Source organism: Pseudomonas sp. Marseille-Q7302, assembly GCF_965111925.1.
Map to the genome: position 1 here is coordinate 3,259,114 of NZ_CBCOPK010000001.1, position 226,416 is coordinate 3,485,529.

The 226,416-nt window shown below is 64.2% G+C and carries 211 protein-coding genes, 2 tRNA genes and 2 pseudogenes (2 of these 215 cut by a window edge); 80 read left to right on the plus strand and 135 right to left on the minus strand.

Annotated features, from left to right (window positions below; translation table 11 throughout):
• A protein-coding gene (gene flhA / locus ACWPW1_RS15190) for a flagellar biosynthesis protein FlhA (RefSeq protein WP_237140617.1) crosses the window boundary here: on the minus strand, positions 1-1,576 show its 5' portion. Its footprint begins 524 nt before the window's first position; only the first 1,576 of its 2,100 coding nucleotides appear in the window; it begins with the start codon at positions 1,574-1,576; the stop codon falls past the left edge of the window.
• Between the two features lie 251 nt (positions 1,577-1,827).
• Between flhA and sodC the strand changes: the two genes are divergently transcribed.
• Positions 1,828-2,355 carry a superoxide dismutase [Cu-Zn] SodC gene (gene sodC / locus ACWPW1_RS15195; protein WP_454253344.1) on the plus strand — a complete coding sequence of 176 codons (528 nt, stop codon included), beginning with the start codon at positions 1,828-1,830 and terminating at the stop codon, positions 2,353-2,355.
• Here the strand turns inward: sodC and flhB are convergent.
• From flhB to uvrB, 33 genes and pseudogenes are all read right to left on the minus strand, one after another.
• Positions 2,348-3,496, minus strand: a complete 1,149-nt coding sequence (flhB, locus tag ACWPW1_RS15200; RefSeq protein WP_313648101.1) for a flagellar biosynthesis protein FlhB — start codon at positions 3,494-3,496, stop codon at positions 2,348-2,350. The genes sodC and flhB overlap by 8 nt on opposite strands.
• A gap of 12 nt (positions 3,497-3,508) precedes the next feature.
• Complete coding sequence (fliR, locus tag ACWPW1_RS15205; protein ID WP_059315545.1) at positions 3,509-4,285, minus strand: flagellar biosynthetic protein FliR; 777 nt, start codon at positions 4,283-4,285, stop codon at positions 3,509-3,511.
• A gap of 3 nt (positions 4,286-4,288) precedes the next feature.
• Positions 4,289-4,558 carry a flagellar biosynthesis protein FliQ gene (gene fliQ / locus ACWPW1_RS15210; RefSeq protein WP_454253345.1) on the minus strand — a complete coding sequence of 90 codons (270 nt, stop codon included), beginning with the start codon at positions 4,556-4,558 and terminating at the stop codon, positions 4,289-4,291.
• A gap of 27 nt (positions 4,559-4,585) precedes the next feature.
• Positions 4,586-5,383: a flagellar type III secretion system pore protein FliP gene (fliP, locus tag ACWPW1_RS15215; RefSeq protein WP_454253346.1), complete on the minus strand. Its 798-nt coding sequence runs from the start codon at positions 5,381-5,383 to the stop codon at positions 4,586-4,588.
• The gene (gene fliO / locus ACWPW1_RS15220) at positions 5,380-5,793 is read right to left on the minus strand and encodes a flagellar biosynthetic protein FliO (protein ID WP_313648102.1); all 414 of its coding nucleotides are present in this window, start codon (positions 5,791-5,793) and stop codon (positions 5,380-5,382) included. Before fliO ends, fliP begins: the two co-directional genes overlap by 4 nt.
• A gap of 3 nt (positions 5,794-5,796) precedes the next feature.
• Positions 5,797-6,252: a flagellar motor switch protein FliN gene (gene fliN, locus ACWPW1_RS15225; protein ID WP_059315547.1), complete on the minus strand. Its 456-nt coding sequence runs from the start codon at positions 6,250-6,252 to the stop codon at positions 5,797-5,799.
• 54 nt (positions 6,253-6,306) lie between these two features.
• The gene (gene fliM / locus ACWPW1_RS15230) at positions 6,307-7,278 is read right to left on the minus strand and encodes a flagellar motor switch protein FliM (protein WP_007160377.1); all 972 of its coding nucleotides are present in this window, start codon (positions 7,276-7,278) and stop codon (positions 6,307-6,309) included.
• An 8-nt stretch (positions 7,279-7,286) separates the two neighbouring features.
• Positions 7,287-7,808 carry a flagellar basal body-associated protein FliL gene (fliL, locus tag ACWPW1_RS15235; RefSeq protein ID WP_059315548.1) on the minus strand — a complete coding sequence of 174 codons (522 nt, stop codon included), beginning with the start codon at positions 7,806-7,808 and terminating at the stop codon, positions 7,287-7,289.
• A 119-nt stretch (positions 7,809-7,927) separates the two neighbouring features.
• A complete protein-coding gene (locus tag ACWPW1_RS15240; protein ID WP_454253347.1) occupies positions 7,928-9,340 on the minus strand; it encodes a flagellar hook-length control protein FliK in 1,413 nt (470 codons plus the stop codon).
• Positions 9,341-9,417: 77 nt separating this feature from the next.
• Entirely contained in the window at positions 9,418-9,774 is a 357-nt protein-coding gene (locus tag ACWPW1_RS15245; protein ID WP_059315550.1) for an Hpt domain-containing protein, read from the minus strand.
• A 66-nt stretch (positions 9,775-9,840) separates the two neighbouring features.
• Positions 9,841-10,284: a flagellar export protein FliJ gene (gene fliJ / locus ACWPW1_RS15250; RefSeq protein ID WP_454253348.1), complete on the minus strand. Its 444-nt coding sequence runs from the start codon at positions 10,282-10,284 to the stop codon at positions 9,841-9,843.
• Positions 10,285-10,290: 6 nt separating this feature from the next.
• Positions 10,291-11,637: a flagellar protein export ATPase FliI gene (gene fliI / locus ACWPW1_RS15255; RefSeq protein ID WP_059315552.1), complete on the minus strand. Its 1,347-nt coding sequence runs from the start codon at positions 11,635-11,637 to the stop codon at positions 10,291-10,293.
• Entirely contained in the window at positions 11,627-12,406 is a 780-nt protein-coding gene (fliH, locus tag ACWPW1_RS15260; protein WP_271655470.1) for a flagellar assembly protein FliH, read from the minus strand. The genes fliI and fliH overlap by 11 nt, the downstream gene beginning before the upstream one ends.
• Before the next feature lie 67 nt (positions 12,407-12,473).
• Positions 12,474-13,484, minus strand: coding sequence for a flagellar motor switch protein FliG (fliG, locus tag ACWPW1_RS15265; protein ID WP_059315554.1), 1,011 nt, complete (start codon positions 13,482-13,484; stop codon positions 12,474-12,476).
• Positions 13,471-15,279: a flagellar basal-body MS-ring/collar protein FliF gene (gene fliF / locus ACWPW1_RS15270; protein ID WP_454253349.1), complete on the minus strand. Its 1,809-nt coding sequence runs from the start codon at positions 15,277-15,279 to the stop codon at positions 13,471-13,473. Before fliF ends, fliG begins: the two co-directional genes overlap by 14 nt.
• 14 nt (positions 15,280-15,293) lie before the next feature.
• Positions 15,294-15,635 (minus strand): flagellar hook-basal body complex protein FliE, encoded by a 342-nt coding sequence (gene fliE / locus ACWPW1_RS15275; protein WP_059315556.1) that lies wholly within the window; start codon positions 15,633-15,635, stop codon positions 15,294-15,296.
• Between the two features lie 143 nt (positions 15,636-15,778).
• Positions 15,779-16,081 carry a ComEA family DNA-binding protein gene (locus ACWPW1_RS15280; protein WP_313648107.1) on the minus strand — a complete coding sequence of 101 codons (303 nt, stop codon included), beginning with the start codon at positions 16,079-16,081 and terminating at the stop codon, positions 15,779-15,781.
• A 59-nt stretch (positions 16,082-16,140) separates the two neighbouring features.
• Positions 16,141-17,055 carry a dTDP-4-dehydrorhamnose reductase gene (gene rfbD, locus ACWPW1_RS15285; RefSeq protein WP_323147826.1) on the minus strand — a complete coding sequence of 305 codons (915 nt, stop codon included), beginning with the start codon at positions 17,053-17,055 and terminating at the stop codon, positions 16,141-16,143.
• The gene (rfbC, locus tag ACWPW1_RS15290) at positions 17,052-17,588 is read right to left on the minus strand and encodes a dTDP-4-dehydrorhamnose 3,5-epimerase (RefSeq protein WP_059315559.1); all 537 of its coding nucleotides are present in this window, start codon (positions 17,586-17,588) and stop codon (positions 17,052-17,054) included. The genes rfbD and rfbC overlap by 4 nt, the downstream gene beginning before the upstream one ends.
• A complete protein-coding gene (gene rfbA, locus ACWPW1_RS15295; RefSeq protein ID WP_271655474.1) occupies positions 17,588-18,469 on the minus strand; it encodes a glucose-1-phosphate thymidylyltransferase RfbA in 882 nt (293 codons plus the stop codon). Before rfbA ends, rfbC begins: the two co-directional genes overlap by 1 nt.
• A gap of 72 nt (positions 18,470-18,541) precedes the next feature.
• Positions 18,542-19,606, minus strand: coding sequence for a dTDP-glucose 4,6-dehydratase (gene rfbB, locus ACWPW1_RS15300; protein WP_271655475.1), 1,065 nt, complete (start codon positions 19,604-19,606; stop codon positions 18,542-18,544).
• Between the two features lie 221 nt (positions 19,607-19,827).
• The gene (locus tag ACWPW1_RS15305; RefSeq protein ID WP_271655476.1) at positions 19,828-21,810 is read right to left on the minus strand and encodes a polysaccharide biosynthesis protein; all 1,983 of its coding nucleotides are present in this window, start codon (positions 21,808-21,810) and stop codon (positions 19,828-19,830) included.
• A 10-nt stretch (positions 21,811-21,820) separates the two neighbouring features.
• Entirely contained in the window at positions 21,821-22,870 is a 1,050-nt protein-coding gene (locus ACWPW1_RS15310) for an MraY family glycosyltransferase (protein WP_454253350.1), read from the minus strand.
• The gene (locus ACWPW1_RS15315) at positions 22,870-23,841 is read right to left on the minus strand and encodes an NAD-dependent epimerase/dehydratase family protein (protein WP_454253351.1); all 972 of its coding nucleotides are present in this window, start codon (positions 23,839-23,841) and stop codon (positions 22,870-22,872) included. Before ACWPW1_RS15315 ends, ACWPW1_RS15310 begins: the two co-directional genes overlap by 1 nt.
• A gap of 139 nt (positions 23,842-23,980) precedes the next feature.
• Positions 23,981-24,202, minus strand: a complete 222-nt coding sequence (locus ACWPW1_RS15320) for a hypothetical protein (protein ID WP_323147822.1) — start codon at positions 24,200-24,202, stop codon at positions 23,981-23,983.
• Positions 24,203-24,446: 244 nt separating this feature from the next.
• Positions 24,447-24,734 carry an integration host factor subunit beta gene (gene ihfB / locus ACWPW1_RS15325; protein WP_007160396.1) on the minus strand — a complete coding sequence of 96 codons (288 nt, stop codon included), beginning with the start codon at positions 24,732-24,734 and terminating at the stop codon, positions 24,447-24,449.
• A 189-nt stretch (positions 24,735-24,923) separates the two neighbouring features.
• Entirely contained in the window at positions 24,924-26,603 is a 1,680-nt protein-coding gene (rpsA, locus tag ACWPW1_RS15330; protein ID WP_059315566.1) for a 30S ribosomal protein S1, read from the minus strand.
• A 140-nt stretch (positions 26,604-26,743) separates the two neighbouring features.
• Entirely contained in the window at positions 26,744-27,430 is a 687-nt protein-coding gene (gene cmk / locus ACWPW1_RS15335) for a (d)CMP kinase (protein WP_007160398.1), read from the minus strand.
• Positions 27,431-27,450: 20 nt separating this feature from the next.
• Positions 27,451-28,365: pseudogene (locus tag ACWPW1_RS15340) on the minus strand (prephenate dehydrogenase/arogenate dehydrogenase family protein); the annotation flags it as partial.
• A gap of 1 nt (position 28,366) precedes the next feature.
• The gene (gene hisC / locus ACWPW1_RS15345) at positions 28,367-29,479 is read right to left on the minus strand and encodes a histidinol-phosphate transaminase (protein WP_454253352.1); all 1,113 of its coding nucleotides are present in this window, start codon (positions 29,477-29,479) and stop codon (positions 28,367-28,369) included.
• A 159-nt stretch (positions 29,480-29,638) separates the two neighbouring features.
• Positions 29,639-29,839, minus strand: a complete 201-nt coding sequence (locus ACWPW1_RS15350) for a hypothetical protein (protein ID WP_454253353.1) — start codon at positions 29,837-29,839, stop codon at positions 29,639-29,641.
• Positions 29,840-30,052: 213 nt separating this feature from the next.
• On the minus strand, positions 30,053-31,534 hold the full coding sequence (gltX, locus tag ACWPW1_RS15355) for a glutamate--tRNA ligase (protein WP_454253354.1): 1,482 nt from the start codon (positions 31,532-31,534) through the stop codon (positions 30,053-30,055).
• A gap of 81 nt (positions 31,535-31,615) precedes the next feature.
• Positions 31,616-33,625 (minus strand): excinuclease ABC subunit UvrB, encoded by a 2,010-nt coding sequence (gene uvrB, locus ACWPW1_RS15360; protein ID WP_059315571.1) that lies wholly within the window; start codon positions 33,623-33,625, stop codon positions 31,616-31,618.
• A 248-nt stretch (positions 33,626-33,873) separates the two neighbouring features.
• On the opposite strand from uvrB, the gene ACWPW1_RS15365 reads away from it, so the two are divergent.
• Both ACWPW1_RS15365 and ACWPW1_RS15370 read left to right on the plus strand, forming a co-directional pair.
• Positions 33,874-35,076 (plus strand): amino acid aminotransferase, encoded by a 1,203-nt coding sequence (locus ACWPW1_RS15365; protein ID WP_323147819.1) that lies wholly within the window; start codon positions 33,874-33,876, stop codon positions 35,074-35,076.
• Positions 35,077-35,158: 82 nt separating this feature from the next.
• Positions 35,159-35,234 (plus strand) — tRNA-Asn (locus ACWPW1_RS15370).
• A gap of 197 nt (positions 35,235-35,431) precedes the next feature.
• On the opposite strand, the gene ACWPW1_RS15375 is transcribed toward ACWPW1_RS15370, so the two are convergent.
• Positions 35,432-35,794 carry a response regulator gene (locus ACWPW1_RS15375; protein WP_059315573.1) on the minus strand — a complete coding sequence of 121 codons (363 nt, stop codon included), beginning with the start codon at positions 35,792-35,794 and terminating at the stop codon, positions 35,432-35,434.
• Between the two features lie 263 nt (positions 35,795-36,057).
• Here ACWPW1_RS15375 and ACWPW1_RS15380 point away from each other — a divergent pair, with 263 nt between their 5' ends.
• The 3 genes from ACWPW1_RS15380 (at position 36,058) to ACWPW1_RS15390 (ending at position 38,105) form a co-directional block, all read left to right on the plus strand.
• The gene (locus ACWPW1_RS15380) at positions 36,058-37,071 is read left to right on the plus strand and encodes a sensor histidine kinase (protein ID WP_454253355.1); all 1,014 of its coding nucleotides are present in this window, start codon (positions 36,058-36,060) and stop codon (positions 37,069-37,071) included.
• Between the two features lie 78 nt (positions 37,072-37,149).
• On the plus strand, positions 37,150-37,488 hold the full coding sequence (locus ACWPW1_RS15385) for a zinc ribbon domain-containing protein YjdM (RefSeq protein ID WP_313648959.1): 339 nt from the start codon (positions 37,150-37,152) through the stop codon (positions 37,486-37,488).
• Positions 37,489-37,562: 74 nt separating this feature from the next.
• Positions 37,563-38,105, plus strand: a complete 543-nt coding sequence (locus tag ACWPW1_RS15390; protein ID WP_059315576.1) for an invasion associated locus B family protein — start codon at positions 37,563-37,565, stop codon at positions 38,103-38,105.
• 6 nt (positions 38,106-38,111) lie between these two features.
• Here ACWPW1_RS15390 and ACWPW1_RS15395 read toward each other — a convergent pair whose 3' ends face one another.
• From ACWPW1_RS15395 to ACWPW1_RS15415, 5 genes are all read right to left on the minus strand, one after another.
• On the minus strand, positions 38,112-39,170 hold the full coding sequence (locus ACWPW1_RS15395; protein ID WP_454253356.1) for a Gfo/Idh/MocA family protein: 1,059 nt from the start codon (positions 39,168-39,170) through the stop codon (positions 38,112-38,114).
• Positions 39,171-39,232: 62 nt separating this feature from the next.
• Positions 39,233-39,970, minus strand: coding sequence for a hypothetical protein (locus tag ACWPW1_RS15400; protein ID WP_271655485.1), 738 nt, complete (start codon positions 39,968-39,970; stop codon positions 39,233-39,235).
• 156 nt (positions 39,971-40,126) lie between these two features.
• A complete protein-coding gene (locus ACWPW1_RS15405) occupies positions 40,127-40,885 on the minus strand; it encodes an SDR family NAD(P)-dependent oxidoreductase (protein WP_454253357.1) in 759 nt (252 codons plus the stop codon).
• 231 nt (positions 40,886-41,116) lie between these two features.
• Positions 41,117-42,610, minus strand: coding sequence for a CoA-acylating methylmalonate-semialdehyde dehydrogenase (locus ACWPW1_RS15410; RefSeq protein ID WP_454253358.1), 1,494 nt, complete (start codon positions 42,608-42,610; stop codon positions 41,117-41,119).
• Positions 42,611-42,668: 58 nt separating this feature from the next.
• Positions 42,669-44,015, minus strand: coding sequence for an aminotransferase class III-fold pyridoxal phosphate-dependent enzyme (locus ACWPW1_RS15415; RefSeq protein ID WP_454253359.1), 1,347 nt, complete (start codon positions 44,013-44,015; stop codon positions 42,669-42,671).
• A 349-nt stretch (positions 44,016-44,364) separates the two neighbouring features.
• On the opposite strand from ACWPW1_RS15415, the gene ACWPW1_RS15420 reads away from it, so the two are divergent.
• The 11 genes from ACWPW1_RS15420 (at position 44,365) to ACWPW1_RS15470 (ending at position 55,440) form a co-directional block, all read left to right on the plus strand.
• Entirely contained in the window at positions 44,365-45,210 is an 846-nt protein-coding gene (locus ACWPW1_RS15420) for a transporter substrate-binding domain-containing protein (protein WP_454253360.1), read from the plus strand.
• Between the two features lie 55 nt (positions 45,211-45,265).
• On the plus strand, positions 45,266-46,087 hold the full coding sequence (locus tag ACWPW1_RS15425) for an amino acid ABC transporter ATP-binding protein (RefSeq protein WP_454253361.1): 822 nt from the start codon (positions 45,266-45,268) through the stop codon (positions 46,085-46,087).
• 10 nt (positions 46,088-46,097) lie between these two features.
• Positions 46,098-46,769, plus strand: coding sequence for an amino acid ABC transporter permease (locus ACWPW1_RS15430; protein WP_017642043.1), 672 nt, complete (start codon positions 46,098-46,100; stop codon positions 46,767-46,769).
• 7 nt (positions 46,770-46,776) lie between these two features.
• Positions 46,777-47,442 (plus strand): amino acid ABC transporter permease, encoded by a 666-nt coding sequence (locus ACWPW1_RS15435; protein WP_454253931.1) that lies wholly within the window; start codon positions 46,777-46,779, stop codon positions 47,440-47,442.
• A 25-nt stretch (positions 47,443-47,467) separates the two neighbouring features.
• The gene (locus ACWPW1_RS15440; RefSeq protein WP_017642041.1) at positions 47,468-48,346 is read left to right on the plus strand and encodes a dihydrodipicolinate synthase family protein; all 879 of its coding nucleotides are present in this window, start codon (positions 47,468-47,470) and stop codon (positions 48,344-48,346) included.
• Positions 48,347-48,540: 194 nt separating this feature from the next.
• The gene (locus ACWPW1_RS15445; RefSeq protein WP_434774592.1) at positions 48,541-49,800 is read left to right on the plus strand and encodes an FAD-dependent oxidoreductase; all 1,260 of its coding nucleotides are present in this window, start codon (positions 48,541-48,543) and stop codon (positions 49,798-49,800) included.
• A gap of 13 nt (positions 49,801-49,813) precedes the next feature.
• On the plus strand, positions 49,814-51,295 hold the full coding sequence (locus tag ACWPW1_RS15450; protein ID WP_454253362.1) for an aldehyde dehydrogenase family protein: 1,482 nt from the start codon (positions 49,814-49,816) through the stop codon (positions 51,293-51,295).
• A 10-nt stretch (positions 51,296-51,305) separates the two neighbouring features.
• A complete protein-coding gene (locus tag ACWPW1_RS15455) occupies positions 51,306-52,331 on the plus strand; it encodes a proline racemase family protein (RefSeq protein WP_454253363.1) in 1,026 nt (341 codons plus the stop codon).
• 59 nt (positions 52,332-52,390) lie between these two features.
• Positions 52,391-53,098, plus strand: coding sequence for a GntR family transcriptional regulator (locus tag ACWPW1_RS15460; protein ID WP_059315586.1), 708 nt, complete (start codon positions 52,391-52,393; stop codon positions 53,096-53,098).
• A 360-nt stretch (positions 53,099-53,458) separates the two neighbouring features.
• Positions 53,459-54,457 carry an acyltransferase family protein gene (locus ACWPW1_RS15465; RefSeq protein ID WP_059315587.1) on the plus strand — a complete coding sequence of 333 codons (999 nt, stop codon included), beginning with the start codon at positions 53,459-53,461 and terminating at the stop codon, positions 54,455-54,457.
• A gap of 62 nt (positions 54,458-54,519) precedes the next feature.
• On the plus strand, positions 54,520-55,440 hold the full coding sequence (locus ACWPW1_RS15470; protein WP_271655494.1) for a LysR family transcriptional regulator: 921 nt from the start codon (positions 54,520-54,522) through the stop codon (positions 55,438-55,440).
• Here ACWPW1_RS15470 and ACWPW1_RS15475 read toward each other — a convergent pair.
• Positions 55,437-56,165: an SDR family NAD(P)-dependent oxidoreductase gene (locus ACWPW1_RS15475; RefSeq protein ID WP_434774595.1), complete on the minus strand. Its 729-nt coding sequence runs from the start codon at positions 56,163-56,165 to the stop codon at positions 55,437-55,439. The two genes, ACWPW1_RS15470 and ACWPW1_RS15475, sit on opposite strands and share 4 nt — an antisense overlap.
• 165 nt (positions 56,166-56,330) lie before the next feature.
• Here ACWPW1_RS15475 and ACWPW1_RS15480 point away from each other — a divergent pair, with 165 nt between their 5' ends.
• Positions 56,331-57,233, plus strand: a complete 903-nt coding sequence (locus tag ACWPW1_RS15480; RefSeq protein ID WP_434774596.1) for a LysR substrate-binding domain-containing protein — start codon at positions 56,331-56,333, stop codon at positions 57,231-57,233.
• Positions 57,234-57,442: 209 nt separating this feature from the next.
• On the opposite strand, the gene ACWPW1_RS15485 is transcribed toward ACWPW1_RS15480, so the two are convergent.
• The 34 genes from ACWPW1_RS15485 to ACWPW1_RS15650 all read right to left on the minus strand — a co-directional run bounded on the left by ACWPW1_RS15485 (position 57,443) and on the right by ACWPW1_RS15650 (position 99,532).
• Positions 57,443-58,261, minus strand: coding sequence for a Cof-type HAD-IIB family hydrolase (locus tag ACWPW1_RS15485; RefSeq protein ID WP_434774597.1), 819 nt, complete (start codon positions 58,259-58,261; stop codon positions 57,443-57,445).
• A complete protein-coding gene (gene zwf, locus ACWPW1_RS15490; protein ID WP_434774598.1) occupies positions 58,243-59,799 on the minus strand; it encodes a glucose-6-phosphate dehydrogenase in 1,557 nt (518 codons plus the stop codon). The genes ACWPW1_RS15485 and zwf overlap by 19 nt, the downstream gene beginning before the upstream one ends.
• Before the next feature lie 83 nt (positions 59,800-59,882).
• Positions 59,883-60,860: a phosphogluconate dehydrogenase (NAD(+)-dependent, decarboxylating) gene (gene gnd, locus ACWPW1_RS15495; RefSeq protein ID WP_059315593.1), complete on the minus strand. Its 978-nt coding sequence runs from the start codon at positions 60,858-60,860 to the stop codon at positions 59,883-59,885.
• An 18-nt stretch (positions 60,861-60,878) separates the two neighbouring features.
• Positions 60,879-63,698 (minus strand): bifunctional transaldolase/phosoglucose isomerase, encoded by a 2,820-nt coding sequence (locus ACWPW1_RS15500; RefSeq protein WP_454253364.1) that lies wholly within the window; start codon positions 63,696-63,698, stop codon positions 60,879-60,881.
• A complete protein-coding gene (gene tkt, locus ACWPW1_RS15505) occupies positions 63,695-65,779 on the minus strand; it encodes a transketolase (RefSeq protein ID WP_434774600.1) in 2,085 nt (694 codons plus the stop codon). The genes ACWPW1_RS15500 and tkt overlap by 4 nt, the downstream gene beginning before the upstream one ends.
• Before the next feature lie 240 nt (positions 65,780-66,019).
• Positions 66,020-67,402, minus strand: coding sequence for a sigma 54-interacting transcriptional regulator (locus ACWPW1_RS15510; protein ID WP_434774601.1), 1,383 nt, complete (start codon positions 67,400-67,402; stop codon positions 66,020-66,022).
• Positions 67,399-68,598 (minus strand): ATP-binding protein, encoded by a 1,200-nt coding sequence (locus ACWPW1_RS15515; protein WP_434774602.1) that lies wholly within the window; start codon positions 68,596-68,598, stop codon positions 67,399-67,401. Before ACWPW1_RS15515 ends, ACWPW1_RS15510 begins: the two co-directional genes overlap by 4 nt.
• 268 nt (positions 68,599-68,866) lie before the next feature.
• Positions 68,867-70,345, minus strand: coding sequence for a sigma 54-interacting transcriptional regulator (locus ACWPW1_RS15520; protein ID WP_434774603.1), 1,479 nt, complete (start codon positions 70,343-70,345; stop codon positions 68,867-68,869).
• 164 nt (positions 70,346-70,509) lie between these two features.
• On the minus strand, positions 70,510-70,821 hold the full coding sequence (locus tag ACWPW1_RS15525; protein ID WP_059315599.1) for a flagellar protein FliT: 312 nt from the start codon (positions 70,819-70,821) through the stop codon (positions 70,510-70,512).
• 14 nt (positions 70,822-70,835) lie between these two features.
• A complete protein-coding gene (gene fliS, locus ACWPW1_RS15530) occupies positions 70,836-71,216 on the minus strand; it encodes a flagellar export chaperone FliS (protein ID WP_026083956.1) in 381 nt (126 codons plus the stop codon).
• Between the two features lie 95 nt (positions 71,217-71,311).
• Positions 71,312-72,766, minus strand: coding sequence for a flagellar filament capping protein FliD (gene fliD, locus ACWPW1_RS15535; RefSeq protein WP_434774604.1), 1,455 nt, complete (start codon positions 72,764-72,766; stop codon positions 71,312-71,314).
• A 71-nt stretch (positions 72,767-72,837) separates the two neighbouring features.
• Complete coding sequence (locus tag ACWPW1_RS15540; protein WP_434774605.1) at positions 72,838-73,227, minus strand: flagellar protein FlaG; 390 nt, start codon at positions 73,225-73,227, stop codon at positions 72,838-72,840.
• A gap of 72 nt (positions 73,228-73,299) precedes the next feature.
• Positions 73,300-74,733 carry a flagellin gene (locus ACWPW1_RS15545; protein WP_434774606.1) on the minus strand — a complete coding sequence of 478 codons (1,434 nt, stop codon included), beginning with the start codon at positions 74,731-74,733 and terminating at the stop codon, positions 73,300-73,302.
• A 238-nt stretch (positions 74,734-74,971) separates the two neighbouring features.
• A complete protein-coding gene (locus ACWPW1_RS15550) occupies positions 74,972-78,907 on the minus strand; it encodes a glycosyltransferase (protein ID WP_454253365.1) in 3,936 nt (1,311 codons plus the stop codon).
• On the minus strand, positions 78,904-79,935 hold the full coding sequence (locus tag ACWPW1_RS15555; RefSeq protein WP_454253366.1) for a hypothetical protein: 1,032 nt from the start codon (positions 79,933-79,935) through the stop codon (positions 78,904-78,906). The genes ACWPW1_RS15550 and ACWPW1_RS15555 overlap by 4 nt, the downstream gene beginning before the upstream one ends.
• Positions 79,936-80,060: 125 nt before the next feature.
• Positions 80,061-81,125, minus strand: a complete 1,065-nt coding sequence (gene pseI / locus ACWPW1_RS15560; RefSeq protein WP_434774609.1) for a pseudaminic acid synthase — start codon at positions 81,123-81,125, stop codon at positions 80,061-80,063.
• Positions 81,122-82,612, minus strand: coding sequence for a UDP-2,4-diacetamido-2,4,6-trideoxy-beta-L-altropyranose hydrolase (pseG, locus tag ACWPW1_RS15565; RefSeq protein WP_434774610.1), 1,491 nt, complete (start codon positions 82,610-82,612; stop codon positions 81,122-81,124). The genes pseI and pseG overlap by 4 nt, the downstream gene beginning before the upstream one ends.
• The gene (pseF, locus tag ACWPW1_RS15570) at positions 82,600-83,316 is read right to left on the minus strand and encodes a pseudaminic acid cytidylyltransferase (RefSeq protein WP_434774611.1); all 717 of its coding nucleotides are present in this window, start codon (positions 83,314-83,316) and stop codon (positions 82,600-82,602) included. The genes pseG and pseF overlap by 13 nt, the downstream gene beginning before the upstream one ends.
• A complete protein-coding gene (locus tag ACWPW1_RS15575) occupies positions 83,313-83,933 on the minus strand; it encodes a pseudaminic acid biosynthesis-associated methylase (RefSeq protein ID WP_434774612.1) in 621 nt (206 codons plus the stop codon). Before ACWPW1_RS15575 ends, pseF begins: the two co-directional genes overlap by 4 nt.
• An 11-nt stretch (positions 83,934-83,944) precedes the next feature.
• Positions 83,945-85,096, minus strand: a complete 1,152-nt coding sequence (gene pseC / locus ACWPW1_RS15580) for a UDP-4-amino-4,6-dideoxy-N-acetyl-beta-L-altrosamine transaminase (protein WP_434774613.1) — start codon at positions 85,094-85,096, stop codon at positions 83,945-83,947.
• Entirely contained in the window at positions 85,093-86,088 is a 996-nt protein-coding gene (gene pseB, locus ACWPW1_RS15585; protein WP_313649364.1) for a UDP-N-acetylglucosamine 4,6-dehydratase (inverting), read from the minus strand. The genes pseC and pseB overlap by 4 nt, the downstream gene beginning before the upstream one ends.
• A gap of 119 nt (positions 86,089-86,207) precedes the next feature.
• Positions 86,208-87,506 (minus strand): flagellar hook-associated protein FlgL, encoded by a 1,299-nt coding sequence (gene flgL / locus ACWPW1_RS15590; RefSeq protein WP_323147792.1) that lies wholly within the window; start codon positions 87,504-87,506, stop codon positions 86,208-86,210.
• Between the two features lie 11 nt (positions 87,507-87,517).
• Positions 87,518-89,557 (minus strand): flagellar hook-associated protein FlgK, encoded by a 2,040-nt coding sequence (gene flgK, locus ACWPW1_RS15595; protein ID WP_434774614.1) that lies wholly within the window; start codon positions 89,555-89,557, stop codon positions 87,518-87,520.
• Positions 89,558-89,565: 8 nt separating this feature from the next.
• Positions 89,566-90,783 (minus strand): flagellar assembly peptidoglycan hydrolase FlgJ, encoded by a 1,218-nt coding sequence (gene flgJ / locus ACWPW1_RS15600; protein ID WP_434774615.1) that lies wholly within the window; start codon positions 90,781-90,783, stop codon positions 89,566-89,568.
• Between the two features lie 12 nt (positions 90,784-90,795).
• Complete coding sequence (locus ACWPW1_RS15605) at positions 90,796-91,896, minus strand: flagellar basal body P-ring protein FlgI (protein WP_017642015.1); 1,101 nt, start codon at positions 91,894-91,896, stop codon at positions 90,796-90,798.
• A gap of 11 nt (positions 91,897-91,907) precedes the next feature.
• Positions 91,908-92,603: a flagellar basal body L-ring protein FlgH gene (gene flgH / locus ACWPW1_RS15610; RefSeq protein WP_059315608.1), complete on the minus strand. Its 696-nt coding sequence runs from the start codon at positions 92,601-92,603 to the stop codon at positions 91,908-91,910.
• Positions 92,604-92,624: 21 nt separating this feature from the next.
• Entirely contained in the window at positions 92,625-93,410 is a 786-nt protein-coding gene (gene flgG / locus ACWPW1_RS15615; protein WP_017642013.1) for a flagellar basal-body rod protein FlgG, read from the minus strand.
• Between the two features lie 46 nt (positions 93,411-93,456).
• Positions 93,457-94,200: a flagellar basal body rod protein FlgF gene (locus ACWPW1_RS15620; RefSeq protein WP_017642012.1), complete on the minus strand. Its 744-nt coding sequence runs from the start codon at positions 94,198-94,200 to the stop codon at positions 93,457-93,459.
• Between the two features lie 169 nt (positions 94,201-94,369).
• Positions 94,370-95,893, minus strand: a complete 1,524-nt coding sequence (locus ACWPW1_RS15625) for a flagellar hook-basal body complex protein (protein ID WP_434774616.1) — start codon at positions 95,891-95,893, stop codon at positions 94,370-94,372.
• Positions 95,894-95,919: 26 nt separating this feature from the next.
• A complete protein-coding gene (gene flgD / locus ACWPW1_RS15630) occupies positions 95,920-96,630 on the minus strand; it encodes a flagellar hook assembly protein FlgD (RefSeq protein ID WP_059315610.1) in 711 nt (236 codons plus the stop codon).
• 12 nt (positions 96,631-96,642) lie between these two features.
• On the minus strand, positions 96,643-97,080 hold the full coding sequence (gene flgC / locus ACWPW1_RS15635) for a flagellar basal body rod protein FlgC (protein WP_017642009.1): 438 nt from the start codon (positions 97,078-97,080) through the stop codon (positions 96,643-96,645).
• A 2-nt stretch (positions 97,081-97,082) separates the two neighbouring features.
• Positions 97,083-97,505 carry a flagellar basal body rod protein FlgB gene (gene flgB / locus ACWPW1_RS15640; RefSeq protein ID WP_271655516.1) on the minus strand — a complete coding sequence of 141 codons (423 nt, stop codon included), beginning with the start codon at positions 97,503-97,505 and terminating at the stop codon, positions 97,083-97,085.
• Positions 97,506-97,729: 224 nt separating this feature from the next.
• Complete coding sequence (gene cheR / locus ACWPW1_RS15645; RefSeq protein WP_026083954.1) at positions 97,730-98,557, minus strand: protein-glutamate O-methyltransferase CheR; 828 nt, start codon at positions 98,555-98,557, stop codon at positions 97,730-97,732.
• 42 nt (positions 98,558-98,599) lie between these two features.
• The gene (locus ACWPW1_RS15650) at positions 98,600-99,532 is read right to left on the minus strand and encodes a chemotaxis protein CheV (protein WP_059315612.1); all 933 of its coding nucleotides are present in this window, start codon (positions 99,530-99,532) and stop codon (positions 98,600-98,602) included.
• A 98-nt stretch (positions 99,533-99,630) separates the two neighbouring features.
• Between ACWPW1_RS15650 and flgA the strand changes: the two genes are divergently transcribed.
• The 4 genes from flgA (at position 99,631) to ACWPW1_RS15670 (ending at position 102,182) form a co-directional block, all read left to right on the plus strand.
• Complete coding sequence (gene flgA / locus ACWPW1_RS15655; RefSeq protein WP_454253932.1) at positions 99,631-100,359, plus strand: flagellar basal body P-ring formation chaperone FlgA; 729 nt, start codon at positions 99,631-99,633, stop codon at positions 100,357-100,359.
• A 160-nt stretch (positions 100,360-100,519) separates the two neighbouring features.
• Positions 100,520-100,828: a flagellar biosynthesis anti-sigma factor FlgM gene (gene flgM, locus ACWPW1_RS15660; protein WP_059315614.1), complete on the plus strand. Its 309-nt coding sequence runs from the start codon at positions 100,520-100,522 to the stop codon at positions 100,826-100,828.
• A gap of 60 nt (positions 100,829-100,888) precedes the next feature.
• A complete protein-coding gene (locus tag ACWPW1_RS15665; RefSeq protein ID WP_059315615.1) occupies positions 100,889-101,356 on the plus strand; it encodes a flagella synthesis protein FlgN in 468 nt (155 codons plus the stop codon).
• Positions 101,357-101,447: 91 nt separating this feature from the next.
• Positions 101,448-102,182: a flagellar brake protein gene (locus ACWPW1_RS15670; protein ID WP_454253367.1), complete on the plus strand. Its 735-nt coding sequence runs from the start codon at positions 101,448-101,450 to the stop codon at positions 102,180-102,182.
• 42 nt (positions 102,183-102,224) lie between these two features.
• Here the strand turns inward: ACWPW1_RS15670 and ACWPW1_RS15675 are convergent, their stop codons facing one another.
• The 9 genes from ACWPW1_RS15675 to ACWPW1_RS15715 form a co-directional block, all read right to left on the minus strand.
• On the minus strand, positions 102,225-103,580 hold the full coding sequence (locus ACWPW1_RS15675; protein ID WP_454253368.1) for an MFS transporter: 1,356 nt from the start codon (positions 103,578-103,580) through the stop codon (positions 102,225-102,227).
• A gap of 44 nt (positions 103,581-103,624) precedes the next feature.
• Positions 103,625-104,473 carry a glycosyltransferase family 2 protein gene (locus tag ACWPW1_RS15680; RefSeq protein ID WP_454253369.1) on the minus strand — a complete coding sequence of 283 codons (849 nt, stop codon included), beginning with the start codon at positions 104,471-104,473 and terminating at the stop codon, positions 103,625-103,627.
• A 13-nt stretch (positions 104,474-104,486) separates the two neighbouring features.
• Complete coding sequence (locus tag ACWPW1_RS15685) at positions 104,487-104,843, minus strand: SMR family transporter (RefSeq protein WP_007160456.1); 357 nt, start codon at positions 104,841-104,843, stop codon at positions 104,487-104,489.
• Positions 104,840-105,673: a sugar phosphate isomerase/epimerase family protein gene (locus ACWPW1_RS15690; RefSeq protein WP_454253370.1), complete on the minus strand. Its 834-nt coding sequence runs from the start codon at positions 105,671-105,673 to the stop codon at positions 104,840-104,842. Before ACWPW1_RS15690 ends, ACWPW1_RS15685 begins: the two co-directional genes overlap by 4 nt.
• Positions 105,673-106,461 carry a pyridine nucleotide transhydrogenase gene (locus ACWPW1_RS15695; RefSeq protein WP_454253371.1) on the minus strand — a complete coding sequence of 263 codons (789 nt, stop codon included), beginning with the start codon at positions 106,459-106,461 and terminating at the stop codon, positions 105,673-105,675. The genes ACWPW1_RS15690 and ACWPW1_RS15695 overlap by 1 nt, the downstream gene beginning before the upstream one ends.
• Before the next feature lie 5 nt (positions 106,462-106,466).
• Positions 106,467-108,098, minus strand: a complete 1,632-nt coding sequence (locus ACWPW1_RS15700) for a hypothetical protein (protein ID WP_237140526.1) — start codon at positions 108,096-108,098, stop codon at positions 106,467-106,469.
• Complete coding sequence (locus ACWPW1_RS15705) at positions 108,079-109,143, minus strand: FAD-dependent oxidoreductase (protein ID WP_434774621.1); 1,065 nt, start codon at positions 109,141-109,143, stop codon at positions 108,079-108,081. The genes ACWPW1_RS15700 and ACWPW1_RS15705 overlap by 20 nt, the downstream gene beginning before the upstream one ends.
• A 47-nt stretch (positions 109,144-109,190) precedes the next feature.
• Positions 109,191-110,213: a glycosyltransferase gene (locus tag ACWPW1_RS15710; protein ID WP_434774622.1), complete on the minus strand. Its 1,023-nt coding sequence runs from the start codon at positions 110,211-110,213 to the stop codon at positions 109,191-109,193.
• Between the two features lie 242 nt (positions 110,214-110,455).
• Positions 110,456-110,532 (minus strand) — tRNA-Arg (locus tag ACWPW1_RS15715).
• 261 nt (positions 110,533-110,793) lie between these two features.
• Between ACWPW1_RS15715 and ACWPW1_RS15720 the strand changes: the two genes are divergently transcribed.
• Positions 110,794-111,108, plus strand: a complete 315-nt coding sequence (locus ACWPW1_RS15720) for an Arc family DNA-binding protein (protein ID WP_007160462.1) — start codon at positions 110,794-110,796, stop codon at positions 111,106-111,108.
• Between the two features lie 51 nt (positions 111,109-111,159).
• Here the strand turns inward: ACWPW1_RS15720 and mgtE are convergent, their stop codons facing one another.
• Positions 111,160-112,605, minus strand: coding sequence for a magnesium transporter (mgtE, locus tag ACWPW1_RS15725; protein ID WP_423815048.1), 1,446 nt, complete (start codon positions 112,603-112,605; stop codon positions 111,160-111,162).
• Between the two features lie 288 nt (positions 112,606-112,893).
• On the opposite strand from mgtE, the gene ACWPW1_RS15730 reads away from it, so the two are divergent.
• On the plus strand, positions 112,894-113,370 hold the full coding sequence (locus ACWPW1_RS15730; RefSeq protein ID WP_434774623.1) for a DUF4124 domain-containing protein: 477 nt from the start codon (positions 112,894-112,896) through the stop codon (positions 113,368-113,370).
• Between the two features lie 24 nt (positions 113,371-113,394).
• Here the strand turns inward: ACWPW1_RS15730 and pheA are convergent, their stop codons facing one another.
• From pheA to mtnA, 4 genes are all read right to left on the minus strand, one after another.
• Entirely contained in the window at positions 113,395-114,489 is a 1,095-nt protein-coding gene (gene pheA, locus ACWPW1_RS15735) for a prephenate dehydratase (RefSeq protein WP_059315624.1), read from the minus strand.
• Between the two features lie 2 nt (positions 114,490-114,491).
• Positions 114,492-115,577 carry a 3-phosphoserine/phosphohydroxythreonine transaminase gene (gene serC, locus ACWPW1_RS15740; protein WP_313649441.1) on the minus strand — a complete coding sequence of 362 codons (1,086 nt, stop codon included), beginning with the start codon at positions 115,575-115,577 and terminating at the stop codon, positions 114,492-114,494.
• Positions 115,577-118,408, minus strand: a complete 2,832-nt coding sequence (gene gyrA / locus ACWPW1_RS15745; protein WP_059315626.1) for a DNA gyrase subunit A — start codon at positions 118,406-118,408, stop codon at positions 115,577-115,579. The genes serC and gyrA overlap by 1 nt, the downstream gene beginning before the upstream one ends.
• A 233-nt stretch (positions 118,409-118,641) precedes the next feature.
• Positions 118,642-119,715, minus strand: coding sequence for an S-methyl-5-thioribose-1-phosphate isomerase (gene mtnA / locus ACWPW1_RS15750; RefSeq protein WP_454253372.1), 1,074 nt, complete (start codon positions 119,713-119,715; stop codon positions 118,642-118,644).
• Between the two features lie 118 nt (positions 119,716-119,833).
• On the opposite strand from mtnA, the gene ACWPW1_RS15755 reads away from it, so the two are divergent.
• The 4 genes from ACWPW1_RS15755 to ACWPW1_RS15770 are packed head-to-tail and all read left to right on the plus strand — an operon-like array spanning position 119,834 to position 123,312.
• Positions 119,834-121,159, plus strand: coding sequence for a TRZ/ATZ family hydrolase (locus ACWPW1_RS15755; protein ID WP_454253373.1), 1,326 nt, complete (start codon positions 119,834-119,836; stop codon positions 121,157-121,159).
• Positions 121,160-121,192: 33 nt separating this feature from the next.
• Positions 121,193-121,891 carry a bifunctional 2-polyprenyl-6-hydroxyphenol methylase/3-demethylubiquinol 3-O-methyltransferase UbiG gene (ubiG, locus tag ACWPW1_RS15760; protein ID WP_059315629.1) on the plus strand — a complete coding sequence of 233 codons (699 nt, stop codon included), beginning with the start codon at positions 121,193-121,195 and terminating at the stop codon, positions 121,889-121,891.
• A gap of 3 nt (positions 121,892-121,894) precedes the next feature.
• Positions 121,895-122,566, plus strand: a complete 672-nt coding sequence (gene mupP / locus ACWPW1_RS15765; RefSeq protein WP_454253374.1) for an N-acetylmuramic acid 6-phosphate phosphatase MupP — start codon at positions 121,895-121,897, stop codon at positions 122,564-122,566.
• An 8-nt stretch (positions 122,567-122,574) separates the two neighbouring features.
• Positions 122,575-123,312 (plus strand): YciK family oxidoreductase, encoded by a 738-nt coding sequence (locus ACWPW1_RS15770; RefSeq protein WP_454253375.1) that lies wholly within the window; start codon positions 122,575-122,577, stop codon positions 123,310-123,312.
• Between the two features lie 9 nt (positions 123,313-123,321).
• On the opposite strand, the gene ACWPW1_RS15775 is transcribed toward ACWPW1_RS15770, so the two are convergent.
• From ACWPW1_RS15775 to selD, 5 genes and pseudogenes are all read right to left on the minus strand, one after another.
• On the minus strand, positions 123,322-124,185 hold the full coding sequence (locus ACWPW1_RS15775) for a methyl-accepting chemotaxis protein (protein WP_434776637.1): 864 nt from the start codon (positions 124,183-124,185) through the stop codon (positions 123,322-123,324).
• A gap of 21 nt (positions 124,186-124,206) precedes the next feature.
• Positions 124,207-125,274, minus strand: a pseudogene (locus ACWPW1_RS15780) (HAMP domain-containing protein); the annotation flags it as partial.
• A 148-nt stretch (positions 125,275-125,422) separates the two neighbouring features.
• Positions 125,423-125,713 (minus strand): hypothetical protein, encoded by a 291-nt coding sequence (locus ACWPW1_RS15785; RefSeq protein WP_007160474.1) that lies wholly within the window; start codon positions 125,711-125,713, stop codon positions 125,423-125,425.
• 78 nt (positions 125,714-125,791) lie between these two features.
• Positions 125,792-126,892 carry a tRNA 2-selenouridine(34) synthase MnmH gene (gene mnmH, locus ACWPW1_RS15790; RefSeq protein WP_454253376.1) on the minus strand — a complete coding sequence of 367 codons (1,101 nt, stop codon included), beginning with the start codon at positions 126,890-126,892 and terminating at the stop codon, positions 125,792-125,794.
• Complete coding sequence (gene selD, locus ACWPW1_RS15795; RefSeq protein WP_454253377.1) at positions 126,892-127,926, minus strand: selenide, water dikinase SelD; 1,035 nt, start codon at positions 127,924-127,926, stop codon at positions 126,892-126,894. The genes mnmH and selD overlap by 1 nt, the downstream gene beginning before the upstream one ends.
• Before the next feature lie 343 nt (positions 127,927-128,269).
• On the opposite strand from selD, the gene ACWPW1_RS15800 reads away from it, so the two are divergent.
• Positions 128,270-129,460, plus strand: coding sequence for a CynX/NimT family MFS transporter (locus ACWPW1_RS15800; protein WP_237140527.1), 1,191 nt, complete (start codon positions 128,270-128,272; stop codon positions 129,458-129,460).
• Here the strand turns inward: ACWPW1_RS15800 and ACWPW1_RS15805 are convergent.
• The 6 genes from ACWPW1_RS15805 to ACWPW1_RS15830 all read right to left on the minus strand — a co-directional run bounded on the left by ACWPW1_RS15805 (position 129,457) and on the right by ACWPW1_RS15830 (position 133,464).
• Complete coding sequence (locus tag ACWPW1_RS15805) at positions 129,457-130,152, minus strand: DUF4892 domain-containing protein (protein WP_454253378.1); 696 nt, start codon at positions 130,150-130,152, stop codon at positions 129,457-129,459. The genes ACWPW1_RS15800 and ACWPW1_RS15805 overlap by 4 nt on opposite strands.
• Before the next feature lie 120 nt (positions 130,153-130,272).
• Complete coding sequence (locus tag ACWPW1_RS15810) at positions 130,273-131,154, minus strand: alpha/beta fold hydrolase (RefSeq protein ID WP_454253379.1); 882 nt, start codon at positions 131,152-131,154, stop codon at positions 130,273-130,275.
• A 28-nt stretch (positions 131,155-131,182) separates the two neighbouring features.
• A complete protein-coding gene (locus ACWPW1_RS15815) occupies positions 131,183-131,626 on the minus strand; it encodes a hotdog fold thioesterase (protein ID WP_454253380.1) in 444 nt (147 codons plus the stop codon).
• Between the two features lie 20 nt (positions 131,627-131,646).
• Positions 131,647-132,102, minus strand: a complete 456-nt coding sequence (gene sixA, locus ACWPW1_RS15820) for a phosphohistidine phosphatase SixA (RefSeq protein ID WP_454253381.1) — start codon at positions 132,100-132,102, stop codon at positions 131,647-131,649.
• Positions 132,099-132,398: a DUF4389 domain-containing protein gene (locus tag ACWPW1_RS15825; RefSeq protein ID WP_454253382.1), complete on the minus strand. Its 300-nt coding sequence runs from the start codon at positions 132,396-132,398 to the stop codon at positions 132,099-132,101. Before ACWPW1_RS15825 ends, sixA begins: the two co-directional genes overlap by 4 nt.
• Before the next feature lie 31 nt (positions 132,399-132,429).
• Positions 132,430-133,464, minus strand: coding sequence for an NAD(P)H-dependent glycerol-3-phosphate dehydrogenase (locus ACWPW1_RS15830; RefSeq protein WP_454253383.1), 1,035 nt, complete (start codon positions 133,462-133,464; stop codon positions 132,430-132,432).
• A gap of 376 nt (positions 133,465-133,840) precedes the next feature.
• Between ACWPW1_RS15830 and fabA the strand changes: the two genes are divergently transcribed.
• The 3 genes from fabA (at position 133,841) to ACWPW1_RS15845 (ending at position 137,054) form a co-directional block, all read left to right on the plus strand.
• A complete protein-coding gene (gene fabA, locus ACWPW1_RS15835; protein ID WP_007160484.1) occupies positions 133,841-134,356 on the plus strand; it encodes a 3-hydroxyacyl-[acyl-carrier-protein] dehydratase FabA in 516 nt (171 codons plus the stop codon).
• 11 nt (positions 134,357-134,367) lie between these two features.
• Positions 134,368-135,585: a beta-ketoacyl-ACP synthase I gene (fabB, locus tag ACWPW1_RS15840; protein ID WP_059315640.1), complete on the plus strand. Its 1,218-nt coding sequence runs from the start codon at positions 134,368-134,370 to the stop codon at positions 135,583-135,585.
• A 254-nt stretch (positions 135,586-135,839) separates the two neighbouring features.
• Complete coding sequence (locus ACWPW1_RS15845; RefSeq protein WP_323149800.1) at positions 135,840-137,054, plus strand: sugar MFS transporter; 1,215 nt, start codon at positions 135,840-135,842, stop codon at positions 137,052-137,054.
• A 398-nt stretch (positions 137,055-137,452) separates the two neighbouring features.
• On the opposite strand, the gene ACWPW1_RS15850 is transcribed toward ACWPW1_RS15845, so the two are convergent.
• The gene (locus ACWPW1_RS15850; RefSeq protein ID WP_271655540.1) at positions 137,453-138,799 is read right to left on the minus strand and encodes a dicarboxylate/amino acid:cation symporter; all 1,347 of its coding nucleotides are present in this window, start codon (positions 138,797-138,799) and stop codon (positions 137,453-137,455) included.
• 387 nt (positions 138,800-139,186) lie between these two features.
• Between ACWPW1_RS15850 and ACWPW1_RS15855 the strand changes: the two genes are divergently transcribed.
• From ACWPW1_RS15855 to ACWPW1_RS15885, 7 genes are all read left to right on the plus strand, one after another.
• Positions 139,187-139,927, plus strand: a complete 741-nt coding sequence (locus ACWPW1_RS15855) for a 4'-phosphopantetheinyl transferase family protein (RefSeq protein WP_454253384.1) — start codon at positions 139,187-139,189, stop codon at positions 139,925-139,927.
• Positions 139,928-140,541: 614 nt separating this feature from the next.
• On the plus strand, positions 140,542-143,469 hold the full coding sequence (locus tag ACWPW1_RS15860) for a ribonucleoside-diphosphate reductase subunit alpha (protein ID WP_454253385.1): 2,928 nt from the start codon (positions 140,542-140,544) through the stop codon (positions 143,467-143,469).
• A gap of 170 nt (positions 143,470-143,639) precedes the next feature.
• Positions 143,640-144,890 (plus strand): ribonucleotide-diphosphate reductase subunit beta, encoded by a 1,251-nt coding sequence (locus ACWPW1_RS15865; protein WP_027598067.1) that lies wholly within the window; start codon positions 143,640-143,642, stop codon positions 144,888-144,890.
• A 63-nt stretch (positions 144,891-144,953) separates the two neighbouring features.
• Complete coding sequence (locus ACWPW1_RS15870; protein WP_454253386.1) at positions 144,954-147,215, plus strand: nSTAND3 domain-containing NTPase; 2,262 nt, start codon at positions 144,954-144,956, stop codon at positions 147,213-147,215.
• Between the two features lie 19 nt (positions 147,216-147,234).
• Positions 147,235-147,468, plus strand: coding sequence for a hypothetical protein (locus ACWPW1_RS15875; protein WP_454253387.1), 234 nt, complete (start codon positions 147,235-147,237; stop codon positions 147,466-147,468).
• A 134-nt stretch (positions 147,469-147,602) separates the two neighbouring features.
• A complete protein-coding gene (locus ACWPW1_RS15880) occupies positions 147,603-148,277 on the plus strand; it encodes a hypothetical protein (RefSeq protein WP_454253388.1) in 675 nt (224 codons plus the stop codon).
• 194 nt (positions 148,278-148,471) lie between these two features.
• The gene (locus tag ACWPW1_RS15885) at positions 148,472-149,605 is read left to right on the plus strand and encodes a diguanylate cyclase (RefSeq protein WP_454253389.1); all 1,134 of its coding nucleotides are present in this window, start codon (positions 148,472-148,474) and stop codon (positions 149,603-149,605) included.
• 27 nt (positions 149,606-149,632) lie between these two features.
• On the opposite strand, the gene ACWPW1_RS15890 is transcribed toward ACWPW1_RS15885, so the two are convergent.
• Positions 149,633-150,502: a DUF6216 family protein gene (locus ACWPW1_RS15890; protein WP_454253390.1), complete on the minus strand. Its 870-nt coding sequence runs from the start codon at positions 150,500-150,502 to the stop codon at positions 149,633-149,635.
• Between the two features lie 17 nt (positions 150,503-150,519).
• Positions 150,520-151,395, minus strand: a complete 876-nt coding sequence (locus tag ACWPW1_RS15895; RefSeq protein WP_454253391.1) for a LysR family transcriptional regulator — start codon at positions 151,393-151,395, stop codon at positions 150,520-150,522.
• 152 nt (positions 151,396-151,547) lie between these two features.
• Between ACWPW1_RS15895 and ACWPW1_RS15900 the strand changes: the two genes are divergently transcribed.
• Entirely contained in the window at positions 151,548-152,306 is a 759-nt protein-coding gene (locus tag ACWPW1_RS15900) for an SDR family NAD(P)-dependent oxidoreductase (RefSeq protein ID WP_454253392.1), read from the plus strand.
• On the opposite strand, the gene ACWPW1_RS15905 is transcribed toward ACWPW1_RS15900, so the two are convergent.
• The gene (locus ACWPW1_RS15905) at positions 152,303-153,046 is read right to left on the minus strand and encodes a class I SAM-dependent DNA methyltransferase (protein WP_454253393.1); all 744 of its coding nucleotides are present in this window, start codon (positions 153,044-153,046) and stop codon (positions 152,303-152,305) included. The genes ACWPW1_RS15900 and ACWPW1_RS15905 overlap by 4 nt on opposite strands.
• 98 nt (positions 153,047-153,144) lie before the next feature.
• Between ACWPW1_RS15905 and ACWPW1_RS15910 the strand changes: the two genes are divergently transcribed.
• Complete coding sequence (locus ACWPW1_RS15910) at positions 153,145-153,612, plus strand: RNA methyltransferase (protein WP_059226744.1); 468 nt, start codon at positions 153,145-153,147, stop codon at positions 153,610-153,612.
• On the opposite strand, the gene ACWPW1_RS15915 is transcribed toward ACWPW1_RS15910, so the two are convergent.
• Positions 153,609-154,439 carry an IclR family transcriptional regulator gene (locus ACWPW1_RS15915; protein WP_271655551.1) on the minus strand — a complete coding sequence of 277 codons (831 nt, stop codon included), beginning with the start codon at positions 154,437-154,439 and terminating at the stop codon, positions 153,609-153,611. The two genes, ACWPW1_RS15910 and ACWPW1_RS15915, sit on opposite strands and share 4 nt — an antisense overlap.
• Positions 154,440-154,678: 239 nt before the next feature.
• Between ACWPW1_RS15915 and ACWPW1_RS15920 the strand changes: the two genes are divergently transcribed.
• From ACWPW1_RS15920 to ACWPW1_RS15955, 8 genes are all read left to right on the plus strand, one after another.
• Positions 154,679-155,698, plus strand: a complete 1,020-nt coding sequence (locus ACWPW1_RS15920; RefSeq protein ID WP_454253394.1) for an ABC transporter ATP-binding protein — start codon at positions 154,679-154,681, stop codon at positions 155,696-155,698.
• Entirely contained in the window at positions 155,695-156,561 is an 867-nt protein-coding gene (locus ACWPW1_RS15925; protein WP_454253395.1) for an ABC transporter permease, read from the plus strand. Before ACWPW1_RS15920 ends, ACWPW1_RS15925 begins: the two co-directional genes overlap by 4 nt.
• Positions 156,562-156,565: 4 nt before the next feature.
• Positions 156,566-157,360 carry an ABC transporter permease gene (locus ACWPW1_RS15930; protein ID WP_454253396.1) on the plus strand — a complete coding sequence of 265 codons (795 nt, stop codon included), beginning with the start codon at positions 156,566-156,568 and terminating at the stop codon, positions 157,358-157,360.
• 17 nt (positions 157,361-157,377) lie between these two features.
• Positions 157,378-157,668, plus strand: coding sequence for a (2Fe-2S)-binding protein (locus ACWPW1_RS15935; RefSeq protein WP_454253933.1), 291 nt, complete (start codon positions 157,378-157,380; stop codon positions 157,666-157,668).
• Positions 157,665-159,026: an FAD-dependent oxidoreductase gene (locus ACWPW1_RS15940; protein WP_454253397.1), complete on the plus strand. Its 1,362-nt coding sequence runs from the start codon at positions 157,665-157,667 to the stop codon at positions 159,024-159,026. Before ACWPW1_RS15935 ends, ACWPW1_RS15940 begins: the two co-directional genes overlap by 4 nt.
• Positions 159,023-160,159 carry an NAD(P)/FAD-dependent oxidoreductase gene (locus ACWPW1_RS15945; RefSeq protein WP_454253398.1) on the plus strand — a complete coding sequence of 379 codons (1,137 nt, stop codon included), beginning with the start codon at positions 159,023-159,025 and terminating at the stop codon, positions 160,157-160,159. Before ACWPW1_RS15940 ends, ACWPW1_RS15945 begins: the two co-directional genes overlap by 4 nt.
• Positions 160,150-161,178, plus strand: coding sequence for an ABC transporter substrate-binding protein (locus ACWPW1_RS15950; protein ID WP_454253399.1), 1,029 nt, complete (start codon positions 160,150-160,152; stop codon positions 161,176-161,178). The genes ACWPW1_RS15945 and ACWPW1_RS15950 overlap by 10 nt, the downstream gene beginning before the upstream one ends.
• 102 nt (positions 161,179-161,280) lie before the next feature.
• Positions 161,281-161,628, plus strand: a complete 348-nt coding sequence (locus ACWPW1_RS15955) for a cupin domain-containing protein (protein ID WP_271655557.1) — start codon at positions 161,281-161,283, stop codon at positions 161,626-161,628.
• Positions 161,629-161,666: 38 nt separating this feature from the next.
• On the opposite strand, the gene ACWPW1_RS15960 is transcribed toward ACWPW1_RS15955, so the two are convergent.
• Genes ACWPW1_RS15960 through ACWPW1_RS15970 form a run of 3 tightly spaced genes read right to left on the minus strand, consistent with a single transcriptional unit; the run spans position 161,667 to position 165,229 of the window.
• On the minus strand, positions 161,667-162,686 hold the full coding sequence (locus ACWPW1_RS15960) for a histone deacetylase family protein (protein WP_454253400.1): 1,020 nt from the start codon (positions 162,684-162,686) through the stop codon (positions 161,667-161,669).
• A 1-nt stretch (position 162,687) separates the two neighbouring features.
• On the minus strand, positions 162,688-163,917 hold the full coding sequence (locus ACWPW1_RS15965; protein WP_454253401.1) for a Zn-dependent hydrolase: 1,230 nt from the start codon (positions 163,915-163,917) through the stop codon (positions 162,688-162,690).
• Positions 163,918-163,933: 16 nt separating this feature from the next.
• Positions 163,934-165,229, minus strand: a complete 1,296-nt coding sequence (locus ACWPW1_RS15970) for an MFS transporter (RefSeq protein WP_454253402.1) — start codon at positions 165,227-165,229, stop codon at positions 163,934-163,936.
• A gap of 253 nt (positions 165,230-165,482) precedes the next feature.
• On the opposite strand from ACWPW1_RS15970, the gene ACWPW1_RS15975 reads away from it, so the two are divergent.
• Both ACWPW1_RS15975 and ACWPW1_RS15980 read left to right on the plus strand, forming a co-directional pair.
• Entirely contained in the window at positions 165,483-166,469 is a 987-nt protein-coding gene (locus ACWPW1_RS15975; protein WP_059315663.1) for a LysR family transcriptional regulator, read from the plus strand.
• A 72-nt stretch (positions 166,470-166,541) separates the two neighbouring features.
• On the plus strand, positions 166,542-167,402 hold the full coding sequence (locus ACWPW1_RS15980) for an ion transporter (protein ID WP_434774653.1): 861 nt from the start codon (positions 166,542-166,544) through the stop codon (positions 167,400-167,402).
• Between the two features lie 12 nt (positions 167,403-167,414).
• Here the strand turns inward: ACWPW1_RS15980 and ACWPW1_RS15985 are convergent, their stop codons facing one another.
• Both ACWPW1_RS15985 and ACWPW1_RS15990 read right to left on the minus strand, forming a co-directional pair.
• Positions 167,415-168,038 carry a glutathione S-transferase N-terminal domain-containing protein gene (locus ACWPW1_RS15985; protein WP_434776640.1) on the minus strand — a complete coding sequence of 208 codons (624 nt, stop codon included), beginning with the start codon at positions 168,036-168,038 and terminating at the stop codon, positions 167,415-167,417.
• Positions 168,032-168,664 carry a DJ-1/PfpI family protein gene (locus ACWPW1_RS15990; protein WP_454253403.1) on the minus strand — a complete coding sequence of 211 codons (633 nt, stop codon included), beginning with the start codon at positions 168,662-168,664 and terminating at the stop codon, positions 168,032-168,034. Before ACWPW1_RS15990 ends, ACWPW1_RS15985 begins: the two co-directional genes overlap by 7 nt.
• Before the next feature lie 252 nt (positions 168,665-168,916).
• Between ACWPW1_RS15990 and ACWPW1_RS15995 the strand changes: the two genes are divergently transcribed.
• Positions 168,917-169,933, plus strand: coding sequence for a diguanylate cyclase domain-containing protein (locus ACWPW1_RS15995; protein WP_434774655.1), 1,017 nt, complete (start codon positions 168,917-168,919; stop codon positions 169,931-169,933).
• 6 nt (positions 169,934-169,939) lie between these two features.
• Here ACWPW1_RS15995 and ACWPW1_RS16000 read toward each other — a convergent pair whose 3' ends face one another.
• The 3 genes from ACWPW1_RS16000 to ACWPW1_RS16010 all read right to left on the minus strand — a co-directional run bounded on the left by ACWPW1_RS16000 (position 169,940) and on the right by ACWPW1_RS16010 (position 172,501).
• Entirely contained in the window at positions 169,940-170,338 is a 399-nt protein-coding gene (locus ACWPW1_RS16000) for a septal ring lytic transglycosylase RlpA family protein (protein WP_454253404.1), read from the minus strand.
• 144 nt (positions 170,339-170,482) lie between these two features.
• Entirely contained in the window at positions 170,483-171,109 is a 627-nt protein-coding gene (gene trhA / locus ACWPW1_RS16005; protein WP_313648223.1) for a PAQR family membrane homeostasis protein TrhA, read from the minus strand.
• 36 nt (positions 171,110-171,145) lie between these two features.
• Positions 171,146-172,501 carry a cation:proton antiporter domain-containing protein gene (locus tag ACWPW1_RS16010; protein WP_434774656.1) on the minus strand — a complete coding sequence of 452 codons (1,356 nt, stop codon included), beginning with the start codon at positions 172,499-172,501 and terminating at the stop codon, positions 171,146-171,148.
• Positions 172,502-172,683: 182 nt separating this feature from the next.
• Between ACWPW1_RS16010 and ACWPW1_RS16015 the strand changes: the two genes are divergently transcribed.
• Complete coding sequence (locus ACWPW1_RS16015; RefSeq protein ID WP_454253405.1) at positions 172,684-175,077, plus strand: DEAD/DEAH box helicase; 2,394 nt, start codon at positions 172,684-172,686, stop codon at positions 175,075-175,077.
• On the opposite strand, the gene ACWPW1_RS16020 is transcribed toward ACWPW1_RS16015, so the two are convergent.
• Both ACWPW1_RS16020 and ACWPW1_RS16025 read right to left on the minus strand, forming a co-directional pair.
• Entirely contained in the window at positions 175,074-175,532 is a 459-nt protein-coding gene (locus ACWPW1_RS16020; protein ID WP_313648225.1) for a DUF4442 domain-containing protein, read from the minus strand. The genes ACWPW1_RS16015 and ACWPW1_RS16020 overlap by 4 nt on opposite strands.
• A 162-nt stretch (positions 175,533-175,694) precedes the next feature.
• Positions 175,695-176,885, minus strand: a complete 1,191-nt coding sequence (locus tag ACWPW1_RS16025; RefSeq protein ID WP_271655568.1) for a sugar transporter — start codon at positions 176,883-176,885, stop codon at positions 175,695-175,697.
• Positions 176,886-177,303: 418 nt separating this feature from the next.
• Here ACWPW1_RS16025 and copM point away from each other — a divergent pair, with 418 nt between their 5' ends.
• Together copM and ACWPW1_RS16035 are read left to right on the plus strand one after the other, a co-directional pair.
• Positions 177,304-177,648: a CopM family metallochaperone gene (copM, locus tag ACWPW1_RS16030; protein WP_454253406.1), complete on the plus strand. Its 345-nt coding sequence runs from the start codon at positions 177,304-177,306 to the stop codon at positions 177,646-177,648.
• Between the two features lie 61 nt (positions 177,649-177,709).
• A complete protein-coding gene (locus ACWPW1_RS16035; protein WP_174523169.1) occupies positions 177,710-178,090 on the plus strand; it encodes a VOC family protein in 381 nt (126 codons plus the stop codon).
• On the opposite strand, the gene ACWPW1_RS16040 is transcribed toward ACWPW1_RS16035, so the two are convergent.
• A complete protein-coding gene (locus ACWPW1_RS16040; protein WP_454253407.1) occupies positions 178,087-178,935 on the minus strand; it encodes a CAP domain-containing protein in 849 nt (282 codons plus the stop codon). The two genes, ACWPW1_RS16035 and ACWPW1_RS16040, sit on opposite strands and share 4 nt — an antisense overlap.
• A 152-nt stretch (positions 178,936-179,087) precedes the next feature.
• On the opposite strand from ACWPW1_RS16040, the gene ACWPW1_RS16045 reads away from it, so the two are divergent.
• The 5 genes from ACWPW1_RS16045 (at position 179,088) to ACWPW1_RS16065 (ending at position 184,709) form a co-directional block, all read left to right on the plus strand.
• Entirely contained in the window at positions 179,088-179,369 is a 282-nt protein-coding gene (locus tag ACWPW1_RS16045) for a peptidylprolyl isomerase (protein WP_059315677.1), read from the plus strand.
• A 96-nt stretch (positions 179,370-179,465) separates the two neighbouring features.
• Positions 179,466-179,882 (plus strand): GFA family protein, encoded by a 417-nt coding sequence (locus ACWPW1_RS16050; protein WP_454253408.1) that lies wholly within the window; start codon positions 179,466-179,468, stop codon positions 179,880-179,882.
• Between the two features lie 252 nt (positions 179,883-180,134).
• Positions 180,135-182,162 (plus strand): methyl-accepting chemotaxis protein, encoded by a 2,028-nt coding sequence (locus ACWPW1_RS16055; protein ID WP_454253409.1) that lies wholly within the window; start codon positions 180,135-180,137, stop codon positions 182,160-182,162.
• 595 nt (positions 182,163-182,757) lie between these two features.
• On the plus strand, positions 182,758-184,353 hold the full coding sequence (locus ACWPW1_RS16060) for an isocitrate lyase (RefSeq protein WP_454253410.1): 1,596 nt from the start codon (positions 182,758-182,760) through the stop codon (positions 184,351-184,353).
• Positions 184,354-184,379: 26 nt separating this feature from the next.
• Positions 184,380-184,709 (plus strand): hypothetical protein, encoded by a 330-nt coding sequence (locus ACWPW1_RS16065; protein WP_271655573.1) that lies wholly within the window; start codon positions 184,380-184,382, stop codon positions 184,707-184,709.
• Between the two features lie 111 nt (positions 184,710-184,820).
• On the opposite strand, the gene prpD is transcribed toward ACWPW1_RS16065, so the two are convergent.
• The 4 genes from prpD to ACWPW1_RS16085 form a co-directional block, all read right to left on the minus strand.
• Complete coding sequence (gene prpD / locus ACWPW1_RS16070) at positions 184,821-186,305, minus strand: 2-methylcitrate dehydratase (protein ID WP_093254632.1); 1,485 nt, start codon at positions 186,303-186,305, stop codon at positions 184,821-184,823.
• A 93-nt stretch (positions 186,306-186,398) separates the two neighbouring features.
• Entirely contained in the window at positions 186,399-187,526 is a 1,128-nt protein-coding gene (gene prpC / locus ACWPW1_RS16075; RefSeq protein WP_454253411.1) for a bifunctional 2-methylcitrate synthase/citrate synthase, read from the minus strand.
• Positions 187,527-187,581: 55 nt separating this feature from the next.
• Positions 187,582-188,469 carry a methylisocitrate lyase gene (gene prpB, locus ACWPW1_RS16080; RefSeq protein WP_454253412.1) on the minus strand — a complete coding sequence of 296 codons (888 nt, stop codon included), beginning with the start codon at positions 188,467-188,469 and terminating at the stop codon, positions 187,582-187,584.
• Positions 188,470-188,473: 4 nt separating this feature from the next.
• Positions 188,474-189,175, minus strand: coding sequence for a GntR family transcriptional regulator (locus tag ACWPW1_RS16085; protein ID WP_454253413.1), 702 nt, complete (start codon positions 189,173-189,175; stop codon positions 188,474-188,476).
• A gap of 154 nt (positions 189,176-189,329) precedes the next feature.
• On the opposite strand from ACWPW1_RS16085, the gene pabB reads away from it, so the two are divergent.
• The 3 genes from pabB (at position 189,330) to ACWPW1_RS16100 (ending at position 192,684) form a co-directional block, all read left to right on the plus strand.
• Complete coding sequence (gene pabB, locus ACWPW1_RS16090) at positions 189,330-190,673, plus strand: aminodeoxychorismate synthase component I (protein WP_454253414.1); 1,344 nt, start codon at positions 189,330-189,332, stop codon at positions 190,671-190,673.
• Between the two features lie 48 nt (positions 190,674-190,721).
• On the plus strand, positions 190,722-191,342 hold the full coding sequence (locus ACWPW1_RS16095; RefSeq protein ID WP_271655579.1) for a phosphoadenosine phosphosulfate reductase domain-containing protein: 621 nt from the start codon (positions 190,722-190,724) through the stop codon (positions 191,340-191,342).
• A gap of 61 nt (positions 191,343-191,403) precedes the next feature.
• On the plus strand, positions 191,404-192,684 hold the full coding sequence (locus ACWPW1_RS16100) for an MFS transporter (protein ID WP_454253415.1): 1,281 nt from the start codon (positions 191,404-191,406) through the stop codon (positions 192,682-192,684).
• Here ACWPW1_RS16100 and ACWPW1_RS16105 read toward each other — a convergent pair.
• The gene (locus ACWPW1_RS16105) at positions 192,657-193,967 is read right to left on the minus strand and encodes an MFS transporter (protein ID WP_271655581.1); all 1,311 of its coding nucleotides are present in this window, start codon (positions 193,965-193,967) and stop codon (positions 192,657-192,659) included. The two genes, ACWPW1_RS16100 and ACWPW1_RS16105, sit on opposite strands and share 28 nt — an antisense overlap.
• Positions 193,968-194,234: 267 nt before the next feature.
• Here ACWPW1_RS16105 and ACWPW1_RS16110 point away from each other — a divergent pair, with 267 nt between their 5' ends.
• The 8 genes from ACWPW1_RS16110 to ACWPW1_RS16145 all read left to right on the plus strand — a co-directional run bounded on the left by ACWPW1_RS16110 (position 194,235) and on the right by ACWPW1_RS16145 (position 203,573).
• On the plus strand, positions 194,235-194,987 hold the full coding sequence (locus tag ACWPW1_RS16110) for a FadR/GntR family transcriptional regulator (RefSeq protein WP_059315690.1): 753 nt from the start codon (positions 194,235-194,237) through the stop codon (positions 194,985-194,987).
• Positions 194,988-195,016: 29 nt separating this feature from the next.
• Positions 195,017-195,703, plus strand: a complete 687-nt coding sequence (locus ACWPW1_RS16115) for a FadR/GntR family transcriptional regulator (protein WP_059315691.1) — start codon at positions 195,017-195,019, stop codon at positions 195,701-195,703.
• 81 nt (positions 195,704-195,784) lie between these two features.
• On the plus strand, positions 195,785-196,654 hold the full coding sequence (locus tag ACWPW1_RS16120) for an SMP-30/gluconolactonase/LRE family protein (protein ID WP_454253416.1): 870 nt from the start codon (positions 195,785-195,787) through the stop codon (positions 196,652-196,654).
• 221 nt (positions 196,655-196,875) lie between these two features.
• On the plus strand, positions 196,876-197,880 hold the full coding sequence (locus tag ACWPW1_RS16125) for a substrate-binding domain-containing protein (protein ID WP_271655584.1): 1,005 nt from the start codon (positions 196,876-196,878) through the stop codon (positions 197,878-197,880).
• A gap of 59 nt (positions 197,881-197,939) precedes the next feature.
• Positions 197,940-199,466, plus strand: a complete 1,527-nt coding sequence (gene araG / locus ACWPW1_RS16130; RefSeq protein WP_059315694.1) for an L-arabinose ABC transporter ATP-binding protein AraG — start codon at positions 197,940-197,942, stop codon at positions 199,464-199,466.
• A 44-nt stretch (positions 199,467-199,510) separates the two neighbouring features.
• On the plus strand, positions 199,511-200,479 hold the full coding sequence (gene araH / locus ACWPW1_RS16135; RefSeq protein WP_059315695.1) for an L-arabinose ABC transporter permease AraH: 969 nt from the start codon (positions 199,511-199,513) through the stop codon (positions 200,477-200,479).
• An 82-nt stretch (positions 200,480-200,561) separates the two neighbouring features.
• Positions 200,562-202,301, plus strand: coding sequence for a dihydroxy-acid dehydratase (locus tag ACWPW1_RS16140; RefSeq protein ID WP_442964877.1), 1,740 nt, complete (start codon positions 200,562-200,564; stop codon positions 202,299-202,301).
• Between the two features lie 123 nt (positions 202,302-202,424).
• Entirely contained in the window at positions 202,425-203,573 is a 1,149-nt protein-coding gene (locus ACWPW1_RS16145) for an aldose epimerase family protein (protein ID WP_059315697.1), read from the plus strand.
• Between the two features lie 589 nt (positions 203,574-204,162).
• Here the strand turns inward: ACWPW1_RS16145 and ACWPW1_RS16150 are convergent.
• Together ACWPW1_RS16150 and araD1 are read right to left on the minus strand one after the other, a co-directional pair.
• Positions 204,163-205,740 carry an aldehyde dehydrogenase (NADP(+)) gene (locus ACWPW1_RS16150; protein WP_059315698.1) on the minus strand — a complete coding sequence of 526 codons (1,578 nt, stop codon included), beginning with the start codon at positions 205,738-205,740 and terminating at the stop codon, positions 204,163-204,165.
• 149 nt (positions 205,741-205,889) lie between these two features.
• Entirely contained in the window at positions 205,890-206,885 is a 996-nt protein-coding gene (araD1, locus tag ACWPW1_RS16155) for an AraD1 family protein (RefSeq protein ID WP_313648237.1), read from the minus strand.
• A 102-nt stretch (positions 206,886-206,987) separates the two neighbouring features.
• Between araD1 and ACWPW1_RS16160 the strand changes: the two genes are divergently transcribed.
• On the plus strand, positions 206,988-207,911 hold the full coding sequence (locus ACWPW1_RS16160) for a LysR family transcriptional regulator (RefSeq protein WP_059315700.1): 924 nt from the start codon (positions 206,988-206,990) through the stop codon (positions 207,909-207,911).
• A gap of 148 nt (positions 207,912-208,059) precedes the next feature.
• On the opposite strand, the gene cysB is transcribed toward ACWPW1_RS16160, so the two are convergent.
• The 3 genes from cysB to ACWPW1_RS16175 all read right to left on the minus strand — a co-directional run bounded on the left by cysB (position 208,060) and on the right by ACWPW1_RS16175 (position 210,073).
• Positions 208,060-209,034 (minus strand): HTH-type transcriptional regulator CysB, encoded by a 975-nt coding sequence (gene cysB / locus ACWPW1_RS16165; RefSeq protein ID WP_059315701.1) that lies wholly within the window; start codon positions 209,032-209,034, stop codon positions 208,060-208,062.
• Positions 209,035-209,147: 113 nt separating this feature from the next.
• Complete coding sequence (locus ACWPW1_RS16170; RefSeq protein WP_059315702.1) at positions 209,148-209,630, minus strand: universal stress protein; 483 nt, start codon at positions 209,628-209,630, stop codon at positions 209,148-209,150.
• Between the two features lie 116 nt (positions 209,631-209,746).
• Complete coding sequence (locus ACWPW1_RS16175; protein WP_059315703.1) at positions 209,747-210,073, minus strand: thioredoxin family protein; 327 nt, start codon at positions 210,071-210,073, stop codon at positions 209,747-209,749.
• A 165-nt stretch (positions 210,074-210,238) separates the two neighbouring features.
• Here ACWPW1_RS16175 and ACWPW1_RS16180 point away from each other — a divergent pair, with 165 nt between their 5' ends.
• The gene (locus ACWPW1_RS16180) at positions 210,239-211,318 is read left to right on the plus strand and encodes a 3-deoxy-7-phosphoheptulonate synthase (RefSeq protein ID WP_059315704.1); all 1,080 of its coding nucleotides are present in this window, start codon (positions 210,239-210,241) and stop codon (positions 211,316-211,318) included.
• 58 nt (positions 211,319-211,376) lie between these two features.
• On the opposite strand, the gene ACWPW1_RS16185 is transcribed toward ACWPW1_RS16180, so the two are convergent.
• Positions 211,377-211,658, minus strand: coding sequence for a GNAT family N-acetyltransferase (locus ACWPW1_RS16185; protein ID WP_017641917.1), 282 nt, complete (start codon positions 211,656-211,658; stop codon positions 211,377-211,379).
• Between the two features lie 444 nt (positions 211,659-212,102).
• On the opposite strand from ACWPW1_RS16185, the gene ACWPW1_RS16190 reads away from it, so the two are divergent.
• A complete protein-coding gene (locus tag ACWPW1_RS16190) occupies positions 212,103-212,354 on the plus strand; it encodes an Lpp/OprI family alanine-zipper lipoprotein (protein WP_059315705.1) in 252 nt (83 codons plus the stop codon).
• Between the two features lie 123 nt (positions 212,355-212,477).
• Here ACWPW1_RS16190 and ACWPW1_RS16195 read toward each other — a convergent pair whose 3' ends face one another.
• The 3 genes from ACWPW1_RS16195 to ACWPW1_RS16205 form a co-directional block, all read right to left on the minus strand.
• Complete coding sequence (locus ACWPW1_RS16195) at positions 212,478-213,455, minus strand: L,D-transpeptidase family protein (protein ID WP_059315706.1); 978 nt, start codon at positions 213,453-213,455, stop codon at positions 212,478-212,480.
• A 74-nt stretch (positions 213,456-213,529) separates the two neighbouring features.
• Positions 213,530-213,811: a hypothetical protein gene (locus ACWPW1_RS16200; protein WP_271655591.1), complete on the minus strand. Its 282-nt coding sequence runs from the start codon at positions 213,809-213,811 to the stop codon at positions 213,530-213,532.
• A gap of 98 nt (positions 213,812-213,909) precedes the next feature.
• Positions 213,910-214,464, minus strand: a complete 555-nt coding sequence (locus ACWPW1_RS16205; protein WP_454253934.1) for an arylesterase — start codon at positions 214,462-214,464, stop codon at positions 213,910-213,912.
• Between the two features lie 148 nt (positions 214,465-214,612).
• Between ACWPW1_RS16205 and ACWPW1_RS16210 the strand changes: the two genes are divergently transcribed.
• The 3 genes from ACWPW1_RS16210 to greB are packed head-to-tail and all read left to right on the plus strand — an operon-like array spanning position 214,613 to position 218,301.
• Positions 214,613-215,287 carry an ABC transporter ATP-binding protein gene (locus tag ACWPW1_RS16210; protein ID WP_059315708.1) on the plus strand — a complete coding sequence of 225 codons (675 nt, stop codon included), beginning with the start codon at positions 214,613-214,615 and terminating at the stop codon, positions 215,285-215,287.
• On the plus strand, positions 215,284-217,794 hold the full coding sequence (locus ACWPW1_RS16215; RefSeq protein ID WP_454253417.1) for an ABC transporter permease: 2,511 nt from the start codon (positions 215,284-215,286) through the stop codon (positions 217,792-217,794). Before ACWPW1_RS16210 ends, ACWPW1_RS16215 begins: the two co-directional genes overlap by 4 nt.
• 3 nt (positions 217,795-217,797) lie before the next feature.
• Positions 217,798-218,301: a transcription elongation factor GreB gene (gene greB, locus ACWPW1_RS16220; protein ID WP_313648240.1), complete on the plus strand. Its 504-nt coding sequence runs from the start codon at positions 217,798-217,800 to the stop codon at positions 218,299-218,301.
• 4 nt (positions 218,302-218,305) lie between these two features.
• On the opposite strand, the gene ACWPW1_RS16225 is transcribed toward greB, so the two are convergent.
• Together ACWPW1_RS16225 and ACWPW1_RS16230 are read right to left on the minus strand one after the other, a co-directional pair.
• Positions 218,306-218,611, minus strand: coding sequence for a hypothetical protein (locus ACWPW1_RS16225; RefSeq protein WP_059315711.1), 306 nt, complete (start codon positions 218,609-218,611; stop codon positions 218,306-218,308).
• A gap of 153 nt (positions 218,612-218,764) precedes the next feature.
• The gene (locus tag ACWPW1_RS16230) at positions 218,765-220,195 is read right to left on the minus strand and encodes a transglycosylase SLT domain-containing protein (protein ID WP_454253418.1); all 1,431 of its coding nucleotides are present in this window, start codon (positions 220,193-220,195) and stop codon (positions 218,765-218,767) included.
• An 88-nt stretch (positions 220,196-220,283) separates the two neighbouring features.
• Here ACWPW1_RS16230 and ACWPW1_RS16235 point away from each other — a divergent pair, with 88 nt between their 5' ends.
• From ACWPW1_RS16235 to ACWPW1_RS16245, 3 genes are all read left to right on the plus strand, one after another.
• Positions 220,284-221,114, plus strand: a complete 831-nt coding sequence (locus ACWPW1_RS16235; RefSeq protein WP_271655596.1) for a TatD family hydrolase — start codon at positions 220,284-220,286, stop codon at positions 221,112-221,114.
• 159 nt (positions 221,115-221,273) lie between these two features.
• On the plus strand, positions 221,274-222,548 hold the full coding sequence (locus ACWPW1_RS16240) for a methyl-accepting chemotaxis protein (protein WP_434774676.1): 1,275 nt from the start codon (positions 221,274-221,276) through the stop codon (positions 222,546-222,548).
• A 74-nt stretch (positions 222,549-222,622) separates the two neighbouring features.
• The gene (locus ACWPW1_RS16245) at positions 222,623-222,802 is read left to right on the plus strand and encodes a hypothetical protein (RefSeq protein WP_059315715.1); all 180 of its coding nucleotides are present in this window, start codon (positions 222,623-222,625) and stop codon (positions 222,800-222,802) included.
• Here the strand turns inward: ACWPW1_RS16245 and ACWPW1_RS16250 are convergent.
• The 3 genes in view from ACWPW1_RS16250 to ACWPW1_RS16260 are tightly spaced (each overlapping or abutting the next) and all read right to left on the minus strand, a layout consistent with a single transcriptional unit that may run on beyond the window.
• Entirely contained in the window at positions 222,784-224,793 is a 2,010-nt protein-coding gene (locus tag ACWPW1_RS16250) for a transglutaminase TgpA family protein (RefSeq protein WP_454253419.1), read from the minus strand. The genes ACWPW1_RS16245 and ACWPW1_RS16250 overlap by 19 nt on opposite strands.
• Positions 224,790-225,773: a DUF58 domain-containing protein gene (locus tag ACWPW1_RS16255; RefSeq protein WP_454253420.1), complete on the minus strand. Its 984-nt coding sequence runs from the start codon at positions 225,771-225,773 to the stop codon at positions 224,790-224,792. The genes ACWPW1_RS16250 and ACWPW1_RS16255 overlap by 4 nt, the downstream gene beginning before the upstream one ends.
• Positions 225,743-226,416, minus strand: the 3' portion of a protein-coding gene (locus ACWPW1_RS16260; RefSeq protein ID WP_059315718.1) for an AAA family ATPase. 244 nt of this gene lie beyond the right edge of the window; the window shows 674 of its 918 coding nt (coding positions 245-918); its start codon lies off the right edge, out of view; its stop codon occupies positions 225,743-225,745. Before ACWPW1_RS16260 ends, ACWPW1_RS16255 begins: the two co-directional genes overlap by 31 nt.

Sequence of the window (226,416 nt, forward strand, 5' to 3'; positions counted from 1 at the left end):
GTTCTTCGGCCAGCTTGGGCGAACTCTTGGCCAGCACCTGCAGCAACTGCTGGACTTCTTCGTGACCAATCAGCTCGTGGGCATGCTTGAAGAGGATCTGGTTGAGGTGGGTGGCGACTACGGTACTGGCATCCACCACGGTGTAACCCAGGGATTGGGCCTGGTCACGCTGAGTGACGTCGATCCATACCGCTTCCAGACCGAATGCCGGATCCTTGGCGGCGACGCCATTGAGGGAGCCATAGACCTGACCGGGGTTGATCGCCAGTTCGCGGTCGGGATAGATCTCGGCCTCGGCCACACTCACCCCCATCAACGTCAGACGATAGGCATTGGGCAGCAGGTCCAGGTTGTCGCGAATATGAACTGACGGCATAAGAAAGCCGAGGTCCTGGGACAGCTTCTTGCGCACGCCCTTGATCCGTGCCAGCAGTTGACCACCCTGGTTGCGATCGACCATGGGGATCAGCCGGTAGCCGACTTCCAGACCCACCATGTCCACCGGGGTCACGTCGTCCCAACCCAGCTCCTTGGCCTCGGCCGGGCGCTGCACGGGAGCCAGGTCCTGCTGCTTCTTGGCTTCGACTTCGGCGGTCTGCTTGGCCTGGCGCTGACGCTTGTAGATCAGCCAGGCACCGGCGGCGGCACCACCGCCCAGACCAAGGAACGGCAGGTGCGGCATGCCCGGCACCAGGCCCATGGCGATGATGATGAAGGCCGATACCGCCAGCGCCTTGGGCGAAGCAAACATCTGACGATTGACTTGCTGACCCATGTCCTCGGCGGAAGAGACGCGGGTCACCATGATGGCGGCGGCGACCGACAGCAGCAGCGACGGGACCTGGGCCACCAGGCCGTCACCGATGGTCAGCAGGGCGTAGATGCGGGCAGCGTCGCCGAACGACAGACTGTGCTGGGCCATGCCGATGGCCATGCCGCCGATGAGGTTGATGAAGAGGATCAGCAAGCCGGCGACGGCGTCACCGCGCACGAACTTGCTGGCACCGTCCATGGAGCCGTAGAAATCGGCTTCCTGGCCCACTTCGGTCCGGCGCTTCTTGGCTTCGTTCTGGTCGATGATGCCGGCGTTGAGGTCGGCGTCGATCGCCATCTGCTTGCCGGGCATGGCATCCAGGGTGAAGCGCGCCGACACCTCGGAGATACGGCCGGCACCCTTGGTCACCACCACGAAGTTGATGATCATGAGGATGGCGAACACCACCGCACCGACCACGTAGTTGCCGCCGACCACCACCTCACCGAAGGCCTGGATGACCTTGCCCGCGGCGTCGTGGCCATCCTGGCCGTGCAGCAGCACCACGCGGCTCGAGGCCACGTTCAGCGCCAGGCGCAACAGGGTCGACACCAGCAGGATGGTCGGGAAGACGGCGAAGTCCAGCGGCCGCAAGGCGTAGACGCTGACCAGCAGGACCACGATCGACAGGGCGATGTTGAAGGTGAACAGCACGTCCAGCAGGAACGGCGGCATTGGCAGGGTCATCATGGCGAGCATCGCCAGGACGGCCAGCGGCACGCCCAGGTTGCCGCGAGCCAGACCGCGCATGTTGCCCATCATCAGGGATTTATCGACTTTCACACCCATTCCTCGCTTGCCGGTGCCGTCGTCACGGAAAGTTGACGCAGCGCACTGTTCGCAGAGGCCTGAGCAAGCTCCGGGCCAACTGCCCAACAGCTTGAATCCGCAAGGTTTTCCGGAGGCGATACAGGACTGGTTACGGATCGGTGGAGCGGCGGGCTGAACCCCAGGTGAAAGACGCGAGTCTGTCTAGGGACCTGCGCTAGCGCGCCTATCCGAGGAGCATCATGATGAAAATCTGGACCGCGACGCTGTTGGCCACCTGCCTGGCCGGCACTGCCCAGGCGGCTGAATCCCTGACGATTCCCGTGAACAAGGTCACGACCGACGGTGTGGGTGAAAGCGTCGGCAGCGTGCAGGTGACCCGCTCGAAATATGGCCTGGTCTTCACCCCCGACCTCAAGGGCCTGGAGCCGGGGATCCATGGTTTCCACGTCCATACCAAGCCCAACTGCGGCCCGGCCGAGGTGAATGGCACCCTGACCGCTGGCGGCGCCGCGGGTGGTCATCTTGATCCGCGCAACACCGGCAAGCACAGCGCGCCCTGGTCGGACGATGGTCACCTGGGCGAACTGCCGGCGCTCTATGTGACCGCCGACGGCCAGGCCACCCTGCCGGTGCTGGCGCCCCGCATCAAGCGTCTCGAAGAGATCAAGGGCCATGCCCTGATGGTACATGCCGGAGGCGACAACTACTCCGATCAGCCCAAGCCCCTTGGCGGTGGCGGCGCCCGCGTCGCCTGCGGCGTCATCAAGTAGGCGCCTTCCCCTCCTCGTCCCGCCGCAGATCCGGCGGGATGGGCAGGTCTGACAGCTTGGGCTTGCGGCCACGTCCGGCGCGGAACTGCCTGAGCTGATAGACATAGGCCAGGACCTGAGCCACGGCCACATAGAGCCCGGCCGGAATCTCCTGATCCACATCGGTTGAGTAATACACCGCCCGCGCCAGGCCGGGTGACTCCAGCAGCGAGACCTGGTGTTCCTGGGCGATCTCGCGAATCTTCAGCGCGGTGAAATCGCTGCCCTTGGCCACCAGCACCGGCGCCCCGCCCTTGGCCGCATCGTACTTGAGGGCCACGGCGAAGTGGGTCGGGTTGGTAATGACCACATCGGCATTGGGCACCTCGGCCATCATCCGCTGCTGCGCCATCTGCCGCTGCATCTGGCGAATCTTGCCCTTGACCTCCGGCTTGCCCTCGCTGTCCTTGTATTCGTCCTTGATCTCCTGCTTGGTCATCATCAGTTTCTTGCGATTGCTGAAGATCTGGAAGGGCACGTCCACGGCTGCGATGATCAACAATCCCAGCGCCAGCAGCAGCGTGGCATGCCCCACCACCTGCATGCTGTGCAGCAGCGCCTGCTCCAGCGGCAGCTTGGCGATCTGCAGCAACGCCGTGCGCTCGCTCATCAGCACCAGCACCGACACGCCGAGGATGATGAAGAACTTGCCCAGCGCTTTGAGCAGCTCCACCAGGGAGTTCTTGGAGAACATACGTGTGATGCCGGACAGCGGATTCATCCGACTCGGCTTGGGCGCCAGCACCTTGCCGGAAAACAGGAAGCCGCCCAGGGCGATATGGCCGACGATGGCGGCGATCACCACCAAGGCAATCATCGGCACCATCCCCAGCATCGCCGCCTTGCCCGAGGCCAGCAGGAAGGTGCCCATGAAGCGTTCGTCCATGACCTCTTCGCGTCGCAACGAGAAGTTGCTGCGCATCACCTCCAGCAGCTTGCCGCCGAGGAAGGCGCCGTACATCAGCAGGCCGCCAACACCCGACAGCATGACTGCCACCGTACCGAGTTCGCGTGACCGCGGGAGCTGCCCCTCCTCCCGAGAATCACGCTTGCGTTTCTCGGTGGGGTCTTCTGTGCGGTCTTCGCCATCGGATTCAGCCATGCGGCATACCTCCTAGCGTTCGCGGGCGAGTTCGCGCAGCCATTGCAGCGCCTCGCTGGCGAGACTTTCGTAGTGGGACAGGATATCGGCGGTGCCGAGCCAGACGATCACCATGCCCAGCACCACGATCAGCGGCATGCCGACGGAAAAGATGTTCAGCTGCGGCGCCGCGCGGGTCATGATGCCGAAGGCGATGTTGACCACCAGCAGCGCGGTGATGGCTGGCAGGACCAACAGGATGCCGGCACCCAGTACCCAGCCCAGCCGGCCCGCGATCTGCCAGAAATGCTCGACGCTCAGGGTATCCCCTACCGGCAGGGTGACGAAGCTCTCGGCAAGGATCTCGAACACCACCAGATGACCGTTCATGGCCAGGAACAGCAGCGTCACCAGCATGGTGAAGAACTGCCCCATGACCGGTGCTGAGGCGCCGTTGACCGGATCGATCATGGACGCGAAGCTCAGACCCGCCTGGGTCGAGATGATCTGCCCGGCCACCACGAAGACATGGAAGAACAGCTGCAGGCTGAACCCCATCACCGCGCCGATGAGGATCTGCTCGACGATCAGCGGCAAGGCCTGGACGCTGATGGCATCCACCTGTGGCATCGGGGGCAAGGTGGGTACCAGCACCAGGCTCAACGCCAGGGCCAGGTACATCCGCACCCGCACCGGGACCAGGGTGGTGCCGATGATCGGCATGGTCATGAGCAGCGCGGCGATGCGAAACAGCGGAAACAAAAAGCTGCCGACCCAGCCGCCGATCTGGGCGTCGCTGAGCGCGAGCATGGGCTAGCCGATCAGCCGCGGAATATTGGCGACCGAGGTCTGGATGAACTCCATCAACTGCCTGACCATCCAGGGCCCCAACACGATCAGCGTCAACAAGGTGACGATCAGGCGCGGCAGGAAGCTCAGGGTCTGTTCGTTGATCTGGGTCGCCGCCTGGAACACCGCCACGATCAGGCCAACGATGAGGCTGGGTATCACGAGCACGGCCACCAGCAGCGCGGTAAGCCAGAGGCCCTGGCGGAACAGGTCGACGGCGACTTCAGGGGTCATTTCGCTTCTCCACGCAAAGGGGCACCGCTAGACGGTACCGAAACTGCTCGCCAGGGTGCCCATGATCAGCGCCCAGCCATCCACCAGCACGAACAGCATCAGCTTGAACGGCAGCGAGATGATCATGGGTGACAGCATCATCATGCCCATGGCCATCAGTACGCTGGCGATCACCAGGTCGATGACCAGAAAGGGAATGAAGATCATGAAGCCTATCTGGAAGGCGGTCTTGAGTTCGGAGGTGACGAAGGCCGGCACCAGGATCGACAGCGGTGCCTGATCGGGGCTGGCGATGTCGGTGCGCTTGGACAGGCGCATGAACAGGTCCAGGTCCGATTGCCGGGTCTGACCCAGCATGAAGTCCTTCATCGGCACCTGGGCGCGGGCGATGGCATCCTGGGCACTGAGTTGTTCGTTCAGGTAGGGCTGTACGGCGGTAGTGTTGATGCGGTCGAACACCGGCGCCATGATGAACAGCGAGAGAAACAGCGCCATACCCACCAGCACCTGGTTGGAGGGCGTGGTCTGTAGCCCCAGCGCCTGGCGCAGGATGGCGAAGACGATGACGATGCGGGTAAAGCTGGTCATCAGCATGACGAACGCCGGGATGAAGCTCAGCGCCGTCATGATCAGCAGGATCTGCAGGCTGACCGAATATTCCTGCTGCCCCTGACCGTTGGTACTCAAGGTGATGGCGGGTATCGACAACGGATTGGCCTGCCCGGCCTGCTGTGCCAGCGCCAGGGGCGCGAACAGCAGCACGGCCAGTCCCAGCAGCCAGCCCAGGGTACGCCCCAGGCCGGCCGGTAGACGCAAAGGGGTCATGGTTTCGCCTTGGGATCGCGGCTGATGAGTTCCAGCAGGCGCTGGGCGAATTCTGGCGGCGGCGCCTCCGTCTCGCCCAGGCGAACCGGTTCGCGCAGGCTGTGCAACGGCGTGATGCGCCCTCCGGCGACGCCGATCAGCAGCTGCTCCTGACCGACCTGTACCAGCACCAGCCGCTCGCGCGGTCCGAGGTGCTGGGTCGAGATCACCTTGATCGCCTGCTGGCCGCGCGGGCCCTGTTGCTGCACGCGACGCACCAGCCAGGCCAGGCCGAGGATCAGGCCGATCACCAGCAGCAGGCCCAGCAGCAACTGGCCGAGCTGAGCCCCCACGTCCAGCCCGGGACTGGTGGCTTCGGCGGCACGCGCGGTCAGGGGAAGCAGACCCAGCGGCAGGAGCAGACTCTTCATGGATCACCGCAGCTTCTTGATACGTTCCGTGGGACTGATGACGTCGGTCAGGCGGATCCCGAACTTCTCGTTCACCACCACCACTTCACCATGGGCGATCAGCGTACCATTCACCAGCACGTCCAGTGGTTCGCCAGCCAGACGGTCGAGCTCGATGACCGAGCCCTGGTTGAGTTGCAGCAGGTTGCGGATGGAGATGTCGGTGTGGCCGACCTCCATGGAGATGGTCACGGGGATGTCCAGGATCACATCCAGGTTGGGACCTTCCATACCGCTCACCGCCAGACCTCCACTGCTTTGTCCGAATTCTTCGACCGGTGCCTTGGGCGGCTTGGGCGGTTCTACCTGGGTACCCTGGGCCATCAGGGCATCGATATCGTCCTGACTGGCATCGCCGGCTTCGGCCAGGGCCGCGGCCCATTCGTCCGCCAGGGCTTGTTCTTCGGGGTTCTCTTCCATCGTCTAGGTCTCGTGCTACGCCGGGCCGCGGCCCGGACGGGAAAACATTGCCGCTCAGCGGCCGCGGCTGACCGGTTCGAGAATCTGTAGGGCCAAATTGCCCTTGCGCGCGCCCATCTTGACCTTGAAGGTGGGCATGCCGTTGGCTCTCATGAGCATCTCTTCCGGCATCTCCACCGGAATCACGTCGCCAGGCTGCATGTTGAGGATATCGCGGAGTTTGAGTTGCCGCCGGACAACCGTCGCTTCCAGGGGAACCCGGACATCGAGCAGATCCTCGCGCAGGGCCTTGACCCAGCGTTCGTCCTGGTCGTCCACGTCCGACTGGAAACCGGCGTCGAGCATCTCGCGAATCGGCTCGATCATCGAATAAGGCATGGTCACGTGCAGCTCACCGCCACCGCCATCCAGTTCGATGTTGAAGGTGCTCACCACCACCACTTCGCTGGGGCTGACGATGTTGGCCAGCGCCGGGTTGACCTCGGAATTCATGTACTCGAACTGGCAGTCGAGCATGGCGCCCCAGGCTTCCTTGAGGTCGATGAAGCACTGGTCGAGCACCATGCGCACCACCCGCAATTCGGTGGGGGTGAATTCGCGACCTTCGATCTTGGCGTGACGGCCGTCACCGCCAAAGAAGTTGTCTACCAGCTTGAACACCAGCCGGGCGTCGAGGATGAACAGCGCGGTACCGCGCAATGGCTTCATCTTGACCATGTTGAGGCTGGTGGGCACGTACAGCGAGTGGATGTATTCGCCGAACTTGGTGACCTGCACCCCGCCCACGGATACATCCGCCGAGCGCCGTAACAGGTTGAACATGCTGACCCGGGTATAGCGGGCGAAACGCTCGTTGATCATCTCAAGGGTCGGCATCCGCCCGCGGACGATACGATCCTGACTGGTAAGGTCGTAGCCCTTGATGGTGCCCGGCTCGGCATCGGTCTCGGTCTCGACGATGCCATCGTCGACCCCGTGCAGCAGGGCATCGATTTCATCCTGGGAGAGCAGATCTTGCACGGCCATGGTGTTACCTATTGCAGGACGAGATTGGTGAACAGTACCTGTTCGATGGTGGTCTGGCCGGTCAGTTTCTTCGCCAGCTCCTGAACCTTGCTGGTAGCCTGCTGACGCAACATTTCCTTGCCCACCGGCGTGAGCAGGCTATTGAAGTCCTGCCCGGAAAACTGCATGACCAGCAGATTCCGCACCTGCGGCAGCTGCGCCTTGAGCGCGTCCATCTGCGCCTGGTCGCGCCCCATCAGGGTCACCGTGACCTGCATGTAACGCTGCCGACCATCGGCGTTGTAGTTGACCACGAACGCCGGCACCAACGGCTGATAGACCGCAGCCAGGTGCACCGGTGCCGCCGGAGTAGCGGGCGCAGCGTGCTCGGGCTCGGCGTTCTTCTTGCCCAGCAGGAACCAGGTCGCTCCCACGGAGGCGCCGATGACCAGCAGCAGGGCCACGACGATGATGATAATGAGCTTGAGCTTGCCTTTGCCCTTGCCTTCCGCGGCTGCACCCTCTGCCGCGGGCGCCTGCTTCTTCGCCATAAGTGCTCGACCGAATCCTGTGCTGCGCGTCACCCTTGTCGAGTGACGCAGCTAACCTATTGATACGAAGGGGATATAGCAGGTGCGGCCCAGGCTGTCACCTGGGAGCCGGTGGCCTGTCACGCGTAGTAGTCGACCAGACTGCGCGCCGCGAGCGTCGCCGAGCCGCGGGTTTCGGCGACGTTCGCCACCGCTTCATCCTCGCCGCCGCTCGCGGCACCACCGCGACCTCGGCGTGATCCCTCGTTCTGAGCGCCCTGCTGCGACTGCTGCCAGGCCTGGCCCGACGACTGGTCGGAGACGTTTACATTGGCCAGGTTCATGCCCTGCTGGGCGAAGAGCTCACGCAGGCGCTGGCTGCCGTTTTCCAGTGCCTCGCGCACATCGGCGTGGGGACTGGCGAAGGTGACCTGGGTCTGGTCCTGGGTCATGTCGATCCGTACTTCCAGTTTGCCCAATTGTGCCGGTTCCATCTGGATGTCGGCGGTCTTGAGGTTCTGGCTGGACATCCACATGACCTTGTCCACCACGGCCTCACTGAAGTTGCCGGCCTGTGGGCTGAGCGGCTGGCCAGGCACCGTAGCGGTAACCGGACGGGCGGTTTGCGCCGGCGTGCTCATGGCTTGCGACAGGGCAGTGAGCTTGTCGGCGAAGGCGTCGGTCTTGGTCGGCATCGCCGCGTCCTGATCGCCCCCCTGATCCAGCGTCGAGGCCAGGGCGGCACTGGCCGCCTGATCGGCCGCCGGAACCGCCGCGCTGGCGTCCGGCATCATGCCCTGCAACTGCGTCGCCGCCAGGTTGTTGGCAGTGGCGGCTGCCTTGCTGGCATCAGCCTGAGCCTGAGGCACCTGGCCCAGCATTTGCGCCAGACCATCGTCCGAGACCTGCTCGCCAGCTTTGGCCGGGGTCGCCGCTGCACCCGTGCCTGCACCCGTAGCGGTCGCCGGCATGGCGGTGGCCACGGCGCCGCCCAGCAAGGCCGCCGGATCCAAGGCCTGAGTGGTGGCAGTGGTAGCGGCGGTAGCCGCCTCTGCCGCCGTTCCGGTCGGGACCTGGGGTGTTGGCGCCGGCATGGCTACCGGTTGCGGGAGCTGACCGGTCATGCCGAACATGAACAGCGGATCCAGTACCGCGTCGACCGGCGCCTTGGTTTCTTCACCCTGGGCTACCGGCAAGGTTTTGCCGCTGTCGTCGGTCGCGGCTGCCGACTGCTCACCGCTCTTGGCAGTGGTGTCGGCCTGAGGCTTGGCGTCCGCCGTGCGGTCGTCATCGCCAGCGCGTTTCACCCGGTCATCGCCATCCCGGGCGCGCGCGGGTTCGTTCCTGCGCGCCTGACTGGACGCCTTGCTATCGCTGGAGTCCCGCGGCTTTTCGCTGCGTACCGCTTCCCGCGGTTGTTCCTGGGCAAAGACGTCGGCAAATCGTTCCTGAGTCGGAGAGCGATCCTGGGGAGAGGGGGTTTTGACCGCAGTCCTGCCAGGCGTGGCCGGAGAGCTTGCGGCGTTGAGAAGAAAATCGGGCACGACGGCCATGGAAGGCTCCAAGCGACGGGTTTTCCAGAAACTTGCAAGTTGCGCGCCAGCCACAAACGCCAGCACTTTGACGAGACTCAGGTTGTGTAGCGTTGCCGCTCGACCTTGAACAAGATGCGCACGATGGCGAACTCACGCTCCATCGCGGAAACGCCCATGGCCAGCTCGGCGGTGGAGGCCCGGCGCCGGGCGCCCTCCTCCACGTCCCGGCACAGTTGCGCCAAAGGCGCGGCACCCATGTTGCCGGCGCTACCCTTGAAGCTGTGCGCCAGCTGGCGAACCTGCTCGGCATCGCCACCAATCAGGCTACGCTTGAGTTCCGCGATGCGTTCTTCACAGTCCACGAGAAAGGTATCGATGAGGTCGACGTACTCCTCCTCCATGCAGTCGCGCAGGGCGGCGAGCGTTTCCGAATCAAGATGGGTGGAAAACATCGATACTCTCACTGACAAGGGCACTGGTACTGACGAGGCAACAAACACCCCGCAGGTCTGCGGGACCTATAGATAGGTCGAACGCGCCCGCTGCGCATATTCGTCCATCTGCTTCTGCTCGCGCTTGTCCTCGACCAGGCGCTGCTCCTGCTTGTAGCGCTCGACCAGCTTGCGCAGGCCTTCGAGCCGGGCATAGCGCTCCTGCCACTGCACGCGCGCCTTGGCGACCACGTCGCGGTGCCACTGGGCATTACGCTCCTGCTGGCCGATCGCCTCTTCCAGCTGACTGAGAAAACGCTGATAGCCGATCAGCCATTGCCCGGTGACGCCCTGACTGCCGTTGGCTACCAGCCGCTGCTGGTAGTCCTCGCGATAGCGCTGCAATTCGCCCAGCTTGAACTCGGCCTGGGCCAGTTGCTGCTGGCACTGCCCCAAGCGCTGGGCGGCGTCGCGCTCGTCGCGCTCACTCATCTCCACCACGGGGCCCAGACGTTCGGCTCTGCCTTTCATGATCCATCAGCCTCCCAAGACAGCCTGGAGATTGGCGGCGCTCTGCTCCAGCGACTCGCTTTCGCGCAACCCCTGGCGCAGGAACTGCTGCATCGGGGCGTAACGGGCGATCGCCAGATCGGTTTCGGCATTCCCGCCAGGCACATAGGCGCCAACGCTGAGCAGGTCCTTGGCCTGCTGGTAGAGCGACCAGAGCTGCTTGACGCGCTGAGCGTTGCGCAGATGCTCCGGACTGACCACCTGGGGCATCACCCGGCTAATGGACGCCTCGATGTCGATCGCCGGATAGTGGCCTTCCTCGGCCAGGCGCCGCGACAGCACGAAGTGACCATCCAGCACCCCCCGCGCCGAGTCGGCGATGGGATCCTGCTGATCGTCGCCCTCCGATAGCACAGTATAAAACGCCGTGATCGAACCCCCACCCTTTTCTGCATTGCCGGCGCGCTCCACCAGCCGCGGCAGCTTGGCGAACACCGACGGCGGATAACCCTTGGTGGCGGGCGGCTCGCCGATGGCCAGGGCGATTTCCCGTTGCGCCTGGGCATAACGGGTCAGGGAATCCATCAGCAGCAGGACGTTCTTGCCCTTGTCGCGAAAGTATTCGGCGATGCGGGTGCAATACATGGCCGCTCGCAGGCGCAGCAGGGGCGCATCGTCCGCTGGCGAGGCCACGACCACCGCTCGCTTGATGCCCTCCTCGCCAAGGATATGCTCGATGAACTCCTTCACCTCGCGGCCCCGCTCGCCGATCAGCCCGACCACGATGATCTCGGCCTTGGTCAGCCGGGTCATCATGCCGAGCAACACGCTCTTGCCCACCCCGGTGCCGGCGAACAGGCCCAGACGCTGGCCTCGCCCCACCGTCAACAAACCGTTGATGCTGCGGATACCCACGTCCAGGGGTTCGCTGATGGGTTCGCGCTTGAGCGGGTTGATGGTAGGGCCGTCCATGGGCACCCAGTCTTCGGCGCGCATGCGGCCCTTGCCGTCCAGGGCATTGCCCAGGCCATCCAGCACGCGACCGAGCATGGACATGCCCATGGGCAGGCGGCCGGTATCTGGCACGGGCACTACCCGGGCGCCGGGAGCGATCCCGGCCAGGCTGCCCACCGGCATGAGAAAGGTCTTGTTGCCATTGAAGCCCATCACCTCGGCTTCGACTTCCACGGGCTGGTAGCCGCCGCCATTGATCAGGCGGCAACGGCTGCCAACGGCCGCGCGCAGGCCTTCAGCCTCCAGCGTCAACCCGACCATGCGCAGCAGGCGACCTTCGATCACAGGCTGCTGCTCGACCCGGATGGCTTCATCGTAACCGCCAAGACGGCGTTCGAAACTCAGGCGCTCAAGACGCATGGGAGGCATCCTCGATGTCGATGTGCAGGTCGGCTTCCTGAGGCTGGGTCGCCTGGTGGCGTTGCTGTTCGGCCAGTTGCGTCAGTGCCTGGGTCAGGCGAGTCTCGATGCTGGCATCGATGACACTGCTCTCGGTCTCGATCCGGCACCCGCCAGGCATCAGCGTCTCGTCTTCGAGGATACGCCAACTCTCTTCATGCCGGTCACGCAGGGCCTTCATCAATTCGAAATCCTGGGGGCTGACCTGGATGCGGATGTTCTCGGCGCCCATGGGCAACAGCTTCAGTGCCGTGCGCACCACTTGCCCCAACTGACTGGAATCCATCTGCAGTTCGCGCTGGATGACCTCGCGGGTGATGTGGCGGATCAGCTGTACCATACCGGCTTCCAACGCCTGGTCCTGATCGCCGATCGGATCGAGCAGATGAGTCATCAGGGTTTCCAGGCTGGCCAGCCGCGCGGTCAAGGCTGCTTCGGCCTCCTGGCGGGCCTTGAGTTGACCGGCGTGATAACCATCGCGCTCGCCGGTCACGAAGCCCTCGTTGTAGGCCTCCTGACGAATCGCCTCGAGTTCTTCGAGGGTGATCGGCTGGACCTCTTCGACCGGCACCTCCTCGATCAGGGTCTCAGGCTGAGGCTCCGGCTCGGGTGCTGCGGGCACAGGGATCTCCTCGGGCTCGTCGAAGCTGTCGAAGGCCGGCAATCGCCAGACATCGAACACTTCCAAGTCCCGCGCCCTGATCAGTTCGCTCGCCGATTCTTTGCTCATTACCTGTCCGTCAGAAAACCGCTACTGACAGGACATTAGCAAAGCCCAGGCCAACCCCTGCAACCTGTCAGACCATTTCCTCGCCACCCTTGCCACCCAGTACGATCTCCCCGGCATCGGCCATGCGCCGGGCGACGCTGAGCACCTCTTTCTGCGCCCCCTCCACCTCGGACAGCCGCACCGGCCCCTTGGCTTCCAGATCGTCGCGCAGCAGTTCGGCCGCGCGCTTGGACATGTTGCGGAAGAACTTCTCCTTGATGCCCTCGTCGGCGCCCTTGAGCGCCAGCACCAAGACGTCGGACGACACCTCGCGCAGCAAGGCCTGGATACCGCGGTCGTCGACATCGGCCAGGTTGTCGAAGACGAACATCAGGTCTTCGATCTGCCCCGACAGATCCTGATCCGCGTCGCGGATCGCCTCCATCAGCGGGCCTTCGACCGAGCTGTCCAGGTAGTTCATGATGTCAGCGGCGCGCTTCACACCACCCAGGGCGGTACGGGTGGTACTCGCGCTGCCGGAGAACTGCTTCTCCAGGATCAGGTTCAGTTCCTTGAGCGCCGCCGGTTGTACGGTGTTGAGCGAGGAGACACGTAGGACGATGTCCAGGCGCACCTTGTGGTCGAAGTGCCCAAGCACCTCGGCGGCCTGATCGGGATCCAGATAGGCCACCACGATCGCCTGGATCTGCGGGTGCTCGTAGCGGATGACATCCGCCACCGCCCGCGGCTCCATCCACTTCAGGCTGTCCAGACCGCTGGTGTTGCCGCCCAGCAGGATACGGTCGATCAGGCCACTGGCTTTGTCCTCACCCAGCGCCTGGGTCAGCATCTTGCGGATGTAGCCATCGGCGCCTACGCCCAGGCTGGTCTGGTCACCCACCACCTCGATGAAGTCGCCCAGCACCCGCTCGACCTGCTCGCGGTTGACGTTGCGCATCTGGGCCATGGCGGTGCCGACCTTCTGTACTTCCTTGGGTCCCATGTGACGCAGGATCTGCGCAGCATCGGCCTCACCCAGCGACAGGAGGAAGATGGCGGCCTTCTCGACCTTGGAAAGTTGCGCGTCATTCGTCGCCATTGATCCAATCCTTCACTACCTGGGCGACACGGCCCGGATCATCGTTGACCAACTGCTTGATGGCCGTCAGCTGAGCATCATAGCCCTCGCTGGGGCTCGGCAGCAGCAGCGGCGCCGGACCTGCCAGACTCACCTTGTCGTCGGCCAGATCATCCCCCAAGCCATCCAGACCACCGACCCCCAGGGCACCGGCGCCACCGGCGGCGGCCAGAGCGGCGGCGTCCTTGGCGTTGCCGCCGGACAGATTCTTCAGCACCGGACGCAGCACCCCAAAGACTAGCACCAGGATGAACAGCACACCGAGCGCCTGCTTGACCACACCCCAGAACCAGGGCTGCTGGTAGAAGGGAATGCTTTCGATCTCTTCCTGCTGCACCGGCGCGAAGGGCGCGTTGATCACGCTCACGCTGTCGCCACGGCTGGCGTCGAAGCCCACGGCATCCTGCACCAGGCGGGTAAAGCGAGCCAGGTCTTCGGTGGTCCAGGGCTGGTGAGTGACCTTGCCGGCCGCATCGACCTTGACCTGGTCATCCAGTACCACCGCGACGGAAAGTCGACGCAGGCGGCCCTGTTGCTGACGGGTGTAGCTGATGCTGCGGTCCAGCTCGTAGTTGCGGGTATTCTGCTCACGCTTGTCGGTCGGGTACGGCAGGGTCGCCGGCAGGCTGGTCTTGCTGTCATAGATGTACTGGTCGTTGGCGTCGCGCAGCGGCTGGCCCGGAGCGATGTAGTTCGCGCCGCCACCCTGGGCACCGGCCTTTTCGGGGGTCGAGGACGGACCGGGCGGCTGGTTGGACAGTGCACCGGGCACACCCTGGGCGCCGCCGCCGGAAGTCTGACGTTGCTCGCTGTTCTGCTGCTCGCTACGTAGCGCAGGTTGATCCGGGTTGAACTGCTCCGACGTCGACTCCACGGCGTTGAAGTCCACGTCGGCGGCCACCTCGGCCTTGAAGCGGCCGTTGCCGAGCACCGGCTGCATGATGTTCTGCACGCGCTGGGTCAGGGAGCCTTCCATCTTGCGGGTATAGTCCAGCTGCTTGCCAGCGATCGACAGCTCGGACAGGTTCTGCTGATCGGACAGCAGTTGGCCTTTCTGATCGACGATGGTGACCTGGGACTTGTCCAGCTCAGGCACGCTGGTGGCGACCAGATTGATGATTGCCATGACCTGACCGGCATCCAGGGTACGGCCAGCATACATCTCGACCAACACCGAGGCGCTCGGCTTGCGCTCGTCACGGACGAACACCGAACTCTTCGGAATAGCCAGGTGCACCCGGGCACCCTTGATGTTGTTGAGGCTGGAGATGGTGCGGGCCAGTTCGCCCTCCAGGCTACGACGATAGTTCGCCGCCTCCATGAACTGGCTGGTGCCCAACGGCTGCTCCTTGTCCAGCAGTTCGAAGCCTACGTTGCCGTCGGTAGGGGTAATGCCGGCGGCGGCCATCTTCATGCGCGCACGACCGAGATCGTCGGACTTGACCAGCAGAGCGCCGGAATTGGGATCGACCTTGTAGCCGATATCGGCTGCGCCGAGGGCCTGCAGGACCTGATTCGCGTCCAAACCATTCATGCTGGTGTACAGCGGCCGATAGTCGGGCTGCTGGGTCCAGAGCACCACCGCGAAACCCAGGGCGACACTGGCCGCCAGGCCAATCAGCAGACCCAGCTGACGCAGCAGTGGCATATCTGACAGGTTGTCGAGAAAGCTGAGGCCCAGCAGCGACTTCTTCGGCTTGTCTTCAGCCTCAGGCTTGGTCGTGGGGACGGGTGCGTTGGTAAGAGCGTCAGCCATTTTCTAGCCCGTCCTCAAATCGACATTTGCATGATGTCTTGGTACGCCTGGACAAACTTGTTGCGTACCTGGGTCAAGGCCTGTACGGAGATGCTGGCCTTCTGCGAAGCGATCATGACTTGAGTGAGGTCGACGCCACCCTGCCCCAGCTCGAAGGCCTTGGCCATCTCGCCAGCAGTCTGCTGGGTTTCATTGACGGAGCCCACGGCCTTGCTGAGCATGTCGGCGAAGCTCGGACCTTGGACCTGCTCGGCGCCAGCAGCAGGGGCTGCTACGGCTTTCGGCCGGGCCATGGCCTCGGTCTGCATGGAACGCATTTCCAGCATCAACCGATTGAACTCGACACCTTGAACCATTTGCTCTGCTCCTCTGGCACGGGAAATTGACGCCGTACCCACTCGTGTCAGAGATAGAGCAATGCCTGTGCCAGATCCTGAAAATCAAGCTAAAACAATAGCTTGGAGATAGGCACAGAGAGATGATTAAAGTTTGTCGACAATCAGTCGACGGTGAGCAAGGTGCGATTGCGTTGCAGCAGGGCCTTCCCGATACCCTTGACCTCGAGCAGCTCGTCCACCGAGGCAAAGGCGCCATGAGTCTGGCGATGCTCGACGATGGCCTGGGCCTTGACGGCCCCGATTCCCCGCAGCCGTTGCAGCGCGGTGACGTCGGCGACATTGATGTTCAGCGGCGCCTGCTCAAGGCTAGAAATGACTTTGGCGGCGCTGCCGCGGTCGGTTTCGCAGGCGCTGGCCCAGGGGCTGAGCAGGACCAACAACGTCACTATCCAGATGAATCTCATAGAGGAACCTCCGTGTTCCACTGTGTCATCCGGGAAGCTTAAACCGCTCCGTCAAAAGGTCAACTCACCAGCGACCCCGCCTGGGCGTGCTCGGTCTTGAGCGCCAGGAGGGTCTGGCGGACGCCTTGACGCCAATCGCTGGGCGCTATGCCGAACTGCTGCTCCAGCACGCTGGAATCGAGCATGGAATAGGCGGGCCGCTTGGCCAGCGTCGGAAATTCGGAGGTCGCGATCCCGGTAATGAGAGGGGTTCGCTGCAGCATGCCGAGTTCCTCTCCGGCATCGACGATATAGCGCGCGAAATCGCACCAGCTCAGGCCGCTGTCACCACCGAAATGGTAGAGCCCATAGGCCGCCTGATCCGGCTGGGACTGGACCTTGGCTGCGATCTGCAGCAGCGCATCGGCGATATGACCCGCATAGGTAGGGCAGCCGACCTGATCCCTCACCACCCGCAACTCATCGCGATCAGCCGCCAGGCGCAGCATGGTCTTGAGGAAGTTGTTGCAGTGTTCGCTAAACACCCAGGCCGTTCTCAGCACCACCGACCGGGGGCAGGCGGAGAGCACGCGATTCTCCCCCTCCAGCTTGGTCATGCCGTACACGCCGGAGGGACTGACGGGATCCTCGACCTGATAGGGCTCGGTGGCCGTACCGTCGAATACATAGTCGGTGGACAGGTGCAGCAGCGCGATACCGGCCGCCCCACAGGCCTGAGCCAGTACCGCAGGGCCTTCGATATTGCCGCGCGCGGCAATCTCCGGCTCCTGCTCGGCCTTGTCGACCGCCGTATAGGCGGCCGCATTGATCACCACGTCCGGCGCGAACCGCTGGAGATGGCTGGTTACCGAGCCTTCGTCAGCAATATCCAGAGTGGCACGTCCATGGGCCTCCCATGCCAGTTCTGAACGCTGAAGCCGGTCGGTCAGACAACGTCCGACCTGACCGTTCGCTCCGGTAACCAGTATCTTCATCTATACAGCTCCGCCAATCGAAGTCCTTGTGCATCTTTGGCGGACAGGATGGGATCCTTGACCCGCCAGTCGATATTCAGATCCGGATCATTCCAGATCAAAGACCCTTCATCAGAGGGATCGTAATAATCTGTGCACTTGTATTCAAAATCAGCGGTTTCCGACAGCACCACGAAGCCGTGGGCGAGGCCCGGCGGTATCCACAGCTGGCGCTTGTTGTCCTCGGAGAGGATTTCGGCCACGACATTGCCAAAGGTGGGCGAACCGCGACGAATGTCGACGGCCACGTCCAGTACCTCGCCACGCACGACCCGCACCAGCTTGCCTTGCGGCTTGCTGCGCTGGAAATGCAGACCACGCAGGACGTTTCTAGCTGAACGCGAGTGGTTGTCCTGCACGAATGGCAGGGTGATTCCTGCCTGCTGGGCATAGCGATCGGCCTGGAAGGACTCCAGGAAGAACCCGCGGTCATCACCGAAGACCTTGGGCTCGATCAGCTTCACATCGGGAATCGCGGTGTCGAAGACCTGCATCAGTCCTGCTCCTTGCACAGCCGCGCCAGGTACTGACCGTAGCCGGTCTTGCTCAGGGCTTCGGCCTGCAGGGCCATCTGCTCGCAGGTGATCCAGCCTTTCTGGAAGGCGATCTCTTCAAGGCAGGCGACCTTCAGACCCTGACGCTTCTCGATGGTCTGCACGAAATGGCCAGCTTCCAGCAGGGCGTCGTGGGTACCGGTATCCAGCCAGGCGAAACCACGGCCCAGCAGGGACACGTTCAGCGAACCACGGCGCAGGTACTCGTTGTTGACGTCGGTGATTTCCAGCTCGCCGCGAGGCGACGGCTTGATATTGGCGGCGATGTCCAGCACGTCGTTGTCGTAGAAATACAGACCGGTGACGGCGTAGTTGGATTTCGGCTTCTTGGGCTTTTCTTCGATGCTCAGGGCCTTGCCCTGCTCATCGAATTCGACGACGCCGAAACGCTCGGGGTCAGCGACGTAGTAACCGAAGACAGTGGCGCCCTTTTCCAGGCTCGCCGCCTTGAGCAGCGTCTCGCTGAAACGCTGGCCGTAGAAGATGTTGTCGCCCAGCACCAGGCAGACGTTGTCATCGCCGACGAATTCGCGACCAATGATGAAGGCCTGGGCCAAACCGTCCGGACTGGGCTGCTCGGCATAGCTCAGCTGCATGCCGAAATGACTGCCGTCGCCAAGCATGCGCTGGAAGCCAGGCAGGTCGTCTGGCGTCGAGATGATCAGCACTTCCTGGATACCGGCCAGCATCAGCACGGACAGCGGATAGTAGATCATGGGCTTGTCGTAGATTGGCAGCGACTGCTTGGACACGCCCAGGGTAATGGGGTGCAAACGGGTACCGGATCCACCGGCCAGCAGAATTCCCTTGTATTTGCTCATGGCAATCGTCCTCTGAAAATTGACTGTTGCTGTCGGTCGGACACGCCCAGGGACGTGTCCGCGATAGGATCGTTAAACGGCTTCGCCGAGACGCTCGAGACGATAGGCGCCGGACAGTACCCGCTGCCACCACTCACGATTGTTCAGGTACCAGGTTACGGTCTTGCGCATGCCGGTCTCGAAGGTCTCCTCCGGCGTCCAGCCCAGCTCGCGGCCGATCTTGCTGGCGTCGATCGCGTATCTCATGTCGTGACCGGGACGATCCTTGACGAAGGTGATCAGGTCGCGATAACGCTCCACGCCTTCGGGCTTCTCCGGCGCCAGCTCTTCGAGCAGGTCGCAGATGGTCTCGACGACCTGCAGGTTGCGCTTCTCGTTGTGACCGCCGATGTTGTAGGTCTCGCCAATCTCGCCCTGGGTCACCACGGTATATAGAGCCCGGGCATGGTCTTCGACGAACAGCCAGTCACGCACCTGGGAGCCGTCGCCATAGACCGGCAGCGGCTTGCCATGGATGGCATTGAGAATGACGTGGGGAATCAGCTTCTCGGGGAAGTGATAGGGGCCGTAGTTGTTCGAGCAATTGGTCACCAGCACCGGCAGACCGTAGGTCCGACCCCAGGCGCGCACCAGATGGTCGCTGCCGGCCTTGCTGGCCGAATAGGGCGAACTCGGCGAATAGGGCGTGGTCTCGGTGAAGAGGTCGTCGGTGCCATGCAGGTCGCCGTACACCTCGTCGGTGGAGATATGGTGGAAACGGAAGGCTGCCTTGGCTTCCGGCTCCAGCTCGTTCCAGTAGGCACGAGTCACTTCCAGTATGACACCGGTGCCGACCACGTTGGTCTGGATGAAGGCGGCAGGGCCCTCGATGGAGCGGTCCACGTGGGACTCGGCCGCCAGGTGCATGACTACATCGGGCTGGAAGGACGCGAAGACCTGCTGCAGAGCGGCGAAGTCGCAGATGTCCACCTGGTGGAACTCGTAGCGGTCGGAGTCGGCGACTTCGGCCAGGGAATCCACGTTACCGGCGTACGTCAGCTTGTCGACGTTGGCAACCTTGCATTGGGTCTCGTTGATAAGAAAACGTACTACGGCGGAACCAATGAAACCCGCGCCACCTGTTACCAGTACCTTCATCCTGAATCCTGCCTATATCGATTTGTACATCATCGCGCCCAGCGCCGCGGGCGAGACATCGGAGGACGGCGCAGCCATCCCTGGCTCGGGTCACAGCCACAGCTATGTACCCAAAGACCTGAGTTAAACAGTGGCAGGAAAAGAAAGTTCAGCCTAGCGGTGGGAGGCTGCCGCTTCTGTGCTCGGCTTCAAATCCAGGCTGAAAGAAAGCGTGGACGGGATCACTCGATGGATCTCTTGCCGTGCAGCCAGTCGACGATATCGCCCTCGGGAGAATAGCCGGCGACGGTATCGCGCAGCAGCTGGCGGACACGCAGATAATCGCCTGCGTCGATTGCTCGACTCAGCTCGATAATAGCGGCCTGAAAGGCTTCCCAGGCGAGGAAATCTTCGCTGGCGCGCATAATCTTGGGATGGGAGGTCGGGCTTACGTCATCACCGATGAGCAGCTCTTCATAGAGTTTCTCACCTGGACGCAGCCCGGTGAACTCGATGGCCACGTCGCCATGGGGATTGGTCGGGGAGCGCACGCTCAGACCTGACAACTTGATCATCTGCTCGGCCAGCTCGACGATCCGGACCGGCTCGCCCATGTCCAGCACGAAGACGTCACCGCCCTCCCCCATGGCGCCCGCCTGGATGACCAGTTGGGCAGCCTCGGTGATGGTCATGAAGAAACGCGTGATCTTGGGATGGGTAACGGTCACCGGACCACCCTTGCGGATCTGGGTACGGAACAGCGGGATGACCGAGCCGGACGAGCCCAGCACGTTGCCGAATCGCACCATGGTGAAACGGGTGCGATTGACCTGATGGATGCCGTCCGCCTGACCGTGCAGCACGGGCGCGGCCTCGCGGCTCAGCGCCTGGAGGATCATCTCGGCCAGCCGCTTGGTACTGCCCATGATATTGGTGGGGCGAACCGCCTTGTCGGTTGAGATCAGCACAAAGCTGGTCACGCCGGCCTGGATGGCTGCCTGGGCGGCGTTGAGGGTTCCCAGCACATTGTTGCCGAATCCCTCGGCGATGTTGTGCTCGACCATGGGCACATGCTTGTAGGCCGCGGCGTGGTAGAGGGTAGCGACCTTCCAGTGCCGCATCACCTGCAACAGCAAGGGTGCATTGCGGATGGAGCCCAGCACGGGTACCAGGGTGACCGGCAGGGCTTCGCGCTGGATATAGGCGTCCAGCTCACGATGGATGCTGTAGAGATTGAATTCGGCGTGGTCGAGCAGGATCAGGGTGCGCGGCTTCTGCCCGATGATCTGGCGACATAGCTCGGAACCGATGGAGCCCCCTGCCCCGGTGACCATTACCACCTGGGCGGTAATGCAGCGGGCGAACAGCTCGGGGCGGGGCGTGACGGGATCGCGCCCCAGCAGATCGGCGATATCGACTTCCTGAAGATCGTCCACCTGCACCTTGCCACAGGCCAGATCACTGATGCGCGGCACGGTTCTGACGTGCAGTGGATAGGGTTCCAGCAGCCCAAGCACTTCGCGCCGGCGTGCGCGCGTGGCGGACGGTATCGCCAGGAGGATCTCTTCGGCGCCCGACTCGTCGATCATCTGCTGGATGTGCTTTGGCGTGTAGACCTTGAGCCCGGCGATGATGCGGTTGGCGATGCTCTTGTCATCGTCGATGAAGGCCACCGGGCGCATGGCCCGGCCCATGCGCAGGGCCGCGACCAGCTGGTTGCCGGCCGAGCCGGCGCCATAGATGGCCACCCGCGGCAATTCGTCGGGCTGCTTGATGAAGGGCACCGTGATGGCGCGATACCAGTCACCGAGGAAGTACTGACGCAGCGCGAGGCGCAACCCCCCGATCAGGATCAGGCTGACGATCCAGTAATTGAAGATCATCGAGCGCGGGACGATCTCCGGCAGATCGCGATACCAGTAGATGACTACGGACAATAGCAGGGTCGACAGGGTCACCGCCTTGGCGATGGCGATCAGCGCATCGTTGCCCAGATAGCGCATGACCGCCCGGTACATGCCGAAGCGAATGAATAGCGGGATGGCAATGGCCGGGGCGGTAATGAACAGCCAGGCATGACCACTGAAGGGCTCGATCATCTGCACGGAGCCCAGGCGCAGATAGAAGGCCAACCATAGCGAGAGCCAGATCAGCAGCAGGTCGACCGCGACCTGGATGACTCTCTTCGTACGCCGGTTCAGCTTGACCAGATGGTCACGCAACATGTCAGTGTCCCTAATCCTTGATTCCGGTGGACTGCGCAGCCGCGGCTACCTCATCGGTCCCAGCATGGTATCGAAGGGCCAGGCAAAGCAAAGGCCCATAGGCAAGCAAGAGGCCCAGTATGGCACTTAAACGCCCGGCACCCACCAGCAAAGCGATAGGCAGCAACCCGCACAGATTGATCACCAGCACGGCCAGGGTCACCGACCGGTGCGCGCCATGCCTCCGCGACGCCCACTGATAGGCATGGGTGCGATGGGCTTCGTAGGGTTTCTTGCCGCGACTCAGGCGCCGCAGCAGCGTCCAGGTCGCATCCACCACGAAGACACCAAGCAGGATCAGCCAGGCCCAGAACAGCGACAGATCGGTCAGCGCCGCCTGCAGCGAAAGAATGCCGAGGACCAGGCCGAGGAAGCCGCTACCCGCATCGCCCATGAAGATTCGGGCAGGCGGAAAATTCCACAACAGAAACCCGCTGACCGCTGCCGCCAACAGCAGCGGCGCCGCCACCAACTGGCTCTGACCGACGAATACATACACCAGCGCCATACCCAGACAGACAGTCAGGGCTTCCACGGCGGCGATACCATCGATACCGTCCATGAAGTTGTAGAGGTTCAGCAGCCAGACCAGATACAGACACCCCAGAGCAATTATCAGCCAACCGGGCAACCCGAGCGACCCGGCCAGAGTATCAGGCAGGACGCCATAGCCACCCAGCCACAGCAGGGTGCCCAGGGCGGCAAGAAAATGGCCGAGCAACCGCCAGCCAGCACCGACATGACGATGATCGTCAACGAAGCCCAGTACCGCCACCAGCAACCCTGCCCCTGTCAGCACACCACAGAACGAAGGTTCTAGCCGTCCCAGCAGCAGCAGGACTGCGCAGCCGAGCAGAAATACCACGACGATCGCCAGGCCGCCGCCACGAGGTGTCGCCACCTGATGCGAACTACGGGCATTGGGTTCATCGAGCAAACCGCCGGACAAGGCATAGCGCCTGAGTGCTGCGGTACCCAGCCAGCTGCAGCCAACGGCTGCTATCAACAACAGCAGCAGCATCACCTGCCCTCCGGGTGTGCTTGCTGCGCTCCCAGCGCCCGAAGCGCAATGCGCGCCGACAGCGGAGGCTGCCAGTCGAGCAAGGCCTTGGTAGGCTGAATATCGACTTGCAGTGAACCACAGAGTCTTTGCGCCACATCGCCGCGACCCAGCAGCCGAGCGCCCCATTCGAGCCAGGCAGGTGGAATCGGCATCAACCGGGCATTGCACCCCAAGCCTTCGGCCAGTAGCTGCAGCAATTCGGCAGTAGACACGTCCTCGTCGTCACTGGCCAGCAGGATGGCGCCCGCGGCCTTGGGCGCCTCGATGCACAGGATCAACAGATCGACCAGGTTCTCCAGGGCCAGCAGGCTGCGCCTGTTATGGCGGACACCGCCCAAGGGCAGAGGTACACCACGAGCCAGGGTGTCCAGCAGGCGAGCCACATTGGCTTTTACTCCAGGCCCATAGATCAGCGGCGGTCGCACGATGACCACTTCCAGCCCGGTCTCGGCCATCAGCGCCAGCAGCTGCTGTTCGGCGGCCGCCTTCGAACGTGCATAGGCGTCACTGGGCGCAGGAGGATCGTCAGCGCGAAAGGGCCGACCGGGCTGAGTCCAGTCGCCGTTGACCTTGATACTGCTGACAAAGATGAAGCGGCGAACGCCGACGGCAGAGGCGTCCCGTGCCAGCTTCAGCGTGGCAGCTCGATTCACTTCGTCGTAGCGCCTTTCGCTCTCCGCGCCCGGCTGTTCGCCCAACTGGTGGACGCGCGCCGCGAGGTGAATGACCGTGTCCACCCCTGCCAGCGCTGCACACCAATCGGTATCGCTGGACAGCTCCTGGATCACCGTCGTGATGCCACCCACGGTAGAAGCCGCGGACGCCTGGCGTTGCGCTGCGATCACCGGATACCCCTTGGTCTGCAGCTGCCTAACCAGGGCGGCACCCACGAAGCCTCTCGCCCCCGTCACCAGAATCTTGCGTTCCATCAATGCGTTGCGCCGTGCCAGTCAGCCAGGAAAGGGGGCTTATGGTAAGACATTGCCCCGCGAGGGCCTAGCCGCGCAAAACGCGAGCATAAAAAAGCCCGCCAAGCGTGAGCTTGGCGGGCCGTAAAACGGTAAAGCTTTAGAACGTCTTGGCAGTCGCCCGCACTTCAACGGCCTGGAAACGAGCGGCCGGAGGAGCAACGTAGTGACGGGAGAAGTTCTCAACGCGCTGAGCGGGCTGCAGGAATAGAGCTACCATCCAGCTGCCAGCCAGAGCAGCAACGGCCAGGAAGGGATGCCCAAGTTGCATGCTGGTAAAGCAGGCGGCGATACCAATCCAGATGAAAAGATAGTGGCGCATGACAACTTCCTCACTCGGCGTGGACTACGAGGTCACCCAAGACCTTATGTGAAGGAAGTCTCATACAAAAATCGGAACTCGTCTACAAAAATATCAAAACGCCTTGACTTTTTTTGTAAACGTCAAAATACCGATGAAAAATGAATAAACAACGCTTTTTTGACGATTCTGGCTCAGATTAAAAAAGCAGAAGAATCAATAGCTTAGACGGTAATCGAGCGGACAGAAGAGTTGGGCGACGGCTTTATGGCTCCAACTCGTTGACCCTGTCTCTCAACTCCTTGCCCGGTTTGAAGTGCGGCACGAACTTTCCGTCCAGCAATACCGACTCGCCTGTCTTGGGATTGCGCCCGGTCCGAGGCGCCCGATAATGCAGAGAAAAGCTGCCGAAGCCTCTGATTTCGATGCGATCACCTGTGGAAAGCGCCTGGGCCATCTGCTCCAGCATGGTCTTGATAGCCAGCTCGACGTCCCTGGACGAAAGTTGCCCCTGGTAGGACACGATGCGCTCGATCAACTCCGACTTGGTCATGGATTTTTTCCTTCGTTATCAAGCGGCTAGATCACCTTCAAGGACTTTTAGCACGCTGGCCGATTTTTGAAAAGTCAAGCAGGTCGCTTTCGCCTCGGTAACTTTTACGTCTCATGACCACCCTGCTTCCCTTTCTGCAGAGCAAAAAAAAGCGACCCCGAAGGGTCGCCTTTTCATTCAAGCTCGAACTTAGTTCTGGCTTTCCATCTGCGCCTTGATCAGGTCGCCGATGGTGGTGGGGCCAGCAGCAGGCTCTTGCTTGCTACGCAGGGAGCTCATGGCTTCCTTCTCGTCGTCGACGTCCTTGGACTTGACGGAGAGGCTGATCACGCGGCTCTTGCGATCGATGCTGATGATCTTGGCTTCGACTTCGTCACCTTCCTTCAGCACGTTACGGGCGTCTTCGACGCGATCACGGCTGATTTCGGACGCCTTCAGGACGCCTTCGATCTCGTTGCCCAGGGTGATGACAGCGCCCTTGGCATCGACTTCCTTGACGGTACCGCGCACGATGGTGCCTTTCTCGTTCAGGGAGGCGTAGTTGGAGAACGGATCGTCTTCCAGCTGCTTGATGCCCAGGGAGATGCGCTCGCGCTCCGGGTCAACGGACAGGATCACGGTGTCCAGCTCGTCACCCTTCTTGAAGCGACGCACGGCTTCTTCGCCGGTTTCGTTCCAGGAGATGTCGGACAGGTGTACCAGGCCGTCGATGCCGCCTTCCAGACCAATGAAGATACCGAAATCGGTGATCGACTTGATGGTGCCGGAGATGCGGTCGCCCTTGTTGAACTGACCCGAGAACTCTTCCCACGGGTTAGCGCGGCACTGCTTGATGCCCAGGGAGATACGACGACGCTCTTCGTCGATATCCAGGACCATGACTTCCACTTCGTCGCCGACCTGAACGACCTTGGACGGGTGGATGTTCTTGTTGGTCCAATCCATTTCGGACACGTGTACCAGGCCTTCCACGCCCTCTTCCAGCTCGGCGAAGCAGCCGTAGTCGGTGAGGTTGGTGACGCGCGCCTGAACGCGGGTGCCTTCCGGGTAACGAGCCTTGATGGCGACCCACGGATCTTCGCCCAGCTGCTTCAGACCCAGGGAGACGCGGTTGCGCTCGCGGTCGAACTTCAGCACCTTGACGTCGATCTCGTCGCCGACATTGACGATTTCCGACGGATGCTTGATGCGCTTCCAGGCCATGTCGGTAATGTGCAGCAGGCCATCCACGCCGCCCAGGTCGACGAACGCACCGTAGTCGGTGAGGTTCTTGACGATACCCTTGACCTGCTGACCTTCCTGCAGGGATTCCAGCAGAGCTTCACGCTCGGCGCTGTTCTCGGCTTCCAGGACGCTACGACGGGAAACGACAACGTTGTTGCGCTTCTGGTCCAGCTTGATGACCTTGAACTCGAGTTCCTTGCCTTCCAGGTGAGTGGTGTCACGCACCGGACGGACGTCGACCAGGGAGCCCGGCAGGAACGCGCGGATACCGCTGACGTCGACGGTGAAACCGCCCTTGACCTTGCCGTTGATGACACCCTTGACCACTTCGTCGGCGCTGAACGCGGCTTCCAGGACCAGCCAGGACTCGGCGCGCTTGGCCTTTTCGCGAGACACTTTGGTTTCGCCGAAACCGTCTTCGACGGCATCCAGGGCTACGTGGACTTCGTCACCCACGTTGATGGTCAGCTCGCCTTGTTCGTTGTAGAACTGCTCGAGCGGAACCAGGCCTTCGGATTTCAGGCCGGTATCGACCACAACCCAGTCGCCATCGATCGACACCACGGTGCCGACGATGATGGCGCCCGGCTGCATGTCGAGGGATTTCAGACTTTCTTCAAAGAGTTCTGCGAAGCTTTCGCTCATGTTTATACCTGTTGTATGGATACCCGATGTATCCGGCTACCGCATGACCAGCCCATGCGGGGTGAGTGGTAACCATCCGGCTACCGGGATGTGACTGGTTCCCGGCAGCTTTCACCGACGACTCGAATGAGCCTCGGCCTTCATCCTGCCAGGTCGCGCTCGGCGGCCAGGGTCAGGATGCGTTCCAATACCTGTTGTATGGAGAGATGCGTGGAATCCAGCTCGACGGCGTCGTCGGCAGGCTTGAGCGGAGCAACGCTACGCTGACTATCGCGGGCGTCCCGCTCACGGATCTCTTCCAGGAGGGCAGGCAAACTAACATTTTCGCCCTTTTGCTTCAACTGAAGATAACGCCTCTGTGCCCGTTCCTCGGCACCGGCGGTCAGAAAGATCTTCAGCTCGGCATCCGGGAAAACCACGGTGCCCATGTCACGACCATCGGCCACCAGGCCGGGCGCTTCGCGGAAGGCCTGCTGGCGCTGCAGCAGGGCATCACGAACGGCAGGCAGCGTGGCGACCTGGGAGGCGCCGGCACCGACTTCCTCGGTGCGGATGACGTCAGTGACGTCCTCGCCTTCGAGGATGATGCGCTGGCCGTGCTCGTGCCCCGCGAGGAACTGGACGTCCAGATGGGCCGCCAGCAGTTTGAGCGACTCCTCGTTGGTGTAGTCGACGCCATGGTTACGCGCGGCGAAGGCCAGCAGCCGATAGAGCGCGCCGGAATCCAGCAGGTTCCAGCCGAGCTGGCGGGCGACCAGCGCCGCGAGGGTGCCCTTCCCCGAACCGCCGGGGCCGTCGAGGGTGATGACGGGTGCGGTACTGCTCATGAGTGCCCCTCCGTAAGGGAATGATGGCTGGCGGCCTGAGCGCCGGCCTGGGTACGACTGGCGAGGATGCGCCCGAAATATTCGCGCGCGCCCCGCGCATGGGTCAGCACCTCCATGAGGAACTGACCATCGCCGGCCTGGATGGCACCGCGCAGTTCGTCGAGATCGGTGCGGTAGGTGTCCAGCGCCTGCAGCACGGCTTCGCGATTGGCGATGAAGATGTCGTGCCACATGGTCGGATCGCTGCCGGCGATACGGGTGAAGTCGCGGAAACCGCCCGCGGCATAGTGGAAGATCTCGCGGTTCTCGCTGCGCTTGGCCAGGGAGTCCACCAGATTGAAGGCCAACAGGTGCGGCAGATGACTGGTGGCGGCGAGAACCTGATCGTGATGATCGACGGTCATGTGCTCGACGTCGGCGCCGATGGCGCGCCAGAGGCGATCGATCTTGTCCAGGTCGGCCGGCAGGGTTTCTTCGAGTGGCGTGAGGATGACCTTGTGACGATTGAACAGGGCCGCATTGGCCGCGGTGACGCCACTGCGTTCGGAACCGGCGATGGGATGCCCCGGGACGAAACGCAGCGACTGGCCGGCAAAGGCGCGGCGTGCGGCGCGCACCACGTTGCCCTTGGCACTGCCGACATCGGTGAGAATGGCGCCCTGCAGCGGCAGTGCCGCCAGATCGGCCAGCACGCGCTCCATGGCCAGGATGGGCACGGCGAGCTGAATGACATCGGCGCCGGGACAGGCCTCGGCGAGTTCGGCGACGCAACGGTCGACCACGCCCAGCTCCACCGCCTGGCGCCGGGTATCCGGATCCCGGTCGATCCCGACCACTTCACGGCAAAGACCACTGGCGCGAGCACCCTTGGCGAAGGAGCCGCCGATCAGCCCCAGGCCGACAACGACAAGACGTTCGATCACGGGGGCGGCCATGTCAGCCACGCCCCAGCACCTTGCCCAGTGCTACCAGGAAGCGGGCGTTTTCCGCCTCGGTACCGATGGAGACGCGCAGGAAGGTCGGCATGCCGTAACCGGCAACGGGGCGAACGATGACGCCTTCCTGCAGCAGGCCCTGGTTGATCGGCCCGGCATCACGACCCAGGTCGACGGCGATGAAATTGCCGCGTGAAGGAATCCATGCCAGGCCGAGGTCGCGAAAACCCGCTTCCAGCTGGGCCATGCCGGCGTCGTTCAGGGCGCGGCTGCGGGCCAGGTAGTCGCTGTCGGCCAAGGCCGCACAGGCCGCGGCCTGGGCCAGGCTGTTCACGTTGAACGGCTGGCGTACCCGGTTGAGGACATCGGCCACGGTCGGCGAGGAGAAGGCATAGCCCACGCGCAAGGCGGCCAGGCCATAGGCCTTGGAGAAGGTCCGCGACACCACGAGGTTGGGATACTGCGCGAGGAAGGCCAGGCCGTCCGGCAGCTCGTTGCCTTCGGCGTATTCGATGTAGGCCTCGTCCAGCACTACCAGGACGTGTTCGGGCACGCGGGCGAGGAAGCGGGCCAGGGCTTCGCTGTCGAACCAGGTGCCGGTGGGGTTGTTCGGGTTGGCGACAAAGACCACCCGGGTGTCGGCATCGATGGCGGCCAGCATGGCGTCGAGGTCATGACCGTAGTCCTTGGCCGGGACGCTGCGACCTTCCGCACCGATGGCCAGGGTCACCAGCGGATAGACGGCGAAGGCATGCTCGCTGAACACGGCGTTGTAGCCGGGTGCCAGGTAGGCTCGGGCGACCAGTTCGAGAATGTCGTTGGAGCCGTTGCCCAGGGTGATGCCATTGGCGGCCACGCCGAAGCGCTTGCTCAGGGCCTGCTTGAGGTCGAAGCCGCCGCCATCGGGATAGCGGGTCAGGTCGGCCAGCTCGGCGCGGATGGCTTCGAGGGCCTTGGCACTCGGGCCGAGGGGATTCTCGTTGCTGGCGAGCTTGACGATGCTGGCGGGCGCCATACCCAGCTCGCGGGCCAATTCATCGACAGGCTTGCCGGGCACGTAGGGCGAAAGTTTCTGTACGCCGGGAAGGGCTTGCGCCAGGAAATCGCAGCTCATGGAGACCTCTTCAACTTGCGATGACGACGGCCGGGCCGCCGAAAATGGGCGCCATCTTAAAGCCAAGGCGGGTCGCGGACCAATCGAAGTTGCGATCGCGCGACGGAAAGCCCGTAGTCGATCCCACTGTAACGACCTGCGCGAGGATCGATCGCCGGGTCAGATAAGGATCGCGGCGGCCAGGAGGGAAATGAGAATGGCGCCGGACTCGACAACGAACCGGGCCAGGTGAACGCTCAGGCAAGCGATACCCTTCCGCACCTTGCCCACCCACCAACCGTAGCGCTGCTGCAAAGAGTGCACAACGATGTTGATACCACCAAGACTGGCATGATAACGAAGGCGAATCAGCACCGGCATGCCTTGGGGACCGCGGCCTCGCGCGGCCGGGATTGGTCCGGCGAGCAGGAATACGGGCGTCGCGGTCGCCGGAATGAAGGTCCAGCCTAGGCGTCGTACCGCCAGCCAATCTGGCTTCCAGGCCAGTGTGGTGCGGAGGAGTCTTGGAGGTCATGTGGCCATCCTGGCGCGAAAAACAAGCCGACCCCAACGACGGGGTCGGCCGGAGGGCTGTCAGCCGAGTTCGGTCAGCAGCTTCTCCCACTCCTTGGTTTCTTTCTTGGAGGGTGCGCCCAGCAGCTCGACCGCCTGCCGCAAGCGGAAGCGCGTGAGGTCCGGACCCAAGATTTCCATGGCGTCCAGCACCGAGACCGAGCTGGCCTGGCCGGTAATGGCGGCGAACAGCAGCGGCATCACGTCACGCAGCTTGAGCTGCTGGTGCTCGGCGACGGCCTGGATCATCGCGGTGATGCGTTCCTTGTCCCACTGGCGCAGGGCTTCGAGCTTCCACAGCAGCAGTTGCATGACCAGGCGGACCTGGTCGGCGGACAGCTTCTTGTGCTGGAACAGCGCCGGATCCAGATTGAGCGCACCGCTGAAGAAGAAGCCGGCCAGCGGGGCGATCTGGCTGAAAGTCTCGACGCGCTGCTGCACCAGGGGTGCGATCTTGAGCAGGTAGTCGGGATTGAGCGCCCACTGCTGCACCTCGGCGGCGAAGCGCTCGGGGCTCAGTTCGCGCAGCCACTGGCCGTTGAGCCAGGAGAGCTTCTCGACGTCGAAGATCGGACCGCCCAGGGACACACGCTGGAGGTCGAAATGCTCGACCATCTCGTCCAGGGTGAATTTCTCGCGCTCGTCGGGCATCGACCAGCCCATGCGTCCAAGGTAGTTGAGCATGGCTTCCGGCAGGTAGCCCATGCGCTGGTAGAAGGTCACCGAGGTGGGATTCTTGCGCTTGGAAAGCTTGCTCTTGTCCGGATTGCGCAGCAGCGGCATGTAGCAGAGCTGGGGCTGCTCCCAGCCGAAGTACTCGTAGAGCTTGATCAGCTTGGGTGCCGAAGGCAGCCACTCTTCGCCGCGCAGGACGTGGGTGATGCCCATCAGGTGGTCGTCGACCACGTTGGCGAGGAAATAGGTGGGCAGGCCGTCGGCCTTCATCAGCACCTGCATGTCCATGCGATCCCAGGGGATCTCGACATCGCCGCGCAGCAGGTCGGGGACGACGCAGACGCCCTCCTCCGGCACCTTCATGCGGATCACATAGGGCTGACCCGCGTCCAGGCGCTGTTGCACCTCGTCCTGGCTCAGGCGCAGGCCGCGACCGTCGTAGCGCGGGGTTTCACCACGCGCCTGCTGTTCGGCACGCATCTGGTCGAGTTCTTCCGGAGTAGCGAAGCAGTAGAAGGCGTGGCCCTTCTCCACCAGCTCCCGGGCGTACTTCCAGTAGATCTCGCCGCGCTCGCTCTGCCGATAGGGGCCATGGGGACCGCCAACATCCGGGCCCTCGTCCCACTCGATGCCCAGCCAGCGCAGGGCATCATAGATCTGCTGTTCGGACTCGCGGGTCGAGCGAACCTGGTCGGTATCCTCGATACGCAGGATGAACTGACCGCCGTGCTGACGGGCGAAGCAGAGATTGAACAGGGCGATATAGGCGGTACCGACATGCGGGTCGCCGGTGGGCGACGGCGCGATGCGCGTGCGAACGGTGGTCATCGGCTTTCTCGAAAAACGCGAAGGGACAAAGGTGGAATGGTAGCAGCGCCGGGGTCAGCGCTGCCAGTTGAGCCCATCACCTTAAACCTGGACCAGGCGCTCGCGGAGCGCCTGTATCTCGTCGCGCAGCTGGGCTGCGGACTCGAACTGCAGGTCGCGCGCCAATTGCAGCATCTTCTCTTCGAGCTGACGGATGCGCTTGCCGATCTCGCTGGGCGAGCGCAGTTCGGCGGCATATTCGCCCTTGTCCTCGGCAGCCTTGGCCACGCGACGCTTGCCCTTACCGCCCGGCGCGGCGGCGCCTTCCATGATGTCGCGGATGTCCTTCTTGATGCCCTGGGGCACGATGCCGTGCTCTTCGTTGAACGCCAGCTGCCGGTTGCGGCGGCGCTCGGTCTCGTCGATGGCGCGCTGCATGGAGCCGGTCATGTTGTCGGCATAGAGGATGGCCTTGCCGTTGAGGTTACGCGCCGCCCGGCCGATGGTCTGGATCAGCGAGCGCTCGGAACGCAAGAAGCCCTCCTTGTCGGCGTCCAGCACCGCCACCAGGGAGACCTCGGGCATGTCCAGGCCTTCGCGCAAGAGGTTGATGCCCACCAGCACGTCGAAGGTACCCAGGCGCAGGTCGCGGATGATCTCCACCCGCTCAACGGTGTCGATGTCCGAGTGCAGATAGCGCACCCGCACATCGTGATCGGCCAGGTAGTCGGTGAGGTCCTCGGCCATGCGCTTGGTCAGGGTGGTACAGAGCACCCGCTCCTCCTGGGCCACGCGCAGGCGGATCTCGGAGAGCAGATCGTCCACCTGGGTGGTGGCCGGACGGATCTCGATGATGGGGTCGACCAGGCCGGTGGGCCGCACCACCTGCTCGATCACGCGGCCGGCATGTTCTTCCTCGTAAGGGCCGGGGGTGGCCGAAACGAAGATGGTCTGGGGCGCGCCGGCCTCCCACTCCTCGAACTTGAGCGGTCGGTTGTCCAGCGCCGAGGGCAGGCGAAAGCCGTATTCCACCAGGGTTTCCTTGCGCGAGCGGTCACCCTTGAACATGGCGCCGATCTGCGGAACGGTGACGTGGGATTCGTCGATCACCAGCAGGGCATTGCTCGGCAGGTAGTCGTAGAGGGTAGGCGGGGGCTCGCCCGGACCACGCCCCGACAGGTAGCGGCTGTAGTTCTCGATGCCGTTGCAGTACCCCAGTTCGAGGATCATCTCCAGGTCGAAGCGAGTACGCTGCTCCAGGCGCTGGGCTTCGAGCAGACGATTCTGGCTGCGCAGCCATTCGAGGCGGTCGGCGAGCTCCAGCTTGATGTTCTCGATGGCGCCCAGCAGGGTCTCGCGCGGCGTGGCGTAGTGGGTCTTGGGATAGAAGGTGAAGCGCGGCAACTTGCGGATCACCTCGCCGGTCAACGGATCGAAGGCCGACAGACTCTCCACCTCGTCGTCGAACAGCTCGATGCGCACCGCTTCCAGGTCGGATTCCGCCGGGAAGATGTCGATGACGTCGCCACGCACGCGAAAGGTGGCGCGGGCGAATTCCATGTCGTTACGGCTGTACTGCAACTCGGCCAGCCGGCGCAGGATGGTGCGCTGGTCGATGCGATCGCCGCGATCCAGGTGCAGGACCATCTTCAGGTAGGCCTCGGGACTGCCCAGGCCGTAGATGGAGGACACCGAGGCGACGATGATGGCGTCCTTGCGTTCCAGCAGCGCCTTGGTAGCAGAGAGGCGCATCTGCTCGATGTGGTCGTTGATGGACGAGTCCTTCTCGATGAAGGTGTCCGACGAGGGCACATAGGCTTCCGGCTGGTAGTAGTCGTAGTAGGAGACGAAGTATTCCACCGAGTTGTTCGGGAAGAAGGCCTTGAATTCGCCATAGAGCTGGGCGGCCAGGGTCTTGTTCGGCGCCAGCACCATGGTCGGGCGCTGCACCTGGGCGATGACGTTGGCGATGCTGAAGGTCTTGCCCGAGCCGGTCACGCCGAGCAGGGTCTGGTGCGACAGGCCCGCCTCCAGGCCTTCCACCATCTGGCGAATGGCTTCGGGCTGGTCGCCGGCCGGGGTGTAGCGGGTGGAAAGCTGGAATGCGGACATGGCTGCCTCAGTAGCGCGGAAATGCACGGACACCACCACGCTGACGCAAGGTCAGGGCGGTGTGGACGAGGAAAAGGCTGGAAGCCCCTAGATGAGGTCGCATGCGCCCCTTTGCAATCCGCCTGCGGCGCCGCACGTCAGGAAATCTCCTATCGAGGTCGGGTCGCGATGGTGCCTGCAGGGGGGCTATACTCCTGGTTCCTAAGCGTTCCGCCCTTCCCTTCACCCCTCATTCGAGCCCCTGCCCCATGAGTTTGTTCTCCGCCGTCGAAATGGCACCCCGCGACCCCATCCTTGGCCTGAACGAGGCCTATAACGCCGACGCCCGTCCGCACAAGGTCAATCTGGGCGTGGGGGTCTACTACGACGAGCAGGGCCGCATTCCGTTGCTGCGCGCCGTGGCCGAGGCCGAGAAGCAGCGCGTGGCCGCCCAGGCGCCGCGTGGCTACCTGCCCATCGAGGGCATCGCCGCCTACGACCAGGCCGTGCAGCACCTGCTGTTCGGTGCCGAATCGAGTCTGGTGCGCGAAGGTCGCGCCATCACCGTGCAGGCGGTCGGCGGTACCGGCGCCCTGAAGATCGGTGCCGACTTCCTCAAGCGCCTGCTACCGGACGCCGTGGTCGCCATCAGCGATCCGAGCTGGGAAAACCACCGCGCCCTGTTCGAGAGCGCCGGCTTTCCCGTGCAGAACTATCGCTATTACGACGCCGCCAGCAATGGCCTGAATCGCGAAGGCTTCCTGGCCGATCTCAAGGCATTGCCAGAGCGCTCGGTTGTGGTGTTGCACGCCTGCTGCCACAACCCCACTGGCGTGGATCTGCAGCCGGCCGACTGGCAAGCGGTGCTGGACGTGGTCAAGGCGCGCAACCTGGTGCCCTTCCTCGACATCGCCTACCAGGGCTTTGGCGACGGCATCGAGGAAGACGCCCAGGCCGTACGCCTGTTCGCCGATTCCGGCCTGACCTTCCTGGTGTCCAGCTCCTTCTCCAAATCCTTCTCGCTGTACGGCGAGCGGGTCGGCGCCCTGACCCTGGTCAGCGAGAGCCGCGAGGAAAGCGCCCGGGTGCTATCGCAGGTCAAGCGGGTGATCCGCACCAATTACTCCAACCCACCGACCCATGGCGCCACCATCGTCGCCACTGTGCTGAGCAATCCCGAGCTGCGCGCCCTGTGGGAAGCCGAACTGGGGGAAATGCGCCAGCGCATCCGCACCATGCGTAACGCCCTGGTGGAAGGCCTGGCCGCTGCCGGCGCCACCCGCGACTTCGCCTTCGTCAACGCCCAGCGCGGCATGTTCTCCTACTCCGGCCTGACCGCCGAGCAGGTCGAGCGGCTGAAGAGCGAATTCGGCATCTATGCGGTCAGTACCGGACGCATCTGCGTGGCCGCGCTGAACGAGCGCAATCTGCAGCCCACCATCCAGGCCATCGCCGCGGTATTGAAGGGCTGACGAAGAGCTTTCGGCGGCCCGTTTTTCTGGTGCCGCCGAGGCTTGACTTCCCGTTATCTATCAGTAAGATACGCCCCGTTGTTCCGCGATAGCTCAGTCGGTAGAGCAAATGACTGTTAATCATTGGGTCCCTGGTTCGAGTCCAGGTCGCGGAGCCAAAATCTGAAAAAGCCCGTAGCGGGTAACCGCTACGGGCTTTTTGTTTGGGTGCGATTTTCATCGTGTAGACGCTGTACCACCTCGGCTGTCAGGGAAGATCCGCGACTATCCCTCGCTGTTTCGCAAAGACCTTGGGGCCCCAGCGATTCGCCATGTGGCTCAGGATCAACGCGACCGCAGTCGCCCAGACAGCGAGCTACTGCGTAACGGGCTGGGGACAACTACGGTGCAGCATCTCCAGATCCCAGGGCTTGGGCAGAAAGGTGGCACGAGCCGCAGAAGCCGGATTTTCGTCGCAATAGCCCGAGGTGATGACGATGGGCAGGCCCGCCTGGCGGTCACGTGCCTGAAGTGCCAGATCGACACCGCTCAGCAGGCCCGGCATCCGCACATCGGTAAAGAGCAGATCCAGCGTGGGCTGCGCTTCCTGCAGGAAGGCACAGGCCGCGTCGGCACTGCCGAAGGCATCCACCTGATAACCCCAGCCTTCGAAAAGCTCCTGCAATAGCTCTCGCAGAACAGGCTCATCCTCGGCGACTAGCACACGCTGGCGATTCATGAGCGGATCCTGTGATTGAAAGATTTGCAATGGTTTGACCATAGCAATTCGCTAGCGTCCTCAGCTATACGACCAAGGGCACTGTTGTACAAGAAAGGTACCCGCCTGGTCCGCGAGTCGACGAAACGGCTGAAGCGGTCCAAGTCTTGTACAGGATGCCGCCGTCGGACCGGGCAAAGGCGCCTTTGATGCGCCCGCCCCCCTAAGCGAGACGGCTTTGCGTTAAGCTTGCGCCGCCGTTATCTACACCACAGGTTAGAGCCTTGGATCCGTCGTCTCGTCGTCATTGGATCAGCGATCTCAGCAGTACGATCCGAGCTCGTCCGGCGCAGGCTTACGGCCTCGCTCTACTGGCCTTCGCCCTGGCCTTGGGCGCACGTTTCGCCCTGGCCGATATCCTGATGCAGGGCTTTCCTTACCTGACCTTCTTTCCGGCGGTGATCCTGACCGCCTTCTTCTGCGGCACGCGTGCCGGCGTCCTCTGTGCAATGCTTTCCGGTCTCGCGGCCTGGTACTTCTTCATTCCTCCGGGCTGGACCTTCGATGTCGGTGCCCAGGGCTTTCTGGCCCTGGCCCTCTACGTCGTCATCGTCGGAGTGGACATCGCGCTGATCCACTACATGCATACGGCCAGTGCCCGCTTGCGCGCCGAGCAGCAGGTGATCCACGACCTCTACAACGTCCAGACGACGATGTTCCAGGAATTGCAGCACCGGGTGGCCAACAACATCCAGTTCATCGCCTCGCTGCTCATGCTGCAGCAGCTCAAGCTGCCCGGTGACAGCCAGGCCTCCCAGGCCCTGGAAGAGGCGCGCTCGCGACTGGAAAGCATCTCGCGCATTCATCGGCGCCTGCACGACCCCGCCGATGCCGACCAGCCAGTGGCTCACCACCTGCAGCTGCTCACCAGCGATCTGCTGGCCGCGGCAGGACAGTCCAATGTGTCCTGCGCCATCAACGCCGAGCCGCTGAATTTCGATCTCTCGCGCCTGACCACCCTGTCGATGCTGGTGGCGGAAGTGGTCACCAATTCCCTCAAGCATGCCTTCGAGGACAGCCAGCGCGGCCTGATCAGCATCAGCCTGCAACGTGAAGAAGATCAGCGCCTGCTGCTGCGTATCGCCGACAACGGTCGGGGCATGCCGCAGCAGTTCAATCCGCGCACCAGCCAGCGCCTGGGCTTCAAGATTATCAACAGCCTGGCCGAGCAGCTCGGTGGCGAGGCGCGCTATCGAAATGACAATGGCACCGTCGTCGAGGTGCAGCTCGTAGCCTAGAGGCGGAGGCGTACCCAGGCACCAGACAGGGCAAAAACCCTATACAATGCGCGGCTTTTCCAGCCAGGTGCCCCCGCCATGACCGCTCTACCGCCCTGCCCCCTCTGCGCATCCGAATACACCTATGCCGACGGTGATCAATTGATCTGCCCGGAATGCGCCCATGAATGGACGCCCGGTGAGGCCGGCGCCGGCGATGAAACAAAGGTGATCCGCGATGCCGTCGGCAACCCTCTGCAGGACGGCGACACCGTCAGCGTGATCAAGGACCTCAAGGTCAAGGGCTCGTCCCTGGTGGTCAAGGTCGGCACCAAGGTCAAGAACATCCGCCTGGTCGATGGCGATCACGACATCGACTGCAAGATCGATGGCATCGGTGCGATGAAGCTCAAATCCGAGTTCGTCAAAAAGGTCTGATCGTCGTACCGGGGTGTTCGCTGGCGGAGCGATGGCCTACCCTTGAGGCTCTTTTTCCCTGCCAAGGACTCTCCATGTCTTATCGCTTCCTCCGCCCGGCCCTGTTCCTTGCGCCTCTGCTGCTCGCCGGCCAGGCCTTCGCCCAGTCGGCGCCCAACAACGCCCAGGAACCGCAGCCGTCGGTCACGGAGAAGTATGGCGACTGGCAGGTGATCTGCCGCATCGCCCGCAACGCGGAGCGCTCCGCGCAGCTCTGCGCCCTGACCCAGCAGAAGGACAGCGCCAAGGGCCAGCGCATGCTGGTCACTGAACTGCGCCCCAATCGCGAAGGCGTGGACGGCATCCTGGTGCTGCCGTTCGGCGTGGCCGTGACCAAGCCGATCTCGCTGCAGATCGACAAGCGCAGCCTGGAGAATCGCCCCTTCCATACCTGCATTCCCCAGGGCTGCGTGGTGCCGGTGGAGTTCGTCGGCGATGTCTTCAAGCAGCTGCAGCGCGGCGGTCGCCTGACCGTGACCACGCCGGTCGCCAATGGCGAGACCGCCAGCGAAAGCCTGTCGCTCAAGGGGTTCTCCAAGGCCTACGACCGGGCCAAGGAACTGACCAAGCCGCTGTAAGGACCTCTAGTCTGGCAAGGGTGCTGCCGGGTGCTGCGCCGTGCCGCTGGCGGCGGCACGCTCCACGGCGGCCACCAGCGCCAGGGTACGGGCGGCATCCTCGGCACTGACCAGGGGGGCCTCCAATCCCCGCGCGACCCGCACGAAGTGCTCCAGCTGCAGACGCAAGGCCTCGTCCGGGGTCGCGGCCCGCATCTCTGCTCCAAGCGGCTGGTGCCAGCCGGCGCCCGGCTCGGCATAGTGCCAGAGGCGCAGCTGCGGCACGCTCAGGGCGCCTTCGGTTCCGGCGAAGAGGTAGCAGGACTGGTCCGGCTGGTGGGGATAGACCGGATTCTCGCCACTGGTGAGCTCCCAGCTCCAGGGCGCGACGGCGCCGTCACTGGCGGTGAGACTGCCCAGGGCGCCGCTCTCGAATTGCAGGCTGATCACGGCACTGTCGGCATTGGCGTAGCCGCGCAGGGCGTTGTCGGCGAAAGCCTGGACCTGGTGCACCTCGCCACAGAGATGACGCAGCAGGTCGAGGTCATGGATCAGGTTGGTGAGCAGCATCCCGGCCCCCGCTTCGCGGCGCCAGGCACTCTCGAAATAGCACTCAGGCTTCTGCAGTTGCCACAGCGCGGTGACGGTGACCAGACGGCCAAGCACGCCCTTGCGCAACAATTCATGAGCCCTGGCGATCAGCGGATTGTGACGACGATGATGACCGACCAGCAGTGCCACGCGCCGGTCGCGCTGGGCGTGCAGCAGCTGAGCCACCTCTTCTGACGTGGTCCCCACGGGCTTCTCCAGCAGCAGCGGGATGCCGAGGACTAAGCAATCAAGGGCGGTGGCGACGTGCAGGGCATTGGGATTGGCGACGATCACCGCTTCCGGGCGCACGGTTTCCAGCAGCTGGCGATGATCGCGGAAATGCGGCACGGCCCATTGCGGGGCGAGCTCGGCCGCCATCGGATCGGGATCGGCCAGGCCGCACAGCCGAGCACTCGGCACGGATTGAAGATGATGCAGATGCTGGCGGCCCATGTTGCCGGCGCCGATGAGGGCGATGCGCAAGGCAGCGACCATGAGAGAACCTCTTGTTATGGTTGTGAAGTCTCTCGACTCTAAGGGACGCCCTGTCGAAGGCGCTACTGCACCGGCAGGAAATTGAGGAACAGCAGACTCTGGGCGTAGTTGACGCCGATGCGCCGGTAGCGTTCGTCCAGCAACTGGGCGAGCAGGTCCAGCCGGGCGACGATCTTGCCGAACTCGGTGGCGAAGCTGAGGTTGCTGCCCTCCTCCGAGATCTCGTTGGCGAACAGCAGGGGTTCGCCGTCGGCATTCTTGCGCTGGCCCAGCAGCCAGGTGGCCTTCTCGATGTTGCGGGCGGCGTTGTTGACGAAGCGCGCATTCACCACATCGGTGATGTAGAACTCGGTGCGATTGCCATGGGCCGCGATGATCATGCTGCCAATGGCGTAGATGAAGGCGCCGACACGGTCGCCGTGATAGTCGTCGTCCAGCACGTAGCTCAGGGCCGCCACATCGCGTCGACCGCCCAGGGCCGGCAGGCTGCGGCGCTGCTCGATGGCCGTGCGGATCTCCCGCTCGGCGCTGGCGGCATCGGGCAGGCCGGTCTTCTTCCACTCGGCCGGATTGCGCAGATAGAGCTTGTTCATCAGCAGGTACAGGCTCTGCAGATTGGCCTGCATGGCAAGGGTAGCCATGCGATCGGAGCTGGTCTGTAGGAATTCGCTGGGGCGGGTCTTGCCGAATTGCTGGGCGATATCCTGGGCGGCCTGACGGCTGCAGCCGGTAAGACTCGCGAGCAAGAGGCCAATCACACACCCGAGACGGGCGACGGCTGTGAAGGTAGGGGCAGGCATGGAAGCTTCGGCAATGGAGGGCAGCCGAAGGGTAAAGCCTTCCTTGGCCGGCCTGCTGTGCGGCAGGCCAAGGAATGGGTTTTTCCAACCTTCAGGCGTGCTACGGAAAACGAATAGCGGTGCCGCCTCACTGCACGGGTGAAGATGCAGGCATCGTTATCGGATGTAACTCGCACCATTGATATCAAGAGTGGCGCCGTTTAATGAGCGCTGCGAAGTCCGTAGAACAAAGGCTACCAACTCGGCAAGTTCTTCCAGTGCAACAGCCCGGCCTATCGGAATATCCCGCGTCACAGCTTGCTGACCATGAATAGCCATGAAGCTTTCTGCCATTTCGGTACCCACCCAGCCAGGCGCTATAGCCACAGCAGTGATCCCGTCAGCGCCGAATGAGGTAGCAATGGATTTGGTCAGATTGATGAGTGCCGCTTTCGACGCCCCATACTGCATGGCATCAGCGGAATAGCCCCGCTGCCCGGCCCGGCTTGCCATATTGACGATGCGGCCACCTCCGTTCGACCTGAAATGGATTATGGCCTCCTTGCATAGGTCCGCAGCGGCAAAGAAATTGATCTGAAACTCTCTCCGCCAAGTCCTCTGCCATTCCGCAGGGGCAGCCTCCACCGAAACCTCGTTGCGGACACCGGCATTATTCACCAAGGCATCTATACGACCCGTGATCGCCATAGCTTGGTGCCACAACTCAAGAGGCCCACCCTCGGTTCCTAGGTCGCCACAAACAAGATGCCCAGCGCCACCGATACTGGCGAGCAGATGCTCGGCACGTCCTTTATCTCTACTGTAATGGATGATGACCTCGCCCCCTTGGCCAGCTATCTGCCGAACGATGGCCCCTCCAATGTCGCCAGATGCGCCAGTGACCAATACCGTCTGACCAAGCAAGGGTTTGTTCATCTTTTTCTCAGGCAATAAGCGTCTGAACAGAAAGCATGCACTGGGTGGCACGCTGCTCCACCAGCCAAGACAGGGAGCGTCCAGCCTTGACTGGAGCCATAGCCGTCGAGGAAGTCCATGCGCGAGAAGAAGCTTCAATTCGCCTCAAATCAACTGCCAGCAGGACGTTGGAGAGTGCTGACGCCGCAAAGCTGGCGCCTGTGACGCCAGCTTTGCCATCACCCGCTTGACTCAGCCGTTGCTGGGGAAGGCGAACTGCGAGGCCTCATGGGTCTCACGTTGCGGCCAGCGCTGGGTGATGGTCTTGCGACGGGTGTAGAAGCGCACGCCGTCGGGGCCATAGGCGTGAAGGTCGCCGAACAGCGATCTCTTCCAGCCGCCGAAGCTGTGGTAGGCCACCGGCACCGGCAGCGGCACGTTGATGCCGACCATGCCTACTTCGATCTGGTCGGCGAACAGCCGGGCCGCTTCGCCATCGCGGGTGAAGATGCAGGTGCCGTTACCGTATTCGTGGGCGTTGATCAGGGCGACGCCCTCTTCCAGGCTCCTGACCCGTACCACGCAGAGTACCGGCCCGAAGATCTCCTCCTTGTAGATGCGCATCTCCGGGGTGACCTGATCGAACAGGCAGCCGCCGAGGAAGAAGCCGTCCTCGTGATCGGCGACCTTGAGGCTGCGGCCGTCCACCACCAGCTTGGCACCCGTGGCCACGCCATCGGCGACGTAGCCGGTGACCTTGTCCAAGTGCGCGCCGGTCACCAGCGGGCCCATGTCCAGGCCACATTGGGTGCCCGGACCGACCTTGAGTTTCTCGATCTCCGGTACCAGGCGGGCAATCAGCGCATCGGCGACCTGATCACCGACGCAGACCGCCACCGAGATGGCCATGCAGCGCTCGCCGCAAGAGCCGTAGGCGGCACCCATCAGGGCATTGACGGTGTTGCCCAGGTCGGCGTCCGGCATGACCACCGCGTGGTTCTTGGCGCCGCCCAGGGCCTGGACGCGCTTGCCCTTGGCCGTGCCGCGGGCATAGATGTACTCGGCGATGGGGGTGGAGCCGACGAAGCTCAGTGCCTTGACCTCGGGTGCGTCGATCAGGCCGTCCACGGCTTCCTTGTCGCCATGCACCACGTTGAGCACGCCCTTGGGCAGACCAGCTTCTTCGAACAGCTGGGCGATGGCCAGGGTGGAACTGGGGTCGCGCTCGCTGGGCTTGAGGATGAAGGTATTGCCGCAGGCGATGGCCAGCGGATACATCCACAGGGGCACCATGGCCGGGAAGTTGAAGGGGGTAATGCCGGCGACAACGCCCAGGGGCTGGAAGTCGGACCAGGTGTCAATGCTGGGACCGGCATTGCGGTTGTACTCACCCTTGAGCAGCTCGGGGGCGGCAGTGGCGTATTCGACGTTCTCGATGCCGCGACGCAATTCGCCGGCGGCGTCTTCCAGGGTCTTGCCGTGCTCCTCGCTGATCAACTGGACCAGGCGCTCTTCGTTGCTCTCCAACAGTTGCTTGAAGCGGAACAGCACCTGGGCGCGCTTGGCCGGCGGGGTGTTGCGCCAGGCCGGAAAGGCGGCCTGGGCGGCATCGATGGCCTGTTGCAGGGTGGCGGCATCGGCCAGGGGCACTTCGCGGATCACCGCGCCAGTGGAAGGGTTGTAGACCGGCGCGCGGCGGCTGCCACCGTCGACCAGCTGGCCGCCGATGAGATGCTTGAGACTCATGAAGGGACTCCTTGTACGAGAGGTTGGCGCTCCCTAGGGGAGCGCCAGAAAAGGGAAATCAGTCGAGGCGGTTGAGGACGTCACCGACGGCGGCGAAGACGCGATCCAGGTCCTCGGGCTTGGCATTGAAGGTAGGCCCGAATTGCAGGGTGTCGCCCCCGAAGCGGACATAGAAGCCGGCCTTCCACAGGGCGATACCGGCCTCATAGGGGCGGATCACCGCATCGCCATCGCGCGGCGCGAGCTGCAGGGCACCGGCCAGGCCGCAGTTGCGGATGTCCACCACGTGCTTGGCACCCTTGAGGCCATGCAGCGAGGCTTCGAACATCGGCGCCAGCTCGGCGGCCTGTTGTACGAGGTTCTCCCGCTCCATGAGCTCCAGCGCCGCTAGTCCCGCGGCGCAAGCCACCGGGTGGGCCGAATAGGTGTAGCCGTGGGGAAACTCCACGATGTGCTCCGGCGTGGCCTGATTCATGAAGGTGTCATAGATGGCGCTGCTGGCGATTACCGCCCCCAGGGGTACGGCGCCATTGGTGACCTGCTTGGCGACGTTCATCAGGTCTGGCGTCACGCCGAAGTATTCGGCGCCGGTGTGACGTCCCATGCGGCCAAAGGCAGTGATGACCTCGTCGAAGATCAGCAGGATGTCGTGCTGGGTACAGATCTCGCGCAGGCGTTGCAGATAGCCCACCGGCGGCACGATCACCCCGGCCGAACCTGACATGGGCTCGACGATGACGGCGGCGATGTTCGAGGCATCGTGCAGTTCGATCAGCTTGAGCAGTTCATTGGCCAGCTCGACGCCACCGGTCTCGGCCATGCCCCTGGTGAAGGCCATGCCGGGTTGCAGGGTATGGGGCAGGTGGTCGACGTCCATGAAGGAGCCGTACATCTTCCGATTGCCGCCGATGCCGCCCAGGCTGGTACCGGCGATGTTGACGCCATGGTAGCCACGGGCACGACCGATCAGCTTGGTCTTGGCCGGCTGACCCTTGATGCGCCAGTAGGCCCGCGCCAGCTTGACCGAGGTATCGGCGCTCTCGGAACCCGAGCCGGTGAAGAAGACGTGGTCCAGACCCGCCGGGGTCAGCTCGGCCATCTTCTCGGCCAGCTGGAAGGACAGCGGATGGCCGTACTGGAAGCCTGGCGAGTAGTCGAGGGTGCCCAGCTGACGCGCCACGGCCTCCTGGATTTCCTTGCGCGAATGCCCGGCGCCGCAGGTCCAGAGACCGGACAAGCTGTCATAGATGCGCCGTCCCTGATCGTCCGTCAGCCAGCTGCCCTCGGCGGCCACTACGATGCGTGGATCCTTCTGGAAGGCACGATTGGCGGTGAAGGGCATCCAGTGGGCGCGCAGATTGAGCTGGGCGGAGACGGGCGGGGAAACGGTCAGCGGCTGGTTCATGACAGGGCCTCGGGCGGGACGATGAGCCTGCAGAATGCGCCGCGTCTTGCGTGAGTTAAATGGCTTTTTTCTTGCGCTTGAATTTATAAAAACTCACGCAACTCAGGTATCGGGCGTCTGCAAAATTTCTTTCCTCCACCTCTCACCATCGTTTTATATCGAGAAAACAACGCCTTACCTCGTCTTTGCAGCCGAGGCCCGCTTTGGCAGTCCGCTCCTTCGATGACGAAGGTCGTTGACAGCCCGATTTCGCCACTCCTAATCTGCATGCAGCGCTGAATACAACGACACACACAAAAAAGCTTTTTTGCCTCCTGCCTATAACAATCGTCCAAATGGAGTAGCAGCTATGGCTCGGCGTCTATCGCGTTCGCAATCCCTTCGTGCAGTCCTGGGTAGTCTGGCAATCGCCGGCGCCCTGCTCTGGCAGCCAGCCGCTCGGGCCGAGCAGGCCGGCGTGTGGCAGCAGGTCCAGAAAGCCGGCGTCTTGAAATGCGGGGCCGCAGTCGCCGCGCCCTATGTGATGCGCGATGCCGCCTCGGCGAAATACAGCGGCTACTTCGTCGATCTGTGCCGTGACTTCGGCGAGCGGGTGCTCAAGGTCAAGGTGGAGTTCGTCGACACCAACTGGGACAACCTGGTCGCCGGCCTGCAGGGCGGCAAGTGGGATCTGGCCATGGCACTCAACCAGACCCCCGAGCGGGCCCTGGCCGTGGCCTTCAGCACGGCCGCCACCGACTATCAGATCTCGCTGTTGCTGAACAAGGACAACCCCAAGCTGGCCCAGGCCGGCGAGACCTTGGCGGACTACGACAAACCCGGCGTGACCTTCGCAGTGATGTCCGGTACGGCCGCGGACAAGGCGATCTCCGCCGTCATCAGGCAAGGGACCGTGATGCGTCTGCCCGGTATGGACGAGACACGTCTGGCGGTGATGTCGCGCCGCGCCGACGTGCTGGTCGACGCCAGCGACACCAATCACCTCTTCGCCATCGCCAACCCCACCTGGGCCAAAGAAGTAATGCCCAAGCCGGCGCTGGCCAAGCAGGGCGTGGCCTTCGGCGTGCGCCGCGACATTTCCTGGGCCGACATGCAGGTGCTGAACATCTATCTCACCCAGCGTCGCGAGACGGGTGAGATCGCCGCCCTCGTGGACAAGGCCTCCGAGCAGGTCAACGCCCAGAAAGCCCCGTAATCCGCCGCTGAGACAAAGGACTCGTCCTGACGAGTCCTTACCGGAGTTCGCCCCTATGAAAGCCGTTTCCATCATGCCGACGCCCCTTGCCACCACCGCACCGGAGGCCCGCCCGGGTCCCGATGGCTTCGTCCAGTTCCAGCACGTGTGCAAGAGCTATGGCCCGGATCTCAAGGTCATGGACGACTTCTGCCTGGACATGCGTGCCGACGACCGTCTGGTGATCATCGGCCCGAGTGGCAGCGGCAAGAGTTCGCTGCTGCGCGTGATGATGGGGCTGGAAAGCATCCAGGACGGCCGCATCCACTTCCAGGGCCAGCCCTATATAGAAGGTCGCAACGGACGCAGTCAGGTGCTGGATCGAGAACTGCACCGGCAGATCGGCATGGTCTTCCAGCACTACACCCTGTTTCCCCACCTGTCGGTGCTGGGCAATCTGGTCCTGGCGCCCATGAAAGTGCGCGGGCTGTCCCGCGCGGAAGCCACCGAAAAGGCCCGGCTGTACCTCGCCCGCCTGGGCCTGGAAAACAAGCTGCACGCCTACCCCAGCCAGCTCTCGGGTGGCCAGAAGCAGCGGGTCGCCATCGCCCGCGCGCTGATGCTGGAACCGGCGCTGATGCTCTTCGACGAGGTCACCTCCGCCCTCGACCCGGAAATGGTGATCGAGGTGCAGAACGTGATGCTGCAGCTGGCCGAGCAGCGCATGGCGATGATCATCGTCACCCACGACATGCATTTCGCCAAGCACATCGCGACCCGCGTGGTGTTCTGCGCCAACGGCCGGCCGGTCGAGGAAGGCCCGCCCGAGGAACTGTTCCGCCGTCCACGCGAGCCCCGTACCCGGGAATTCCTGGAAAAGGTCCTGCACCTGGATTGAGGACGGCGCCATGAACTACCAATTCGACTTCCATTTCCTCAACGGCACCCTGGGCCCGCTCTGGCAGGGCCTCAAGGTGACCCTGCAACTCGCCCTGGCCGCCAATCTCATGGGCCTGGTGCTGGGTTTCCTGCTGTGCCTGCTGACCCTGAATCGCTGGCGCCTGGTACGGCTGCCCGCCCAGCTGTTCATCGAGTTCTTCCGCTGCACCCCGGTCCTGCTGCAGATCGTCTGGTTCTTCTATTGCGTGCCCATGCTGTTCAACGTCTTCGTCGACCCCATCACCATGGGCGTGCTGGCGCTGGGCCTGAACCTCACCGCCTTCAATGCCGAGGCCTACCGCGCCGGCGTTCAGGCCGTGCCGCGCGAACATCTGGACGCCAGCGTCGCACTCGGCCTGGGACCGCTGAACCGTACCCTCTATGTGGTGCTGCCGCAGGCGCTGCGCAGCGCCCTGCCGGTACTGATGACCAATGGCATCGGCATCCTCCAGCAGAGCGCCCTGGTCGCCATCGTGGCCGTGGCCGACCTGATGTACATCGGCAAGTCCATCGCCACCGAAGCCTATCGCCCGCTGGAAACCTACTCGCTGATCGCCCTGATCTACTTCGCCCTGTCCCTGCCGATCGCCCAGCTGGTGCGGTTCGTCGAACGCCGCCAAGACGCGGCCCTGGAGCGCTGAGATGGATATGCACCTCGACTTCTCCGTCGTCCTCGGCTACTGGCAGGTGCTGCTCAAGGGTCTGGGGCTGACCTTGACCATCACCCTCGGCTGCGCCCTGGTGGGCAGCCTGCTGGGCTTCGGGCTGAGCCTGGTCCAGCTGGCACCCAGTCGCCTGCTGCGGGCGCCGGTCCGGCTCTATGTGGAGTTCTTTCGCGGCACGCCATTACTGATCCAGCTCTTCTGGGTGTTCTTCTGCTTTCCCGTGGTGTTCGGCCTGTCGATCTCGCCCTATGTGTCGGTAGTGATCTCCCTGACCCTGTTCATGGCAGCCATCACCAGCGAGACCTTTCGCGGCGCCCTCAAGTCCATCGCCGGCGAACAGCACGATGCCTGCGTGGCCCTCGGCCTGGCGCCCGGGGTGAAGGTGCTCTATGTGATCTTTCCCCAGGCGCTGCTGCGCGCCATACCGCCGCTGCTCTCGAACGTCATCAGCCTGTTCAAGGAAAGCGCCCTGATCTCCTCGGTCGGGGTGGCGGACCTGATGTTCGTCGGCCAGAACCTTTCCAACAGCACGGCGCGACCGGTCGAGTTCCTCTCGGCGGTCGCCGTCATCTACTTCTGCATCGCCTTTCCCCTGACCCGTCTGGTCGGCCTCGTCGAGGCCCGGCTGCTGAGACGCTTCGCCTACTGAACCCCCATCCCGAAGAGGTAACTCCATGAACATGCACGGCATCCTTCCCGCTCTCGTAACCCCGTTCGACAAAGCTGGCAAGGTCGATTGCGCGACGCTCGCCTCCATCGTCGACTACCAACTCAAGGCTGGGGTGTCCGGCTTCGTGGCCCTGGGCTCCACCGGCGAGTACTACGCCCTCGACAACGCCGAACGCCGCCTGGTCCTGCAGACGGTCAAGGAGGTAGCCGAAGGCAAGGGCACCCTGATCGCCAACTGCAACGGTGCCAGCACCCGTGAGGTGATCGAGCAGATTCGCCAGGCCATCGAATGCGGCTTCAGCAACATCCTGCTGGCCCCGCCCTTCTATGCCCTGCCGACCCAGGAAGAGCTGATCAACCATTATCAGGTCGTGCTGGACACCTTCGCCGACATCAACGTCATCCTCTACAACTACCCCATCCGCACCAACGTCGAAGTCGGCACGTCGGTGCTGGAAGCCTTTCGCGATCACCCGCGCGTCATCGGCATCAAGGAAAGCTCCGGCAATCTGTTGCGCGCCATCGAGATCGGCGAGACCTTCAAGGGCGCCTACCAGTTGTCCTGCGGCTCGGATGACCAGGCACTGGACTTCTTCCTGTGGGGCGCCACCAGCTGGATCTGCGGGCCGGCCAACTGTTTCCCGGATCAGATCGTCGCCTTCCACAAGGCCTTCACCGCCGGCGACATCCAGGGGGCTCAGGCGGTCATGCGTTCGCTGTTCCCGGTGATGGCGAGCATGGAGCAGGGCAAGTTCATCCAGAAGGTGAAGTACGGATGCGAGCTGGCCGGGTTCAACTCGGGTAACGCGCGCCTGCCGCTGTTGCCGCTGAGCGACGCCGAGAAGGCCGACTTCCGCGCCGTCTTCGAAGCCTCGCAACGCTGATGGGATAGCCCACCCCGGCGCCAAGGGGGTGGGTGGAGGATTTCCCTGAACCCCAGCTTCGGCGGCTTCACAGGCCAGGCGCCGGAAAGGCCGGAGCCATACCACGCGGGTACCGTGGAGGCGCCTTTACCCGCTCGGCGGGATGAGTCGCCATCCGGTCCGCATGACAGGTCGCCATTCAGCGAGAGAGCACTATGAACCAGGAGTCAGGCGTTCCCCGGACCGCGATAGTGGTCGGGGGCGGTATCGTCGGGGTGTGCTGCGCCCTCTGGCTGCAACGGGATGGTCTGGCGGTGACGCTGGTCGACCCTGCCGCACCAGGCGACAGCACGGCCAAGTGGAGCTGTGGCCAGATGGCCGTCAGCGAGGTGGTGCCCCTGTCCAAGCCGGGCATCCTGAAGAAGCTGCCCGGCTGGTTGCTGGACCAGCGGGGTCCGCTGGCGCTAAGGCCCAGCGCCCTACCTGGCATCCTGCCGTGGTTCCTGAGATTCCTGGCCTGCGCCCGGCCGACGCGCATCCAGGAAATCGCCGCGGAACTGGCGACCCTGACCCGCGACGTCTACCGCGACTACGGGGTACTGCTGGAGGCCTGTCCCGACCGAAGCCTGCTCGGCGAGCGGCCCATCCTCGAAGTGTTCGACACGCCTCAGGGACTGGCCCAGGAGCGTCACCACTTCGAGTTGCGCGAGCGCCTGGGTTTCCAGGTAGAAGAACTGGACGCCGCCGCCATCGCCGATCTGGAGCCGGCCTTCGCCGGTCGGTTCAGGCACGGCCTGCTGTTTCCCGATTGGCGAGCGGTCAGCGATACCGAAGGCTTCATCGCCGCCCTCACCGCCAGCTTCGAACAGGCGGGCGGCCGCCGAATTCGCGAGCGGGTGACGCGGATCGACGAACATCAGGGACAGGCCACCGGGGTCACGCTGGCCGACGGGCGCCGCCTGCCGGCCGAGCGGGTGGTCATCGCCGCGGGCAATGGCTCGCGGGCCTTTTTCGGTCAGCTCGGACTTTCGATACCCCTGGCAGGCATCGCCGGCTACCAGGTGGTGCTGCCAGAGCCCGAAGTCGAAATCCGCCACTCCACCATCTATGCCGATGGCGGCTTCTGCTTCGCGCCCATGACCCGCGGCCTGCAGATCGGCGGCACCATCGAATTCGCCGGCGAGGGCGCCAAACCCAACTTCGCCCGGGCCGACATCATTCTGGAAAAGGCCCGGCGCGTGCTGCCGCAGCTGCGGACCACGGATCTCGAATATGGCGTGGGCTATCGGCCCTTCCTGCCCGATACCAAGCCGATCATCGACCGCAGCCAGCGCCTGACCAATGTATTGCTCGCCTTCGGTCACGGTCAGCTTGGCCTGACCCTGGGTGCTACCACGGGACGGCTGATCGCCGATCTCGCCGGGGGACGCACGAGCACCCTCGATCTCCATCCTTTCCGCGCTTCGCGCTTCTGACAGGACTTCGCTGATGGTTCGCTACGACCACCTGTACATCGATGGCCACTGGGTTCGCCCGCTGCGCGGCGGCACCTTCGAGACCCTCGATCCGGCCCTTGAGACTTCCCTTGCCCAGGTCGCCGCGGCGACCGCCGAGGATATCGACCTGGCTGTCCACGCGGCCCGTCGCGCCTTCGACGAAGGCCCCTGGCCGCGGCAGAGCGGCGCCGAACGGGCGACCGTGCTGCGCCGCATCGCCGCGATGATCCGCGAGCGCCAGCAGTCACTCGCCGAGCTGGAGGTGCGCGACAATGGCAAGCCACTCCCCGAAGCCCTGTGGGACATCGGTGACGCCGCCGGCTGCTTCGATTTCTACGCCGACCAGGCCGAACGCCTGGACCGGGACCGCGAACGAACCATCGCCTTGAGCGATGCGCGCTTCAGCGCCGTCGCCCGGCAAGAGCCCATCGGGGTGGCCGGCGCCATCATCCCCTGGAATTTCCCACTGCTGATGGCGGCCTGGAAGGTCGCTCCAGCCCTGGCCGCCGGCTGCACCCTGGTGCTCAAGCCGTCGGAGCTGACTCCACTGACCGCCCTGGAACTGGCCGGCATCTGCGACCAGGCCGGATTGCCACCCGGGGTTCTCAACGTGGTCACCGGCCTGGGCGCGGACGCGGGCGCCCCGCTGGCCGAGCATTCGGCCGTCGACAAGCTGGCCTTCACCGGCAGCGTGCCCACCGGCAGCCGGATCATGCAGGCTGCCGCGCGCGACATCAAAAACATCAGCCTGGAGCTGGGTGGCAAGTCGCCCTTCGTCATCTTCGCCGACGCCGAGCTCGACGCCGCCGTCGAATGGATCCTGTTCGGCATCTTCTGGAATCAGGGCGAAGTCTGCTCGGCCACCTCGCGTGTGCTGGTGCAGCGCGACCTCTATGAGCCGCTGCTGGAACGCCTGGCGCAAGAGGCCCAGCGCATCACCATGGGACAGGGTCTGGAGGCGGGCGTGCTGCTCGGTCCGCTGGTGAGTCGCGGTCAGCACGAAAAGGTGCTCGCTGCCATCGCCCGCGGCCGCGAAGAAGGCGCTCGCCTGGTCACCGGCGGCGAGCGCCCGGCGCACCTGACCACCGGGTACTACGTGCAACCCACGGTCTTCGCCGACGTCGCCGAGGACAGCTGGATCTGGCGCGAGGAGATCTTCGGTCCGGTGGTCTGCGTGCGGCCCTTCGACGATGAAGCCGAGGCGGTACACAGCGCCAACGACTCCCGCTTCGGTCTGGCCGCCGCCGTGATGTCGCGCGACCTGGCCCGCTGCGAGCGGGTAGCCCGGGCCCTGCGCGCCGGTATCGTCTGGATCAACTGCTCGCAGCCAACCTTTACCGAGGCCCCCTGGGGCGGCTACAAACAGAGCGGCATCGGCCGCGAACTGGGGGAATGGGGCTTGCAGAACTACCTGGAAACCAAGCAGATCACCCGCTACGACAGCGACCAGCCCTGGGGCTGGTACATCAAGTAGGACAGCTACCATGCGCTGGAAGAAAACGTTGCAGCTGGCCGACGTCCATTGCGAAGGCGAGATCGGCAAGGTCATCACCGGAGGCGTGTTGGACGTGCCCGGCCGGACCATGCTCGACAAGATGAATTACCTCAACGAGGTGGACGACAGCCTGAGACGCTTGGTGACCCTGGAACCGCGCGGCTGCCTGCAGATGTCGGTCAACCTGCTGCTGCCGCCGACCCGCCCGGAAGCCCAGGCAGGGTTCATCGTGCTGCAGGCGGACAAGGCCCACCCGATGTCGGGCAGCAATTGCATCTGCGTGGTCACCGCGCTGCTGGAACTGGGCATCCTGCCGATGCAGGAGCCACAGACCACGGTCACGCTGGATACCCCGGCCGGGTTGGTAGTGGCCCAGGCCGAGTGTCGCGATGGCCGCTGCCTGAATGTCTCCCTGGACATGGTACCGGCCTTCGTCGAAGCCCTGGATCTGCAGGTGCCTACCGCCCAACATGGCACCCTGACAGTGGACATCGCCTTTGGCGGCGTCTATTACGCGCTGATCGATGTCGATCAAGTCGGGCTGAGCATCGCACCGGAGCATGCCCGAGCCCTGGCCGAACTGGGCGTGGCGCTCAAAAGCGAGATTGGGCGGCAGGTCCGTGTCCAGCATCCGCTGCTGCCCAGCGTCAACGAGATCGCCTACGTGATGTTCCGCCACCGGCTGGACGCTCGCACCTACCAGACCTGCACCACCCTGCCACCCGGGCGGGTGGATCGCTCGCCGTGCGGCACCGGCAGCTCCGCGAATCTGGCCACCCTCGCGGCGCGCGGACTGGTCAAGATAGGCGATCAGCTCACCTCACGCTCGACCATTGGTGGCGAATTCACCCTTGGTCTGCGCGGACTGACCGAGGTGGCCGGCCGGCCCGCGGTCCTGCCGCGGGTCACGGGGCGCGCCTGGCTGTATGGCCTGCAACAGCTGGGTATAGATCCCGATGACCCTCTTGCCGCCGGCTTCATGCTCAGTGACACCTGGGGCGCGGGCTTCGGTTAGCGCAGCAGGTGCGATGCTAGACTGGCCCTCCCCCACCTTTGAGCGTGAAGACCTTCTCGATGGCCCCCAAAGACGCCGATCCCGCCGTTGCCGCCCGCCGTCACGGTGGCCGCTATATCTATGAGGAACTGCGCCGGCAGATCCTCACCCTGCAGCTCAAGCCGGGCATGCCGCTGGACGAGACCTCGCTGGCGACCCAGTTCGGGCTGTCACGCTCACCGGTACGCGACGCCCTGGCACGGCTGGCCAGCGAAGGACTGGTCACCATCCTGCCCAACCGTACCCTGCTGGTGACGCCTTTCGAGATCGAGGAATTTCCCAACTACGTGTCCGCGCTGGACCTGCTGCAGCGCGCCGTCACGCGTCTGGCCGCCATTCGCCGTACGCCGGGCGAGCTGGAAGCGATCAAGCAGGCCGACGTACGTTACCTGGACGCGGTAGCCAGCGGTGACTTCCAGGCCATGTCCGAACTGAACAAGGCCTTCCACCTGGAGATCGCCCGTGCCGGCAAGAACGCCTACCTCACCGCCAGCTACGATCGCCTGCTGGGCGAGGGGCAGCGGCTGCTGCACCTGCACTTCGACTACATCATGAACAGCGCAGGTTCCACCCGGCTCGGTCGCGACCATGACCGCATCGTCGCCGCCATCGAACGCCAGGATGGCGACGAGGCCGAAGCGGCAGCCCACGAGCACACCATGTTGTTTCGCCAACGCTTCGTCAGCTTCCTCGAGCAGAATCTCCTGCGCAACATGGCGGTCGGCTAGCAACGATGCGCTTGGGTCCGAACCTTGCCAGGCAGGTCAGGCGGTTCATGACGGGATCATGCAAAGTCCTGCCCTAGAGCGGTTCGAGCATGCAGATTTCATCCTCTGAAATATTCTGCAAAAAGAAATTCTGATTAGCGATCAATAATTTGTTTGAAATACTTTAAGCTGGCCGCCCGCCGCTGTAGTCCCGTGGCGCCGAGGCTTGCTCGCCTCACCTCTCTTCCCGGCCTGTAGTTTTGCCGGGCGCGGTAGCCTGTCCGCCGTCTCTACCGCGTGCCCAATCTGTCCGCTTCTCAGACCCGTGCCCCTCTCCGAGGCTGAGCGCGTGGTTTGCCTATTCCTCAAGGAAACCCTCCAATGCTGATTCAGCTCAACTGGATCCGCGGCCTGGCGGCCGTTCTCATCGTTTTTCACCACATGACCGTGGGCAGCTACCAGACCACCGAACATCAGCAGATCGCCCTGAACCTGCTGTCGCTGGAAACCACCTGCATCTTCGTCGCCCTCTCCGGCTTCTTCTTTCGCTACAACCTGGGCAAGTACAGCTATCAGGTCTATCTGGGCAAGAAGCTGCAGAACGTCATCCTGCCCTATCTGCTGATCTCCATCCCCGCCGTGCTGCTCTACGTTTCCGGACTCAAGCAGGACCACGAGTGGATCGACATGAATGCCTTCCACGACTGGCCGCCCTTCGCCCAGACCGCGCTGCTGCTGGCTACCGGCGCCCATCTGGGGCCACTGTGGTTCATTCCGGCCCTGACGCTGATTTTCCTGCTCGCGCCCGCGCTTGAATGGATCGTCAACCGCGGCCTCTTGCCTGCGGCGACCATGGTTGGCCTGGTCTATTTCCTCATTTCCGAACGCCCGGCCAATGACGCCGACCCGCTGCTGGCGGCACTGCACTTCCTGCCGATCTATCTGTGCGGCATGCTGGCCTGCGAACAGCGCGAGCGCCTGCAACGGCCCCAGGCGCGCTATTGGCTACTGGCAGCCTTGCTACTGTTGAGCGGCGCCGCGGTGTTGAACAGCGCCTTCTATGGCCTGCAGAAACTGGCGCTGTGCTTCCTGCTCTTCGCCGTTTTCAGCCAGCAGATCCGGGTCCCGGGTCGGACCGAGAGCCGGATGGCCAAGGGCATGGCCCTGCTTGGTGCCTACAGCTTCGCCATCTACTTCCTGCATGGCTATCTCGCGGGTGCCTATCGCATGCTCGGACGGCTGCTGGGTGAGCAGAACTTCGCCCAATACCTGGGCACGCGCCTGTGCCTGACGCTGATCACCCTGCTTTGCTGTATCGCGGCGGTCTGGGTGGTCAAGTACCTCACCCGGGAGCGCAGTCGCGCCCTGATCGGCGCCTGAGGCCGGTCGCTGGCGCCCGTCACCGAGGCGCCTTATGCTGTCCCGCATTTGCGGTGGCAGTCATGAAGACGACGCGCAAGGCCCTGCTCGCCCAGGTCGGCGATTTCGAGATCCGCCTGTTGCGGCTGTTCAAGACGGTGGTGGAATGCGGCAGCTTCACTGCCGCCGAAGGCCGGCTGGGCATCACCCGCTCGGCCATCAGCCTGCACATGAACGATCTGGAAAAGCGCCTGGGCATGCGCCTCTGTCAGCGCGGTCGCGCCGGTTTCTCGCTGACCGACGAAGGCCGCGAGGTGCTCAAGGCCAGCCAGTCGCTGTTCGCCGCCCTGGAAGGCTTTCGCAGCGAGGTCAACCAGCTGCACCAGCACCTGCGTGGCGAGCTGAATCTCGGCATCATCAACAACCTGGTCACCCAGCCGCGCATGCGCATTACCCATGCCCTGGCCGCCCTCAAGCGCGCTGCGCCCGACGTGGTGGTCAACATCGGCATGACCCTGCCCAGCGAGATCGAGACCGGCGTGCTCGATGGCCATCTCCACCTGGGCGTGCTGCCGCTGATCAATGCCCTGGCCGGCCTGGAGTACCTGCCGCTCTACGAAGAGCGCGCCCTGCTCTACTGCAGCCGCAGCCATCCGCTGTTCGAGATGGCCGACGCGGCGCTGGACGAGGGCATCCTGGCGACCCAGGACGCGGTTGGCCCCAATCATCTACTCAATCAGGAAGGGCATGAGCGCCATGCCGCCCTGAATTGCACGGCGCGTGCCTCGGATCGCGAAGGCGTGGCCTTTCTCATCCTCACCGGTTGCTATATCGGCTATCTGCCCGATCACGTCGCCCAGCCCTGGGTGACTCAGGGTCAATTGCGCGCCCTCGACCCCGACCGCTTCCACTTCGACACCACCCTGGCCGCCGTCACCCGCAAGGGACGGCGGCCCAATCTGGTGCTGGAGCGCTTTCTCGAAGCCCTGGCGGAAACCGTCTAGTTGGCGCTGCGGGTCGGACGGACGACGATCTCGTTGACGTCCACGTCGTCCGGCTGCTCGATGGCATAACGCACCGCCCGGCCGATGGCCGCGGGTTGCAGCGCGATGGCGCGATAGTCCTCCATCATCGCCCGTGCCGCGGGATCGGTGATGGTGGACGCCAGCTCGCTTTCCACCACGCCCGGATGGATGCAGGTGACCCGCAGATCCTCACGCTCCTGCCGCAGTCCTTCGGAGATCGCCCGTACCGCATGCTTGGTGGCGCAGTAGACCGCCGCCGTGGGCACCACCGACAGGGCGCCGATGGAGCCCAGGTTGATCACGTGACCGGCCCCGCGGGTGGTGAATTCCGGCAGCACCGCGGCGATGCCGTTGAGCACGCCCTTGATGTTGACGTCGACCATCTGCATCCATTCTTCGGTCTTGAGGGACGCCATGGGCGACAGCGGCATGATCCCGGCATTGTTGACGATGACGTCCACCCGCCCCCAGCGCTTCCGGGCCGCCTGCACGAAGGCAACCATGTCGGCGCCATCGGTGACGTCCAGCCGGCGGCAGGCGACCTTCCCGCCAGCCGCGTTGAGCTCGGCCGCCAGCGCCTCCAGCCTGTCGATACGGCGGGCGCCGAGCAGCAGCTTGCAGCCGGCAGCACCCAATTCGCGAGCGATGCCCGCCCCTATGCCACTGGAAGCGCCGGTGATGAGTACGACCTTGTCGATAGCCATGAATGAGTCCTCTTGGATGACTTCAGGGTGTTCACTGGTATAGCCACGCCCCGCTCACTCTCAGATTACGGAAGCGGGGCGTCCAGGCTTGCCAACACCTTAGCGACCGCGCATTGTCGTGATAAGCCGCCGCCCCCTGACTGCCTTGGTTAGCCGGACTTACCAATGGAAACGGACCTGAATCTCCTCAAGGTTTTTATCGCCGTGGCAACGGCGGACAACTTTCGCGTGGCGGCAGACCGCCTGGGCGTCAGCCGCTCCGCAGTAAGCCAGGCCATCCGCCGTCTGGAAGACGAACTGGGCAGCTCCCTGGTGCAACGCACCACTCGTAGCGTGCGCCTGACCGAAGCCGGCGAACGCCTGCAGCGCCAAATCGCGGGGCCTCTGGCAAGTCTGCTCGGCGCCTTGGAAGACGCCAGCCACGCGGGGCCACCACGTGGGTTGTTGCGGGTTGCGGTCACGTCCATCGCCGAACGTTTTCTCGACGGTCCCCTGCTGGCCGACTTCGTCACGGCCTATCCCGAGGTGACCCTGGACATCACGGTCACCGACGAGGAATTCGATATCGTCGCCCATGGCTTCGATGCCGGCGTGCGCCTGGGCGAGGTGATCGAACAGGACATGATCGCCATCCCGGTGACAGGCGCGCAGCGTGAAGTGGCGGTAGCGACACCGGCCTATCTCGCCCGCCATGGCCGCCCTCGGCATCCGCGTGAGCTGTCGGACCACCGCTGCATCGGCTGGCGCCCGGCGCCGGAGGTGGCGCCCTGGCGCTGGGAGTTCAGCGAGAACGGTAGAGCCTTCGACGTGGCCGTTTCGCCCCGGATCACCACCAATGACATGCTGCTGATGGTGCGCACGGCCCTCGCTGGTGGCGGCATCACCTTCGGCATGGAGGACACCTTTAGGCCCTATCTGGACCGTGGCGAACTGGAGCGGGTGCTGGAGGATTACCTACCGCCCTTCGCCGGCTTCTATCTCTACTACCCGAGTCGCCACAACCTGGCGCCCAAGTTGCGGGCGCTGGTGGAGCATGTGCGGGGGTATCGAGAGGAGAACGAGGGTTAGCGCGGGTCTGGGCGGCCCTTACCCCGGCCTTCTCCCGGAGGGAGAGGGAGCGCCCGCCTGACCCTGCGTAGGGTGGAAAACGGCGCAGCCTTTTCCACCTGTTACGAAGGCAGGCCCTGTTGGGCTTTGGCGCTGGAGCCGCCTCCCCCAACCTACAGGACGCGTAGGTTGGGTTGAGCGCAGCGAAGCCCAACATCACCTACCAGCCATCAGCTTCCCAGGATCCACCGATCGATGGCCTGGGCCAGGCCGTCTTCCTGGTTGCTGGCGGTGACCTGGTCGGCGGCTTCGCGGACCGCCGCACCGGCCTGGCCCATGGCGATGGCCAGGCCCGCCTGGCGGAACATGGGCACATCGTTGCTGCCATCACCGATGGCCGCTGTGCGCGCCACGGGTACGCCCGCGGCCTGGGCCAGCTCGATGAGGGCGTCGCCCTTGTTGGCCTTGGGGTGGGTAATGTCCAGGTAGTAGAGCTGGGAACGCAGCACCGTGGCGCCCTCCCCCAGCTGCTCGCCCAGTTCACCCTCCAGGGCTTCGAGGCCTGCATGGTCGCTACCAGCGGCGACGATCTTGTCGACCCGATCCAGGTATGGCTCGAAGGAGTCCACCACGGTCGGCCCATATCCCAGCGCCCGGGTCTCACGCGGGACGTAGGCGCCCTGCCCGTCACGCGTCAGCCAGAGGTCATCGGCGAACAGCCAGACCTCGAAGGCTTCACGGTCCAGGCGCTCCAGTACCTGACGGGTCACGGCTTCGGCCAGGCGATGGGCACGGATCAGGGTACCGTCCGCCTCCACCAGATTGCCGCCGTTGAAGCCGGCCACCGCCTGGTGGATTCCCAACTGCCGTACCAGCGGCAGCAGTGCTCGCGGCGGACGACTGCTGACCAGGGTAATGGCCTTGCCAGCCGCCTGCAGCCGCTTGACGGCGGCCATCACCGCATCGCTCAGGCTCTTGTCATCACGCACCAAGGTGCCGTCGATATCCGACACCAAAAGGTCAATGGGGATCAGGTCAGCGGATGCCATGAGCGGCCGTCCTTCTTCAGGAGTTCATCGGCACCGGCGGGGCCGGCACTGCCTGCGGCATAGCTTTCCACTTCGCCGCCCTGCTTCCAGGCGTCGAGGAAAGGTTGCACGGCGCGCCAGCCGTTCTCGATGTTGTCGGCGCGCTGGAACAGCGTCTGGTCACCGATCAGGGAATCGTAGATCAGGGTTTCGTAACCGGTGGACGGCTGCATTTCGAAGAAATCGGTATAGGCGAAGCCCATGCGGATGTTTTCCAGCTCCACCAGAGGGCCCGGGCGCTTGGCGTGGAAATCGAACCACATGCCTTCGTCGGGCTGGATCTGGATGATCAGGTAATTCGGCCGCATCCGGTCGATCTTGGTATCGCGGAACTGCGCATAGGGCGCGTGCTTGAAGCAGATGGCGATCTCGGTGTCGCGCGCGGTCAGGCGCTTGCCAGTGCGCAGGTAGAAGGGCACCCCGGCCCAGCGCCAGTTATCGACGAACAACTTGAGCGCCACATAGGTCTCGGTCTGGCTGTCCGGGTCGACGCGTTCTTCTTCGCGATAGCCCCGCACCGGCTTGTCGTTCATCTTCCCGGCGGCGTACTGGCCGCGCACCGAATTGGCCAGGGCCTCTTCAGTGGTCTGGGGGCGGATGGCACCGACCACCTTGGCCTTTTCATCGCGCACCGAGGTGGCGTTGAAGGACGCCGGCGGCTCCATGGCGACCATGGCCAGCAGCTGGAACAGGTGGTTGGGCACCATGTCCCTCAGGGTGCCGGTCTTCTCATAGAAGTCACCACGCGACTCCACGCCCACGGTTTCCGCCGCAGTGATCTGCACGTGATCGATGTAGTGGTTGTTCCAGAACGACTCGAACAGCGCGTTGGAAAAGCGGCTGACCAGGATGTTCTGTACCGTCTCCTTGCCCAAGTAGTGGTCGATCCGATAGATCTGCTCCTCTTCCATGTTCGCCAGCAGGCGCTGGTTCAGCGCCTGGGCACTGGCCAGGTCGGCGCCGAAGGGTTTTTCCACCACCAGTCGGCGATAGGCGTCTCCACTCTCCTTCAGCAGTCCCGCCTTGCCCAGGCGCTCGGCCACGTCACCAAAGAAGCGCGCGGCAGTGGCCAGGTAGAAGACAGCATTGTCGGTATCGGCCTGGGCAATGCGCTCACCCACCGCTGCATAGGTGGAGTCTTCGAGGAAGTCACCCTGTAGATAGCGGATGCGGCTGCGCAGCTGGCCCCAGAGGTCAGGATCCAGCGCCTCGTCACGGGACTTGCCCTTGGCCTCGGCCTGATCGCGGATAAAGGCTTCCAGGCGGTCAGCGAAGCCCTCGTCGGTATTGGGATTGTGGTCGACGCCGATGATCTGGGTACGGTCGTCGAGCAACCCGTCGCGCAGGAGGTTGTATAGCGAGGGAATCAGCAAGCGCTTGACCAGGTCACCATTGGCGCCAAAGAGGAACAGCGTGGCTGGCGGTGCAGTGGGGGCTTTGGTGCAGGAGCGCCGTTCCTGGGAAGCGGTGCTGGGGGAGACGGCAGGAGAATCGGTCATGACAGGGCCTTATCCACGAGGGCGGCTGGTGCCGTCCCCCGGGACGCGGCCCGTGGCCGCTCCACAGGGGAACGGCCAGGGTTTTACTGCGGGATTTCGACGTGGCCGCCGAAGCCGAAGCGCATGGCCGACAAGAGCTTGTCGGCGTAGGTGGCCTGCTGGCGGGAACGGAAGCGCGCATAGAGGGCAGCGGACAGGACGTTGACCGGTACCGCTTCCTCGATGGCGGCCTCGATGGTCCAGCGACCTTCGCCGCTGTCGGCCACCGAGCCGGAGAACTTCTCCAGTTCGACGTCGCCGGCCAGGGCCTGGGCGGTTAGGTCCAGCAGCCAGGAGGACACCACGCTGCCACGACGCCAGACTTCGGCGATGTCGGCCAGGTCCAGGTCGAAGCGCTCGTCTTCCGGCAGCTTGTCGCTGTTCTTCATCTTGAGGATGTCGAAGCCCTCGGCGTAGGCCTGCATCAGGCCGTATTCGATGCCGTTGTGTACCATCTTGACGAAGTGACCCGAACCCGCCGGACCGGTGAAGATGAAGCCACGCTCGGCACGTTCGTCCGGGGCGTTGCGACCACGGGTGCGCTCGATGCTGCCGTAGCCAGGGGCCAGGGCTTCGAAGATGGGCTCCAGGCGCTCGACGGCTTCGGACTTGCCGCCGATCATCATGCAGTAGCCGCGCTCCAGGCCCCAGACACCACCGGAGGTACCGACGTCGACATAGTCGATGCCCTTCTCGGCCAGGCTCTTGGCGCGACGGATGTCGTCCTTGTAGTAGGTGTTGCCGCCATCAATGATGACGTCACCGGGAGCCAGGCGGTCGGCCAGCTCGGCGATGGTCTGCTCGGTCGGCTCGCCGGCAGGCAGCATGACCCAGATGGCACGGGGCTGCGCCAGGGCAGCGATGACGCCATCGAGACCGTCGGTGGCGATGGCGCCTTCCTTGCCGAGGTCGGCCACGGTATCGGCACTGCGGTCGTAGACCGCGACTTCATGTCCATGCTTCATCAAGCGCCGTGCGATGTTGCCGCCCATGCGGCCCAGTCCGATGATTCCCAATTGCATGCTGATGACTCCTTGAGGTCAGGCGACCGCCGCCTCGACCAGTTCGACTATTTGTTGCAGACCGGCGTCGATGTCGCCGCCCTTGATATGCACGCGCAGGTAGCGCCGTCCCCGTTCGGCCAGTACCTCGAGGTCGCCCTTGGCCTGGGCGGCCTCGACGACGCCAAAGCTCAGACCCCGCCCTGGAATCTCCAGGTCGTTCTGGGCATCGGCGGTAATCTGGATGAACACACCGGAGTTGGGACCACCCTTGTAGGCCTGCCCCGTGGAGTGCAAAAAGCGGGGGCCGAAGCCGCCGACGGTCGCTACGCGCTTGCTGTCGCGAATGCTATCACGCATGGCGCCCAAGGCCTCCTCGTGCACGGCATTGCGCTCGAGATAGGCCAACACGGCCAGGTAGTCGCCGGGCTGCAGGCGTGCCAGGTGCGCCTTGATGGCCGCCCGGGCGGTATCCTGCCCTTGCAGATCGGCGTCGCCAAACAGGGTCAGGACGCCTTCCTCCAGCAGCGGCTCGTCACCGGCCAGGCGACCGTCGCGCTCATAGCCATCGGTGAGGGCGCGGGTCTTGATCTTGCTGGCCTCCACGTCGGGCTGATCGAACGGGTTGATGCCGATGACCGCACCGGCCACCTCGGTGGCTACTTCCCAACGGAAGAATTCCTGCCCGATCAGCTCAGGGCGAGCGAGCCGGATATCCACCACCGGATGCCCTGCCGCGGCCAGCGCCTGCAGGCGGCTATCGCGCTCGGCATCCTCCTCACCGTCTAGCACCAGACTGACGAATACCCGATCCGTGCCATAGACATCCGGTGCGCCAAGGGGCTCCAGATCTACCGGGATGATGCCCTTGCCCTGCTTCCCGGTGCTTTCGGCGAGCAGTTGTTCCAGCCAGGCGCCCAGACTGGCCACTCCCGGCGAGGCGATCAGAGTGACCTTGTCTCGGCCGGCGCGCACTGCCTCGCCCAGTACCACGCCGAGGCGGATACCAGGGTTGATGGCAGGAGGCGCACTGGGGCTGCAGGCCAGAACCATGGGCTGGGTCACCTGGAAGAAGTCGGCCACCGAATGGCCGAGCAGCGCCAAGGGCACCATGCCGAACACCGACAGTACCGAATAGCGCCCGCCGATATGGGGGTCGCCCTGGAAGATGGCGCGGTAGCCCTCCGCCGTGGCGCTGGCCTCGAGTCTGGAGCCAGGGTCGGTAATGGCAACGAAGCGGCGTTGCACCTCGTCCGAGCCCAGCGTCCGCTCGACAGCCTGGTGAAAATAGGCGCGCAGGATTTCCGGCTCCAGGGTCGAGCCGGACTTGCTGGATACCAGGAACAGCGTCTTGTGCAAATCCAGTTGCTCTTCCAGGGCAGCTATCTGCGCCGGATCGGTGGAATCGAGCACCTTGAGGTCGAGTCCACCGGTGGCGGTACCCAGGGTATAGGCCAACACTTCCGGGCCCAGACTCGAACCGCCCATGCCCAGCAGTACCACGGTATCCAGGCCTTCCTCGCGTACGGCGTCGGCCAGGGCGCTGAGCGCGACCGGATCGGCCTGGCGACCCTGGGCAGCGGCCAGCCAACCCACCCACTGGTCCTCGTCGCGACCGGTCCACAGGGAGGCATCGCCCTGCCACAGCCGGCGCGACCAGCCTTCACGTCGCGCCTCGTCAAGGCGGGCCTCGACGGCTTCATGCAGATCGTGCGGCAGACGATAGTCCGCGGCATTCAGGCGCTCGCCGAGAAAATCGAGGCGTTTCTGTCCTACCGCGCCCAACAGGGCATCGGCGGCGTCCTCGAATTGCTGCGCGCCGTCCTTGACCAGCCGCTTGGCCACGCCATCGAGATCCAGCCCGAACCGGGCAGTCGCATCCACCACGCGCTGTGCGGCTTCGATGTCGGTGCTCAGCATCGGAGCTGCCGTGCCATGATCACGGAAGGCATCCATGGTCTTGGGTGGCATGGTGTTGACGGTATCCGGGCCGATCAGCTGATCCACATAGAGGGTATCGGGATAGGCCGGATCCTTTGATCCGGTGGAAGCCCACAACAGGCGTTGCGGGTGAGCACCCTTGGCTTCCAGCACCTTCCAGCGTGGCGACTGGATCAGGCGCAGGTAGTCCTGATAGGCGAGCTTTGCGTTGGCGATGGCGATCTTGCCACGCAATTCGGCCAGCTCGCTGTCACTGCCCTTGCGCTCGTCGATCTGCTTGTCCAGTACACCATCGACTCGACTGATGAAGAAGCTGGCGACGCTGGCGAGACGACTGATGTCCTTGCCCTGGTGCAGCCGCGCTTCCAGACCCGCGATATAGGCTTCCGCCACTGCCATGTAGGCGTTGCGATCGAACAGCAGGGTCACGTTGACGTTGATCCCCTCCTCGATCAACTTGCGGATGGCCACCGCCCCTTCGGGCGTCCCAGGCACCTTGACCATGAGATTGGGCCGATCCACCGCCTGCCAGAGGCGCCGGCCCTCCTCCAGAGTGGCGCGGGTATCCAGCGCCAGATAGGGCGAGACTTCCAGACTCACATAGCCATCACGCCCTTCGAGGCGGTCATAGACCGGCCGCAGTATGTCCGCCGCCTGCTGGATGTCCTCGATGGCCAGATGCTCGTAGACGTCCACCGGCTCGGCATCGGCCTTTTCCAGGAAGGCCTCGAGGCTGGCATCGTAGTCACTGCCGTGCCCCATGGCTTTCTCGAAGATCGAGGGGTTGGAGGTGACGCCGGTAAGGCCGTCACGCTCGATCAGCTTCTGTAGCTCACCCTTGGCGAGGAACTCGCGGCTGACGAAGTCGAGCCAGACTGCCTGGCCCTGCTCCGTCAGCTGTTTGAGTGGATTGCTCATGTGGCGCTCCCTTTGCGTTGCGCCTGCTCCTTGGCCAGCTTGACCACGTTTTCCACGGTGTAGCCATATTTCGCCTGCAGCTTGCCGATGGGCGCGGAGGCACCAAAGGTGCTCATGGTGACCGAGGCACCCTTGCGACCGATGTAGCGCTCCCAGCCCAGGGGACCGGCCTGCTCGATGGCAACACGGCCCAGGACCTCGTCGGGCAGCACCGATTGCTTGTAGGCCTCGTCCTGTTCCTCGAACAGCTCCCAGCAAGGCATGGACACGACCCGTGCCTTCACGCCCTCGCTCTTGAGCTGCTCGTAGGCCTGCATCGCCAGACCCAGCTCGCTGCCAGTGGCCATGAGGATTACCTGGGGCGTGCCGCCCTCGGCATCGGCTACCACATAGGCGCCCTGGGCCACGCCTTCGGCGCTGGCGTATTTGCTGCGGTCCAGGGTCGGCAGTGGCTGGCGCGACAGCACCATGCACGAGGGTCTATTGGTCTGCTGCAGGGCGATCTTCCAGGCCTGCACCGCTTCATTGGCATCCCCGGGACGCATGGTCAGCAAACCCGGGGTGGCACGGAGTTGCGCCAAGTGCTCGATCGGCTGGTGGGTCGGGCCATCTTCGCCGACGCCGATGGAATCGTGGGTGAAGACGAACACCACCGGCAGCTCCATGATGGAAGCCAGGCGGATCGGCGGCTTCATGTAGTCGCTGAACACCAGGAAGGTAGCGGTGAAGCTGCGCAGGTAGCAGAGCGCCATGCCATTGGCGATGGAGCCCATGGCATGCTCGCGGATGCCGAAGTGCATGTTGCGACCCGATGGCTCACGGGCGGAAAAGCTGCCAGCGCCGTCGAACTTGAGATTGGTCTTGGTGGACGGCGCCAGATCCGCCGCTCCGCCGACCAGCCAGGGAATGTTCTGGGCAAAGGCATTGAGCGCCTTGCCACCGGACTCGCGGGAGGCCACGCCTTTGGCATCGGGCTCGAAGCTGGGCAGCTTGGCGTCCCAGCCTTCCGGCATTTCACCGGCGCGCATGCGCTGGAGTTCATCGGCGCGGGTCGGATCGTTCTGGCGCAGGCGATCGAAGGCACGGTTCCAGTCTTCGTAGAGACCGCTGGCACGCTCCAGCAGGGCGTCGCGCAGGTGGTGACGGGCGTCGTCGGGTACCAGGAAGTCGGCGTCCTCCGGCCAGCCATAGGCCTTCTTCGCCAGCTTGATCTCGTCGGCGCCCAGGGGCTCGCCATGGGCAGCCGCGGTGTTCTGCTTGTTCGGCGCGCCGTAGCCGATGAGGCTGTCGACCACGATTAGGGTCGGCTTGCCAGTATTGCCCTTGAAGCGATGCAGGGCGGCGGCCAGGGCCTCGGCATCATTGGCGTCCTTGACATGCAGGGTATGCCAGCCATAACCACGGAAGCGCTCGGCCACGTCTTCGCTGAATGCCAGCTCGGTGTGACCTTCGATGCTGATGGTGTTGTTGTCATAGATCCAGCAGAGGTTGTCCAGACCCAGGTGGCCGGCCATGGACGCCGCCTCGCCGGTGACGCCTTCCATCATGTCGCCGTCGCCGCAAAGGACGTAGACGTCATAGTCGAACAGGGTCACGCCTGGCTGGTTGAACCGCGCGGCCAGCCACTTCTGTGCCAGCGCCATGCCGACGCTGTTGCCGCAACCCTGCCCCAGGGGGCCGGTAGTGGTCTCGATTCCGGTGGTCATGCGGTATTCGGGGTGACCTGGCGTCTTGGAGTCCAGTTGCCGGAATTGCTTGATGTCGTCGAGACTGACCGCTTCCTTGCCGGTGGCGGTGCCGTGCTCGTCGATTTCCTTCACGCCCGCAAGATGCAGCAGCGAATAGAGCAGCATGGAGGCATGGCCAACCGATAGCACGAAGCGGTCACGGTTGGGCCAGTCAGGGTGCTCGGGGTGATAGCGGAGGAAGCGGCTCCACAGCGTATGGCCGACCGGAGCCAGGGCCATCGGGGTACCGGGGTGGCCGGAGTTGGCCTTCTGTACCGCGTCCATGGACAGGGTACGGATGGTGTCGATGGTCAGTTGGTCGGCGTTGGGGCTGGAAGGTGCGGTGGAACCCATGGCAAGCGTCCTCGTGCTGGCAGGCACGCCACCCGCGGCGAAAACGGTCTATGCGGTCCGTGAAACCGTTTTCAGCAAAGGCAGCGCCTAAGAGAAAAAGCAAAGCGTCCGGACGAGGTCCGGGAGGGCGGGGGCAAGCATCCTATGCGACCCCACGCCGCAGTCGCGATCCTTTCTCTAGAACAGCGCTCTGGACGGTTGGTTCCGCGCATTTCGATAGCCGACTATCGACTTCTCCGCTCAGCAGCCTGCGAGCTGGGAGAGCTCAACGTCCAACCCGGCATCGCGCATCTGCGCAAGCTTGTACCTGAGCGTGCGCGCGCTGATGCCCAGGCGCTCGGCAGTCTCCTTGCGGCGGCCACGTTCAGCCTTGAGGGTATCGAGGATCACCTGGAACTCCCTGTCGCGCAGATCGGCATCCAGCGGCCGCACGGCCTCATTGATGGTGGCCTCCGCCGGGGGCGTGGTGGCAGACGCAAGGGTTACGCTGGTCGACAACCAGTGCAGCCCGAAATCCTCGGCCTGCACCTGCTCACCCGGCTGCAGGATAAGCGCACGCTGCACGGCATTATCCAGCTCGCGCACATTGCCCGGCCAACTATGCTCGGCCAGGGCCTGGCGCGCAGCGGCGCTCAGAGTTGGCACCGAGCGATTCATCCGCGCGGCTTGCACCACCAATAGACGCTCGGTCAGCGGCACGATGTCGGCCGGCCGGTCGCGCAGCGGCAGCCAGGCCAGCGGAAACACCGATAGCCGATAGAAGAGGTCTTCGCGAAAACGCCCGGCGGCGGCCTCCTCCGCGAGCTTGCGATTGCTGGTGGCCACCACACGGATATCCAGCGCCAACGGCTTGCGTGCCCCGACCCGCTCCACCTCACGCTCCTGCAGCACCCGCAGCAGCTTGGCCTGCAGGCCTAGGGGCATCTCGGAGATCTCGTCCAGCAACAGGGTACCGCCTTGGGCCAGCTCGAACTTGCCAGGTTGGGCGGCGATGGCACCGGTGAAGGCGCCCTTTTCATGCCCGAAGAGAATGGCCTCGAGCAGATGATCGGGAATGGCCGCGCAATTGACCGCCACGAAGGGGCCTTCCGCCCGCGCCGAGTGATCATGGATGAAGCGCGCCAGCACCTCCTTGCCGGTGCCGGATTCACCAGTGATCAACACCGTGGCATCGCTCTGGGCCACCCGGCGGGCCAGCTCCAGCAGTTGCCGACTCTGGGGATCGACCGCCACCGGCTGCCGATCACCGGGCGCTCGCCGGCCCTGAGGACAACAACGCGCCAGGGTCTCCAGCAGCAGCCGTGGTTCGAAGGGCTTGACCAGATAATCCGCCGCACCGCCGCGCATGGCCTCGACGGCACGTTCGATACTGCCGAAGGCGGTCATCAGCAGCACCGGCAGCGCCGGATCGCGCAGCCGGATGCTGGCCAGCAACTGATGGCCGTCAATGCCCGGCATGTTGACGTCACTGATCACCAGCCCGAAGGATTCCTCGGCCAGCGCCAGCAGCGCCGCCTCGCCACTGTCCACGGCCCGGTAGCGATAGCCGCCGAGTTCCAGGGTATCGGCCAGGGCTTCGCGCAAGGCGCGGTCGTCTTCCACCAACAGGATAGGCAGGGTCATGCCACAGCCTCCTCATTTGCCAGCAGAGGCAGGATGAAGGTCACCAGGGTGCCGCGGCCCAGTTGCGAGCGCACAGTGAGCCGCCCGCCATGGGCCTTGGCCATCGCCAGGGCAACAGGCAATCCGAGACCGGTACCGGTGGTCTTGGTGCTGAGAAAAGGCTCACCCAGACGCTGCCGGACCGCCGAAGGAATACCCGGCCCGGTATCGCTGATCGCCAGGCGTAACTCGGCATCGCGGCGATAGAGGTGCACCTTGAGCCGCGCCGGCCGGCCACTGCCAGCCATGGCCTGCACGGCGTTGTGAATGAGATTGAGGGCCGCACCCACCAGCATGTCGCGATTGCAGGCGACCAGACCGCTGCCCGCATCGAGTTGCCAGCGCACGGGGCAATCGCCGAGATGGGGCGCGGCCGCGTCACGCAAGGCCGTGAACAGCGCCTGGGGCGCCAGTCGATCTGCCAGGGGCAACTCACCCCGGGCGAACACCAGCATGTCGCGGACCTGATTTTCCAGCTCGTGCAGCCGCTCCTTGAGCCGGCCGGCGAAGCGCTGCTGCTGTTCCGCTGCCAGACCGCCCTCCTCCAGATGACTGGCATAGAGCAGCGCCGCAGTGAGCGGCGTACGGATCTGATGGGCCAGCGAGGCCATGGTCCGTCCCAGTGCCGAGAGACGCTCGTGGCGGGCCAGCTCGCCCTGCAGATGACGCGTTTCGGTCAGGTCGTTGAGCAGCACCAGTTGCCCGGGTTCGCCATCCAGCGAGCGGATGGCAATGGACAGGCGCCTGCCGTCGCGCAGGGAAACCTCATGGCCATCGTCATGGCGCGGGGCAAAGGCCCGGGCGATCACCGTACGCCATAGCTCCCCCACCAGCGGCTCGCCGAGCAGGGCCACGGCGACCGGATTTCCATCCCGCACCCGTCCGGCGCCATCCAACACCACGATACCGGCGGGCAGCACATCGAGCAGGTTCTGCAGGCGACTGGCCAGGCGCTCCTTTTCCGCCAACTCCTGCAAGCGCTGGGCGGATACCCACTCCAGTTCACCCTGCAGCGAATTCATCCGGGCTTCGAGCAACTGGAAGGATTCGCTCAGCTGGCGCGACATCTGTCCCAGGGCCTCGCGGGCCTGCGTCGAGGCGGAGGCCTCCGCGAGGGTATCGGCAGCGACGGAGGAAGGGAGGGCTTGCGCAGGCATTGGCTTAGGCTCGCGACGGACAATTGACATTGTCCAGGCTGGAGCAAGACCCATGCCGCCCTGACGTCAAGGCGCCGTAGCGTGGAAAACGGCGCAGCCTTTCCCACTTGCCACGCTGGGAAAAGAAGGTGGATGAGGCTGCGCCGTCATCCGTGCGGTGAGGACGTGCCAGGCGTAGGTTGGGCTGAGACGGTTCTATCGTCGAAGCCCAACACAGGAGGTTGGGGTGGAACCGTTGGGCTTCGCCCCGTGCAACCCAACCTACAGCTTAGATCTCTTCGTCGAACTCGTCGTCGCGACGGCCCATGCCGTACTTGCGCATCTTCTCGACCAGGGTGGTCCGGCGGATCCGTAGCCGTTCCGCAGCGCGCGCCACGACGCCACCGGCATCGTCCAGCGCCTGCTGGATAAAGCTCTTTTCCAGGTTGGCTAGGTAATCCTTGAGGTCCAGGCCTTCGCTGGGCAGCAGCGCCGAAGACGACACATCGACGGTCCCGATCCCGGCCATGGCCTCGCGCTCCTGCAGCTCCTCACGCAGCGACTCCACCATGGGATCGGCTTCGTCCTCCACATAGCGGAACTTGAGTGGTAACTCGGCCACCCCGATGACGCCGTAGGGATGCATGATCGCCATGCGTTCCACCAGGTTGGCCAGTTCGCGTACGTTGCCCGGCCACTCGTGGCGGCACAGCGACATGATGGCCGCCGAGTTGAAGCGGATGGAGCCGCGCTTCTCGTGCTCCATGCGCGCGATCAGTTCGTTGATCAGCAGCGGGATGTCCTCACCCCGTTCGCGCAGCGGCGCCATGTCGATGGGGAAGACATTGAGGCGGTAGTAAAGGTCTTCACGGAAGGTGCCCGCGGCGATCATCTGCTCCAGATTCTTGTGGGTCGCGGCGATGATGCGCACGTCCACGCTCTGGGTCTTGTTGCTGCCTACCCGCTCGTAGGTCCGCTCCTGCAGTACCCGTAGCAGCTTGACCTGCATGGGCAGCGGCATGTCGCCGATCTCGTCGAGGAACAGGGTGCCGGTGTTGGCCAGTTCGAAGCGACCGGCGCGGCTGGTGATGGCGCCGGTGAAGGCACCCTTCTCATGACCGAACAGTTCGCTTTCCAACAGCTCCGCCGGAATGGCGCCGCAGTTGACCGGCACGAAGGGCGCCTCGCGGCGCTTGGAGTGGAAGTGCAGGTTGCGCGCCACTACCTCCTTGCCGGTGCCGGATTCGCCGAGAATAAGCACCGTGGCCTCGGTATCGGCCACCTGCTGCATCATCTTGCGCACGCCCTGGATGGCGCGACTGGTACCCACCAGGCTGCGAAACAGCTCGGGTTCGCGCTGTCGGCCCCGGTCCCGGGCCTGGTCGTACATCTCCCGATAGACTTGGGCGCGATGCAGGGAATCCAGCAGCTTGTTGTAGGCCAGCGGATACTGAAGAGAAACCAGTACCCGCCGACGTACGTCGTCCGGCCACTCCGGCTGCGCCGATTCACCCAAGAGCAGCAATGGGACCATTTCGTCCCAGGCCACGATCTGCTTGAGCAGTTCGACGCTGTTGCCGCGGCTATCGACGCGCCCGACCAGCACGCAACTGATCTGCCGACTGCTGTCGAGCGCTTCGAGGGAGGTTTGCCAATCGGAACTGGTGCAGGCGAGGTGAGCCTCGCCGAGAAAATCGAGAATGACCGATACCGCCTTGCGCCGCTCGGCTTCATCGTCGATCAGAAGGATCTTGGTTTCACGCCACATGTCCCTGCCCCAATTCGGCTTGTCGGTTCGCTACGCGCAGGTGTCGCCTGCATCCAAGTGCCAACTGGTCGGCATCTTGCGCAAGTTAAGACAAATTGTGATGCGGGGTCAATTTTATGGCGGCGAAATATCGAAACTTCGAATTACCGTCCAACGGATGACAATCAACCGAACAATTGATAGACCTTGGCGGCCTGATTCGACTTGTTGAGCTTGGTCAGCTCCTGGGCGGTCGCATCCCGCTCTGCCTTGCAGCTCTGCAGCATGGAGGCATAGAGCGCCAGCAAGCGTTCGAGACTGGCGCGCAGAGCTACGGCTTCATCGCCCGTGGCATAAACCGCTTCGTCGACGAACAGCCGGCAATCCAGATCCAGCTCGGCGATCCGCGTCCAGTCTCCCGCCTTGAGCGCAGCGGCCATCTGCTCATAAACGAGCTCGACACGTTCCACCGGGGTCTTTTGCATGGCGACGTTCATCGGTCGACTCCAGATCAGGGGGCAATGGCATCCCAGCCGGATTTGATCTCGCGGATCAGGCCGGATACTTCTTCCAGGATAACAGGATCATTGTTGCGGTTGGCTTCGCTGAGCCGGCGGATCATGTAGTCGTACAGCCGATCCAGGTTGGTGGCGAGCTCGCCGCCCTGCTCGAAATCCAGGACGTCCTTCAGACCCGCGATGATGGATACCGCCTTGCCGATCAGCTCGCCTTTCTCAGGCAGCCAACCACGCTCCAGCGCACCTTGCGCCTTGGCCAGACGGTCCAGGGCGCCCTGCATGAGCATCTGGATCAGCTGATGGGGACTGGCTTCGAACACCTGCGCCTGCAGGCCTACCTGCTGGTACTGGCGCATGGCTGTCATTGCGTTCATGTCATGACCTCTGTGTGTTTCCGATACTTCCTTTATCGGTCAGGACGCGAAGAACTTGACCCCTTTATCGACCGGATGGGCCGAATCCGCCTACTTTAACTCTTGTTGGCAAAGGGCATTGCCGCCAGCTGTTGGGAGAGCGAGGACGCAGTACTCGACAACGACGAGTACAGCTGGTCCATGGTGTTGTACTGCTTGTAGAGACGGTCCGAGAGCGCGGTCATCCGGGTATTCAGCGTCGCGGTCTGGGCGTCGACCTTTTTCAAGGTATCGCTCAGGGAATTCGAACGCTGCTCGAGAATGCCATTGGTCATGGTATAGGGATCGAGCTTGCCCTTGAGGCGCGCCGCCAGGCCCTGGTCGCCGGTGAAGAAGCTGGGCAGGTCGCTGAAGTTGGAGCTGACCATCTTGCTAAGCTTGGTGTCGTCGATGGCCAGGGTGCCGTCTTTCTGAGTCGTGATGCCCAGATCGGCCAGCGCCTTGACCGCGCCCGTCCCCTGCATGGTGCTCAGCTCACTGCGGATGGTGGTCGTGAGGCCGCGGGCGGTGGCATCCCCCACCAGCGCAGCCGTGATGGGCGCACTGTTGTCCCCGACCTTCGTGACCGAGGTCTGGGTCTTGATCACGCCCATGAGCTTGTTATAGGAGTCGACGAACTTCTGGATATTGCCCTTGACGCCAGACTCGTCCTGGCTGACGCCGACGGTCATCGGACTGTCCGCTGGAGTGGTGGCCTTGAGCGTGAAACTCAGACCATCGACTGCACCGCTTACGGTGTTCGAGGCGCTGGTGATCTTCAGACCATCGATGGTCATCTGGGCGCTTTGGGCTTTGGTGAGCGAATGGGCGGCAGCGGGATCGCTGGATTCACTGTCGCTTGGCGAGTAAGCCAGCTTGGTCAAACTCTGTTTGCCCGAACCGTCGTCACCGCTCACCGATACCGAGATATTGTTACCGTCTCCGGTCTTGGTACTGCTCAGTACCAGCCGTGACCCAGAGTCGTCATTGACGACGCTGGCGCTGAGCCCCTGGCTCTGCCCAGCCTTGTTGATGGCATCGCGGATGCCACTCAGGGTGTTGTTGGTGGCATCGACCTGGATATCCGACAGCTTGGTATCGCCGATCTTGATGCTCAGCGTGCCCTTGCCGAAGGTAGTGGGAGACGTAGAGGTAGTTCCGTCGCTGGCAGTCGTGGTGGAAGTGGCTGGCACGGATGCCAGGGCCACCTTGCTGCTAGTAGCCAGCCTGCTGACCTCGACCTGATAGCTGCCGACACTGGCACTGGTACTGGCCGTTGCCGTGAGGTAGTCGCTCTTCGACAGGGTAACGCCCCTAGCCTGAAAGCTGGTAGGGCTATTGAGCGTGGTCAGCGCGGTCTGGAATTCACTGATGGCGCCCTTCAGGGATCCGATCGCCGTGAGCTGCGCAGTCGCCTTGCTCTGGGTCTTGGTGAGCTGGTCCTGCTTGGGTGCCTTTTCGGCTGCCACCATCTTGGTGACGATGGAGTCGATGTCCAGCCCCGAGCCGCCAATCCCGCTGATACCTGCCATGTCACTATCCCCCTGCCAACGTTACGTCGTCGCCTCAGCTTTCAGTGAGCTTGATACAAGTTCCGCGCCAACTAGGCTTCGGCCTTGAACATCAGGCTGCGCATATCATCCAGCTGCTTTGCCAGCTTGAGCACTTCCTCACTGGGCATCTGCCGAATGAGCTTGCCGGATTCGCCGTCCAGCACCTTGACCACCACCTCGCCGGTGGAGTCGTCGATGCTGAAGTCGAGGTTGCGGTGATCCTCTTGAAACTTCGATTTCAGCTTCGACAGGGCGCCATCCACATTGCCGTCTTTCGGCTTTTCGGCATTGTCCCCGTCCACCTTGCTGGCCTGGGAAACCGGCTTGACCGAGGAATCCGCCGTAGGCGCCGAAGCGCTGAAGGACGTCGCGGCCGCAGGGCTCGATTGAGCGCTATAGGGCCTTACCGCTGAAAAACCCGTTGTCTTGACGATGTCCATTGTAATGTCCTCACAACGCATGAAAGGGAGAAGGGGCGTCCCCCTTCTCCCTGCCTAGACCGATCTCTGCCCTTACTGGAGCAGGCTGAGAACCGACTGCGGCAGCTGCTTGGCCTGAGCCAGGATCGCGGTACCAGCCTGTTGCAGCACCTGGTTCTTCGACAGGTTCGCGGTTTCCGCGGCGTAGTCGGTGTCCTTGATGCGGCTACGGGCGGAGGTGGCGTTCTCCGAGATGTTGGTCAGGTTGCTGATGGTGTTGTCGAAGCGGTTCTGCACCGCACCGAGGTCAGCGCGCTGGGAGTCGATGTTGGCCAGGGCCTGGTCGATCACGGACAGGGCCTTCTGGGCGCCGTCAGCGGTGGAGATGTCGACGTCGGAGACCTTGCTCAGCGAGGACTTGGTGTCACCGAAGAGCTTGGCGGTGTCACCGGTCATGGCGAAGGTGGTAGGCGAATCGAGCTTGACGTAGCCCATGCCCTGGCCGCCGTTGGCCCGCACATCGACACCCGAGCTGAAGGTACCGTCGGATTTCTGCGAGGCGACAGTGATAGCGCCTGCAGCGGTGCCGGTATCCTTGCCGAAGGTAACGTTTTCACCGGTGGCCGAAGTAATGGTCAACTTCTTGGACTGACTGTCGTAGTTGGCAGTGACGCCCAGCTTGGCGGCGTTGGCGTTGAGCTGGTCAGCAATGTCCTTGGTGCTGGTCACACCGACCAGGTCCAGGGAGTTGCCGCCCACGGTCACCTTCATGTTGGCCGAACCACTGCTGATGCTGTCGGTCACGGTCAGGACGGTGCGCGCCGAGGCGGCGAGACCAGGGATCTGGCCGTTCATGGCGCCAGCGATGGTTTTGGCGGAATCGCCAGCCTTGTAGTTGACGTCCTGGCTCTTGCCGCCGCCCACCAGAGTGATCTTGCCGCTGGTGGTCAGAGCACCACCGCTACCGGCAACCACGCTGCCTGCGCTGGTGCTGGCACCGCTACCAACCTGGTTGGATCCCAGGGCGGTAGCCGAGGTGTCCTTCAGGGTGACGTCGATGGTTTCGTAAGCGTTGGCGCCGATCTGGAAGCTGGTGGTGCCGAAGGAGCCGTCCAGCAGCTTGCGACCGCCGAAGGTGGTGGTCTGGGCGATCCGGGTCAGTTCGTTCTGCTGCGCGGTCACTTCCTTTTGCAGGGCGGAGCGGTCGGCGTCGCTGTTGGAGCCGTTGGCGGACTGCACGGCCAGGTCGCGGATACGCTGCAGGATGTTGGTGGACTGCTGCATGGCGCCTTCAGCGGTCTGCGACAGGGAGATACCGTCGTTGGCGTTGCGAGTCGCCTGGTTCAAACCGTTGATCTGGTTGGTCAGACGGTTGGAGATCTGCAGACCGGCGGCATCGTCCTTGGCGCTGTTGATACGGCTACCGGTGGACAGGCGCTGCATGGAAGTGGCCAGCGAGCTGGACGCGTTCTGCAGGTTGCGCTGGGTGTTCAGGGAAGGGATGTTGGTATTGACGGTAAGTGCCATGGTGGCGTCTCCAGTTGAACCTTGTGTGCCTGAGCATGCGAATGGGACCTGCTTGCTCAGACGCCCCTGTATTTCGCATTCATCTTGTTTATCGGCGCCTGTCGCTAGAACTTTAAGGGTGTTTGGCGATTTTCTTCGCCAGACACTTGACAGTGATCAAACGCCGGAGAGTGACATCCAGGTTATCGACGGGAGAGCCGTTTTATTTAATGGCGAAGCGCACTTTTCATCTCGGTGATCAACCGGGGAGCCACGCAGCCTGCCAGACATCCAGATTCTGGCCTTCCAGCATCCAACGCCCGAGTATCTGCTCACGCAGCAGATCGCCCTGCCCTGCGGTGGCATCCAGATCGGCCAGCTGACCGCGGATGGCATCGCACCAGTCCTTGAATCGGTTGCGCACCCGGGTGACCGCCAGGTCGCCCTGATAGGGCTCTATATCCGAGCACACCACCGGGAAACCGCAGGCGCCGTATTCGAGCAGCCGCAGATTGGTCTTGCAGCGATTGAACACGTTGTCTTCAAGTGGGGCGATGGCCAGATCAAGATTCAGGCTGGCCAACTTGGCCGGGTAGTCATCGATGAAGACCCCCGGATGGAACTCGTGCACATAAGGCCTGAGCCGGTCGGGGCACATGCCGAAGAAGACCCACTCCACCTCATCGGCAAGCGCCTGGATAACATCCACCACCAACTCCAGATCGCCGGTATGGCTGCTGCCCCCCGCCCAGCCCACCCGCGGCTTGCGTCCCTGCCTACGCTGGGGCTGCCGCCCCGCCCACCAACGTGGAGGCAGGAAGTTCGGTACGACGCGTATATCGGCATTCATACCCGTCAGGGCAACGCCCAGCGCTGGCGTGGAGACCACTAGGCGATCACAGGTCGCAACGGCCTGACGCAGCGCCTTGAGGATGTCCTTGGGTATCGAAGCGCGGTGCACGCTCTTGAGCGGCAGGTTGGGCAGATAGTCGTCCAGTTCGAACACCGTGAAGGTGCGCGACAGCTTGTGCAGGCGGCGCAGGCTGTCCCGCTGGTCATCGGTGATCTGCCGCTGCAGGACCAGGGTATCGACCGAGAAGCGCTCCAATTCCAGGGGTGTCGGATGCTGGGCGCAGATCAGCCCTTCCACCCGGCCGGCATCGCGCAACGCCATCAGCGGCTGTCGTACCCGGTAATGGCCGCAGCCTGCCTCGTCAGCGGGACAGACCAGAATCTGCGGCAGAACGGCCTGCTGCAGGCGTCGGGTGCCGTATTCGAAGGTGAAGCCGCTGCCAGCCAGAGACAGTTGAGGGTTATAGGCCGGATCACGCGCCAGCACAGATAGCCAGCGCTCCTGCAGCGCTTCGCGCTCGACTGCGCGCTGTTGATCGACGGCGGCAGCATCCAGGCCATCCTGAACGACGGTCACCTGAGGGGTCCAGACGTTGAGATAACCCGCCTGCCGCAGCCGCAAACAGAAATCCACCTGGCCATAGGCCAGTGGAAAGCGCTCCCCATCCCAGCCATCCAGCGCCAAGATCAGTTCGCGCCTGAGCAACAGGCAGGTCGCGCCGAGGGCGCTGTAATCCTGGACCAAATGCAGCCGGCTCAGATACCCCGGAGCCTGCAGGTCTTCTCCGGCGAAAGCGGCACTGGCTGCATCGTCCAGGCCCAGCAACATGCCTGCTTCGAGAATTTGTCCCTGGGCGTCGCAGATCCGTGGCCCGACGGCGCCGACTTCCGGCCGCTGCCCCTGATCGAGCAGGATTTCCAGCCAATCCGCCTGCACGACCACACAGGTGGGTTCGAGCAGCAGTAGGAAAGCGGCTGAACTGGCTTGGGCCACGGCGTTGATCAGCGCCGAGCGATTTGGCTCACCGTCAAAGCGCCAGACCTTGACCTGTTCTGCATCCAAGGCTTCCAGGTCATCCAGCCAGCGGCGGGTCGCCGCGTGGCGGCTACTGCAGTCGACCAGCAGGACCTCGAAATGGGGGTAGCGTGTCTGCTCCAGCAGACTGTCCAGGCAGCGCTGGACGTATTCCAACTCATCCTGCACCGGGATGATGACCGACACGCTCGGTGTCGCCTGGTGGCCATAAACGATGTGATAGCGCCGCGGCAGGAAGGCCTCGACCCGGGCGGCCGGATAACCACGCGCTTGGAGGTGTTGCTCCAGAGCGACCTGTTCCCCCGGTTCCACGGTCAAGGCGGGGGCATCCGCGACCAGCAGGACCTCAGGCAGATGCTCGATACCGGCACCGGCATGGCGCTGGATCAAACGCAACACCAGGTCCAGCGGCGCGGCTATCCCATAAGCCGGTTCCAGACCACCAATCGCCAGCAGACTCTGCTGGCGTACCGCCCAGTGGCGTCCGAACAGCGCCGGAAAGCTCAGCAGTAGGTCCAGGTTGAAATCGGGGCGGAAGCAGGCGCCGATGGCACCTTCGACCGAGCGCTGTAGTTCATCGGCGAAACAGGCGTGGCTGAATGCACCTTCGGGATCCTGCAGTTGCAGACGCGCCAGCGTCGACGTGAACAGCAGCGGACCGCTACGGGTGAATTCACTGCCGGCCATGACGGTCAGCCACCAGTCGCAGCGGGTCGGGCCCTGTTCCAGCATCCGGGCCGCAGCGGCCATCATGATCTCCCCTGCCCCTACCGATAGCCATTCCATACCGGCCTCCAGGGTAGCGGGTGGGGACGCGGTACTAATAACCACCGGTGTCCAGGCCGCACCCAGGGCCTGCTGCAGGCTGCTCAGGGTCCGCTGTACTGCGGCATCGTCCTGGTCATCATCGAGAATCAGGATACCCAACAGCTGCCGGCCGCGACCCAGCTTGGTCAGCGGGCCATTCAACACCTCGCGCTCCGCCGTGATGGGTAGCCGGGCATCCAGCCAGGCCAGCAGCCGGGGGACCAGACCGACGGCCATCTCGCCCATCAGTTGCGCTACGCGTCGAGCGGCATCGCCCTCTTGGGCGACGTTGTAGTAGGGAGCATGGAGCGCGCTGGCGGCGACCTGGCGTGCCCGGGCGGCCGGGTCACGCAGCAAGTGGCCCAGTGCCTCGGGCAATTCCGCTGCAACGACGTCGGCGATACCGGCCTCGGCTGCGTAACAGGGTCCGAAGGGCATATTGCCGGGATGCCGCAGATTGATGGCGGCGGTACCGCACAGCAGGGCTTCCACGCAGTAATTGGAATCCACGGCGATCAGCACATCGGCGACCACCGGCCACAGCGGACCATCCTCGACCAGATAGAAATAGCGGCCCGGATCGGCCTTGCGTTCGCGTAACAGCTCCCCTACTCGCGTCTCGCCGAACTGGAAGTTGGGTGGCCGATCCTTGATCACCGGATTGAAGGTCAGTCCCGCACTGAACAACGTCTCGCAGGCCTCGATGAAGGCCGCCACGGTCCGTTCGAAGATGGCCTGATCACCATGGGCGCTATGACCGCTAGCCCAGGTGGTGCCGAACACCACGATGGGTTCCTCGGCGCGCAGACCGTGCTTGGCGCGCAGGGCCTGCGCATGCTCCGCTCGGGCGACACATCGTTCGGGAATGCCATCCCAGGCCGGGTTGCCAGTGACCCTCAGGCGCTCCGGCGGCACCCCATAATCCAGATAGCCCTCCAGGCCACGCTGGCCATAGACGGCGGTGATGTCGGCGACCTGTCGCCCATGCACCGTGTAGGGATCGTTCAGGGCCAGGGCATGGGACAGGTGCAGGGAGGGAATTTCCTGGGTGCGCGCCCAGAGCATGGTCACCTTGGCGATGAGCATCACGTCTTCGCTGCCCAGTATCAGGCTCAGTCGGTAGTCGCGTTGCACGCGGGCAAGGCTTTCCAGCAGCGTCACCACAGTGGGCAACTCGGCTTGCAGGCGGGCATCGATCAGGGTGCGCAGCGCGGACCAGTCTTCGTTGTGCAAGCGCGCCGGGGGGCCCTGGTCGAACCAGAGCTGCAGTCGGGCATGCCAGTCGTAGGTATCACGCTGAACGGCGAAGACGCCAGCATCGTCCAGCTCCTGATCCAGTACGAAGAGCTTGCTGCCGGCGTCGCTCACCAGATCCAGCAGCCCCTGGGAGACATAGGGAGACAGGGTGATCAGGGTCAAGGGACCGTGCCGGCGGAAGAACTCCCTCAGCACCGGCAGTTGATTGTCCCAGAGGAAGGCGACGATGGCCGGGGCTTTCACGAGGGCGTTCTCCGTGCCGGAAAATACTGCAGCAACAGCGGCGTCATCAGGGAGTAATCGAGGCCACGCAACAGTTCCTCCTGCTCGCCAGAGCCATATGCCCAGGCTTCCAGGATCGTCATGGCCTGCTGATCGATCGCTTCGGCGGCCTGCCACTCCTGCAGTTGTCGAACCGCAGGCGTAGGCAGCAGGGCCAGCCAGTCCAGCTGCGGATAATGCCGCTGCAATACCTCACCGAGCATGAGCAACCCCTGCTGGGCACGAAAAGAGGCGGTGACTTCGGCCTGACTCGCTGCCAGCACCTGCGTACCTGGCACCAGGTCCAGGGGATCGCGCAAGGCTTGTTCGCGCTGGGCTAGCTGCTGCAATACCGCGCCGGGATCTACCGGCACGGCGCATTTTTCCGCAGCGATCAGGCAGCGCCCGCTGGCCCGCGGTGCCAGCCTGGCGAAGACCTCCTGCTCCAGACGCAACGCCCAGGCCAACAGTGGCTCATCGCTGGCGAGCCAGGACAGTAGACGGCGCCACTTGTGTCTGTGATTCAGACTGCGATAGAGCCAGGCGTTGTCCCAGAGCCCGGCATAGGGTTCGACGGCAATGACCGCAAGGCCCTGCGCGCTCAACTGGCTGATCAGTTCGCTGACACTGCAGTACGGCGTTCGCGGATCCTTAGCTGCCAGTCGCCGTCCGAAACTCTGCCAGTGCTCTACAGGACGTACATCCAGGACCAGTCGACCGCCCTCTTCCAGGGCCGCGGCATACTTACTCCAGCGCTGCTCGGCCGGCACATCGACCGGCAGCGCGGCATAGGCTTGCAGGTTATGGGTTGTGGGTATGGATAACTGCTCGGCGCTCAGCCGCCAGGGTTCGCTACCGGGATGCAGATAGCGCAGGGCGAAGGCATCCTCCACCTGTTGCCGCAGCCGATCGATACCCGCATTACCAAATAGCCAGGGACCGTCGGAAAGCGGAAGGTCGGTCGTGGTCCAGTCCTGGAGTGGCTGGCTGGGTACGTGTTGGAGGGTCATGGTTGACACCGTCTCCCAAAGAAAAAGGTTTCAGCCTCAGCCAGGCCGACGCCGGTAAAGCGCCAGATCACTGCGCACCTTCACAGAATGGACGTCACCAGCATGTCCTGGCGTAAACACAGGCACTACTGATCGCGCTCCTGGAGGTGATGCCAGTCCAGGGCCTGGCCCCGCTTGAGCGGTCCTCGAGCGACGCTATTCAGGACCCGCTCCAGATGCTTGGGCGCCAGGCCCAGGCCGGGACGGATGGCGCGGACATTGGCCTCGCTGAAGGATTCGCCAGCTGCCATGTCGCGTACCACATAGAGCGAGCGGCGGAAAACCAGCGACTTGCGTTCGTCGGGCGTAGGTCCGTAATGCACTTGCCCCAATGCCTGCCAGGCACGCTCGGTCTCCGCCACAAGGGCCTTGAGCTCGTCAGGCTCCAGTGAAAAACTCGCATCCACGCCGCCTTCCGCCCGGGACAGGGTGAAGTGTTTCTCGACCACGCTCGCGCCTAGCGCTACGGCGGCTACTGCCGCGCCTACGCCTGGCGTGTGATCGCTGAGTCCGATCTCGCAGCCAAACAACTCGCGCATGTGCGGAATGGTACGAAGGTGAGTATTGGCCGGACTGGCGGGATAGGTGCTGGTGCATTTAAGCAGGATCAGGTCACGACACCCGGCCGAACGGGCGGCCTCCACGCATTCCTGCAGCTCGGCAAGGCTGGCCATGCCAGTGGAGATGATCAGCGGCTTGCCGGTTGCGGCGACGCGCCGGATCAGCGGCAGATCGACGTTCTCGAAGCTGGCGATCTTGTAGGCCGGGACGCCGAGGGACTCGAGGAAGTCCACAGAGGACGCATCGAAGGGTGTCGAGAACACCTCAAGGCCACGCTCGCGGGCGCGCCGGAAGATGGGCTCGTGCCATTCCCAGGGCGTATGGGCTTCACCGTAGAGCCGATAGAGCGAGGTCCCGGCCCAAAGGCTGGCCGGATCACCGATATGGAATTCGCCCTCGTCCAGATCCAGGGTCATGGTATCGGGTGTATAGGTCTGCAGCTTCAGGGCATGGGCCCCCGCGTCGGCTGCGGCGTCCACCAGAGCCAGTGCCCGGTCCAGGGACTTGTTATGGTTACCGCTCATTTCGGCTATGACGAAAGGCGGGGCGTCGCGCCCTACCGGCCGGTTACCAATACGCAAGGCAGTCATGATGAGATTCTCGGCAGAGAAAGCTGAAGGTGATGATCACGCAGCAGGAAACCTGCGCGCTGGAAAAGCTGAAGAGAGGCTAGGTTGCCTGGACGCACCTGTGCCTCTATGGATTCCAGATCGGTCCAATGACGCTGAACAGCCTGCTCGCCGCACCGCAGCAGGTGCTCTCCCCAACCCTGACCAAGGCGTTCGGGCAGTAGGTAGATAGAGACCTCGGCCCCCTGCCTCCGTTGACGGTCGTAGCGAAGTACGCCAACAGGCCCATCGAGCGTTTCGGCGATCAGCAGCAACCGCCGCTCAGGCTGGGCCAGCACCTGTCGCAGCCAGTCCTGATGCTGCTCCCAGCCGATAGGATCGGTATTGACGGAGGCCTGTCGCACCCGCTCGGCGTTGCGGCCACGAAAAAGCAACTGTGCATCCTCGAACGTCGCCGTACGCAGATGCAACTCCATACCCAACAGCGCCGTCGCTACACGGGTAGCGCCCCGGCCATCCACCAGCGCCCTGCCTCGGGCCGCCAGGCTCTGTCGGAGGCCTGGACTGGCCTGTAGCGTCTGCACGGCCGCACGATAGGCCGCGACACTGACCTGCGCTGCATCGCCTAGGTACAGATGGGCCCCGGCAACCGCCAGGGCCTCGGCATTGGCGCGTTGATTGGGCGCCAGAGAGACGCAGAGACTGGGAATACCCAGGCAGGCCCGCTCCCAAGCCGTGCCGCCGCCGGCACCTATGCTCAGATCAGCTTTCCGTAGCAGGCCAGCGAAGTCTTCGACATGCTGCCAGAGCCGCCAGGTCGGACGTCCCCTGCAGCGTTCGACGAGTTCGATCCAATGAGGATTGGCCGGCCCGGCGACGACATCCACCTGAAGCTCGGAAAGGTCGGCAAGGGCAGTCAGAACCTTGAGGGTCTCCCCGGCCGCATCCACACCACCAAAGCTGACCAAGACACGCTTGATCGGGCCCTGGCACTCCGGACGTGGATTGGCGAAGGCCGGTCGCAAGAGGGCGAAACGAGGCCCCGCCAGAACATGTGCCACTTCCGGCAAGGCAATAGTCCGCATCTGCGCCGAGAGATTCTGGTCCAGAAACAGATCGACGGCATGGCGACGAGTATCCAGGTCATCAATGGCCATGACTCGCCGAGCTCGCAGACGTACGGCGGTCTCCCATTCGTGACCGAGCCCATAGTGATCCACCACGCACCAGGCAAAATCCAGCTCCGCTGGTAATGCCTTCCAGAGTGCCTCGATATCTTCCTGCCAGGGCAACGCTGCTTCAAAGTCGCTGCGTCGGTCCGGGACCGATAGCGCATGAGCTTCATAACCGCGGCTGGCGACCAGCGCCAGCAGGTCCCCCGGGCCGGAGCGACAGGCGAAATGTACCTTGCAACCCACCGCAGCCAGAGCGTCGGCCAGGGTGAGACAGCGCATCACATGGCCTGAGCCAAGCGACAGCGAGGCATCGCATCTGATCAGGATGTGCATGAGCGTTCCACGTCGGTCAGCAGAGCCTCATACAGCAGCTCAGCTCGCTGCCAATCATCGAGCGTATCGATGTCCTGCACCCGATGGCGCGGCAGGCGTACCGGCAACGAGTGCGGCGCATGCAGGGGCGCGCCCTGCTCCCAGGCTTCAGTGCGTCCCCAATAGAATTGGCCGGCATCGTGGAAGGCGGGTTCCAGATCCTGGGAACGGGTTTCATAGAATTCCGGATAGAGGGATTCAACACCACCATCCGCACGCAGGCGCAGGGCCCGCTGCACCGGCGAGGCAAAGTCGGTCACGGTGAAGGCATAGGCCTTGTCAGGATGCTCTTCGAGCAACTCCAGACCCCGCGCTAGATACTCCGGGGTGACGAAGGGCGCGGTGGCGTACAGGCAGCAGGCGTAGGTAAAGACCTCGCCCTGCTCGCATAGGAAACCCACCGCATGCTGGATCACCTCGACGGTACCGGCATGGTCATCGGCCAAGGCGGCGGGACGCATGAAGGGTACTTCGGCGCCACACGCTCGCGCCACCTCGGCGATTTCGGCATTGTCGGTGCTGACGATCACCTGGGCGAACAGTCCGCTGTCCAGAGCGGCCCGGATGGAGTAAGCGATCATGGGCCGCCCATGGAACGTCTTGATGTTCTTGCGGGGGATGCGCTTGCTGCCACCGCGGGCCGGAATGATGGCGATGGCGGTCACGCCTGTTTCTCCAGCAGGAACCAGGAGATGTCATCGGCCGGGAACAGCGGGTCGCGGTGATAGGCGAAGCCATAGTCCAGCAGCCGCAGGTCGGCATGGCGGTCGAGCAGCTCACCGGCGAAGTCGCGCTTGAACAGCCGCTCGGCGTGGCCGCGATAGCTCACCTCCACCGGCGTCGGATTGTAGTACTCGGCAACCAGGATGAAGCGCTTGCTGGCCTGGTACAGCTTGTCGTAAGCGGCCGGCAGCAGATCCGGTGGCAAATGGATCAGCACCCCCTTGGTGAAGGCCAGGTCGAAAGCCGCGGTCACGGCATAGTCGAACAGCGAACCTTCCCAGATCTCGGCTACTTCCAGTGCCCGCGCCAGGGTACAGGCCTTGCCATTGAGCTCCACACCCTGCAGCTGGGCATGGGGCAACAGGGCCCGCAAGGCTTGCAGATTGAGGCCACGGTTGCTGCCCAGCTCGAGGACGCTATCCAGGGTGCCGCCACGGGCCAGGGCGCGGCCGAAGAAGGCCAGGCTGCTGGCCACGGCCGCAGCGCCGGCGTTGCGATCGACATAGGCGTCACCGAATTCACCCTGCCAGAAGCGCTCCTGGGCGGTCATCTCTCGCATTACTCTCTCCTCTAGTTCAACAGGGTGGCCAGCGTTTGAACCACCCTATCCTGCTGCGCCTCGCTCAGGTCGGCGTACAGCGGCAGGCTCAGGGCCTGGGCGTAGTAACGCTCGGCCTCTGGAAAATCACCAGGCGCGAAACCCAGGGCGCGGTAATAGGGCTGCAGATGCACGGGAATGTAGTGCAGATTGACGCCGATACCGGCGGCTCTCATCCCGGCGAAGACGTGAGCGCGCTGGCCCCCATCCACCCGGATAGGAAAGAGGTGCCAGGCCGACTCGGCTCCGGCCTGATCGCCGATGAGGCCGACCGGCACTTCTGCCAACAGCTCGCGATAGCGCTGGACCAACGCGCGCCGGCGCGTGATGAAGGGCACCAGGCGCTCCAGTTGCGAGAGCCCCAAAGCGGCCTGGATATCGGTCATGCGATAGTTGAAGCCCAGCTCCAGCTGCTCGTAGTACCAGCCACCCTGTGCCTGGTCCTGCAGCAGCCCCGGGTCGCGGGTGATGCCGTGGCTTCGCAGTCGCCGCAGGCGTTCTGCCAATGCGGCATCCTTGGTGGTGAGCAGCCCGCCTTCGCCGGTGGTGACGATCTTCACCGGGTGGAAGCTGAACACGGTGATATCGGCCTGGGCACCGGAGCCCACGGGCTGGCCGGCATAACGCGCGCCTATGGCGTGAGAAGCGTCTTCGATCACCTTGAAGCCGTAGCGCCGCGCCAGGACCTGGATCGCGGCCATGTCGCAGCTCTGGCCGGTGAAGGCCACTGGGACCAGGATCTTCGGCAGGCGCCCTGCCCGCTCGGCAATGTCCAGCTTGGTAGCCAGCGCCGGGACGCTGAGATTGAGGGTGTGCGGATCGATATCGACGAAGTCGACATCGGCGCCGCAATAGCGCGCGCAGTTGGCGCTGGCGACAAAGGTATTGGGCGAGGTCCAGAGCAGATCGCCAGGGCCCAGATCCAGCGCCAGGCAGGCGATATGCAGGGCGGCTGTGGCATTGCATACGGCCACGCCATGCATCGCCTCACAACGCTGTGCCACCGCCTGCTCGAAGCGCTCGATCATCGGCCCCTGGGTCAGCCAGTCGGAGCGCAATACCGCAGTAACGGCCGCGATGTCCTCTTCGCTGATGGATTGCCGCCCGTAGGGGATGGCACTCATGGGCAGCGCTCGACCAACTGGCGCAACGCCGCAACGTCCAGATAGTCGGGGTTGCTGTCGGACAGGTATTCGAAGCCTGGCTCGACCGGACGACCCTGCTCGCCCAGGCCATCACGGGAATAGTCACAGGGCTGACTGAAACTCATCGCCGGGGTGATGACGTAGTGGCGCGCGAATTCCAGGGTATGGGGACTGTCATCCCGCGAGATCATCATCTCGTGCAGCTTTTCGCCTGGTCGGATGCCCACCTGGCGTTGCGGTAATTCCGGCGCCAGGGCAGTGGCCAGATCGACGATGCGCGCGGAAGGAATCTTGGGTACGAACAGCTCGCCGCCCTGCATGCGCTCGAAGCTGCGCATGACGAAGTCCACGCCCTCGTCGAGGGTGATCCAGAAGCGCGTCATGCGCGCGTCGGTGATCGGCAGATCCTCGGCACCCTTGGCGATCAGCTTGCGAAACAGCGGCAGCACCGATCCGCGGGAGCCAACCACGTTGCCGTAGCGGACCACAGCGAAGGAGGTGTCGCGACTGCCAGCGATGTTGTTAGCGGCGACGAACAGCTTGTCCGACAGCAGCTTGGTGGCACCGTAGAGATTGATCGGACTGGCCGCCTTGTCGGTGGACAGGGCGATGACCTTTTTCACACCGTTCTGCAACGCCGCGGCGATGATATTTTCCGCACCATTGACGTTGGTGCGGATGCATTCGGTAGGGTTGTATTCGGCGGCCGGCACCTGCTTGAGGGCGGCGGCGTGCACCACCAGATCAATACCACGCATGGCCTGCTGCAAGCGCTGCTCATCGCGTACGTCGCCCAGGAAGTAGCGCATGCAAGGCGCGTCGAACTCCTGACTCATTTCGTACTGTTTGAGCTCGTCGCGGGAGAACACCACCACCCGCTTGGGTTGGTAGTCGCTCAACAGCCGCTTGACGAAGGCGCGACCGAAGGAACCGGTACCACCCGAGATGAAGATCGACAGGCCATCAAACATGTTGCTATTCCTTCGCGATGAGTCGAGCGGCCACCGCGGCGGAAAACCGTCGCGACAAGCCTATCGGAAGAGTAGCAGCAAAAAATCGGCCAATCTCGGTTGCGAGTCGGTAGGTGGCCTTACAGGTATTTGAACAGACTCAACTGCGCGATCTTCACGAAACTCTGCTGCGACGCCTGCAGCACGGTGTTCTGCAGGGCGTAGCGAGACAGGGCCTCAGGATAATCAAGATCCTGGAGATCGGACTGTACCGACTTGTTGACCAGGCTGACGTTGGCGATGAAATCACTGGTGGAGTCGATGACGTTAAGGCGCGCGCCGACCTTGCCACGTACCCCGTCGACCTGGGTGTAGGCTGTGTCCAGGTTGCTCAGGGCCACGGCGGCACTGTCGCGGATCTGGTAAACCCCCTCGGTGCTGCTGTCGCCATTTTCCAGTGCCTTGCGCAGGTCGGACACCACGTTGAGCAGGCTGCGCTTCTCGTTGGAGGTGTCGCGGGTGATCTTGAATTCGTCACCCGCAGCCGGGGCACCATTCATCTGCACCTTGACCCCACCGTAGCGGATGAACTTGCTGGCCTCCTGGGTGCTGTTCAGGCTGTCCGCCTTGAGCTGGCCAGCCGGCGGATTGGCCGGATCGTAAGTGGCCCATTGAGCGGGCGTAGGCGCCTTGGCCAGATCGTAGACGACATATTTCTTGTCATCGAGGAAGTGGATGCCGATGCCGTCACTGGCTACCGGCGGCGCGCTGGCCGGAAAGGTCGAGTCATAGGCACCCTTGTCCTCCACCAAGCCAAGCGAGATCCGTCCGGTACCCGTATTGGTCGCCACCTTGGTGGTATCCACCCGATTGGCGTTGAAATTGTTCTCGAAGGCGTCCTTGCCACTGTCGCTGATGGGCACGAAGGTGGAGCTGGCGATCTGCACGCTGCGCTGGCCTTCGTCGCCGTTATAGCTGTAGGTGCCGTCGGCATTGCGCACATAGGGCTGGGTGTCGCCCATGGAGCCGGAGAACAGGTACTTGCCGCTGGCGTCCTTGCTGTTCATCAGGTTCATCAGCTCGTCTTCGCGCTGACCAACCTCCTTGGCCAGGGACGCGCGGTCGGTTGGGTCGAGGGCTCCGTTGCCAGCCTGGACCGCGATTTCGCGGATACGCGTCAGTACCGTCTCCACGGAGGTCAACATGGATTCCTGGGTGGTGAGGCTGTTCTTGGCGGCGGTCATGCCGGTGTTGTACTGACCGTTGAGCGCCTCTTCCTGGCTCAGTTGCAACAGCTTGATCGACGCTACCGGATCGTCCGCCGGAGTGAGGATCTTCTTGCCGGTGCTGATCTGCTCCTGGGAGCGACTGACATCGCCATAGTTGTTCTGCAGGCCGCTGATGCCGTTGTTGAACGCCTGGACGGTAGAGATGCGCATGGGCGGGTTCCTTATCTGAAGGCGCCGATCAAGGTGTCGAACAGCGACTGGGCGATCTTGATGACCTGCGCCGAGGCGCCGTAGTACTGCTGGAACTGGACGAGCTTGGCCGCCTCTTCATCCAGGTTCACCGCGGACAGGGAATCGCGATTGTCTTCCGACTGCTTGAGCACGGTCTCGCTGGCGGCCGAATCCACCCGCACCTGGGCAGTCAGGGTACCGACCCGCTCCACCAGGCCACCGTAGGCATTGTTGTAGGTGGTACCGGTGGTGCCATAGCCGCCCATGGTGGTCTTGGTCTGCAAGGCCACCAGGTTCAGGGCATTGCGGTTGTCCGAGACAGCGCCACTGTTGGCGCCCAGGGTGAAGCTGTCACCATCCTGCGGGACGCCGCTGACGTTGAAGTCGTAGCTGTAGCTGTTGTTCGTGTTCGGGTCGGTGTATTGCAGCCGTAGCGTATTGGTCTGGCCCGAGGTCAGGCCGGTAGTGGACGGCGAGACGTAACTCAGGCTCGCACCGGTAGGCAGGGTCCCGGTCAGGTTGCCGGCGGCAGCACTGAAATTCAGCTTGATGCCGCCATTACCAAACAGCCGTCCCAGGTCAGCGGTACTGACCGGCGAAGGCGCATTCTTGAGATCGGGCTGGGTAATGGCCCCCGTACCGCGGTTGTTGGTGGTGCTGGCGGCCTTGGCGGTTCCGGCGAAGCCCAGCTGGCTGGATTGGCTAAGATCCACGCTCATCTGCGCCGCGCCGCGGCGAGTGGGTTGGAGGCTGAAGACGTCGCCTGCCTGGGCCTTGCTCAACTCGGACGCGGTGAACTGCATCTTGAAGCCCTGATCCGTGCCCTTGGCATCGGCGAAAGTCAGGGTGACCGGATCGGTCCCGCTCCGGGTTACGGAAATGCTGGTGCTGTCGCTGATGCGCAGCGCCTTGAAATTGGTGCCGTCGAAATCCAGCCGGTAGTCGCTAGGATTGAGCTTGGCGGTATCGGTGATGTTGAGTGTTGCGGTAGCCGAGCCGAAGTTGGTCGACCGCCCCATGACCCGCAGGCCGGTGCTCTGTCCACCGTTGACGTCGCTGAACAGCGCCGAACCGGCATTGCCCGCCAGGTCCAGGCCTTGCCCCAGCTGCTTGTTCAGCGTATCGGTCAGGGTCAGCGCCAATTGACCCAGGCTGTTGAAGGCATGGTCCAGCGCCGTGTCCCGGTAGGACAGCAGGCCACCCATCTCACCGCCCCTGATCTGCGAGGTGATGATCTGCGAGGTACTGCCCGCCGTCAGGGTGACCTGGTAGCGCGACGGATCATCGTTGCCTGGCTGTGCGGCCAGGGTCGAGACGTTGCTGCCGACCACCAGTGGCTGACCGGTCCCCACGAAGAGATTCAGCGAGCCATCGTCCTGACTGACCACCTGCAGGCCGACCATGCCGGACAGCTGCTTGATGGCCTGGTCGCGAGAATCGATCAGATCGTTGGGCGCCGCACCCGCCGCCTTGGAACGGGCAATGGCATCGTTCAGGCTGCCGACGCTCTTTGCCAGGGAATTGACCTGGCCGGTGAGTGCCGACAGCTGATCGTTGATCTGGCTATTCTGCTTGTCGATCTGGTCGTACAGGGTATTGAAGGACTTGCTCAGGCCCTGCGCCTGGGCGAGCACGGCCTCCCGCGCCGGGACCGAGGACGGATCCTGGGAGGCGGTCTGCAGGGTGGCGAAGAACTTCTGCATCGCCGGCGTGATACCGGTCGTGTTGTCGGACAGCAGGCCGTCGAGCTGGGAAATCTGGCTTTTGAAAGCCTGCAGCTCGCTGTTCTGGCTGTTGGCCGTGCGCACCTGACTGGTGAGGAAATCGCTGGCGAGACGGCGCACATCCACCGTTTGGGAGCCAGAACCCACATAGCCCGCCCCATTGAACTGGGCGATGTTGGTCTGCTGGATGGCCTCCTGCCGCGAGTAGCCAGGCGTGTTGACGTTGGCGATATTGTGGCCGGTAGTGGTCAGGGCGTTCTGCGTGGATCTCAGGCCCGACAGACCAATGGAAAGTAGATCAGCCATGGCTCACCTCAACCGCGGGACGGACTGGTGCCCAGGGAGGCGACCGTCTGATAGGTGTTCATGTTGCGGGCGATCTGGATCACCTTGCGTGCGTATTGCGGATCGGTGGCATAACCGGCCTGCTGCAACCCCTGCATGAAGCGCTCGGAGTTGCCGTTGGTGGACAGCGCCTTGTCGTAGCGATCATTGCTCTGCAGGAAGTTCACGTAGTCGTGGAAGCTGTCGGCGAACGAATCGTAGGTGCGAAACTTCGCGGTCTCGGTCACCGCCTTGCCGTTGACGAACTCCTGGGTCACCGCGGGGGCGCTGCCGCCATCCCAGCCGTGGGACTTGATGCCGAACAGGTTGTTGCTGTTGCTGCCATCGGCCTGCTTGACCATGTGCTTGCCCCAACCAGTTTCCAGCGCCGCCTGGGCGACCAGGTACTTGGGATCCACGCCCAGGCGCTTTGCCGCGGCCTCGGCCATGGGCATCATGGTGTCGACGAACTCCTGACGGGTACGGAAACGGGTCTTGCCGGTAGCGGCGGTGCTGTCCATGCTGGCGACGGCCTCAGTTGCGGCCGCCGGCTTACTGCCGGGTTGCGTGGCCTGCTGGCGCCAGGCGCTCTGGGCGGCCGCCACTTCCTGGAAGCTCTGCTTGAGGGCAGCGCCCTGCTCAGCCGCGCCGGAAATGTTGGCGGCGGTACGCTCGGCCAGTCGCCCGGGCAAGGCAAGCCGGCGCGAATTGAGCGCGCTGGAATCGTCGCGCCCGGCGGCGACGGCATTCGCCGGCTTGAGGCCATGGCTCGCCACGTCGTTGAGCTTGGCGTTGCGACCGGCGGCCAGTTGCCCTTCAGTGGGCGCCGCCTGGCCAACCTGAGCGAAGGGATTGGGGCGGGTCGACGGCTGGGCGGTCTTGCTCAGCTGACGCTCCAGGACATTGGCCAGGCCGATACCGCCGCCATCCCGGGACAGGGAGACGGCCAACTGCTGGTCGTACATGTCCTGGTACTGCTTGGTGGTCTCGCTGGAAAAGGGGCTGTCCTTGTCCGCCAGCGCCTGGTTGGCGCTGCGCATGGACTTGAGCATCTGGTTCAGGAACAGCGACTCGAATTCGCCCGCGACTTTCTTGACGTTTTCCGCGCTGTCGCGATCCTTACCCTTCATCTGGGCCAACCGATTCAGGTCGGTGAAGGCCCCCGAATCCTTGACGTTGCCGTAGTTGCCACCCAGACGAGATTCCATCGCCCGCTCTCCTTAGATTACGATCAGATCGGCCTGCAAGGCGCCGGCCTGTTTCAACGCTTCGAGAATGGCCACCAGGTCGCTGGGCGCCGCGCCCACCTGATTCACCGCTCTCACGATTTCGTCCAACGTAGTGCCCGGACCGAACTTGAACATCGGCTTGGCCTCCTGCTTGGCCTTGACGGTCGACTGGGGCGTCACCACCGTCTGCCCACCCGACAAGGGATTGGGCTGGCTTACCTGCGGGTCCTCGCTGATGGTCACGGTCAGGCTGCCCTGGGTCACCGCCGCTGGCGAGACCTTGACGTTCTGGCCGATGACGATGGTCCCGGTGCGGGAGTTGACGATGACCTTGGCCACCGCCTGCCCCGGATCCACCTCCATGTTCTCCAGGATCGAGATGTAGTCGACGCGCTGGCTGGGATCCACCGGCGCCGTGACGCGAATCGATCCGGCATCAACAGCTGATGCAACACCCGCGCCAAGTGTCTCGTTGATCTTGTCGACGATGCGTTTGGCGGTGGTGAAGTCGCTGCGATTCAGGTCCAGCGTGATGCTGTTGCCTTGGTCGAAGCCACTCGGCACTGGTCGCTCGACAGTGGCCCCATTGGGAATGCGCCCGGACGACGGAACGTTGACGGTGATCTTCGAACCGTCGCGGCCTTCGGCGTCAAAACCCCCGACCACCAGGTTGCCCTGGGCGATGGCGTAGATCTGGCCATCGATACCCTTGAGCGGCGAGAGCAGCAGGCTGCCGCCTCTCAGGCTCTTGGAGTTGCCGATGGAAGACACCGTGATGTCGATGGTCTGGCCGGGCTTGGAAAAAGCCGGCAGATCGGCATGGATGGATACCGCCGCGACGTTCTTCAGCTGCGCCGTGGTGCCCGGCGGCACCTTGATGCCGAACTGCGCCAGCATGTTGTTGAAGGTCTGCACGGTGAAGGGCGTCTGGGTGGTCTGGTCACCGGTACCGGGCAGACCCACCACCAGGCCGTAGCCAATCAGCTGGTTGGTCCGCACGCCCTGGATGCTGGCGATGTCCTTCAGGCGATCCGCCTGGGCCAGGGGCATGACCAGGGCCAGGGCGGCAGCGGCGATGAGGCTCTTGAACATGGCGCTCATCCTCAGAAGGGCATCAGGGGGCTGCCGAAGAGCTGGCTCAGCCAGCCCGGCTGACTGGCATCGGCGAAGGCGCCGGTGCCCGAATAGGTGATACGTGCATCGGCTACGCGGGTAGAGGACACGGTGTTGTCGGTGGCGATGTCGTCGGCGCGGACCATGCCCTGGATGCGCATGAGTTCGTTGCCGGTGTTGAGGGTCAACCACTTCTCGCCACGCACTACCAGAATGCCATTGGGCAGCACTTCGGCGATGGTCACGGTCAGCGAACCGGACAGGCTGTTGCCCTGGGCCGCAGTGGACTTGCCGGTGTTGGAGCGGTTACCGGAGAAACCGGCGTCCAGACTCAAGTCGCCATCGGCCAGCGGATTGGGAATCTTCGGCTTGGCGCCGAACAGCGAAGTCAGCCCAAGGGTCGCCTTGGTGTTCTTCGCGATGTCGGAACTGGCGTTTTTGCTGGCCTGGGTCCGCTCCTGCAAGGTGATGGTGATGATGTCGCCGATGCGGAAAGCCTTGCGGTCGGTATAGAGATTCTGCTCGAACCCCGACTGGAAGATGGCGCCGTTGTTCTGCGCCGCTGGCACCGGGGTACGCGGCAGCACCGGGGCGTAGTAGGGATCGTCCGGTTTGGCGGCCGGGGCTACGCATCCTGCGAGTACGAGCGCTCCCAGGAGCGGGGCGACGGCGAATAGAGGTTTCATGGAGCGCGTCCTCACAGGGGATTAGAGCTGCTGGGTAACGAAGCCGAGCATCTGATCGGCGGTGGAAATGACCTTGGAGTTCATCTCGTAGGCGCGCTGGGTGGTGATCATGTTCACCAGCTCCTCGACCGTGCTCACGTTGGAGTTTTCCAGGGTGCTCTGCAGCACGGTGCCAAGGCCGTTCAAGCCCGGGGTACCGACCTGAGGCGCGCCGCTGGACGCGGTCTCGCTGAACAGGTTCTGGCCCACGGCCTGGAGGCCGCCCGGGTTGACGAACTGGGCGATCTGCAGGTTGCCGATGACCTGCGGCGCGGCCTGGCCGGCGGTGGTGACCGACACGGTGCCGTCTTCGCCGACGGTGAAGGTCTTGGTATCGGCAGGCAGCACGATGGCAGGCTGCAGGGCGAAGCCATTGGCGGTGACCAGCTGGCCATCGGCATTGAGGTGAAAGGTGCCGTCACGGGTGTAGTTGATGGTCCCGTCGGGCATGGTCACCTGGAAGAAGCCATCGCCGTTAACAGCCATGTCCAGTGGCTGGTCGGTGGTCTGCAGCGAACCCTCGGTGAAGTTCTTCTGGGTGCCGACGATGCGCACACCGGTACCCAGTTGTAGGCCGGAGGGGAGCTGGTTGTCCTGGGTGGACTGGGCACCGGGCTGGCGGCGGATCTGGTACAGCAGGTCCTGGAATTCGGCGCGATCGCGCTTGAAGCCCGTGGTGGACACGTTGGCCAGGTTGTTGGAGATGGTGGTGAGGTTCATGTCCTGGGCGGACAGACCGGTCTTGGCGACCCACAGTGACGACATCATGCTGGTATTCCTCGAAGTGCCGGTTTTACGTCGGCGCTAGCCGTTATCAGGAGAATTGCAAAACCTTTGCCATCGCCGCGTCGTTGTCTTCCGCGCTGCGCATCATCTTTACCTGCAGCTCGAACTGGCGGGACAGCGACAGGATCGAGGTCATCTCCTCCGCCGCATTGACGTTGCTCGACTCGACGAAGCCGGAGACCAGGGAGACGTTGGCATCCATGGGCGGCGCCGCCTGCCCCTGCTTCATGTGCAGCAGGCCATCGAGCCCCTTTTCCATCTGCTTGGTATCGGGATTGACCAACTTGATACGGTCGACCTGAGCCAGGGCGTTGGCTGCCTGGCCCGAACCGCGCACGGTGATGCTGCCGTCCTGACCGATTTCCACCTTGGAGGCAGGCGGCACGGCAATGGGACCGCCATTGCCGAGCACCGGCAAACCGCTGCCGGTCCGCAGCATGCCAAGGGGGTCGATCTGCAGGCTGGAGGTGCGCACGTAGGCCTCCTTGCCGGAGGGATCCTGGACCGCGACGAAGCCCGGCCCCTGGATGGCCACGTCCAGGTCACGGCCCGTCTCCTGCAGCGCGCCAGGGGTGAAGTCCGTCGCCGGCCGCTCACTCATGGAGTAGACGCGCGACGGCATGGTCTCGCCGAACACCTGCATCGAGCGCGCCTGTTCGAGATCCTTGCGGAATCCCGAAGTCGAGACGTTGGCCAGGTTGTTGGCGTGGGCGCGCTGGGCCATCTCGTTCTGGCTGGCGCCGGTCATGGCGACGTACAGCAGCTTGTCCATCTGATCCTCCGACGGCGGCAGATTGCCGCCAAGCTTGCGTTCGGAGGTTCTTTAGCAAGCCCCGTTCCAAAAGCTTAAAACCCTTTAAAATCAGTAGTCTGAAAATAGAAAAGCCTCCCGAGGGAGGCTTTTCCTGACGCCGAAGCGGCAAGCCGTCAGAGAAACGACATCAACGCAGGTTGATGATGGTTTGGGTAATGGCGTTCTCGGTCTCGATGGTCTTGGCGTTGGCCTGGTAGTTGCGCTGCGCCACGATCATGTCGACCAGCTCGGTGGAGATATCCACGTTGGACGCTTCCAGGGCACCGGACTGCAGCGAACCGAGGGTCCCGGCTCGGGGCGTTCCCACTACCGGCTGACCGGACTCCGCGGACTCGGTCCAGGAGGTCTTGCCCATGGGCGTCAAACCCTGGACGTTGGCGAAGTTGGCCAGGACCACCTGGCCCTGCACCTTGGACTGACCATTGGTGTAGCGAGCGAAGATCTGGCCGGTATCGTCGATTTCCAGGCCGGATAGCTGCCCAGTGGTGTAACCGTCCTGGTTGACGCTGTTCACCGCGAAGGCGGTGGAGAATTGCGTCGAGCCCCGCGGATCGAAGGTGAAACCGCCAGTATTGCCCAGGGCACCGTTCCAGCTGTAGTTGGCCGGGTTGCCGCCATCGGAGATCGCCGGGATCCAGCCACTGCCGCTCGAACCGGTGGGATCGGCGGCGAAGGTGATGATGTTGGTCTTCGGATCGACCGAGACTCCCGACGAAGACGAGGTCACGCTGCTCAGCTTGCCAGCGGCATCGAAGGTCACGCCAAAGCTCTGCGGCTGGGTACCGTAGGCGGCCACGGCCGCAGCTACCGACGCCGGTGTCGCGCCAGTCGCCGCGGCAGCGTTGTTGGCGATGTTCTTCACCTGGGGCGTTGCCCCGGACATGTTGTTGACCGCATTGGCGACACTGTTGGCCGTGGCACCGGCAACCCCGGCTGCGGTGTTGGCGGTCTTGGTGGCGATACCGGGATCCAACGGGTTGCGTCCGTCGATCAGCACCTGCATGGACCACTGGTTGGTCGCCGGCGCCGGCGCCTTGACGAAGTATTGCGACATGACGTGCGAGTTGCCCTGGCTGTCATAGATGTTCAGCGAGGTCGAGGAGTTGTAGGTCTTCGGATCCGAGGGATCGAAAGGCGTCAGCGTCGGCGGCGTACTGGTCGAGTTCAGGTTGAACTGCTGAGCGATCTGGGTAGTGGACTTGGGTGCCTGGCTGGCAGTCTCGACACGCAGGTCGCTGCGCACGCCGGGCTGCAGCAGCCCCTGCGCATTGGTGGTGTAGCCCTGCAGCTTGTAGCCATTGTTATCGACGATGAAACCGTTCTTGTCGGTACCGAAGTAACCTGCCCGGGTGTACTGGACGGCGCCGTTGTTGCTGGTCATGAAGAAGCCGTTGCCATTGATGCCCATGTCCAGGGCATTCTGGGTGGAGTCGATGGTGCCCTGGTTGAACAGTTGCCCAACGTTGCCCAGCAGCACACCGCTACCTTGAGCATTCTTGCCGGTGCCCAATACGGAGGCCGCATACAGGTCCTGGAACTCCGCCCGTGACTGCTTGAAGCCGACGGTGCTGGCGTTGGCGATGTTGTTGCCGGTGATGTTGAGATCACTGGACGCGGCCTTGATGCCGCTCAAACCGATATTGAAAGACATGCTGGATTCCTCTCGTGTGCCGCGCCTTACTGGCCGACCGCCTGGACTTTGGAGATGCCGATGCTGCCGACGCCGGCAAGGTTGAGTGTCATTTCGCCGCCGTTCTGCCCCAGCGTCACGCTGTCGACATTGGCCGGCAAACTGGTTTTCATGGCCTCGGTCTTGCCATCCACACTGGCTTGGGCCTCGAAGCGATAAGTACCGGCATCCAGCTTCTTGCCGCTGGCATCGGTACCGTCCCAGGTGAAGTTCACCAGGCCACTGGTTTGCTGCCCCAGATTCAAGCGGTTCACCTGGTTGCCGGTGGTGTCATAGACGTTGACCCAGACGTTCGGGCTGGACGCCGTCAGGTTGAGCGCGCCCTTGAAGTCCTCGCTGGTATCCACCTTGACCTTGTCGCTATCGACGATCACCTTGCGGCCGACCAGGGTGGACGCCTGCAGTGCCTGGGAAGACTGACTACCGGAGAGGATCGAGCCGACGCTGGTGTTGAGGTTGGTGATGCCCTCGACGGTACTGAACTGCGCCAGCTGGGCGATGAATTCGCCGTTGCCCTGGGGCTCCAGCGGATTCTGGTTGTTCATCTGGGCGACCATCAGCTTGAGGAACTCGTCCTTGCCGAGCTTGCCGCCCTTCTTGCCGTCGCTGGCAGTCGTCTCAGCGGTGGTGCCTGTCTTGTTGATCGAGTACTTGTCGAGTACCGATTGAGCGGTGGAGTTGGTCGTACTGATGGCCATGGCGCCGATTCCTTACTGACCGAGGGTCAGTACCTTCTGCATCATCTGTTTAGCGGTATTCATCATTTCCGCGTTGGTCTGGAAGGCGCGACTGGCCGAAATCATGTCGGCCATCTCCTCCACCACGTTCACATTGGGGTAATAGACGTAGCCTTCCTTGTCCGCCATGGGATGATTGGGCTCGTAGCGCTTCTGCACCTCGCTCGGATCCTCGACGATACCCTTGACCTCCACCCCGACACCGGCCTGGCCCTGGTCGTCGAACAGCGAAGCACCGCCCTGGGCCGCGTTGAACTGGGCAGCGAACACCGGATGCCGCGCCTTGTAGGTCTGATCGACGCTGGAGGAGACGGAGTCGGCGTTGGCCATGTTGCTGGCCACGGTGTTGAGACGAACGTTCTGGGCGCTCATCCCGCTACCGGCGATGTTGAACAGCGAACTCAGGGACATGGCTATTCTCCGCGCAGGGCCGACATCAGCCCCTTGAACTTGCTATTGAGCAGGGTGAAGCTGGCCTGGAAATTCATCGCGTTTTCGGCGTAGTTGGCCTGCTCGACCTGGGCATCCACGGTGTTCTGGTCCACCGACGGCTGGGTGGGGATGCGATATTTCAGCGCGGCATCGCCCATGCCCATGTCGAAACCCTCGGCGGCGATATGGCGGCTGTTGGTGGTTTCCAGCTGATAGTGTCCGGAAGCCCCGGAGGCATTCTTGGCCGCCTGCTCCGCCAGCACGGCGCTGAAGTCCAGATCCCGCGCCTTGTAGCCTGGGGTATCGGCATTGGCGATGTTGTTGCCCAACACCTCGGCGCGCTGAGAACGGAAGTTCAGCGCCTGCTCGTGCAACCCGAGTGCTTTGTCGAAACTGATGCTCATGTCGAGAGACCTTTGACGTGGCTTGCAAGCGATTTAGCAAGGCCCGTGCCAGTCTCTAAAACCCTTCTAAATCAAGGGTTCCACTCAGGGCGGCAGTCAGAATGGCCGCAAGCGGCAAGGTTTTTCCGCCGCCGTTGCCGGCTACGGGAGCCAGGGCGGCAAAACTTTGGCGCAAAAAGAAAGGGCAGACCTGGGTCTGCCCTTGGGGATGTCCATACAATGGCCTACTTGGCCTTGTAGATGATGCCCGGATTGCACTGCACCATCTGATAGAGATCCGGCAAGCCGTTGAGGGCTTCGGACGCACCCAGGAACAGATAGCCGCCCGGCTTGAGGGTGGCATGGATGCGGGTGAGGATGTCCTTCTTCACGTCAGCGGAGAAGTAGATCAGCACGTTGCGGCAGAACACCATGTCGAACTTGCCGAGGCTGGCGTAGCTGTCCAATAGATTCAGAGCGCGAAATTCGATCCGACTGCGAATCGCCGGCTTGACCGCCCAACGATTTGGCTGCAACACGTCGAAGTAGCGCTGCAGGCGTTCCTGGGACAGACCGCGACCAATCGCCAGCGAATCGTATTCACCGGACTTCGCCGCAGTGAGAATGGCGCCCGAGAGATCGGTCGCCACGATCTGCATGCCGCCACGCCCCTGCCCTGCCGCGCTGCGCTCGAATTCGTCCATGGTCATGGACAATGAATAGGGCTCCTGACCCGAGGAGCAGGCCGCCGACCAGACCCGCAGGCGCTGGCCGAAAGTATTCTTCGTCAACTCCGGCAAGAGGCGGTTCTTGAGTACCTCGAAGGGATAGGTGTCGCGAAACCAGAGGGTTTCGTTGGTCGTCATCGCATCGATGACCTTTTCCCGCAAACCGCCACGGGGCTGCATCTGGATGCGCTGCACCAACTCCGACAACGTCTTGATCCCCTCGGTCTCCATCAGCTTGTTGAGCCGACTGGAGACAAGGTACTGCTTGTTGTCACCGAGCAGGATCCCGCTGGATTTCTCGAGGAAATCACGAAAAAGCACAAAATCCGCGTTGACTGCTGACACTGCCGCTCCGCCTTCTGGATACCGGGATAGAGACGCCTTCACCTAGTGACTGTCGACCGCATTGATGCGCTCGGCTACCCGGGAGGCAAGATCATCGGGACGGAACTTGGCCAGGAAGTCGTCCGCGCCGACCTTCTTGACCATCGCCTGGTTGAAGACGCCGGACAAGGAGGTATGCAGCAGTATATGCACTTTCTGCATTCGCGGATCATGACGGATTTCCGCCGTGAGGGTGTAGCCATCCATTTCCGGCATCTCGATGTCGGAAATGATCATCAGCAGCTCCTCTTCCGGACGCTTGCCTTCGTCGACCATACCCTGCAGGTAATTTAGCGCCTGACGACCGTCATTGAGCGAGATCACCTCTACTCCAACGGTTTCCAAGCAGCGGGTCACCTGCTTGCGCGCCACCGAGGAGTCGTCGACGATCAATACCCGCTTGGTGACGGCCTTCGCCTGTACCACGTCGCTGATCACGCCGGCCGATACGGTCTCGACGGACGGTGCCACCTCGGAAAGGATCTTTTCCACGTCGATGATCTCGACGAGCTGATTGTCGACCCGGGTGACGGCGGTCAGGTAGTGATCACGACCGGTACCCTTGGGCGGCGGATTGATGCCTTCCCAGTTCATGTTGACGATCCGCTCCACCGAACGCACCAGGAAGCCCTGCACCTTGGTGTTGTACTCGGTGATGATCACGAAGCAGTTGTTGATGTCTTCCAGGCCACGACGACCGGTGGCCATGGCCAGGTCGATGATGGGGAAGGTGCCGCCACGGATGCTGGCCACGCCGCGCACCACCGGGCTCGATTTCGGCATCACGGTGAGCTTGGGGCACTGCAGCACCTCCTTCACCTTGAAGACGTTGATGCCGTAGAGCTGCGAGCCGTCCAGGCGGAACAGCAGCAGCTCCAGACGGTTCTGGCCCACCAGTTGGGTACGTTGGTTGACTGCGTCCAATACACCAGCCATTTGGCGACTCCTCTCGTTGCCTCGGACCGGTTGGAAAACTCGGCACAGGGCTTGCTTAGATGTGACTCATGAAGATCGAAGTGACGTGTTTCCGACCTATGAAAACCTCTTGCCGCTGGGCTGCGAATCTCATGTTGATCCTGGCATGCCTGGGCGGAAAGGCCTATGCAGAAGGCGACTACACCTCATCTGACGAACTTATCGGCGCTGTCGAAAGTTTTCTTGAGGAGCGCGTGCAGGAATATTTACTGGACACCCATTCCGACGCCCGCCATGAAACCCAAATCAACTCCCTTGATCCCCGCCTGCGCCTCGCCGCCTGCGACAAACCTCTGACGCTGTCGCAACAAGGTACTCCTGCGCCGGTGGGCCGGATCAACGTCAAGGTACGGTGTGAAGGCAGTAGTCCCTGGACGGTGTTCGTGCCAGCCCAGGTCAAGCTCTATCGCCCCGTGGTCGTCACCTTGCAGCCCCTTCTACGCGGCACGGTGCTGGACACGAGCAACATAGCCCTGGTCGAACGGGATGTCGGGACGCTGACACAGGGCTATCTCACCAGCCTGGAACAGGTGATCGGGACCCAGCTGAAACGTCAGGTGGTCAGCGAGCAGGTGCTGGCGCCCTCCTTTATCGAGCAGGCCGAACTCATTCGCAAGGGCGAACAGGTGGTCATCAATGCCCGCAGCGCCTCCTTCAGCATTCGCATGCAGGGTGAAGCCCTGTCCAATGGCGCCAAGGACGAGGAGATTCGGGTACGGAATCTGAGCTCCAACCGGGTGATTCGCGGTCGGGTGGTCGATCAGGGACAGGTGGAGGTAGCGCTTTAGCGAAGGAGCCAAAAGAGGTACCTTGAACGTCCGCCTCCTGAACCTCTGCTTTCCATCCTGTCGAAGGATGTGAACCGGCGCACAGGTCTACGGCTAAAGTTTCGGCGGGGTACGCCGATAAGCCGGGTATGCGAACGAGACGACACGAGGATCTCCACTCATGGCTCTAGATATCAATCGCCTGAATTCGTCCTCTACTGCGGGCATAGGCAATACCAAGGCCGCGTCCACCAAGGATGTGTCCACGGCTCAAACCAGCGACGTCAAGGCTACCAAGAGCACCGCCTCCGGCGAGTCGGTCAGCTTGAGCGCCGAAGCCAAGCAACTGAGCTCCCTGACGGCTGGGCTCAAGGATCTGCCGGTGGTCGACAGTGACAAGGTCAGCCGCCTGAAACAGGCCATCGCCGATGGCTCCTACAAGGTCGACAGCCAGAAGGTGGCCGACAAGCTGATGGCGTTCGAGTCCTGACGCCCGGTTCGGCATGGCCTTCCTGACGATCGCAACTAAGGTTCGAACGGAAAACGCGCCATGCCCAATGCTACCTTGCTCGACATCACTCGCCACGACATCGACCTGAGCGAGCAACTGCTGGCTTTGATCGAGCAGGAATTCCAGGCCCTGAGCGAGCGTCAGCTCGAACGGCTGGAGTCGCTGCTGGACACCAAGCAGATCCTGCTCAAGCAGCTCGATCAGCATGCCCAGCAGCGTACCGCCCTGCTCCAGGCCCATGGCCTGCAGGTCGATCTGCAGGGGCTGCAGGCCTATGCGTCCAGACAGCCCGATGGCGAAGAGCTACTGGCGGCTTCCAACCAGCTCGCGCAGCTCATGGAGCAGTGCAAGATCCGCAACGTGCGTAATGGCCAGATCATCCAGGCCAATCGCTTCGTGGTCGGCAAACTGCTCAACGTGCTGCAGGGCACTTCGGCTCCCACTTTGTACAATCGGCGCGGCAGCCAGACCGGTGGCGGTTATCAGCGCCCGCTGAGTTCGGCTTGATCACCGTCGTTTTTCCCGCACTGGCGTTTTCCGCTGTACAGATGGCCGTTAGCCATTATGCTTGCTGACCGCTGTCTACAGGAGTTCTCAGGTGCAAGGTGCCTCTGCTAGCCAAAACGCCCCCCAGCCACCCCAGGTGTACCGTTCCAAAGGAGAAATCCTGGCGTGCTTGCGGCCTGCGCAACAGCAGCACATCCCGCTGCGGATCACGTTCAGCCGACAGGATCAGCAATTCCAGAGTTTCGTCGTCGAGATCGACGAGACCAAGGGCCTGATCGCCCTGGACGAATTCATTCCGCGCGAGGCGGAGCGACTGCTCGAGCAGGGTAGGCCCTTTCGCGTGGACAGCTTTCATGAAGGCATTCGGGTGACCTGGCAGATCGATCGCCCCGTGCAATTCAGCGAGCTCGACGGCAACCGCTGCTACTGGGTCGAGTTGCCCAGCGAACTGACCTACCACCAGCGGCGCAATGCCTATCGGGTCAAGCTGCTCCTGACCCAGCCGGCCACGGCAGAACTGAGTCAGATAGACAGCCAAGTACAGCTACGTGGCCAGTTGATCGACCTGTCAGCTACCGGCTGCAAGCTGCGTTTTCCTGGTAACGTCACCCACCTGCTGCAACCGGGGCAACTGGTACAGAGCTTTACCGCCGAGCTGCCTATCGGGGCCATCAACACCCCGATAAACATTCGCCACGTGGCGTGCACGGAGCGCATGGAATACAGTGAGGTCGGCGTCAGCTTCCACAATCTGGGCGGCGCCGCTCAACGCCAGATCGAACGCCTCGTCTACCAGCTGCAGCGAGAGAACCGCCGGTTCGAATGACCAGCCGGGCGCCCACGACTGCTGGACGCCCTCCTCCACCTCTCAGGTCGCCTTGGATTCAGGCGGGTTCTCCAGGAACTCGATCTCTTCCTGCAAAGGCGCCCCCTCCTCGGCAGGCTCCTCCTCTACGACCGGCTCAGTGTGCATCTGGTCATGTACCACCTGGCTATCGACCCGTGGATCCAGCGCGGCCACCAGCGGCGAGCTGGTCGATCCCTCGGGCATGGGCACGTGGCTCAGCGGCGCCTCCTCGACCAGATGCTTACCGGTAACTGCATTCGGACGGATCCGCCAGATCAAAATCCCGCCGCAGAGTACTACGAAGGCATAGAGCATGTTGGGTCCGACCAGATTCATCAGGCCGCCCACCAACAGTGGCCCGATACAGGCACCGACCCCGAAGGTCACCAGCAGCATGGCGCTCAGTGAAACCCGCCGCTCACCTTCGATGTGATCGTTGGAAAGCGCTACCGCCAGGGGATAGAGCACGAATTGCAGCAGACTGACGATAAGGCCCAAAGGTAGCAGCACTATCGGCGGCACCTTAGGCAGTACGGCCAATGGCAAGGCCGCGATGGTCAGGGCAATAGCGATACCTCGAATCAGCCAACTGCGATCATGACGATCCGACAGCCAACCGATCGGCCACTGAGCGATCAGACCGGCGAAGATGCAGCACGCCATGAACAGACCGATGCGTTCGGTAGGCAGTCCCTGGGCGCTGGCATAGAGCGGGGCCAGGCCATAGAAGGAGCCGATCACCAATCCGGCTACCAGGGTGGTGGTAAGGGACTGCGGAATTCGCTGGATGAAGAAGGTCGGTTCCAGTGGCGCCGGCTTGAGCGGCGCCGGGTGGATCTTGCCGGTGACCGCCACCGGCACCAGACAGAGCGCATAGCAGATGGCGACCAGCATCAGCTTGTCGACGCCGAGATCGGGCGAGACCACCAGCACGACCTGCCCCAGCGCCAGGCCGAGATAGGAAGCTGTCATGTAGCCGGAAAAAACCTTGCCCCGCTCGCCGGGCCCGGCCTGCTCATTGAGCCAGCTCTCCAGCACCATGTACTGGCACATCATGCCCATGCCGATCAGCACCCTCAGCGCCAGCCACACGGGCAGCCAGGGCAACAGCCCTATGCCCAGCACCGCGGCGCCGACGACACCTGCGCAGGTCACATAGGCCCGGATATGGCCGACCTTGGCGATCAGCCGGTGCCCGAGCTTGCCGCCTATCACCAGCCCCGCGTAATAGGCGGCGGTCAAAGCGCCTACCCAAAGCCCTTGGACCTGATCGGCGGCCAGCCGCAGCCCCAGATAGGTACTCAGCAGACCGGTCCCGATCAACATCAACAGCGTCGCGAAATAGAGCCCGCGAAACGCCGACAGCACACGCACCATTGCCTACTCCATCGTCTCTTGCACATCAGGCAAGCGCGACGGGATCAGCTTCGTCGTTGCGCTGCCAGCTGGGCATCCGCGCCCAGGCGTGGGTTGTAGTGGCCTGCACAGGCCTTCATCAGTACCTGCAGCACCGACAGATTACCTCTGACGCTGCTGATCTTGGTGGGTACCTCGCCCTTCGGATAGCGCCGCACGGTAGGGAGTTCCACGCAGCGATAACCCAATTTGGGTACCCGATAGGAAAGATAGGCCAACAACTCGTAGGTGCTGAACTCATCGCGGAACGGCGCGACACGCGGATCCAGCAGCATGGCCCGGCTGTAGGCGCGGAAACCCTGGGTGGTATCGGTCCAGTGGAAGCCGGACGCCAGGCTCAGCATGGGCGCGTGGATGAAGCGGATGGCGAAGTCGCGGGACTTGGGCGTGTTCTCGGCCACGCCACCGGCCAGAAAGCGCGAGGCCTGGACGAAGTCGTAGCCCTGCTCGATGGCCTCGATGAAGCGCGGGATGGCATCGGGATCATCCTTGTCGTTGCCGTCGATGGTCACGATGCCGGTATAACCTTCATCGAGCACGAAAGCATAGGCGCAGCGCAGCTGGGCGCTGAGCTTGCCTGGCGCGGTCTTGACCAGCAGCCCGCGGACGCCCAGTTTCTGCAACCGTTGCGGCTCCAGCGAGCCATCGGTGCTGCCACCGTCGACGATGATGACATCGGCGATGTCGGCGATCTTCACCGCCGCCATGCGCCGCAGGAGATTGAGGATCCGCTCGCCTTCGTTGATGACCGGAATCACCACGCAATGCGGACGGCTGCGACCATTCCAGAAGGTCGTCGAATAGCTGGGTACCTGCCAGAGGGCACGCTCGGTGGCGGGAATTGCAGTAGTCATAGGTCCTCCAGATTCAACCGACACGGGCCGTGATGAGGGCGACACCGGCGATGATCAGGACGATGCCTGCCGCCGTGGTCCAGGGAAAGGCTTCGCGAAAGATCACCACCGACAGCAGGGCGACACTAGCGATGGCCCCGGCGGTGAGTACCGGGTGCGCCACGTTCAGCGGCAGCTTGGCCAGCGCGGCGGCGTACAGCAGGAAAGCCAGCCCATACATGAAGAGGCCAAGCCAGAACGGCCAGTTGGCCAGGGCACCCATGGGATCGCTCAGGCTGGGAAAACGCCGCGGCGGCAGCATGGCGAGCTTTACCAGCACGCTTGCCGAAGCATTGGAGGCGATGCCCAGGATCAGGATCAGCCACTTCATGCCGCGACCTCCGGCAAATCACGATAAGCCCGGATCGCCGTCTGGACGCCACGCTCCAGCGCCGCCAGGTTGGAGCCCTGCTTCGCCGGCAGCATCTCGATGCTGACCACCTGCTCCGGCAGGCGCCGGGTCAGGGCGAAGGCGATACCGTCGTGGTTGGTGCCGCCCTCCCCCAGGGTCACCAGATCCGGCTCGCTCGCGTGGACGTGGCCGATCAGCTCGGCATGCTCTTCGAGCACGCGCGCGGCATCTTCCTCGTTGATGGTCAGGGCACCGGTGTCGAGTTGCATGAGGATTGCCGGGTGGTCCACCGCCCGCACCACGGCGGCCGTGGAATCGCTGTCGATCATGAAATTGGCGCCATAGCGCGGCGGATTCGGCTCCAGGCAGATCTGGACGCTACGGGCCGCAGCCACATCGCCCAGACGACGGAAGAAGTCACGCGCCTGTGCCAGAGCTTCCTCGTCGCTCAGTCCGGTGCGATCCCGGTTGCGTGGCGAACCGAACACCAGACGCGTCGCCCCCAGGCCTTCGGCGACCCGGCAGACGCCCTCCAGCTGGGCCAGCAGCGCACGCTGGACGTCGTCGCTACCAAAGACGTTGAGTCCCGTGGTGCCGAACAACAGCGCCTGCATGCCGGTGATCTCGATACCCCGGGCCTGCCATTCCTGGCGTACCCGCTGGATGTCCTGGGCGGTCGCCGTCTTGGGATCGGCGAAATATTTGCCGGGGGCGATATCGATGGCGTCCACCCGATGCTGCTGCAGGATCTCGGCGACCATGGCGTCGTCGGCAGGGTCCCAGGCGATATTGGAAATGGCGATGCGCATCACTGGCCCTCCGCCTTGATGACCGGAGGTTCCGACTGCGCATAGGCCCGTACCGCGAGCAAGGTGTCGCGCGCGCTGTACTGATAGCCATCCCGGCCGCCGAAGACCTCGGCGTGCACACTGCGGAAATCGTAGCGCGCAGGCGTGCCTTCCAGCGTATTGCCGAAGTCGCGGCCGAAGCCCTGGCTGGCGATGTCCGCCACGCTGATGGGCTCGGCGGTCAGGTGCACCAGCTCCAGGCCGGCTGCCTGGGCGGTCTGGATGTCATAACCGAGATTGACCATCGGATAGAACTGGAAGACCCCGCGGCTTTCCACCGCTAGCAGGTTGTTGTCGTTGAGCAGGTCGTAGATCACGTTCTTGCGCAGCCCCGGGCCGACCAGGCCGGGCAGGCGGACGATCAGCGCCTTGGGAAAATGCTCGCGGACGAATTGCTCCAGGCGATAGCGATTGGCGCCATAGGCGTGAAGTCCTTCTTCGTTCACCACTGTGGTTTCATCCACCCCGAGCGGCTGCTTGAAGACATCCACGGTGCTGATCAGCACGAAGGAATCGCACTGGATCCGTGAAAGATGACCGATCAGCCCCTCGATCTTCTGCCGATCCGCCTCGGGATCGCGATTGGCGATCCACTTCTGCGCCGGGGCACCGGCACAGATCACTTGCCCATAGGGCTGATCGCCAATCTGCTCGATGTTGGTCGAGCGAAACAGCGCACCGAAGGCCTTCTGCTTGAGCAGTGTCGACCCCACGAAGCCGCTGTACCCTATCAATGCATCGGTCTTCATGTTGCTCACCCCTTGGTCTTGAATCTCAGGCAATAATCCGGCTGGCACTCCTCGACGGGATAACGCTCGTCCAGGTAGGCCTTGAGCCGTGGAAACTTGTCGTGCATGGAAAGGTTGTTCAGGTTGAACGACCAGAAGGTCGTGGAATACACCACGGCTGGCGGATCGGCGTGTTGCAGGTCGCTGATCAGGTCCGCTTCGTAGGGCGGCGTGGCATAGACGGGATAGATGTACTTGGTACAGGCCGGCAGGTCGGTGACGCCATTGATGACCCCGTTGTTGGCCAGGTCGAAGACGCAGTGGGCGCCGCTTTCTAGCAGACGGCGCGAAGCCCACTGCACCCCGGGCGTCGCCAGCGCGGCGTCATCCGGCAAGGCAGCCAGCTCCGGCACCCAGGCGAGTCCCTGGGCCCACACCCGTTCGACCGGCGACTTGTAGAGGTTGAACCCGGCCAGCAGCACCAGCAGCGCTGCCAGCGCCGGCAGCAGCAGCCGACGGCTGAACGCCAGCAGCGCACCCGCCAGCAGCACCGCGAAGAACGGCGAGGGATTGAGCCCGACCAGGCCGAGCAATACGGCGGCGGCAACAGCGACCGCTGCTGCCCGAGGATGCGCTGAGAGATCCCAGCCGCCGTTGCGGGCCAGGCGGTGACGCCGGGCGGCATATAGCAGGCTCAGCAAGGGCACCCAGAAACCCATCTGGATGTGCTGGAAGTCCGCCCGGTTGACCCCGATCTTGAAAAAGATGGCGAGCAGCACGGCCAGGGCCCCGATCAGCGGCAGATCCTCGCTCCAGCGCCACGGCCAGGGCAGGCAGCGGATCAACGCAAAGCCTGCCAGGGCCGTAGGCACCGCCAGCAGCAGACTCAGGGCAAGGGGCCTCGCAGTGAGGCCGTAGCCCCATTGGGACGAGGTTTCCAGCAGGAAGGTCAGGTTCTTGACGTAGTCGGTCAGCGCGAAGAAATCGGTACCAAAGCCAAGCCAGGCAACGGTCGCCGCGAACGTCAGGATCGATAGCAGATGCCGCCGTTGCAGCAACAAGGCGAGTACTACCGCCGAGCCGATCGCCAGGACGCCGGCGATGCCACGGTCATAGGACCAGAACACATTGAAGCCTGCCGCCAGCCCCAACAGCACCTCGCAGATCAGGCGCTGCGGTGTGCTCGTCACCTTGCGGTGCAGGCAGAACAGGAACAGCGACAGCAGCAGGAAGAGATCGCGATAGCCCACGACCTGGGTCGCCAGGGCGCCGACGGCGACCAGCAGGATCAGCCGGGCACGGCCCCTGGGTAGCGGGCACAGCAGCACCGCCGTTCCCCACAGCAGCAGCGCCGCTCCGGTATTGCACAGCCCATAGAGGATCTGGGTCACCAGGAAGGTGTGTTGGGCACCGAACCAGCTTTGCGCCAGCCATACCGGGATGAAGTCCAGGCCACCGTGGATGGTGAAGGCGTGGGCGCCCGGCTGGCTGTGCAGCAGGGTCGGCAGGGTGGCGAAATACTCCCCCTGGTGGAAGGGATCGAGAATGACGCCCTTGCCGAACAGAAAGAAGTTGATGACGGAAAAGATCAGAACGCTGATGAAGCCGGCGACGCCGGACACCCCCCTGGGTGACGCTTCAGTGGAAGGGTTCAGCATCGAGGCGCTCCAGGGCATCGAAAATGTTGTCGATCTTGCCACCCAGCATCGAATAGCAACCGGGCAATTGGGAGTGTTGCTCGAACAGGATGGGACGACCGTCGTCCCCTTCGTTCTTCATCAGGATAGTCTTCACCTCGAACAGCGAGTCGCGGTATTCCACCCGCGCCGCGGCCGACATGTAGCGGGCTACATCGCGCACCATCCAGTCCGCGCGCGAGGCACGGTCATAGTCGTCGAGCAGCGCATAGGGATCGGTGCCGTTGGCGTCTTCCCAGTTCAGGTGCGGCGTATAGCGCACGTGGGACAGGGTATGCAGTCCGCGAGCGGGAAAGGGCATCATGGAAAAGAACGGACCGTCCATGACCGTCACGCCGAGATCGCGCAGCTCGGGCGGCATTTCCACCAGGGCCATCTCGGTGATCTCGTGGCGCAGGCGTGTGGTGGTACCCGGGAAATCGCCGCCGTATTGATTGAGACCACTGTAGGTGCAGTTGAAGAGATAGCGGCAGTGCAGGTCTTCCTGCCCGCCAGCGTCGTTCACCACCTCGACGCCTAGGCCACCCGTGTCGGCACGGATCGCCGTAACACGGCTCTTGAAGCGCAACTCGACCCCGGCGGCATCGAGTTCACGACTCACTTCATCCGCCAATACCGCGGAATTGAAGGCGTATTCCTCGGTGAGATACACCGACTCGATCAACCTGTCGTCGAACAGCCGGGTCAACTCCTTGGGCGCCGGCTCGAGGGAGGCTTCGATGCCCTGACAAAAGCGCTCGAACTGCTTTGCCGTGACCTTGGAGTTGTTGCGGGCGATGGCATACAACTTGGTGAAATCTCGCACCACCACATCGGGGTAGTCGCGCAGGAAGCGCGGCAGATTGACCCGACTGCGAAAGGCCGTGACGAAACTACGGGGATAGTGGTAACCGTTATGAACACGCGCCTGATTGTTGTAAGAGGCACGTTTCAACAGCCCCTCCTCTCGCTCGATCAGGGTGACTTTCGCAAAGCCCCGCGTGCGCATCAGATACAGGGCGGTCATGGCCCCATAAAAACCACCGCCAATGACGATCGCATCTCTCATGATCGTCAGGCCATGCCGGATTGAGTTGCCGGTCTTGCGGCATTGCCGCCCTGCACCACTTCGACATTGAGCTTGTCACGCCGGGTCATCACTGCACTCGTGAATTCTTGAGCGACGTGATAGAGCGGGCCTTCATTGACTCGATGGGTCAACTGCAGGACATATTCGCCAAGCACCAGCAGTACCAGCGATATGAGAAAGAACATGCCGGACTGCTGTAATGAAATCGTCACCCAACCAGGCGCTACATCATCCTTGAACAAGCCGATCGCTATCACATAGAGGGAATAGAGCAGATTGGACAGTGCGCCCATGATGGATAGGAAACTGACTATGCGCATGGGTTTGCGGGTGGAGGACACCAGCAACCGTGCCCCGCGATCGAAACTACCGGACAGTCGCTTGGGCTTGGTGCTGCGCGGCGGCATGCTGTATTCAAGATTGATGCGCGAGAAGCCTGCCGTGGCTGGCAGATGGCGATAGGTCAGCGCCGGCGCCGGATGCCGCAGGATATAGTTGATGACCTTCTTGCTGAGCATCCGGTATTGGGGAGCGTCCTTGGCCAGGTCGACTCCATTGAATTGCTTGTAAAGACTGTTGAAACCCCGGGAGCAGAGACTGTAGGAGAGTGTTTGCCGAACTTTCTGCTGGTTGTTGGCAAATACCACGTCGACCCCACCTGCGGCCTGCTGCAACATATCGGGCAGGAAGGCGATGTCGTCGGTCTCCGGATCTATGACGACCGCGAAGTCTCCCAAGGCGTTTTCCAGGCCCACCCAGGCAGCAGTGTCGGAGTCCACTTCCTTGGTCAGGGCATATACCTGGAGGTTAGGCAGTCCACTGACACTGGTCAGTTGCTTTAATCGAGCTACGCTGTCATCAGAGGAGGCGTTGTCGACGATGATAAGTTCGTAGTCACTCACCAAAGGACCGATGACAGCAGCAGCGCGCTCCAAGGCGTCCTGCAACTCGGTCGCCTGGTTACGAACGACGAACACGACTGAAAGTAGGACGGGATAAAAGGCCATGACGAACCTCCAGAGGCGTTCCAGATTCTTGCAATGCAGACGGTTAGCCATCGGAGAGTACAGATAAATTCAGCGGGTTTTGTTCCGCTGCGCTAGGCTGTGATCACAGCCACAAATCGCTATCTGGAGAGCCTGGAAGTCGAACAAGGTCGCTGTTTTTGCCCTATCCTCCGAAACTGCTGTAACGGTTCGGCAAGGGCACTTGGAGAGTCGGACAGCGAGGAGAGGACTAGAAAGGAATCTGGTGTCCCAGAGTGGGGTCGAACCACCAACCTTCCCCTTAGGAGGGGGATGCTCTATCCAATTGAGCTACTGGGACAGGAAAGGGCGCTCATGGTAACGAGCAGCAGAAGGTTTGTCATGTTTCGGTTCGCATCGGCCAGAACGATGGATTGGGACCGGCGGGCACAGGAAGTTCTTCAGCGGCTTTGCAATTTAAGTGGTACGTCGGTAAATTGACGTCAATAAAAATTGATACCTAGGGACAGGTCGTTACAGAGTCCAAGGTGCCGTGAGTGCTAGCGGAACGAGACGAGGGCTTATGCCTTCACTGATATTTGACTCCAGATGAAGTACCTCAATGACCCAGGCCATTAGATCCTACTCAAGCCGTACCGCTGATAAATTCGTCGTGCGTCTGCCCGAGGGCATGCGAGAGCGCATTGCAGATGTGGCCCGCAACCATCATCGCAGCATGAACTCCGAAATCATCGCGCGCCTAGAGCAGAGCCTGCAGCAAGAGGGCGCCCTTGGCGACGAACCCGGTTTACGCCTGGACAGCCCGGAGATCACCGCCAGCGAGCGGGAATTGCTGCAGCGTTTTCGTCAACTGTCAGGCCGACAGCAAAACGCCTTGATCTCGCTGATCGCCCACGACATCGACGCCGCTTCCTGACGGCGTCCAGGCTGTCCTGCGTCCGAGCAGCCTGTTGCAGCCCGCCCTGCCCTACATCAGGAACAGGGTGGCAAGCCCCAAGAAGATGAAGAAGCCGCCACTGTCGGTCACGGCGGTGATCAGTACGCTCGACCCCATCGCAGGGTCGCGACCGAAACGCTGCAAGGTCATGGGAATGAGCACGCCCATGAAAGCAGCCAGCAGTAGATTAAGGGTCATGGCGCCCATCATCACCAGGCCCAGCGACCAGCTGCTGTAGAGATAGAAGGCTACCAACCCTATCACCCCACCCCAGATGACGCCGTTGCACAGGGCGACGCCCATTTCCTTGCGCAACAATCGGGTAGTACTGGTGACGCTGATCTGCCCCAGGGCCATGGCCCTCACGATCATGGTGATGGCCTGATTGCCGGAGTTGCCACCGATGCCTGCCACGATGGGCATGAGCGCGGCCAGTGCCACCAGCTTTTCGATCGAGTCCTCGAACAAGCCGATGACACGCGAGGCGATGAAGGCAGTGATGAGGTTAGTGGCCAGCCAGGTCCAGCGGTTGCCTACGGATTTCCACACCGAGGCGAAGACGTCTTCGTCTTCACGCAGACCAGCCATGTTGAGGACTTCGCTTTCGCTTTCCTCACGAATCAGGTCGACCATTTCATCGATGGTGAGACGCCCGATCAGCCTGCCGCTCTTGTCCACCACGGGCGCGGAAACCAGGTTGTAACGCTCGAACGCCTGGGCGGCGTCATAGGCATCGCCGTCCGGATGGAAGGCCACCGCCTCCTTGGCCATGACCTCGACCACCAGCTTTTCCGGATCGTTGACCAGCAGACGCTTGATCGGCAGCACGCCCTTGAGGATGCTGTCGTTATCGACGACGAACAGTTTGTCGGTATGGTCGGGAAGCTCTTTGAGTCGGCGCAGGTAGCGCAATACCACTTCCAGAGCGACATCATCGCGGATGGTCACCATCTCGAAGTCCATCAGGGCGCCGACCTGGTCCTCTTCATAGGACAGGGCGGAACGCACCCGCTCGCGCTGCTGGGCGTCGAGGGCGTCCATGAGCTCGTGAACGACGTCGCGCGGCAGATCCGGTGCAAGATCGGCGAGCTCGTCGGCATCGAGCTGGCCAGCGACCGCGAGGATTTCCTGATCATCCATGTCGGCGATCAGCGTCTCCCGGACAGCGTCCGAGACCTCGAGCAGGATTTCACCGTCGCGCTCGGTCTTGACCAGCCCCCAGACGGTCAGCCGATCTTCTTGCGGCAGGGCTTCCAGGATGAAGGCCACGTCGGCCGGGTGCAGCTCGTCCAGCCGGGCACGCAGCTCTTCGAGGCCTTCTTGGGGGATATCGGCGGGGGAAACGGGGCCGCGGTCCTGACCTTCACGGGCCTCGACAGCAAGGTCGTAGCGCTCCAGCAACTCGACGACCTGGGCGAGCCGCTCTTGCAGCGTCTCGTGGGGCTTTCTGATTTCTGCTTCGTTCACTACGGTCATAGCGCACTCCGGCCCGCCGGCGGAGCGCACCGACGAACCCTATCTCAACAACGGGACGAAAAAGGCGATTGAGTGTTGACTGGGTAAGTCCATAAGGGGGATGACCACTGCCCCGGCGGGGCTGACGGCGGGGATGATACACCGGACCGGTTGCAGGTGCGAACGCAAAAGGTTTTCAAAACAGCTATTTGCAAGGGCTTTGGCAGGGCATCAGGGCCACCCTTTCGGCTCTCGTCCGCCGACCCTTACTTCGCTAAGCTTGAGTGCCTACGTCAAGGAGGACGTCTCATGAAGAAGCTACTCGCGCTCGGTCTGCTGCTGGGCTGCACCACCGCGCAATCGGCCACGGTATATCGCTGCGAAGATGCCACTGGCCACCTCACCTTTTCCGCCAGCGGGTGCCCCTCGGGCAGCGATAGCAGCCTGCAGCGCGCTGACAATGCTCGTCCGGGCGGCGCCAAACCCAAGCTGATGGCGAAGCCGAAAGCCTCCCAACCCAAAGCTGCCGTGCGTGAGCCGACGGTGGTGGCGGCCAAAACGGATGGTTGCGGCGACTTGCTCACTAGTAGCGAAAAGCGCCAGGCGATCATCCGGGGGCAGGTGAAGATCGGCATGAGCCGGGCGGACGTGGAGAACGCCCTGGGGCAGCCGCAGCGGATTTCCCAACTGGATACCCTGACCCGCTATCACTACGAGGCGCGCCGAGGTAAGGAACGCTCGCGCCTGGTGACCTTTGACCAGCACGGCTGCGTGCGTCGACGCTGACGCACGCAGCTGGCCAGGGCCGCGTCAGAGCACGGCGCGGGGGTAGGAGCCGAGGACCTTGAGTGCCACGGCGCCCGTGGACAGCCGCTCCAGGACGTCGCGGATCAGCGGATCGGCCTGGTGACCGAGGAAGTCGATGAAGAAGACGTAGGTCCACTTGCCGCTGCGCGACGGCCGCGTCTCGATCCGGCTGAGATCGATGTTGTTGGCATGGAACGGCAGCAGCAACTCGTGCAGGGCACCGGGCTTGTTCTGCATGGAGACGATGATGGAGGTCTTGTCGTCGCCACTGGGCGGCACGTCCTGGTTGCCGATGATGAGGAAGCGCGTGGAGTTGTCCGGGCGGTCCTCGATCTTCTGCTGCACGGGGGTCAGGCCATAGAGCGAGGCCGCCATGTCACCGGCGATGGCCGCGCTGTTCCACTCCCCCTTCACCCGCCGCGCCGCCTCGGCATTGCTGGCCACCGCCACCCGCTCGACGCTCGGGTAGTAGGAGTCCAGCCACTTGCGGCACTGGGCCAGGGATTGGGCGTGGGAATAGATGCGGGTGATGCTGTCAGGCTTGGTGTTCTCGCCAATCAGCAGGTGGTGGTGGATGCGCAACTCCACCTCGCCGCAGATGGACAGGTTGTGCTCAAGGAAACTGTCCAGGGTGTGGTTGACCGCACCCTCGGTGGAGTTCTCCACCGGCACCACGCCGAAATTGGAGGCACCGGCGGCGACCTCGCGGAAGACTTCGTCGATGGCCGCCATGGGCCGTGTCACCACGGCCTTGCCGAAGTGCTTGAGCGCCGCGGCCTGGGAGAAGGTGCCCTCCGGGCCAAGGTAGGCCACGTGCAGCGGTTCTTCCAGGGCCAGGCAGCAGGACATGATCTCGCGAAACAACCGCGCCATGTCCTCGTCACGGACCGGACCGCCGTTACGCTCCATCACCCGCTTGAGGACCTGGGCCTCGCGCTCGGGCCGATAGAACACGGGCTTCTCGCCCTCCGCCAGCGTCTTCATCTTGACCCGCGCCACGTCCTGGGCGCAGCGTGCGCGTTCGCTGATCAGCTCCTGGATGCGTTCGTCCAGACTGTCGATGCGCAGGCGCAGGGCCTTGAGCTCGTGTTCCGACATGATCAGCCGTGCTCCTTCTCGAATTCGGCCAGATAGGTCACCAGCGCCTGGACGGCTTCCAGGGTGACGGCATTGTAGATGGAGGCGCGCATGCCACCCACCGAGCGGTGCCCCTGCAGATACAGCAGGCCGCGCTCTTCGGCGCCCGTGAGGAAGGCCTTGTCCAGACGCTCGTCAGCCAGGCGGAAGGGCACGTTCATCCAGGAGCGGTCGTTCTTGGCGATGGGGTTGCTGTAGAAATCGCTGTTGTCGATGAAGCCGTACAACAGGTCCTTCTTCTCGCGATTCAGGCGCTCCATGGCGGGCAGGCCGCCCTGCTCCTTGAGCCACTTGAACACCAGCCCGGACAGGTACCAGGAGAAGGTGGCCGGGGTGTTGTACATGGAGCCGTTGTCGGCCTCGACCTTGTAGTCGAGCAGCGTCGGGCAGGCGGCGCGGGCGCGACCGAGCAGGTCTTCGCGAACGATGACGACCACCAGGCCGCTGGGCCCGATGTTCTTCTGGGCACCGGCGTAGATCAGGCCGAAGCGCGAGACGTCCAGCGGGCGCGACAGGATATCGGAAGAGGCATCCGCCACCAGGGGCACGTCGCCGACCTCCGGAATCCAGTCGAACTCCAGGCCGCCGATGGTCTCGTTGGGCGTGTAGTGGACGTAGGCCGCGTCCTTGGACAGCTGCCATTCGTTCTGCCCGGGAATGGCGAAGTAGTCGTAGCCCTTGGCACTGGCGGCGACGTTGACGGTGCCGTAGTGCTGCGCCTGCTCGATGGCCTTGCGCGACCAGATGCCGGTGTCGATGTAGTCGGCGGTGCCGCCTTCGGGCATCAGGTTCATCGCCAGCTGGGCGAATTGCAGACTGGCACCGCCCTGCAGGAACAGCACCTTGTAGTTGCTGGGCACGCCCAGCAACTCGCGCAGGTCGGCCTCGGCCTGGCTCGAGATGGCGGTGAAGTCCTCACCGCGGTGACTCATCTCCATGACCGACAGGCCACGGCCCTGCCAATCCAGCAGATCGGCCTGGGCCTGGCGCAACACAGCTTCAGGCAGGGCCGCCGGGCCGGCGCAGAAGTTGTAGGCACGCTTGCTCATCACTCGTCATCCTCGTTGGGAAGGTCATCGCTCGGCACGTCGCTGGCACCGGGCAGTACATCGTCCTGGTCCGGCTCGTGACTGTCGACCGGCAGCTCCTTGTCAAGCAGCTCGTCGTCCAGTTCGGCTTCGTGATCCAGCAGTTCGTCGTCCACCGAAGGCTCCTGCACCCGCTCCAGGCCTACCAGCTTCTCGCCTTTGCCGAGCTTGATCAGGGTAACGCCCTGGGTGTTCCGGCCGGTCCGGGATATGCCCTCCACCGGGGTCCGTACCAGGGTGCCCTGGTCGGAGATCAGCATGATCTCCTCGCCGTCCAGCACCTGGATGGCACCGATCAGGGGACCGTTACGCTCGTTGATGACCATGGCGATCACGCCCTGACCACCCCGACCGCGCTGTGGGTACTCGGCCATGGCGGTACGCTTGCCGAAGCCGTTGAGGCTGGCGGTGAGGATCTCGGCGCCCGGCTCGGGGATCAGCATGGAGATCAGGCGCTGGCTCTCGGCCAGGCGCATGCCGCGTACACCGCGGGCGGTACGGCCCATGGTGCGCACATGGCGCTCCTTGAAGCGGATGACCTTGCCACCGTCGGAGAACAGCATGACTTCGCGGGCACCATCGGTGATGGCGGCGGCGATCAGGCTGTCGCCCTCCTCCAGCTTCAGCGCGATCAGGCCATTGCTGCGCGGACGGCTGAACTGCACCAGCGGGGTCTTCTTCACGGTACCGTTGCGGGTGGCCATGAAGATGTAGGCACCGGTGGCTTCGTCTTCGCCGGCATCGATGACCTCGCCCTCTTCGCCTTCGCTCTCGACGTCGTCCTCCACCAGCACGGCGTCTTCGATGTCGAGGTTGTCGTCCTGCTCGCCCAGGTCCTCGTCACCGGCGGGCGCCTGCTGGCGCACGGCTTCCAGATCGACCGGCAGCATGGCGGTGATGCGCTCACCTTCGGCCAGCGGCAGGAGGTTGACCAGCGGACGACCCCGGGCGGCGCGGGAGGCTTCCGGAATCTCGTAGGTACGCTTCCAGTAGACCTTGCCCAGGCTGGAGAACAGCAGCAGGGTGGTATGGCTGTTGGCGACCAGCAGGTGTTCGATGTAGTCCTCATCCTTGACCGCCGAGGCCGAGCGGCCACGACCACCACGGCGCTGGGCCTGGTAGGCGTGCAGCGGCTGGGACTTGGCGTAGCCGCCATGGGAAATGGTGACGACGCGGTCTTCCTCGGTGATGAGGTCGGCGATGGTCAGGTCCACATGGGAGGCGACGATTTCGGTGCGACGCTTGTCGCCGAACTCCGCCTTGACCTTTTCCAGCTCTTCGCGGATGACTTCCATCAGCCGCTCGGGATTGGTCAGGATGCGGATCAGCTCGCCGATCTGCAGCAGGATCTCCTGGTACTCGGCGATGAGCTTTTCGTGCTCCAGGCCGGTCAGGCGGTGCAAACGCAGGTCGAGGATCGCCTGGGCCTGTTCGGGCGAGAGGTGATACTTGCCCTCGTGCAAACCGTACTGCTCGGGCAGCTCGTCCGGGCGGCAGGAATCGGCACCGGCGCGCTCGACCATCTCGCGTACCGCACTGGATTCCCAGGGCGTGGCGATCAGGCGCTCCTTGGCTTCCGCCGGGGTCGGCGAGCTCTTGATCAGCTCGATGACCGGATCGATGTTGGACAGGGCAACCGCCTGGCCTTCGAGAATATGGCCACGCTCACGCGCCTTGCGCAGTTCGTAGACGGTCCGCCGGGTCACCACTTCGCGACGGTGGCGAATGAAGGCTTCCAGCAGTTCCTTGAGATTCAAGGTGCGTGGCTGGCCGTCGAGCAGGGCCACCACGTTGATGCCGAACACCGTCTGCAGCTGGGTCTGGGCATAGAGGTTGTTGAGCACCACCTCGGGGGTTTCACCACGACGCAGCTCGATGACCACGCGCATGCCGTCCTTGTCGGACTCGTCGCGCAGCTCGGTGATGCCTTCGATCTTCTTGTCCTTCACCAGCTCGGCGATCTTCTCGATCAGCCGCGCCTTGTTGAGCTGGTAGGGCAGCTCGGTGATGACGATCTGCTGGCGATTGGCGCTCTTGTCGATGTCCTCGACTTCGGCGCGGGCCCGCACATAGATGCGGCCCCGACCGGTACGGTAGGCCTCGATGATGCCGGCACGACCATTGATGATGCCCGCGGTCGGGAAGTCCGGACCGGGGATGTACTGCATCAGGTCATCGACGGTCAGCTCACTGTTCTCGATCAGCGCCAAGCAGCCATCGATCACCTCGCCCAGGTTGTGCGGCGGGATGTTGGTGGCCATGCCGACCGCGATACCGCTGGAACCGTTGACCAGCAGGTTGGGGATGCGCGTGGGCATCACCGCGGGGATCTGCTCTGTGCCGTCGTAGTTGGGCACCCAGTCGACGGTTTCCTTGTCCAGGTCGGCCAAGAGCTCGTGGGCCAGCTTGGACATCCGCACTTCGGTGTAGCGCATGGCCGCGGCGTTGTCGCCGTCCACCGAACCGAAGTTCCCCTGGCCGTCCACCAGCATGTAGCGCAGCGAGAACGGCTGCGCCATCCGCACGATGGTGTCGTAGACGGCCGTGTCGCCGTGGGGGTGGTATTTACCGATGACGTCACCCACCACACGGGCGGATTTCTTGTACGGCTTGTTCCAGTCGTTGCCCAGTTCGCTCATGGCGTAGAGCACGCGCCGGTGCACCGGCTTGAGACCGTCGCGCACATCCGGCAGGGCCCGGCCGACGATGACGCTCATCGCGTAGTCGAGATATGACTGCCGCAGTTCGTCTTCGATATTGACCGGGAGGATTTCTTTGGCCAGTTCACCCATGAGAAGCCTGGTTCCTTCTGATCTGAAAAGCGCTAGGGCTCGTCCGCACGTCGGCCGAGCCTAATATAGGAGAGGCGAAAGCCCGTCTGGCGGCGTCTGTCACCGGCGGCGCAAAAGGCGCTCCAACCGGTTTTCAGCACTGCATCACCGCCTGCCGAGGGCTTTCGAACAAAGCCTGTGCAAAGAGCGAAATTCTAACACATTCAGGGATGTATCCGCCCCTCACGATCGCCTCAATGCAGGCGCCGCCGATTCATCAGCTCGGCCATCTTCTTGGCGTCCGGCCGCTCCACCACGCCCCGCTCGGTGACGATGGCATCGATGAGGTCGGCCGGGGTCACGTCGAACACCGGATTGAAGGCGTCGACCTCGGCGGCGATCCGTTGGCCACCGGCTTCCAGCAGCTCGTGACCGGCGCGCTCCTCAATGGGGATGTCGTCGCCCGAGGCCAGATTCATGTCGATGGTGGAGCTGGGCGCCACCACCATGAAGCGCACCCCGTGGTGCATGGCGATGACCGCCAGGTTGTAGGTGCCGATCTTGTTGGCCACGTCGCCGTTGGCGGTGATGCGATCGGCGCCGACGATCACCCAGGCGACGTTGCGCGTCTTCATCAGGTGCGCAGCGGCAGCATCGACGTTGAGGCTGACCGGGATCCCCTCCCCGGCCAACTCCCAGGCGGTCAGTCGCGAACCCTGCAGCCAGGGTCGGGTCTCGTCGGCATGCACGCACTCCACCAGGCCGTCCAGGTGCGCCGCGCGTAGCACGCCCAGGGCGGTGCCGAAGCCGCCGGTGGCCAGGGCCCCGGTATTGCAGTGGGTCAGGAAGGTCTGCTTGCTGGCGTCATGCTTGCGAATCAGCTCGACACCCAGCTGGGCCATGGTCAGGTTGGCTTCGCGATCGCTCAGGTGGATAGCCACCGCCTCGGCTTCCAGCGCCGCCAGGGCGCCCTCGCCGGCCGTACGGGTCAGGCGCTCGCGCATCCGGTTGAGCGCCCAGAACAGATTGACCGCGGTGGGCCGCGACGCCGCCAGCAGCTCGAAATCGGCCGTGAGGGTCTCTTGCCAGTCCTCACCCGCCGCGGCGCGCTGACGGGCGCCCAGCACCACCCCGTAGGCGGCACTGATACCGATGGCCGGCGCGCCGCGCACCAGCATGTCACGGATGGCCTCGGCCACCTCGGCGGCGCTGTGACAGGCGACCCAGTGTTCGCGCAGCGGCAACAGGCGCTGGTCGAGCAGGTGCAGGGCACCGTCCCGCCATTCGATCGCCTTGATCTTTTCCGCCGCCAGCAGACGCTCTCGCATGATCTCTCCTCGACCTGAATCTGTAGCCCGCCAGTATACCGGCATCCGCGCGCAGATTTAGCGGTAGCCCTGCAAGGACCGCTATACTGCCGGCTCGCCCCTCTTGGAACCGCCGCAGATGCCGACCCCCGCGCCCCTGGACCTCTTGTTGCTCCCCAGCTGGATCGTGCCGGTGGAGCCGACCGGGGTGGTCCTGCGCGATTACGCCCTGGGCGTGCGCAACGGCTGCATCGCCCTGCTCGCCCCGCGCGTCGAGGCTCTGCGCCAGCCGGCTAAGGAGACCCTGGAGCTGCCGGGCAAGGTACTGATCCCTGGCCTGATCAATGCCCACGGCCACGCCGCCATGACGCTGTTTCGCGGCATGGCCGACGACCTGCCGCTGCAGACCTGGCTGCAGGATCACATCTGGCCCGCCGAAGGCCGCTGGGTCGACGAGGACTTCGTCCGCGATGGCACCACCCTGGCCATTGCCGAGCAGATCCGGGGCGGCATTACCTGTTTCTCGGACATGTACTTCTATCCCCAGGTAGCCTGCGAGGCGATCCATCGCACCGGGGTACGCGCCCAGGTCTGCCTGCCGATCCTCGATTTCCCGATTCCCGGCGCCCGTACCGCGGACGACATGATCCGCCGCGGCCTGGAGCTGTTCGACGACATGAAGCTGCACGAGCGCATCAGCGTGGCCTTCGGTCCCCATGCGCCCTATACCGTCGCCGACGCCAAGCTCGAAGAGATTCTGGTGCTGGCCGAGCAGTTGCAGGCACCGATCCAGATGCACGTCCACGAGACCGCCCTGGAGGTGGAGCAAGCCCTGGAGCAGACCGGCGAACGGCCGCTCAGCCGGCTACGGCGCCTGGGCCTGCTCGGTCCGCGTTTCCAGGCCGTGCACATGACCCAGGTGGACGACGAGGATCTGGAAAACCTCGTCGAAACCAATAGCCACGTCATACATAGCCCCGAGTCCAACCTCAAGCTGGCCAGCGGCTTCTGCCCGGTGGAGCGCCTGTGGCAGGCCGGCGTCAACGTCGCCATCGGTACCGACGGCGCGGCCAGCAACAACGATCTCGACCTGCTTGGCGAGACCCGCACCGCGGCCCTGCTGGCCAAGGCTGTCGCCGGCTCGGCCACGGCCCTGGACGCCCATCGCGCCCTGCGCATGGCCACCCTGAACGGCGCCCGCGCCCTGGGTCTCGATCGCTGCCTGGGTTCGCTGGAAGTTGGCAAGGCCGCCGACCTGACCGCCGTCGACCTCAGCGGCCTTGCCCAGCAACCGCTCTACGACCCCGTTTCCCAACTCATCTATGCCACCGGCCGGGACCGCGTCAGCGACGTCTGGGTCGGCGGCGTGCCGCTGCTGCGCCAGAGCGAACTCGTGCGCCTGGACGAGGCCGAACTCATAGCCAATGCGCAGCAGTGGGCCACCCGTATCCAGCAGGGCGCCTGATGCGCCCCGCCTCCCTTGCCTCTGGAGAACACCATGTCCAATGTCGATAACGCCGAGATCGCCAAGTTCGAGGCTCTCGCCTACCGTTGGTGGGACCGCGAAAGCGAATTCAAGCCGCTGCACGACATCAACCCGCTGCGCGTCAACTGGATCGATCAGCACGCCGGCCTGGCCGGGAAGAAAGTGCTGGACGTGGGTTGCGGTGGCGGCATCCTCAGCGAGGCCATGGCCCAGCGCGGCGCCCAGGTGACCGGCATCGACATGGCCGAGGCGCCCCTGGCGGTGGCGCGTTTGCACCAGCTGGAATCCGGTGTGCCGGTCGAGTACATCCAGGAGACCACCGAGGACCACGCGCGCAAGCATGCTGGCACCTATGACATCGTGACCTGCCTGGAAATGCTCGAACACGTGCCGGATCCCTCCTCGGTGATCAAGGCCTGCCACGACCTGGTCAAGCCGGGTGGCCAGGTGTTCTTCTCCACCATCAACCGCAATCCCAAGGCCTATCTCTTCGCCATCGTCGGCGCCGAGTACGTGCTGCGCCTGCTGCCACGCGGTACCCACGATTTCCGCAAGTTCATCCGCCCCTCGGAACTGGGTGCCTGGGCGCGCGCCGCCGGCCTCAACCTGCGCGATGTCATCGGCCTCACCTACAACCCGCTGACCAAGAGATACAAACTGGAAGGCGATGTGACGGTGAACTACATGGTGCGCACCCAGCGCGAGGACTAGGCCATGCGTCTGCAAGCGGTCCTCTTCGACATGGACGGTACCCTGCTGGACACGGCGCCGGACTTCATCGCCATCCTCCAGGCCATGCGCCAGGACAGAGGCCTTGCGCCCGCTGACGAGCCCCGCCTGCGTGGCGTCATCTCCGGTGGCGCCAAGGCCATGATCCTGGCCGGCTTCGAGGTCGACCCTCTGGGCGCCGAGCTCGAAACCTTGCGCCTGGAGTTTCTCGAACGCTATCAGGAGCATTGTGCGGACCACACCCGGCTGTTCGACGGCATGGACGAGATCCTGCGCGATCTGGACGCCGCCCGGCTGCGCTGGGGCGTGGTGACCAACAAGCCGGTGCGCTTTGCCGAACCCATCATGCAGCGCTTGGGCCTTGCCGACCGTTCGGCCTGCCTGATCTGCCCCGATCACGTCGCGCGCAGCAAGCCGGACCCGGAGATGGTCCTGCTGGCCTGCCGGCAACTGGACATCGACCCCCAGACCGCCCTGTTCATCGGTGACGATCTGCGCGACATCGAGTCCGGTCGTGCGGCCGGCAGCAAGACAGTAGCGGCCCGCTACGGCTACATCCACCCGGACGACCACCCCGAGCACTGGGGCGCCGACGCCACCATCGACCACCCGCTGGAACTGCGCGCCCTGCTCGACCGCGCGCTGTGCGGCTGCTAGAGGTTCAGATGTTCGACTACCAGGCTCCCGCCGAGCTATTGAAAGACCGCGTCATCCTGATCACCGGCGCCAATCGCGGCATAGGCGCCGCCCTGGCCCGCGGCTGTGCCGCCCTGGACGCCCGGGTGATTCTCCAAGGCCGCGATGCGGCAGCGCTGGATCAGGTGCGTGACGAGATCCAGGCCAGCGGTGGCCAGGCGGCCGAGACGCTGGTGCTGGATCTCGAACAAGCCGATGCGGCCGCCTATGCCGCGTTGGCAGCACGACTGCAGCAGCGCCATGGGCGCCTGGATGGCCTGGTCCACAACGCCGGACTGCTGGGCCCGCGAGTCTTGCTGGAAGAGACGCCTGCGCCAGCCCTGGCCCAGGTGCTGCAGGTCAACGTCCAGGCCGGCTTCGCCCTGACCCAGGCACTGCTACCGCTGCTCAAGGCTGCGGACCAGGCCTCGGTGATCTTCACGTCCAGCAGTGTCGGTCGCAAGGGGCGTGCCGGCTGGGGAGCCTATTCGGTGTCCAAGTTCGCCACCGAGGGTCTGATGCAGGTCTGGGCCGAGGAGCTCGCGGACGCTGGTGTCCGGGTCAACAGCGTCAATCCCGGCGGCACCCGTACCGCCATGCGCGCGGCGGCCTATCCGGACGAGGACCCTGCCCGGGTGCCCGCGCCGGAAGACATCCTGCCGGTCTACCTCTATCTGCTCGGCCCGGCCAGCCAGGGCACCACCGGCCAGGCGCTCAACGCCCAATAGCGGATTCGGTCAGACGTGGAAGCGCTGCACCAGCCGTGAGAGCTCGTCGCCCAGCTCGGCCAGCTCCCGGCTGGCCGAGGCCGTCGCCGCCATCGCCTGGCTGGACTGATCGGCGCCGTCGCGAATGCGCGTCACATTGACCGCCACCTCTTCGGCCACCCCGCTCTGCTGCACCGCAGCCGCGGCGATCTGCTGATTCTTCTGCTGGATGCTGGCCACCGCCGTGGCGATACCGGCAAAGGCGCGCCGGGTCTCACCCGCACTGCCCAGCGTCCCGGCCAGCAAGGTCTCGCTCTGCTGCATCCGCTCAACAGCTTCGCCACTGCCCTTCTGCAACACCACGATGAGCTGCTCGATCTCGATGCTCGACTGCTGGGTACGGCGCGCCAGCGCCCGGACCTCGTCGGCCACCACGGCGAAACCGCGCCCCTGGTCACCCGCCCGGGCCGCTTCGATGGCGGCGTTGAGCGCCAGGAGGTTGGTCTGCTCGGCCACTGCCTTGATCACGTCGAGCACACTGCTGATCGCCTGGCTGTCACGGGAGACGTTGTGCAGTCGTTCCGCCGCGGCCTGGACGTCCACCCCGAGGGTCTCGATGCCAGCCAGGCTGCGACCTATCACTGCCTGGCCATCGTTGACCTGGCGCTCGGCCTGGTCGCCAGCGCCGGCGGCGGCTTCGGCATCCGCGGCGACCCCCTGGGCCGTCGCCGCCAGTTCGGCCATGGCGGCCGCCACCTGGTCGGTTTCCTCCCGCTGGCGCGTCACCCCCTGCTGAGCGGCACGAGCCTGCTCGGCCAGAGCCGCAGCGGACTGCCCCAGGCGACCAATACCGTTCTGCAACTGCAGCACCATGCCACGCAATGCCGCCACCATGCTCGCGCTGGAGCGTTGCAACTGGCCGATCTCGTCACCCCGATCCACGATCAACTCGACATCCAGCTGACCCTGGGCAATGCGTTCGGCGGCGGCGATCACCTTGCGCAGCGGCCGGACGATGGCCAGGGTGATGATCAACGCGGCCAGGGCGCCCACCACCAGCGCCAGCAGGGCGACGCCGCCAATGGTCAGCAGGCGCTTGGTCATCATCGCCTGCAGTTCGGCTTCCTGTTGCCCATAGAGGGCATCGACCCGCTGCACGGCGGTCTCGGCCAGGCTGGTCATCCGTGCGCCTGCGGTCTGCTCCTGGGCCAGGGCGGCGGCATAGTCACCCAGGCGACGGATGAATTCCTTGATATTGGTGGAGACGTCCTGGATGACCGAGGAATAGGCCGGATCGCTCAGCTGTGGCTCCACCTTGGCCAGCAGGTCAAGCGCGGCGCTGGCCGAGGGCAAGGGCTGATCGTCCACCGTGGTCTTGCTCGCCCGTGCCTGGGCTTCGTCGAGGCTCTTGAGCATCAGGCGATAGAGTTCGCCCACTTGCTGCGACAGGTTCAGGAGTTCCGCGCCCTGCTTGCCCTCGGATTCCTTCAGTGCGTAGGCGCCGTCATCCAGCAGGCCGGATTGAAGAATATCCAGGCTGTTGGCGGCACCCTCCACCAGAAAGGCAGCGCCTTCCATGGCCAGACGGCGCGAGGTGTTGAGGCGCTCGAAGTCGGCGAAGGCAGTGCCATAGGCCTTGGTGGCCTCACGGGCAGCATCGAGGTCCGCCGCGTGGGCAGTGCCCAGCTCAGTAGCGAGCTGACCCAGCCTGTCGAGCACAGCCGGCAAGGCCTGCCGCAGGTGTTCGGCCTGGGCCGCCTCGCCAGTCAGGCGAAAGCCCTGCTCCAGGGCGCGAACCTGCATGACCTGCCGATTGATCGCGGCCATGTCGCGTAGCGAGCCGAAGCGATGCTCCACATCCTTGAGCGCGAGGCCGCCCTGGAGGGCCACCACCAGGGTCAGCAGCAGTACCAGGCCGAAGCCCACGGCAAGCTTGGTGGCGGTTCGCCAATTGGCCAGGCGGTAGCGCGCAATCCCTTTCATACGATACCCCAACAAGATGACAGCTACCGACGCTGTCGTCCGCAAAAGCCGACTCTTGAGGGGGTGAAAGGCAAAACGCCGCTATTCGTCGTGCCCGGCTACGTGCACGTCGCTTTGGATCAGGACGCACACCTGGCCGGGTGATCGATCAACGACCGGCGCGGGACTCGCGAATATAGAAGCGCGCCTTTTCGGCGTTCTTCACACAACCGGTGTAGGCCTCGACCTGCTGCTGGGTCTTGGCGGTGGACAGCAGGGCCAGCGCCTTGGAATAACTCACCGTGCCGGAAAAGCCTTCGGCCTTGGCCAGGTCGAGTTCCTGCCAGGCAGACCGGGTCTGGGCCGCGCAGCTGTCGCGATTGACTACCTTGCCCGAGCACCCTGCGAGCACCACGGCGGCCAGGGTGGCGGCCAGGACCGGAACCAGTTTCGCTTTCATCTCTCTTTCTCCTTGCGACCTGCAACCAGCCGAAACGGCCGGATAACCGCAGCGTAGACCGCCAGCGGCCGGCGCTGTTCAGCGCCGAGCCCGTAAAAAATCCACCACCGCGGCCTGGTCGCCGCTGAAGATCACCCGGGACGCCTTGCTCTCGCGCTGATAGGCGTACATGGGATCGTAGTATTCCGCCAGCAGCCCCTCGATCCAGCCCCGGTGCGCGGCAACGTCGCCCGAACGCTCCTGTTCGGCCAGAGCGGCCTCGAGGATAGCCGACAGGCGCTGGAAGCGTTCGCCACCCAGGCGCTTGGCGATGCCGGAGAGACTCTTGCGCAGCTGCTCGGCGAACAGTGCGAAGCCCTGCTCCGGCCCGTGCAGGCCAATGAATTCCGCCGCCAGATCGATGACGTAGTCGCGCAGGATGCGTTCGATACGGTTTTCTCGGCTGTCTTCCAGCCAGACCAGCGGAAACTGCTGCATGCCCTGGTGCAACTCCAGCGGTAGCGAGCAGCGGCCGACCAGGCGCGACTCGTCTTCCAACACGAAGTGCGCCTGCCCGGCGTGGCGTCGCCGCAGCAGGTCGATGGCCAGGCGATTCTCGAAATCGATCTGGCCCGGCTGCGGCGTGGCGCGTTTGCCAAAGCTCGACCCCCGGTGGTTGGCATGGCCTTCGAGATCGACGGCATTGTCGAGCTGAGCCACCACTTCCGTCTTGCCCGTGCCGGTCATGCCACCGACCACCACGAAGCCGCATTCGGCCAGGGCCTGCTGCAGCGTCTCGATGAGCAAGGTCCGCATGGCCTTGTAGCCACCCACCACGCGGGGATAGGCGATACTGCCTTCGCTGCGCAGCCATTCCTGACTGATCTGCGAGCGCAGGCCGCCGCGGAAGCAATAGAGGTAGCCTTCCGGATGCGCCTGGGCGAAATCGGCCCAGGCCTGGATGCGTTCCTCCTTCACTGCACCGGACACCAGCTGATGCCCCAGCTGCAGCGCCGCCTGTTGGCCCTGCTGCTTGTAGCGGGTACCGACGCGCTGGCGTTCCAGATCATTCATCAGCGGCAGGTTGATCGCCTGAGGAAAGGCGCCCTTGGCAAATTCCACGGGGGCGCGGACATCGATCAGGGGGACATCGCTCAGGAACAGCGCCCGCAGATCGCGGGCATCCTCACGCTGGCTCATCAGGCCACCTCGACCGCATGGGCGCGTCGATCCACCAGCCGGCCTATGGGTTGCATCATCAGGCCTAGCTCCGCGGCCACGGCGAGAAATTCCGCCTCCCCTTCGGGGGCCACGGCCACCAGCAACCCGCCACTGGTCTGGGGATCGCACAGCAGCTGGCGACGCTCCTCGTCCAGCGGGGCGATGCGGCTGCCGTAGCTGTCGAAGTTACGCTCCGTTCCACCGGGCACGCAGCCCTGCTGGAGGTAGAAGTCCACCCCGTCGAGACGGGGAATGGCGGCGAAGTCGAGTTCGGCGGTCAGGCCGCTGCCATCGGCCATCTCCACCAGGTGGCCAAGCAGGCCGAAACCGGTGACGTCGGTCATCGCCGTCACCCCGGCCAGGCGCCCGAAGCGGCTGCCGGGACGGTTGAGCTGGCACATGGTATCCCGCGCCAGATGGCGATCCTCGGGCCGCAGCAGGGCGCGCTTCTCGGCCGTGGTGAGGATGCCGATGCCCAGCGGCTTGGTCAGATAGAGGCGGCTGCCCAGGGTCGCGGTGTCATTACGCTTGAGGTGACGCTTTTCCACGATCCCGGTCACCGCCAGGCCGAAGATCGGCTCAGGCGCGTCGATGGAATGGCCACCGGCCAGGGGAATGCCGGCCTCATCGCACACTCGCCGTCCCCCGGCGATGACCTCACGCGCCACTTCCGGCGGCAGCACATTGACCGGCCAGCCGAGGATGGCGATGGCCAGCAGCGGATCGCCGCCCATGGCATAGATGTCACTGATGGCATTGGTGGCCGCGATCCGGCCGAAATCGAAGGGATCATCGACGATGGGCATGAAGAAGTCGGTGGTGGACACCACTCCGCGCTCTTCATCCAGACCATAGACCGCGGCGTCGTCGCGCGAGGCATTGCCCACCCACAGCCGCGGGTCCAGATGCTGGGCACCGCTCCCAGCCAGGATGGTTTCCAGGGTCTTGGGGGCGATCTTGCAACCACAACCGGCGCCGTGGCTGTATTGGGTGAGGCGAATGGGGTCGGTCATCGTTACTCCAGTTCAGCGGTGGCGCTCCTTCGACAGGCAGCGCGAAGGGGTGTAATAGTAGCAAATGCCCGACCGCTAACGAGGATGGCCTCGCTTAACAGATCGCCCGCCAAAGCAAAAGGGCTGTTTTTCGAGGGTAATCCACAGTTGCTGTGGATAACCTCGTGGAAAACCTTCCGCTGACGCCGGACAAGTGAGCGGCGGTGCGGCAATGGACAAACTGGCGATTTTTTAGCCGGTCCACCCAACTATTTTTTCCCGGCAGAGGGTAGCGAACAGAAGCGCCATGCGTTATGGCCAGAGTGCGCTAGGATTGCGGGTTTCCCCAGTCATAGCGGCGCCCATGTCTTCTCCAGCGATTTCACCCTCTACCGCCTGGCAGCGCGGCTTGTTGCTCGCCAGTCTCATGCTCATCGCCCTCAACTTGCGGCCAGCGCTGTCCAGCCTGTCGCCCCTGCTGCGGCAGATCGAAAGCAGCACGGGCCTGTCCAGCAGTGCCATCGGCCTGCTCACTACCCTGCCGGTACTCTGCCTGGGGCTGTTCGCGCCCCTGGCGCCACGCCTGGCCCGTCGCTGGGGCAGCGAGCGCACCCTGGGCGCCATTCTCGCCCTGCTCGCCGTGGGCATCGTCCTGCGCAGTCTCCTGCCGCCCGCCGGCCTGTTTCTCGGCAGCCTGATCGCCGGCGCCTGCATCGGTATCCTGGGCGTGCTCCTGCCGTCCCTGGTCAAGCGCGACTTCCCGGCCCAGGCCGGTCAGCTGATGGGGCTCTACACCATGATGCTGTGCATCGGCGCCGCCCTGGCCGCTGGCGCGACCGCGCCTCTGGCGGAGGCTTTCGACGGCCACTGGCAACCTGCCCTGGCCATTTGGGCACTGGTCGCCGTGGTGGCCCTGCTGGTCTGGCTGCCGCAGCTGCGCCAGCCGCCCCTGGCAGCCGCGCATCGAAGCCAGGGCAGCTCCCTGTGGCGCAATCGCCTGGCCTGGCAGATCACCCTCTATATGGGTCTGCAATCGTCGCTGGCCTACATCGTCTTCGGTTGGCTGCCCACCCTGCTGATGGACCGGGGCCTGGGCATGGTGCAGGCCGGCTTGATGCTGTCCGGCTCGGTGATGACCCAACTGGTCAGCGCCCTCACCGCGCCCTGGCTGGCAACGCGTGGCAACGACCAGCGCCTGGCCATCGTGGTGGCCATGACCCTGACCCTCGCGGGCCTGCTGGGCTGCCTCTATGCTCCCCTGGGCAGTCTCTGGCTGTGGGCGGTAGTGCTCGGCCTTGGCCAGGGGGCCACCTTCAGCCTGGCGCTCGCCCTCCTGGTACTGCGCTCCCGCGATGCGGAAACCGCTGGCCGACTGTCCGGCATGGCTCAGGGCGCAGGATACAGCCTGGCTTCCCTGGGCCCGTTGCTGGTGGGCATCATCCACGACGCTACCCACGGCTGGGCGCCCATGGGCGTGTTGTTTACCGTGATCGCCGTGCTGGCAACGCTGTTCGGCCTGGGCGCAGGTCGCACCCGCTACGTCAACGACGTCTAGCGGCGATAGAGACCCGCCGCCCGGCCATCATCGATCTGCAGTCGCGGCGCGCGAATGCCCGCGTCGCGCAAGGCGTTCTGCCAGGCCACGGCCTGGTCGCCGCCGAGGGTCACGGCCACATCGCCATTGAGTGCCAGGGCCGCGGCGAATCGCGCGATCCAGGGCTGCGCCGGCTCCTTGCCCAGGGCAGGCAACAGCAACTGGCCGTCGCGCTGCAATTCCTTGAGCAGGGTGGCGGCGGTCGGCAACAGCTCCGGTAATGGCTGGCTCGCCTGCAGCCGCTCTGCGTGCAGATAGCCGCGGCGATTGCCGCGGGTGATGCCATAGAGCGTCAGTACCGTCCGAGGCTCCGCGAGTTGCAGCACCAGCAGGCCCTGCTGATCGTCAGGTCCATAGAGCATGGCTTCGCCCAGCAGGCTGTTGGCGATGACGCTGCTGGCGCCGCAATCACGCCCCTCGCACCAGTAGAGCAAGGTCGCGCCTTGTTGCTGCAGGCGCTGGCGTTCGCTGTCGAGTCGTGCCAGCGGCGGATGCCCACTGGCCAGCTCGAAGGTCTGGGTCTGGAGTTCGCCCTCTACCTGCAGCGAATCTTCCAGCCGCAGGCGGCCACCGATGCGGCTGGCCGGCCCCAGCGGATAGAGGCGCTCAGTGGTCGCCGGCCCCGTCTCCCGAACGAGCTGGGCGTGATCCATGGGGGCGATTTCAGGTAGCACCGCTGCCTGCGCGGCGCCAACGGACAGTAGCAGGCCAATCAGCAGGGATCGCTGGACGAAAGTGGCGCGAGTGTAAAACGGATGGCTAGGCATCCCGCATTATTCGCCGGGCCCGATGCTGGCGGCAAAGAAGGCATTGAAACAATCTGCGACGGCCTGGGCGCCGTGGGCGTCATCCAGATGCAGATGGTGCCCGCCTGGCAGCTCGTGGAGCCGAAAGCACGGCTGCTCGCGTGCCAGTCTCATGGCCTCGGCATGAGGCGCCACGAGACCGCCTGCGGCCACCACCAGCGCCGTCGGGCAGCGCACGGCGCTCAGGCAGGCCGCGGCCTGCTCCGGGGTGAATCGGATTCGACTGGGTAGCCGCAGCCGGGGATCGGAGCGCCAGGTGTAGCCACCGGGCACGGCCATCAGCCCGCGCTCGGCGAGGAGTTCGGCAGCCTCGCGACTGACCGTCAGAGCCCCCTTCAAGCGCGCTGCCACGGCCTCTTCCACCGTGGCATAGACCGGCTTGCGGCGATTGGGCAGCTCAAGCTCGGCGAGCAATGCCTTGCCCAGCTTCTCCGGCACCTCCGCCGCTGGCGTGGTGTAGGGCAGCAGGCCATCGATCAGCGCCAACCGTTCGATGTGATCCGGCAGGGCCGCAGCGGCGATGACGCCCACAATGGCACCCATGGAGTGCCCGAGCAGGCCGAAGCGGGTCCAGCCCAGTTGCCGCGCTGCGGCGAGCACATCCAGCACATAGTCCTGGATCGCGTAACCGACCCCGGCCGGCCGATGCGCCGACAGGCCATGCCCCGGCAGGTCCAGGGCGACGATACGCAGGCCGTGCAGCCGAGGCGCGAGCTGGGCGAAGGTCATGGCGTTGTCCAGCCAGCCATGCAGCGCCAGCACCGGATAGCCATCCTCCGGACCGAACACCCGCGCGCTCAGCTCCACATGGGCGAGTTCCAGGCGCAACTCCTGTACCTGGGCCGTCATGGCCGCACCTCCGCCGACCGCACGCCGTTCATGTCGAAGGGTGGTCCCGCTGCAGCGGGACCACGGCCACGGTCAGCCGCGACACGCAGGTCAGACGGCCCTCTTCGTCGTTCAGGCGGATGTCCCAGACATGGCTACTGCGCCCCAGATGGAGGGGACGAGCGACTGCCGTCACCCGGCCGGCACGTACGCCGCGCAGGTGATTGGCGTTGATTTCCTGACCCACGCAGTAATAGCGCGAACGATCCACGCAGAGCATGCTGGCGATGGAGCCCACCGTCTCGGCCAGAGCCACCGAGGCGCCCCCGTGCAACAGCCCCATGGGCTGATGGGTACGCCTGTCCACCACCATGCTGGCCGTCAGGCTACTGTCGTCCCAGGCCTCGATGCGCATGTCCAAATGTTCGCCGAGGGTGTTCTCGAGCTGACGCCCGAGGTCCGCAGGATCCGGGAGGGTCTGCCAGATGCTCATGTTCTTTCCTTGAAAGGGCGTCAGCCGTCGAAGCGACTGACCAGATCGAAGCCGCCGGCCAACGGCAGCGGCGCTTCCAAACACAGCAGAGACGCGGTGCCCATGAGCACCGGCGCCTGCCGGTGCCCGTGCAGCAGCCAGCCGGCCAGCTCACCGACGAAGGGATTGTGCGTGACCAGCAGCAGCTCTTCCACGCCCAGTCGCTCCAGCTCCGCCAGGGCCCGCTCGGGTTCGCCGTCGGGCGTCGCCCACTGACAGACAGACACATTGCCCGCCCAGGCCAGTTGCTGTTGCACCAGGGCGGCCGTCTGCCGCGCCCGTACATAGGGACTGGTAAGGAGGCGTTGCAGCCCACTGCCCTGCAACTGTTCCGCGCTACGCAGGACCGCCGCGCGGCCTGCAGCCGTCAGCTCGCGCTGTTCATCGCTGGACGCGCGTGCCTCGGCTTCGCCGTGCCGCAGCAGCCAGAGCTTCATGGCGCGGTGGCGGAGCGGTCGTCGGGCTGCTCCGCGGCCGGCCAATCGGCGAAGGGCCAGGGCTTGACCTCGCTGGCGAAGGTGCCGAAGCGCACGATCTGCGACAGATAGGCGCCCAAGGCGGCCCCGAACGCGGTCAAGCCGGGATTGGCCTCGCCCTTGATCAGGCGCACCACCAGTTGTACCAGCACCACCACCGCCAGCACGTACTGCGCACCCAGCCAGACGAACAGGAACAGCAGCATCCAGATCAGGCGCAGGCCTAGCAGCTCGCGGGAATGCACGGGTTGGGACATGGAAATTCCTCTTTTCAGACAGTGTAGCGGCTCAGAGCCTGCTCGGGATCTCGGCGGCGTCCGCCACATCGACATCGGTCTTGGGCTCACCGCCCATCAGGGCCTCGATCACCTGCCCCAGGCTGCGGCCCTCGAACAGGATCGCATAGAGGCCATTGACCAGGGGCATGTAGACGCCCAGCTCGTCCGCTTTTTCCTTGAGCACGCGCAGGGTGTTGACGCCCTCGGCGGTCTCGCCGATCTGCGCCACGGCTTCCTCCAGACTGAGCCCACGACCCAAGGCGTGCCCCACCCGGTAATTGCGGCTCTTCTCCGAGGAGCAGGTCACGATCAGATCCCCTACCCCGGCCAGGCCCAGGTAGGTGATGGGATTGGCGCCACGCTGCACGGCGAAGCGGGTCATCTCGGCCAGGGCACGGGTGATCAGCATGCTGCGGGTGTTCTCGCCCATCGCCAGGGCCGCGGCCATGCCGGCGATGATGGCATAGACGTTCTTCAGGGCGCCGGCCAGCTCCACGCCAAGGCGGTCGGCGCTGGCGTAGACGCGGAAGGTGCGCCCGTGCAACGCCGCCTGGACCCGACGACAGACCTCTTCATCCTCGCTGGCCACCACGGTGGCGGTGAGCTGGTGCTCGGCGATCTCACGGGCCAGGTTGGGGCCGGAGATGATGCCGATGCGCGCCCGCGGCACGATCTCCGTAAGGATTTCGCTCATCAGCATGAAGGAGTGTGCCTCGATGCCCTTGGTGGTGCTGACCAGGAAACGCCCCTCCAGTTGCTGGGCGATGGGCGCCAGCGCCTGGCGCAGCGCGCTCGACGGCAGCGCTACCAGGATCAGCTCGCAGTCGGCGATGGCGCCCTGTAGGTCGCTGGTGGCCTCGACCGCGGCATGCACCTTGATACCCTTCAGATAGCGCGGATTCTCGCGTTCGCGGCGGATGGTCTCGGCCTGGTGCGGATCGCGCATCCACAGGCGTACCGGCAGACCGTTCTCGGCGACCAGGTTGGCCAGGGCGGTACCGAAGCTGCCGCCGCCCAGAACGGCGATGGGGGATTGGACTGTCATCGAAACTCTCGTCTTCACCGCGGTCGTGCGGCCTCGTCGGCAGTATACGGTAGCCGCGCGAACGCCTTAGCGCCTGTTCACGATCTGCTTCGTTTCGGCCGAACGGTGTTGAAAACGGTTGAGAAATACCTATTTAGCACCGGTAAACCTCTCTTTCACAGCCCTGCTCGCTTCGCTGGCCCGAGACCCGCGACACCCTGAACGGCCTCCCAGGATGGAGAATTGACTGCGGAAAGTGCACAATGGCCCGTTAACGAGCGGGGTGCTGGCCTGTGACTTTACCGATGCCCCGACAGTCTATTGCTACACGAAGCCATACCCAGAGCGACCATTGGAGTCGCCAGAGCCTGGATCTAGGCCAGCTACAGGAGCTTGCATGACCAAACAACACGCCTTTACCTACGAAGACTTGCTGCGCTGCAGCCGTGGCGAGCTCTTCGGGCCGGGCAATGCCCAATTGCCCGCACCGAATATGCTGATGATCGATCGGATCACGCATATCAGTGAGGTAGGCGGGAAATACGGCAAGGGCGAACTGGTGGCGGAACTCGATATCCGTCCCGACCTCTGGTTCTTCGGTTGTCATTTCGAGGGCGATCCGGTGATGCCGGGCTGCCTGGGCCTGGATGCCATGTGGCAACTGGTCGGTTTCTACCTTGGCTGGCAGGGTAATCCGGGTCGCGGTCGCGCCCTGGGCTCGGGTGAAGTGAAGTTCTTCGGCCAGGTACTGCCGACCGCCAAGAAGGTCACCTACAATATCCATATCAAACGCACCATCAACAGGTCGCTGATTCTGGCCATCGCCGATGGCACCGTCAGCGTGGACGGGCGCGAGATCTACTCCGCCGAAGGTCTGCGTGTCGGCCTGTTCACTTCCACCGATAGCTTCTAAGGGCTTTTCGCATGCGTCGCGTCGTCATTACCGGTCTGGGTATCGTTTCGTGCCTGGGCAATGATAAAGACACCGTTTCCGCCAACCTGCGCGCAGGCCGTGCCGGCATCCGTCACAATCCGGAATATGCCGAAATGGGTCTGCGCAGTCAGGTTTCCGGTTCCATCGACCTGAACCTCGAAGAACTGATCGACCGCAAGGTCAAGCGCTTCGTCGGCGATGCCGCCGCCTACGCCTACCTGGCCATGGATCAGGCGATCAAGGATTCCGGCCTGTCCGAAGACCAGGTTTCCAACCCCCGCACCGGCCTGATCGCCGGTTCCGGTGGCGCTTCCACCTTCAACCAGATGGAAGCCCTGGACATCCTGCGCGAGAAGGGCGTCAAGCGCGTCGGTCCCTACCGCGTGACCCGGACCATGAGCAGCACGGTCTCCGCCTGCCTGGCCACCCCCTTCAAGATCAAGGGCCTGAACTACTCCGTGGCCTCGGCCTGCGCCACCAGTGCCCACTGCATCGGCCTGGCGATGGAGCAGATCCAGCTCGGCAAGCAGGACGTGGTCTTCGCTGGTGGTGGCGAGGAAGAGCACTGGACCCAGAGCATGCTGTTCGATGCCATGGGCGCGCTCTCCAGCGACTACAACGAGACCCCGGAAAAGGCGTCCCGTGCCTACGACAGCAAGCGTGACGGTTTCGTCATCGCGGGCGGCGGCGGCATGGTAGTGGTCGAGGAACTCGAACACGCCCTGGCCCGTGGCGCCAAGATCTATGCCGAGATCGTCGGCTATGGCGCGACCTCCGACGGCTACGACATGGTCGCCCCGAGCGGCGAAGGCGCGATTCGCTGCATGCAGCAGGCGCTGTCCACCGTCGACGGCGAGATCGACTACCTAAACACCCACGGTACCTCCACTCCGGTGGGCGACGTGGCCGAGATCAAGGGTGTGCGCGCCGTGTTCGGCGACAAGGCGCCGGCCATCAGCTCTACCAAGAGCCTGTCCGGTCACTCCCTGGGTGCCGCCGGTGTGCACGAGGCCATCTACTGCATGCTGATGATGGAAGGTAATTTCATCGCCGGCTCGGCCAACATCGACGAACTGGATCCGGAGGTCGCTGACCTGCCGATCCTGCGCGAGACCAAGGAAAACACCAAGCTGGACCTCATCATGAGCAACAGCTTCGGTTTCGGCGGCACCAACGCCACCCTGGTCCTCAAGCGCTGGCAGGGCTGATAGCCCTCGCTTGTGTGATCCAAACGGCGCCTCTGGCGCCGTTTTTCATTTCCGCTCCCTGCCCGGCTGAACCGGTCATGGGCCCCGCGGTCGAAGGCGCCGGCACTTCGCCTGCGAACCTCCAGGAAGAATGGATTCAGCAGCGCGAATAGCTTAATCTCGCGCCGCTTCGCTGTGTCTGCGCAGCCGCCATAGACAGCGCTGTCCGAACATCGCGGGCAGAGACAAGAAACTGTTGTACCCATGGAGCCCCAATGCACAATCAAAACCAGAGCTACCGCGGACCCTTGATCGTCCTCACCATGCTGTTCTTCATGTGGGGTCTGATCACCTCGCTAAACGACATCCTCATCCCCCACCTCAAGGCGGTCTTTACCCTCAGCTACCTGCAGGCCTCGCTGATCCAGTTCTGCTTCTTCACCGCCTACTTCATCGTCTCCTTCCCCGCCGGTCGCCTGGTGGAAAGCCTGGGCTACAAGAAGGGCATCATCGTCGGCCTGCTCACCGCTGGCGTTGGTTGCGTGCTGTTCTACCCGGCAGCCGGTGCCCAGTCCTACGGCTTCTTCCTGACTGCCCTCTTCGTCCTGGCAGCCGGCATCACCGTGCTGCAGGTAGCGGCCAACCCCTATGTCACCATCCTCGGCAAGCCGGAAACCGCGGCCTCGCGCCTCAACCTGACCCAGGCCTTCAACTCCCTGGGCACCACCGTCGGCCCGCTGGTGGGCGCCGTGACCATCCTGGCCCTGGTCGGTGAGGACTCCGCCGCTCACTCGGTGCAGCTGCCCTACCTGATCCTGGCCGGCATGCTGGTCGCCCTGGCGGTGATCATCGGCCTCTTCCGTCTGCCGCAGATCAAGGACACCGAGCAGGACAACGCCACCGACGAGAACGCCCTGACCGCCAGCAGCGTCTGGGCCTATCGTCACCTGCTGCTCGGCGTGGTCGGCATCTTCATGTACGTGGGCGCGGAAGTGTCCATCGGCAGCTACCTGGTGAGCCTGATGGAAAGCCCGGAAGTGGCCGGCCTGAACGCCGCCACCGCCGCCAAGTACCTGTCCCTGTACTGGGGTGGCGCCATGGTCGGTCGCTTCATCGGCGGCGTGATCATGACCAAGGTACGGCCGAACCTGGTGCTGACCTTCAACGCCATCGCCATCGGCGTGCTGCTGGCCGTAGCCGTGCTGCAAGGTGGCAAGGTCGCCATGTGGGCCCTGCTGGCCATCGGCTTCTTCAACTCCATCATGTTCCCGACCATCTTCTCCCTGGCACTCAAGGGCCTGGGCAAGTTCACCTCCAAGGGCTCGGGCCTGCTGTGCATGGGCATCGTCGGTGGCGCGCTGGTGCCGGCCATCCAGGGCTTCTTCGCCGATACCATCGGCCTGCTGCCCTCCTTCGTGGTCCCGCTGGTCTGCTACGTGTACATCCTGTTCTACGGCGTCATGGGCTACCGCCCCACCCTGCGTCGCTGATCTACCCGCGAAGCGCTGGCGGCCTGCCAGCGCTTCAACCCCTCCCGCCGATACCCCCGCCTCTCCCTCGCGCCATAACCCTCCCCTGCGACAGGTCTGCGACCACGCTGAATAGCGCGCTGCGCTCCACTGTCGCGCGTTATCGACCACCTCTTCCCGCCACCCTATCCTTCACCGAGAAAGAGCCAGAAGGCTCGCTCCTGGCGCCCTGCGCTTGATTCCAGCCACTAGGCCCGGTAGCGCTGTGCGACAGAGGTGCGAACCCGCACGCGCTTGCCCTGGCATAGCTGCCTGCCCTGCCCCGGCCGAATCGCACACAAAAGAAAACGCCCGCATCTCTCGATACGGGCGTTTCGGTAGCGCTGGAGGACCGCTCAGGAGCGGCCCTCGCACCAGGGTCAGGCAGTCTGGCGAGCTTCCTCGACCTCGACCGCGTTCGGGCCGCGAGCGAGTTCGGTCTGCAGAGTTTTCTCGTCCAGCTGACCGCACCACTTGGCGACCACGATGGAGGCCACGCCGTTGCCGACCAGGTTGGTCAGGGCGCGGGCTTCGGACATGAAGCGGTCGATACCCAGGATCAGCGCCAGGCCAGCGACCGGTACGTGACCGACGGCGGACAGGGTGGCGGCCAGCACGATGAAGCCGCTACCGGTGACGCCTGCAGCGCCCTTGGAGGAGATCAGCAGCACCAGCAGCAGGGTGATCTGGTGGGTGATGTCCATCTGGGTATTGGTGGCCTGGGCGATGAACACGGCGGCCATGGTCAGGTAGATGGCAGTACCGTCGAGGTTGAAGGAGTAGCCGGTGGGGATCACCAGGCCAACCACCGACTTCTCGGCACCCAGCTTCTGCATCTTGGTCAGCATGCGCGGCAGGGCAGACTCGGAGGACGAGGTACCCAGCACGATCAGCAGTTCTTCGCGGATGTACTTGATGAACTTGAGGATGCTGAAGCCATGCATACGCGCCACGGTGCCCAAGACCAGCAGCACGAACAACACGCAGGTGATGTAGAAGCAGGCCATCAGGTAACCCAGCTGCACCAGGGTGCCGACGCCGTACTTGCCGATGGTGAACGCCATGGCACCGAAGGCACCGATGGGGGCGAGCTTCATGATGACGTTGATGATGTTGAAGAAGACGTGGGAGATACGGTCGATGAAGTTGAACACCAGTTGACCGGTCTCGCCCAGGCGATGCAGGGCGTAGCCGAACAGCACGGCGAAGAACAGCACCTGCAGGATCTCACCGGTGGCGAAGGCGTTGACGACCGTCGACGGGATGATGTTCAGCAGGAAGTCGATGGTGCTCTGCTTTTCGGCGGCAGCGGCGTAGGCAGCGATGCCCTTGGTGTCCAGGGTGCTGACGTCGACGTTCATGCCGGCGCCCGGCTGAACGACGTTGACCACGATCAGACCGATCAGCAACGCGATGGTGGAGAAGATCTCGAAATACAGCAGCGCCATACCACCGGTCTTGCCCACGGCCTTCATGTTCTGCATGCCGGCGATACCGGTCACCACGGTGCAGAAGATGATGGGTGCGATCACCATCTTGATCAGCTTGATGAAGCCGTCACCCAGCGGCTTCATGGCGGCGCCGGTCTGAGGATAGAAGTGGCCGAGCAGGATACCCAGGACGATTGCCAGAATCACCTGGAAATAGAGGCTCTTGTAGAGAGGCTGCTTGACGGGTCGCTTGGGCGCGGGAGCGGTAGTAGTTGTTGTGTCGACGGTTGCTGTCATGGCTCTTTCCCTTGTGACCACTACCTGACGTCCTGTCCGAGTGGGCACCTGACTGATGTTGGCTCTCTCATCCTGAGAGCTTTTTGTTGTGGATCTGGCGGCCGCACGACGGTGACACCAGCATCTTGCTAGACATAAGCAATCGCCGTTCCACTTTCCGGCGCGCAATCAAAGCGCCAGCTTTCATGCACCTTTCAGTCGAAAGTCTAGTTGTCGCGTAGCGGCGGAACCCCGCCATCCGATGAAAACGGGCGGAAATCCCCCCTCATCCGGGGCGGTTTTCCGCCAGCCCCGGCCGGTAGTCGGCTATCCTTTGTGCGCCTTTTTGTCGGAGCCTGCCGTGAATTTTTCGCTGCCTTCCACCTCTGGCCCAGATAGCCGGCTGTGATGAGCACCTTGCCGCTCGCGCACCTGCCAGGTTGCTGTACGACGCCCGAACCGTTTCCGCCGTTGAGCCCGGAGCTGGCCTCGCTGGAGCTGATCCACTGCCGTTTCGATCCCGCCCTGGTGAGCTTCGAACGAGACGCCCTGCGCTTGGGCGCCCTGCCCCCGGACAATATCCGGCGCGCCGTGGCCAAGCGTCAGGCCGAATACCTGGCTGGTCGCCTCTGCGCCCGGGAGGCTCTGCGACGCCTGAGCGGGACCAGCGCCGTTCCGGGGCATCGCGCCGAGGATCGTGGCCCCGTCTGGCCGGCTGGCCACGTGGGCGCCATCACCCATGGCCATGGCTGGGCCGCGGCCGCGGTGGGAAGTGCCCAGGAGTACCTGGGCGTTGGCCTGGACGTCGAAACCCTGCTCGAACCGACCAAGGCACTACGCCTGGCCGACCAGATCCTCACCCCGGCCGAACAGGAGCGCCTGCAGCCGCTGGATGAAGAACGGCAGGCCTTCGCCATCACCCTGGCGTTTTCCGCCAAGGAGAGCCTGTTCAAGGCACTCCATCCACAGGTGCGTCAGATGTTTTTCTTCCAGGATGCCGAGATCCTCGCCACGGACAGCCGTGGGACCTTCGCCATCCGGCTGCTGATCGAGCTGTCGGCGCGATGGACGGCGGGTACCCAGCTGGAGGGCCATTTCCGCCTAGACGAAGCAGGCCGGCTGCTGACCCTGCTGGCACCCCGCGCCTGAGTGCAGCCTTCTGTATATAAGGAAGCAATGCCGATCACCGGCGGGTTGTCCGCTCCTTCCCCGGGGCAGAACGTCGCAGTGGCTATCGAACGTTTTCTTCTGGTGAAGAAAGTACTCATAGCGAACCGGTATATCCCTTGCCGCTTTTGGTAAGAGTTGACCGTGCGGTTGTACGTTATTTGACCACCCGGCTCTGATCCCAGCGTCTGCGCGCACTGGCCTGTCACCACCCCCAGGATACCCCCTATCCCTGAACAGCTTATCCACGCCTTATCCACAGCCGGAAACGTGACAAACGCGACATCTAGTGGCCTTCTCACCCCTACACCACCATATATAGCAGTTCGTCGGTCTGGCCTGGGACGGCGAAACACCCCTCTGTCAAGACTGTCTTCCCTAACGAGGAGGGCTTATCCTGTCGCCCGAATTATGAATTTCCAGGGTCCCTGGACCCCGCCCGCCGCTTCCTTCGGGAATCGGCGCCGGTACGGCTTTTCGTTGGAATCTTCATTGGTACAGGCGCGACCGGCAGTTGTCGCGCAGCCGTTAGGCCAACATTCTTCCGGATCGCCGGCTCGCCGACGATCCCCTCTTTCCGATCAAGGGAGTTCCGCATGCAAACCGACCTGACCCGCGAGCAAGCCCAGCAGGGCCGCCCGGCGCAAGATGACAGCCAGGACCTGGGCGCCACCGCCCCCGGTCAACTGCGCGTCATCAAGCGCAACGGTACCGTCGTCCCCTACACCGACGACAAGATCACCGTGGCCATCAGCAAGGCTTTCCTCGCCGTGGAAGGCGGTAACGCCGCGGCCTCCTCGCGCATCCACACCACCGTCAAGCAGCTCACCGACCAGGTCAGCAGCACCTTCAAGCGCCGCATGCCCTCCGGTGGCACCATCCACATCGAAGAGATCCAGGACCAGGTCGAACTGGCCCTGATGCGCGCCGGCGAGCAGAAGGTCGCCCGCAGCTACGTGATCTACCGTGAAGCCCGCAGCCAGGAGCGCAAGCAGGGCGCCGTCAGCGACATCGCCGAGCCGCACCCGAGCATCCGCGTCACCAAGGCCGACGGCACCACCCAGCCGCTGGACATGGGCCGCCTGAACACCATCATCACCGAAGCCTGCGAAGGCCTCGAAGAGGTGAACGGCGAGCTGATCCAGAAGGAGACGCTGAAGAACCTGTACGACGGCGTGGCCGAGAAGGACGTCAACACCGCCCTGGTGATGACCTCCCGCACCCTGGTCGAGCGTGAGCCAAACTATTCCTACGTCACCGCCCGCCTGCTGCTGGACAGCCTGCGCGCCGAAGGCCTGAGCTTCCTCGGCGTCGCCGAGTCCGCTACCCACCACGAGATGGCCGAGCTGTACGCCAAGGCCCTGCCCGCCTACGTCGCCAAGGGCGTGGAGCTGGAGCTGCTGGACCCGAAACTGGCCAGCTTCGACCTGGAGCGCCTGGGCGCCGCCATCGATCACGAGCGCGACCAGCAGTTCACCTACCTGGGTCTGCAGACCCTGTACGACCGCTACTTCCTGCACAGCCACGGCACTCGCTTCGAGCTGCCGCAGCTGTTCTTCATGCGCGTGGCCATGGGCCTGGCGCACATGGAGAAAGACAAGGAAGCCCGCGCCATCGAGTTCTACAACCTGCTGGCCAGCTTCGACTACATGGCGTCCACCCCGACCCTGTTCAACGCCGGCACCCTGCGTCCGCAGCTGTCCAGCTGCTACCTGACCACCGTGCCCGACGACCTGTCCGGCATCTATGGCGCCATCCACGATAACGCCATGCTGTCGAAGTTCGCTGGCGGCCTGGGCAATGACTGGACCCCGGTACGCGCCCTGGGCTCCTACATCAAAGGCACCAACGGCAAGAGCCAGGGCGTCGTGCCCTTCCTCAAGGTGGTCAACGACACCGCCGTGGCGGTCAACCAGGGCGGCAAGCGCAAGGGCGCGGTCTGCGCCTACCTGGAAACCTGGCACCTGGACATCGAGGAATTCCTCGAACTGCGCAAGAACACCGGTGATGACCGTCGTCGTACCCACGACATGAACACCGCCAACTGGATCCCCGACCTGTTCATGAAGCGTGTCTTCGAGGACGGCAACTGGACCCTGTTCTCCCCCGCCGACGTGCCCGACCTGCACGACCTCTACGGCAAGGCCTTCGAAGAGCGCTACGAGTACTATGAAGCCCTGACCGAGTACGGCAAGCTCAAGCTGCACAAGACCATCAAGGCCAAGGACCTCTGGCGCAAGATGCTGTCCATGCTGTTCGAGACCGGCCACCCGTGGCTGACCTTCAAGGACCCGTGCAACCTGCGCAGCCCGCAGCAGCACGTGGGCGTGGTGCACAGCTCCAACCTCTGCACCGAGATCACCCTGAACACCAACAAGGACGAGATCGCCGTGTGCAACCTGGGTTCGGTGAACTTGGTGAACCACATCGTCGACGGCAAGCTGGACGTGGCCAAGGTCGCCCGTACCGTCAAGACCGCCGTGCGCATGCTCGACAACGTCATCGACATCAACTACTACTCGGTGCCCCAGGCGGAGAACTCCAACCTCAAGCACCGTCCGGTCGGCATGGGCATCATGGGCTTCCAAGATGCGCTGTACCTGCAGCACATCGCCTACGGCTCGGATGCCGCCGTGCAGTTCGCCGACACCTCCATGGAAGTGATCAGCTACTACGCCATCCAGGCCTCCTGTGACCTGGCCGAAGAGCGTGGCAGCTACTCCAGCTTCCAGGGTTCGCTGTGGTCCCAGGGCATCCTGCCGATCGACTCCGAGAAGCGCCTGATCGAAGAGCGCGGTGCCAAGTACATCGAGGTCGACCTGTCCGAGACCCTGGACTGGGCCCCGCTGCGCGAGCGTGCCAAGAAAGGCATCCGCAACTCCAACATCATGGCCATCGCGCCGACCGCGACCATCGCCAACATCACCGGCGTGTCCCAGTCGATCGAGCCGACCTACCAGAACCTCTATGTGAAGTCGAACCTCTCGGGCGAATTCACCGTCATCAATCCCTATCTGGTACGCGACCTCAAGGCCCGCGGCCTGTGGGACTCGGTGATGGTCAACGACCTCAAGTACTACGACGGCTCCGTACAGCAGATCGAGCGCATCCCGCAGGATCTGAAGGACCTGTACGCCACCGCCTTCGAAGTGGAGACCAAGTGGATCGTCGAGGCCGCCAGCCGTCGCCAGAAGTGGATCGACCAGGCCCAATCGCTGAACCTGTACATCGCCGGCGCCTCGGGCAAGAAGCTCGACGTGACCTACCGCATGGCCTGGTTCCGCGGTCTGAAGACCACCTACTACCTCCGTGCCCTGGCCGCCACCAGTACCGAGAAGTCCACCATCAACACCGGCAAGCTGAACGCCGTGAGCGCCGATCCCATCACCGGCGTCCAGGCCAGCGCGGCCCCCGCCCCGGCCCAGAAAGCCGAAGCTGCTCCCGCCCCCGCACCGGCTCCGGTGCCCAAGGCCTGCAGCCTCGACGATCCGCGGTGGGCGGGCCCGGGGGGGTCATGTGTTTGAGAGGGCGCGCCAAGGGGGGGCCTCCTTTTCCTCCCCCCCCCCGAGGGGGGGGGCAGGGGGGGGGGCGAACCCCCCCCCCGCCCCCCCTTCCCCCCCCCCCCCGCGGGGGGGGGGCGGGGGTGGGGCCCCGCCGCCCCGCCCCCACCGCACAGCCACCCAGGAGACACCCCATGCTGAACTGGGAAGAATTCGACAAAGACGACGACACCGCCACCGCCAAGCCCGCGCAGGCCGCCGGCCAGCAGGCGCCCGCCCAGACCGAACGCCTGGATTCCGAGGGCGACGCCCTGGTCCACGACGCCCGCGCCCTGTCCGCCGATGACTCCGACGCCGTGGCCCGCGCCAAGGCCGCGCTGAACGAGCTGGACATCCAGGAAGGTCTGGACGACCTGGAAGGCTCTTCGGCTCGCGTGCACGTCGGCGACAAGCAGATGATCAACGCCCGCGCTGACCTCAACCAGCTCGTACCCTTCAAGTACGACTGGGCCTGGCAGAAGTATCTGGATGGTTGCGCCAACCACTGGATGCCCCAGGAAGTGAACATGAACGCCGACATCGCGACCTGGAAGAGCGCGGACGGCCTCACCGAGGACGAGCGCCGCATCGTCAAGCGCAACCTCGGCTTCTTCTCCACCGCCGATTCCCTGGTCGCCAACAACCTGGTGCTGGCCGTCTACCGCCTGATCACCAACCCCGAGTGCCGCCAGTACATCCTGCGTCAGGCCTTCGAAGAGGCGATCCACACCCACGCCTACCAGTACTGCATCGAGTCGCTGGGCATGGATGAAGGCGAGATCTTCAACATGTACCACGAGATCCCGAGCGTCGCGAAAAAGGCGAGCTGGGGCCTGAAGTACACCCGCTCCATCTCCGACCCCGAGTTCAAGACCGGCACCCCGGAGACCGATCGCCAGTTCCTCAAGAACCTGATCGCCTACTATTGCGTACTGGAAGGCATCTTCTTCTATTGCGGCTTCACCCAGATCCTCTCCATGGGTCGCCGCAACAAGATGACCGGCACCGCCGAGCAGTTCCAGTACATCCTGCGTGACGAGTCCATGCACCTGAACTTCGGCATCGACATGATCAACCAGATCAAGATCGAGAACCCGCAGCTGTGGGATGCCCAGATGAAGGACGAAGCCACCCAGATGATCCTCCAAGGCACCCAGCTGGAGATCGAATACGCCCGCGATACCATGCCCCGCGGCGTGCTGGGCATGAACGCGGCGATGATGGAGGACTACCTCAAGTTCATCGCCAACCGCCGTCTGACCCAGATCGGCCTCAAGGAAGAATACCCGGGCGCTACCAACCCCTTCCCCTGGATGAGCGAGATCATGGACCTCAAGAAGGAGAAGAACTTCTTCGAGACGCGCGTGATCGAGTATCAGACGGGTGGGGCGTTGAGCTGGGATTGATCTGACTCGAAAAATAAAATATAAAAAGCCCTGCAAATGCAGGGCTTTTTATATGGAAAACCAATGCAAAATTATGATTTTAAGGCTCTAAACGATAAAGAGTTTGAAGTGCTGTGCACTGATCTCTTAAGCATACATATGGGTGTACGTTTTGAAAGATTTAAATCAGGACGAGATCAAGGTGTTGATGGTCGGTTTTTCACTCCAGGAGGAGGAGAGGCTATACTACAGTGCAAGCACTGGATCAACACACCCACAAGTCAATTAATCCAGCAACTAAAAAAATCAGAACTTTTAAAAATAAACAAACTTAAACCAAGTCGCTATTTTTTTACCACATCAAAAAAGCTTTCGCGCGCCGAAAAGACAAAAATAAAAGACGCACTCTATCCTCATATCAAAAGCGAAAATGACATATTCGGCCAAGAGGACCTCAACGACCTTCTATCACGTAACGCCGACATCGAAAGAAAGCATTATAAACTTTGGATAACAAGTAGCAACGTCCTTCAGCATCTATTAAACAAGGCCGCCTTAGAGAGGAGCCAAGCCTCTTTAATTCAAGCCAAAGAAACGTGCAAACTGTACGTTGCAACAAGCAATCACGATAAAGCACTAAGCAAACTAAAAGAATCAGGCGTAGTTATAATTACCGGCGAACCAGGCATAGGAAAAACAACACTAGCAGAGCATATATGCTTCATCTACTCACTAAATGGCTATGAATATATAAAAATATCTGAAGAAATAAAAGAAGCAGAATCCATTTATGAAAAAGACAAAAAGCAGATTTTTTATTTCGATGATTTTCTAGGCAGGAACTATCTAGAAGCGCTTTCGGGACACGAAGGAAGTCACATTGTAAATTTCATAAAAAAAGTATCATTGGATAAAGCAAATAAAGCAAATAAAGCATTTATCCTCACATCCCGGAGCACCATATTAAACCAAGGGAAAATTTTAATAGACTTATTCAAAAACAACAATATAGAAAGAAACGAATACGAGTTATCGGCAAACCTTTTCAAAGATATTGACAAAGCCAAGATACTTTACAACCATATATGGCACTCAAACCTCGACGAAGAATACATAGAAAGTTATTTTACCAATAAGAATTACAGAAAAATCATCAATCACAGAAATTTTAACCCTAGATTGATAAGCTTTATTTTGGATAAGGATAAAAATCAAGGTATTAACCCAGGCGAATACTGGGATCATATTAATGCATCACTAAACAATCCAGCAGATGTCTGGGACAATCCTTTCACAGCACAGCAAGACGACTTTTCTAGAGCAATTGTTTTATTGGTAACATTGCACGGAAAAGCAATTTGCGAGTCTGAGCTATCAGAAATATTTGATAGGCATGCAAACTCGCGAGACAATATAGGCCTCAAAGGACGCCGCGACTTTATTTTGAACATCAAGCACCTAACGGGATCAATGCTCAACAGAAAAATATTATCAAAAGAACGGGTAGTAACTTTAGACCTATTTAACCCATCCCTTGGGGACTACGTGTTACGCAGATACAAAGACGACATACCAACGCTTCGATCCGCATTCAAAAGTCTCAGATCCTGCTCCTCCTTAGACACTCTAAGCAATCTTAATAATAACGATATAATTGACACAAGAAATCATATAAAAATTATTGAACATCTAATGCAAAACGCTTTTTCTCTAAACTTTGAGGGATTCACCTCGGAATACCTGTCAAAACTATTATTGACTCAAGACTCTTACCTATACAAAAAGAACGACGCTAGTAGCCAACAGGCGATAGCATACGTACTTAATAATTCAGACCCTACAAAAGACAGCAACATAATAAAAATAATGACGCTTACGGTCGATAGCGGTACGACTTCTCCTCAGAGAGCGTACGAGCTACTTATTAAACTATGCGACGAATGCCACTACGAGGATGAAGATGAAATATTAGAAATATTCTCACTTTACAATACCACTAACGAAATACTCGCTGCATCAGAGGTTGTTCGCTGTCATCTTGAAGACTTAGCACTGAGCTACTTAGAAGAAAACATATACGAAATCTTTTCAGACAGCGATGTCTTTTCTAATGTCGCCCCAGGTGACTCTATGAGTGCAAAAACAAACCTGAAAGATCTAGCAGAGCAGAAAATATCGGAGCTAGGACTTGCCTGGAGACTTAACCCAGAGCGAGTGCTGAATGCCTTTGATATAGACTGGAGGATGGATAGCTATTTCACAGAAAACAGCCCTTACGAGGAAATAGTTAGACCTCGACAATTAGTCTATACCGACGAAATAGACGATTTGTTTTCTCGCAATTAGTTTCAAACATGAGCTATGTATGCCCCGCTGGACCGACCAACCCGCCACCGACACGGATGCCGTCTTCGATTTCATCCTCAAGTTTTCCAGTACCTTCCTGCGACGCCATGCTTCGCTACTAGCCAAGGTACTGCCGCCTACCTTGGGCTTCGGGATGTTCCTGGCCTATTTCGCCCGTAACCATTTCTATCCCAGCTTCGATCTTTTCCAGTTTTCATCGCTTTTGCTGGCGGCTGCCTGCCTAGCTTTCTGACCATCGGCGCCTTCGTTGCCGCACTGTTCCTGCCAGGAGCATGGGTTTATTACCGCTTCATCAATACGGCTGCGATCAAGGAAGACATCACCTACGCCCTGCCCTATCGCGGCGAGAGGCGCTTTCGCAAGATCATGCTGTTGATGGCGCTGGTGTTCTTCATGCCCTATCTGCTGGCGGGTTTCAGCGATGCGGCCATTCTCTTCGTCGATCCTGAGCTGTTCACCAACGTTGCCTTGTTTGCGCCCATCCCTATCACGCTACTGGCGGGCATGACCGTACAGGGGCTGTTCGACTTGCGTCGCTTCAGCTTCCTGAAGTTCGTCTGGGAGGCTTATCTGCCGACGATGGTCGTCGGCCTGTTCATCTTCTGGATGCTGGCCCAGGCCTACCCGCTGGTGAGCGATTGGCAGCCGCTGCTCAAGTGGGGCGCTCTGGCCATCGCCCCCTTCATCATTGCCTTCGTCACGACCATGACCTCCATGCTGTTCATCGCCGGCTGGAAGGCGGCGATGATGTTTTCGCTGTTCTTCGCCCTCTTTTTGGCCGGTTATAGCGGCGTACTCACCACCCTGCCCGAGACCATGGTCAAGACGCTGGGTCTGGGTAATTACCAGGCCAAGGCCATCGTGCTCGATACCTCCTACTGCTCCAAGAAGCAAGCCAGAGTGCTGCCTACCGATGACCAGTGCGTGCTCAGGGACATGCAGGTGGTCTGGTCGCTGGGCGACGCCTTCGTGCTGCGGCTGGCGGATGGCAGCACGGCGCGGTTGCCGGCATCGGCGATTCGGACGTTGGTGAAACCCTAGTAACGGACGGGCCGTTTGCGCCAGCCACAGGTCAGGTTTGAATTAGCGCTATCGGCCCGTCATCATGGCGGGCAATCCTCTGCCTCAAGCCCGCGCCTGCCGTGTCGATAAGACTGCGGTGCGGCTCCGCTTTGGCGGGTGCTCGTCCCAGGCAGGGAGCACCCTTCTCGTATCCAGACAGGTCCGATTCGCCCATGGCACTCGATGCCCCCACCATGCTGACCCTCACCATCGCCCTGGCGGCTGCCGCTGCGGGCTATCTGGCCATCGAGTGGCGGTCGGTGCGCGAGTCGGCGCTGCTGTACTGGAGCGCGGGTTTCGCCCTCATTGGCGTGGGTAGCACCCTGGCGCTGTTGCGCAGCCAGGGGCTGCTGCTGGTGGGCATCTGGTTCGCCAATGGGCTGCTGATCTTCGTGCATGGCCTCTTCTTGCTCGGCGTGGCACGCTTCACGGCGCGCCGTCTGAGTCTGGGCTGGTGGGCCTTCGCGGCGATCTGGCTCGGGATGTTGCTGCTGCCCAGCGAGCCCTGGTGGTCCAAGGTGCTGCTGGTGGTGCAGTCGCTCATGATCGGCATCCTGGCGGTGCGGGCGAGCCTGCTGCTGCGGCGGCGCAATGCCGGAGAACGGCAGCTGCGCGTGGTGCTGCTGGTCCATGGACTCTTCTATCTGGCCAAGATGATCCCACCACTGACCCCCGGCAGCCTGATCGACCTGGCGGTCTATCGCGGCGTCATCATCCAGATTTCGCTGGTGGAGGGGGTAATGGCGGTAATGCTGATCGCCCTGTCGATGACCGGCACGGTGCGTTATCGCCGCGAGCAGCATATCGAGCGCCTGGCCGGTAGCGATCCCCTGACCGGGCTGTACAACCGCCGCGCGCTGGAAGCCGAGGCGCCGCGACTGTTTGGCCAGGCGACACCGGCCCGCCCAGGCGCCCTGCTGCTGATCGACCTGGACAATTTCAAGCTGGTGAACGACCTCCATGGCCACACGGCCGGCGACGGCCTGCTGATCGCCCTGAGCGACCTGCTGCGCACCACCCTGCCCCGCCAGGCGCTGGCCACACGGCTGGGGGGCGATGAATTCGTGGTGCTGCTGGGTGAGGCGGCCGATGCGGACGTCGTGCGGCTGGGGGAGGCCCTGAGATTGCACTTCAACCAGCTGGCGGCACAGCGCCTGCGGACGCCCGAGCCCGTCACCCTGAGCATCGGCGCCGTGCTGTTCGATCAGCCGCCGGAAAGCCTGCAACTGTTATTGGCCCAGGGAGACCGCGCCCTGTACGAGGCGAAGCGCGGTGGGAGAGATAGAATACGGATTAGATCGATCTGATTGGCGCTTTGGATCGCAAAACCCTCCTTAGCCAAAAACTCTAAACCAAACATTTAAGCATTTAGCGTCATCACCAAACATTTTTTTAAGCTCATTATTTACCATAATTCGCCTAATCCTCTCTATCGCAACACTTGCCATGACTCGATAAAAAGAACCGAGAGAAAACCCAGCAAAGAACAACAAAAAAGGCCACCCTAGAACCCTTTGAGCGGACCTTGAGTCATCCATAAACTCTTTAACTTCTTTATCTCCACCCAGACCATCACACAACTGCTCTAGTTGATCTGCATTATAGAACTCAGCCTCTGGCAAAGAGGCTACTTTTACCGGATTCTTTTTGCAATCTTCTAAAGTAATTTTAGTGCCATTCAAAGCTAGTTTAAAATGACTTTGCCCGTAAAAAAACCAATCATCATTGGCCTTGAATTTTACTATTGCATACGGCGTAGAGACCATAATCAAAGAAGCAATAGACACAAAAACTCCAAACAGACATGCGCCCACCCAACCTATCAATCTTAGAATTAAAGCACCATCTGGAACTTTAATATTCTCGAAATTTCTGAAGTCAATATATCTAATACCCATAATAAAAAGACTTGGTGGTATAGAATTTTTTGACACCCAGTCACGCACAAGCTTTATATCATTCGCATCATGCACTTTAATAGAAAACTCGGCTCTAAAGTGCTCTATCTCCCTTATATTCTGATGAAATGCCTGCGTTTCAGCCTCATAGAAAAACCTCTTACCCCCCAAAGTACGCCAAAGCCTGTCCCGCAGAAAATTGGCAGACCCTGCCTTCATCAAAACCAAACTCACAACAACGATAAAACTCAGCACGACAGAAACTGATTTTGCAACTTCCCAATTGCCAATTATTGCGTCAAACATCGCCATCTCCAACCAGCTTAATTGGTAAAATTTGATAACAAAAAGTTCACAAAACTCCTCACCGTCACTGACCGCCATCTCGTGTGGGGATAGAGCGCGGTCAGGGGGCGGGTGAGTTCATGGCCCTGGAAGAGGCGGACCAGATTGCCGGCGGCGACGTCGTCCTGCAGCAGAAAGGCCGGCTGGAGGATGATGCCGAGGCCCTGCAGGGCGGCCAGGCGCAGGGCGGGGCCGTTGCTGAGATGCAGGCGGCCCGGTGGTAGCGGGCCGAAGGGGGTGCCGGTCTGGGCGCGCCACTGGCTCAGGGCGCGAGGGTCCATGCCGAGGCAGTCGTGCGCCTCCAGATCGGCCAGTCGCTCGGGCGTGCCGCGTTGGACGAGATAGCCGGGTGCGGCGCAGCACCACATCACATAGGGCGCCAGGGGTCGCGCCACCAGGGAGGAGTCGGCCAGTTCGCCGATACGGATGGCGATGTCGATGCCCTCCTCCACCAGATCCTGGACCCGGTCGCTCAGCACCAGATCGAGGGTGACCTGGGGCTGCCGCGCCAGATAGTCGCCCAGCCGAGGCGTGAGGCCGTAGGTGCCGAAAGACACCGGCGCCGAGACGCGCAGGATGCCGGCGGGTGCCAGGCGTTGGGTTTCGGCCTGGCGGTCGGTGTCGGCGACCAGGGCGAGGATCTCGCGGCAGCGGGCGTAGTAGCCGTCGCCAAAGGCGGTCAGGCGCTGGCGCCGAGTGGTGCGTACCAGCAGTTGCAGACCCAGGCGCTTCTCCAGGCTGCGCAGGTGATTGCCGGCCATGGTCGGCGAGATGCCCTGCGCCTGGGCCGCAGCGGCCAGGCTGCCGCGCTCCACCACGGCAACGAACACCTGCATGCTGTCGAGCAGATCCATTCAACACTCCTGTTAAGGAATCCTTACACCTAGGTGGCGTTTATCTCATTTGGGTAATGGGTGAGGCTAGTGGTGTGGGTGAGGTCACGAAGTGTTGGGCTTCGCTGCGCTCAGCCCAACCTACGAAAATCCTCACCCCTGGAGAATCGATCATGGATCTGCAACTGCACGACCGTACTGCCCTGGTTACTGGCGGGAGCATGGGCATAGGTACTGGCATCGCCCGCATCCTGGCGGCCGAAGGCGTTCGGCTGGCGATCACCGCGCGGCGGCGGGACGCCCTGGAGGACCTGGCCGAGGAGATTGCCGCGGCGGGTCATGCCCGGCCGCTGGTGATCGTGGCGGATATCACCGACGCCGAAGACGTCCAGCGTCTGGCGCGGGAAGCGGAGGAAGGGCTGGGCCGGGTGGACATCCTGGTCAATAACGCCGGCGGCACACGACCGCTTTCAGTGACGGCGGACGATGCGGCCTGGGACGAGGCTTGGGCCCTGAACTTCACTGCAACGCGCCGCCTGACCCAGGCGCTGCTAGGCGGGATGCGTGAGCGGCGCTGGGGACGCATCGTCAATTTCAGCGGCAGCATGGAACCGCGGGACCTGAACGGCGCCGGGGCGGCCAAGGCGGCGATCCAGTTCTGGTCCAAGGGGCTGGCGAGTCAGCTGGCGGCCGAGGGCATCACCGTCAACACCATCGCCCCGGGGCGGATCAATTCCGAGCAGATTCTGCAACGGCTGCACCCGACACCCGAGGCGCGCCAGGCCTTTATCGCTCGCCACATTCCCATCGGTTATTTCGGCGAGCCGGAAGACGTGGGTCATGTAGTGGCCTTTCTCGCCTCACCGCTGGCGCGCTACCTCACCGGCGATGTGATCGCGGTGGATGGCGGGATGCACACCCATGCCCACTAGCGTTTGACGCAGACGAATAGCGCATTGCCCGCCTCGCCGGCCCAGGGCTCGATGCGCTGGTAGTCGTGCTCCAGCATCTGCACCTCGAACTGCGGCTCCAGCAGGGCCAGCAGTTCGGGGAAGTCCACCGCCACCATGGGGTGTTCGTCCTGCCAGGTCTGCTGCTCGCCAGCGTGGCGGCGTTCGATGCGCAGGCGGAGCTGCTGGTGTTCGCCCTCGCCTGGGTAGTGCCAGGCGGAGGCGAAGCTGAAGTGGCCATCGGCCCGCGCGACGCTGTGGCCGACGCTGGAGGCATTGTCGATGCGACGCTTGTCCACGGCGTTGAAGCAGAACAGGCCGCCGGGGGTCAGGGCCGCCTGGACCTGCGTCAGGCACGCCTGGAGGCGTGCAAGGCTACCGCTGTAGTGCAGGGAGTAGAGAAAGCAGGTGATCAGATCGACCGGCTGCTCCAGCGTGAAGCTGCACATGTCCTGGCAGGAAAACTCGGCCTCCGGGCAACGCAGCGCGGCCTGGGCCAGCATCGGCGGATTGAGGTCCAGCCCGCTGCTCTGGAAGCCGGCATCGAGGAAATGCCGCACATGGGGGCCGGTGCCGCAGGCGAGATCCAGGTGACGGCTGCCGCCGTTGCCGAACAAGCGCTGCAGGCGCAGGACCGCCTGGCTCTGGGCCCGGTAGTCGATGTCGGCGCAGAGCAGGTCGTAGTAGGCCGACAGGTCGGTGTAGAGGGCGGTGGCGGACATCGCAGGGGCTCGGGGCTGGAGACGCGGGCGCGCATCTTAGTCGGTTTCTGCGACCTTCGACGCCTTATAATGGCGGTTTTCCCAAGAGTCCTCCTGACGTGAGCAACAAGAGATACGCCTGCATCGGCCTGAGCAACCCCAAGTCGCCGTCCAACGTCGGGTCCATCATGAGGGCGGCGGGTTGCTACGGGGTGGCCTCGGTGTTCTATACCGGCACCCGCTACGACCGGGCCAAGGACTTCGTCACCGACACCAAGAAGGTCCACCAGGATATCCCGCTGATCAACATCGACGACCTGCGCCGCATCCTGCCGCTGGGGTGCGTGCCGGTGGCGGTGGAGCTGGTCGACGGCGCCCGGCCGCTGCCCGAGTACACCCATCCCGATCGCGCCCTCTATCTGTTTGGCTCAGAGGACGGGTCCCTGAGCCAGGAACTGCGCGACTGGTGCGAAGACGTGGTGTACATCCCCACTCAGGGCTGCATGAATCTGGCGGCCACGGTCAATGTGGTGCTCTATGACCGTCTGGCGAAGGGTAATAACACCCGCTCGGGTCCGTTGTTTTAACCAAACCCCTGGGTCGGCCGGCGCAAGACCGGATCGAAGGGGTTGATGCGCGCGGCGATCACTCCGGCTTCGCGGCGGAGCAGTTCGATCACGGTGGGCAGGCGCTGGGGGTTGAGGCGTTCGCTCAGGGTGCCCACGCTCAGCGCCGCCACCGCCCGGCCGTTGCGGTCGAGGATTGGCACGGCGAGACCCGCCATGCCGGCCAGCACTCCAGTGTTGCGCGCGGCGTAGCCCTGCTGGCGGACGTTGTCGATCTCGGCGCGCAGGAGCACCTCGTCGTAATGATGAGCGTCGCGCAGCCGCGGCAGGTTGTAGCGGATCACCTCTTCGCGCTCTTCCTCAGGCAGGAAGGCCAGGATCGCCAGGGCGCCCTGACCGCCCCCGAGAGGCACGCGGCCACCGATGTCGCCGGTGAAGGTGCGGATCGGATAGGGCCCTTCGCTGCGGTCCAGGCACATGGCGTCGAAGCCGCTGCGCGCCAGCAGGAACAGCGAATCCCCCAGGGACGCCGACAGCCGCAGCAGACTCGGCCGCGCCAGGTCGCGCAGGTTGCCGACCTGCCCGGCGCGGGCCGCCAGGGCGAAGAAGTCCAGGCTCAGCCGGTATCTCTTGCTGCGGGCGCACTGTTCCACCATGCCCTCCTCCACCAGGCCGCGCAGCAGCCGGTGGGTGGTGGGTTGCGACAGGCCCACGCGCTCGGCCAGGCGGGTGACCTTTTCGCCCTCGGGGTCTCCTTCGCCTAGTGCACGCACCACGGCGAATACCCGGCTAATGGCACCGACGCCTACCTCGCCTGCAGCTGCCTTTCTTTCAATGGAATCTTCCATCTGCACCGCTCCAAAATATTCCACTGAGTGAATAAATCTGAAAAAAGAGTTCATTCAGTGAAAAACCCGCTTGTCCCGCATCCTAGGTCGCCCTTACCTTCAGGTCCATAGGGCGATACTCACAATCACCGGACGCCGCCAATCGAGCGAGCGCCAACGTCCCAGATCCAGGCTGTCTTTCGCCCTGCCACAACCCTGCCCGCCATCCGTGTGGGCGTGACTGGAGGAGCATTGCGGCCATGGCTTTCCTGACTCTCGACAACCTCAGCAAGCGCTACGGCGACAGCTACGCGGTGGCCGGTTCGACCCTGGCCATCGAGCGCGGCGAATTCGTTTCCCTGCTCGGTCCCTCCGGCTGCGGCAAGACAACCACCCTGCAGATGATCGCCGGCTTCGTCGACGTCAGCAGCGGACGCATCCTCCTTGATGGCCAGGACATCACCCAGGCCAAGCCGGCCAGCCGGGGTCTCGGGGTGGTATTCCAGAGCTATGCGCTGTTTCCGCATATGACCGTTCGCGACAACGTGGCCTTCGGGCTGCGCATGCGCAAGGTGGCGGGCACGGAACTGGCGCGGCGGGTCGAGGAGGCTCTCGCGCTGGTGCATCTGGGACCGCATGCCGAGCGTTATCCCCGCGAACTTTCCGGCGGTCAGCGCCAGCGGGTAGCCCTGGCGCGGGCGCTGGTGATAGCACCACCGGTGCTCTTGCTCGACGAGCCGCTGTCCAACCTGGACGCCCATCTGCGCGAGGAGATGCAGTTCGAGATCCGCCGCATCCAGCGCGAGGTGGGCATCACCACCCTGATGGTGACCCATGACCAGTCCGAGGCGCTGTCCATCAGCGACCGGGTGGTGGTGATGGAGGCCGGGCGCATCACCCAGGTGGATGCGCCCTATCGCCTCTACGAACACCCGCGCAACAGATTCATCTCCGACTTCGTCGGCAAGGCCAACCTGCTGCCCGGCAGCCTGGATGCCCAGGGTCGGCCACAGATCACCGCGGGCGGCGCCCTGGCGATCTCGCTGCGGCCGGAAAAGATCGAGTTGCGCCCCGCCGGTGAGGGGCGTCTGCAAGGGCGGGTGCTGACCCGCTTCTTCCTCGGCAGCCAGTGGCTGTATCGCCTGGAGACGTCGCTGGGCGAGGTGTCGGTGCTGCGCAGCAACGATGGACTGCCGCCGCTGGACGAAGGGCAGCGCGTCGGGCTGCACTGGGACGACGCGCTGCTGCGCCGACTGGAAGCCGCGGAGGCCGCCGCATGAGCACCCTGCTGCGCGGCACCGGTCGCGCCTATCTGCTCAGCGCCCCGGCCCTGGTGCTGTTCGCCGGACTGCTGCTGGCGCCTCTGGCGCTGACCCTGGCGCTGTCGTTCAACGTCTTCGACTACGAGACCGGGGTGAAGGAAGGCAGCTACACCCTGGCGCACTACCTGAGCCTACTGGGCGATCCCTATTTCTACGAGATCTTCCTGCGCACCTTCTGGATCAGCGCCCTGGTCACCCTACTCTGCGTGCTGATCGGGGTGCCGGAGGCCATCGTCCTCAGTCGCATGGGCGCGCCCTGGCGCTCGATCTTCCTGATCCTGGTGCTGACGCCGCTCTTGATCTCGGTGGTGGTGCGTGCCTTCGGCTGGAGTCTGCTACTGGGCGCCGACGGACTGGTCAACCAGGCCATCGTGGCGCTGGGTGGACGGCCGCTAAAGCTGCTCTACACCCCCTTCGCGGTGATCGTCGGCCTGGTCCACGTGATGCTGCCCTTCATGATCATCCCGGTCTGGACCTCGCTGCAGAAACTCGATCCCGCCGCCGAACAGGCCGCGTTGTCCCTGGGCGCCAGTCACCTGACGGTGCTGCGCCGCATCGTGCTGCCCCAGGTGATGCCCGGGGTGCTCTCCGGAACGCTGATCGTCTTCGGCCTGGCCGCCAGTTCCTTCGCCATCCCCGGTCTGCTGGGCGGACGCCGGCTGAAGATGGTCGCCACCCTGATCTACGACCAGTACCTGGCCGAGCTGAACTGGCCGATGGGCGCCACCCTGGCGGTAGCGCTGCTGCTGCTCAACCTGCTGGTGATGCTGGGCTGGAATCGCCTGGTGGAACGCCGCTACAAACGTGCCCTGGGAGTCTGACCTCATGACCCGCAACGGCCCGCTCGGGCTCGCCTTCCATACCCTGGTGATGGTCTTCATGCTGGCCCCCCTGGTGGTGGTCTGCCTGGTGGCCTTCACCCCGGAGAACACCCTCAGCCTGCCCACCTCCGGCTTCTCGCTGCGCTGGTTCGCGGCCGTGTTCGAACGAGCCGACTTCCTCACCGCCTTCTACAACAGCCTGCAGCTGGCGGCCCTCTCGGCGACCCTGGCGACGCTGATCGCGGTGCCGGCCGGGCTGGCCATCACCCGCTATCGCTTTCCCGGCCAGGGCTTTCTCAATGGCCTGTTCCTCTCGCCGATCATCATCCCGCACCTGGTGCTGGGCGTGGCCATGCTGCGGCTGTTCGCGGTGCTGGGGGTGAATGGCAGCTTCAGCTGGCTGGTGCTGGCCCACGTGGTGGTGATCACCCCCTATGTGCTGCGCCTGGTGATCGCCGCCGCCATCGGTATAGACCGCAGCGCGGAGCAGGCGGCCGAGAGCCTGGGCGCCAGCCGCACCACGCTGTTCTGCCGCATCACCCTGCCGATGATCCTGCCCGGGGTGGCCGGCGGCTGGCTGCTGGCCTTCATCAACAGTTTCGACGAGGTGACCCTGTCGATCTTCGTCACCTCTCCGGCGACCCAGACCCTGCCGGTGCGGATGTACGTCTACGCCACCGAATCCATCGACCCGATGATGGCGGCGGTGTCGGCCCTAGTGATCGCCCTGACCGCGGCCACCATGATCCTGCTCGACCGCATCTATGGCCTGGATCGCGTGCTGGTGGGCAAACAATGAATAGCCGAGACCCCTCCATGGCACTGCTCAAGCGGGTGGCCGAAGGCGACCGCCCAACCCTGGCCTTCACCCTCGACGGCCAGCCGGCCGAGGGCCTGGAGGGCGACACCCTGCTGACCGCCATCCTGACCCAGAGCGATCACCTGCGCGGCAGCGATTTCGGCGGCGAACCCCGCGCCGGTTTCTGCCTGATGGGCGCCTGCCAGGATTGCTGGGTGCGCCTGGCCGACGGCCGCCGGGTGCGAGCCTGCGCCACCTTTCTCGAAGCGGGCCAGGCGGTCAGTCGCGATCCGGGGCGGCCGCTATGAGCGCCGTCGTGGTGGTAGGCGCCGGGCCGGCGGGCATCCGTGCGGCCCAGACCCTGGTCGCCCATGGCCTGAGACCGGTGCTGCTGGATGAGAGCGCCCGCGGTGGCGGCCAGATCTATCGCCAGCAACCGGTCAACTTCCGCCGCCCGCTCAGGGCGCTCTATGGCTTCGAAGCCGGCAAGGCCCAGGCACTGCACGGTGCTTTGACCGAGGTGCAGACGGCGCTGGACTATCGCCCCGACACCCTGGTGTGGAATGCCGAGCAAAGCGCCCTGGATACCCTGAGCCAGGGCCGCTACGTCGATCGCCTGACCTTCGAGCAGGTCATTGTTGCCACCGGTGCCACCGACCGCATCCTGCCGGTGCCGGGTTGGACCCTGCCGGGCGTCTACAGCCTCGGCGCGGCTCAGGTGGCACTCAAGTTCCAGGGCTGCGCCATCGGTAGCCGTCCAGTGCTGGCCGGGACGGGCCCGCTGCTCTACCTGGTGGCCTATCAATACGCCAAGGCCGGGGCCAAGCCGCTGGCCGTGCTGGACAGCGCCCCCTTTCGCGACCAGGCCGCAGCCACCCCGGCGCTGCTCGGCCAGCCGGCCACCTTCGCCAAGGGGCTCTATTACCGCAGCTGGCTGGCGCTGCACGGCGTGCCCGTGCACCAGGGCGCCGAACTCCTTGCCGTCGAAGGCGAACGCCGCGTGGGTGCCGTCCGCTGGCGCGCTGCCGATGGCGAAGCGCATCGGCTGGAATGTGATGCTCTCGGCTTCGGCCAGACACTGCGCAGCGAGACCCAACTGGCCGATCTGCTGGGCTGCGAGTTCGCCTGGAACCCGCTCAATCGCGCCTGGCTGCCGGTGCGGGACAACGGCGGCCGCAGTAGCCAGGCCGGGGTCTACCTGGCCGGCGACGGCGCTGGTATCCAGGGCGCCGACGCCGCCGAACTGGCCGGAGAGCTGGCCGCCTTGAGCCTGCTGGCTGATCGCGGCCTGGCGGTGGACGCGACGCGGGTCGACGCCTTGCAAGCACGCCTGACCCGCTTCGAGGTCTTTCGCCAGGGCCTGGAGCGCGCCTTCCCCTTCCCCGCGGACTGGGCCGCCAAGGCGCCGGATGAGCTGATGGTGTGCCGCTGCGAGCAGGTCAGCGCCGGCGAGATCCGCGCTGCGGTGGATCAGGGGCACTGGGAGATCAACAGGGTCAAGGCCACCTGCCGGGTCGGCATGGGCCGCTGCCAGGGCCGCCTCTGCGGAGCGGCGGCGGCCGAGCTGATCGCCTGCGCCAGTGGTCGGCCGCTGGACCAGATCGGTCGGTTGCGCGCCCAGGCGCCAATCAAGCCGCTGCCCTTTGGCGTGGAGCTGGCGCCATGAGCCGGCTGGACGTGGATGTGCTGATCATCGGCGGCGGCATCGTCGGCAGCAGCGCGGCGCTGTTCCTGGCCCAGGGCGGCCAGCGCGTCGCCCTGCTGGAGCGCAACTTCTGCGGCGCCCAGGCCAGTGGCGTCAACTACGGCGGGGTGCGCCGCCAGGGCCGCCCGCTGGTGCAGTTGCCGCTGTCCAGTCGCGCCCATCAGCTCTGGGGCGGTCTCCGGGGCCTGCTGGGTACCGATGGCGAATACCTCAGATCCGGCCACCTCAAGCTGGCCCGCAGCGACACCGACTTCGCCTCCCTGCAGGCCTATGCCCAGGCCAGCCAGGGCTTCGACCTCGACCTGCAACTGCTCGACCGGGGCGAATTGCGCCGGCGCTTTCCCTGGGTCGGCGACATCGCCGTGGGCGCCTCCTTCTGCCCGGAGGACGGCCACGCCAATCCACGCCTGGTCTCCCCGGCCTTCGCCCAGGCGGCTGCCCGGGCGGGCGCCCGAATCCTCGAACGGACCGCCGTGACCGCCGTCGAGCACGACGGCCAGCGCTTCCAGCTCCGCACCGACAGCGGCCTGACCTTGAGCGCGCCCTGGCTGCTGAATTGCGCCGGCGCCTGGGCCGCGGAGCTGGCCGCCCGCTTCGGCGAGCCGGTCCCCCTCACCGCGGCCCACCCGGCCATGCTGGTGACCGAACCGCTACCGCCCTTCATGACCGCCAGTACCGGCGTGGAAGGTGGCGGCATCTATGCCCGCCAAGTGGCGCGCGGCAATTGCGTGCTGGGCGGCGGGCGCGGTTTCGCCCTCGACGCCGATCGCGCCCGCCCCGGCCAGCTGGCCATCCTCGACATCCTCAGAAACGCCGCCGAACTCTATCCGGCTCTCACCGGTGCCCAGGCCATCCGCACCTGGAGCGGCGTCGAGGGCTATCTACCGGATCACCAACCGGTGCTCGGCCCCAGCCTCACCACCCCCGGCCTGCTGCACGGCTTCGGCTTTGCCGGCGCGGGCTTCCAGATCGGGCCGGCGGCTGGCGAAGCCCTGGCCGAGTGCATCCTGCAGGGCGCGCCCCGGCACAGCCTGCAGGCCTTTTCCATCGCCCGTTTCCCTTCCCAGCCCAGGAGTTCCCAATCATGCGCCTGACCCCCGCCCTGCTCGTGGCCCTCGCCGGCCTGCCCCTGGCCGCCGTGGCCGAACCGACGCTCTACCTCGGCATGAACGGCGGCACCATGGAGCGCCTCTATGCCGACAGCGTGCTGCCCGCCTTCGAGAAGGCGCACAACGTCAAGGTGGTGATCGTGCCCGGCACCTCGGCGGATATCCTCGCCAAGGTCCAGGCCAGTCCGCAGAAGCCGCCGATCCATGTGATGTTTCTCGACGACGGCATCATGTACCGCGCCATCGGCATGAATCTGTGCAGTCCGCTCAAGCCCAGCGCGAGCCTGGCGCAGATCCCCGACAAGGCCAAGATCAAGGACCAGGCGGCCGCCGTCAGCCTGGGCGTGACAGGGCTTGCCTACAACAGCCGGCTGTTCAAGGAAAAGGGCTGGGCGGCGCCGACCTCCTGGGCCGATCTGACCGATCCCAAGTACAAGGGCAAGGTGGTGTTCCAGTCGCTGTCCTCGTCCACCTTCGGCCTGCACGGCTTCCTGATGTTCAACCGCCTCAAGGGCGGCACCGAGCAGGACGTCGATCCCGGCTTCAAGGCCTGGCCCACCACCGTCGGCCCCAATGTGCTGGAGTACATCCCCAGCTCGGCCAAGCTTTCGGAGATGGTGCAGACCGACGAGGCGGCGCTGTTCCCGCTGACGCCCACCCAGGTCACCGCGCTCAAGCTCAAGGGCATCCCGGTGGAATACGCACCGCCCAAGGAAGGCGCCGTGGTGCTCAACGTCGCCGAATGCGTGACCGCCAACAACGACCAGCCGGAGCTGGCCCAGCAACTGGCTGAGTACCTGCTGACCCCCGAGGCCCAGGCGCCGGCGCTGGAACTGGGCGATCAGATTCCGTCCAACCCCAACACCCCCACCACCGACAAGACCCGCGGCCAGGTGGACGCCATGCAGAACTACCTGAAGACCGCCGTGACCATCGACTGGGACGAGGTCAACAAGGTACGGCCGCAGTGGAATGCGCGCTGGAACCGGCAGGTGGAACGCTAGTCGGCCGAATAGCGCAAATACGCTGGTCGGTGTCGACCCTGGACAACTCCGGTCCGGGGCGACCCCTCACCCTTGGCGGCTTCCATCACCAGGAGAGCCGCCATGGCCAACCCGCCCATCACCGTTCTGCGCGACACCCAACCCATGCCCGTGGTCGATGCCTGCAAATGGGAGCGCATCGAAGGCGATCCCCATACCGTCAACCTCAATGCCTACACCTCCGATGACGGCAGCAAGATCATGGGTACCTGGATCTGCACCCCCGGCAAGTGGCGCGTCGACTACGTGAAGTGGGAGTACTGCCACTTCCAGGAGGGCTACTGCATCATCACCCCGGATGGCCAGGAACCCATCCACCTCAAGGCCGGCGACATCTTCGTCGTCGAGCCCGGCATGAAGGGCACCTGGGAAGTGGTCGAGACGGTACGCAAGTACTTCGTCTTCGCCTGATCCTGCCAGGCCCCGGCACCGCTGCCGGGGCCCAGGACTCAGCGACCGTCGAAGCCGCGGAAGAAGCGCTCGGCGTTGTCGCTCAGGGTTTCCAGGTCGTAACCACCCTCCTGCACGATCACCGTAGGCAGCCCCAGGGCCTTGATCCTTTCGCCCAGCACGCCGAACCCCGCCTGACTCACCGCCACCTTGGACTGCGGATCGTTTTCGTAGATGTCGAAACCCAGGGACAGCACCAGCACATCCGGCGCCCACCGACGCAGCGCCGCCTCGGCATCGTCCAGCCGGGCGAAGAAGTCGGCCTCGGAGGCGCCATGAGGCATCGGCAGGTTAAGGTTGCAGCCTTCGCCCTGCCCACTGCCATGCTCGTCGGCGAAGCCGGCCACCACCGGATAGAAGTTGGTCGGATCGCCGTGGATCGACAGGTAGAAGACGTCGTCGCGCTCGTAGAAGATTTCCTGGATGCCCTGACCGTGGTGCATGTCGGTATCCAGGATGGCGACTCGGGCAAAGCGCGTCCGTAGCTCCTGGGCGGCGATGGCCGCTCCGTTCAGGTAGCAGAAGCCACCAGCCGCCTCGGCCCGGGCATGGTGCCCTGGCGGGCGACACAGCGCATAGGCGGCCGGCTCGCCGTCACGCACGCAGCGCGCCGCCGCCACCGCGCTCTGGGCGGAGCCATAGACGGCAGCCCAGGTCTGGGCGCCGATCGGACAACTGCCATCGGCCAGGTAGCGGGCGGTCTGGCCGAGGATGCCGCGCAACGGATTGCCTTCGCGAATGTAGATGTTCGACATCACCTCGTCGCCCCAGTCCTCAGGCACCTGATGCCAGTCGTGGTAGGCGTTTTCCAGGTAGGTCACATAGGCTTCGCCGTGCACCGCATGCAGCGGCTCGCGGCCATGATCCACCGGCTTTTCGAGGGGATAGCCCAGGCGCTCCACCGCCGCGAGCAGGGCATCGAGGCGGGCCGGCACCTCCTGGGGCGTGCGCATCTGGCCGCGGGACAGGTAGCTGCGTGGGTGATGCAGACGCTGGTCGGGATGGAAGAAGGTCTTCACGTCATCTCTCCTGGTGGCCGGCGCGAGCCAGCACCGCATTGAACAGGACGTCGGCGCCACGCCGGACGTCCTCGAAGGTGGCCGATTCGGCCTCGTTGTGACTCAGACCGCCGGCGCAGGGGATGAAAATCATCGCGGTGGGGCAGTGCCTGGCCAAGTGGATGGCGTCGTGACCGGCGCCGCTGATGATGTCGCGATAGGGATAGCCCAACGCCTGGACTGCATTGCGCACAGCGGCGACGCAATCGGCGGCGAAGGGGGTAGCAGGACTCAGCCAATGCCGCTGGACGTCCAGCGACAAGCCGCGCTCGTCGGCCACGGTGGCCAGGCATTCGCGCGCGGCCGCTTCCATGGCGGCCAGCGTCTGGTCCTGGGGATGCCGCAGGTCCAGGGTGAAATGCACGTCGCCGGCAATGGTGTTGCGCGAGGAGCGCGCGACCTCCAGCTGCCCCACGGTGACCAGTCCGTCGCCGAAGCGAGAGGCGAGATCCTCCAGCGCAGCCAGCATCCGGCCGACACCGAACAGGGCATCCCGGCGCCTGGCCATCGGCGTGGTGCCGGCGTGAGCGGCGGTCCCCTGAACACGGATGTCGAGCCAGCAGATCGCCTGGCCGCCGGTCACCACACCGACAGGGACACCCGCGTCTTCCAGCACCGGGCCCTGCTCGATGTGCGCCTCGAAGTAGGCGTCGAAGGGCCGACCCAGGGGCAGGTCACCGGCATAACCGGTGCGCTCCAGGCTGGCGGCCACGGAGATGCCGTCGCGGTCGCAGGTCGCCAGGGCCTCGGCCAGGGGCAGTTGCCCGGTGAAGACCGCGGACCCCAGCATGGCGGGGGTGAAGCGAGCGCCCTCCTCGTTGGTCCAGACGGCGAGTTCCAGCGGCCGGTCGGTCTGGATGTCCGCATCATTCAAACTGCGCATCACCTCCAGCCCGGCGAGCACGCCATAGACGCCATCGAAGCGGCCGCCCTTGGGCTGGGTGTCCAGATGGCTGCCCATGACCACCGGTGCGGCCTGGGCATCGCGACCCGGCCGGCGGGCGAACAGGTTGCCGATGCGATCCACCGCCAGGCTCAGGCCGGCAGCCTCGCACCATTGGCTGAACAGGGCCCGTCCCTGGCGATCCTCCTCGCTCAGCGCCAAGCGGCTGCTGCCACCGGCCTCACCGGGGCCCACCACGGCCATGGCGGCCAAGCTTTGCCAGAGGCGTTCACCGTCGATTCGATACATGCTGTGTTCCTCGTGATCAGGCGGGAGTGACATGGGCGGTGGCCTTCCGGCGGCGGGACAGGGCCGCCACACACAGGAACGAGAGGCCCGCCAGCAGGGAGTAGAAGACCGCCAGCGGCCACCACTCGCCCGTGAAGCGGTGCGCCAGCAGGGTGCCGACCATGGGGGTCAGGCCACCGGCGATGGCGCCACAGATCTGGTAGGCCAGGGAAATCGCCGTATAGCGCACCCGGGTGGCGAAGACGCCGCTGACGAAGCCGGCGATCACCGCATAGAAAGACGCCATGCAGGCCGCCGCCAGGGCGATCCCCAGCACGATCAGCGGCGCCGAGCCGGTCTTGACCAGCACGAACATCGGATAGGGCGAGCCCATGGCCAGGGCGGAGATCAGCAGCAGGAAACGCGCGCTGCCCAGGCGCTCGGCGAGCAGCGCGGCCAGCGGCTGGACCAGGAACTGGATGAGGGCGACGAACAGCAGGCAGTCGAGGATCAGCGAGCGCGACAGCTCCAGCACCTGGGTGGTGTAGCTGAGCATGAAGGTGTTGGTGAAATAGACCCCGGCGATGCCCAGGGTATTGGCGCCGATGCACAGCAGCAGCGGGCGCCAGGCGGTGCGCAACACCTCGGCCGCCGGTGCCTTGACCGTCTCCTGGCGCCCCTTCATCTCCGCGAACTCGGGGGACTCGTCCACGCCCAGGCGAATGGCCAGGCCGACCACCAGGAGCAGCGCGCTGGCCAGGAACGGCAGGCGCCAGCCCCAGCTGAGCAGGTCCTCTTCCGGCAGGCTGGTGACACTGCGAAAGGCCAGGATCGACAGGATCAACCCAGCCGGGCTGCCCCACTGGGCGAAGGACGCGAAGAAGGTGCGCCGCCCCTTGGGTGCGTGTTCGCCGGCCATCAGGACGGCACCACCCCATTCGCCGCCCACGGCGATGCCCTGCACCACCCGCAGCAGGATCAGCAGGATCGGCGCCCAGACCCCGGCCTGGCTGTAGGTCGGCAGCACCCCGATGAGTATCGTCACCATGCCCATCATCAGCAGGGTGACGATGAGGGATTTCTTGCGGCCGATGCGGTCGCCGATGTGGCCGAACACCAGGCCACCCAGAGGTCGGGCGAAGAAACCGACGGCAAAGGTACCGAAGGCGGCCAGGGTGCTCAGCAGGCGATCATCGGAAGGAAAGAACAGCTGGCCGAAGACCAGCGCGGCGGCGGTGGCGAAGATGTAGTAGTCGTACCACTCGATGGTGGTACCAACGAAGGCTGCCGCGGCGGCGCGCCGGGGTTGGCGACGAGGCGAAGTGGACGGCATGCAGGGGTGCTCCTATCGACTACCGAAAAGAGGGGCGCCGAGGGGCGCGGACGAAGCGAACTGGACGGTCGAACGCCCAGAGGGCGATGGGCCGGAGCGGTCAGGGAGACATGGACGCAGCACTCCTGGGATGTCGTTCTTGTTGGGCAGGAGGGGAAAAGGGATGCAGGAGCGTTCTAGGACGCCTTGACATCGTTATCCCTTGGCGGGCTAAGATTAGTCAATTTTCTAATTCTTATACTTATCTATAAGCATGGCTAATAATCAGGACAGGCCGCTCTCCCCCGCGCCTACGCAGGAGGGTCGGCGCTTTCTCAACGATCGGCTGGACTGGAATCTCCTGCGCACCTATCTGGTGATCGTCCAAGAAGGTAGCGTGAGTCGTGCCGCCGCGCGCCTGCACCTGACCCAGCCGGCGGTGAGCCAGGCGCTCAAGCGGCTGGAGGAGCAACTCGACCGCGCGCTGATCATCCGTCGCGGACCGCGCTTCGCCCTTACCGAGGCCGGGGAAGAGGTAGCCCGGATCGCCAGCGATCTCTATGGCAACGTCTCCCGTCTTGGCGCCGCCCTGGAGCACTCCACCGAAACCGTGGTGGGCAAGGTGCGGATGCTCACCATCAGCCGCATCCAGTCACGCTGTTACGACGACTTCCTCGCCGACTTCCATCGGCGCTTTCCGCGGGTGGAGCTGGAGATCGACGTGATGCGCAGTTCGGACATCATCAGCTCGCTGTTGCAGAAGACCGCGACCCTGGGCCTCGCCCTGTGCCGGCTGCCCCAGCCCAAGCTGGAACAGCGGGTGCTGTTGCAGCAGCGCTATGCCTTCTTCTGCGGACGGCGCCATCCCTTGTTCGGCCGTAACGGGCTGTCGCTGGCCGATCTGCAGGGCGAGAACTTCGTCAGCTTTACCAGCGACCAGATCGGCGGCAGCCTCTCGCCGCTCACCATCTTTCGCGACCAGCAGGGCTTCACCGGCCGCATCGTGGCCTCCTCGCCCAGTCTCGAAGAGATCCGCCGCCTGGTCGGGGCCGGCTACGGCATCGGCTGCCTGCCCCAGCACGTGGTGGCCGACGACGTGGCCGCTGGCGAACTCTGGCGCCTGCCGCCCAGCGAGGGGGTGGCCGACGTGGACGTGCATCTGCTCTGGCACCGCGAGCAGCGCATGACCCAGGCGGAAACGGCGTTGCTGGAAGGCTTCCAGCATCTGCTGGCGACCACCGAGGTGGCGGCGCGGCTCTAACGCGCATTCCACCCGCCAGCGAGGGGCGCCTTGCTATCCTTGTGCACCGGACACCCTCGCCAAGGAGCTTCCATGGATCCCTACCCTCGCCCAGGTACCTGGCGCGAGCGCCTGTACATCATCATCTTCCATACCCATACCCCGGCTGGAAAACTCTTCGACACCCTGCTGCTGGCGGTCATCATGGCCAGCCTTGGCGTGGTGATGCTCGACAGTATCCAGTCCATCCATTTGCGCTACGGCAGCTGGCTCTATGGGCTGGAATGGATCTTCACCGGCCTCTTCGCGATCGAGTACCTGCTGCGGGTGATCTGCGCGCCTCGGCCGCGGCAGTACGTCACCAGCTTCTATGGCCTCATCGACCTGCTGGCCGTGCTTCCCGCCTTCATCGCGCTGGTGACGCCCGACGCCCAGTACTTCCTGGTCATCCGGGTGCTGCGGATGATGCGGGTGTTCCGGGTGCTCAAGCTCACGCCCTACCTGAGCCAGGCGGATTTTCTCATGGTGGCGCTGAGCAGCAGTCGCCAGAAGATCACCGTCTTCCTGCTGGCCATCTGCACCCTGGTGACCATGTTCGGTACCTTCATGTACGTCATCGAAGGACCGGCCAATGGCTTCACCAGTATCCCGCGCAGCATCTACTGGGCGGTGGTGACCCTCACCACCGTGGGCTTCGGCGACATGGTGCCCAAGACCGCCCTGGGCCAGACCCTGGCGAGCATGATCATGATCACCGGTTATTCGATCATCGCCGTGCCCACCGGGATCTTTACCGCGGAGCTGGCCAATGCCATGCGCAGCGCCACCCTGCAGCGCGACTGCCCGCACTGCCAGAAGCCCACCCACGAGCCCGACTCCTCCTTTTGCAACCGTTGCGGCAGCCCGCTGTTTCCCCGCCCCGAGGCGGGTCAGCAGGATAGGTCGGCGTCCTAGAGCGGAAGTCGCCTAAGGCGTGGCGTCGCTGGCATGGCATGCCCAGGCGGGCCGGGTGGCCAGGCGGCCGAGATAGGCTTCGATCGCCGGCGCCGCGATCCGCTCGATCGGAGTGCGCCGCCAGCGATGCAGCGACAGGCCCAGGACGATGTCGGCCAGGCTGAAGTGCTCGCCGGCCACATAGGGGCCGTGTTGCGCCAGGTGCGCCTCCAGGATGGCAACGCGCCCGTTCCAGGCGGCGACGCCCTCCTTCAGACGCTGCGGATCGGGCACTGGCGGCTGGTGCTTGACCAGCGCCAGATAGGGATAGCTCCAGGCGGGATTGAATTCGCTGGCCTGCCAGTCCAGCCACTGATCGACCCGTGCCCTGCCCCGTGGCGCTTGCGGATAGAGCGCCTCGCCACCATGGGCATTGGCCAGATAGCGCAGGATGCTGTTGGACTCCCAGAGCACGAAATCGCCATCCAGCAGTACCGGAATCTGGCCATTGGGATTCCACTGCAGGTACTCGGCGGACTGCGCCGAGCGAAAGCCGGCGCCCCAGTCCTCGCGCTCGTAGCCCAGGCCCAGTTCATCCAGGCACCAGAGCACCTTGCGCACATTGATCGAAGAGATGCGACCTAGGATCTTCAACATGCTGAAGCGACCTCCAGAGGTTGGCGGCTGAGATAGGGCTCGATGTTGCCGAGCGCCCGCTCGACATAGACCTCCTTCTCACCGACCGGTGCGACGTAATGCAGCGCCTCGGCCGCCGCCTCGCAGCCCAGCAGCCGAGCGATCGCCCAGGCGGCCAGGTAGCTGGACGCCAGGCAGCCGCCGGCCGTGGCCAGGTTGCCACGGGCGAAGAACGGTTGTTCCAGTACCTCGATGCCGGCGTCCTGCACCCAGGGCTTGGTGGTGAGATCGGTGCAGCCGGGCACGCCGTCCAGCAGGCCAAGTCGCGCCAGCAGCAAGGTGCCGGAACACTGGGCACCGATCAGCTGGCGAGCGGGATCGAGCACGGCCAGCTGCTCCAGCAGCGCCGCATCGCAGGCGAGTTCGCGGGTGCGGATGCCACTGCCCACCAGCACGGCGGCGCAGTCTGCCAGCTCCTCGAAGCCCGCCTGCCGCTCCAGGCGGACGCCATTCATGGAGGTCACCCAGGGCGAGGGCGCCATCAGCGAGACGCGCCAGTCCGGGCGCTTGATGCGATTGAGAATCCCCAGGGCGATCAGGGAGTCCAGCTCGTTGAAACCGTCGAAGGTGAGGATGGCGAGGTGCATGGGGCTACCGGATGAACGGGAGGAGTCCGGATTCTCGTCCCGTTTCGAGCCGACCGGCCAGATACAGTGCCGCGCCAAGCCAGGCATACAGCCAGACCGTGGTCCTTAACGGCTCTGGGTCGACGCATTGATCCGTCACCGCTCAGCGGATAGTGGCCCCTGGCCATTAAAGTAGTCAGCCTGTCGGCCGATAGGCTGACGCCACCCGGCCTCCCACTTGCAGCCCTCCTCAGCACCCCCTCCGAGAACCAGATGGACGATGAAAACCGTTACGAGCTGCACGTCAGGCGAGTGCTGCGCACGCCTCTGCTGGTGCTGCAGCCGTTGATGCTGGTGATGTGGCCGCTGAGCCTGTTGAGCAATCCCCTGATCGGCAGCCCATACAAGCCACGCTATTTCGCGGTGATGTTGCTGCTACTGGGCGTCAGCGCCCTGCTCAGCGTGGTGCGCAGCGCTCGGTTGATGAGTCTGGCCTTCACCGGCAACATCTGGGTGCTCGCCTTCGCCTTTCGGATCCAGATCAACGATGCGGGTGACGCGGGTCTCTACTGGAATCTGCCCGTCGCCCTGGTCTTCGGCCTGGGTACCTGTGGCCTGACCTATCGCCTCTCCCACTACCTGCTCACCCTGCTGGGCACGCTATTCATCCTCTTCGTCGGCCAGGACCAGCTGGTGCCAGCCGCCATGCCCGGCCCCCTGGTCGGGTTGCTGCTGGCGGTGGCCCTGGCCATCGGCATCGCCTACAACCATGCCAGCAGCCAGGGAATGCGCCGGACCTTCAGCCTCAAGGAACGCTATCGCCTGCTGGCGGAAACGGACGAGCTGACCAGGATCGCCAATCGACGCAAGCTCCTGCGCGAGGTAGAGGCCGCGCTGGCAGCGAGCCAGGACACACCTGGCCATTTCATCATGCTCGACATCGACAACTTCAAGGAGATCAACGACCGGTACGGCCACCAGATGGGCGATGAGGTGTTGATCGCCACGGCCCGGGAGATCAACCAGCTCGACCCGGCACTGCAGGGTGGTCGGCTGGGTGGCGAGGAGTTTGGCCTGCTGATTCGCGGACAGGACGATGCCCGGGTACGTACCTTGCTGGGTACCCTGCAGACGCGGCTGGCCGAGGCCGCCCCCCTGGGCATCACCTTCAGCGCCGGAGTGATGCGTCTGGAGCCAAACGGATCGCTGAGCGACCTGCTACGGCGAGCGGACGAAAGCCTCTATCGGGCCAAGCGACAGGGCAAGGATCAGGCAGTCTGGGCCGCCTGAGGCGCCCTACTCCAGTTTTTCCACCTCCACCGCCGTGGTGCCATCCTCGACCATATCCACTCGCCGGGCAGCGGCACGCGAGAGGTCGATGATGCGCCCACGGATATAGGGCCCACGGTCGTTGATGCGTACGACGACGGCGCGATCGTTTTCCAGGTTGGTCACCTTGACCCGGGTGCCAAGCGGCAGGGTCTTGTGGGCGGCAACCAGTTCATTGTTGTTGAAGGTCTCGCCACTGGCGGTTTCCTTGCCATGGAATTTGCGCGCATAGAAGGAGGCCTTGCCGCGCTGTTCGAAGCTGGCTTCCTTCTTGATGGGCGCGGCGACGGTCTTGGCATCCTTTTCCTGGCAAGCCGTGCAGGCGAGCAACAGGAGCAATACAAGAAATCTGGGACGGCTGAACACGTTTCACCTTCCTCTTCTTCTTCGTTTTGGGGAAAGCAACGCACTGGGAATGGGTTCAGCTATCTGAGAACCAAACAGCCACCCAAGGGTTCGCCACCGATGGCCATAGGCCGCCATATCTGTGATGGGCCCCTCAAGACCAGGCTAGGGCGTCGGTAGCACGTACCTGAGGATGGCGACGAAGTGCAGCGCGCTGCCGGCCATGACGAAGCCATGCCAGATGCCGTGCCAGTGACGAAAGCGATCATCGAAGACGAAGAACAGGATGCCGACGGTATAGAGCACGCCGCCGGCTGCCAGCCAGGCGAAGCCTTCGCCGCCCAGGCGATCCAGCAGCGGCCCCACCGCCACCAGCACGATCCAGCCCATGACGGCGTAGATCACCAGCGACAGGATGCGCGCTTCCGAACGGGGCTTGAGCTCTTGCGCCATCCCGACCAGGGCCAGGCCCCAGACGATGCCGAACAGCGTCCAGCCCCAGGGCCCGCGCAGGGTCACCAGGCAGAATGGCGTGTAGCTGCCGGCGATGAGCAGGTAGATCGACAGGTGATCGAGCTTTTGCAATAGGCGTTTCGCCCGCCCCTTCACGCTGTGGTAGAGGGTCGAAATACTGTAGAGGATCACCAGCGCGACCCCGTAGATGGCCACGCTGACGATGCGCCAGGGATCGCCCTGCAGGCTGGCCAGCACCACCAGGGTAATGGCCCCGGCCAGCGCCAGCAGCGCACCGACCAGGTGGGTCCAGGCATTGAGACGTTCGCCGTGATACATGCGTCCTCCAGGTCAGGGTCGCACCGTGACTCAGGCTCAGCCTGAGCCCTCGCGACGGGCGGTGAGGCGCTCATAACGGTCGAGCAGTGGCTGGATGGAAATCCCATGTACCGCGATGCTCAGGGCTACCACCGACAGCGTCAGGTCGACGATGGTCCCCGCCCAGTCGGCCGTGACGTGATGCGTGAGCGCGTAGCACAGATAATACAGGCTACCGATTCCCCGAATGCCGAACCAGCCGATCAGCGCCCCCTGATGACGCTCGATACGGGTGAAGGGCAGCATGGTCGCTACCCCCAGCGGCCGGATCACGGCGAACAGCAAGGCACCCAGCAGCAGGGCGCGGCTGTCCCAGTGGGTGATGAGCACCACGCCGAGCAGGGTGACCAGCAGCACTTCGAAGGAGCGCTCCACCAGGCTGCCAAAGGCGAGCATGTCGCCCATCATCACGCCGGCCGCCATCTTGGGCTCTTCGAGATCGTCCGCCTTGGCCACCGTGGCGTGCTCCGGTGCGCCGGTGAGATGCCCGATCACCGGCTGCGCCAGTTGTTCGGAAGGGATTTCCGCATTGCCGGAGGTCTGCACCTCGGCCTGGCGCAAGCCCAGCCCGGCGGCGAACACCGCGAGAAAACCGTAGCCGCCGATCTCGTCGGCCAGCACATAGGACAGGGCGATCAGCGCCAGGGCGAGGAAGTCGTTGGGCGAAATGGTGCTGTCACCGTGCCGGGTACGCAGGTAGATCATCAACCGGCCCACGCCCTTGCCCATGGTGTAGCCCAGCAACAGGCCCGCCGGTACCGCCCAGAGCACGCTTTTCAGGAACCACTCCAGGGTCCAGCCCCACTGGGGCTCGCCATGTTGCAACAGCAGCAGACCGAGCAGCACGAAGGGAAAGGCCGTGCCGTCGTTGAGGCCGGCCTCACCGGAAAGGCCGAAGCGCACCCGGTCGAAATCCTGGGCGTGGTTGACCTGTACCAGGCCGGCCAGCACCGGATCGGTAGGCGCGAGGATGGCACCGATCAGCAGGGCCACGCCCCAGGGCAGGCCGAGCAGATAGTGAGCGACCAGGCAGACCCCGGCGATGCTGAGGACCATCACCGGCCCGGCCAGGAGGTAGGCACCGTGCCAGGAGGAGCGACGGAACGACAGCCGCAGCTTGAGGCCGCTGACGAACAGCGAGAAGAGCACCGCCACCTCGGTGAGGTGGCCGATCCAGTTCGCCGACTGCTGGAAGTCGACCTCGGCCAGGCCCAGGCCGATGGGACTGATGAGCATGCCAAAGGCCAGGCAGACCACCGAGGTGGTCACCGGCAGCCAACGGAGATAAGCGGAGGTCAGGGCCAGGATCATCAATAGCGATCCCAATACCCCGACCCAGACGAGAAAAGTCATGTGGGTAGCGTGATCCAGAACAGGAGAGGAAGAGCCAGTGGCGGGCGCCACCTTCCTGATGGAGACTGCGCCAAGGCCGCCACAGTGCCGCCTATCTGCCGAATGGCGTGCCCTGCAGTGACCCCAAGGCCCTGACCGGGGTCCCATGCCTTACAGTCCCTCCACGGAAAGCCTCTTCCCGCATGAGCGATCACCGCCTCCGCAAGCAACGCCGTCTCGACCGCCTGCAGCTATTCCTCGACTGGGCCAGCCGCACCCACGCGACCTTCACTGCCAAGCAGCAGCACCAGGAACTCTGGTTCAAGCCCTACGCGGGCTATCCCCTGCCGCACCTGGGGCGCATCGCCAAGGCCTTCTGGCTGGGTCTGGACGACGCTGCCGCAATCGCGGCCGGCAGCACGCCCGACCCCGATACCCTGCTGGGCCAGGCCCTGCTCGGTGCCGGCAAGATCTTTGGCTATCCGGTGGATGTCTTTGGCAGCGAGAAACTCTTCACGGGCGGCGCGGCGAGCGAGTTGCTCGAACCTCACTGGGCGCTGCAGCTGGCGGAAAGCGATTCCGCGACCGGCTTCGAGGCCGCGGTACGGCAGCGCCTGGGTGCGAGCGTGCGCGAGCGGCTTGGCGTGATGGCAGCGCCCTTCGCCGAGATGGCCGAGGAAGATCGCCAACGTGTGCTGGAGCGGGTGCCTCAGGCCCTGATCCGCCTGGACGACTTCCTGCCGCGCGCGGTGGAGGTGCTCAACGAGACGCGCCACGAACTGAGGTTCAACGTGGTGCTGACCCACGAGGATATCCGCCTGGAGATCCCCCGGCGCCTGCCGGCCAATCAGGGGCGCCTGCTCGGCGACGCCGATGTCGCCGCGCTCAAGGTGGAGGCCGAGCGGGAACTGCGTGAGCGCTTCGCCGTGCTGGTGAGCGAAGCCGATGCCCTGGACTTCGATCTGCACCAGCTCGGCACGCCGCGCCTGCAGGAGCTGATGCGTCTGGAAGCCGACAAGCTGCGTCGGGCCCTGCGCCATGCCGTGGCGCAGCAGCGCGAGAAGATGGCCTTCGCCGTACTGCTGGAAAACAACCCGCGCTTCGGCCAGTACCACCAGAACTATCCGGCCCGGCGTCTGACCCGCACCTGGACTGCCCTGCTCGGCCCCACCAACAGTGGTAAGACCCACAGGTCCATCGAGGCCATGGCGGCGGTGACCCACGCCATCTACCTGTCACCCCTGCGGCTGATGGCCCTGGAAAACCAGGAGCGCCTGGAATCCCTCGGCGTGCCCTGCTCCCTGGTGACTGGTGAGGAAGAGATCATTCGTCCGGGCGCCACCCACTTCTGCTGCACCGTCGAGGAATTCGCCCGCTTCCGGCGCCAGCAATGGGAGGTGGTGGTGGTCGACGAGGTGCAGATGCTGGCCGATCCGCAACGCGGCTGGGCCTGGGTCGATGCCCTGGTCAGCGCCCATACCAAACGCCTGCTGATGACCGGCCCGGCGCTGATCGAACCCTCGCTGCGCACCCTCTGCGAGCTGTGCGAGGACCGCCTGGAGATCAAGCCCACCAAGCGCCTGTCACCGGTTACCGTGGCGCGCCATGCCACCGCCCTGGAGCGCCTGGAGCCCGGGTCGCTGCTGGTAGCCTTCAGCCGGCGAGTGGTGCTGGAGCTCAAGGGCCTGCTGGAGATGGCCGGTCGCCGGGTCTCGGTGGTCTATGGCGCCCTCTCCCCGGAGGTGCGCCGCGAACAGGCGCGGCGCTTCCGCGAAGGCGAGACCGAGATCATGGTCGCCACCGATGCGGTGGGCATGGGCCTCAACCTACCCGCCCATACCCTGTGCTTCTACACCGACGAGAAATTCGACGGGGTGCAGAATCGCCCGCTGCGGGTGCAGGAGGTCAAGCAGATCGGCGGTCGCGCCGGACGTTTCGGCCATCATGCCGAGGGCGAGATCACCGCGCTGGAACCCCATGTGCTGCGCAACATCAAGCGGCTGTTCCACAGCCCGGACGATCCGGTGGACCTGCATCAGTTCCAGGTGCGACCGAGCCTGGAGCACCTGCGCGCCCTGTCCGACTTCATGGAGGAGCCCAGCCTGCTGCGCACCTGGCTGACCTTCAACCGCAACATCAACTACGGCGATGCCTTCGTCTCGGTGCTACCCGATGAGCTGGCCGAGTGGATCAAGCTGATCGACCTGCCCGGCATCGATTTCCAGCTGCGCTGGATCTTCGCCTGCACGCCGATCCGCGGCGGCCTGGAGGGCCCGGCCAGTGGCCAGGCCCAGCGCTGGCTGCGCATGGTCGCCCGCGGCGAGCCGGTGGATTTGCCGCGCATTCCCATGGGTACCGATCTCGCCGGACTGGAAAGCGCCCTGCACGTGGTGGAGACCTATCTGCACCTGGCGCGCAGTCTGCCCGAGCTGTTTCCCGCGCTGGAACGCGGCCAGGATCATCGCGACCTGCTCAACGACGCCATCACCCGCGAGCTGTCGCGCCGCCGCCGGCCGCGTGGACAGGAGAAAGGCCAGGGCAAGGGTGGCAGGCGCCAGGGACGTGGCGAACGCCGAGGTGGACGCTTCGGGCGCTAGGCCGCCGGCGTCCGCGCCTTGAAGCTCCAGGTAAAGAAGAACTCGGCCACCTGCTCGCCGCTTTCATCGGTGCCGACGCTACGCAACTGGACGGCCTGCGGCTCGCCTGTCTCCCGTGCCCGGGTCAGGGCCGCGGCGATGACCGCGCCCTGGTCGCAGCGAAAAACGATGGTGCCCACCGCCTTCTTGGTGAAACTGGCGCTCATCGCCACCACCAGCATGGCGAAGCGCTGGCCGGAGCGGCGGATATGCAGGTCGGCGAGCAAGCCGGTGGAAAATTCCGCGGCCATGCCTTCCACCGCCCAGAACATGCTCTTGAAGGGATTCTGGTTCAGCCAGCCATGGGTGACCTGCATCTGGCAGCCGGTGGCGTCCAGGTGACGCAGGCGCAAGCCGGCGATCTTGGCGATGGGTATCTTGGTCCAGGCGAAGAGATTGAACAGCAGTCGATTCATGGCAGGCGCATCCGGCAGCCTGGCTGAAGCGCCAGGTGCCCCGCAGCTTAGCGCGTCGCCTCGGGTCGCTCCATGGCGGGCGGGCACGGCCCGGTAGACAGTTCGCGACTCGCTAGTCGCGCGGTCCGGGGCGCCTCGAAACGGCCGAGGCGCCCTGTCCCATCACAGCGGATTGGCGTTGAGCTGCTCGGCATAGCGACGAGTCATGAACACCGCGAACAGCAGGCCAGCCACCGCCAGACTGCCGCCCACCAGGCCGATATAGGGCATGCCGACCTGGGAGCCCACCACGCTACCCAGCAGGGCGCCCCCGCCGATACCGACGTTGTAGATGCCGGAAAACAGCGCCATGGCCACGTCGGTGGCGTCCTTGGCCAGGGCCAGTACCTTGGATTGCAGCGCCAGGCCGAAACTCATGATGGCGACACCCCAGATCACGCTCAGCCCCTCCAGCATGAAGTCCTTCCAGGCGAAGGGCAGCAGCAACAGCAGCGACAAGGCGATACCACCGATGGCGATGATCAGGAAACCATTGGGGAATCTCAGGCTGTAGCGGCTGAACAGCAGCGAGCCAATCACCCCGGAGCCGCCAAACAGCAGCAGCAAGGCGGTGATCTGCATGCCGCCCATCCCCGCCACTTCCACCGCAAAGGGCTCGATGTAGCTGTAGCCGGTGAAGTGGGCGGTTACCACCAGCACCGTGAGCAGGTAGATGCACAGCAGCGCCGGCCGCTTGAACAGCACCGGCAGGCTGGCCAGGGAGCCGGAGTTCTCGCTGGGCAGCAACGGCAGGTTGCGCGCCAGCCACAGCACCGTGCCCACCGCGAGGGCGGCGATGGCGACAAAGGTGTAGCGCCAGCCCAGCAGCTCACCCAACACCCGGCCCAGCGGGATGCCCAGCACCATGGCCAGACAGGTGCCGGTGGCCAGCAGGCCGAGGGCCTGGGTCTGCTTGCCGGCCGGTGCGATGCGCACGGCGAGCGAGGCGGTGATCGACCAGAACACCGCATGGGCGAAGGCAATGCCGATGCGACTGGCCACCAGCACCTCGAAGCTCCAGGCCACGCCGGAGAGGCCATGGCAAAGGATGAACACCGCGAAGACGAACATCAGCAGACGCCGGCGCTCGATGGCGCGGGTGGCGAGCATCATCGGCAGCGACATCAGAGCGACCACCCAGGCATAGATGGTCAGCATCAGCCCGACCTGTGACGGGCGCATGTCGAAGCTGCGACCGATGTCGCTGAGCAGCGCCACCGGCACGAATTCCGTGGTGTTGAAGATGAAGGCGGCCAGGGCCAGGGCGATGACACCGGACCAGCTGGATTTCCGGGCTTCGGCGGTAGCATCCATGGAAGGTCTTCTACTCCAGAGCGAAAGGGTGGACCGTGACTCCCGGTCAGGGAGCCGACGACAGAAACCCACAAGCAAAGGCATTGCCCGCCTGCGACGATGGGGTCGCGAGCGAGAAGTCTGCTGTAGGGAAGATTGGAATTGGATGTAGTAAAAATTCTACGCTGTCGTTTCGGACCACCACAACCGTCCGCAGTTGCGCGCAGGTCAGGCCGTAGCGCCAGGCACCGGCTTCAACTCCCTGAGCGGCGGCGTTTTTACTGCCGTGGCGCCGCACGCAACCGACCTGGCGATGCGACAAAACATCGCGAAACCTTTTCCTGCGACGGGGCTCCCAGCGAGACAGGTCCGGCGATTGACCTTGCCCCAGGGGCAAGCTCTAGCCTCGGCAACGTCAGCCAGTTCAGGAGCCCTCCCCATGCGTATTGCCCTTCCCACCACCCTGCTCGCCCTCACCCTCCTGGCCAGTGGTTTCGCCAGTGCCGCCCAGGACGACCACCAGGCCCACCAGGCCCACCAGGACATGCAGAAGAGCATGGAAGCCATGCATCAGGGCATGGAAGAAGGCCTCAAGGCCAAGGATCCTGACCTGGCCTTCGCCAAGGGCATGCTGGCCCACCACGAGGGCGCCGTCGACATGGCCCGCTACCAGCTCCAGCACGGCAAGGACCCGGAGATGCGCACGCTGGCCGAAAACATCATTCAGGCCCAGCAAACGGAAATCGATCAGCTCAATCGCTGGATCAAGGCCCACGGCAAGTAATGGTGCACCGCGTGCGGGACTGGCACAGTGAAAGGCCAGTCCTGTCGCGGAGACTCCCATGCTGATCGATCACCTGGATCATCTGGTCCTGACCACGGTGGACCTCGCCGCCTGCGAGGATTTCTATACCCGGGTGCTGGGCATGCGCCTGGAGGTATTCGGTACGGGGCGCAAGGCCCTGCGCTATGGCAACCAGAAGATCAATCTGCACGAGCGGGGCCATGAATTCGAACCCAAGGCGCACCTGCCGGTGCCGGGCGCGCTCGACCTCTGCTTTATCGCCCGCCAGCCGCTGGACGCCGTGATCGCCCACCTCCAGCGGGAAGGCTGGCCGATCCTGGAAGGCCCGGTGGCGCGAACCGGCGCGACCGGACCGATCCGCTCGGTCTATGTGCGCGATCCCGATCTCAACCTCATCGAGATCGCCGAATACCAGACCTAGCGCGGCCGGCCGAACACCTGGGTCCAGTAGAGGCTATGGGTGCTGCGCGGATTCAGGGCGTAGGCCGCCCCCATCTCGGTGAACTCCGGATTCATCAGATTGGCGCAGTGCCCCGGGCTGGCCAACCAGCCCTGCATGGCCTGGGTGACCGAGCCGGCGCCGGCGGCGATGTTCTCGCCGATACGGGTCCAGCCATAGCCCTGCTTGGCCACCCGCTCGGCCACGGTGCCGCCGCCGGGCGCCGTGTGGGAGAAGTAGTTGCGGCCGGCCATGTCCTGGCTATGGGCCAGGGCAGCATTGGCCAAGGCCGGATTCCAGCGTAGCGGCGTGGTGGCGGCGAAGCGCCGGGTGCCGCAGGTGCGGGCCTGGGCACGGGCGCGATTGACCTCGGCCAGGACGGCCTTGCCGGCTGTCTGCCAGTCTCCCAATCCGGCGCTCACCACCGGACGCGCCAGCACCAGCTGCCAGCGTGGCCCCTGCTGACTGACACCGATCTGGGCATAGTCGCTGCTGGCGAGCGGCCGGCAATACTGCTGGCGCAGCCCGGCCATGGCCGCCTGGGCCGTGGGCGCGCCCGCCAGCATGATCACCTGCACCGCGGACGCCTGGTAACCCGCGGCGCGCAGATCGCTCTGCAGACGCTCCCGTCCGGTCAGCCGTACGGCGGCCAGGCGATTGTCGGCGGCAAGGGGCGCGGCCGCGCGCATGCCGGCGCAGCCCTGGGGCGCAGCGCGATAGGCGTTGATCAGGCTGACCAGCCGTGCCTCCTCGGGCGTTGCCGCCAGCGCGGCATCGGTCAGCAGGCTCGTGGTCAGCAGCAGGGAAAAGGCAAGAAAGCGAGGCATGCGCGGGCCGATCCGAAAAGAGGGAAGCGCTATTTACCCGCCCTGAACCCGAGGCGCAACCCAAACGGCCCGTCAGCCGAGGAACGGATGGCAGTTTGCTTGCAGGGGTGATTGGAGTAGGCTCGCCCGCTCATTCAACAGGAGTCTCTCCCATGGCCAAAGCCTCTGCCCGCCACATCCTGGTTTCCAGCGAAGACAAGTGCAACGAACTCAAAGCCGCCATCGAAGGGGGCGCCGACTTCGCCCAGGTGGCCAAGGACAACTCCAGCTGCCCCTCCAGCCGTCAGGGCGGCGACCTGGGCACCTTCCGCCCGGGCCAGATGGTCAAGGAATTCGACACCGTGGTGTTCAGCGCGCCGCTGAACCAGGTCCAGGGTCCGGTAAAGACCCAGTTCGGCTATCACCTGGTGGAAGTCACCAGCCGCGAGGACTGATCTCGCCCGCGCTCTCGCCTGTAGCGGGAGCGCCATCCCTGCTTTTCCTGCCTGACCGACTATCCTGCAGAGCTACCGTCTCGCGAGGATAGCCCCATGCCCCTTCCGCTCTCCCGTCACGGCCAGTGCCTGTGTGGCGCGGTCCAGTTCGACTGCCGTATCGCTACCCCCGAGGTCTCGGCCTGCCATTGCCGGACCTGTCGCCGTTGGGGCGGCGGTCCGCTGCTGGCGGTGGAATGCGCCGAGGCGCCCATGATCAGCGGTGGCGACGCCCTGGCCGTCCATGCCTCGTCCGACTGGGCAGAGCGCGGCTTTTGCCGCCACTGTGGCACCCACCTGTTCTATCGTCTCAAGGCCGAGCCACACTACGCCATTCCGGTGGGCCTGCTCGACGGCGAGGACTGGTTGCTGGACAGCGAGATCTTCATCGAGGAACAGCCGGCCTGGTACTGCTTCGCCCATTCGCGCCGCCGGCTGACCGGCGCCGAGGCCTTCGCCGAGCACGACCAGTAGCGCGAGCCTAACGCAACCGCCACCGGTCGGCGTCAACTGCGACCACTGGTCGCCTCGACCAGGGCTCCTTGAAGGCACCCGGCACGGCCCTTAGCGCGCCAAGGCTCGTGCCAGAGCCTCGGCTTCGTCGCCATCTCCGCCCCAGTGCAACCGTACGCCTGCGTCCTGGACGTACACCCCTATCAAGCCACCGCCAAAGGCGCCGATGCCTCTGTGAGCTCCTTTCCCAGTCTGCCCACAAGAGGAACAATCATGGGGTTTCTACAACGCCTAGGCGCCCGCACGAGCAGCAGCGGCGTGTTCAGCCTGACCTGCACCGCACGTGAACTGAGCGACCGCCTTGGCGGCGTCGCCCTCAAGCCCACCTTCATCACCGGCTTCGTCTCGCCGCACCTGGACCTGGACGCCATTGCCCGGCAGCTCGTGGCCCGCTTTCCCGAGGCCTCCATCAGCCTGTGTACCACCTCCGGCGAACTCTGCGGCAGCGAACAACGGCTGTACTGCGCCGCCGATGGCGCCTGGGACCGGCTGGTGCTGCAATTCTTCGACGCCTCGGTCATCGCCTCGGCCGAGGTCGTGCACGTTCCGCTGGACAGCGAGGACATCCGCCGTGGCGGACCGCGGCGCAGCATGAAGGAGCGCCTGGCCCGTCTGACCGAATCGCTCAAGCGCCTGCAGGTACGCACGCCCATCGATCACCGCGATACCCTGGCCTTCGTGCTGTTCGACGGCTTGTCCGCCTCGGAATCCTTTTTCATGGAGGCGCTGTACGAGTCCGGCCGTTTCCCCTGCCTGTTCGTCGGCGGCTCCGCCGGCGGCAAGGGCGATTTTCGCCAGACGCTGTTGCACGACGGTCGCAAGGCCTATGAAAACCACGCCCAGCTGGTCTTTCTGAAAATGGCCAAGAACGCCCGCTTCGGGGTGTTCAAGAGCCAGAATTTCAGCGCCACCCCGCTCAGCCTCAACGTTCTCACCGCGTCCCTGGAAGAGCGCTACATCAGCCAGGTGGTCGACAGCCGTGGCCAGATCAAGAGCATGGTGGCAGCCCTCTGCGAGGCCCTGAGCTGCCGCGCGGACCAGCTGGAGCAGCGCCTGGCGGACTACTCCTTCGCCATCCGCGTCGGCGAGGAGCTGTTCGTCCGCTCCATCGCCCGCATCGACTACGAGCGCGAACGCATCCACCTGTTCTGCGACGTGGCGCCCGGTGAAGAGCTGGTGATGGTCAAGCGCACTTCCCTGGTGGACACCACCCGCCAGGACTTCGCGCGCTTCCTGCAGGGCAAGAGCGGCACCCCGCTGGTGGGGGTGCTCAACGATTGCATCCTGCGCCGCGCCAACAATGGCGCCGAGTTGCCGCGCATGGGCGAGGTGTTCGGCCAGACGCCGGTGGTGGGCTTTTCCACCTTTGGCGAGATCCTCGGCCTGAACCTCAACCAGACCCTCACCGCGGTGTTCTTTTTCCGCACCCCCGAAGGTGCGCCCTTCCGCGACGACTACGTCGACAACTTCGCCGCCCACTATGGCGAATTCAAGGCCTTCTTCCTGCGTCGACAGATCAAGAAGCTGGCAGGCCTGAGCCAGGTGGTGGTTAACCAGATCGACGAATTCAAGCGGCAGAACTTCACCGGCATCGTGGATGCCCAGGGCCTCGACGACTCCATTCAGGCCGTATTCGGCGGCCTCGCCGATCTGGGCCAGGTCCTGCGCCAGGCGCATCAGAGCCGCCAGGAGATCGGCGAACAGTTGCGGCACTACTCCGGCGAGCTGCACAGCAGCATGGACGACCTGACGGGCAACATCCTGCAGCAGGGCGAGGTCACCCGGCAGGCCGACAGCACCGTGCAAAACCTCACCGACCAGGCCGAGGACGTGGTCCGCAGCGCCAACGAGCTGAGCCAGTCGAGCCTGCGCATCCAGTCCATCGTCCAGGTGATCCAGCAGATCGCCGGCCAGACCAACCTGCTGGCGCTCAACGCGGCCATTGAGGCGGCGCGCGCCGGCGAGAGCGGCCGGGGCTTCGCGGTGGTGGCCGACGAGGTGCGCAACCTCGCGGCCATCACCCACAAGAACGCGGCCGAGATCGGAGCCGACATCGACCAGCTGTCCCGCGCCATCAGCGAGGTCGGCGCCCATATCGCCGGCCAGGCCAAGGACGTGGGCTCGCTGCAGGATCTGCTCGCCGCCCTGCGCGAGTCCGGCCGCCTCACCGCCCAGACCTCCCACCGCACCAAGGACATCGCCGACACCCTGACCGGCCTCACCGCCGCCACGGCACCTTGAGCCCGCGGGACTTACCGTTCGTCGGTACTGACCGGTAAGTCCCGCCGCCTTTGCCTGCCTCTGCCTCTCGCCAGAGGCAGATACCGGAACCCCTCGGATCACCTTCCAAGTGACCGCAAGGTCACGGCCAGTGCCGTGGCTTGCGGCCCTGTTTTGCTCAATCCGGCGACCAATGGGTCAGCAATAGACGCCCCAAACCCGCTCCTGGCCGCCTCTACGACTTTTGTAGTGCTTATACGAAAGCACTACAAAACACGGTTGACGACGTGCTCATCTCCTGCAAATCTCTAGCTGCACCGGACGCGAACCCCCTATCCATGCGGGTCGCGCCTGGGCTCCGGGTGACCCTCGGGCCGTCTTGCGTAGTGATGCTCAAGAGGCACTACAAGAGAAGACGACTGAAATGCCGCGCTGCTCGAGGCAGCGTCGCCAGAGGTGACGTCCGGATCCATGCAGGTACGTACGGCGACATGACTCGACAGCTGGGCTGACCTTTCGCCTTCGCGACTGGCATCCGGGTGGCAACCGCCACCCCAATGCCGGACGTTGGGAAAAGACTGGTACCCAAGCCAACCTCATCGAGAAGGATCGACTCATGTCCGCTTACGAGAACGACGTTCAGGCCATCGCCGCCCTCAAGACCACTGCCGGCAAACACTGGAGCGCCATCAATCCAGAATATGCCGCGCGGATGCGTCTGCAGAATCGCTTCAAGACCGGTCTCGACATCGCCCGCCACTGCGCGGCCATCATGCGCCGGGACATGGCCGCCTACGACGCCGACAGCAGTGCCTACACCCAGTCTCTGGGGTGCTGGCACGGCTTCATCGGGCAGCAGAAGCTGATCGCCATCAAGAAGCACCTGGGCAGCACCCAGGGTCGTTACCTCTACCTGTCCGGCTGGATGATCGCCGCGCTGCGCTCGGAATTCGGCCCGCTGCCCGATCAGTCCATGCACGAGAAGACCAGCGTCCCGGCGCTGATCGAAGAGCTCTACACCTTCCTGCGCCAGGCCGACGCCCGCGAGCTGGCCATGCTGTTCCGCGAGCTGGATGCCGCCCGCGGCGCCGACGAAAACGCCAAGGCCGCCGCCATCCAGGCCAAGATCGATAACTACGAGACCCACGTGGTACCGATCATCGCCGACATCGACGCCGGCTTTGGCAACGCAGAGGCTACCTACCTGCTGGCCAAGAAGATGATCGAAGCCGGTGCCTGCTGCATCCAGCTGGAAAACCAGGTCTCCGACGAGAAGCAGTGCGGCCACCAGGATGGCAAGGTCACGGTGCCCCACGAGGACTTCCTGGCCAAGATCAACGCGGTGCGCTACGCCTTCCTCGAACTGGGCGTGGACGAGGGCGTCATCGTCGCCCGCACCGACTCCCTGGGCGCCGGCCTGACCAAGCAGATCGCCGTGAGCAAGCAGCCAGGCGACCTGGGTGACCAGTACAACAGCTTTCTCGACTGCGACGAGGTGGACGCCAGCCAGCTGGGCAACGGCGAGGTGCTGATCAGCCGCGACGGCAAGCTGCTGCGGCCCAAGCGCCTGGCCAGTGGCCTGTTCCAGTTCCGCGCCGGCAGCGGCGTGGACCGGGTGGTGCTGGACTGCATCACCTCGCTGCAGAACGGTGCCGACCTGCTGTGGATCGAGACCGAGAAGCCCCACGTGGGCCAGATCAAGGCCATGGTCGATCGTATCCGCGAGGTCGTGCCCAACGCCAAGCTGGTCTACAACAACAGCCCGTCGTTCAACTGGACGCTGAGCTTCCGCCAGCAGGTGTTCGACGCCCTGCAGGCCGAGGGCAAGGACGTCTCCGCCTACGACCGCGCCAAGCTGATGAGCGTGGACTACGACGACACCGAGCTGGGTCGCCTGGCCGATGCACGTATCCAGAGCTTCCAGCGCGATGCGGCTCGAGAGGCGGGCATCTTCCACCACCTGATCACCCTGCCCACCTACCACACCGCGGCCCTGTCCACCGACAACCTGGCCAAGGGCTACTTCGCCGAGGAGGGCATGCTGGCCTACGTCAAGGGCGTGCAGCGCCAAGAGATCCGCCAGGGCATCGCCTGCGTCAAGCACCAGAACATGGCCGGCTCGGACATGGGCGACGATCACAAGGAATACTTTGCCGGAGAGGCTGCGCTCAAGGCGGCGGGCAAGGACAACACCATGAACCAGTTCCATTGATCACGGCCACTGTGGAGGACACGCTCATGAACCTGAACGACAACCCCAGCCTGGACGATCTCAAGCAACTCTTCGCCGGGCTCAAGGACAAGAACCACAACCACATCCTCTGGGTCTGCGAGAGCGGCGCGGTGCATGTCGACCGCCTGCCCGGCGGCGAGACGCCCGACCAGTTCGAGCAGCGCCATCCCAGCCTGCGCATCCGCTTCAAGACCTACAACCGGGGCGGCGGCTACGTCGGCAAGTCGGCGGCAGCGGACGAGCACTTCATCAGGAGCGTCCACGCTGCCCTGCAGGAACACTGGCGCCTGGCCGGTCGGCAGCAACGCCCGGCCTATGTGGACCGTTACTACTAAAAGAAAAGGGCGCGACGGGTAGTTGACCACCCGCCACGCCCTGCCCCACCCATGAGGCGACTCGCCTGATCCTGCATGGCCCTGCAGGCTCGGTCGAGTCGCCTCCTTTATTTAAAGAACGAACAGATCCACGAAGCGATGCACCGGAGTCGCTTCCAGCCCTGCCTGGTCCTTGCACAGGTCGAAGATCTGGGCGCAGCGACCGGCCGGGAAGCGCGTCGCCAGGTTGTTCTGGAATTTGCGCTCCAGCAGCGGAATGCCCTCTTCACGACGACGGCGATGACCTACCGGGTACTCGATGGCGATCTTCTCGGTGCTGCTGCCATCGGTGAAGAACACCTGCAGGGCGTTGGCGATGGAACGCTTGTCGGCTTCCAGGTATTCGCGGCTGTAGCGCTCGTCCTCGACGATCTCCATCTTCTCGCGCAACTGGTCGATGCGCGGATGGGCCTGGTGGAAGGCATCCTCGTAGTGTTCGGCGACCAGATCGCCAAACAGCAGCGGCACGGCGATCATGTACTGCAGGCAGTGGTCACGGTCGGCGGCGTTGGCCATGGGGCCCTGCTTGGAGATGATGCGGATGGCCGATTCGTGGGTGGTCACCACGATCTTCTCGATCTGGTCCACCCGGTCGCAGACCTGGGGATGCAGGATCACCGCGGCCTCGGCGGCGGTCTGGGCGTGGAATTCCGCCGGGAAGCTGATCTTGAACAGCACGTGCTCCATCACGTAGCTGCCGAAGCCCTGGGGGAAGCGGAACTGGCGCTGGTCGACGGGCTTGGTGGCCAAGTCCTTGTTGGTGTGGCTGAACAGCACGTCGTAGAAGCCCCACTGGGGCGCGCTGAGTACGCCAGGGATGCCCATCTCGCCACGCAGGGCGATGTCGGCCAGGCGCACGCCGCGGCTGGAGGCGTCGCCAGCGGCCCAGGACTTGCGGCTGCCGGCATTGGGTGCATGGCGATAGGTGCGCAGCGCCTGGCCATCGACGAACGCATGGGACAGGGCTGACAGCAGTTGCTCGCGGTTGGCGCCCATCAGCTTGGCGCTGACCGCGGTGGACGCCAGCTTGACCAGGAAGACGTGGTCCAGGCCGACGCGGTTGAAAGAGTTCTCCAGGGCGAACACCCCCTGGATCTCGTGGGCCATGATCATGGCCTCCAGCACCTGGCGCATGGTCAGGGGTGCTTCGCCCTGGGCGACGCGGCGCTGGGAGAGGTGGTCGGCCACCGCTAGGATGGCGCCGAGGTTATCGGAAGGGTGGCCCCATTCGGCCGCCAGCCAGGTGTCGTTGTAGTCCAGCCAGCGAATGATGCAGCCGATGTCCCAGGCCGCCTTGACCGGATCCAGGCGATAGCTGGTGCCGGGCACCCGCGCGCCCTGGGGTACCACGGTGCCTTCCACCTGGGGGCCGAGCAGCTTGGTGCACTCGGGGAAGCGCAGGGACAGCAGGCCGCAGCCGAGGGTGTCCATCAGGCAGTTGCGGGCGGTGTCCAGGGCTTCCCGGGATTCCACCTGGTAGTTCAGCACGTAGTCGGCCAGGTCCTGGATGACCTGGTCGTAGTCGGGCCGGTTGTTAAGATCGACGTTGGCGCTCATGGGTTTTGGTTCCTTATCGCGGCCTTGGGCCGCTCCTACAAGTTCGGTCATGGATCGCTCCCGTAGGAGCGGCCCATGGCCGCGATCAAACGATCAACGGTTAGCAATCGGCGTGAAGGGTCGCTGCTCGACACCGATGTAATCGGCGCTGGGGCGGATGATGCGGTTGTCGGCGCGCTGCTCGAAGACGTGGGCACACCAGCCAGCCGTGCGCGAGCAGACGAAGATCGGGGTGAACAGCGGCGTCGGGATGCCGAGGAAGTGGTAGGCCGAGGCGTGATAGAAGTCGGCGTTGGGAAACAGCCCCTTCTCTTCCTTCATGGTGCGATCGATGGCTTCCGAGACGGGGAACAACACACTGTCGCCCACTTCCGCCGCCAGCTGCCGGGCATAGTCCTTGATCACCTCGTTGCGCGGATCGCTGTCGCGGTAGATGGCGTGGCCGAAGCCCATCACCTTTTCCTTGCGTTCGAGCATCTGCTTGAGGCCAGTGACCGCTTCCTCGGGCGAGGCGAAGCGCTCGATCAGCGCCATGGCCGCCTCGTTGGCCCCACCGTGCAGCGGCCCGCGCAGGGAGCCGATGGCACCGGTGACGCAGGAATAGAGGTCGGACAGCGTCGAGGCGCAGACCCGGGCGGTAAAGGTGGAAGCGTTGAATTCGTGCTCGGCATAGAGAATCAGCGAGACGTTCATGACCCGCGCGTGCAACTCGCTGGGCGCCTTGCCATGCAGCAGGGTGAGGAAGTGGCTGGCGATATCCGGGGCGTCACTGCTGCAGTCGATGCGGGTGCCGCTCTGGCTGAAGTGATGCCAGTAGAGCAGGATCGCCGGGAAGGCGCCGAGCAGGCGATCGGCGACCTGCTGCTGGTCGGCGAAGCTGTGCTCCGGCTCCAGGGTGCCCAGCAAGGATGCGCCGGTGCGCATCACGTCCATGGGGTGGGCACTGGCGGGAATGCGCTCCAAGCCTTCCTTGAGTGGCTGCGGCAGGTCGCGCAGGGTAGCCAGGCGCTGGCGATAGGCGTCCAGTTGCGCCTGGGTGGGCAGCTCGCCATAGAGCAACAGGTGGGCCACCTCCTCGAAGTCGGCCCCGGCGGCCAGTTCGCGGATGTCGTAGCCCCGGTAGGTGAGCCCGGCGCCGGTCTTGCCGACGGTGCATAGCGCGGTGCGGCCGGCGACCTGGCCACGCAGGCCGGCACCGCCAAGGGTTTTGCTGTCTGCCATCGTCTCGCTCCTCTTGGAGTTGTTGTGCGAAAAAGCGGGCGTTCAGGGTGGAGCGTCAGGATTTGCCTTGCTGGAACAGGCGATCCAGCTGGTCCTCATATCGGTGATAGTCGATGCGGTCGTAGAGTTCGGCGCGGGTCTGCATGGTGTCGACCACCGCCTGCTGGCTGCCGTCGCGACGGATCGTGGTGTAGACGTTTTCGGCGGCGCGGTTGGCGGCACGAAAGGCCGACAGCGGATAGAGCACCAGGCCGACGTCGGCGCCGGCCAGCTCCTCGGTGGTGAACAGCGGCGTGGCGCCGAACTCGGTGATGTTGGCCAGGATCGGCACCCCTACCGCCTGGGCGAACTGGCGGTACATGGGCAGTTCGGTCATGGCTTCGGGAAAGATCATGTCGGCGCCGGCCTCGACACAGGCGCAGGCGCGGTCGATGGCAGCCTGCAGGCCTTCCACGGCCAGGGCATCGGTGCGCGCCATGATGACGAAGTCCGCGTCGGTGCGGGCATCCACCGCCGCCTTGATGCGATCGACCATCTCCTGCTGGCTGACGATCTCCTTGCCCGGTCGATGCCCGCAGCGCTTGGCGCCGACTTGATCCTCGATGTGCATGGCCGCCGCGCCCGCCTTGATCAGGGCGCGGGTGGTACGGGCCACGTTGAAGGCCGAGGCGCCGAAGCCGGTGTCGACATCCACCAGCAACGGCAGATCGCAGACATCGGTGATGCGACGGACGTCGATGAGCACATCTTCCAGACCGCTGATGCCCAGGTCCGGCAACCCCAGGGAGCCGGCTGCGACACCGCCGCCGGACAGGTAGATGGCCTGGAAGCCGGCGCGCTTGGCCAGCAGCGCATGATTGGCATTGAGGGTGCCGACCACCTGCAGCGGGCGTTCGGCGGCGACGGCGGCGCGGAATTTCTGGCCGGGGCTGACAGCGGGCATGGCGTTACCTCGTGGAGTCGGTGACTAGGGGATGGTGCTGCAGATTGCGCTTGGAGGCGGCGATGTGGCGGCGCATCAGCAGCTCGGCCAGTTCGCCATCGCCCTCGGCCAGGGCATCGAGGATGCGATGGTGCTCGGCGAAGGCCTGGCGCGGACGATTTGGGGTGGCGGAGACCTTGAGCCGGTACATGCGCACCAGGTGATAGAGCTCGCCGCACAGCAGCCGCACCAGCATGCCGTTGCCGCTGGCCTGAATGATGCGGTAATGGAAGTCGTGGTCGCCTTCCTGCAGGTAGTAGCCAGTGCCGGCCTGGAATGCCGGGTCGCGCTCGTGGGTATCCAGCAGCTGGCGCAGTTCGTCGATGCCCTGCGGCGTGAGGCGTGCGGCCGCCAGGCGACAGGCCATGCCTTCGAGGGATTCGCGGATCTCGTAGAGTTCGACCAGCTCGGCCAGGCTCAGGGCGACGACCCGGGCACCGGCATGGGGTACCCGCACCACCAGGCGCTGGCCCTCCAAACGGTGGATGGCCTCCCGCAGCGGGCCCCGGCTGATGCCATAGGTGCGCGCCAGCTCCGGCTCGGAAATCTTGCTGCCCGGCGCCACATCGCCGCGGACGATGGCCTCGCGGATCCGGCGGAACACCTGCTCGGAGAGGGTCCCGCTGTCGGTCTCGGGCACTTCGACCTGGAAGGGGCTATCGATCATTGTCGACACCTTTTGTGTTTATGGGCTGAATAACTACGCCTGAACGCCTCATCAGTCAACATTTGTCGACAATCCAGCTGTGACAGCCTGTATCTCGCCCAGCCCTGCAACGGTTCGCTACACTAGCGCGCCGCCCACCCCAGCCGACCGCGCCATGCCTCTCTGCCAGTTGCATCCCCTGCCCTACCACGCCGATCCCACGGTGCGTTTCGCCCTGCTGCACGGCGAGCCAGATGCGGTATTACTCGACTCGGGGCGGCCGGTGGCCGAGCGGGGCCGCTACGACCTGATGGCGGCCTGGCCACTCCAGGTGCTGCAACCCGACTCCGGCGAGACGGGGCGTGCCTTTTTCACCCGGACGCGCGCCGCCCTGGCCAGCCTGGGCCACGCGGACCTGCCGGAGGGTGCCGAATTGCCCTTCGCCGGCGGTCTGCTGGGTTTTCTCGGCTATGACTTCGGTCGCCGCCTGGAGCGCCTACCGGACGGCGCCCGCGCTGACCTGCAGCTGCCCGATGCCCGCCTGGGCCTCTATGCCTGGGCGCTGATCAGCGATCATCAGGCGCGGACCAGCCAACTGGTCTTTCATCCCAGGCTGGACGAGACGGAAAGGCACCGCCTGATCGCGCTGTTCGCTGCCGATGCACGCCCCGAAGCCGACGGCTTCCACCTGACCGCGCCCTTCGCTGCCGACATCGACCGCGCCACCTATCGCCAGCGCATCGAGGCCATCCAGGCCTATATCGCCGCCGGCGACTGCTACCAGGTCAACTTCGCCCAGCGCTTCCGCGCGCCCTTCCAAGGTTCGCCCTGGCGCGCCTACCGGGCCCTGCGTGCGGCCTGCCCGACGCCTTTCTCCGGCTATCTGGCACTGGAACGCGGCGCCCTGCTCAGCCATTCGCCGGAGCGTTTCCTGCAGGTGAGCCGTGGCCAGGTGGAAACCCGCCCGATCAAGGGCACCCGGCCACGCCAGGCAGATGCTGAGGCTGACGCCGCCGAAGCCCGCGCCCTGCTGGCCAGCCCCAAGGACCGCGCCGAAAATCTGATGATCGTCGACCTGCTGCGCAACGACCTCGGCCGCAGCTGCCGGACCGGCTCGGTGCGGGTGCCCGAGCTGTTCGCCCTGGAGAGTTATCCCAACGTCCACCACCTGGTCAGCGCCGTCACCGGTGAACTGGCCGAGGAGCTGGACGCCCTGGACCTGCTGGCCGGCAGTTTCCCTGGTGGCTCCATCACCGGGGCGCCCAAGATCCGCGCCATGCAGATCATCGACGAGCTGGAAGAGACCCGCCGCGGCCCCTACTGCGGCTCGCTGCTCTATCTGGACGTACGCGGTGAGAGCGACAGCTCCATCCTGATCCGCAGCCTGCTGGCCGAAGATGGGGTACTCAGCTGCTGGGGCGGCGGCGGCATCGTCATGGACTCCCACTGGGAAGACGAATACGCCGAATCCCTGGCCAAGGTGCGGGTGCTGCTGGAGACGCTGGAAGCCCACAGCTGATCCGGCTTTGCTACCATAAGGTCATCCTCTCGCCGGCTGGAGCCCGCCATGTCTCTCGATCTCGCCCGCATCAACGCCGACCTTGGCCGCGATCCCGAAAAGCTCGTCGCCTGGGCCCTGGGGCTGGGTAAAAGCGCCATCGTCACCACCAACTTCCGCCCTTTCGAGGCGGTGATCCTGCACCTGGTCAGCCAGGTCAAGCCGGACATCCCGGTGGTCTGGATGGACAGCGGCTACAACACCCCCGCGACCTACCGTTGCGCCGACGAGATCGTGCGCAAGCTCGATCTCAACCTGGTGACCTACCTGCCCAGGCGCTCGCGTGCCCACCGCGAGGCCATCGACGGCTCGGTGCCGGGGCTGGACGATCCGCGCCACGCCGCCTTCACCGAAGAGGTCAAGCTGGAACCCTTCGCCCGCGCCCTGCGCGAGACGGCGCCCGAGGTCTGGTTCACCGCCCTGCGCGCCACCGACACCGCGGTGCGTGCCCAGATGGATCCGGTCAGCGTGAATCCGGACGGCCTGATCAAGGTCGCGCCCCTGCTGCACTGGACTTCCAAGGACCTCTACCAGTACCTGACCGCCCACGACCTGCCCAACGAATTCGACTATTTCGACCCCACCAAGGGTGACGAAAACCGCGAGTGCGGCCTGCACCTCGCCCACTGAGTCGACACCTCCCGCGCGCTCGGTTCCGGGCGCGCGCCCTGCTCCTGCTGAAACATCGCCCATGACCGCTTCCCGCCCTATCCACTCCCGCAAGGGCGTCTTTGCCGTGGTGCTTGGCAACGCCGTGGAGTTTTTCGACTTCGGCGTCTACGCCACCTTCGCCGTGCTCATCGGCCAGGTGTTCTTTCCCTCGCAGAACGCCTTCGCCAGCCTGATGGCCAGCGTCATCACCTTTGGTGTCGGCTTTATCGCCCGGCCCTTGGGCGCCATCCTCATCGGCGCCTGGGCCGACCGCGTCGGGCGCAAGCCGGCGATGTTGCTGACCATGGTGCTCATGGCCCTGGGCACTGGTGGCATCGCCGTGCTGCCCAGCTACGAGCAGATCGGCATCGCCGCGCCCATCCTGCTAGTGCTGACGCGCCTGTTGCAGGGCCTGGCCTGGGGCGGCGAAGCCGGGCCCGCCACCACCTATATCCTGGAAGCGGCGCCCCTGCACAAGCGCGGTACCTACGCCTGCTGGCAGGTAGTGGCCCAGGGGCTGGCAGCGGTGGCGGCCGGGTTGATCGGCTACGCCCTGACCCTCTGGCTGACGCCGGAACAACTGCTGGCCTGGGGCTGGCGTCTGCCCTTCCTGCTGGGTCTGGCGATCCTGCCCATCGGCCTCTATATCCGGCGCGGCCTGGTGGATACCCATGTGGGGGAGACACGAGGTACCGGGGCGGTCCTGGGCGAGGTGCTGGCCACCCAACGGCGGCCGCTGCTGCTGGGGCTGCTTATCCTTTCCGGCAGCACCATCACCCAGTATTTCCTCAACTACATGACCACATTCGCCCTGGTGGAGCTCAAGCTGCCCACCGGCATCGCCATGCTCGCCACCCTGGTGATGGGCGCGGCCATGGCGGTCTGCTCGATCCTGGGCGGCGTCCTCAGTGATCGCTACGGCCGGCGTATCGTGCTGATCCTGCCGCGCCTGCTGTTGCTGGTGCTGCTCTACCCGGCACTGCAACTCATCACCCAGGCGCCCGGTGCAAGTACCTTCCTCGTCACCCTGGCGGTCCTTTCCGGTCTGCACGGGATGAGCGGTGCGGCCCTGATCGTGCTGCTGGTGGAGAGCTTTCCGCAGCGCGTCAGAGCCACCGGTTTTTCACTAGTCTATGCAGTGGGGGTGGCGGCCTTTGGCGGCACCGCCCAGATCGTGGTGACCTGGTTGATCGGTGCCACGGGCGATCGCATGGCGCCGGCCGTCTACCTGCTGGCGGCCAATCTGATCTGTCTCGGCGCCGCCTGGTTCGCCGCCGAGACCTGTCCAGGGCGTCAGCCGGCGGAGCGCTCCCCGGCATAATCCGCTTCGCGACGGTTCTTGCGCTCCAGGCGGTTGTAGACCACCCCGGTCAGCAGCAGGCCGAACAGCAGTACCGCGGCCAGTAGATAGAGCCCCGAAGCCAGGGTGCCGGTCGCCGCCTTGAGCGCGCCGATGCCATAGGGACCCAGATAGCCGCCGAGGTTACCCACCGAGTTGATCAGGGCAATGCCGGCTGCAGCGCTGGCCCCGGCGAAGAAGCGTCCGGGCAGGGTCCAGAACAGCGCGGTGAGGGAAAACAGACAGAAGGCCACCACCGACAGCGCCGCCAGTTGCAGCACGGCAGTACCGAACCAGGCGCTGCCAGCCATGGCCAGGGCGCCCACGGCATAGAGCACCGCCAGGTGACCGTAGCGATCCCCGAGGCGATCCGAACTGCGCGGCACGATGAGCAGGCCGAGGATGCCGAAGGCATAGGGAATGGCGGAGATGAAGCCGGTGGTGAGATCGCTGCCACCGAACTGGTGGATCAAGGTCGGCAGCCACAACCCGAGACCATAGATGCTCAGGGTCACCGGCAGGTAGTAGAGGGCCAGCAGCAGTACCCGACGATCCTTGAGCGCATGCAGCGGATTGCCATGGCGGGTCTGATCGAAGAGGTGCAGGTCCTTTTCCAGCTCCGTGGCCAACCAGCGCTTTTCGTCGGCATCCAGCCAGGCGACCTGGGCGGGCCCATCCGGCAGCCGGGTCAGGGTCGGCCAGGCCAGCAACACCGCCGGCGCACCGATGCACAGGAACAGCCACTGCCAGCCGTGCAGGCCGAGGGCGCCATCCAGTTGCAGCAGCATGCCTGACAGAGGCCCCGTCACCAGCATCGCGATGGGCTGGGAGAGGATGAACAGACCCATGATCTTGCCGCGGTGACGCACCGGGAACCACTGGGTGAGGTAGTAGAGCACCCCGGGAAAGAAGCCGGCCTCGGCCACCCCGAGCAGGAAGCGCATGGCATAGAAGCTGTTCGGCCCCTGGACGAAGGCCATGCCCATGGTGATGGCACCCCAGGTCACCAGGATCCGGGCGAACCAGCGGCGCGCCCCGAAGCGCTCCAGCAACAGGTTGCTGGGCACCTCGAAGAGGAAGTAACCGATGAAGAACAGCCCCGCACCGAGGCCATAGGCGGCATCGCCGATGCCCACGTCGGCTCCCATGTGCAGCTTGGCAAAGCCCACGGCAGAGCGGTCGATGTAGGCGACGAGATAGAGCAATACGAGAAAGGGGACCAGCTTGCGCGTGATCCGGCGGATGAGGGCGGATTCAGAGTGCATGGCGTTCTCCGACTTGTTGTTGTTGTGCGGTTCGAGCGCAGATCAGCTGAAAGTCTAACGTAATATCATTGAAGGGTTAAATAGCCAAAAACGGCCATTAGTCGCCCTTCAAAGACATTTTGGTACTATTAAAATAAAGTTACGAAGTAGGAAATCTTACCACTTGCTTTCCGCTGATCCCTGTTCCAGAGCCGTCGAGCCCGTGGCTAAGTCGGTTATCGCGCTGACAGTGTTATAGTGATGGCACGACGACTCGGATGCCTTTCGATGAATTACAAGACACCGCTGCCGCGCAAAAGCAGACATGCACGCATCGTCCACGAACTCGGAACCCAGATCGTGTCTGGCCACTTTTTGCCAGAACAACGCCTGCCGCCCGAGTCGCAACTGTGCGAAGACTATGAGGTGAGCCGACCCGTCCTGCGGGAGGCCACGCGAGTGCTGGTAGCCAAGGGCCTGGTGCGGTCCAAACCCAAGGTCGGGACCGTAGTGAAGCCACGCAACGAGTGGCATCTGCTGGATCCCGATGTCCTGCATTGGCTGCTGGAAAGCGATTCGCGACACAACTTCTATGAGACGCTGGTCAAGGTACGCAACATCATCGAGCCGGAAGTAGCGGCTCTGGCTGCTGCCAACGCCCAGCCCGAAGACGTGACGGCCATTGCCGACGCCTATGAGCGGATGGAGAAGGCAGACGATATCGGTGGCATGGCAGAGCCGGACATGGCCTTCCACCTGGCCATCGCCAATGCGACTCACAACGAACTGCTGATCCACCTTTACAGCATCATGCTGATACCGGTGCGCGACTATCTGGAGCGCTCCTCGGCGCTCTTCGCCGGCGAGGGCCTGGCCTTGCTGGTCTCCCGCCATAAGGCGATCCTGACCGCGATCCAGCACCGCGATCCGCTCAGTGCCCGGCACGCCTCCATCGCCCAGCTGGCTGGTGTCGATGACCTGGTGGCCGAAGCCTTCCGGACGGAACCCTTGTCTGCCAAGGAAGTTTCGTATGATCATTAAGGGCAATAACCCACTCGCGGTATGCCCTCATGTCCAGCAGCTACCACGCTTCCACCGTCGAACAGCTCGGCCAGCGTCTGGCGGCCGGGCAATTCCCACCCGGTAGCTCGCTCAAGGTAGAGGCGGACCTCTGCCAGGAACTCGGCGTCAGCCGTACCATCCTGCGCGAGGCGATCAAGACCCTGGCGGCCAAGGGCATGCTGGAAGTCGGCCCCAAGGTCGGTACCCGAGTCCTGCCGCTCAGCCGCTGGAATCTGTTCGACACCCAGGTAGTGGGCTGGCTGGCAACGGGCGGCCTGCCCGCGCATTTCGTAAAGGACCTGCTGGACCTGCGCCACGCCATCGAGCCGGCCGCGGTACGCTGGGCGTGCGAAAGAGCCACCCCGGATCAGGTCCAAGCGATCCAGGTCGCGTACCAACATCTGGAAGCCTCCCTCGACGGCGGAGACTACAACACCGCCGACCAGCGTTTCCACGAATGCGTGCTGGCGGCCAGCCACAATCAGTTCATCGAGCAGATGGTGCCCGCCCTGGGCGCCCTGCTGGCAGCCTCCTTCACCCTGTCGTCGGCCGACCCTGACGAGCTGCGACGCACCCTCCCCCTGCACAAGACCCTCGCCGACGGCATCGCCTCGCGCGATGCCGCGCGCGCCGTCTGGGCCTGCATGATGCTGATCGACAGCGCCGCGGTGACCCTGGCGCGCTATACCGATTGACGGCGCGCCAGCGCAACCTGCGCGTCTCCACGGGTTCCTATGCCTGGATTTCCCGTCCTGCCACAACAAGAGAGGTGAACGATGGATTGGCAGCCGCTGCTTCCCCAGCGCTTCAAGCTGGCCGAGGGCCCCTTCTGGGACCAGCAGACCCAGGCGCTCTACTGGGTAGACATCGCCGGCTTCAAGGCCTGCCGCCTGCACGGCGAGCGCTACCAGGAATGGCAACTGGATCGTCCCTGCTCCGCCTTCGTGCCCACGGCTCGCGGCGATGCCCTGGTCACGCTGCCGGATGGCGTCTTCCGCCTGGACCTGGATTCCCCGGAAAGCCGTCCCGCCCTGGAACTCTTCTGCGTGGCCGATCCCGATCCCGGCAATCGTGGCAACGAAGCACGCTGCGATGCCCAGGGCCGTCTCTGGCTCGGCACCATGCAGAACAATCTCGATGCCGAGGGCGGTGACGTGCCCATCGACAGGCATTCGGGCGGCCTGTTCCGCATCGACCCCGACGGTAGCGTGAGCCGCCATGCCAGCGACCTCGGCATCGCCAATACCCTGGTCTGGAGCGCAGCGGACAATCACGTCATCAGCGCCGACACCCTGAAGGACACCCTCTATCGCTATCCGCTGGATGCCAGCGGCAACCTGGGCGAACCCACCGTCTGGGCCGGTCCTCACGAGCGCGGCTCACCGGATGGCTCGGCCATCGACAGCGAAGGCTGTGTGTGGAACGCGCGCTGGGACGGCAACTGCCTGCTGCGCTTCTCGCCCGAGGGCGAGGTGCTGGAGATCGTCGAGCTGCCGGTCCAGCGCCCCACCAGTTGCGTCTTCGGCGGACCGGATCTGCGCACCCTGTACGTCACCAGCGCCGCGGCCGATGGTGCTCTCGACGGCGCCCTGCTGCGGGCGACCGCTCCGGTGGCTGGCATGCCCTGCCACAGGTTCGCCGGCTGATTCATCCTACCGGCCCCGAGGCCCGCCAGAGGCACCTCGTGCCCTCTGGCCCTTTGTAACAGCCTGGTGACAGAGGTGACGAAAAATCTCGTCACCTTTTTCTTGCACCGGCATCCATCCAATCATAATATCAATACAGAGCGGCGTCGTCTGACCTCCAAGACGACAGGCCGCCGCCTCGCATTGCCTGGCCACACCAATAAAAACAAGGAGTTCCAGCTATGTTCCGTGTTCCGGGAGTTCGTTCTCTGCTGCGTGCCGCCCTCGCCGCTGGCGCTGTCAGTCTGTCCCTTTCCGCCTTCGCCGCCGATCCGGTCAAGATCGGCTTCCTGGTCAAGCAGCCCGAAGAACCCTGGTTCCAGACCGAATGGGCTTTCGCTGAAAAAGCCGCCAAGGACAAGGGCTTCACCCTGCTCAAGATCGCCGTACCGGATGGCGAGAAGACCCTCGCCGCCATCGACAGCCTGGCCGCCAACGGCGCCAAGGGCTTCGTGATCTGCCCGCCCGACGTGGCCCTCGGCCCGGCCATCGTGGCCAAGGCCAAGCTCAACGACCTCAAGGTGATGGCCGTGGACGACCGTTTCGTCGACGCCAAGGGCAAGTTCATGGAAGACGTGCCCTACCTGGGCATGGCCGCCTTCGAGGTCGGTCAGCAGCAGGGCGCGGCCATGGCGGCCGAAGCCGAGAAACGTGGCTGGAAGTGGGATGACACCTATGCGGTGATCAACACCTACAACGAGCTGGATACCGGCAAGAAGCGCACCGACGGTTCGGTGGAAGCCCTGAAGAAGGCCGGCCTGCCTACCGACCACATCATCTTCGCCCCGCAGAAGACCTTGGACGTGCCCGGCAGCATGGACTCCACCACTTCGGCCCTGGTCAAGCTGCCCTCGAACGCCAAGCACCTGATCATCGGTGGCATGAACGACAACACCGTGCTGGGCGGCGTCCGCGCCACCGAAAGCGCCGGCTTCAAGGCCGAGCAGGTGATCGGCATCGGCATCAACGGCACCGACGCCATCGGCGAACTGAAGAAAGCCAACAGTGGCTTCTTCGGCTCCATGCTGCCCAGCCCCCACGAAGAGGGCTACCAGACCGCCAGCATGATGTACGAGTGGGTGACTACCGGTAAGGAGCCGCCCAAGTACACCGCGATGGACAAGGTCACCCTCATCACCCGCGCCAATTTCCAGCAAGAGCTGGAAAAGATCGGCCTCTGGAAGTGATGACCCCGGCGGCGCCGGTCCTGGCGCCGCCCTCCTCTTTCGTCTGACAGGAGTGCTTCATGGCAGCCCTGGAACACACTACCGCCCAGAGCGCCGACAGCCTCGGTTTCGTCGGCATCGGCAAGACCTTTCCTGGCGTCAAGGCGCTCGCCGACATCTCCTTCAACGTACGTCCCGGTTCGGTGCATGCCCTCATGGGCGAGAACGGCGCGGGCAAGTCGACCCTGCTGAAGATCCTCAGCGGCTACCACGCTCCCACCACCGGTCACCTCAACGTCGACGGCCAGGAGCTGGTGTTCAAGAGCACCGCCGAAGCCATCCGCGCCGGCGTCGCGGTGATCCAGCAGGAACTGCAGCTGGTGCCGGAGATGACCGTCGCCGAAAACCTCTTTCTCGGGCACCTGCCGGCACGCTACGGCATCGTCAATCGCGGCCACCTGCGCCATCAGGCGCTGGACCTGCTCAAGGGCCTGGCCGAAGAGATCGATCCCAACACCAAGGTCGGGCGCCTGTCGCTCGGTCAGCGCCAGCTGGTGGAGATCGCCAAGGCACTCTCCCGTGGCGCTCGCGTCATCGCCTTCGACGAGCCCACCAGCTCCCTGTCCGCCCGCGAAACCGACCGCCTGATGACCATCATCGCCCGCCTGCGCGACGAAGGCCGGGTGGTGCTCTATGTCTCCCATCGCATGGAAGAGGTCTTCCGCATCTGCGACGCGGTAACGGTGTTCAAGGACGGCCGCCACGTGCGCACCGTCGAACGCCTGGCCGACATCACTCCCGACCAGCTCATCACCCTGATGGTCGGCCGTGATCTCGCCGACATCTACGACTACCGGCCGCGCGAGATCGGTGGCGGCTGCCTCAAGGTCGAGGGCCTGCTCGGCCAGGGCCTGCAGCAGCCGGTGGGCTTCGAGGTCTGCCAGGGCGAGATTCTTGGCCTGTTCGGCCTGGTCGGCGCTGGGCGCACCGAGCTCTTGCGCCTGCTGGCCGGTCTGGAAAAGCACAAGGCCGGCAGCCTGAGCCTCAAGGGTGCGCCGGTCAATCTGAGATCCCCGCGCGACGCTATCGCCGCTGGCATCCTGCTCTGCCCGGAAGATCGCAAGAAGGAAGGCATCGTACCCCTGGCCAGCGTGGCCGAGAACATCAACATCAGCGCCCGCGCTCACCACGCCAGCCTCGGCTGCCTGATCCAGGGCCGCTGGGAAAAGGCCAACGCGGAAAAGCAGATTCGCGCCCTCAACGTGAAGACCCCGCACGCCGGACAGAGGATCAAGAATCTCTCCGGTGGCAACCAGCAGAAGGCCATCCTCGGACGCTGGCTGTCGATGCCCATGCAGGTGCTGCTGCTCGATGAGCCCACCCGTGGCATCGACGTGGGTGCCAAGTCGGAGATCTACGCCATCATCCACGACCTCGCCGCGCGCGGCATCGCCGTGGTGGTGGTCTCGAGCGACCTGATGGAAGTCATGGGCGTGGCCGACCGCATCCTGGTGATGAGCGAAGGCGCCATCACCGGCGAGGTGGCGCGCGCCGATTTCAACGACGAGCGGCTGCTGCAGCTCGCCCTGCCCCGTACCCGCGCCTGAGGGCGCGCCTTGCTGGTCGAGATAACAATAAAGAGGTCCTATCCATGTCCGCCCAACCCCACAGCCTGACCCCGCCGCGCCGCGGCTTCGACATGCGTCGCTTCCTCGACGACTGGGCCATGATGCTGGCCGCGCTGGTCATCTTCGCCCTCTGCGCGCTGTTCGTGCAGAACTTCCTCTCGCCGCTGAACATGCGCGGCCTGGGCCTGGCGATCTCCACCGTGGGCATCGCCGCCTGCACCATGCTGTTCTGCCTGGCCTCTGGCCACTTCGACCTCTCGGTAGGCTCGGTAATCGCCTGCGCCGGCGTGGTCGCGGCTGTGGTGATGCGCGACTTCGACAGCGTCTTCCTCGGCGTCGCCGCCGCCCTGGCCATGGGCCTGGTGGTGGGCCTGATCAACGGACTGGTGATCGCCAAGCTCAAGATCAACGCCCTGATCACGACCTTGGCGACCATGCAGATCGTGCGCGGCCTGGGCTACATCTTTTCCGATGGCAAGGCCGTCGGCGTCTCCCAGGAGCAGTTCTTCGTGTTCGGTAACGGCCAGCTGTTCGGGCTGCCGGTCCCCATCGTCATCACCCTGCTGTGCATCCTGTTCTTTGGCTGGCTGCTCAACTACACCACCTTCGGCCGCAACACCATGGCCATCGGCGGCAACGAGGAAGCCGCGCTGTTGGCCGGTGTTCACGTCGACCGCACCAAGATCATCATCTTCGCCATGCACGGGGTGATCGGTGCCCTGGCCGGCGTGGTCCTGGCCTCGCGCATGACCTCCGGCCAGCCGATGATCGGCCAGGGCTTCGAACTCACGGTGATCTCCGCCTGCGTGCTGGGCGGGGTCTCCCTGGCCGGCGGCATCGGCATGATCCGCCACGTGATCGCCGGGGTGCTGATCCTGGCGATCATCGAGAACGCCATGAACCTGAAGAACATCGACACCTTCTATCAGTACGTCATCCGCGGAACCATCCTGCTGCTGGCGGTGGTCATCGACCGCTTCAAGCAGCGCTAAACCCAGACTCTGCCCTCCCCCGCGGCGCCACGGGCGCCGTGCCGGGGACCGCTTTGCCCGTGAAATGCCCGAGGACACCATCATGACCACGCCCAAACGCCCGCTCCGCTCCGCCCAGTGGTTTGGCAGCAACGACAAGAACGGCTTCATGTACCGGAGCTGGATGAAGAACCAGGGCATCCCGGACCACGAATTCCAGGGCAAGCCCGTCATCGGCATCTGCAACACCTGGTCCGAGCTGACCCCCTGCAACGCCCACTTCCGCAAGATCGCCGAGCACGTCAAGCGCGGCATCTATGAAGCCGGTGGTTTCCCGGTGGAATTCCCGGTGTTTTCCAATGGCGAGTCCAACCTCAGACCGACCGCCATGCTGACCCGCAACCTGGCCAGCATGGATGTGGAAGAAGCCATCCGCGGTAATCCGGTGGACGCCGTGGTGCTGCTCACCGGCTGCGACAAGACCACGCCAGCGCTGCTGATGGGCGCCGCCAGCTGCGACGTGCCAGCCATCGTCGTCACCGGCGGCCCCATGCTCAACGGCAAGCACCAGGGCCGCGACATTGGCGCCGGCACCATCGTCTGGCAATTGCACGAAGCCTATAAGGCCGGGACGATCGACCTCAACGAATTCCTCTCCGCCGAAGCCGGGATGTCCCGCTCGGCCGGCACCTGCAACACCATGGGCACCGCCTCCACCATGGCCTGCATGGCCGAAGCCCTGGGTACCTCGCTGCCGCACAATGCCGCGATCCCGGCCGTGGATTCGCGTCGCTATGTGCTGGCGCACCTCTCCGGCATGCGCATCGTCGACATGGTGGCGGAGGATCTGCGGCTGTCGAAGATCCTCACCAAGGAAGCCTTCGAGAACGCCATCCGCGTCAATGCCGCCATCGGCGGTTCCACCAACGCGGTGATCCACCTCAAGGCCATCGCCGGCCGCATCGGCGTGGACCTGGAGCTGGACGACTGGACCCGGGTCGGCCGCGGCACCCCCACCATCGTCGACCTGCAGCCCTCCGGCCGCTTCCTGATGGAGGAGTTCTACTATTCCGGCGGCCTGCCGGCAGTGATCCGCCGCATGGGCGAAGCCAACCTGCTGCCCCACCCCGAGGCCCTGACCGCCAACGGCAAGAGCATCTGGGCCAACTGCGCCGAGGCGCCCATCTACGGTGACGACGAGGTCATTCGCGCCCTGGACAACCCCCTGCGCGCCGACGGCGGCATCTGCGTGCTGCGTGGCAACCTGGCGCCCAAGGGCGCGGTACTCAAGCCGTCGGCCGCCACCCCGGAGCTGATGCAGCACCGCGGTCGCGCCGTGGTGTTCGAGAACCTGGAAGACTACAAGGCGCGCATCGTCGATCCGGACCTGGATATCGACGAGACCTGCGTGATGGTGCTGAAGAACTGCGGACCCAAGGGATACCCGGGCATGGCCGAGGTGGGCAACATGGGCCTGCCGCCCAAGTTGCTGGCCAAGGGCATCACCGACATGGTGCGCATCTCCGATGCCCGCATGAGCGGCACCGCCTACGGCACCGTGGTCCTGCACGTGGCGCCCGAGGCCTCGGCCGGCGGTCCGCTGGCGGTGGTCCGCGAAGGCGACATGATCGAGCTGGACTGCGCCTCCGGCCGCCTGCACCTGGACATCCCGGACGCGGAACTGGCCGCGCGCCTGGCCGACTGGCAACCGCCGGCGGACCAGCTGCTGGCCGGCGGCTACCGGCGCCTCTACGTCAACCACGTGCTGCAGGCCGACGAAGGCTGCGACTTCGACTTCCTGGTCGGCTGCCGCGGTTCCGAAGTGCCCCGCCACTCCCATTGACCGGCTCTACCCCCTCTCCCACCGGGAGAGGGTCGGGGTGAGGGGCTGGCGCAGCCTCTCTTTCCGGAACTCGGGGCCCTCTGCCCCACTCTTGCACAACAACAAACCGAAAAGGTGGTCGAGATGAAACGCACGTTAGCCCTTACCGGACTTGGACTGTCACTCATGATCAGTACCCTCACCGCCCAGGCGGCCGGCCTCACCAGCCAGCAGTCGAGCTTTGGCAAGCTGCCCGACGGCACGCCCATCGAGAAGTTCGTCCTCAGCAACAGCCACGGCATGCAGGCCACCGTCATCACCTACGGTGGCGTGTTGCAGGCGCTCAAGGTGCCCGACCGCAAGGGCCATAGCGAAGACGTGGTGCTGGGCTTCGATGACGTCCAGGGCTATCTCGACAACCCCACCGTGTTCTTTGGCGCCACCATCGGCCGCTTCGGCAACCGCATCGCCGAAGGCCGTTTCAGTCTCGACGGCAAGAGCTACCAGATCCCCCAGAACGACAAGACCAACGCCCTGCACGGCGGGCCCCAGGGTTTCAATACCAAGGTGTGGAAGGCCGAGCCGGCCAAGGGTGACGGCTGGGTCGGCGTGACCCTGAGCTATGTCTCCCCCGATGGCGAGATGGGCTTTCCCGGCACCCTCACCACCCAGGTGACCTATCAGCTGGACGAGCACAACCAGCTGACCCTTAAGTACCGCGCGACCACCGACAAGCCGACGGTGCTCAACCTGACCAACCACAGCTACTTTAACCTGGCCGGCGCCGGCAGTGGCACCGTGCTCAAGCAGGTGGCGATGCTCAACGCCGATACCTACACCCCGGTGACCGCCAAGCTGATCCCCACCGGCGAACTGCCACCGGTGGCCGGCACGCCGATGGACTTCCGCAAGCCGACCGCCATCGGCAAGCATATCGCCGACGAAAACCAACAACTGAAGTACGCCGAGCCCAAGCAGGGTGGCTATGACTTCAACTGGGTGCTCAACACCGGTGGCGATCTGCAGAAGGCCGCCGCCGTGGTGACCGATCCAGGCTCCGGCCGCACCCTGACCCTCTACACCACCGAACCGGGCGTGCAGTTCTACACCGGCAACTTCCTGGAAGGGAACATCAAGGGCAAGGCCGGCAAGACCTATGGCCATTGGGGCGCCTTCACCCTGGAAACCCAGCACTATCCAGATGCGCCCAACCAGCCCGACTTCCCCACCACCCGCCTGGACCCCGGCCAGACCTACACCCAGACGACGATCTTCAAGTTCGCCGCCAAGTAAGGCTGCCTCGGGTGCAAGAAAGGCCGCTCTCACGAGCGGCCTTTTGCGTTTCGGTGCCGTGTCGCGCCCTCACCCCAGCCCTCTCCCAGAGGGAGAGGGGGCCGCCCCGGCGCTACCCGTAGCCTCGTGCTCCGTCGCATGGAAAACGGCAAAGCCTTCCCACTTGCACCGCCCTCCACCACCCCACACCCAACCACCTCGTAGCGTGAAAAACGGCGCAGCCTTTTCCACTTGCACCGCCCTCCACCGCCCCACACCCAACTGCCCCGTAGCGTGGAAAACGACGCAGCCTTTTCCACTTGCACCGCCCTCCACCGCCCCACACCCAACCGCCCCGTAGCGTGGAAAACGACGCAGCCTTTTCCACTTGCACCGCCCTCCACCGCCCCACACCCAACCACCCCGTAGCGTGGGAAACGGCGCAGCCTTTTCCACTTGCACCGCCCTCCACCACCCCACACCCAACCACCCCGTAGCTTGGAAAACGGCGCAGCCTTTTCCACTGTTTTGTCACCTACCCTTTCCGCCGCCCAATAAAAAACCCGGCGTCTTTCGACGCCGGGTTTTCTACCTACTCAAGGCCTTGCGATCAGATCGCGTCCTTGGTGTTCTCGCCGTTCACTAGGCGCTGGATGCCCAGCGGGTTGGCGTTCTGCAGGGCTTCCGGCAGGAAGGCGTCCGGGTAGTTCTGGTAGCACACCGGGCGCAGGAAGCGATCAATGGCCAGGGTACCCACGGAGGTGCCGCGGGCGTCGGAGGTCGCCGGGTAGGGACCGCCGTGGACCATGGCATCGCAGACTTCCACGCCAGTGGGATAGCCGTTGAGCAGCAGGCGACCAGCTTTCTGCTCCAGCAGGCCGATGATGGCCTCGAAGCGCTGCAGATCGGCCGGCTCGGCCAGCAGGGTCGCGGTCAGCTGACCGTGCAGACCTTGCAGCGCCTGCTGCAGCTGAGCGTCGTCAGCCACCTCGACCACCACGGTGGTGGGGCCGAAGACTTCTTCCTGCAGTAGCTCATCGCTTTCCAGCAGCAGGCTGACGTCAGCCTTGAACAGCTGCGGACGGGCCTGGTTGCCTTCCTGGCTGGCACCGGCCAGATGCTCTACGCCGGAATGGGCCAACAGCGCCGCGACGCCTTTCTCGTAGCTCTTCAGGGTGCCCGGGTTGAGCATGGTCTGGGGCGCCTGCTCGTTCATCGCACCGGCTAGACGCTCCAGGAAGGCGCTGAATTCCGGCGAACGCACACCGATGACCAGGCCCGGATTGGTGCAGAACTGACCGCAACCCAGCACCACCGAGGCACTGAGTTCGGTGGCGATGGCATCACCGCGGGCCTTGAGCGCCTCGGGCAGCACGACCACCGGGTTGATGCTGGACATCTCGGCAAAGACCGGGATGGGCTGCGGACGAGCCGCGGCCATGTCGCACAGGGCACGACCACCACGCAGGGAACCGGTGAAGCCCACGGCCTGGATGGCCGGATGCTTGACCAGCTGCTCGCCCACGCCACCGCCGTAGATCATGTTGAACACGCCCTTGGGCATGCCGGTCTTCTCGGCGGCGCGGATCACCGCGTCAGCGACGTGCTCGGCGGTCACCATGTGGCCACTGTGGGCCTTGAACACTACCGGGCAACCGGCGGCCAGGGCCGCAGCGGTGTCGCCACCGGCAGTGGAGAAAGCCAGCGGGAAGTTGCTGGCGCCGAAGACGGCCACCGGACCCAGACCGATGCGGTACTGACGCAGATCAGGACGCGGCAGCGGCTTGCGGTCGGGCAAGGCGGTGTCGATACGGGCCCCGTGGAAGTCACCACGACGCAGCACCTTGGCGAACAAGCGCATCTGGCCGCTGGTACGGCCACGCTCGCCCTGGATACGGCCAGCCGGCAGCGCGGTTTCCTGGCAGACCAGCTGGACGAAATCATCGCCCAGGGCATCCAGTTCGTCGGCGATGGCGTCGAGGAAGGCCGCGCGCTTTTCGGCGCTCAGCTTGCGGTACAGGGGTGCGGCCTGCTCGGCGGCACGGGCGGCGGCATCGACCTCGGCCGTGGACGCCTGGAAGAATTCGTAGGGCAGTTTTTCGCCGGTGCTGGCGTCGATGCTGTAGACCCGCACCTCGCCCTCGCCGCTGCGAGCGCCACCGATGTAGTTTTTGCCTTGGATCTGCATTGTTCTCGACTCCTTATACCTAGGGGTTCAGGGAAGACCGCCCGCCTGGGGGTCTTCGAAAGGGTGGCACGCTCAGCATCTGAGCGTCCGGACCAGCCTGTGCGATACCCACTCTAGCATTCGCATAGTCAGCAGTCATCATACAACTATCAGAGCTGCCGGACCTGCCCGGGCTGGAAGGCAGCCGCATGCGCCTTGACGCCATTGCTCAGCGGCTCGCCAAATTCGGGCACGGCGATCTCGAATCTATCGCCCGGTTCGACGCGGACGCCATCGGCGAAGGACAGGGTCGCCGTGCCGAAGAAATGGACATGGACATCGCCCGGACGCAGGAACTGCGCGTACTTGAAATGGTGATATTCCAGGTTCTCCAGGCTATGGCACATGTTGTCCTCGCCGGAGAGAAACTCCTTCTCCCACAGCACCTGGTCGCCACGACGGATACGGCTCGTTCCGGCCAGATGACGCGGCAGCTCACCCGTGCGCAGGGCGGGCCCAAAGCTGCAGTAGCGTAGTTTGGAATGAGCCAGGTAGAGATAGTTCTTGCGTTCCATCACGTGGTCGGAGAATTCATTGCCTACCGCGTAACCCAGCCGATAGGGCTTGCCGTCATCGCCAATCACATAGAGGCCGGTCAACTCGGGCTCTTCGCCGGCATCCTCGGCGAACTCCGGCAGCGGAATGTCGGCTCCGGGACGGACCAGGATGCCGCCGTCGCCCTTGTAGAACCATTCCGGCTGGGCACCGGCGTTTCCAGCGGCAGGCCGACCGCCTTCCACACCCCATTTGAACATGCGCATGGAGTCGGTCAGCTTGGCCTCCTCCTGGCTGTTCTGCTGGTGCATCTTGTCGCGGGTCGCGGCGCTGCCCAGGTGGGTCAGGCCGGTCCCGGTGACCAGGCAGTGTGCCGGATCCTCATGGTCCAGCGGCGGCAACAGGCGGCCGGCGTCGAGCAGGTCGGCATAGGCCGGTCCGGGCTCCAGGCCCAGGGCCTGCACCTGAGACTCCAGCGAAACGCCGGCGCGGATGGCTTCCAGCGCTAGGGTCCGGGTGCTGGTGGCGCCGCGGACCTGCTGGACTTCGCCGCGCTCGACCACGCCGACGCGGCGCTGGCCCTGTTGGTCTTCGAACTGAATCAGGTGCATGGCATTCTCCTTGTTGGTTATCGCCTGAAAGAGACTTTACTAGGCGCTACAGGGCCTGCCTAATGAGAGCTCCCTATCCCGTGATAACCAACGGTTATTCCCATGCTGCCATCCCTGGGCTCCATCGCTTCCCGCCTGCGCCTGCGCCAGCTGCGCCTGCTGATCGCCCTCGACGAGGAAGGCTCGCTGCACAAGGCCGCCGAACGCATCGCCATTTCCCAGCCCGGCGCCACCAAGGCGCTGCACGAGATTGAAAGTACCCTGGGCGCCACCCTCTTCCTGCGCACCCACCAGGGCCTGCAACCGAATGACCTGGGCCGCTGTGTAATCCGCTATGCGCGGCTGATCGAGAGCGACCTGGCTCATCTACGCGAGGAGATGCTCGGCATCCTGCAGGGTGAAGGCGGCCGCCTGGCGGTGGGCGTGATCATGGGCGCGGTGCCCCGGCTGATCGCAGCGGTGTCCCGTCTGGGCGCAGCGCAGCCACAGCTCGGGATCGAGATCATCGAGGACACCAGTGTGCGTCTGCTCGATCTGCTCGACGCCGGGCGCATCGAGGTGGCGATCTGCCGTAGCAGCGTCAGCCGCCGCCCGGATGCCTACGACTGCCTGGAGGTGCGCGAGGAGCGCCTGGAGATCGTCTGCCATCCCCGCCATCCGCTGGCCGAGGCAACAGAGCTAGGCCTGGCCGAGCTGGTCGACAGCCGCTGGATCGTCTACCCGGCCAACCTGCCGATGCGGCTGACCCTGGAACGGGAGTTTCGCGCTGCGGAGCTGGAGTTTCCCCGTTATCCCGTGGAAACCGCCTCGACCTTCACCCTGCTCGGCCTGCTTCAGGAAGACCCCAACCAGGTGGCCATGCTGCCCAGCGACATCGCTCAGTTCGGCGAACGCCATGGCCTGCTGCGTCGCCTGCCGGTCGTCCAGCGCACGCGCAACGAACCCTATTCGATCCTGGTGCGCCAGGGCGCGGGGCTGTCAGCGGCGGCGCAGCTGCTGTTGGAGCAGTGGCGGCTTGAAGGGTAAGGTAGGTTGGCAAACGCATCGCGGCCATGGGCCGCTCCTACAAACACGGACGCTATTGTAGGAGCGGCCCATGGCCGCGATTGGTCTGATCTGCTGCAGCGGCCGCATCGGCGGACCGCCATGGCCGCGATACAACCGAGGGAAAAACTCAATACGTCGGCAACGTCACCCCATGGAACAGCGTCTCCAGCTCCTGGCGGGTCGGCGTCTGCATGGCCTCGGTGAGGACGTCCCGGGTCAGGTGCGGCGCGAAGCGACCGATGAAGTCGCACATGAAGCCGCGCAGGAAGGTGCCACGGCGCAGGCCGATCTTGGTCACGCTGGCTTCGAAGAGGTGGCTGGCGTCCAGGCAGACCAGGTCGGCATCGGCTTTGTGATCCACCGCCATGTCGGCCACGATGCCCACGCCCAGGCCAAGGCGTACATAGGTCTTGATAACGTCGGCGTCCGCCGCGGTCAGCACCACGTTGGGCTCCAGGCCTTGGCGGGCAAAGGCCTCGTCGAGCTTGGAGCGCCCGGTGAAACCGAAGACGTAGGTCACCAGTGGCTGGTCCGCCAGCTGCTCCAGGGTCAGATTCTCGACCTTGGCCAGCGGATGATTCTGCGGAACGATGACGCACCGGTTCCAGCGATAGCAGGGCATCATCACCAGGTCGTTGAAGCGCTCCAGACCCTCGGTGGCGATGGCGAAGTCGACGGTGCCGTCGGCGGCCATCTCGGCGATCTGGGTCGGCGAGCCCTGGTGCATGTGCAGCGCCACATCGGGGTATTGCTTGATGAATTCGCTGATCACATCCGGCAGCGCATAGCGCGCCTGGGTGTGGGTGGTGGCGATGGACAGGGTGCCCTTGCGCTCGTTAGAGAACTCCTGGGCGATCTGCTTGATGCTCTCGCACTTGCGCAGGATCTCGCCAGCGGTCTGGATGATCCGCTCGCCGGCGGGGGTCACACGGGTCAGATGCTTGCCACTACGGGCAAAGACCTCGACCCCCAGTTCGTCTTCGAGCAGGCGGATCTGCTTGCTGATGCCAGGCTGCGACGTATAGAGGCTCTGGGCAGTGGCGGATACGTTCAGGTCGTGATGGGCGACTTCCCAGATATATCTCAACTGTTGCAGCTTCATGCCGGCTCCTCGCTGACCCCATGCGCAAGCATATAACTTTAAAGCAGCCCTTAAGCTTTTTCTAGACCGAAATCGAATTAAGTCGCAGAAGGGCACGCGCTGACGCTTACGGATCAGCCCTGGCGCAAGGGCACCAGATAGACGGGGATATGGGCAGTCTGCAGGAGGCGACTGGCGGTACGGCCCAGCGGCGCTACCTGGGCATCGCCCTGGCTCCGGCTACCGATCACCAGCAGATCCGCAGCGAAGTCCTGGGCCTGCTTGAGGATCACCGCTGGCGGATCGCCCTGCACCACCCGGACGGCCCGTACCAGCCCCACGGTAGCCGGGGTTTCCAGCAGGTCCTCACGCAAGGACTCGAACACCTGCTGCTCGATGGTCTCCATGACCAGATCCAGTCCGCCGTTACGCAGCCGATCCATGGATTCGCCGTCGAGATGCTGCTGCAGCAGGGTGGAGGCCAGCAATCCCAGCGGCTCCACTACATGGACGACATACAACCGCGCCTGATGGATGCGGGCGAGCGTCAAGGCGTGCTGGAACACATAGGACGAACACAGGCCCAGGTCCGTGGCGTAAAGCAGGGAGCGGATCACGATTCCTCCTGGCCAGATCAGCCGATCGGGCCGGTACGACGCGGGATAGCCTCTCCAGCGTAGCAGGGGATCGCCGATTGCGCTGCAACCCGCGCCTTAGAGCCTGCTCAGGACGCTCAGGGCAGCTCTTCGGATTCGCGCCCGTCCGCCGCCTGGATCGCTGCCACCAGGGCCGGCTCGCGTAGCGGCGCCTGTACCGGACCAAGAAACTCGCCGTCACGAACAAGGAACAGCGCCGGCAGATGAAAGACGCCATAGCGCTGCACCAGGCCGCCGCTGCGCTCGGCGTCGACCCAGTACAGCCGGTCGACCGGCAGCACCGCTGCAGGCAGTACCTGGCGGGCCAGCCGGCAGGTCGCACAGCCGACGCTGGTAAAGATCAGCAGAGAGCGCCCGGGCGCCTCCAGCAGGACGGCATCCGCCGTGCCATCGTCCAATTCCATCGATTCCTCGCCGCGATCATCGCAAAGGCGCGCCCTCAGGCTCGCCAATAGCGTCGTAACCATTGTGACCGGGCGGGACACGCGTTAAGGTGCCCCACCCTCCCCACCGTATTTTGCCTGCACGGGTCCCGTCCTGTCGCAGCGCCGTGACCGACGAGTAGCACCATGGCCGCACAGCCCCGCCTTAACGACCTCAACATCGAAGCCAACGAGCCGCTCATCACGCCCGAGCAGCTCAAGCAGGAGATCCCGCTGAGCGATCTCGCCGCCGACACCGTCGCCCAGGGCCGCCAGGTCATCCGCGACATCCTCGACGGCAAGGACCATCGCCTGTTCGTGGTGATCGGCCCCTGCTCGATCCATGACATCAAGGCCGCCCACGAATACGCCGAGCGGCTCAAGGCACTGGCCGCTCAGGTCAGCGACAGCCTCTATCTGGTCATGCGCGTCTACTTCGAGAAGCCCCGGACTACCGTTGGCTGGAAGGGCCTGATCAACGATCCCTACCTGGACGACTCCTTCAAGATCCAGGACGGCCTGCACATCGGTCGTCAGCTGCTGCTGGACCTGGCGGAAAAGGGCCTGCCCACTGCCACCGAGGCGCTCGACCCCATTTCCCCGCAGTACCTGCAGGACCTGATCAGCTGGTCGGCCATCGGCGCGCGCACCACCGAGTCCCAGACCCACCGCGAAATGGCCTCGGGCCTCTCCTCCGCAGTCGGTTTCAAGAACGGCACCGATGGTAGCCTGACCGTGGCCATCAACGCCCTGCAGTCGGTTTCCAGCCCGCACCGTTTCCTGGGTATCGACCAGCGCGGCCAGGTCTCGGTGGTGATGACCAAGGGCAATCCCTATGGCCACGTGGTACTGCGCGGCGGCAACGGCAAGCCCAACTACGATTCGGTCAGCGTCACCCTGTGCGAGCAGGCGCTGGTCAAGGCCAAGGTCAAGCCCAACATCATGGTCGACTGCAGCCATGCCAATTCCAACAAGGACGCCGCCCTGCAGCCGCTGGTGATGGACAACGTCGCCAACCAGATCGTCGAGGGCAACAACTCCATCGTCGGCCTGATGGTGGAAAGCCACCTGGGCTTCGGCAATCAGCCGATCCCGGCGGACCTGGCGCAGCTGGAATACGGCGTCTCGGTGACCGATGCCTGCATCGACTGGGCCATGACCGAGAAGAGCATTCTCGACATGCACCGTAAGCTCAAGGATGTGCTGCCGCGTCGCGCCCGCGACTGAGGGATCAGCGCACACGAAAACGCCGGGCTCAGCCCGGCGTTTTTCATGCAGCGGCCATTCAGGCCAGCGGCGTCACCTGCCCACGCCGCTCCAGGTAGTGCTCCACATAGGAGCAGGAGGGAATGACGCTGTAGCCGCGACTCTCGGCGTAGTTCAGCGCGTGCTCGGTCAGCCGCGCCGCCAGGCCGCGCCCACGCAGGGCATCGGGTACGAAGGTGCGATAGAAATCCATCGTCTGCTTGCCCAGATCCATATAGGCGAGATAGGCGCGCTGGCCGTCGACGGAAAGCTGGAACTGATGATTGGCTTCATCGTGTTCCACGTGCAGGGACTCGTTCATGACTACTCCTTGGCGGTTTGGCTCCGCCTTATCCATTGTTATCGGTGATACCCGAAGACGAGAACGCACTCTTCCTGTGCGGGACTGAGCCACAGCGCGTCAGACCCCTACGGAAGAAACAGGTTCTGACCAGCCGTCGCACCGTAATGTCGCACTATATCAGGGCCTTCGACGCGGGAGCAGCCACGGCGTCCTTCTTGACAACTTCCGCTCATCCTCTAACGTTTTGAAACGTTCGTGGCTTTCAGCCATCCAAGCAGTTGCTGATACCGGCTGCACGCATTCTGGGACGAACTCGGGGAGCGAAGGAGGATTTCCGCAAAAAATCTTTCTTCAACGGGTTTAGCTCAGTTTACTTACGACCGGTAATGAGTAGTATGTAGCCGCAATTTTCCACCTGGAAAATTGATCTTAAAACAGGATGTCTACCTCAAGGGGTTTACGATGAACAATGCTCTGAAATTCGCCGCTCTGGCTCTGGCCGCTGCTATGGCCACTGGTTGCAGCACCGCTAACAAGGAAAGCGAAGCTCGCCTGACCGCTACCGAAGACGCCGCTGCCCGCGCCCAGGCTCGTGCTGACGAAGCCTACCGTCACGCTGACGAGGCTCTGGCCGCCGCTCAGAAAGCTCAGCAGACCGCTGACGAAGCCAACGAGCGCGCCCTGCGTATGCTGGAAAAAGCCAGCCGCAAGTAAGGCGCCCCGGCTGGAAAGGCGAATGGCAACAGTCGCCTTTCTCGGAGCAAACAAAAAGCCCGCCATCTCAGATGGCGGGCTTTTTGTTTGTCGGACCGGCCGAGCGCGCTCAGCCGTTTGGACTTACAGCGACTTGGCGGGCGCCTTGGCCACCGCGCCGGGAACCACGCCGGCGGGCAGGTCGGCGATTTCCACTGGCAGGCCGTCCTGGCCCTGCACCACGTCACGCACCGTGGCCCAGTTCACCGCGCTGTTGGCCTGCAGCAGGTCGTCGCGCTTGATCAGCGCATTGACCACCGCGGCCTGACGGTCGATGTCGGTCGGATCGCCCTTGAGGTTGACCGGCTGATGGGCTTCCAGGTAGAGCTTGCCCTGGCTGACCCCGAACTTGTAGGGCTCGTCGATGATCCGCACTGGGGTACCGACTGGCAGCATGCTCACCAGTTCGGTGACGTTGAAGTTGTACATGCGGAAGCAGCCGTGGCTGACCTGCATGCCGATGCCGAACTTCTTGTCCGAGCCGTGGATGAGATAGCCCGGCAGGGTCAGGCGGATCTTGTAGGGGCCCAGGGGATTGTCCGGGCCGGGCGGCACCACCTTGGGCAGCGGATCGCCTTCGGCGGCATGCTCGGCACGAATGGACTCCGGCGGATACCAGGCCGGATCCTTGATCTTATCCACCACCTTGGCAACCCCGACCGGCGAGCCCCAGCCATCACGGCCAATACCCAGCGGGTAGGTGAACACCGAATGACCACCCTTGGGGTAGTAGTACATGCGGTATTCGGCGATGTTGATGACGATGCCTTCGCGCGGCCCGGGCGGCAGGATGAATCGCGTCGGCAGGACGATCTCGGTACCGGCGCCGGGCAGCCAGGCGTCGACGCCTGGATTGGCCGCCACCATCTCGGTGTAGCCCAGGTCGTACTTCTGGCCGAGGTCGGCGAAGGTGTCTTCGTAGGCGGCCTTGATGACCTGAACCTCGCCGACCACGTCTTCACCGGGTGGCGGCAGCGGCAACTCCAATGCCTGCGCCGTACCCGCGCTCAACAGACCAAACAGCGAGAGGGAACCGACCAGGGTCGAAACGCGCGCGGGCATGGGATGAATCCTTGCAAGGAGCAATAAGGTGACGGCGCGAATTGTACACGGCTCGCCCCGCGTCCGGCAGAGCCTCAAAAAGCCTGTAACGGATTGGGCAGCCCCCGTTTGGCACCTTGCAACCGCTGCAGGCAGGCCGGGCACAGGGTCTTGAGCGCCAGCCCACGGCGATCCAGCGGGTACAGTCGCGGCCGCGCCGGCAACAGGGTGCCGCACAGGGTCCGGTCGGTGGGCGAGCCCAGCTCCAGCTGCCGGGCGACGATATGGACCCGGCCCTCGCGGCAGGCGAACAGGTCGAGCTGGGCATCGGGCTGGATCAGCTGATAGCCGTGCATGGACCGGGAAAGGCGGGACATCGGGATACTCCAGGGGCGGTTCCGCCGGGCGGTCGATTGGCCGGACCGGCGGGGCGCGCAACCTTAGCGGAAAGCCCCTTCGGGGAAAAGTCCGACGTTCAGTCGCGCAGCAGTGGCTGCAGGTGCGGCCAGGCGTTTTCCAGCAGCCGTTGCTGGGCATTGGCCTGGGGATGAATGCCGTCCGGCTGCATGAAGGCCGGATCGCCCCCTACCCCTTCGAGCAGGAAGGGCAACAGGGCCACTTGCTGGGCCTTGGCCACGTGCGTGTAGACCTGGGCGAAGCCGTCGGTATAGCGCGGCCCATAGTTGGGTGGCAGGCGCATGCCCAGGAGCAGGACACGGGCGCCCTTGGCCTTGGCCTGCTCCACCAGGGCGGTGAGGTTGCGCTCGATCTGGGCCAGCGGCTGGCCGCGCAGCCCGTCGTTGCCGCCCAGCTCGATGGCCACGACCTCAGGCCGATGGTCGGCTAGCAGGGGTGGCAGCCGTGCCAGGCCTCCAGCCGTGGTATCACCGCTGATGGAGGCGTTCACTACCTGGTAATCGATCTTCTGCTCCTGCAGGCGCTGCTCCAGCAGCCGTACCCACCCCTGGCCGTCGGCCAGGCCGTAGCCGGCGCTGATGCTGTCACCCACCACCAGCAGGGTGCGCGCCATGGCCAGCGGCGTCAGGGTCAGGCACAGCAGGGCCAGTAGCCAGGCAATGCCTTGGCGCAAAGGCGCTCTGGACTTCGCGCGGCTTTTTGACTCTAACTCGCCACAGCCGCCCGTTTGCGGGCCCCTCGAATACGGCATCGGATACCTCATGAGCGAAGTCATTTTGCTGGCACGAGACCTTAGCAAGGTCGTCACGGGCGCGGAAGGTGCGCTACCGATCCTCCAGGCGCTGGATCTGGAACTGGAAGCCGGCGACAGTTTGGCCATCGTCGGCAGCTCGGGTTCCGGCAAGTCCACCCTGCTCGGGCTGCTGGCCGGTCTCGACCTGCCCAGCAGCGGGGAGGTCCATCTCGCCGGCCAGCGCCTGGACACCCTCGACGAAGACGCCCGAGCCCGCCTGCGCGCGGAACGGGTGGGCTTCGTCTTCCAGTCCTTCCAGTTGCTGGACAGCCTCACCGCCCTGGAAAACGTCATGCTGCCCCTGGAACTGGAGGGCGCGCGCCAGGCCCGTGAGCAGGCAATGGCCCTGCTGGAGCGGGTCGGCCTGGGTGAGCGCCTGCGTCACTATCCTCGCCAGCTCTCCGGCGGCGAGCAGCAGCGGGTCGCCCTGGCACGGGCCTTCGCCCCGCGGCCGAGCATTCTCTTCGCCGACGAACCCACCGGCAATCTCGACAGCCGCACCGGCGGCCACATCAGTGACCTGCTGTTCGAGCTCAACCGGGAACAGGGTACGACGCTGGTGCTGGTGACCCATGACGAGCGCCTGGCCGCCCGTTGCGCCCGCCAGTTGCGCCTGGAAGGCGGTCGGCGGGTCGCGGCATGAACAGGACCGGTCTGCCGCTGGCGCGGCTGTTCCTCCTGGCCTGGCGCCAGAGTCTGCGCGAGATTCGTGCCGGCGAGATCCGCATGCTCTGCCTGGCCCTGGTGGTGGCCGTCGCGTCCAGTGTCGCCATCGGCTACTTCACCGCCCGCCTGGGCGCCGGCATGGAGAATCGTGCCAGCGAATTCCTCGCCGCCGACCTGGTGCTGCTGGGCAGCGAACCGGCGCGGCCGGAGCAGGTGGACGCTGGCCTGCAACTGGGGCTCGAACACAGTCGCACGCTCAATTTCAGCACCATGGCCGCGGGTGCCGAGGCCTTGCAACTGGCCAGCGTCAAGGCGGTCCAGGCGAATTTTCCCCTACGCGGGGAGATGCGCAGCGCTGCGGCGCCGGACGCTCCCGACCAGCCGGGTGGCGCTCCCGCTCCTGGGGAAGCCTGGGTCGAACCACGCCTGCTGCTGGCCCTGGACGCCAAGGTCGGCGACCGTCTCGACATCGGGCGCAAGCCCCTCACCATCTCCCGGGTACTCACCTATGAACCGGACCGCGCCGGTGACTTCTACAGCCTGACGCCACGGGTGCTGATCAATCTCGACGACGTCGCCGCCACCGGCGTCATCCAGCCCGGCAGCCGGGTGCGCTACCGCGAACTCTGGCGGGGCGAGCCTCAGGCCCTGGCCGCCTACCGCCAGGCCCTCACGCCGGGCCTGGCCGCCAACCAGCGTTTCGAGGGACCCGGCGACGGCAATCGGCAACTGGGCAACGCCCTGGAGCGCGCCCAGCGCTATCTGGGACTGGCCAGCCTGGTGGCGGTGGTGCTGGCCGGTGTGGCCGTGGCGCTGTCGGCCAATCGCTTCGCCACCCGGCGCTTCGACGCCAGCGCCCTGCTGCGCTGCATGGGCCTGACCCGGCGCGACGCCCTGGTGCTCTATGGCCTGCAACTGGGACTGCTGGGCCTGGCCGCGAGTCTGCTCGGCGCCCTGCTGGGCTGGCTGGCGCAGCTGGTGGTGTTCCAGCTGCTCCACGGTCTCCTGCCAGCACGGCTGCCGCCGGCCGGCATCGGTCCGGCGCTCGCGGGCATGGGTACCGGACTGGTCGCCCTGGCTGGCTTCGCCCTGCCACCCCTGGCGGCCCTCGGCCGGGTACCGCCCTTGCGGGTACTGCGCAGCGATCTGCAACCGGTGCCCCTGCGGACCTGGCTGGTCTATGGCTGCGCCCTGCTCGCCCTGGGGCTGATCATGTGGCGGCTGTCGCTGGACCTGCGCCTGACCCTGGCGCTGCTGGTGGGCGGCCTGGTGGCCGGCCTGCTGTTCGGCAGCCTGCTCTACCTGGCGTTGCGCCTGCTGCGGCGAGGATTGCAGGGTGCGCCCCTGGCCTGGCGCCTGGGCCTGGGTCAACTGCTGCGACATCCGTTGGCGGCCGTGGGCCAGACCCTGGCCTTCGGCCTGATTCTGCTGGCCATGAGCCTGGTGGTGCTGCTGCGTGGCGAGCTGCTGGAGCGCTGGCAGGCGCAACTGCCGGCCGAAGCACCCAATCACTTCGCCCTCAATGTGCTTCCGGACGAACGCCAGGCCTTCGCTACGGCGGTGGCCGGCCTATCACCCCATGCCAGTCCGCTCTACCCCATCGTCCAGGGCCGACTGGTCAGCGTGAAGGGACATCCGGCCCAGGAAGGCCTGGAGGACGACTCCCGCGGTGGGCGCGCCACCCGACGCGATCTCAATCTGACCTGGTCGGCGCAGTTGCCGGACGGCAACCGCCTGGAAGCCGGCCAGTGGTGGGATACCCTGCCCGCCAGCGATCTGCCCGGCGTCTCGCTGGAAAGCGAGCTGGCGCGCAGCCTGGGCGTCGGCCTGGGTGACACCCTGGGCTTCGTCATCGGTGATCGCCAGATCGAGGCACGCGTCACTAGCCTGCGGCAGGTGGGTTGGGACAATTTCCAGCCGAACTTCTTCGTCATCTTCGCCCCGGGTGCCCTGGAAGGCGTACCTTTCACCTACCTGGGCAGCTTCTACCTGCCGCCGGGCCATGACCGCGAGTTGCTGGCCCTGGCCCGACAGTTCCCGGCGGTGACCCTGCTGCCCATCGACGCGCTGCTGGACCAGCTGCGCAGTATCCTGCGCCAGGTCAGCGTGGCGGTGGAGTTCGTGCTGCTGTTCGTGCTGGCTGCCGGCATTGCCGTGCTGCTGGCCGGCTTGCAGGCCACCCTGGACGAGCGCATCCGCCAAGGCGCCCTCCTGCGTGCGCTAGGTGCGCGACGAGAGCTGCTGCAACGGGCGCGGCGGACCGAATTCATCCTGCTCGGTGGCACCAGCGGCTTGCTCGCGGCGCTTGGTTGCGAGATCGTCAGCGCCCTGCTCTACCGGCTGGCCTTCGACCTGGACTGGCAACCCCACCCCTGGCTGCTGCTCCTGCCGGTGCTGGGCGCCCTGCTGGTCGGTGCGGCCGGACTGCTGGGCACGCGGCGGGCCATCACCGCCAGTCCGTTACTGATCCTGAGAGAAAGCTGATCCATGAGTCGTTACCGTCCGCCGCGCACCGCCGGCACGCCCCTGATCACCGCCGCTGGCGAGGCACGCCTGCGCGCCGAACTCCACGAGTTGTGGAACGTGCGCAGGCCCCAGGTCACCCAGGCGGTGAGCGAGGCGGCCGCGCTGGGCGACCGTTCGGAAAACGCCGAGTACATCTACGGCAAGAAGATGCTGCGCGAGATCGACAGCCGGGTGCGCTTTTTGCGCAAGCGCCTGGAGAATCTCAAGGTGATTCGCGACCGCCCTGCCGACCCGACCAAGGTCTATTTCGGCGCCTGGGTCACCCTGGAAGACGACGACGGCGCCGAAAAGCGCTACCGCATCGTCGGCCCGGACGAACTGGACCTCAGGCAGAACCTCATCAGCATCGACTCGCCCTTGGCGCGGGCGCTGGTGGGCAAGGCGCTGGACGCGGAAGTCCGGCTGGAGACGCCAGCCGGTGACCAGCGCTGGTATATCGTCGAGATCACCTACCCCGACGACTGACGACTCAACGGCGTCGGGTAATCACGCCCTGCCGCGCTACCCGGGTCAGTTCCCGCACCAGGGGTTCGAGACCGGCCTGGCCCGGTGACTGCACCACGGCGAAGTCGAAGCTGTCATCGCCGAAGAGACGCAACTGCTCGGCCTGGTTGGCGAAGCGAATCTGCAGGGTGCGGCTATGGGGCCAGCGCTTGGGCCAGCCTTCGAGATAGCGCAGCAGCGTAGGCTGGTCGGGACCGCCGAGCAGGATGGTGGGATGACAGGCGAGCCTGCCCTGGGTGAGCGGGGTAAGGCGTAGCGGGAGAGGAAGCATGGACGAAATTCCGCCTCGTAGATCCAGCTGGGCGGTAGTACGAGGCCTGTTCCGTCCAGCGCTTTAGCGGTATTTGGGAGCGCCCCGCAAGTTGCTGTTTAAATCGGCGCAGGATCATCCTAGGGAGGCCTCGGCTGCCCTGTCAAGCGGGTCTCAACCGTCCTTATGCCCAGTCTCTTCAGGGCTCGCCACCGCCACGGCCGGCGCCTCGAGACGCGCCCGTTCGCGACTGAAAGCCACCCGGTACTTGTTGACGCTGGCAACATAGTTGACCACCCCGATGCCCACCTCCTCGGCGGCGATGCGTTCGACCTGGAAGAACCAGCGATCACCATCCAGCCCCTGCTTGCGCGCCTTGGCACGCAGTGCCTGGACGCGCTCCGGCCCCAGGTTGTAGGCCGCCAGGGTAAAGGCACGGCGCTCGCGCTCGGTCAGCCTGGGACTGGAGAAGAATTCCCGGCGCAGGCGTGCCAGATAGCGGGTGGCGGCCTTGACGTTGTCCTCGGCGGAATGAAGGCTGCGCACCCCGACACTGCGCGCCGCCCGTGGGGTGATCTGCAGCAGTCCGGCGGCGCGTCCGGCGCCGCGGGCGTGGGGATCCAGGCCGGATTCCTTGTAGGCCATGGCGGCCAGGGTCAGCCAGTCGAAGTCGTAGGCCTTGGCATAGCGTTGCAGCAATGGCCGGACCTTGGCCAGCCGCTTGCGGTCATGGGCCTGCAGCGGATCGCGTACCTGGTAGCGGCGTGCATAGGCCTGGCGAAAGGCCTTGTCGTCGTCCAGCGCCACGGGTTGCCGGGCGAAGGACCGGACCCGTTCGGCGAGCTGGTGCGCCGGGGCGCGTAGATACCAGAGCTGGGCCTGGTCATGCGCCACCGCCAGGCGGTCGGCCACCCGCAGTCGGGACAGCACCCGCGCCCAACGATGAGCCAGGCCGGACTCGACGACGGTGAGCGGATAGATGCCGGCCTGGGTCAGCTCCAGGACATCTTCCACCGCCAGGGTCGGATCGGCCCACTCGACCTGTACCGGCCGCAGCCTACGCTTTTCCAGCTGGGCGTTGAGCCGCGCCAGGGCCGGCCCGGCGGCACTGCCCTGGGGCAGGACGATTCGACGGCCCGCCAGCTGTTCCAGATGGCGTGGCAGACGCTGGCCACGCCCACTTACCACCACCAGGCTGGTGGGTGCTGCCACCGACGCGGCGATCAGCGCCGAATGCGGTGGTGGCAGCAGGGTTTCGCCCGGCGCCACCAGATCGCCCTCGCCTCTTTGCAGCGCTGGCAGCAGATCGTCCTTGGCCTTGGGGACGAAGACCAGCCGTAGCGGCCGGCCACCAGGCTGGTGCTGCAAATAACGAGCGAAGGCCTCCAGCCGCCGATACTCGACGCCCAGCGCCTGGCCGTTCCATTCGCCGGAGCTGTGCCGGCTCTGGTTGACCAGGACGCGCAATTCCCCGGCGCGCTCGATGGTGGCCAGGTCGCGCGCCGCGACATGGCGCGGCGCTTCCGGTGGCAAGGCGCCCAACCGGGCCTGGACGGAGCAGGCGAGCAGGCAGCCGAGGATGGCAAGGGTGAATCGAAACGGCATCCAGGACTCCTGACCTGGCCGGGACAGCGCCGATAGCACCCGGACTACGGATAGAATGAAGAAACAAAGTCTGTAGAAGGCCCGCACCATGCAATTGATCGACATCGGCGTCAACCTCACCCATCCCAGTCTGCTCAAGGAGGTGGATGCGGTGATCGAGCGAGCCCAGGCCGCCGGGGTGATGCAGCTGGTGCTCACCGGCACCACGCTGGAGGACAGCGAGAACGCCCTCAACCTCTGCCTGCGCCTGGACGCGGGCGAAGCCCTGTTCAGCACTGCAGGCGTCCATCCCCATGAAGCCTCGACCTGGAACGCCAGCGCCGCCAAGACCCTGCGCGATCTGGCCAGCCAGCCCAAGGTGCGTGCCCTGGGCGAATGCGGGTTGGACTTCAATCGCGATTTCACCCCGCGACCACAACAAGAGCGCTGCTTCGAGGAACAGCTGGCGCTGGCCGCCGAATTGCGCCGGCCCGTGTTTCTCCACGAGCGCGACGCCAGCGAGCGAATGCTGGCCATCCTGCGCGACTATCGCGACCACCTGCCGGCGGCGGTGGTCCACTGCTTCACCGGCGAACGCAAGGCGCTCTACGGCTACCTGGATCTCGACCTGCACCTGGGTATCACCGGCTGGATCTGCGACGAACGCCGCGGCCTGCACCTGCACGAGCTGGTCGGACAGATCCCGGTCGGCCGACTGATGCTGGAAACCGATGCGCCCTACCTGTTGCCACGCACCCTCAGACCCAAGCCGCGCCATGGCCACAACGAACCGGCTTTCCTGCCGGAAATCCTGCGCACCGTGGCCCGTCTACGCCAGGAAACACCTGAACAGACTGCCCTGCACACCACCGCTACCGCCCGGGCCTTCTTCGAGCTGCCGGAGATCATCGTGCCAGAGCGGGATGAGGAGTTCAGATAGGTACGGGGTGCCGCTGCGCTAAAGTCGGGGCTGCGCGGGCCGTTAAACTCAGGGCTTGTTCCACGGCGTCGCCTTCCTCTGGCAGGACGTTGACGCCAGTCAAGATCCGGGTCGTGCCAGCCTGCCAGGCTGTGCGGCCCCGCCGACTGGATGCCCCCTATGTTTGCCTGGCTGCGTGATATCTCCCTCAAGTACAAGTTCTGGGCGGTCAATGCCGTCGCCTTCGTCACCAGCCTGCTGCTGGTGCTGTTCGCCATGCAGCTGGAAGTCTCCGGTCGCGCTGAACAGCTCAAGGCGGTCAAGACCGCCGTGGGTGACGCGGCCGCCCACCTGAGCGCCCCGACCTTCGGTGAAGTCTTCCTCGTCCGCGCCCCGGAATACGCCTTGGCCGTGGGCGTGCTGATGCTGGTGCTGCTGGTGGCCTCGCAGCTCTTGATCCGCTTCATCCTCGGCAATCTGCAGCGCCTCAAGGACACCATGCTGCTGGTGGAGCGCAATGGCGATCTCACCGCACGGGTCGAGGTGCGCGGGCGTGACGAGGTCGGGCAGATGACCCAGGCCTTCAACGCCATGCAGGACAGCTACACCCGCGTCGTCGGTACCGTGGCTGCCAGCGCCTCGCGCCTGGACGAAGGCGCCGGGCGCCTGGCCAGCGGCATGCAGGGCGTCCGCGGCGGCATGCAGGATCAACAGCACGAGACCGATCAGGCCGCCACTGCCATCAACGAGATGAGCGCCACCGTGCAGCAGATCGCCGAACACGCCGCCGGTACTCGCGACCAGTCCCAGGAAGCCGATCGCCTGGCCGGGGCGGGTCAGCAGGCGGTGGATCGCGTCAGCCATTCCATCGCCGGCCTCTCCCAGGGCGTGCAGCAGACCGCGGTGATGATCCAGGAGCTGGCCGAGAACAGCGAACGCATCACCAGCGTGGTCAATGTCATTCACGGTATCGCCGAGCAGACCAACCTGCTGGCGCTCAACGCCGCCATCGAAGCGGCCCGTGCCGGCGAGGCCGGCCGTGGCTTCGCCGTGGTGGCCGACGAGGTGCGCAACCTGGCCAAGCGCGTCCAGGGTTCCACCGACGAGATCACCCGCATGGTCGACGGCCTTCAGGCTGGTACCCGCGATGCCGTGGAATTCATGCGCGAGAGTTCGCTCAAGGCCGACGACTGCGTGGTCCAGGCCGGCGCCGCTGGGCAGGCCCTGGCCGACATCACCGCCGCCGTGACCCTGATGCGCGACAGCAACACCCAGATCGCCGTTGCCGCGGAACAGCAAGCCCAGGTGGCGGAAGAGATGAGCAGGTCGGTTGTAGGCATCCGTGATGTCACGGAAAGGACCATGCTGCTGACGCAGGAGTCGGCCAGCACCAGCACGGAATTGGCCGCCCTCGCAGGAACCCTGAATCAGGCAATCCGCCAGTTGCGCCTATAGCCTCCATAGCGAGAGCGCATTCGCACGGTTGCCCGACAGGCGGCAAGATGCCCGCACGTTTTCGGAGAACCGTCATGCGCTCGGTCACTACCCTCACTTCCGCCGTTCTGCTCTTGCTTGGCCTGGGCTGCATCGCCCAGGCTCTGGGCAACCCCCATCCGCAACCATTGATCCTGGCGGCCGTCGTTTGCCTGGTGGCCTTCGCGCTGCAAGAGCCTGACGCCCTCCCCGCACCTCAGTCACTGCGCGCCTGACGGCCACGCAGCTGACGCTTCAGCTGCTTCAGGGCTTTCGCCAGCGCGACCGGATCGCTCGGCCGGTTGGCATAGCGTTGCGCCTGGAATTCCTGGGAAAAAGCCGCAATCCCCCCTCGGGCCGCCGGCAGCTCCGTCATCGCCCGACCGGCGAAGGAGCCGGCCGGTTCACCACTGCGCCGCCTCACCCCCTGGCGCGCCAGTAGGCGCTCGAACTGGCCGAAGCGCGCCAGCAGCGGATCCCGCGTCCGCTGCCAGGGCTTGAGCACCAGGAGCGCCATCACCCCGAGTACGCCCAGCACCAGCAGTGCCAACAGCAGCCCCAGGCGTTGCAGTGAACCCTCACCGAGCAGGCGCTTGAACAACTCGCCCTGGGTATCTTCCTGGTAGTTGAGCACCCAGCGCTGCCAGCCGTAGTTGATGCGATCCCAGCCGAGCCGCAGGCCGTTGAGCCAGGCCAGGTCGCGGTAGCGATTGGCGGCGAAGGGATCGTCGGCGAGAAATTCGTTGGCCGCGCCCTGGGCCGCCAGGGCTTCCTGCAGGCCGCGTTCGATCCGCTCGGGCGCCACCTGGGCGGTGGGATCGACACTGATCCAGCCGCGCTCCGGTAGCCAGTATTCCACCCAGGCGTGGGCATCGAATTGCTGCACCAGCAGATAGCCGCCCGCGGTGTTGAATTCACCGCCCTGATAGCCGGCCACCACTCGCGCCGGAATGCCGGCAACCCGCAAGGCGAAGGTCATGGCGCCGGCATAGTGGGCGCAGAAGCCGCGACGATTGTCGAAGAGGAAGGCATCGATGGCATCAACGCTCGCCGTGGGTGGTTGCAGGGTATAGACGAAGGGCTGCTGGCGAAAATGGGCCAGGATCGCCTGGGCCAGGGCCTCGGGCGTCGGCTCGCGCGCCTTGAGCTGGGCCACCCAGGCTCGGGTGCGCGGCTCGCCCCCGCTGGGCACCTGCAGGGCCCGGCGCTGGCTGGAGGCTGAGAGCCGGTCCGGCTCACGGCGGGCCTGGGGCCAGCTGCTCGCGCGATAGAGCAGCGCCTGGTCCACCGGACGGCGGCGCTGCAGATGGAAATCGCTAGCCAGGCGTACGTCGCGCTGATCGCTGCGCGCCACGTCCAGGCCATAGAGCCAGGGCCGGCCGCTCGGCTCCATCACCACCTGATAGTCCAGTCGGGGTCCGACGGGCGTCCAGGCCGGTTCCGGACTCCAGGCCGTGTCCGGGTCGACCGACCAGCGCGTGCCATCGAAGCGTTCATAGGTGGTGGCGCGCCAGTAGAGGTCACGCTGGGCCGGCCGCTCGCCGTCGAAGCTCACCCTGAACACCCGCTCGGCGGACTGCGACAGTTGGGCGATCTCGCCAGGCGCCATGCTGTCGCCCAGCCCAGTGCGCGCCTGGTCGCCCGGTTGCGGCAGTGACCACAGCGGACCAATACGGGGAAACACCAGGAACAGCAGCAGCATCAGGGGTACCGCCTGGAGCAACAGCGTGCCCGCGACCTTGAGGGTCGCCAGCGGACGGCTGGCCAGGGCACTCTGCTGCAGGCCGATCAGCGCCGCCACCAGGGCGGTCACCGGCAGCAGGCTGTAGAGCGCGGCGAGCAGGCCGTCTTCGAACAGGTAGGCGATCACCACGGCGAAGAAGCCCAGGTAGATGACCACCAGGGCATCGCGACGGCTGTGCATCTCGATCAGCTTGAGGGCGAAGGTCACCAGCAGCAGGACGGCACCCGCGTCCAGACCGATGAAGGATCCGCGCGACAGCCAGATACCGCCCATGGTCAGCAGCAGCAGGCCGCCCTTTTCCAGACGGGTGGGCGCGCGAACCTTCATGCGGAACAGCAGCACCCGCCAGCCGGCGCAAAAGGCCCAGAGCAACCCGACCCAGGGCGGCAGATGGGTGAGATGCGGCAGGATCACCAGGACCTGGGCCACCAGCAGCCAGACCAGGGCGATGCGCGGGATGGGTTGCGGCACGGCGGTGCTCATGCCGGCCGCCCGAACAGGGCCAGGGCCTGCAGGGCGGCATCGCGGTGAGGCTCACCGGTGGCCGGACTCAGCTCCACGCCGGGCAGGCGCAGGCCGAAGCGCAGCTGACGGCTACTGCAGTCCAGCACCGCCTGGCACAGCCAGGATAGCCGCGTCTCGGTATCGCCATCGAGTACGGTGAAATCCAGCCAGAGTTCGCTGCCAGCCAGGGCGGTGAAGTCTTTCACCAGCAGCCCCTGCCCGCGAGAAAAGGCCTTCCAGTCCAGCCGCCGCCGTGAATCGCCGGGCTGATAGGGCCGCAGCCCCTGGAAGTCGTCGGCGCCCTGCCCCGTCTGGCGCTGGCCTTCCTCGCTACCGGCATCCTGGCCACTGCGCAGCGGCGCCGCGGTTGCCAAGGGCTGCGGATAGACCAGGGCGCGCACGTCCAGGTCGAGCCAGCTCCAGGCGACGAACAGGCCGAGCGGGAAACGGCTCTCCACCCGCAGCCGCGCGGGCCTGAGCCAGCCGCGCGTCGGCGCCGGATGGAACACCTGCAGGGCGACGCTCTCCCCGGCGGGCACATCGCTGAGGATCAGGGGCTCGCCATGCCAGCCCAGGCCGATGCCCTGGTGTGTCCGACGGTCGCTTTCCAGGCGCAGGCGAAACCCGGCCGCCTCCCCGGCGAACACCGGGCCGGCCCCGCCACCGGCCAGTTGCAAGCCGGCCAGGTTGCGATAGGTATGCAACATGGCCACTAGCGCCAGGGAAAACAGCAGGAAGGTCAGGCCATAGGCCAGGCTGTTCTGGTAATTGATGCCAGCCAGCAGCATCAGCAGCAGGGCAATGGCGAAGGCGCCACCCTGGCGGGTAGGCAGAATGAAGATGCGTCGCTGATCGAGGGTGATGCGATTGGCCGGCGGAATCCGTCGGGCCAGCCAACCGTCTCGATAGCGCTGCCAGGCGCCGCCGGTCACAGCGCCGGGACTTCGCGCAGCAGCCACTGCACCAGGGCGCCGCCGCCATGCCCGGCGGGATCGGCGATATCGCGCAGGCGATGCCCGGCCACCGCCGGCAGCACCGTCTGGACATCCTCGGGCAGCACGTGGTCACGGCCCGCCAGCAAGGCCCAGGCTCGGGCTGCGGCCAGCAAGGCCAGGCTGCCGCGGGGTGACAGGCCGAGCGCGAAGGAGGTCTGGGTGCGGGTGGCCTCCACCAGGCGTAGCACATAGTCCACCACCGCCTCGCTGGCATGGATGCGCGGCACCTCGGTCTGGATCAGCCGCAGCTGGGCATGATCCAGCAGTGGCTCCAGGCGCGGCAGCTGCTCGCGCCCGGAACCGCCGAGCAGCAGGGCGCGTTCCGCGGCGCGGCCGGGATAACCGAGCGACAGCCGCATCAGGAAGCGGTCGAGTTGGGATTCCGGCAGGGCGAAGGTGCCGCCCTGGGAAACCGGGTTCTGGGTAGCGATGACGAAGAAGGGCTCGGGCAAGGGCCGAGTGGCGCCCTCGATGGTCACCTGCCCCTCCTCCATGGCTTCGAGCAGTGCGCTCTGGCTCTTGGGCGTGGCCCGGTTGATCTCGTCGGCCAGCAGCAGCTCGGCGAACACCGGACCGGGATGGAAGACGAACTGACCGCTGTCGCGAT

Coding starts and splice junctions, on each gene's coding strand:
- ACWPW1_RS15915 (WP_271655551.1), bottom strand. CDS start 154,439: ATGGAAGATTCCATTGAAAGAAAGGCAGCTGCAGGCGAGGTAGGCGTC.
- fliH (WP_271655470.1), bottom strand. CDS start 12,406: ATGAGCAAAGAATCGGCGAGCGAACTGATCAGGGCGCGGGACTTGGAA.
- ACWPW1_RS15890 (WP_454253390.1), bottom strand. CDS start 150,502: ATGTTTGACGCAATAATTGGCAATTGGGAAGTTGCAAAATCAGTTTCT.
- mnmH (WP_454253376.1), bottom strand. CDS start 126,892: ATGAGCCAGCGTGAGGATGCCCGCGATCTGCGGGCGCTGTTCCTGAGC.
- ACWPW1_RS15720 (WP_007160462.1), top strand. CDS start 110,794: ATGACCCAGGCCATTAGATCCTACTCAAGCCGTACCGCTGATAAATTC.
- ACWPW1_RS15465 (WP_059315587.1), top strand. CDS start 53,459: ATGCTGATTCAGCTCAACTGGATCCGCGGCCTGGCGGCCGTTCTCATC.
- ACWPW1_RS15245 (WP_059315550.1), bottom strand. CDS start 9,774: ATGTTTTCCACCCATCTTGATTCGGAAACGCTCGCCGCCCTGCGCGAC.
- ACWPW1_RS16125 (WP_271655584.1), top strand. CDS start 196,876: ATGTTCCGTGTTCCGGGAGTTCGTTCTCTGCTGCGTGCCGCCCTCGCC.
- rpsA (WP_059315566.1), bottom strand. CDS start 26,603: ATGAGCGAAAGCTTCGCAGAACTCTTTGAAGAAAGTCTGAAATCCCTC.
- ACWPW1_RS15770 (WP_454253375.1), top strand. CDS start 122,575: ATGTTCGACTACCAGGCTCCCGCCGAGCTATTGAAAGACCGCGTCATC.
- gyrA (WP_059315626.1), bottom strand. CDS start 118,408: ATGGGTGAACTGGCCAAAGAAATCCTCCCGGTCAATATCGAAGACGAA.
- ACWPW1_RS15390 (WP_059315576.1), top strand. CDS start 37,563: ATGTCTTATCGCTTCCTCCGCCCGGCCCTGTTCCTTGCGCCTCTGCTG.
- ACWPW1_RS15900 (WP_454253392.1), top strand. CDS start 151,548: ATGGATCTGCAACTGCACGACCGTACTGCCCTGGTTACTGGCGGGAGC.
- ACWPW1_RS15690 (WP_454253370.1), bottom strand. CDS start 105,673: ATGCGCATCGCCATTTCCAATATCGCCTGGGACCCTGCCGACGACGCC.
- flgB (WP_271655516.1), bottom strand. CDS start 97,505: ATGAGCATCAGTTTCGACAAAGCACTCGGGTTGCACGAGCAGGCGCTG.
- ACWPW1_RS16040 (WP_454253407.1), bottom strand. CDS start 178,935: ATGCCTCGCTTTCTTGCCTTTTCCCTGCTGCTGACCACGAGCCTGCTG.
- pheA (WP_059315624.1), bottom strand. CDS start 114,489: ATGTCGGAACACGAGCTCAAGGCCCTGCGCCTGCGCATCGACAGTCTG.
- ACWPW1_RS16225 (WP_059315711.1), bottom strand. CDS start 218,611: ATGCTTCCTCTCCCGCTACGCCTTACCCCGCTCACCCAGGGCAGGCTC.
- ACWPW1_RS15545 (WP_434774606.1), bottom strand. CDS start 74,733: ATGGCACTTACCGTCAATACCAACATCCCTTCCCTGAACACCCAGCGC.
- ACWPW1_RS15990 (WP_454253403.1), bottom strand. CDS start 168,664: ATGCACCTCGCCATCCTCACCTTCGACGGTTTCAACGAGCTGGACTCC.
- flgH (WP_059315608.1), bottom strand. CDS start 92,603: ATGAAACCTCTATTCGCCGTCGCCCCGCTCCTGGGAGCGCTCGTACTC.
- ACWPW1_RS15860 (WP_454253385.1), top strand. CDS start 140,542: ATGCAAACCGACCTGACCCGCGAGCAAGCCCAGCAGGGCCGCCCGGCG.
- fliS (WP_026083956.1), bottom strand. CDS start 71,216: ATGAACGCAATGACAGCCATGCGCCAGTACCAGCAGGTAGGCCTGCAG.
- ACWPW1_RS15975 (WP_059315663.1), top strand. CDS start 165,483: ATGGCTAATAATCAGGACAGGCCGCTCTCCCCCGCGCCTACGCAGGAG.
- ACWPW1_RS16105 (WP_271655581.1), bottom strand. CDS start 193,967: ATGCACTCTGAATCCGCCCTCATCCGCCGGATCACGCGCAAGCTGGTC.
- ACWPW1_RS16190 (WP_059315705.1), top strand. CDS start 212,103: ATGAACAATGCTCTGAAATTCGCCGCTCTGGCTCTGGCCGCTGCTATG.
- mgtE (WP_423815048.1), bottom strand. CDS start 112,605: ATGACCGTAGTGAACGAAGCAGAAATCAGAAAGCCCCACGAGACGCTG.
- ACWPW1_RS15680 (WP_454253369.1), bottom strand. CDS start 104,473: ATGACTACTGCAATTCCCGCCACCGAGCGTGCCCTCTGGCAGGTACCC.
- ACWPW1_RS15525 (WP_059315599.1), bottom strand. CDS start 70,821: ATGAACGTCGCCATGCAAAAGACCCCGGTGGAACGTGTCGAGCTCGTT.
- ACWPW1_RS15625 (WP_434774616.1), bottom strand. CDS start 95,893: ATGTCTTTCAATATCGGTTTGAGCGGCATCAAGGCCGCGTCCAGTGAT.
- ACWPW1_RS15480 (WP_434774596.1), top strand. CDS start 56,331: ATGGAAACGGACCTGAATCTCCTCAAGGTTTTTATCGCCGTGGCAACG.
- cysB (WP_059315701.1), bottom strand. CDS start 209,034: ATGAAGCTGCAACAGTTGAGATATATCTGGGAAGTCGCCCATCACGAC.
- ACWPW1_RS15885 (WP_454253389.1), top strand. CDS start 148,472: ATGGCACTCGATGCCCCCACCATGCTGACCCTCACCATCGCCCTGGCG.
- ACWPW1_RS16050 (WP_454253408.1), top strand. CDS start 179,466: ATGCCCCTTCCGCTCTCCCGTCACGGCCAGTGCCTGTGTGGCGCGGTC.
- ubiG (WP_059315629.1), top strand. CDS start 121,193: ATGTCCAATGTCGATAACGCCGAGATCGCCAAGTTCGAGGCTCTCGCC.
- fliP (WP_454253346.1), bottom strand. CDS start 5,383: ATGACCCCTTTGCGTCTACCGGCCGGCCTGGGGCGTACCCTGGGCTGG.
- ACWPW1_RS15805 (WP_454253378.1), bottom strand. CDS start 130,152: ATGGATCACGCCCAGCTCGTTCGGGAGACGGGGCCGGCGACCACTGAG.
- fliM (WP_007160377.1), bottom strand. CDS start 7,278: ATGGCCGTGCAAGATCTGCTCTCCCAGGATGAAATCGATGCCCTGCTG.
- ACWPW1_RS16245 (WP_059315715.1), top strand. CDS start 222,623: ATGCGCTCGGTCACTACCCTCACTTCCGCCGTTCTGCTCTTGCTTGGC.
- ACWPW1_RS15810 (WP_454253379.1), bottom strand. CDS start 131,154: ATGACGGCCCAGGTACAGGAGTTGCGCCTGGAACTCGCCCATGTGGAG.
- ACWPW1_RS15440 (WP_017642041.1), top strand. CDS start 47,468: ATGAACATGCACGGCATCCTTCCCGCTCTCGTAACCCCGTTCGACAAA.
- ACWPW1_RS16085 (WP_454253413.1), bottom strand. CDS start 189,175: ATGATCGATAGCCCCTTCCAGGTCGAAGTGCCCGAGACCGACAGCGGG.
- flgG (WP_017642013.1), bottom strand. CDS start 93,410: ATGATGTCGTCACTGTGGGTCGCCAAGACCGGTCTGTCCGCCCAGGAC.
- ACWPW1_RS15705 (WP_434774621.1), bottom strand. CDS start 109,143: ATGACCGCCCTGTATCTGATGCGCACGCGGGGCTTTGCGAAAGTCACC.
- fliE (WP_059315556.1), bottom strand. CDS start 15,635: ATGGTTCAAGGTGTCGAGTTCAATCGGTTGATGCTGGAAATGCGTTCC.
- ACWPW1_RS15435 (WP_454253931.1), top strand. CDS start 46,777: ATGCACCTCGACTTCTCCGTCGTCCTCGGCTACTGGCAGGTGCTGCTC.
- araD1 (WP_313648237.1), bottom strand. CDS start 206,885: ATGCACCTGATTCAGTTCGAAGACCAACAGGGCCAGCGCCGCGTCGGC.
- serC (WP_313649441.1), bottom strand. CDS start 115,577: ATGAGCAAGCGTGCCTACAACTTCTGCGCCGGCCCGGCGGCCCTGCCT.
- ACWPW1_RS15280 (WP_313648107.1), bottom strand. CDS start 16,081: ATGAGATTCATCTGGATAGTGACGTTGTTGGTCCTGCTCAGCCCCTGG.
- ACWPW1_RS15385 (WP_313648959.1), top strand. CDS start 37,150: ATGACCGCTCTACCGCCCTGCCCCCTCTGCGCATCCGAATACACCTAT.
- ACWPW1_RS15650 (WP_059315612.1), bottom strand. CDS start 99,532: ATGGCTGGTGTATTGGACGCAGTCAACCAACGTACCCAACTGGTGGGC.
- ACWPW1_RS15955 (WP_271655557.1), top strand. CDS start 161,281: ATGGCCAACCCGCCCATCACCGTTCTGCGCGACACCCAACCCATGCCC.
- ACWPW1_RS16120 (WP_454253416.1), top strand. CDS start 195,785: ATGGATTGGCAGCCGCTGCTTCCCCAGCGCTTCAAGCTGGCCGAGGGC.
- ACWPW1_RS15945 (WP_454253398.1), top strand. CDS start 159,023: ATGAGCCGGCTGGACGTGGATGTGCTGATCATCGGCGGCGGCATCGTC.
- ACWPW1_RS16235 (WP_271655596.1), top strand. CDS start 220,284: ATGCAATTGATCGACATCGGCGTCAACCTCACCCATCCCAGTCTGCTC.
- sixA (WP_454253381.1), bottom strand. CDS start 132,102: ATGAAGCTCTGGCTGCTGCGGCACGGCGAAGCCGAGGCACGCGCGTCC.
- ACWPW1_RS15240 (WP_454253347.1), bottom strand. CDS start 9,340: ATGGCCGTCGTGCCCGATTTTCTTCTCAACGCCGCAAGCTCTCCGGCC.
- ACWPW1_RS15755 (WP_454253373.1), top strand. CDS start 119,834: ATGCCGACCCCCGCGCCCCTGGACCTCTTGTTGCTCCCCAGCTGGATC.
- flgM (WP_059315614.1), top strand. CDS start 100,520: ATGGCTCTAGATATCAATCGCCTGAATTCGTCCTCTACTGCGGGCATA.
- prpD (WP_093254632.1), bottom strand. CDS start 186,305: ATGAGCGCCAACGTCGATCTTAACAACCGGCCCGACTACGACCAGGTC.
- hisC (WP_454253352.1), bottom strand. CDS start 29,479: ATGAGCTGCGATTTCCTGGCGCAAGCCCTTCCCGGCGTACAGAAACTT.
- ACWPW1_RS15965 (WP_454253401.1), bottom strand. CDS start 163,917: ATGTATCGAATCGACGGTGAACGCCTCTGGCAAAGCTTGGCCGCCATG.
- zwf (WP_434774598.1), bottom strand. CDS start 59,799: ATGACCGATTCTCCTGCCGTCTCCCCCAGCACCGCTTCCCAGGAACGG.
- ACWPW1_RS16195 (WP_059315706.1), bottom strand. CDS start 213,455: ATGCCCGCGCGCGTTTCGACCCTGGTCGGTTCCCTCTCGCTGTTTGGT.
- ACWPW1_RS15400 (WP_271655485.1), bottom strand. CDS start 39,970: ATGCCTGCCCCTACCTTCACAGCCGTCGCCCGTCTCGGGTGTGTGATT.
- ACWPW1_RS16055 (WP_454253409.1), top strand. CDS start 180,135: ATGGGGTTTCTACAACGCCTAGGCGCCCGCACGAGCAGCAGCGGCGTG.
- ACWPW1_RS15605 (WP_017642015.1), bottom strand. CDS start 91,896: ATGTTCAAGAGCCTCATCGCCGCTGCCGCCCTGGCCCTGGTCATGCCC.
- mtnA (WP_454253372.1), bottom strand. CDS start 119,715: ATGCGAGAGCGTCTGCTGGCGGCGGAAAAGATCAAGGCGATCGAATGG.
- fliI (WP_059315552.1), bottom strand. CDS start 11,637: ATGCGTCTTGAGCGCCTGAGTTTCGAACGCCGTCTTGGCGGTTACGAT.
- ACWPW1_RS15930 (WP_454253396.1), top strand. CDS start 156,566: ATGACCCGCAACGGCCCGCTCGGGCTCGCCTTCCATACCCTGGTGATG.
- ACWPW1_RS16230 (WP_454253418.1), bottom strand. CDS start 220,195: ATGCCGTTTCGATTCACCCTTGCCATCCTCGGCTGCCTGCTCGCCTGC.
- ACWPW1_RS15830 (WP_454253383.1), bottom strand. CDS start 133,464: ATGACAGTCCAATCCCCCATCGCCGTTCTGGGCGGCGGCAGCTTCGGT.
- fabA (WP_007160484.1), top strand. CDS start 133,841: ATGACCAAACAACACGCCTTTACCTACGAAGACTTGCTGCGCTGCAGC.
- gltX (WP_454253354.1), bottom strand. CDS start 31,534: ATGACCACCGTTCGCACGCGCATCGCGCCGTCGCCCACCGGCGACCCG.
- ACWPW1_RS15905 (WP_454253393.1), bottom strand. CDS start 153,046: ATGTCCGCCACCGCCCTCTACACCGACCTGTCGGCCTACTACGACCTG.
- gnd (WP_059315593.1), bottom strand. CDS start 60,860: ATGCAATTGGGAATCATCGGACTGGGCCGCATGGGCGGCAACATCGCA.
- pseG (WP_434774610.1), bottom strand. CDS start 82,612: ATGCACATCCTGATCAGATGCGATGCCTCGCTGTCGCTTGGCTCAGGC.
- ACWPW1_RS15995 (WP_434774655.1), top strand. CDS start 168,917: ATGGACGATGAAAACCGTTACGAGCTGCACGTCAGGCGAGTGCTGCGC.
- copM (WP_454253406.1), top strand. CDS start 177,304: ATGCGTATTGCCCTTCCCACCACCCTGCTCGCCCTCACCCTCCTGGCC.
- ACWPW1_RS15305 (WP_271655476.1), bottom strand. CDS start 21,810: ATGTTGCGTGACCATCTGGTCAAGCTGAACCGGCGTACGAAGAGAGTC.
- cmk (WP_007160398.1), bottom strand. CDS start 27,430: ATGAGCAGTACCGCACCCGTCATCACCCTCGACGGCCCCGGCGGTTCG.
- ACWPW1_RS15455 (WP_454253363.1), top strand. CDS start 51,306: ATGCGCTGGAAGAAAACGTTGCAGCTGGCCGACGTCCATTGCGAAGGC.
- ACWPW1_RS15775 (WP_434776637.1), bottom strand. CDS start 124,185: ATGGTGGCGGCATTGCGTGGCATGGTGCTGCAGTTGCAGAACGGTATT.
- prpB (WP_454253412.1), bottom strand. CDS start 188,469: ATGCCCGCTGTCAGCCCCGGCCAGAAATTCCGCGCCGCCGTCGCCGCC.
- ACWPW1_RS15850 (WP_271655540.1), bottom strand. CDS start 138,799: ATGACAGCAACCGTCGACACAACAACTACTACCGCTCCCGCGCCCAAG.
- ACWPW1_RS16185 (WP_017641917.1), bottom strand. CDS start 211,658: ATGAACGAGTCCCTGCACGTGGAACACGATGAAGCCAATCATCAGTTC.
- trhA (WP_313648223.1), bottom strand. CDS start 171,109: ATGTATCACGGCGAACGTCTCAATGCCTGGACCCACCTGGTCGGTGCG.
- ACWPW1_RS16215 (WP_454253417.1), top strand. CDS start 215,284: ATGAACAGGACCGGTCTGCCGCTGGCGCGGCTGTTCCTCCTGGCCTGG.
- fliJ (WP_454253348.1), bottom strand. CDS start 10,284: ATGAAAGGCAGAGCCGAACGTCTGGGCCCCGTGGTGGAGATGAGTGAG.
- ACWPW1_RS15665 (WP_059315615.1), top strand. CDS start 100,889: ATGCCCAATGCTACCTTGCTCGACATCACTCGCCACGACATCGACCTG.
- rfbA (WP_271655474.1), bottom strand. CDS start 18,469: ATGAGCAAATACAAGGGAATTCTGCTGGCCGGTGGATCCGGTACCCGT.
- fliG (WP_059315554.1), bottom strand. CDS start 13,484: ATGGCGACGAATGACGCGCAACTTTCCAAGGTCGAGAAGGCCGCCATC.
- ACWPW1_RS15555 (WP_454253366.1), bottom strand. CDS start 79,935: ATGACCCTCCAACACGTACCCAGCCAGCCACTCCAGGACTGGACCACG.
- ACWPW1_RS15685 (WP_007160456.1), bottom strand. CDS start 104,843: ATGAAGTGGCTGATCCTGATCCTGGGCATCGCCTCCAATGCTTCGGCA.
- ACWPW1_RS15320 (WP_323147822.1), bottom strand. CDS start 24,202: ATGCGCCACTATCTTTTCATCTGGATTGGTATCGCCGCCTGCTTTACC.
- ACWPW1_RS16145 (WP_059315697.1), top strand. CDS start 202,425: ATGAAACGCACGTTAGCCCTTACCGGACTTGGACTGTCACTCATGATC.
- ACWPW1_RS16065 (WP_271655573.1), top strand. CDS start 184,380: ATGAACCTGAACGACAACCCCAGCCTGGACGATCTCAAGCAACTCTTC.
- ACWPW1_RS15620 (WP_017642012.1), bottom strand. CDS start 94,200: ATGGACAAGCTGCTGTACGTCGCCATGACCGGCGCCAGCCAGAACGAG.
- uvrB (WP_059315571.1), bottom strand. CDS start 33,625: ATGTCCGCATTCCAGCTTTCCACCCGCTACACCCCGGCCGGCGACCAG.
- fliO (WP_313648102.1), bottom strand. CDS start 5,793: ATGAAGAGTCTGCTCCTGCCGCTGGGTCTGCTTCCCCTGACCGCGCGT.
- flgJ (WP_434774615.1), bottom strand. CDS start 90,783: ATGGAATCTCGTCTGGGTGGCAACTACGGCAACGTCAAGGATTCGGGG.
- ACWPW1_RS15515 (WP_434774602.1), bottom strand. CDS start 68,598: ATGCCTGCGCAAGCCCTCCCTTCCTCCGTCGCTGCCGATACCCTCGCG.
- ACWPW1_RS16175 (WP_059315703.1), bottom strand. CDS start 210,073: ATGGAATTGGACGATGGCACGGCGGATGCCGTCCTGCTGGAGGCGCCC.
- fliF (WP_454253349.1), bottom strand. CDS start 15,279: ATGGCTGACGCTCTTACCAACGCACCCGTCCCCACGACCAAGCCTGAG.
- ACWPW1_RS15950 (WP_454253399.1), top strand. CDS start 160,150: ATGCGCCTGACCCCCGCCCTGCTCGTGGCCCTCGCCGGCCTGCCCCTG.
- ACWPW1_RS16140 (WP_442964877.1), top strand. CDS start 200,562: ATGACCACGCCCAAACGCCCGCTCCGCTCCGCCCAGTGGTTTGGCAGC.
- ACWPW1_RS16110 (WP_059315690.1), top strand. CDS start 194,235: ATGAATTACAAGACACCGCTGCCGCGCAAAAGCAGACATGCACGCATC.
- ACWPW1_RS15920 (WP_454253394.1), top strand. CDS start 154,679: ATGGCTTTCCTGACTCTCGACAACCTCAGCAAGCGCTACGGCGACAGC.
- ACWPW1_RS16210 (WP_059315708.1), top strand. CDS start 214,613: ATGAGCGAAGTCATTTTGCTGGCACGAGACCTTAGCAAGGTCGTCACG.
- ACWPW1_RS16180 (WP_059315704.1), top strand. CDS start 210,239: ATGGCCGCACAGCCCCGCCTTAACGACCTCAACATCGAAGCCAACGAG.
- rfbB (WP_271655475.1), bottom strand. CDS start 19,606: ATGAAGGTACTGGTAACAGGTGGCGCGGGTTTCATTGGTTCCGCCGTA.
- ACWPW1_RS15925 (WP_454253395.1), top strand. CDS start 155,695: ATGAGCACCCTGCTGCGCGGCACCGGTCGCGCCTATCTGCTCAGCGCC.
- ACWPW1_RS15730 (WP_434774623.1), top strand. CDS start 112,894: ATGAAGAAGCTACTCGCGCTCGGTCTGCTGCTGGGCTGCACCACCGCG.
- flgK (WP_434774614.1), bottom strand. CDS start 89,557: ATGGCTGATCTACTTTCCATTGGTCTGTCGGGCCTGAGATCCACGCAG.
- pabB (WP_454253414.1), top strand. CDS start 189,330: ATGCCTCTCTGCCAGTTGCATCCCCTGCCCTACCACGCCGATCCCACG.
- fliQ (WP_454253345.1), bottom strand. CDS start 4,558: ATGACCCCTGAAGTCGCCGTCGACCTGTTCCGCCAGGGCCTCTGGCTT.
- ACWPW1_RS16095 (WP_271655579.1), top strand. CDS start 190,722: ATGTCTCTCGATCTCGCCCGCATCAACGCCGACCTTGGCCGCGATCCC.
- pseC (WP_434774613.1), bottom strand. CDS start 85,096: ATGAGTGCCATCCCCTACGGGCGGCAATCCATCAGCGAAGAGGACATC.
- ACWPW1_RS15485 (WP_434774597.1), bottom strand. CDS start 58,261: ATGGCATCCGCTGACCTGATCCCCATTGACCTTTTGGTGTCGGATATC.
- araG (WP_059315694.1), top strand. CDS start 197,940: ATGGCAGCCCTGGAACACACTACCGCCCAGAGCGCCGACAGCCTCGGT.
- flhB (WP_313648101.1), bottom strand. CDS start 3,496: ATGGCTGAATCCGATGGCGAAGACCGCACAGAAGACCCCACCGAGAAA.
- pseI (WP_434774609.1), bottom strand. CDS start 81,125: ATGACTGCCTTGCGTATTGGTAACCGGCCGGTAGGGCGCGACGCCCCG.
- ACWPW1_RS15825 (WP_454253382.1), bottom strand. CDS start 132,398: ATGTCCCAACCCGTGCATTCCCGCGAGCTGCTAGGCCTGCGCCTGATC.
- fliL (WP_059315548.1), bottom strand. CDS start 7,808: ATGGCGAAGAAGCAGGCGCCCGCGGCAGAGGGTGCAGCCGCGGAAGGC.
- fliN (WP_059315547.1), bottom strand. CDS start 6,252: ATGGAAGAGAACCCCGAAGAACAAGCCCTGGCGGACGAATGGGCCGCG.
- ACWPW1_RS15375 (WP_059315573.1), bottom strand. CDS start 35,794: ATGAATCGCCAGCGTGTGCTAGTCGCCGAGGATGAGCCTGTTCTGCGA.
- sodC (WP_454253344.1), top strand. CDS start 1,828: ATGAAAATCTGGACCGCGACGCTGTTGGCCACCTGCCTGGCCGGCACT.
- pseB (WP_313649364.1), bottom strand. CDS start 86,088: ATGTTTGATGGCCTGTCGATCTTCATCTCGGGTGGTACCGGTTCCTTC.
- flgL (WP_323147792.1), bottom strand. CDS start 87,506: ATGCGCATCTCTACCGTCCAGGCGTTCAACAACGGCATCAGCGGCCTG.
- ACWPW1_RS15575 (WP_434774612.1), bottom strand. CDS start 83,933: ATGCGAGAGATGACCGCCCAGGAGCGCTTCTGGCAGGGTGAATTCGGT.
- ACWPW1_RS15675 (WP_454253368.1), bottom strand. CDS start 103,580: ATGGTGCGTGTGCTGTCGGCGTTTCGCGGGCTCTATTTCGCGACGCTG.
- ACWPW1_RS15875 (WP_454253387.1), top strand. CDS start 147,235: ATGCCCCGCTGGACCGACCAACCCGCCACCGACACGGATGCCGTCTTC.
- ACWPW1_RS15880 (WP_454253388.1), top strand. CDS start 147,603: ATGCTGTTGATGGCGCTGGTGTTCTTCATGCCCTATCTGCTGGCGGGT.
- ACWPW1_RS15470 (WP_271655494.1), top strand. CDS start 54,520: ATGAAGACGACGCGCAAGGCCCTGCTCGCCCAGGTCGGCGATTTCGAG.
- ACWPW1_RS15695 (WP_454253371.1), bottom strand. CDS start 106,461: ATGAAGACCGATGCATTGATAGGGTACAGCGGCTTCGTGGGGTCGACA.
- ACWPW1_RS15970 (WP_454253402.1), bottom strand. CDS start 165,229: ATGCCGTCCACTTCGCCTCGTCGCCAACCCCGGCGCGCCGCCGCGGCA.
- ACWPW1_RS16160 (WP_059315700.1), top strand. CDS start 206,988: ATGCTGCCATCCCTGGGCTCCATCGCTTCCCGCCTGCGCCTGCGCCAG.
- ACWPW1_RS15430 (WP_017642043.1), top strand. CDS start 46,098: ATGAACTACCAATTCGACTTCCATTTCCTCAACGGCACCCTGGGCCCG.
- ACWPW1_RS15510 (WP_434774601.1), bottom strand. CDS start 67,402: ATGACCCTGCCTATCCTGTTGGTGGAAGACGACCGCGCCTTGCGCGAA.
- tkt (WP_434774600.1), bottom strand. CDS start 65,779: ATGGGTTCCACCGCACCTTCCAGCCCCAACGCCGACCAACTGACCATC.
- ACWPW1_RS16200 (WP_271655591.1), bottom strand. CDS start 213,811: ATGTCCCGCCTTTCCCGGTCCATGCACGGCTATCAGCTGATCCAGCCC.
- ACWPW1_RS16115 (WP_059315691.1), top strand. CDS start 195,017: ATGTCCAGCAGCTACCACGCTTCCACCGTCGAACAGCTCGGCCAGCGT.
- ACWPW1_RS15980 (WP_434774653.1), top strand. CDS start 166,542: ATGGATCCCTACCCTCGCCCAGGTACCTGGCGCGAGCGCCTGTACATC.
- flgC (WP_017642009.1), bottom strand. CDS start 97,080: ATGTCCCTGAGTTCGCTGTTCAACATCGCCGGTAGCGGGATGAGCGCC.
- ACWPW1_RS15935 (WP_454253933.1), top strand. CDS start 157,378: ATGGCACTGCTCAAGCGGGTGGCCGAAGGCGACCGCCCAACCCTGGCC.
- fabB (WP_059315640.1), top strand. CDS start 134,368: ATGCGTCGCGTCGTCATTACCGGTCTGGGTATCGTTTCGTGCCTGGGC.
- ACWPW1_RS16250 (WP_454253419.1), bottom strand. CDS start 224,793: ATGAGCACCGCCGTGCCGCAACCCATCCCGCGCATCGCCCTGGTCTGG.
- ACWPW1_RS16100 (WP_454253415.1), top strand. CDS start 191,404: ATGACCGCTTCCCGCCCTATCCACTCCCGCAAGGGCGTCTTTGCCGTG.
- ACWPW1_RS15365 (WP_323147819.1), top strand. CDS start 33,874: ATGAGTTTGTTCTCCGCCGTCGAAATGGCACCCCGCGACCCCATCCTT.
- ACWPW1_RS15415 (WP_454253359.1), bottom strand. CDS start 44,015: ATGAACCAGCCGCTGACCGTTTCCCCGCCCGTCTCCGCCCAGCTCAAT.
- flgA (WP_454253932.1), top strand. CDS start 99,631: ATGAAAACCTCTTGCCGCTGGGCTGCGAATCTCATGTTGATCCTGGCA.
- ACWPW1_RS16205 (WP_454253934.1), bottom strand. CDS start 214,464: ATGGCGCGCACCCTGCTGGTGGTGGGTGACAGCATCAGCGCCGGCTAC.
- ACWPW1_RS16010 (WP_434774656.1), bottom strand. CDS start 172,501: ATGACTTTTCTCGTCTGGGTCGGGGTATTGGGATCGCTATTGATGATC.
- ihfB (WP_007160396.1), bottom strand. CDS start 24,734: ATGACCAAGTCGGAGTTGATCGAGCGCATCGTGTCCTACCAGGGGCAA.
- ACWPW1_RS15540 (WP_434774605.1), bottom strand. CDS start 73,227: ATGGACATCGTCAAGACAACGGGTTTTTCAGCGGTAAGGCCCTATAGC.
- ACWPW1_RS15710 (WP_434774622.1), bottom strand. CDS start 110,213: ATGGCCTTTTATCCCGTCCTACTTTCAGTCGTGTTCGTCGTTCGTAAC.
- ACWPW1_RS15785 (WP_007160474.1), bottom strand. CDS start 125,713: ATGAAAGCGAAACTGGTTCCGGTCCTGGCCGCCACCCTGGCCGCCGTG.
- ACWPW1_RS15450 (WP_454253362.1), top strand. CDS start 49,814: ATGGTTCGCTACGACCACCTGTACATCGATGGCCACTGGGTTCGCCCG.
- ACWPW1_RS15985 (WP_434776640.1), bottom strand. CDS start 168,038: ATGTTGAAGATCCTAGGTCGCATCTCTTCGATCAATGTGCGCAAGGTG.
- ACWPW1_RS16150 (WP_059315698.1), bottom strand. CDS start 205,740: ATGCAGATCCAAGGCAAAAACTACATCGGTGGCGCTCGCAGCGGCGAG.
- ACWPW1_RS15855 (WP_454253384.1), top strand. CDS start 139,187: ATGAGCACCTTGCCGCTCGCGCACCTGCCAGGTTGCTGTACGACGCCC.
- ACWPW1_RS15420 (WP_454253360.1), top strand. CDS start 44,365: ATGGCTCGGCGTCTATCGCGTTCGCAATCCCTTCGTGCAGTCCTGGGT.
- ACWPW1_RS15500 (WP_454253364.1), bottom strand. CDS start 63,698: ATGAGCAATCCACTCAAACAGCTGACGGAGCAGGGCCAGGCAGTCTGG.
- ACWPW1_RS16240 (WP_434774676.1), top strand. CDS start 221,274: ATGTTTGCCTGGCTGCGTGATATCTCCCTCAAGTACAAGTTCTGGGCG.
- ACWPW1_RS15475 (WP_434774595.1), bottom strand. CDS start 56,165: ATGGCTATCGACAAGGTCGTACTCATCACCGGCGCTTCCAGTGGCATA.
- ACWPW1_RS15940 (WP_454253397.1), top strand. CDS start 157,665: ATGAGCGCCGTCGTGGTGGTAGGCGCCGGGCCGGCGGGCATCCGTGCG.
- ACWPW1_RS16045 (WP_059315677.1), top strand. CDS start 179,088: ATGGCCAAAGCCTCTGCCCGCCACATCCTGGTTTCCAGCGAAGACAAG.
- flgD (WP_059315610.1), bottom strand. CDS start 96,630: ATGGCCATCAGTACGACCAACTCCACCGCTCAATCGGTACTCGACAAG.
- ACWPW1_RS15895 (WP_454253391.1), bottom strand. CDS start 151,395: ATGGATCTGCTCGACAGCATGCAGGTGTTCGTTGCCGTGGTGGAGCGC.
- ACWPW1_RS15865 (WP_027598067.1), top strand. CDS start 143,640: ATGCTGAACTGGGAAGAATTCGACAAAGACGACGACACCGCCACCGCC.
- selD (WP_454253377.1), bottom strand. CDS start 127,926: ATGACCGACCCCATTCGCCTCACCCAATACAGCCACGGCGCCGGTTGT.
- ACWPW1_RS15845 (WP_323149800.1), top strand. CDS start 135,840: ATGCACAATCAAAACCAGAGCTACCGCGGACCCTTGATCGTCCTCACC.
- ACWPW1_RS16015 (WP_454253405.1), top strand. CDS start 172,684: ATGAGCGATCACCGCCTCCGCAAGCAACGCCGTCTCGACCGCCTGCAG.
- ACWPW1_RS15460 (WP_059315586.1), top strand. CDS start 52,391: ATGGCCCCCAAAGACGCCGATCCCGCCGTTGCCGCCCGCCGTCACGGT.
- ACWPW1_RS16060 (WP_454253410.1), top strand. CDS start 182,758: ATGTCCGCTTACGAGAACGACGTTCAGGCCATCGCCGCCCTCAAGACC.
- greB (WP_313648240.1), top strand. CDS start 217,798: ATGAGTCGTTACCGTCCGCCGCGCACCGCCGGCACGCCCCTGATCACC.
- ACWPW1_RS15425 (WP_454253361.1), top strand. CDS start 45,266: ATGAAAGCCGTTTCCATCATGCCGACGCCCCTTGCCACCACCGCACCG.
- fliR (WP_059315545.1), bottom strand. CDS start 4,285: ATGCTCGCGCTCAGCGACGCCCAGATCGGCGGCTGGGTCGGCAGCTTT.
- ACWPW1_RS16025 (WP_271655568.1), bottom strand. CDS start 176,885: ATGGATGCTACCGCCGAAGCCCGGAAATCCAGCTGGTCCGGTGTCATC.
- mupP (WP_454253374.1), top strand. CDS start 121,895: ATGCGTCTGCAAGCGGTCCTCTTCGACATGGACGGTACCCTGCTGGAC.
- ACWPW1_RS15315 (WP_454253351.1), bottom strand. CDS start 23,841: ATGGAACGCAAGATTCTGGTGACGGGGGCGAGAGGCTTCGTGGGTGCC.
- ACWPW1_RS15350 (WP_454253353.1), bottom strand. CDS start 29,839: ATGCCGGTGCTGATTCGCCTTCGTTATCATGCCAGTCTTGGTGGTATC.
- ACWPW1_RS15815 (WP_454253380.1), bottom strand. CDS start 131,626: ATGAGCATCTGGCAGACCCTCCCGGATCCTGCGGACCTCGGGCGTCAG.
- ACWPW1_RS15395 (WP_454253356.1), bottom strand. CDS start 39,170: ATGGTCGCTGCCTTGCGCATCGCCCTCATCGGCGCCGGCAACATGGGC.
- ACWPW1_RS16020 (WP_313648225.1), bottom strand. CDS start 175,532: ATGAATCGACTGCTGTTCAATCTCTTCGCCTGGACCAAGATACCCATC.
- ACWPW1_RS15405 (WP_454253357.1), bottom strand. CDS start 40,885: ATGAACAAACCCTTGCTTGGTCAGACGGTATTGGTCACTGGCGCATCT.
- araH (WP_059315695.1), top strand. CDS start 199,511: ATGTCCGCCCAACCCCACAGCCTGACCCCGCCGCGCCGCGGCTTCGAC.
- ACWPW1_RS15870 (WP_454253386.1), top strand. CDS start 144,954: ATGCAAAATTATGATTTTAAGGCTCTAAACGATAAAGAGTTTGAAGTG.
- ACWPW1_RS15410 (WP_454253358.1), bottom strand. CDS start 42,610: ATGAGTCTCAAGCATCTCATCGGCGGCCAGCTGGTCGACGGTGGCAGC.
- ACWPW1_RS15520 (WP_434774603.1), bottom strand. CDS start 70,345: ATGTGGCGTGAAACCAAGATCCTTCTGATCGACGATGAAGCCGAGCGG.
- rfbC (WP_059315559.1), bottom strand. CDS start 17,588: ATGCAGGTCTTCGACACCGCGATTCCCGATGTGAAGCTGATCGAGCCC.
- ACWPW1_RS15800 (WP_237140527.1), top strand. CDS start 128,270: ATGTCTTCTCCAGCGATTTCACCCTCTACCGCCTGGCAGCGCGGCTTG.
- prpC (WP_454253411.1), bottom strand. CDS start 187,526: ATGGCAGACAGCAAAACCCTTGGCGGTGCCGGCCTGCGTGGCCAGGTC.
- ACWPW1_RS15310 (WP_454253350.1), bottom strand. CDS start 22,870: ATGCTGCTGCTGTTGTTGATAGCAGCCGTTGGCTGCAGCTGGCTGGGT.
- ACWPW1_RS15445 (WP_434774592.1), top strand. CDS start 48,541: ATGAACCAGGAGTCAGGCGTTCCCCGGACCGCGATAGTGGTCGGGGGC.
- rfbD (WP_323147826.1), bottom strand. CDS start 17,055: ATGAAGATACTGGTTACCGGAGCGAACGGTCAGGTCGGACGTTGTCTG.
- fliD (WP_434774604.1), bottom strand. CDS start 72,766: ATGGCAGGTATCAGCGGGATTGGCGGCTCGGGGCTGGACATCGACTCC.
- ACWPW1_RS15700 (WP_237140526.1), bottom strand. CDS start 108,098: ATGCTGAACCCTTCCACTGAAGCGTCACCCAGGGGGGTGTCCGGCGTC.